Source organism: Tepidicaulis sp. (assembly GCF_965222285.1).
In the GTDB taxonomy this organism is placed as follows: Bacteria; Pseudomonadota; Alphaproteobacteria; order Parvibaculales; family Parvibaculaceae; genus Tepidicaulis.
The window spans coordinates 3,065,155-3,286,260 of the sequence record NZ_OZ244942.1; the positions used below are offsets into that span (position 1 = coordinate 3,065,155).

228 protein-coding genes, 1 tRNA gene and 2 pseudogenes (2 of these 231 cut by a window edge) are annotated in these 221,106 nt (G+C 61.4%); 110 read left to right on the top strand and 121 right to left on the bottom strand.

Annotated elements, in window-relative coordinates; translation table 11 throughout:
- The 5 genes from ACOQOT_RS14590 to ACOQOT_RS14610 all read left to right on the top strand — a co-directional run.
- Positions 1-605: the 3' portion of an electron transfer flavoprotein subunit beta/FixA family protein gene (locus ACOQOT_RS14590; protein WP_420559919.1), read on the top strand. 145 nt of this gene lie to the left of the window's left edge; the window shows 605 of its 750 coding nt (coding positions 146-750); its start codon lies off the left edge, out of view; its stop codon occupies positions 603-605.
- Positions 602-1,543, top strand: a complete 942-nt coding sequence (locus ACOQOT_RS14595; protein WP_420559920.1) for an electron transfer flavoprotein subunit alpha/FixB family protein — start codon at positions 602-604, stop codon at positions 1,541-1,543. The genes ACOQOT_RS14590 and ACOQOT_RS14595 overlap by 4 nt, the downstream gene beginning before the upstream one ends.
- Before the next feature lie 121 nt (positions 1,544-1,664).
- Positions 1,665-2,540: a 3-hydroxybutyryl-CoA dehydrogenase gene (locus tag ACOQOT_RS14600; protein WP_420559921.1), complete on the top strand. Its 876-nt coding sequence runs from the start codon at positions 1,665-1,667 to the stop codon at positions 2,538-2,540.
- 152 nt (positions 2,541-2,692) lie between these two features.
- On the top strand, positions 2,693-3,292 hold the full coding sequence (locus ACOQOT_RS14605) for a PAS domain-containing protein (RefSeq protein WP_420559922.1): 600 nt from the start codon (positions 2,693-2,695) through the stop codon (positions 3,290-3,292).
- A gap of 144 nt (positions 3,293-3,436) precedes the next feature.
- Entirely contained in the window at positions 3,437-3,916 is a 480-nt protein-coding gene (locus ACOQOT_RS14610; RefSeq protein ID WP_420559923.1) for a PAS domain-containing protein, read from the top strand.
- 4 nt (positions 3,917-3,920) lie between these two features.
- On the opposite strand, the gene ACOQOT_RS14615 is transcribed toward ACOQOT_RS14610, so the two are convergent.
- Entirely contained in the window at positions 3,921-4,376 is a 456-nt protein-coding gene (locus ACOQOT_RS14615) for a TlpA family protein disulfide reductase (RefSeq protein WP_420559924.1), read from the bottom strand.
- Positions 4,377-4,574: 198 nt separating this feature from the next.
- On the opposite strand from ACOQOT_RS14615, the gene argH reads away from it, so the two are divergent.
- The 4 genes from argH to ACOQOT_RS14635 all read left to right on the top strand — a co-directional run bounded on the left by argH (position 4,575) and on the right by ACOQOT_RS14635 (position 10,153).
- Entirely contained in the window at positions 4,575-5,975 is a 1,401-nt protein-coding gene (gene argH / locus ACOQOT_RS14620; RefSeq protein ID WP_420559925.1) for an argininosuccinate lyase, read from the top strand.
- 4 nt (positions 5,976-5,979) lie between these two features.
- Positions 5,980-6,105 carry an LPS translocon maturation chaperone LptM gene (lptM, locus tag ACOQOT_RS14625; protein ID WP_420559926.1) on the top strand — a complete coding sequence of 42 codons (126 nt, stop codon included), beginning with the start codon at positions 5,980-5,982 and terminating at the stop codon, positions 6,103-6,105.
- 39 nt (positions 6,106-6,144) lie between these two features.
- Complete coding sequence (lysA, locus tag ACOQOT_RS14630; protein ID WP_420559927.1) at positions 6,145-7,413, top strand: diaminopimelate decarboxylase; 1,269 nt, start codon at positions 6,145-6,147, stop codon at positions 7,411-7,413.
- A 61-nt stretch (positions 7,414-7,474) separates the two neighbouring features.
- The gene (locus ACOQOT_RS14635) at positions 7,475-10,153 is read left to right on the top strand and encodes a TIGR02302 family protein (protein ID WP_420559928.1); all 2,679 of its coding nucleotides are present in this window, start codon (positions 7,475-7,477) and stop codon (positions 10,151-10,153) included.
- Here ACOQOT_RS14635 and hpt read toward each other — a convergent pair whose 3' ends face one another.
- Together hpt and ACOQOT_RS14645 are read right to left on the bottom strand one after the other, a co-directional pair.
- Complete coding sequence (gene hpt / locus ACOQOT_RS14640) at positions 10,154-10,705, bottom strand: hypoxanthine phosphoribosyltransferase (RefSeq protein WP_420559929.1); 552 nt, start codon at positions 10,703-10,705, stop codon at positions 10,154-10,156.
- The gene (locus ACOQOT_RS14645; RefSeq protein ID WP_420559930.1) at positions 10,702-11,541 is read right to left on the bottom strand and encodes a zinc-ribbon domain-containing protein; all 840 of its coding nucleotides are present in this window, start codon (positions 11,539-11,541) and stop codon (positions 10,702-10,704) included. The genes hpt and ACOQOT_RS14645 overlap by 4 nt, the downstream gene beginning before the upstream one ends.
- A gap of 206 nt (positions 11,542-11,747) precedes the next feature.
- Between ACOQOT_RS14645 and ftsE the strand changes: the two genes are divergently transcribed.
- The 7 genes from ftsE (at position 11,748) to ACOQOT_RS14680 (ending at position 18,983) form a co-directional block, all read left to right on the top strand.
- Complete coding sequence (gene ftsE, locus ACOQOT_RS14650) at positions 11,748-12,407, top strand: cell division ATP-binding protein FtsE (protein ID WP_045443586.1); 660 nt, start codon at positions 11,748-11,750, stop codon at positions 12,405-12,407.
- Complete coding sequence (locus tag ACOQOT_RS14655) at positions 12,400-13,344, top strand: cell division protein FtsX (protein ID WP_420559931.1); 945 nt, start codon at positions 12,400-12,402, stop codon at positions 13,342-13,344. Before ftsE ends, ACOQOT_RS14655 begins: the two co-directional genes overlap by 8 nt.
- 116 nt (positions 13,345-13,460) lie before the next feature.
- Positions 13,461-14,096: a YdcF family protein gene (locus ACOQOT_RS14660; protein WP_420559932.1), complete on the top strand. Its 636-nt coding sequence runs from the start codon at positions 13,461-13,463 to the stop codon at positions 14,094-14,096.
- Between the two features lie 24 nt (positions 14,097-14,120).
- Positions 14,121-14,843 carry a lysophospholipid acyltransferase family protein gene (locus ACOQOT_RS14665; protein WP_420559933.1) on the top strand — a complete coding sequence of 241 codons (723 nt, stop codon included), beginning with the start codon at positions 14,121-14,123 and terminating at the stop codon, positions 14,841-14,843.
- 202 nt (positions 14,844-15,045) lie between these two features.
- Entirely contained in the window at positions 15,046-17,337 is a 2,292-nt protein-coding gene (locus ACOQOT_RS14670; RefSeq protein WP_420559934.1) for an adenosylcobalamin-dependent ribonucleoside-diphosphate reductase, read from the top strand.
- A 21-nt stretch (positions 17,338-17,358) separates the two neighbouring features.
- Positions 17,359-17,775, top strand: coding sequence for a VOC family protein (locus tag ACOQOT_RS14675; RefSeq protein WP_420559935.1), 417 nt, complete (start codon positions 17,359-17,361; stop codon positions 17,773-17,775).
- The gene (locus ACOQOT_RS14680) at positions 17,775-18,983 is read left to right on the top strand and encodes a winged helix-turn-helix domain-containing protein (RefSeq protein ID WP_420559936.1); all 1,209 of its coding nucleotides are present in this window, start codon (positions 17,775-17,777) and stop codon (positions 18,981-18,983) included. The genes ACOQOT_RS14675 and ACOQOT_RS14680 overlap by 1 nt, the downstream gene beginning before the upstream one ends.
- Here the strand turns inward: ACOQOT_RS14680 and ACOQOT_RS14685 are convergent.
- The gene (locus ACOQOT_RS14685; protein WP_420559937.1) at positions 18,928-19,458 is read right to left on the bottom strand and encodes a gamma-glutamylcyclotransferase; all 531 of its coding nucleotides are present in this window, start codon (positions 19,456-19,458) and stop codon (positions 18,928-18,930) included. The genes ACOQOT_RS14680 and ACOQOT_RS14685 overlap by 56 nt on opposite strands.
- Before the next feature lie 75 nt (positions 19,459-19,533).
- On the opposite strand from ACOQOT_RS14685, the gene ACOQOT_RS14690 reads away from it, so the two are divergent.
- Positions 19,534-20,631 carry a DUF2125 domain-containing protein gene (locus tag ACOQOT_RS14690; RefSeq protein ID WP_420559938.1) on the top strand — a complete coding sequence of 366 codons (1,098 nt, stop codon included), beginning with the start codon at positions 19,534-19,536 and terminating at the stop codon, positions 20,629-20,631.
- A 6-nt stretch (positions 20,632-20,637) separates the two neighbouring features.
- On the opposite strand, the gene ACOQOT_RS14695 is transcribed toward ACOQOT_RS14690, so the two are convergent.
- The 3 genes from ACOQOT_RS14695 to pheA are packed head-to-tail and all read right to left on the bottom strand — an operon-like array spanning position 20,638 to position 23,567.
- Positions 20,638-21,585, bottom strand: coding sequence for a prephenate/arogenate dehydrogenase family protein (locus ACOQOT_RS14695; RefSeq protein ID WP_420559939.1), 948 nt, complete (start codon positions 21,583-21,585; stop codon positions 20,638-20,640).
- Entirely contained in the window at positions 21,582-22,676 is a 1,095-nt protein-coding gene (gene hisC, locus ACOQOT_RS14700; RefSeq protein ID WP_420559940.1) for a histidinol-phosphate transaminase, read from the bottom strand. The genes ACOQOT_RS14695 and hisC overlap by 4 nt, the downstream gene beginning before the upstream one ends.
- Positions 22,677-22,679: 3 nt before the next feature.
- Complete coding sequence (gene pheA, locus ACOQOT_RS14705; protein WP_420559941.1) at positions 22,680-23,567, bottom strand: chorismate mutase; 888 nt, start codon at positions 23,565-23,567, stop codon at positions 22,680-22,682.
- A 279-nt stretch (positions 23,568-23,846) separates the two neighbouring features.
- Between pheA and metX the strand changes: the two genes are divergently transcribed.
- Positions 23,847-25,037: a homoserine O-acetyltransferase MetX gene (gene metX, locus ACOQOT_RS14710; protein WP_420559942.1), complete on the top strand. Its 1,191-nt coding sequence runs from the start codon at positions 23,847-23,849 to the stop codon at positions 25,035-25,037.
- A 19-nt stretch (positions 25,038-25,056) separates the two neighbouring features.
- A complete protein-coding gene (metW, locus tag ACOQOT_RS14715; RefSeq protein WP_420559943.1) occupies positions 25,057-25,677 on the top strand; it encodes a methionine biosynthesis protein MetW in 621 nt (206 codons plus the stop codon).
- Between the two features lie 8 nt (positions 25,678-25,685).
- Here the strand turns inward: metW and ACOQOT_RS14720 are convergent, their stop codons facing one another.
- Both ACOQOT_RS14720 and ACOQOT_RS14725 read right to left on the bottom strand, forming a co-directional pair.
- Positions 25,686-26,030 (bottom strand): P-II family nitrogen regulator, encoded by a 345-nt coding sequence (locus tag ACOQOT_RS14720; RefSeq protein ID WP_420559944.1) that lies wholly within the window; start codon positions 26,028-26,030, stop codon positions 25,686-25,688.
- A 27-nt stretch (positions 26,031-26,057) separates the two neighbouring features.
- Positions 26,058-26,810, bottom strand: a complete 753-nt coding sequence (locus tag ACOQOT_RS14725) for a methyltransferase domain-containing protein (RefSeq protein ID WP_420559945.1) — start codon at positions 26,808-26,810, stop codon at positions 26,058-26,060.
- Positions 26,811-26,955: 145 nt separating this feature from the next.
- Here ACOQOT_RS14725 and gloB point away from each other — a divergent pair, with 145 nt between their 5' ends.
- From gloB to ACOQOT_RS14755, 6 genes are all read left to right on the top strand, one after another.
- Entirely contained in the window at positions 26,956-27,726 is a 771-nt protein-coding gene (gene gloB, locus ACOQOT_RS14730) for a hydroxyacylglutathione hydrolase (protein WP_420559946.1), read from the top strand.
- 37 nt (positions 27,727-27,763) lie between these two features.
- Positions 27,764-28,192 (top strand): cupin domain-containing protein, encoded by a 429-nt coding sequence (locus ACOQOT_RS14735; protein WP_420559947.1) that lies wholly within the window; start codon positions 27,764-27,766, stop codon positions 28,190-28,192.
- Positions 28,189-29,028, top strand: a complete 840-nt coding sequence (locus tag ACOQOT_RS14740) for a polysaccharide deacetylase family protein (RefSeq protein ID WP_420559948.1) — start codon at positions 28,189-28,191, stop codon at positions 29,026-29,028. Before ACOQOT_RS14735 ends, ACOQOT_RS14740 begins: the two co-directional genes overlap by 4 nt.
- A 59-nt stretch (positions 29,029-29,087) precedes the next feature.
- A complete protein-coding gene (locus tag ACOQOT_RS14745) occupies positions 29,088-29,711 on the top strand; it encodes a DUF882 domain-containing protein (protein ID WP_420559949.1) in 624 nt (207 codons plus the stop codon).
- A 144-nt stretch (positions 29,712-29,855) separates the two neighbouring features.
- The gene (gene phaR, locus ACOQOT_RS14750; protein WP_420559950.1) at positions 29,856-30,515 is read left to right on the top strand and encodes a polyhydroxyalkanoate synthesis repressor PhaR; all 660 of its coding nucleotides are present in this window, start codon (positions 29,856-29,858) and stop codon (positions 30,513-30,515) included.
- A 230-nt stretch (positions 30,516-30,745) separates the two neighbouring features.
- Positions 30,746-30,979, top strand: a complete 234-nt coding sequence (locus ACOQOT_RS14755) for a hypothetical protein (RefSeq protein WP_420559951.1) — start codon at positions 30,746-30,748, stop codon at positions 30,977-30,979.
- Between the two features lie 16 nt (positions 30,980-30,995).
- Here ACOQOT_RS14755 and ggt read toward each other — a convergent pair whose 3' ends face one another.
- The 4 genes from ggt to ACOQOT_RS14775 are packed head-to-tail and all read right to left on the bottom strand — an operon-like array spanning position 30,996 to position 34,626.
- Positions 30,996-32,585, bottom strand: coding sequence for a gamma-glutamyltransferase (gene ggt, locus ACOQOT_RS14760; RefSeq protein WP_420559952.1), 1,590 nt, complete (start codon positions 32,583-32,585; stop codon positions 30,996-30,998).
- Positions 32,586-32,588: 3 nt separating this feature from the next.
- The gene (locus ACOQOT_RS14765; protein ID WP_420559953.1) at positions 32,589-32,948 is read right to left on the bottom strand and encodes a helix-turn-helix domain-containing protein; all 360 of its coding nucleotides are present in this window, start codon (positions 32,946-32,948) and stop codon (positions 32,589-32,591) included.
- Between the two features lie 24 nt (positions 32,949-32,972).
- Positions 32,973-33,791, bottom strand: coding sequence for an enoyl-CoA hydratase/isomerase family protein (locus ACOQOT_RS14770; protein WP_420559954.1), 819 nt, complete (start codon positions 33,789-33,791; stop codon positions 32,973-32,975).
- A gap of 34 nt (positions 33,792-33,825) precedes the next feature.
- Complete coding sequence (locus tag ACOQOT_RS14775; protein ID WP_420559955.1) at positions 33,826-34,626, bottom strand: SDR family oxidoreductase; 801 nt, start codon at positions 34,624-34,626, stop codon at positions 33,826-33,828.
- A 214-nt stretch (positions 34,627-34,840) separates the two neighbouring features.
- On the opposite strand from ACOQOT_RS14775, the gene ACOQOT_RS14780 reads away from it, so the two are divergent.
- The 4 genes from ACOQOT_RS14780 (at position 34,841) to ACOQOT_RS14795 (ending at position 39,003) form a co-directional block, all read left to right on the top strand.
- Positions 34,841-35,932, top strand: coding sequence for an alpha/beta fold hydrolase (locus ACOQOT_RS14780; RefSeq protein WP_420559956.1), 1,092 nt, complete (start codon positions 34,841-34,843; stop codon positions 35,930-35,932).
- Positions 35,933-36,041: 109 nt separating this feature from the next.
- Entirely contained in the window at positions 36,042-37,535 is a 1,494-nt protein-coding gene (gene pabB / locus ACOQOT_RS14785; RefSeq protein WP_420559957.1) for an aminodeoxychorismate synthase component I, read from the top strand.
- Positions 37,532-38,146 carry an anthranilate synthase component II gene (locus ACOQOT_RS14790; protein ID WP_420559958.1) on the top strand — a complete coding sequence of 205 codons (615 nt, stop codon included), beginning with the start codon at positions 37,532-37,534 and terminating at the stop codon, positions 38,144-38,146. Before pabB ends, ACOQOT_RS14790 begins: the two co-directional genes overlap by 4 nt.
- Positions 38,143-39,003, top strand: coding sequence for an aminotransferase class IV (locus ACOQOT_RS14795; protein WP_420559959.1), 861 nt, complete (start codon positions 38,143-38,145; stop codon positions 39,001-39,003). Before ACOQOT_RS14790 ends, ACOQOT_RS14795 begins: the two co-directional genes overlap by 4 nt.
- A 57-nt stretch (positions 39,004-39,060) precedes the next feature.
- Here the strand turns inward: ACOQOT_RS14795 and ACOQOT_RS14800 are convergent, their stop codons facing one another.
- The 3 genes from ACOQOT_RS14800 to ACOQOT_RS14810 form a co-directional block, all read right to left on the bottom strand.
- Positions 39,061-39,450, bottom strand: coding sequence for a hypothetical protein (locus ACOQOT_RS14800; protein ID WP_420559960.1), 390 nt, complete (start codon positions 39,448-39,450; stop codon positions 39,061-39,063).
- 186 nt (positions 39,451-39,636) lie between these two features.
- Positions 39,637-39,822 carry a 50S ribosomal protein L32 gene (rpmF, locus tag ACOQOT_RS14805; RefSeq protein WP_420559961.1) on the bottom strand — a complete coding sequence of 62 codons (186 nt, stop codon included), beginning with the start codon at positions 39,820-39,822 and terminating at the stop codon, positions 39,637-39,639.
- 207 nt (positions 39,823-40,029) lie between these two features.
- The gene (locus ACOQOT_RS14810) at positions 40,030-40,332 is read right to left on the bottom strand and encodes a hypothetical protein (RefSeq protein ID WP_420559962.1); all 303 of its coding nucleotides are present in this window, start codon (positions 40,330-40,332) and stop codon (positions 40,030-40,032) included.
- Between the two features lie 46 nt (positions 40,333-40,378).
- On the opposite strand from ACOQOT_RS14810, the gene ACOQOT_RS14815 reads away from it, so the two are divergent.
- The gene (locus tag ACOQOT_RS14815) at positions 40,379-41,539 is read left to right on the top strand and encodes a serine hydrolase domain-containing protein (protein WP_420559963.1); all 1,161 of its coding nucleotides are present in this window, start codon (positions 40,379-40,381) and stop codon (positions 41,537-41,539) included.
- Positions 41,540-41,552: 13 nt separating this feature from the next.
- On the opposite strand, the gene ACOQOT_RS14820 is transcribed toward ACOQOT_RS14815, so the two are convergent.
- Together ACOQOT_RS14820 and ald are read right to left on the bottom strand one after the other, a co-directional pair.
- The gene (locus tag ACOQOT_RS14820; RefSeq protein ID WP_420559964.1) at positions 41,553-41,798 is read right to left on the bottom strand and encodes a hypothetical protein; all 246 of its coding nucleotides are present in this window, start codon (positions 41,796-41,798) and stop codon (positions 41,553-41,555) included.
- Between the two features lie 154 nt (positions 41,799-41,952).
- A complete protein-coding gene (gene ald / locus ACOQOT_RS14825) occupies positions 41,953-43,071 on the bottom strand; it encodes an alanine dehydrogenase (protein WP_420559965.1) in 1,119 nt (372 codons plus the stop codon).
- Between the two features lie 202 nt (positions 43,072-43,273).
- Between ald and ACOQOT_RS14830 the strand changes: the two genes are divergently transcribed.
- Positions 43,274-43,900, top strand: a complete 627-nt coding sequence (locus ACOQOT_RS14830; protein WP_420559966.1) for an NUDIX hydrolase — start codon at positions 43,274-43,276, stop codon at positions 43,898-43,900.
- Positions 43,901-43,902: 2 nt separating this feature from the next.
- On the opposite strand, the gene ACOQOT_RS14835 is transcribed toward ACOQOT_RS14830, so the two are convergent.
- A complete protein-coding gene (locus tag ACOQOT_RS14835) occupies positions 43,903-44,175 on the bottom strand; it encodes a DUF2061 domain-containing protein (protein WP_420559967.1) in 273 nt (90 codons plus the stop codon).
- Between the two features lie 257 nt (positions 44,176-44,432).
- Here ACOQOT_RS14835 and ACOQOT_RS14840 point away from each other — a divergent pair, with 257 nt between their 5' ends.
- The gene (locus ACOQOT_RS14840) at positions 44,433-45,506 is read left to right on the top strand and encodes a DUF2336 domain-containing protein (protein ID WP_420559968.1); all 1,074 of its coding nucleotides are present in this window, start codon (positions 44,433-44,435) and stop codon (positions 45,504-45,506) included.
- 3 nt (positions 45,507-45,509) lie between these two features.
- Here ACOQOT_RS14840 and ACOQOT_RS14845 read toward each other — a convergent pair whose 3' ends face one another.
- Entirely contained in the window at positions 45,510-46,355 is an 846-nt protein-coding gene (locus ACOQOT_RS14845) for a 23S rRNA (adenine(2030)-N(6))-methyltransferase RlmJ (RefSeq protein WP_420559969.1), read from the bottom strand.
- A gap of 113 nt (positions 46,356-46,468) precedes the next feature.
- Positions 46,469-47,158, bottom strand: a complete 690-nt coding sequence (locus ACOQOT_RS14850) for a glutathione S-transferase family protein (RefSeq protein WP_420559970.1) — start codon at positions 47,156-47,158, stop codon at positions 46,469-46,471.
- Between the two features lie 362 nt (positions 47,159-47,520).
- Here ACOQOT_RS14850 and ACOQOT_RS14855 point away from each other — a divergent pair, with 362 nt between their 5' ends.
- From ACOQOT_RS14855 to ACOQOT_RS14880, 6 genes are all read left to right on the top strand, one after another.
- A complete protein-coding gene (locus ACOQOT_RS14855) occupies positions 47,521-48,624 on the top strand; it encodes an ABC transporter substrate-binding protein (protein WP_420559971.1) in 1,104 nt (367 codons plus the stop codon).
- A gap of 116 nt (positions 48,625-48,740) precedes the next feature.
- Positions 48,741-49,658, top strand: coding sequence for an ABC transporter permease (locus ACOQOT_RS14860; RefSeq protein ID WP_420559972.1), 918 nt, complete (start codon positions 48,741-48,743; stop codon positions 49,656-49,658).
- Positions 49,658-50,515, top strand: a complete 858-nt coding sequence (locus ACOQOT_RS14865; RefSeq protein WP_420559973.1) for an ABC transporter permease — start codon at positions 49,658-49,660, stop codon at positions 50,513-50,515. Before ACOQOT_RS14860 ends, ACOQOT_RS14865 begins: the two co-directional genes overlap by 1 nt.
- A gap of 5 nt (positions 50,516-50,520) precedes the next feature.
- A complete protein-coding gene (locus tag ACOQOT_RS14870; protein ID WP_420559974.1) occupies positions 50,521-51,609 on the top strand; it encodes an ABC transporter ATP-binding protein in 1,089 nt (362 codons plus the stop codon).
- Between the two features lie 137 nt (positions 51,610-51,746).
- The gene (locus tag ACOQOT_RS14875) at positions 51,747-52,349 is read left to right on the top strand and encodes a TetR/AcrR family transcriptional regulator (RefSeq protein WP_420559975.1); all 603 of its coding nucleotides are present in this window, start codon (positions 51,747-51,749) and stop codon (positions 52,347-52,349) included.
- 75 nt (positions 52,350-52,424) lie between these two features.
- Positions 52,425-53,096 carry a metal-dependent hydrolase gene (locus tag ACOQOT_RS14880; RefSeq protein ID WP_420559976.1) on the top strand — a complete coding sequence of 224 codons (672 nt, stop codon included), beginning with the start codon at positions 52,425-52,427 and terminating at the stop codon, positions 53,094-53,096.
- 21 nt (positions 53,097-53,117) lie between these two features.
- Here the strand turns inward: ACOQOT_RS14880 and ACOQOT_RS14885 are convergent, their stop codons facing one another.
- The 3 genes from ACOQOT_RS14885 to ACOQOT_RS14895 all read right to left on the bottom strand — a co-directional run bounded on the left by ACOQOT_RS14885 (position 53,118) and on the right by ACOQOT_RS14895 (position 56,646).
- Positions 53,118-53,843, bottom strand: coding sequence for a MerR family transcriptional regulator (locus ACOQOT_RS14885; RefSeq protein ID WP_420559977.1), 726 nt, complete (start codon positions 53,841-53,843; stop codon positions 53,118-53,120).
- A 127-nt stretch (positions 53,844-53,970) separates the two neighbouring features.
- Positions 53,971-55,722, bottom strand: a complete 1,752-nt coding sequence (locus ACOQOT_RS14890) for an AMP-binding protein (protein ID WP_420559978.1) — start codon at positions 55,720-55,722, stop codon at positions 53,971-53,973.
- A 171-nt stretch (positions 55,723-55,893) separates the two neighbouring features.
- Complete coding sequence (locus ACOQOT_RS14895) at positions 55,894-56,646, bottom strand: hypothetical protein (RefSeq protein ID WP_420559979.1); 753 nt, start codon at positions 56,644-56,646, stop codon at positions 55,894-55,896.
- A 223-nt stretch (positions 56,647-56,869) separates the two neighbouring features.
- Between ACOQOT_RS14895 and ACOQOT_RS14900 the strand changes: the two genes are divergently transcribed.
- The 10 genes from ACOQOT_RS14900 to ACOQOT_RS14945 all read left to right on the top strand — a co-directional run bounded on the left by ACOQOT_RS14900 (position 56,870) and on the right by ACOQOT_RS14945 (position 67,909).
- Positions 56,870-57,667: a cobalamin-binding protein gene (locus ACOQOT_RS14900; RefSeq protein ID WP_420559980.1), complete on the top strand. Its 798-nt coding sequence runs from the start codon at positions 56,870-56,872 to the stop codon at positions 57,665-57,667.
- 179 nt (positions 57,668-57,846) lie between these two features.
- Positions 57,847-58,140, top strand: coding sequence for a FeoA family protein (locus tag ACOQOT_RS14905; RefSeq protein ID WP_420559981.1), 294 nt, complete (start codon positions 57,847-57,849; stop codon positions 58,138-58,140).
- Between the two features lies 1 nt (position 58,141).
- Complete coding sequence (feoB, locus tag ACOQOT_RS14910; RefSeq protein WP_420559982.1) at positions 58,142-60,010, top strand: ferrous iron transport protein B; 1,869 nt, start codon at positions 58,142-58,144, stop codon at positions 60,008-60,010.
- A 153-nt stretch (positions 60,011-60,163) separates the two neighbouring features.
- On the top strand, positions 60,164-60,655 hold the full coding sequence (locus tag ACOQOT_RS14915) for a hypothetical protein (protein ID WP_420559983.1): 492 nt from the start codon (positions 60,164-60,166) through the stop codon (positions 60,653-60,655).
- Between the two features lie 224 nt (positions 60,656-60,879).
- Positions 60,880-62,559, top strand: coding sequence for an alpha/beta fold hydrolase (locus tag ACOQOT_RS14920; protein ID WP_420559984.1), 1,680 nt, complete (start codon positions 60,880-60,882; stop codon positions 62,557-62,559).
- Between the two features lie 14 nt (positions 62,560-62,573).
- The gene (locus ACOQOT_RS14925) at positions 62,574-63,431 is read left to right on the top strand and encodes an alpha/beta fold hydrolase (RefSeq protein WP_420559985.1); all 858 of its coding nucleotides are present in this window, start codon (positions 62,574-62,576) and stop codon (positions 63,429-63,431) included.
- Positions 63,432-63,462: 31 nt separating this feature from the next.
- A complete protein-coding gene (locus ACOQOT_RS14930) occupies positions 63,463-63,948 on the top strand; it encodes a phasin family protein (protein ID WP_420559986.1) in 486 nt (161 codons plus the stop codon).
- Positions 63,949-63,973: 25 nt separating this feature from the next.
- Entirely contained in the window at positions 63,974-64,618 is a 645-nt protein-coding gene (locus tag ACOQOT_RS14935; protein ID WP_420559987.1) for a TetR/AcrR family transcriptional regulator, read from the top strand.
- A gap of 233 nt (positions 64,619-64,851) precedes the next feature.
- Positions 64,852-66,216, top strand: a complete 1,365-nt coding sequence (locus tag ACOQOT_RS14940; RefSeq protein ID WP_420559988.1) for a DUF1329 domain-containing protein — start codon at positions 64,852-64,854, stop codon at positions 66,214-66,216.
- A 346-nt stretch (positions 66,217-66,562) separates the two neighbouring features.
- Entirely contained in the window at positions 66,563-67,909 is a 1,347-nt protein-coding gene (locus ACOQOT_RS14945) for a DUF1329 domain-containing protein (protein WP_420559989.1), read from the top strand.
- A 78-nt stretch (positions 67,910-67,987) separates the two neighbouring features.
- Here ACOQOT_RS14945 and ACOQOT_RS14950 read toward each other — a convergent pair whose 3' ends face one another.
- The gene (locus tag ACOQOT_RS14950) at positions 67,988-68,413 is read right to left on the bottom strand and encodes a group III truncated hemoglobin (protein WP_420559990.1); all 426 of its coding nucleotides are present in this window, start codon (positions 68,411-68,413) and stop codon (positions 67,988-67,990) included.
- A 240-nt stretch (positions 68,414-68,653) separates the two neighbouring features.
- Between ACOQOT_RS14950 and ACOQOT_RS14955 the strand changes: the two are divergent.
- The 4 genes and pseudogenes from ACOQOT_RS14955 to ACOQOT_RS14970 all read left to right on the top strand — a co-directional run.
- Positions 68,654-69,016: pseudogene (locus tag ACOQOT_RS14955) on the top strand (ATP-dependent zinc protease); the annotation flags it as partial.
- 117 nt (positions 69,017-69,133) lie between these two features.
- The gene (gene rimK, locus ACOQOT_RS14960) at positions 69,134-70,051 is read left to right on the top strand and encodes a 30S ribosomal protein S6--L-glutamate ligase (protein WP_420561959.1); all 918 of its coding nucleotides are present in this window, start codon (positions 69,134-69,136) and stop codon (positions 70,049-70,051) included.
- Between the two features lie 91 nt (positions 70,052-70,142).
- A complete protein-coding gene (locus ACOQOT_RS14965; protein ID WP_420559991.1) occupies positions 70,143-71,672 on the top strand; it encodes a flavin-containing monooxygenase in 1,530 nt (509 codons plus the stop codon).
- A 171-nt stretch (positions 71,673-71,843) separates the two neighbouring features.
- Complete coding sequence (locus ACOQOT_RS14970) at positions 71,844-73,616, top strand: methyl-accepting chemotaxis protein (protein ID WP_420559992.1); 1,773 nt, start codon at positions 71,844-71,846, stop codon at positions 73,614-73,616.
- Between the two features lie 6 nt (positions 73,617-73,622).
- On the opposite strand, the gene ACOQOT_RS14975 is transcribed toward ACOQOT_RS14970, so the two are convergent.
- From ACOQOT_RS14975 to ACOQOT_RS14990, 4 genes are all read right to left on the bottom strand, one after another.
- Positions 73,623-74,714 (bottom strand): DUF2855 family protein, encoded by a 1,092-nt coding sequence (locus ACOQOT_RS14975; protein WP_420559993.1) that lies wholly within the window; start codon positions 74,712-74,714, stop codon positions 73,623-73,625.
- A 137-nt stretch (positions 74,715-74,851) separates the two neighbouring features.
- Entirely contained in the window at positions 74,852-75,472 is a 621-nt protein-coding gene (locus ACOQOT_RS14980) for a superoxide dismutase (RefSeq protein WP_420559994.1), read from the bottom strand.
- Between the two features lie 182 nt (positions 75,473-75,654).
- Positions 75,655-75,921 (bottom strand): hypothetical protein, encoded by a 267-nt coding sequence (locus ACOQOT_RS14985; protein WP_420559995.1) that lies wholly within the window; start codon positions 75,919-75,921, stop codon positions 75,655-75,657.
- A 102-nt stretch (positions 75,922-76,023) separates the two neighbouring features.
- Positions 76,024-76,251 (bottom strand): hypothetical protein, encoded by a 228-nt coding sequence (locus ACOQOT_RS14990; protein ID WP_420559996.1) that lies wholly within the window; start codon positions 76,249-76,251, stop codon positions 76,024-76,026.
- Between the two features lie 352 nt (positions 76,252-76,603).
- Here ACOQOT_RS14990 and ACOQOT_RS14995 point away from each other — a divergent pair, with 352 nt between their 5' ends.
- The 3 genes from ACOQOT_RS14995 (at position 76,604) to ACOQOT_RS15005 (ending at position 78,921) form a co-directional block, all read left to right on the top strand.
- Entirely contained in the window at positions 76,604-77,146 is a 543-nt protein-coding gene (locus tag ACOQOT_RS14995) for a sigma-70 family RNA polymerase sigma factor (protein WP_420559997.1), read from the top strand.
- An 81-nt stretch (positions 77,147-77,227) separates the two neighbouring features.
- Positions 77,228-78,223 carry an amidoligase family protein gene (locus ACOQOT_RS15000; RefSeq protein ID WP_420559998.1) on the top strand — a complete coding sequence of 332 codons (996 nt, stop codon included), beginning with the start codon at positions 77,228-77,230 and terminating at the stop codon, positions 78,221-78,223.
- Positions 78,220-78,921 carry a gamma-glutamyl-gamma-aminobutyrate hydrolase family protein gene (locus ACOQOT_RS15005; protein WP_420559999.1) on the top strand — a complete coding sequence of 234 codons (702 nt, stop codon included), beginning with the start codon at positions 78,220-78,222 and terminating at the stop codon, positions 78,919-78,921. Before ACOQOT_RS15000 ends, ACOQOT_RS15005 begins: the two co-directional genes overlap by 4 nt.
- Here ACOQOT_RS15005 and ACOQOT_RS15010 read toward each other — a convergent pair.
- On the bottom strand, positions 78,918-80,213 hold the full coding sequence (locus ACOQOT_RS15010; protein ID WP_420560000.1) for an MFS transporter: 1,296 nt from the start codon (positions 80,211-80,213) through the stop codon (positions 78,918-78,920). The two genes, ACOQOT_RS15005 and ACOQOT_RS15010, sit on opposite strands and share 4 nt — an antisense overlap.
- A gap of 236 nt (positions 80,214-80,449) precedes the next feature.
- Here ACOQOT_RS15010 and ACOQOT_RS15015 point away from each other — a divergent pair, with 236 nt between their 5' ends.
- Entirely contained in the window at positions 80,450-81,304 is an 855-nt protein-coding gene (locus ACOQOT_RS15015) for a PRC-barrel domain-containing protein (RefSeq protein WP_420560001.1), read from the top strand.
- A 194-nt stretch (positions 81,305-81,498) separates the two neighbouring features.
- Here the strand turns inward: ACOQOT_RS15015 and ACOQOT_RS15020 are convergent, their stop codons facing one another.
- The 7 genes from ACOQOT_RS15020 to ACOQOT_RS15050 all read right to left on the bottom strand — a co-directional run bounded on the left by ACOQOT_RS15020 (position 81,499) and on the right by ACOQOT_RS15050 (position 87,893).
- The gene (locus ACOQOT_RS15020; RefSeq protein ID WP_420560002.1) at positions 81,499-81,945 is read right to left on the bottom strand and encodes a hypothetical protein; all 447 of its coding nucleotides are present in this window, start codon (positions 81,943-81,945) and stop codon (positions 81,499-81,501) included.
- An 86-nt stretch (positions 81,946-82,031) separates the two neighbouring features.
- Complete coding sequence (locus ACOQOT_RS15025; RefSeq protein ID WP_420560003.1) at positions 82,032-82,865, bottom strand: helix-turn-helix domain-containing protein; 834 nt, start codon at positions 82,863-82,865, stop codon at positions 82,032-82,034.
- 84 nt (positions 82,866-82,949) lie between these two features.
- The gene (locus ACOQOT_RS15030) at positions 82,950-83,444 is read right to left on the bottom strand and encodes a spore coat U domain-containing protein (protein WP_420560004.1); all 495 of its coding nucleotides are present in this window, start codon (positions 83,442-83,444) and stop codon (positions 82,950-82,952) included.
- Positions 83,441-85,792 carry a fimbria/pilus outer membrane usher protein gene (locus ACOQOT_RS15035; protein ID WP_420560005.1) on the bottom strand — a complete coding sequence of 784 codons (2,352 nt, stop codon included), beginning with the start codon at positions 85,790-85,792 and terminating at the stop codon, positions 83,441-83,443. Before ACOQOT_RS15035 ends, ACOQOT_RS15030 begins: the two co-directional genes overlap by 4 nt.
- A 7-nt stretch (positions 85,793-85,799) precedes the next feature.
- Positions 85,800-86,522: a molecular chaperone gene (locus ACOQOT_RS15040; protein ID WP_420560006.1), complete on the bottom strand. Its 723-nt coding sequence runs from the start codon at positions 86,520-86,522 to the stop codon at positions 85,800-85,802.
- Positions 86,523-86,532: 10 nt separating this feature from the next.
- Entirely contained in the window at positions 86,533-87,054 is a 522-nt protein-coding gene (locus ACOQOT_RS15045) for a spore coat U domain-containing protein (RefSeq protein WP_420560007.1), read from the bottom strand.
- A 257-nt stretch (positions 87,055-87,311) separates the two neighbouring features.
- A complete protein-coding gene (locus ACOQOT_RS15050) occupies positions 87,312-87,893 on the bottom strand; it encodes a PAS domain-containing protein (RefSeq protein WP_420560008.1) in 582 nt (193 codons plus the stop codon).
- Between the two features lie 247 nt (positions 87,894-88,140).
- Between ACOQOT_RS15050 and ACOQOT_RS15055 the strand changes: the two genes are divergently transcribed.
- The 6 genes from ACOQOT_RS15055 (at position 88,141) to ACOQOT_RS15080 (ending at position 92,841) form a co-directional block, all read left to right on the top strand.
- The gene (locus ACOQOT_RS15055; RefSeq protein WP_420560009.1) at positions 88,141-89,562 is read left to right on the top strand and encodes a cytochrome ubiquinol oxidase subunit I; all 1,422 of its coding nucleotides are present in this window, start codon (positions 88,141-88,143) and stop codon (positions 89,560-89,562) included.
- Positions 89,555-90,577 (top strand): cytochrome d ubiquinol oxidase subunit II, encoded by a 1,023-nt coding sequence (gene cydB / locus ACOQOT_RS15060; protein ID WP_420560010.1) that lies wholly within the window; start codon positions 89,555-89,557, stop codon positions 90,575-90,577. The genes ACOQOT_RS15055 and cydB overlap by 8 nt, the downstream gene beginning before the upstream one ends.
- Positions 90,561-90,710 carry a hypothetical protein gene (locus tag ACOQOT_RS15065; RefSeq protein WP_420560011.1) on the top strand — a complete coding sequence of 50 codons (150 nt, stop codon included), beginning with the start codon at positions 90,561-90,563 and terminating at the stop codon, positions 90,708-90,710. Before cydB ends, ACOQOT_RS15065 begins: the two co-directional genes overlap by 17 nt.
- A gap of 141 nt (positions 90,711-90,851) precedes the next feature.
- Positions 90,852-91,778, top strand: coding sequence for a cupin domain-containing protein (locus ACOQOT_RS15070; RefSeq protein ID WP_420560012.1), 927 nt, complete (start codon positions 90,852-90,854; stop codon positions 91,776-91,778).
- A gap of 239 nt (positions 91,779-92,017) precedes the next feature.
- Positions 92,018-92,407 (top strand): VOC family protein, encoded by a 390-nt coding sequence (locus ACOQOT_RS15075; RefSeq protein ID WP_420560013.1) that lies wholly within the window; start codon positions 92,018-92,020, stop codon positions 92,405-92,407.
- Between the two features lie 23 nt (positions 92,408-92,430).
- Positions 92,431-92,841, top strand: coding sequence for an MAPEG family protein (locus ACOQOT_RS15080; RefSeq protein WP_045443780.1), 411 nt, complete (start codon positions 92,431-92,433; stop codon positions 92,839-92,841).
- A gap of 121 nt (positions 92,842-92,962) precedes the next feature.
- Here ACOQOT_RS15080 and ACOQOT_RS15085 read toward each other — a convergent pair whose 3' ends face one another.
- The gene (locus ACOQOT_RS15085) at positions 92,963-93,403 is read right to left on the bottom strand and encodes a MarR family winged helix-turn-helix transcriptional regulator (RefSeq protein ID WP_420560014.1); all 441 of its coding nucleotides are present in this window, start codon (positions 93,401-93,403) and stop codon (positions 92,963-92,965) included.
- A 98-nt stretch (positions 93,404-93,501) separates the two neighbouring features.
- On the opposite strand from ACOQOT_RS15085, the gene ACOQOT_RS15090 reads away from it, so the two are divergent.
- Entirely contained in the window at positions 93,502-94,197 is a 696-nt protein-coding gene (locus ACOQOT_RS15090; protein WP_420560015.1) for a glutathione S-transferase family protein, read from the top strand.
- Here ACOQOT_RS15090 and ACOQOT_RS15095 read toward each other — a convergent pair.
- From ACOQOT_RS15095 to ACOQOT_RS15105, 3 genes are read right to left on the bottom strand one after another with little or no spacing between them, the layout of a single operon-like run.
- Complete coding sequence (locus ACOQOT_RS15095; protein ID WP_420560016.1) at positions 94,194-94,427, bottom strand: hypothetical protein; 234 nt, start codon at positions 94,425-94,427, stop codon at positions 94,194-94,196. The genes ACOQOT_RS15090 and ACOQOT_RS15095 overlap by 4 nt on opposite strands.
- 12 nt (positions 94,428-94,439) lie before the next feature.
- Complete coding sequence (locus ACOQOT_RS15100; protein WP_420560017.1) at positions 94,440-96,878, bottom strand: YbcC family protein; 2,439 nt, start codon at positions 96,876-96,878, stop codon at positions 94,440-94,442.
- A 4-nt stretch (positions 96,879-96,882) separates the two neighbouring features.
- Positions 96,883-98,520 carry a proton-conducting transporter membrane subunit gene (locus ACOQOT_RS15105; RefSeq protein ID WP_420560018.1) on the bottom strand — a complete coding sequence of 546 codons (1,638 nt, stop codon included), beginning with the start codon at positions 98,518-98,520 and terminating at the stop codon, positions 96,883-96,885.
- Between the two features lie 104 nt (positions 98,521-98,624).
- On the opposite strand from ACOQOT_RS15105, the gene ACOQOT_RS15110 reads away from it, so the two are divergent.
- A complete protein-coding gene (locus ACOQOT_RS15110) occupies positions 98,625-99,515 on the top strand; it encodes a LysR family transcriptional regulator (protein ID WP_420560019.1) in 891 nt (296 codons plus the stop codon).
- 14 nt (positions 99,516-99,529) lie between these two features.
- On the opposite strand, the gene ACOQOT_RS15115 is transcribed toward ACOQOT_RS15110, so the two are convergent.
- The 6 genes from ACOQOT_RS15115 to ACOQOT_RS15140 form a co-directional block, all read right to left on the bottom strand.
- Positions 99,530-99,970 (bottom strand): TetR/AcrR family transcriptional regulator, encoded by a 441-nt coding sequence (locus ACOQOT_RS15115; protein ID WP_420560020.1) that lies wholly within the window; start codon positions 99,968-99,970, stop codon positions 99,530-99,532.
- A 136-nt stretch (positions 99,971-100,106) separates the two neighbouring features.
- On the bottom strand, positions 100,107-100,310 hold the full coding sequence (locus ACOQOT_RS15120; protein WP_420560021.1) for a hypothetical protein: 204 nt from the start codon (positions 100,308-100,310) through the stop codon (positions 100,107-100,109).
- 64 nt (positions 100,311-100,374) lie between these two features.
- The gene (locus ACOQOT_RS15125) at positions 100,375-101,001 is read right to left on the bottom strand and encodes an acyl-homoserine-lactone synthase (RefSeq protein ID WP_420560022.1); all 627 of its coding nucleotides are present in this window, start codon (positions 100,999-101,001) and stop codon (positions 100,375-100,377) included.
- A 144-nt stretch (positions 101,002-101,145) separates the two neighbouring features.
- Entirely contained in the window at positions 101,146-101,901 is a 756-nt protein-coding gene (locus ACOQOT_RS15130) for an autoinducer binding domain-containing protein (protein ID WP_420560023.1), read from the bottom strand.
- 197 nt (positions 101,902-102,098) lie between these two features.
- Complete coding sequence (locus tag ACOQOT_RS15135; RefSeq protein ID WP_420560024.1) at positions 102,099-102,686, bottom strand: YdeI/OmpD-associated family protein; 588 nt, start codon at positions 102,684-102,686, stop codon at positions 102,099-102,101.
- Positions 102,687-102,783: 97 nt separating this feature from the next.
- The gene (locus tag ACOQOT_RS15140; RefSeq protein ID WP_420560025.1) at positions 102,784-103,215 is read right to left on the bottom strand and encodes a DUF4345 domain-containing protein; all 432 of its coding nucleotides are present in this window, start codon (positions 103,213-103,215) and stop codon (positions 102,784-102,786) included.
- Positions 103,216-103,457: 242 nt separating this feature from the next.
- Here ACOQOT_RS15140 and ACOQOT_RS15145 point away from each other — a divergent pair, with 242 nt between their 5' ends.
- On the top strand, positions 103,458-103,952 hold the full coding sequence (locus ACOQOT_RS15145; protein WP_420560026.1) for a TetR/AcrR family transcriptional regulator: 495 nt from the start codon (positions 103,458-103,460) through the stop codon (positions 103,950-103,952).
- Between the two features lie 94 nt (positions 103,953-104,046).
- Here ACOQOT_RS15145 and ACOQOT_RS15150 read toward each other — a convergent pair whose 3' ends face one another.
- From ACOQOT_RS15150 to ACOQOT_RS15160, 3 genes are all read right to left on the bottom strand, one after another.
- Positions 104,047-106,605: an alpha/beta hydrolase fold domain-containing protein gene (locus ACOQOT_RS15150; RefSeq protein ID WP_420560027.1), complete on the bottom strand. Its 2,559-nt coding sequence runs from the start codon at positions 106,603-106,605 to the stop codon at positions 104,047-104,049.
- A gap of 346 nt (positions 106,606-106,951) precedes the next feature.
- A tRNA-Ser gene (locus ACOQOT_RS15155) sits at positions 106,952-107,041 on the bottom strand.
- A 94-nt stretch (positions 107,042-107,135) separates the two neighbouring features.
- A complete protein-coding gene (locus tag ACOQOT_RS15160) occupies positions 107,136-107,765 on the bottom strand; it encodes a TetR family transcriptional regulator (protein WP_420560028.1) in 630 nt (209 codons plus the stop codon).
- Positions 107,766-107,916: 151 nt separating this feature from the next.
- On the opposite strand from ACOQOT_RS15160, the gene ACOQOT_RS15165 reads away from it, so the two are divergent.
- From ACOQOT_RS15165 to ACOQOT_RS15255, 19 genes are all read left to right on the top strand, one after another.
- Positions 107,917-108,942 (top strand): zinc-dependent alcohol dehydrogenase family protein, encoded by a 1,026-nt coding sequence (locus ACOQOT_RS15165; RefSeq protein WP_420560029.1) that lies wholly within the window; start codon positions 107,917-107,919, stop codon positions 108,940-108,942.
- Between the two features lie 78 nt (positions 108,943-109,020).
- Positions 109,021-109,764 carry a CDP-alcohol phosphatidyltransferase family protein gene (locus tag ACOQOT_RS15170; RefSeq protein WP_420560030.1) on the top strand — a complete coding sequence of 248 codons (744 nt, stop codon included), beginning with the start codon at positions 109,021-109,023 and terminating at the stop codon, positions 109,762-109,764.
- Between the two features lie 173 nt (positions 109,765-109,937).
- Positions 109,938-110,252: a 50S ribosomal protein L21 gene (gene rplU, locus ACOQOT_RS15175; protein WP_045443367.1), complete on the top strand. Its 315-nt coding sequence runs from the start codon at positions 109,938-109,940 to the stop codon at positions 110,250-110,252.
- Positions 110,253-110,274: 22 nt separating this feature from the next.
- Positions 110,275-110,553 (top strand): 50S ribosomal protein L27, encoded by a 279-nt coding sequence (gene rpmA / locus ACOQOT_RS15180; RefSeq protein ID WP_045443364.1) that lies wholly within the window; start codon positions 110,275-110,277, stop codon positions 110,551-110,553.
- Positions 110,554-110,756: 203 nt separating this feature from the next.
- Positions 110,757-111,299, top strand: coding sequence for a GNAT family N-acetyltransferase (locus ACOQOT_RS15185; protein ID WP_420560031.1), 543 nt, complete (start codon positions 110,757-110,759; stop codon positions 111,297-111,299).
- A 105-nt stretch (positions 111,300-111,404) separates the two neighbouring features.
- A complete protein-coding gene (gene obgE, locus ACOQOT_RS15190; RefSeq protein WP_420560032.1) occupies positions 111,405-112,457 on the top strand; it encodes a GTPase ObgE in 1,053 nt (350 codons plus the stop codon).
- 23 nt (positions 112,458-112,480) lie between these two features.
- On the top strand, positions 112,481-113,602 hold the full coding sequence (proB, locus tag ACOQOT_RS15195; RefSeq protein WP_420560033.1) for a glutamate 5-kinase: 1,122 nt from the start codon (positions 112,481-112,483) through the stop codon (positions 113,600-113,602).
- Positions 113,603-113,624: 22 nt separating this feature from the next.
- Positions 113,625-114,908, top strand: coding sequence for a glutamate-5-semialdehyde dehydrogenase (locus ACOQOT_RS15200; protein ID WP_420560034.1), 1,284 nt, complete (start codon positions 113,625-113,627; stop codon positions 114,906-114,908).
- Positions 114,909-114,935: 27 nt separating this feature from the next.
- Positions 114,936-115,565: a nicotinate-nucleotide adenylyltransferase gene (locus ACOQOT_RS15205; protein ID WP_420560035.1), complete on the top strand. Its 630-nt coding sequence runs from the start codon at positions 114,936-114,938 to the stop codon at positions 115,563-115,565.
- Positions 115,547-115,801: a SemiSWEET transporter gene (locus ACOQOT_RS15210; RefSeq protein ID WP_420560036.1), complete on the top strand. Its 255-nt coding sequence runs from the start codon at positions 115,547-115,549 to the stop codon at positions 115,799-115,801. Before ACOQOT_RS15205 ends, ACOQOT_RS15210 begins: the two co-directional genes overlap by 19 nt.
- A 210-nt stretch (positions 115,802-116,011) precedes the next feature.
- Positions 116,012-117,406, top strand: a complete 1,395-nt coding sequence (gene egtB, locus ACOQOT_RS15215) for an ergothioneine biosynthesis protein EgtB (RefSeq protein ID WP_420560037.1) — start codon at positions 116,012-116,014, stop codon at positions 117,404-117,406.
- A 36-nt stretch (positions 117,407-117,442) separates the two neighbouring features.
- Complete coding sequence (egtD, locus tag ACOQOT_RS15220) at positions 117,443-118,462, top strand: L-histidine N(alpha)-methyltransferase (protein WP_420560038.1); 1,020 nt, start codon at positions 117,443-117,445, stop codon at positions 118,460-118,462.
- Between the two features lie 133 nt (positions 118,463-118,595).
- On the top strand, positions 118,596-119,057 hold the full coding sequence (gene rsfS / locus ACOQOT_RS15225; protein WP_420560039.1) for a ribosome silencing factor: 462 nt from the start codon (positions 118,596-118,598) through the stop codon (positions 119,055-119,057).
- 16 nt (positions 119,058-119,073) lie between these two features.
- Complete coding sequence (gene rlmH / locus ACOQOT_RS15230; RefSeq protein ID WP_420560040.1) at positions 119,074-119,550, top strand: 23S rRNA (pseudouridine(1915)-N(3))-methyltransferase RlmH; 477 nt, start codon at positions 119,074-119,076, stop codon at positions 119,548-119,550.
- A gap of 97 nt (positions 119,551-119,647) precedes the next feature.
- A complete protein-coding gene (locus ACOQOT_RS15235) occupies positions 119,648-121,225 on the top strand; it encodes a hypothetical protein (RefSeq protein ID WP_420560041.1) in 1,578 nt (525 codons plus the stop codon).
- Positions 121,226-121,286: 61 nt separating this feature from the next.
- Positions 121,287-122,633 carry a murein hydrolase activator EnvC family protein gene (locus ACOQOT_RS15240; protein WP_420560042.1) on the top strand — a complete coding sequence of 449 codons (1,347 nt, stop codon included), beginning with the start codon at positions 121,287-121,289 and terminating at the stop codon, positions 122,631-122,633.
- Complete coding sequence (locus tag ACOQOT_RS15245) at positions 122,633-123,979, top strand: S41 family peptidase (protein ID WP_420560043.1); 1,347 nt, start codon at positions 122,633-122,635, stop codon at positions 123,977-123,979. Before ACOQOT_RS15240 ends, ACOQOT_RS15245 begins: the two co-directional genes overlap by 1 nt.
- Before the next feature lie 52 nt (positions 123,980-124,031).
- Positions 124,032-125,285, top strand: coding sequence for a divergent polysaccharide deacetylase family protein (locus ACOQOT_RS15250; RefSeq protein ID WP_420560044.1), 1,254 nt, complete (start codon positions 124,032-124,034; stop codon positions 125,283-125,285).
- Positions 125,282-125,785, top strand: coding sequence for an RNA pyrophosphohydrolase (locus ACOQOT_RS15255; protein ID WP_420560045.1), 504 nt, complete (start codon positions 125,282-125,284; stop codon positions 125,783-125,785). The genes ACOQOT_RS15250 and ACOQOT_RS15255 overlap by 4 nt, the downstream gene beginning before the upstream one ends.
- Here ACOQOT_RS15255 and ACOQOT_RS15260 read toward each other — a convergent pair.
- The 7 genes from ACOQOT_RS15260 to ACOQOT_RS15290 form a co-directional block, all read right to left on the bottom strand.
- Positions 125,782-126,603: a ferritin-like domain-containing protein gene (locus ACOQOT_RS15260; protein WP_420560046.1), complete on the bottom strand. Its 822-nt coding sequence runs from the start codon at positions 126,601-126,603 to the stop codon at positions 125,782-125,784. The genes ACOQOT_RS15255 and ACOQOT_RS15260 overlap by 4 nt on opposite strands.
- Before the next feature lie 131 nt (positions 126,604-126,734).
- Positions 126,735-127,130: a F0F1 ATP synthase subunit epsilon gene (locus ACOQOT_RS15265; RefSeq protein ID WP_420560047.1), complete on the bottom strand. Its 396-nt coding sequence runs from the start codon at positions 127,128-127,130 to the stop codon at positions 126,735-126,737.
- Between the two features lie 32 nt (positions 127,131-127,162).
- Positions 127,163-128,584 (bottom strand): F0F1 ATP synthase subunit beta, encoded by a 1,422-nt coding sequence (gene atpD, locus ACOQOT_RS15270; RefSeq protein WP_420560048.1) that lies wholly within the window; start codon positions 128,582-128,584, stop codon positions 127,163-127,165.
- A gap of 357 nt (positions 128,585-128,941) precedes the next feature.
- Complete coding sequence (locus tag ACOQOT_RS15275; protein ID WP_420560049.1) at positions 128,942-129,829, bottom strand: F0F1 ATP synthase subunit gamma; 888 nt, start codon at positions 129,827-129,829, stop codon at positions 128,942-128,944.
- A 27-nt stretch (positions 129,830-129,856) separates the two neighbouring features.
- Positions 129,857-131,386, bottom strand: coding sequence for a F0F1 ATP synthase subunit alpha (atpA, locus tag ACOQOT_RS15280; RefSeq protein ID WP_420560050.1), 1,530 nt, complete (start codon positions 131,384-131,386; stop codon positions 129,857-129,859).
- The gene (locus ACOQOT_RS15285) at positions 131,386-131,946 is read right to left on the bottom strand and encodes a F0F1 ATP synthase subunit delta (RefSeq protein WP_420560051.1); all 561 of its coding nucleotides are present in this window, start codon (positions 131,944-131,946) and stop codon (positions 131,386-131,388) included. The genes atpA and ACOQOT_RS15285 overlap by 1 nt, the downstream gene beginning before the upstream one ends.
- A 300-nt stretch (positions 131,947-132,246) precedes the next feature.
- Positions 132,247-134,487 carry a primosomal protein N' gene (locus ACOQOT_RS15290; RefSeq protein ID WP_420560052.1) on the bottom strand — a complete coding sequence of 747 codons (2,241 nt, stop codon included), beginning with the start codon at positions 134,485-134,487 and terminating at the stop codon, positions 132,247-132,249.
- A gap of 182 nt (positions 134,488-134,669) precedes the next feature.
- Here ACOQOT_RS15290 and fsa point away from each other — a divergent pair, with 182 nt between their 5' ends.
- Genes fsa through ACOQOT_RS15305 form a run of 3 tightly spaced genes read left to right on the top strand, consistent with a single transcriptional unit; the run spans position 134,670 to position 137,060 of the window.
- Positions 134,670-135,326, top strand: a complete 657-nt coding sequence (gene fsa, locus ACOQOT_RS15295) for a fructose-6-phosphate aldolase (RefSeq protein ID WP_420560053.1) — start codon at positions 134,670-134,672, stop codon at positions 135,324-135,326.
- A gap of 10 nt (positions 135,327-135,336) precedes the next feature.
- Complete coding sequence (locus tag ACOQOT_RS15300) at positions 135,337-136,086, top strand: DUF484 family protein (RefSeq protein ID WP_420560054.1); 750 nt, start codon at positions 135,337-135,339, stop codon at positions 136,084-136,086.
- Positions 136,047-137,060 carry a tyrosine recombinase XerC gene (locus ACOQOT_RS15305; RefSeq protein ID WP_420560055.1) on the top strand — a complete coding sequence of 338 codons (1,014 nt, stop codon included), beginning with the start codon at positions 136,047-136,049 and terminating at the stop codon, positions 137,058-137,060. The genes ACOQOT_RS15300 and ACOQOT_RS15305 overlap by 40 nt, the downstream gene beginning before the upstream one ends.
- A 6-nt stretch (positions 137,061-137,066) precedes the next feature.
- Here the strand turns inward: ACOQOT_RS15305 and lpdA are convergent, their stop codons facing one another.
- From lpdA to ACOQOT_RS15335, 6 genes are all read right to left on the bottom strand, one after another.
- Complete coding sequence (gene lpdA / locus ACOQOT_RS15310) at positions 137,067-138,470, bottom strand: dihydrolipoyl dehydrogenase (RefSeq protein ID WP_420560056.1); 1,404 nt, start codon at positions 138,468-138,470, stop codon at positions 137,067-137,069.
- Positions 138,471-138,524: 54 nt separating this feature from the next.
- Positions 138,525-139,820 (bottom strand): 2-oxoglutarate dehydrogenase complex dihydrolipoyllysine-residue succinyltransferase, encoded by a 1,296-nt coding sequence (odhB, locus tag ACOQOT_RS15315; protein WP_420560057.1) that lies wholly within the window; start codon positions 139,818-139,820, stop codon positions 138,525-138,527.
- Between the two features lie 40 nt (positions 139,821-139,860).
- Entirely contained in the window at positions 139,861-142,800 is a 2,940-nt protein-coding gene (locus ACOQOT_RS15320) for a 2-oxoglutarate dehydrogenase E1 component (RefSeq protein WP_420560058.1), read from the bottom strand.
- Between the two features lie 203 nt (positions 142,801-143,003).
- Positions 143,004-143,879 (bottom strand): succinate--CoA ligase subunit alpha, encoded by an 876-nt coding sequence (sucD, locus tag ACOQOT_RS15325; RefSeq protein WP_420560059.1) that lies wholly within the window; start codon positions 143,877-143,879, stop codon positions 143,004-143,006.
- Positions 143,879-145,048 (bottom strand): ADP-forming succinate--CoA ligase subunit beta, encoded by a 1,170-nt coding sequence (gene sucC / locus ACOQOT_RS15330; protein ID WP_420560060.1) that lies wholly within the window; start codon positions 145,046-145,048, stop codon positions 143,879-143,881. Before sucC ends, sucD begins: the two co-directional genes overlap by 1 nt.
- 280 nt (positions 145,049-145,328) lie before the next feature.
- Positions 145,329-146,411 carry an MBL fold metallo-hydrolase gene (locus ACOQOT_RS15335; protein ID WP_420560061.1) on the bottom strand — a complete coding sequence of 361 codons (1,083 nt, stop codon included), beginning with the start codon at positions 146,409-146,411 and terminating at the stop codon, positions 145,329-145,331.
- 90 nt (positions 146,412-146,501) lie between these two features.
- Between ACOQOT_RS15335 and ACOQOT_RS15340 the strand changes: the two genes are divergently transcribed.
- The gene (locus ACOQOT_RS15340) at positions 146,502-147,140 is read left to right on the top strand and encodes a TetR/AcrR family transcriptional regulator (protein ID WP_420560062.1); all 639 of its coding nucleotides are present in this window, start codon (positions 146,502-146,504) and stop codon (positions 147,138-147,140) included.
- A gap of 78 nt (positions 147,141-147,218) precedes the next feature.
- Here ACOQOT_RS15340 and mdh read toward each other — a convergent pair whose 3' ends face one another.
- Positions 147,219-148,217 (bottom strand): malate dehydrogenase, encoded by a 999-nt coding sequence (mdh, locus tag ACOQOT_RS15345; protein WP_420560063.1) that lies wholly within the window; start codon positions 148,215-148,217, stop codon positions 147,219-147,221.
- Positions 148,218-148,703: 486 nt separating this feature from the next.
- Here mdh and ACOQOT_RS15350 point away from each other — a divergent pair, with 486 nt between their 5' ends.
- A complete protein-coding gene (locus tag ACOQOT_RS15350) occupies positions 148,704-149,417 on the top strand; it encodes a hypothetical protein (RefSeq protein ID WP_420560064.1) in 714 nt (237 codons plus the stop codon).
- A 13-nt stretch (positions 149,418-149,430) separates the two neighbouring features.
- On the opposite strand, the gene zapE is transcribed toward ACOQOT_RS15350, so the two are convergent.
- The 7 genes from zapE to ACOQOT_RS15385 form a co-directional block, all read right to left on the bottom strand.
- On the bottom strand, positions 149,431-150,564 hold the full coding sequence (gene zapE, locus ACOQOT_RS15355; RefSeq protein ID WP_420560065.1) for a cell division protein ZapE: 1,134 nt from the start codon (positions 150,562-150,564) through the stop codon (positions 149,431-149,433).
- 486 nt (positions 150,565-151,050) lie between these two features.
- On the bottom strand, positions 151,051-151,908 hold the full coding sequence (locus ACOQOT_RS15360) for an arylamine N-acetyltransferase family protein (RefSeq protein WP_420560066.1): 858 nt from the start codon (positions 151,906-151,908) through the stop codon (positions 151,051-151,053).
- 72 nt (positions 151,909-151,980) lie between these two features.
- Positions 151,981-153,480, bottom strand: coding sequence for a CoA-acylating methylmalonate-semialdehyde dehydrogenase (locus ACOQOT_RS15365; RefSeq protein WP_420560067.1), 1,500 nt, complete (start codon positions 153,478-153,480; stop codon positions 151,981-151,983).
- Positions 153,481-153,648: 168 nt separating this feature from the next.
- Positions 153,649-154,716, bottom strand: a complete 1,068-nt coding sequence (arsB, locus tag ACOQOT_RS15370) for an ACR3 family arsenite efflux transporter (protein WP_420560068.1) — start codon at positions 154,714-154,716, stop codon at positions 153,649-153,651.
- Between the two features lie 19 nt (positions 154,717-154,735).
- Positions 154,736-155,251, bottom strand: a complete 516-nt coding sequence (locus tag ACOQOT_RS15375; RefSeq protein WP_420560069.1) for an arsenate reductase ArsC — start codon at positions 155,249-155,251, stop codon at positions 154,736-154,738.
- A 10-nt stretch (positions 155,252-155,261) separates the two neighbouring features.
- Positions 155,262-155,720 (bottom strand): VOC family protein, encoded by a 459-nt coding sequence (locus ACOQOT_RS15380; protein WP_420560070.1) that lies wholly within the window; start codon positions 155,718-155,720, stop codon positions 155,262-155,264.
- Entirely contained in the window at positions 155,720-156,064 is a 345-nt protein-coding gene (locus tag ACOQOT_RS15385) for an ArsR/SmtB family transcription factor (protein WP_045443282.1), read from the bottom strand. The genes ACOQOT_RS15380 and ACOQOT_RS15385 overlap by 1 nt, the downstream gene beginning before the upstream one ends.
- Before the next feature lie 135 nt (positions 156,065-156,199).
- On the opposite strand from ACOQOT_RS15385, the gene ACOQOT_RS15390 reads away from it, so the two are divergent.
- Positions 156,200-157,090: an alpha/beta fold hydrolase gene (locus ACOQOT_RS15390; protein ID WP_420560071.1), complete on the top strand. Its 891-nt coding sequence runs from the start codon at positions 156,200-156,202 to the stop codon at positions 157,088-157,090.
- Between the two features lie 75 nt (positions 157,091-157,165).
- On the opposite strand, the gene ACOQOT_RS15395 is transcribed toward ACOQOT_RS15390, so the two are convergent.
- Genes ACOQOT_RS15395 through sdhC form a run of 4 tightly spaced genes read right to left on the bottom strand, consistent with a single transcriptional unit; the run spans position 157,166 to position 160,604 of the window.
- A complete protein-coding gene (locus tag ACOQOT_RS15395) occupies positions 157,166-157,945 on the bottom strand; it encodes a succinate dehydrogenase iron-sulfur subunit (protein WP_420560072.1) in 780 nt (259 codons plus the stop codon).
- Positions 157,946-157,966: 21 nt separating this feature from the next.
- Positions 157,967-159,757 (bottom strand): succinate dehydrogenase flavoprotein subunit, encoded by a 1,791-nt coding sequence (gene sdhA / locus ACOQOT_RS15400; protein ID WP_420560073.1) that lies wholly within the window; start codon positions 159,755-159,757, stop codon positions 157,967-157,969.
- 59 nt (positions 159,758-159,816) lie between these two features.
- On the bottom strand, positions 159,817-160,200 hold the full coding sequence (gene sdhD, locus ACOQOT_RS15405; RefSeq protein ID WP_045443277.1) for a succinate dehydrogenase, hydrophobic membrane anchor protein: 384 nt from the start codon (positions 160,198-160,200) through the stop codon (positions 159,817-159,819).
- Positions 160,200-160,604, bottom strand: a complete 405-nt coding sequence (gene sdhC / locus ACOQOT_RS15410) for a succinate dehydrogenase, cytochrome b556 subunit (RefSeq protein ID WP_420560074.1) — start codon at positions 160,602-160,604, stop codon at positions 160,200-160,202. Before sdhC ends, sdhD begins: the two co-directional genes overlap by 1 nt.
- Before the next feature lie 255 nt (positions 160,605-160,859).
- Here sdhC and ACOQOT_RS15415 point away from each other — a divergent pair, with 255 nt between their 5' ends.
- Positions 160,860-162,440 (top strand): MHYT domain-containing protein, encoded by a 1,581-nt coding sequence (locus ACOQOT_RS15415; protein ID WP_420560075.1) that lies wholly within the window; start codon positions 160,860-160,862, stop codon positions 162,438-162,440.
- A gap of 12 nt (positions 162,441-162,452) precedes the next feature.
- On the opposite strand, the gene ACOQOT_RS15420 is transcribed toward ACOQOT_RS15415, so the two are convergent.
- The 6 genes from ACOQOT_RS15420 to ACOQOT_RS15445 form a co-directional block, all read right to left on the bottom strand.
- Positions 162,453-162,845, bottom strand: coding sequence for a hypothetical protein (locus ACOQOT_RS15420; protein WP_420560076.1), 393 nt, complete (start codon positions 162,843-162,845; stop codon positions 162,453-162,455).
- A 64-nt stretch (positions 162,846-162,909) separates the two neighbouring features.
- On the bottom strand, positions 162,910-163,290 hold the full coding sequence (locus tag ACOQOT_RS15425; RefSeq protein WP_420560077.1) for a hypothetical protein: 381 nt from the start codon (positions 163,288-163,290) through the stop codon (positions 162,910-162,912).
- Between the two features lie 225 nt (positions 163,291-163,515).
- The gene (locus ACOQOT_RS15430; protein ID WP_420560078.1) at positions 163,516-163,896 is read right to left on the bottom strand and encodes a hypothetical protein; all 381 of its coding nucleotides are present in this window, start codon (positions 163,894-163,896) and stop codon (positions 163,516-163,518) included.
- A 6-nt stretch (positions 163,897-163,902) separates the two neighbouring features.
- The gene (locus ACOQOT_RS15435; RefSeq protein ID WP_420560079.1) at positions 163,903-164,949 is read right to left on the bottom strand and encodes a MaoC family dehydratase; all 1,047 of its coding nucleotides are present in this window, start codon (positions 164,947-164,949) and stop codon (positions 163,903-163,905) included.
- A 48-nt stretch (positions 164,950-164,997) separates the two neighbouring features.
- On the bottom strand, positions 164,998-165,498 hold the full coding sequence (locus ACOQOT_RS15440) for a cupin domain-containing protein (protein WP_420560080.1): 501 nt from the start codon (positions 165,496-165,498) through the stop codon (positions 164,998-165,000).
- Positions 165,499-165,544: 46 nt separating this feature from the next.
- Entirely contained in the window at positions 165,545-166,435 is an 891-nt protein-coding gene (locus tag ACOQOT_RS15445; protein WP_420560081.1) for an HpcH/HpaI aldolase/citrate lyase family protein, read from the bottom strand.
- Positions 166,436-166,562: 127 nt separating this feature from the next.
- Here ACOQOT_RS15445 and pdxY point away from each other — a divergent pair, with 127 nt between their 5' ends.
- Both pdxY and ACOQOT_RS15455 read left to right on the top strand, forming a co-directional pair.
- Positions 166,563-167,408 carry a pyridoxal kinase gene (gene pdxY / locus ACOQOT_RS15450; RefSeq protein ID WP_420560082.1) on the top strand — a complete coding sequence of 282 codons (846 nt, stop codon included), beginning with the start codon at positions 166,563-166,565 and terminating at the stop codon, positions 167,406-167,408.
- Positions 167,405-168,130: a DUF429 domain-containing protein gene (locus ACOQOT_RS15455; protein ID WP_420560083.1), complete on the top strand. Its 726-nt coding sequence runs from the start codon at positions 167,405-167,407 to the stop codon at positions 168,128-168,130. The genes pdxY and ACOQOT_RS15455 overlap by 4 nt, the downstream gene beginning before the upstream one ends.
- Positions 168,131-168,143: 13 nt before the next feature.
- Here ACOQOT_RS15455 and amt read toward each other — a convergent pair whose 3' ends face one another.
- The 10 genes from amt to ffh form a co-directional block, all read right to left on the bottom strand.
- Positions 168,144-170,300, bottom strand: a complete 2,157-nt coding sequence (gene amt, locus ACOQOT_RS15460) for an ammonium transporter (RefSeq protein WP_420560084.1) — start codon at positions 170,298-170,300, stop codon at positions 168,144-168,146.
- 205 nt (positions 170,301-170,505) lie between these two features.
- Positions 170,506-171,525, bottom strand: coding sequence for an aspartate-semialdehyde dehydrogenase (locus ACOQOT_RS15465; RefSeq protein ID WP_420560085.1), 1,020 nt, complete (start codon positions 171,523-171,525; stop codon positions 170,506-170,508).
- A 97-nt stretch (positions 171,526-171,622) separates the two neighbouring features.
- Entirely contained in the window at positions 171,623-172,729 is a 1,107-nt protein-coding gene (leuB, locus tag ACOQOT_RS15470) for a 3-isopropylmalate dehydrogenase (RefSeq protein WP_420560086.1), read from the bottom strand.
- A 207-nt stretch (positions 172,730-172,936) separates the two neighbouring features.
- A complete protein-coding gene (gene leuD, locus ACOQOT_RS15475) occupies positions 172,937-173,542 on the bottom strand; it encodes a 3-isopropylmalate dehydratase small subunit (protein WP_420560087.1) in 606 nt (201 codons plus the stop codon).
- A gap of 11 nt (positions 173,543-173,553) precedes the next feature.
- Complete coding sequence (gene leuC, locus ACOQOT_RS15480) at positions 173,554-174,969, bottom strand: 3-isopropylmalate dehydratase large subunit (RefSeq protein WP_420560088.1); 1,416 nt, start codon at positions 174,967-174,969, stop codon at positions 173,554-173,556.
- Positions 174,970-175,146: 177 nt separating this feature from the next.
- Positions 175,147-175,536 (bottom strand): 50S ribosomal protein L19, encoded by a 390-nt coding sequence (rplS, locus tag ACOQOT_RS15485; protein WP_045443237.1) that lies wholly within the window; start codon positions 175,534-175,536, stop codon positions 175,147-175,149.
- 73 nt (positions 175,537-175,609) lie between these two features.
- Complete coding sequence (gene trmD / locus ACOQOT_RS15490; RefSeq protein WP_420560089.1) at positions 175,610-176,365, bottom strand: tRNA (guanosine(37)-N1)-methyltransferase TrmD; 756 nt, start codon at positions 176,363-176,365, stop codon at positions 175,610-175,612.
- Complete coding sequence (gene rimM, locus ACOQOT_RS15495) at positions 176,358-177,017, bottom strand: ribosome maturation factor RimM (RefSeq protein WP_420560090.1); 660 nt, start codon at positions 177,015-177,017, stop codon at positions 176,358-176,360. Before rimM ends, trmD begins: the two co-directional genes overlap by 8 nt.
- A 53-nt stretch (positions 177,018-177,070) precedes the next feature.
- Positions 177,071-177,487, bottom strand: a complete 417-nt coding sequence (gene rpsP / locus ACOQOT_RS15500) for a 30S ribosomal protein S16 (RefSeq protein WP_420560091.1) — start codon at positions 177,485-177,487, stop codon at positions 177,071-177,073.
- Between the two features lie 98 nt (positions 177,488-177,585).
- Positions 177,586-179,121 carry a signal recognition particle protein gene (gene ffh, locus ACOQOT_RS15505; protein WP_420560092.1) on the bottom strand — a complete coding sequence of 512 codons (1,536 nt, stop codon included), beginning with the start codon at positions 179,119-179,121 and terminating at the stop codon, positions 177,586-177,588.
- A 264-nt stretch (positions 179,122-179,385) separates the two neighbouring features.
- On the opposite strand from ffh, the gene ACOQOT_RS15510 reads away from it, so the two are divergent.
- Complete coding sequence (locus tag ACOQOT_RS15510) at positions 179,386-179,676, top strand: hypothetical protein (protein ID WP_420560093.1); 291 nt, start codon at positions 179,386-179,388, stop codon at positions 179,674-179,676.
- A 128-nt stretch (positions 179,677-179,804) separates the two neighbouring features.
- Here ACOQOT_RS15510 and ACOQOT_RS15515 read toward each other — a convergent pair whose 3' ends face one another.
- On the bottom strand, positions 179,805-180,290 hold the full coding sequence (locus ACOQOT_RS15515; RefSeq protein ID WP_420560094.1) for a CinA family protein: 486 nt from the start codon (positions 180,288-180,290) through the stop codon (positions 179,805-179,807).
- Between the two features lie 150 nt (positions 180,291-180,440).
- Between ACOQOT_RS15515 and dapF the strand changes: the two genes are divergently transcribed.
- The 3 genes and pseudogenes from dapF to ftsY all read left to right on the top strand — a co-directional run.
- Positions 180,441-181,310 carry a diaminopimelate epimerase gene (dapF, locus tag ACOQOT_RS15520; protein WP_420560095.1) on the top strand — a complete coding sequence of 290 codons (870 nt, stop codon included), beginning with the start codon at positions 180,441-180,443 and terminating at the stop codon, positions 181,308-181,310.
- Complete coding sequence (mtaB, locus tag ACOQOT_RS15525; RefSeq protein WP_420560096.1) at positions 181,307-182,617, top strand: tRNA (N(6)-L-threonylcarbamoyladenosine(37)-C(2))-methylthiotransferase MtaB; 1,311 nt, start codon at positions 181,307-181,309, stop codon at positions 182,615-182,617. The genes dapF and mtaB overlap by 4 nt, the downstream gene beginning before the upstream one ends.
- 20 nt (positions 182,618-182,637) lie before the next feature.
- Positions 182,638-183,570 (top strand): annotated as a pseudogene (gene ftsY, locus ACOQOT_RS15530) (signal recognition particle-docking protein FtsY); the annotation flags it as partial.
- A 76-nt stretch (positions 183,571-183,646) separates the two neighbouring features.
- On the opposite strand, the gene ACOQOT_RS15535 reads toward ftsY, so the two are convergent.
- Positions 183,647-184,123: a hypothetical protein gene (locus tag ACOQOT_RS15535; RefSeq protein WP_420560097.1), complete on the bottom strand. Its 477-nt coding sequence runs from the start codon at positions 184,121-184,123 to the stop codon at positions 183,647-183,649.
- Between the two features lie 677 nt (positions 184,124-184,800).
- Between ACOQOT_RS15535 and ACOQOT_RS15540 the strand changes: the two genes are divergently transcribed.
- Entirely contained in the window at positions 184,801-185,409 is a 609-nt protein-coding gene (locus tag ACOQOT_RS15540; protein ID WP_420560098.1) for a septation protein A, read from the top strand.
- Between the two features lie 4 nt (positions 185,410-185,413).
- Here ACOQOT_RS15540 and ACOQOT_RS15545 read toward each other — a convergent pair whose 3' ends face one another.
- Complete coding sequence (locus ACOQOT_RS15545; protein WP_420560099.1) at positions 185,414-185,989, bottom strand: NUDIX domain-containing protein; 576 nt, start codon at positions 185,987-185,989, stop codon at positions 185,414-185,416.
- A gap of 420 nt (positions 185,990-186,409) precedes the next feature.
- Between ACOQOT_RS15545 and ACOQOT_RS15550 the strand changes: the two genes are divergently transcribed.
- Entirely contained in the window at positions 186,410-186,967 is a 558-nt protein-coding gene (locus ACOQOT_RS15550; RefSeq protein ID WP_420560100.1) for a MarR family winged helix-turn-helix transcriptional regulator, read from the top strand.
- A gap of 86 nt (positions 186,968-187,053) precedes the next feature.
- On the opposite strand, the gene ACOQOT_RS15555 is transcribed toward ACOQOT_RS15550, so the two are convergent.
- From ACOQOT_RS15555 to ACOQOT_RS15590, 8 genes are all read right to left on the bottom strand, one after another.
- Positions 187,054-187,506, bottom strand: a complete 453-nt coding sequence (locus tag ACOQOT_RS15555) for a hypothetical protein (RefSeq protein ID WP_420560101.1) — start codon at positions 187,504-187,506, stop codon at positions 187,054-187,056.
- A gap of 65 nt (positions 187,507-187,571) precedes the next feature.
- Positions 187,572-188,105, bottom strand: a complete 534-nt coding sequence (locus ACOQOT_RS15560) for a DsbE family thiol:disulfide interchange protein (protein WP_420560102.1) — start codon at positions 188,103-188,105, stop codon at positions 187,572-187,574.
- Positions 188,105-188,332 (bottom strand): heme exporter protein CcmD, encoded by a 228-nt coding sequence (gene ccmD / locus ACOQOT_RS15565; RefSeq protein WP_420560103.1) that lies wholly within the window; start codon positions 188,330-188,332, stop codon positions 188,105-188,107. Before ccmD ends, ACOQOT_RS15560 begins: the two co-directional genes overlap by 1 nt.
- Before the next feature lie 2 nt (positions 188,333-188,334).
- The gene (locus ACOQOT_RS15570; protein ID WP_420560104.1) at positions 188,335-189,081 is read right to left on the bottom strand and encodes a heme ABC transporter permease; all 747 of its coding nucleotides are present in this window, start codon (positions 189,079-189,081) and stop codon (positions 188,335-188,337) included.
- A 99-nt stretch (positions 189,082-189,180) separates the two neighbouring features.
- Positions 189,181-189,855: a heme exporter protein CcmB gene (gene ccmB / locus ACOQOT_RS15575; protein WP_420560105.1), complete on the bottom strand. Its 675-nt coding sequence runs from the start codon at positions 189,853-189,855 to the stop codon at positions 189,181-189,183.
- A complete protein-coding gene (gene ccmA, locus ACOQOT_RS15580; RefSeq protein WP_420560106.1) occupies positions 189,852-190,526 on the bottom strand; it encodes a heme ABC exporter ATP-binding protein CcmA in 675 nt (224 codons plus the stop codon). Before ccmA ends, ccmB begins: the two co-directional genes overlap by 4 nt.
- Entirely contained in the window at positions 190,513-191,325 is an 813-nt protein-coding gene (locus tag ACOQOT_RS15585) for a crotonase/enoyl-CoA hydratase family protein (protein WP_420560107.1), read from the bottom strand. Before ACOQOT_RS15585 ends, ccmA begins: the two co-directional genes overlap by 14 nt.
- A 230-nt stretch (positions 191,326-191,555) precedes the next feature.
- Positions 191,556-192,317: a hypothetical protein gene (locus tag ACOQOT_RS15590; protein WP_420560108.1), complete on the bottom strand. Its 762-nt coding sequence runs from the start codon at positions 192,315-192,317 to the stop codon at positions 191,556-191,558.
- A gap of 31 nt (positions 192,318-192,348) precedes the next feature.
- On the opposite strand from ACOQOT_RS15590, the gene acnA reads away from it, so the two are divergent.
- Both acnA and ACOQOT_RS15600 read left to right on the top strand, forming a co-directional pair.
- On the top strand, positions 192,349-195,057 hold the full coding sequence (gene acnA, locus ACOQOT_RS15595; protein ID WP_420560109.1) for an aconitate hydratase AcnA: 2,709 nt from the start codon (positions 192,349-192,351) through the stop codon (positions 195,055-195,057).
- Positions 195,058-195,195: 138 nt separating this feature from the next.
- On the top strand, positions 195,196-195,972 hold the full coding sequence (locus ACOQOT_RS15600) for a DUF1223 domain-containing protein (protein ID WP_420560110.1): 777 nt from the start codon (positions 195,196-195,198) through the stop codon (positions 195,970-195,972).
- A gap of 76 nt (positions 195,973-196,048) precedes the next feature.
- On the opposite strand, the gene ACOQOT_RS15605 is transcribed toward ACOQOT_RS15600, so the two are convergent.
- The 5 genes from ACOQOT_RS15605 to ACOQOT_RS15625 all read right to left on the bottom strand — a co-directional run bounded on the left by ACOQOT_RS15605 (position 196,049) and on the right by ACOQOT_RS15625 (position 201,720).
- Positions 196,049-197,161, bottom strand: a complete 1,113-nt coding sequence (locus ACOQOT_RS15605) for a DUF4340 domain-containing protein (protein ID WP_420560111.1) — start codon at positions 197,159-197,161, stop codon at positions 196,049-196,051.
- A 22-nt stretch (positions 197,162-197,183) separates the two neighbouring features.
- Positions 197,184-199,109, bottom strand: coding sequence for a Gldg family protein (locus ACOQOT_RS15610; RefSeq protein ID WP_420560112.1), 1,926 nt, complete (start codon positions 199,107-199,109; stop codon positions 197,184-197,186).
- Positions 199,110-199,113: 4 nt separating this feature from the next.
- The gene (locus tag ACOQOT_RS15615) at positions 199,114-199,848 is read right to left on the bottom strand and encodes an ABC transporter permease subunit (protein ID WP_045443192.1); all 735 of its coding nucleotides are present in this window, start codon (positions 199,846-199,848) and stop codon (positions 199,114-199,116) included.
- A complete protein-coding gene (locus tag ACOQOT_RS15620) occupies positions 199,848-200,843 on the bottom strand; it encodes an ABC transporter ATP-binding protein (protein WP_420560113.1) in 996 nt (331 codons plus the stop codon). Before ACOQOT_RS15620 ends, ACOQOT_RS15615 begins: the two co-directional genes overlap by 1 nt.
- Positions 200,844-200,982: 139 nt before the next feature.
- Positions 200,983-201,720, bottom strand: a complete 738-nt coding sequence (locus ACOQOT_RS15625) for an SDR family NAD(P)-dependent oxidoreductase (RefSeq protein ID WP_420560114.1) — start codon at positions 201,718-201,720, stop codon at positions 200,983-200,985.
- A 524-nt stretch (positions 201,721-202,244) separates the two neighbouring features.
- Between ACOQOT_RS15625 and ACOQOT_RS15630 the strand changes: the two genes are divergently transcribed.
- Positions 202,245-202,622, top strand: a complete 378-nt coding sequence (locus ACOQOT_RS15630) for a DUF2794 domain-containing protein (protein WP_420560115.1) — start codon at positions 202,245-202,247, stop codon at positions 202,620-202,622.
- 63 nt (positions 202,623-202,685) lie between these two features.
- Here ACOQOT_RS15630 and ACOQOT_RS15635 read toward each other — a convergent pair whose 3' ends face one another.
- The 6 genes from ACOQOT_RS15635 to ACOQOT_RS15660 all read right to left on the bottom strand — a co-directional run bounded on the left by ACOQOT_RS15635 (position 202,686) and on the right by ACOQOT_RS15660 (position 209,403).
- Positions 202,686-203,318: a glutathione S-transferase family protein gene (locus tag ACOQOT_RS15635; protein ID WP_420560116.1), complete on the bottom strand. Its 633-nt coding sequence runs from the start codon at positions 203,316-203,318 to the stop codon at positions 202,686-202,688.
- A gap of 97 nt (positions 203,319-203,415) precedes the next feature.
- The gene (locus ACOQOT_RS15640) at positions 203,416-204,177 is read right to left on the bottom strand and encodes a Bax inhibitor-1/YccA family protein (RefSeq protein WP_420560117.1); all 762 of its coding nucleotides are present in this window, start codon (positions 204,175-204,177) and stop codon (positions 203,416-203,418) included.
- A gap of 161 nt (positions 204,178-204,338) precedes the next feature.
- Positions 204,339-204,839, bottom strand: coding sequence for a MarR family winged helix-turn-helix transcriptional regulator (locus ACOQOT_RS15645; protein ID WP_420560118.1), 501 nt, complete (start codon positions 204,837-204,839; stop codon positions 204,339-204,341).
- Positions 204,836-206,005, bottom strand: a complete 1,170-nt coding sequence (locus ACOQOT_RS15650; protein WP_420560119.1) for an Acg family FMN-binding oxidoreductase — start codon at positions 206,003-206,005, stop codon at positions 204,836-204,838. The genes ACOQOT_RS15645 and ACOQOT_RS15650 overlap by 4 nt, the downstream gene beginning before the upstream one ends.
- A gap of 118 nt (positions 206,006-206,123) precedes the next feature.
- Positions 206,124-208,679, bottom strand: coding sequence for an ABC transporter permease (locus ACOQOT_RS15655; protein ID WP_420560120.1), 2,556 nt, complete (start codon positions 208,677-208,679; stop codon positions 206,124-206,126).
- Positions 208,680-208,689: 10 nt separating this feature from the next.
- Complete coding sequence (locus ACOQOT_RS15660) at positions 208,690-209,403, bottom strand: ABC transporter ATP-binding protein (RefSeq protein ID WP_244444371.1); 714 nt, start codon at positions 209,401-209,403, stop codon at positions 208,690-208,692.
- Between the two features lie 105 nt (positions 209,404-209,508).
- On the opposite strand from ACOQOT_RS15660, the gene ACOQOT_RS15665 reads away from it, so the two are divergent.
- The 3 genes from ACOQOT_RS15665 to thpR all read left to right on the top strand — a co-directional run bounded on the left by ACOQOT_RS15665 (position 209,509) and on the right by thpR (position 212,081).
- Entirely contained in the window at positions 209,509-210,204 is a 696-nt protein-coding gene (locus ACOQOT_RS15665) for an arylesterase (protein WP_420560121.1), read from the top strand.
- A 59-nt stretch (positions 210,205-210,263) separates the two neighbouring features.
- Positions 210,264-211,310 carry an aldo/keto reductase gene (locus ACOQOT_RS15670; protein ID WP_420560122.1) on the top strand — a complete coding sequence of 349 codons (1,047 nt, stop codon included), beginning with the start codon at positions 210,264-210,266 and terminating at the stop codon, positions 211,308-211,310.
- Between the two features lie 162 nt (positions 211,311-211,472).
- On the top strand, positions 211,473-212,081 hold the full coding sequence (thpR, locus tag ACOQOT_RS15675; protein WP_420560123.1) for an RNA 2',3'-cyclic phosphodiesterase: 609 nt from the start codon (positions 211,473-211,475) through the stop codon (positions 212,079-212,081).
- Here thpR and ACOQOT_RS15680 read toward each other — a convergent pair.
- Positions 212,062-212,520 carry a low molecular weight protein-tyrosine-phosphatase gene (locus ACOQOT_RS15680; protein ID WP_420560124.1) on the bottom strand — a complete coding sequence of 153 codons (459 nt, stop codon included), beginning with the start codon at positions 212,518-212,520 and terminating at the stop codon, positions 212,062-212,064. The two genes, thpR and ACOQOT_RS15680, sit on opposite strands and share 20 nt — an antisense overlap.
- A gap of 158 nt (positions 212,521-212,678) precedes the next feature.
- Here ACOQOT_RS15680 and ACOQOT_RS15685 point away from each other — a divergent pair, with 158 nt between their 5' ends.
- Positions 212,679-212,975 (top strand): 4a-hydroxytetrahydrobiopterin dehydratase, encoded by a 297-nt coding sequence (locus ACOQOT_RS15685; RefSeq protein ID WP_420561960.1) that lies wholly within the window; start codon positions 212,679-212,681, stop codon positions 212,973-212,975.
- A 34-nt stretch (positions 212,976-213,009) separates the two neighbouring features.
- Positions 213,010-213,198, top strand: a complete 189-nt coding sequence (locus ACOQOT_RS15690) for a putative motility protein (RefSeq protein ID WP_420560125.1) — start codon at positions 213,010-213,012, stop codon at positions 213,196-213,198.
- 101 nt (positions 213,199-213,299) lie between these two features.
- On the opposite strand, the gene ACOQOT_RS15695 is transcribed toward ACOQOT_RS15690, so the two are convergent.
- The 3 genes from ACOQOT_RS15695 to ACOQOT_RS15705 all read right to left on the bottom strand — a co-directional run bounded on the left by ACOQOT_RS15695 (position 213,300) and on the right by ACOQOT_RS15705 (position 215,438).
- Entirely contained in the window at positions 213,300-214,082 is a 783-nt protein-coding gene (locus tag ACOQOT_RS15695) for an SDR family NAD(P)-dependent oxidoreductase (RefSeq protein WP_420560126.1), read from the bottom strand.
- Between the two features lie 229 nt (positions 214,083-214,311).
- The gene (locus tag ACOQOT_RS15700) at positions 214,312-214,953 is read right to left on the bottom strand and encodes a hypothetical protein (RefSeq protein WP_420560127.1); all 642 of its coding nucleotides are present in this window, start codon (positions 214,951-214,953) and stop codon (positions 214,312-214,314) included.
- Between the two features lie 53 nt (positions 214,954-215,006).
- Complete coding sequence (locus ACOQOT_RS15705; RefSeq protein WP_420560128.1) at positions 215,007-215,438, bottom strand: MarR family winged helix-turn-helix transcriptional regulator; 432 nt, start codon at positions 215,436-215,438, stop codon at positions 215,007-215,009.
- A 103-nt stretch (positions 215,439-215,541) separates the two neighbouring features.
- Here ACOQOT_RS15705 and ACOQOT_RS15710 point away from each other — a divergent pair, with 103 nt between their 5' ends.
- A complete protein-coding gene (locus tag ACOQOT_RS15710; protein WP_420560129.1) occupies positions 215,542-215,970 on the top strand; it encodes a YkvA family protein in 429 nt (142 codons plus the stop codon).
- 9 nt (positions 215,971-215,979) lie between these two features.
- On the opposite strand, the gene ACOQOT_RS15715 is transcribed toward ACOQOT_RS15710, so the two are convergent.
- Positions 215,980-216,918, bottom strand: a complete 939-nt coding sequence (locus ACOQOT_RS15715; protein ID WP_420560130.1) for a DMT family transporter — start codon at positions 216,916-216,918, stop codon at positions 215,980-215,982.
- Between the two features lie 96 nt (positions 216,919-217,014).
- On the opposite strand from ACOQOT_RS15715, the gene ACOQOT_RS15720 reads away from it, so the two are divergent.
- Positions 217,015-217,443, top strand: a complete 429-nt coding sequence (locus tag ACOQOT_RS15720; protein WP_420560131.1) for a PaaI family thioesterase — start codon at positions 217,015-217,017, stop codon at positions 217,441-217,443.
- A 13-nt stretch (positions 217,444-217,456) separates the two neighbouring features.
- On the opposite strand, the gene ACOQOT_RS15725 is transcribed toward ACOQOT_RS15720, so the two are convergent.
- From ACOQOT_RS15725 to ACOQOT_RS15735, 3 genes are read right to left on the bottom strand one after another with little or no spacing between them, the layout of a single operon-like run.
- On the bottom strand, positions 217,457-218,698 hold the full coding sequence (locus ACOQOT_RS15725) for a serine hydrolase domain-containing protein (RefSeq protein ID WP_420560132.1): 1,242 nt from the start codon (positions 218,696-218,698) through the stop codon (positions 217,457-217,459).
- Between the two features lie 35 nt (positions 218,699-218,733).
- On the bottom strand, positions 218,734-219,468 hold the full coding sequence (locus tag ACOQOT_RS15730; RefSeq protein ID WP_420560133.1) for a GDSL-type esterase/lipase family protein: 735 nt from the start codon (positions 219,466-219,468) through the stop codon (positions 218,734-218,736).
- Positions 219,469-219,505: 37 nt separating this feature from the next.
- Positions 219,506-220,507, bottom strand: a complete 1,002-nt coding sequence (locus ACOQOT_RS15735) for an NADPH:quinone oxidoreductase family protein (protein ID WP_420560134.1) — start codon at positions 220,505-220,507, stop codon at positions 219,506-219,508.
- Between the two features lie 211 nt (positions 220,508-220,718).
- On the opposite strand from ACOQOT_RS15735, the gene ACOQOT_RS15740 reads away from it, so the two are divergent.
- Positions 220,719-221,106, top strand: partial view of a hypothetical protein gene (locus tag ACOQOT_RS15740; RefSeq protein ID WP_420560135.1) — the 5' portion only. 281 nt of this gene lie beyond the right edge of the window; 388 of the gene's 669 nt are visible here — the first part of the coding sequence; it begins with the start codon at positions 220,719-220,721; the stop codon falls past the right edge of the window.

The following is a 221,106-nucleotide window of genomic DNA, read 5'->3' on the forward strand; positions in this document are numbered from 1 at the left end:
TGAAAGAAGCCGGCAAAGCCACGGAAGTCGTGGTCGTCTCCGTCGGCCCGCAACAGGCACAGGAAACCATCCGCACCGCGCTCGCCATGGGCGCCGACCGCGGCATCCTGATCAAGACCGATGACACGGTCGAGCCGCTGGGCGTGGCAAAACTGCTCAAAGCAGTGGCAGAAGAAGAAAAACCCGATCTCATCATCGTCGGCAAACAGGCCATCGATGACGATTGCAACCAGACCGGTCAGATGCTCTCCGCTCTTCTGGGCTGGTCGCAGGGCACCTTCGCCTCGAAAATCGACATCGAGGGCGACAAGGCAGCCGTGACCCGCGAGATCGACGGCGGTCTGCAGACCATCAAGATCAACATGCCGGCGGTCGTCACCTCCGACCTGCGCCTCAACGAGCCGCGCTACGCTTCGCTTCCCAACATCATGAAGGCGAAGAAGAAGCCGATCGACACGAAAGAGCCGGGCGATTTCGGTGTCGACATCGCGCCGCGCCTTGAAGTGCAGAAAGTCGCCGAGCCGCCCCAGCGTGAAGCCGGTATCAAGGTTGAAACGGTGGGCGAACTGGTTTCGAAGCTCAAGGAAGCGGGAGTGATCGGATGACAACCCTTCTTATTGCAGAACACGATAACGCCAAGCTGAACGACGCCACGGCGAAAGCCATGTCGGCGGCAAAAGCGCTCGGCGCGGATGTGCATGTGCTCGTGGCCGGTGAAGGCTGCGCCGCTGTTGCAGACGCCGCCGCAAAAATCGACGGCGCCGCCAAAGTGCTGCTCGTCGAAGATGCGCAGTACGGCCACCGCCTTGCCGAACCGCTGGCGGCTCTGATCGTCAGCCTGGCCGGTAATTACGACGCCATCGTCGCCGCCGCCACCACGGTGGGTAAGAACATCATGCCGCGCGTCGCAGCCCTGCTCGACGTGATGCAGATTTCCGACATCACGGGCGTCGTCTCCGCGGACACGTTCGAACGTCCGATCTATGCCGGTAACGCCATTCAGACGGTGAAGTCGAAAGACGCCAAGAAAGTCATCACCGTGCGCACCACCGCCTTCCCGGCGGCGGGTGAAGGCGGCTCGGCTTCCGTGGAAAACGCTTCGGCAGCCGACAATCCCGGCCTTTCCGAATTCGTGAACGAAGAACTGACGAAGTCGGACCGTCCGGAACTGACCTCGGCCAAGATCATCGTATCGGGCGGCCGCGGCATGCAGTCCGGCGACAATTTCCACATGCTCGACAAGATCGCCGACAAGCTCGGCGCCGCTGTCGGCGCTTCGCGCGCGGCTGTGGACGCAGGCTTCGTGCCGAACGATTATCAGGTCGGTCAGACCGGTAAGGTCGTTGCGCCCGAGCTTTACATCGCTGTCGGTATTTCCGGCGCCATTCAGCACCTTGCCGGCATGAAGGACTCCAAAGTCATCGTCGCCATCAACAAGGACGAAGAAGCGCCGATCTTCCAGGTTGCCGATTACGGCCTGGTTGCCGACCTCTTCAAGGCGGTGCCGGAGCTGGAAGAAGAACTGGGCAAAGCCGGTCTTTAAGACAGGGCCTATGTCCTAAGCCATGCCATGAAGCGGCGCCGCCGGAAAATATCCGGTGGCGCCGTTTTCGTGTAGGCTCGCAAAAACACACGACACGCAAACATGCGACGAGGTGCTGGGAATGAGTTTCAATGAGGTTGCGGTCATTGGCGCCGGACAGATGGGCAGCGGCATTGCGCATGTCTGCGCCCTGGCCGGCTACAAGGTGCAATTGATCGATATGACGATGGACCGGGCCGAAGCCGGCATCGCCACCATCACGGGCAATATGAACCGCCAGGTGACGAGCGGGCGCATATCGGAAAGCGAGCGCGAGGCCGCGCTAGACCGCATCCGCCCCGCCGATGGCTACGGCCAGATCGACCAGGCCGATCTCGTCGTCGAAGCGGCAACGGAAAGCGAAGAAGTCAAACGCTCGATCTTTACCGAGATCTGCCCGCTGATTTCAGACGATGCCATCATCTGCACGAACACCTCCTCCATCTCCATCACACGCCTTGCCTCGGCGACCGACCGGCCGGAAAAATTCATGGGGTTGCACTTCATGAACCCGGTGCCGGTGATGGAACTTGTGGAGCTGGTGCGCGGCATCGCCACTTCGGACGAAACCTTCGAGGCGGTGCGCACGCTTGCCGAGCGGCTCGGCAAGCAATGGACAAGCGCGGAAGATTTCCCCGCCTTCATCGTCAACCGCATTCTCCTGCCCATGATCAACGAAGCGGTCTACGCGCTTTATGAAGGGGTGGGCAGCGTGGAAGGCATCGACAAAGCGATGCGCCTCGGCGCCAATCATCCGATGGGCCCGTTGCAGCTTGCCGACTTTATCGGCCTCGATACCTGCCTTTCCATCATGCAGGTGCTTTATGACGGGCTTGCCGATTCCAAATACCGGCCTTGCCCGCTGCTTGTGAAATATGTGGAAGCCGGCTGGCTCGGGCGCAAAGCCGGGCGCGGCTTTTACGATTACCGGGGCGATCATCCGGTGCCCACGCGCTAGAACGCCGCTTTCAACAAGCAAGCTGACGCAAGGTCAAGGCCCCTAAAAGGGGCCTTTTCTTTATCTGCGTAAAACCTTTGCCTGTTTAGATTTTGGTTAGATTGCGTCTTCAGACTTCAATGAGGGCTGATCTTGCAGGGGAGGGCGAGAACATGCGCTGGTTCGGATGGCAGGAGGCGCCGCAAAGCGCCGCAAATGCCGGGACGGAAGGCACCATGCTCGAGCGGCTGGCCGAGCCGCAGCACCCCCAGCTCGCCCTGCTTCTGGATTACTGGGAGGAAAAGCGGGGGCCGGGCCGGGCCATGCCGGCACGCGGCGACATTTCCCCCACCGACATTCCCCGCCTCATGCCCCATCTCGTGCTTTTCGACATTCTGGACGACGGCAAGGACGGACAGATCCGCGTCTTCGGGTCCGAGCTCACCGAAATGGTCGGCGAGGACCGCACCGGCATGCGCCTCTCACAGATCAACTGCCAGAGACAGGAACAATCGGCTCAGAACATCCGCCTGCGCTGGCTCAACATCTTTCATCTGACCGTTGCGGAAAAAGCGCCCACTTTCGTCAAGGCGCCGATGAACAATAGCGGGCGCGATTTCATGATCTTTCACGGCGCCTGCCTGCCGCTTTGCGGAAAAGACAGCGAGGAGATGAAACAAATACTCGGCATTCTCGTCACGCTGCCCCGCTCTGCCGACGAATTGCTGCCGCCGCCCGTGCCTTACGGCGCCGAAGCACCGGGCTTCATCTGACCGCGCAAAATAGGGAGCTGCACCCTTGTCCTCTCACACAGATGCATGATCCTCTTGGAAAAACGAGTCGTAGAAGCTCTGCAGCGCGCAGGCCGCGCCGGATAGGATAGGGGAAACGGCATGACATGCGGGCCGATCAATAGAATGCCAGCCGGGTTGCAGTGGATGGACGTGCCGCTTCATCCGCTCACCATCCAGCTTTACGACTATTGGCGCGAAAAGGCTGCGGGCCGCGCGATGCCCGACCGCGCCGATATCGACCCGATAGAGATCCCCCGTATTCTGCCCAATATTCTGTTGGTCGATTCGCTCACCGCCGAAGGCGATTTCCGTGTCCGGCTTTTCGGCTCCGAGCTTGCCTATTTGACCGGAGAAGAACGCACCGGCACAGGCCGCACCGAAATCGGCCGCAACCGCCCGCCCGAGCTTGCACAAAAATCCCAGGAACGCTGGAAAGTCGTTATCACCCGGCTGGTGAACGAGCAGGCGCCGCTCTTCCTGCGCACCCGCATGGACTATCACGCCGACAATCACCGGGTGCTCCATATCGCCGCTCTGCCGCTCTCAGCCGGCAAACCCGGCGTCCTCGCCCAAGGCATCGGCATGATGGTGACGGAGGCCTGAACGCCTATTCCCGCTCCAGCACGGCCTTGATCAGCGCCTTGGCATCGGGCGAATCCCATTCCGCCGCCCCGACGAGGCGGCCGACCACGCGCCCTTCCTTATCGAGCAGCATGGTCAGCGGCAGGCCGAATGCGCCAAGCGTTACGCCCGCCCGCGCAGAAGGGTCCTGGTAGAGCGCAAGGTTCGTCACCCCCACTTCCTCATAAAAGGCCTTGGGGCCCTCCATGCCGCCTTTATCGAGGCTGAGCGCCACGACCTCGAAATCCGGCCCGCCGAGATCGGCCTGCAACCGGTCGAGCGCGGGCATTTCATGGCGGCAGGGCCCGCACCAGGTCGCCCAGAGATTGAGCAGCACGACCTTGCCCTTGAAGGCATCGAGCCCCAGCTCTTCGCCCGCCGCATTGCGGAAACTGACGGGATCGGGGGCTTCGAGCTTGGGAAAACTCACAAATCCCTTCATCTCGCCCACCGAATAGGCGGCAAGGGGTCCGGAAGCCTGCCCCCCTTCAAGATTGCGCCCGCCCGGCTCAATCAAGTATATGACCCCTAAAGCAATGATCCCCGCCAAAGCCAGGGCTCCGAGCGGCAGCAATATCTTGGACCGGGTCATCGATTTACCTCCCACGCCCCGGCGCGGGCAGTACGCCGGAGAAGACGAATGAGCAACAAAATGTGGGGCGGCCGGTTCGGCGAGAGCCCCGATGAAATCATGGAGGAAATCAATGCCTCCATCGGCTTCGACAAGCGTTTTGCCGCCCAGGATATAAGGGGCTCGAAAGCGCATGCCTATATGCTCGCCGAAAAGGGAATTATTGCAAAGGCGGACGTAGATCAAATTGTCGCGGGGCTGGACGCAATCGGCGCGGAAATCGAGGCAGGCACCTTCGAATTTTCCCGCGCGCTTGAAGACATTCACATGAATATCGAGGCGCGCCTGAAAGAAACCGTCGGCGAGGCCGCGGGCCGCCTTCACACCGCCCGCTCGCGCAACGACCAGGTGGCGACGGATTTCAAACTCTATATCCGCGACACGCTCGATCATCTGGACACCCAGCTGCGCGCCCTGCAGGAGGCGCTCGTGGCCAAAGCCAAGGCGCATGCGGCAACCGTGATGCCGGGCTTTACGCATTTGCAGACCGCCCAGCCCGTCACCTTCGGCCATCATTGCCTGGCTTATGTGGAAATGGCGGGCCGCGACCGGGGCCGCTTTGCCGATGCGCGCAAAAGGCTGAACGAATGCCCGCTCGGCGCCGCCGCCCTGGCCGGCACCTCCTTTCCCATCGACCGGGAAAAGACGGCGGCAGCACTCGGCTTCGACGGGCCGACGCGCAATTCGCTCGACAGCGTCTCGGACCGCGATTTTGTGCTCGAAACCTTGAGCGCGGCGGCAATCACCGCCGTGCATCTCTCACGTCTTGCCGAGGAACTGGTGATCTGGGTGACGCCCGGTTTCGATTTCGTGCGCCTGCCGGACAGCCTGACCACGGGCTCCTCCATCATGCCGCAGAAAAAGAACCCGGATGCCGCCGAGCTCGTGCGCGCCAAAACCGGCCGGGTGATCGGCGGTCTGACCTCGCTGCTCGTCGTCATGAAGGGCCTGCCGCTCGCCTATTCCAAGGACATGCAGGAAGACAAGGAAACGGCTTTCGACGCGCTCGATTCCCTCTCGCTTTGCATCGCCGCCATGACCGCCATGGTGACGCGCCTTAAGGTGAACGAAGAAGCGATGCGCGCCAGCGCCGCCAAAGGCTTTTCCACCGCAACGGACCTTGCCGACTGGCTTGTGCGCGCGCTGGACATGCCCTTCCGCAACGCGCACCATGTCACCGGTACGCTGGTAGCGAAGGCGGAGGCAAAAGGCTGCGATCTCGACGGGCTCTCTCTTGCCGAAATGCAGGAAACCGAACCGCGCATTACCGAGGAAGTCTATTCCGTGCTCGGCATCGACAATTCCGTCAAAAGCCGTACGAGCTTCGGCGGCACCGCGCCGGACAACGTCAAAGCCATGGCTGCGTTCTGGGAAAAGACGCTGGCCGGGGACAACAAAACCGATCGGTAGAACCATGAAACGCACACTGACCATCGCGCTGACCGCCGCTCTGACCCTGTCGCTCGGCCTTGCCGCTTGCGGCAAGAAGGGCAATCTCCAGGACCCGCCCGCCCCGCAGCAAGAAGAGCAGGCCTCTTAAAACCGGCACCCCAAAACCGGCGCCGCCGCAGAGAATCTTATGCATCATTTTGCCTACAAGAACGGCGTGCTTCATGCCGAAGATGTCGCGCTCAGCGATATTGCCGCCAAGATCGGCACGCCCTTCTATTGCTATTCGCGCGCCACGATCGAGCGCCACTATCAGGTTTTTGCCGATGCCTTCAAAGGCACCGACACGCTGATCTGTTATTCGGTCAAAGCCAATTCCAATCTCGCCGTCATCAAACTGCTGGCGGATCTGGGCTCAGGCGCCGATGTCGTCTCGCAGGGCGAGCTGCGCCGCGCGCTGGCCGCAGGCATTGCGCCTGAAAAAATCGTCTTCTCCGGCGTCGGCAAAACTGAAGAGGAAATGCGTTTCGCGCTCGAGACCGGCATCCTGCAGTTCAACGTGGAATCGGAACCGGAACTCGAGCAGCTTTCAAAAGTTGCCGCCGCCATGGGCAAAACGGCCTCCGTCGCGCTGCGCGTCAATCCGGATGTCGATGCCAAGACCCATGAGAAAATCGCCACCGGGAAAGCGGAAAACAAGTTCGGCATTTCCTGGCAGCGCGCGCCGGAAGTCTATGACCGCGCCGCCACCCTGCCCGGCATCGAAGTGGCGGGCATCGATGTGCATATCGGCAGCCAGCTGACCGACCTTGCCCCCTTCGAAGCCGCCTTTACCCGCGTGGCGGAAATGGCCGAACGGCTGCGCGCCGCGGGCCACGACATCAAACGGCTCGATCTTGGCGGCGGGCTCGGCATTCCCTACCGGGGCACGAATGACGTGCCGCCGCACCCGACCGAATATGCTGCGATGGTGGAGCGCACGGTCGGGCATCTGGGCTGCACGCTGATGTTCGAGCCGGGACGCATGATCGCGGGCAATGCGGGCGTCCTCGTTTCCTCCGTCATCTATGAGAAGCACGGCACCGACCGGGCCTTCCTCATTGTCGATGCGGCGATGAACGACCTCATCCGCCCGACGCTTTATGATGCCCATCACGATATTCTGCCGGTAAGCGAGGCGCCGGACGCCGCGCCCGTCACCTATGACGTCGTCGGGCCCGTCTGCGAGACCGGGGATTTCTTCGCCAAAGGGCGCCAGCTCCCCCCCTTAAAATCCGGCGATCTCATCGCGCTCATGTCGGCCGGGGCCTATGGGGCGGTGCTGTCCTCGACCTATAATACGCGGCCTCTGGTGCCCGAAATCATGGTCTCCGGCGAACACATGGCCGTGATCCGCCCGCGCCCAGATTATGACGCAATGCTCGGGCAGGATAAGATACCGGACTGGCTGGCCTCCTGAGGCACCGGACCTATCTGATCAGGGGGGCAGCGGAACGCACGCGGGAAGAGGAGCCCTCGGCTTGGCGGAGCAAGACGCCTCACAAAAGCCCGGCCTGGAAAAGCCCGGCCTGCCTGCGCCGATCGAGCGGCGCGTGGGCGCAAGCCGCCTTGCGCTTTTCTGGGAACGGCTCTGGCCCGCCCTCTGGCCGAGCCTGGCCATCCTCGGACTTTTCACGCTCGCAGGCCTCAGCGGCTTTCTAAGCAGCCTGCCGCTCGCCGCTCATTGGCTTTTGTGGTGCGCAAGTTTCGCCGCTGCGGGGTTTTTCCTCTGGCAGCGCCGCGCCGCGTTCTACCCGCCAAGCCGCGAGGAAGCGCTGCGCCGGATGGAGCATATCTCCGGCCTCCCCCACCGCCCGCTTTCCGCTTTTAACGATGAAGCCGCCGAGGGCACGGGTGAGGCGGCGCTTTGGGCGGCCCACCGCGCCTGGATCGCGGAGAAAGTCGTCAAGGCCCGTGTCGGCCTGCCCCGCGCAAGCCTTGCCGCCGCCGACCCTTACGCGCTGCGGGCCGCGCTCGTCACCGCCCTTCTCGTCTTTGCCGTCATCCTCGGGCCGGAAACGGGGGAGCGGCTGGCACGCACCTATTGGCCGGGCCTCGGCATGCCGGATATGACAACCAGCGTCGATGCCTGGGTGAACCCGCCCGCCTATACCGGCCGCCCGCCGCTCTTTCTGGCCGGCGCCAAAGGCGCGCCGAAAGGCAAAAGCGACTTCGATATCCCCGAAGGCTCGGTCCTGACCTTACGCGTCCACGGCCCCGGCCCGCGGCCGGCCTATGCGCTTGCAGGCGGCAGCGAGACCGCCTTCAAGACACTCGGCGAAAACGCCTATGAAGCGCAGGTAACGCTTAGCGAAGACACGGCGCTCACCCTCAGCCGGGCAAGCAACGATCTTTACAGCTGGGACTTCAAGATCATCCCGGACGATGCGCCTCAGATCGCCTTCGAAGGGCCGCTCGAAGACACGCTGCGCAAGGCGCTGCGCCTTGGCTATGAAGCCAGCGACGATTACGGCCTGAAATCAGTGCAAGCGCGCATGGCACTCGGGCCGTCCGTCGTTTTGCAGGAGCGTACGCTCTTTCAAACGGCAGGCAGCGATCCGCTTTTCGAACGGGCGGAAGTGGAAGAAGAAGCCGGGAGTAAAAACGGCAAGCCGGAAAGCCTGCTCATGCCCCCGCCCGTCGTCGAGCTGCCCTTGCCGCGCCTGCGCCCCAAAAAAGTCTCCCAGGAAGTTTTCCGCGATCTGACGGCCCATCCCTGGGCGGGCCTGCCGGTCGAGCTCTGGCTTGCCGCCGAAGACGATGCGGGCCAGACGGGCAAAAGCGAAACGCGTTCCCTCACTCTGCCTGCGCGCCACTTCAAGGAGCCGCTCGCCGCCGCCATTGCCGAGCAGCGCCGCCGCCTTGCCCTTTACCCGGACTCGCGCATGAACATTGCCGGGTTTCTCAGCGCCTTTTCGCAGGACCTGGAACGCCAAGACGGCGACATGACGGTCTTTCTCGGCCTGCGCGCGGCCTATTGGCGGCTGACCAAAGCGCAGCACCTCGCCGATCTGGACGGCGTACTCGATCTTCTCTGGGACCTTGCTCTTCATATTGAGGACGGCGATCTCTCGCTTGCCGAGCGCGACTTGCGCGATGCGCGCGAGAAGCTGGCCGAAGCACTGGCCGAAGGCGCCTCGGACGAGGAAATCGAAGCGGCGATGGAAGCGCTGAAATCGGCGCTCGCCCGCTATCTCGACGCGCTCTCGGAGAAGATGGGCGACATGGCCGAACAACTACCCGCCATGCCGCAGAACCCCGACACACAGGCGCTCGAGCGCTCCGATCTTGAAAAAATGCTGGAAGCGATCGGCGATCTCGCCCGCACCGGCGCGCGCGAGCAGGCCCAGGACATGCTTTCCCAGCTCGGCAATATTCTGGAAAACCTGCAAACCGGCGATGATCAGAATCAGAGCGCGCAGGCCCCTTCCGCTCTTTCCGAAGCGCTGAATGAAATGGGTGAATTGATCGGCGAGCAGCGCGAGCTCATGGACGACACGTTCGGCGAAGCCAAAAAGGAAGAAGCCCGCCCGCTCGATCAGCAAGGCCGCCAGGGCCTCAGCTCCAACCAGCAAGGCTCGGGGCAAAGCGGCGGCAACCAAAGCGGCAATCAGCAAAATGGCACGCAGCAGGGCGGTGCCCGCCAAGGCGCCCAGCAAGGCGAAGGCAACGGCGGCTATCCGGACCTGCGCGGGCGCCAGCAAGCCCTGCGCGACAAGCTGCGCGCTTTGATGGAAGAACTGCACAATAACGGCGAGGAAGTACCCTCCGCCCTTGAACACGCCCAGCGCGCGATGGATCAGGCCGATGACCGCCTGAAACAGGGCCGGGCGGAACGCGCAACCGGCGCACAGGGCCAGGCCATCGACCAGTTGCGCGCAGGCGCTCAGTCCATGGCCAATCAGATGCTGGAACGCATGGCAGGCGGCATGGCCCGCTCCGGCAATTCGGGCCAGGGCAACGGCAATGCTAATACCGATCCTCTGGGCCGGCCGACCCGCTCCGCCGGGCCCGATTTCGGCGATGATGTGCAAGTGCCCGATGTGATCGATGCGGAGCGCGCGCGGGAAATCCTCAACGAGCTGCGCCGGCGCGCCGCCGAGATGGGCCGCCCGCAGATCGAGCTCGATTATCTGGAAAGATTGCTGCGGCGTTTTTAATCACGCATCCGGCAGATAGCCGATATAGGGCAGCGCCCTATAGGCATGGGCAAGATCCATCCCGTAACCGATAACGAACCTGTCGGGGCATTCAAAGCCCACATAATCCGCATTGAAAGAAACCGCGCGCTTGCCCGGTTTGTCGAGCAGCACGCAGGCAGCGGTTTTCACTGCCCCGCGCGAGGTCAAAAGCCCGGTGGCAAATTCAAGTGTGCGGCCCGATTCCAGAATGTCATCGACGAGCAGCACTTTGTCGCCGCTGACATCGGCCTCCAGATCGCGCAGCACCTCGACCTTGCCGGAAGAAGAGGTGGCGGCGCCGTAACTTGCCAGCGACAGGAAATCAACACGCGGATTGGCGCCGGCAAAATGCAGCGCGCGCACAAGATCGGCGGCGAAAATAAAACTGCCTTTGAGGACCGGCACGATCAGAAAATCCGTGCCGAAGTCGGCGACGATTTCACGGGCGAGCGCGCCCAGCCGGTCGCCGATCTCAGCGGCGCTGAAAAGCACGTCGATGCGCGGATTTGCGTCTGAACCGCCCTTGCTCACCGGGCAGCCTCGTCCTTTTCACCGTCCGTTTTGTCACCGTTCTTTTCGGCCTCGCCTTCCGGCGTGTCCTCTTCTTCGGTAAAGCGGATGACGAGATCGCGCGCCTCAAGCGGCGGGCTGGAAAGACGGGTGACGAATTCGGCCCGCTCGGCAGGGTCGAGCGCGGTTTCGGGCAGACGGAAGGTCCAGTGATAAAGCCGCTCGCGGTTTTCCCCGCGCAGATCGATCTGAACCGGGCGCAGCGGAATGCGCGCCTCGCCTTCATTGATCACTTCCCCGCGGATGGAAAGCACCGGCAGCCCGTTTTCGAACTGGTATTCGTAAGAGACGTTTTGAAATGCCATGTCGTCGATATCGACGGGATCGTTGAAGGCGGCATAAAGCGTTTGCGTGGCCGGCCAGAGGCGAATGATCTCGCTGCGGAAAGCGGCCGCGCCAAGCGCGGAGCCCGCGACAAAGGCGATGAGCGCCACCCAGCCTGCCACCTGCAGCGTGCGGCTGCCGCGCGCCTTGACGGGCATTTGATGGCGCGGGCGGCTACGCGCGGGCGCATCTTCGTCATCGGCTTTTTTGGATTTCTTGGACGGTTTGCCGAAATCGGGGGCAAGCGGCGGCGGGGGCGGCGGTACGTCCTCGCTGCTCTCTGCTTCACTGCTCTCCGTTTCGGGGGCAGCAGCGCTCTCCAGCTCTTCGGTGTCTTCCTTGGCCTGCGCGCTTTCCGGTTCCTGATGCCAATGCTCCCCGCATTTCGCACAGCGGACCTTGCGGCCCGACGGCTCGAAACCGGCGGCATCCACGTTGTAACGCGTATCACAGGATGGGCACGTTATAATCATGCGATTCGACTAGCGAGTGGCCTATATGTTCTTCGCACACAGTGCGCGGTGAAACAAGCTGAGCCCTGCCATCCAGGATACGCGGATGGTGCGGAAAACCGGCGCCGGAACGGCCTGCCGGAGAAAGGCCCGAGCCCTTTATTTAACGACCATACACGGTTAAGAGGGGGTTAAGGTAGAAGCCAAAACACAGCCGGAGACCCTTTATGGTGCGATTCGAAAATGTGGGCATGCGCTATGGCATGGGACCGGAAGTGTTGCGCGATGTCTCGTTTCACCTGGAGCCGGGGTCTTTTCATTTTCTTACCGGCCCGTCCGGGGCGGGCAAGACCTCGCTTTTGAAGCTCATGTTTCTGGCTCACAAGCCCTCGCGCGGGCTGATTTCCATGTTCGGCCATGACATCGCCACGACCGACCGCAAGGACCTGCCGAGCCTGCGCCGGCGCATCGGCATCGTTTTTCAGGAATTCCGGCTGCTCGACCATCTCACGACGTATGAAAATATCGCCCTGCCGCTGAAAGTGGCCGGGCGCGAGGAAGCCAGCTACCGGGCCGATGTGCGCGAGCTTCTGGCCTGGGTGGGCCTCGGTGAGCGTATGGATGCCAAACCGCCGACGCTTTCGGGCGGGGAAAAGCAGCGCGCCGCCATTGCCCGCGCCGTCGTCGCCCAGCCCGAACTGCTGCTCGCCGACGAGCCGACCGGCAGTGTCGATCCGGAAATGGGCCAGCGCCTGATGCGGCTTTTCGTCGAGCTCAACCGGCTCGGCACCTCGATCCTTTTCGCCACCCACGATCATTCGCTGGTCGAGCAGGTGGGGGCGCCCGTCCTCCTCATTCAAAACGGGGAGCTTGTTTATCATGGCTGAAAGCGCCGGCGCCCCGCCCGAAGAGACGGGCCTGCCCTGGACCGAGAGGCTGCGCCGCATGGCCGCGCCGCAAAAAGGCGTCATGCCCGCTGCTGGCACAACGGGGCCGACGCTGGTGCTCGTCATCGCCGCCATGAGTTTTCTGGCCTGCCTGGCGCTCGGGGCCTCACTTATCGTCTCAAAAGCCGCCAGCGGCTGGGAAAGCGATCTCACCGGCACCTTGACCGTGCAGGTGAAGCCGTCCGATGAAGTAAGCCCCGACGATCAGATCGCCGCCGCCCGCTCTCTTCTCCTCGCCACGCCCGGCATCGTGAAAGCCGAAGCGCTCGGGCAGGAAGAAACCGCCGCCCTGATCGAGCCCTGGCTCGGCACGGGCACGGTGTCGGACAGTCTGCCGCTGCCGCGCCTCATCGACGTGGAACTCGACAAAGACGCAGAGATCGACATGGAAGCGCTCGCCGCGCGCCTTGCCGATGCCGCTCCCGGTCTCGTCCTCGACACGCACCGTCAATGGATCGAGGATCTTCTGGGGGCCACCTCCGCGGCGCGCTTTCTTGCCTTTGCGGTGCTGGTGATCATTTCGGCGACAACCATCGCGCTTGTCATCTTCGCTTCGCGGGCGGGGCTTTCGGCCAACCAGGAAGTGGTGGAGGTGCTCCATCTTTGCGGCGCGCGGGACGGCTTCATCGCCGCCGAAATCCAGCGCCATTTCTTCGACCTGGGCTGGCGGGGCGGCCTGATCGGCTTCGGCCTTGCGCTCTTCACATTCCTGCTGATGGAAATCCTGGCAGCGGACGGGGCGCTCTTTCTGGTGCCGCTTCCCTCGCTGTCCGCGCTGCATTATCTCTGGCTGATGGTGGTGCCCGCCGCACTTGCGCTTGTGGTGGCCGCCACGGCCCGCTTTACCGTGCTTAGGGTGCTCGGACGGATGATGTGACGCGGCCCGTTCAGCCCCTGTATACTCCCCGGCAATAGACTGAAAGTAATAGACTGTAAAAGTCAGGGTGCCCGAGAGGCGCCGCAAGCCCCGGAGGCGAAGTGGAGGAGCTGGAAATGGCTGAGGCCGGCCGGCAAGCGAGAAACGGGACTGCAGGCTGGATTGCCCGCCTGGCAGGCACGCTGCTGCTTGCCTTGCTTCTGGCCTATCTCATCGGCCTGATCGGTTTCATTCAGTCGCTGGAAAAGAAAGCGCCCGCAGCCCTTGCCCCGGCTGACGGCATTGTCGTGCTAACCGGCACGCCCGAGCGGCTTTCCGAAGCCATGGGCCTTCTCGACAGCGGCAAGGCGAAGCGGCTGCTCGTTTCCGGCGTCAATCCGGAAGTCACACGGGAGGAGTTGCGCGCCGCGCTGAAAGCCGATCAGGCGCTGTTCGATTGCTGCGTCGATCTCGACTGGCGGGCTGAGAACACCATCGGCAATGCCATCGAGACGGCAACCTGGGCGCAGGAAAACGCCATGCAGCGGCTCATTGTCGTCACCAGCGCCTATCACCTGCCCCGCGCACTGCGCGAGCTGCAAAGCGCCATGCCCGAGGCGGAGCTGACCGGCTATCCCGTCTTTCAGGATCAAGTCCGCCTCAATGACTGGTGGGCTTATCCGGGCACGGCAAAGCTTCTCGTTTCCGAATATACGAAATATCTTGTCTCCTTCGCCCGTACGTATCTCGCCCCGCCGGTGCCCGGCTCTTAAGGCGCATTCCATAGGACGGTTCCCGTGCTCTTTCTGCGTTCCGCGCTTTTCAATCTGGTTTTTTATGTGTCCTCGGCGGTGATCTGCATTGCGGTAACGCCGGCCTTCATCCTGCCGCGCGGCGTCATCGTTTTTTGCATGCGCGCCTGGTCGCGCTGGACCATGTGGCTGCTGCGCGTCATTGCAGGCACGCGCTATGAGTTGCGGGGACTGGAAAACCTGCCGGAGGAGCCCGCGCTCATCGCCTCCAAGCACCAGTCCATGTGGGATACGATCATCTACGCCGCGATCTTGAACGATCCGGCGATCGTGCTGAAAAAAGAGCTGCTCTATATCCCCTATTACGGCTGGTATTCGATAAAAGCACAGATGGTGCCGGTGGACCGCGCCTCGGGCGCCAGCGCGCTTCGCAATCTCATCCGCCATGCCAAGAACGCGCTGGCGCAGAACCGGCATCTGGTGATCTTTCCCGAGGGCACGCGCGCGGCGCCCGGATCGCGCAACCCTTACAAGCCCGGTGTCGCCGGGCTTTACAGCCAGCTCGGCATTGCCTGCGTGCCCGTGGCGCTCAATTCCGGCCTCTACTGGCCGCGCCGCAAGTTTCTGCGCAAACCGGGCACCATCGTGCTGGAATTCCTGCCGCCTATTCCCCCCGGCATGAACCGCAAGGCCTTCATGGCCGAGCTTGAGGGACGCATCGAGCCGGCGACCGATAAGCTTCTGGCCGAGGCCGGTTTTTCCGGCTGAAACGATGCCCCGGCACCAACGCCTAAAGTAACACCCCTGCAACTCTCCCGGCCTAAACTAAGCCCGCCTATCGCGCCCTAGGAAAGGGGCTGGTGCAGGCGGGCCACAAACCCGTGAACATTAACGGAACATTCATTGACGCCAGGGGTCCGGCTTCCTAGCTTATAGGGCCCTGCGGGAGCGCCCGCGCAAGGAGAGTGAAATGGGTGAACGCCCGGCCATTGCAGAGGAAATCTGGAACCTGAAATACCGGTTCCGCAGCCCGGATGAAAACCCCCAAGACGGCAGGGGCGATGCCTCTGTGCGCGATAGCTGGGCCCGGGTCGCCTCCGCCCTGGCGCTGGCCGAACCCCATGACCGGGTGGGCTGGGCGGCGCGCTTCTATCAGGCGATGGAGGATTACAAGTTCCTGCCCGCCGGGCGCATTCTGGCAGGCGCGGGCACCGGGCGCGACGTCACGCTTTTCAACTGCTTCGTCATGGGCACCATTCCGGACACGATGGCGGGCATCTTCGAAAATCTGAAGGAAGCCGCGCTGACCATGCAGCAGGGCGGCGGCATCGGCTATGACTTCTCGGTGCTGCGCCCGAAAGGCGCACCGGTCAAAGGCGTGGGCGCGGATGCCTCCGGTCCCTTGAGTTTCATGGATGTGTGGGACGCGATGTGCCGCACCATCATGTCGGCGGGCGCGCGGCGCGGCGCGATGATGGCGACGATGCGCTGCGACCATCCGGACATCGAAGATTTCATCGACGCGAAACGCGAAGCGGGGCGGCTGACGAATTTCAATCTCTCCGTCCTCGTCACCGATGCCTTCATGCAGGCGGTGGAAGAAGACGGCGATTGGCAGCTCATTTTCGAAGGCAAGGTCTTCAAGACCTTGCGCGCCCGCGCGCTCTGGAACCACATCACCGCATCGACCTACGCCTATGCCGAACCCGGCGTGATCTTCATCGACCGCATCAATGCCCGCAACAACCTGCATTATTGCGAAAGCATTCAGGCGACGAACCCCTGCGGCGAGCAGCCCCTGCCGCCTTACGGGGCCTGCCTTCTCGGTTCGCTCAACCTTGCCGCTCTCGTCAAACATCCCTTCGGCGCCGAAGCCCATATCGATGAAGACGAGCTTGCCGATCTCGTCCATGTCGCCGTGCGGATGATGGACAATGTGATCGACGTCTCGCGCTTTCCCCTGCCCGAGCAGGAACATGAGGCCAAAGCCAAGCGCCGCATCGGCCTTGGCGTGACGGGCCTTGCCGATGCGCTGTTGATGTGCGGCGCGCGCTACGGGGCGCCGGAAAGCCTGACGCTCATTCACCGCTGGATGAGCCGGCTGCAACACGCCGCTTATGCCGCCTCCGTGGAGCTTGCCAAGGAAAAGGGGCCCTTCCCGCTTTTCGAGAAGGAACCCTATCTCGCAGGGGAAACCATCAAGGCATTGCCCCAGCACCTTCAGGATGCGATTGCGCATCACGGCATCCGCAACGCGCTTTTGACCTCCATCGCCCCCACCGGCACAATCTCGCTTTTCGCGGGCAATGTCTCAAGCGGTATCGAACCGATTTTCGCGCCGAGCTACCGGCGCAAGGTGCGCCTTGCCGATGGCAGCACGCGCGAGGAAGAGGTGGTGGATTACGCCCTTGCCGAATACCGCGCCCTTCACGGCGCGGACGCGCCGCTGCCCGAGGCCTTCACCACCGCGCAGGACCTGACCCCGGACGCCCATATCGCCGTGCAGGCCGCCGTGCAGCCTTATATCGACAGCTCGATCTCCAAAACGATCAATTGCCCCGCCGATATAAGCTTCGAGGCGTTCAAGGATATTTACACCAGCGCTTATAAAGCGGGCCTGAAAGGCTGCACCACCTACCGCCCGAGCGAGGTGCGCGGCTCCGTGCTCTCGATCTCACCTGCCGAAAGCCCGGCGGAAGAAGAAAGCGGCGCGCCCGTTTTCGAAGTGAAAGACGGCGTCGTTTATATGTCCAAACCGCTCGAGCGCGATGCGGTGCTGCCCGGCTATACCTACAAGCTGCAATGGCCCGAAAGCGATCACGCCATTTACATCACGCTGAACGACATCATTCAGGACAAGCGCCGCCGCCCCTTCGAGATTTTCATCAACTCGAAGAACATGGAGCACTATGCCTGGACCGTGGCGCTGACGCGGATGATCTCCGCCGTCTTCCGGCGCGGCGGAGATGTCACTTTCGTGGTCGAGGAACTAAAAGCCGTGTTCGATCCGCGCGGCGGCTCCTGGATGAACGGGCGCTATGTGCCCTCGCTTCTGGCCGCCATCGGCGAGACGATCGAGCGGCACATGATCGATATCGGTTTTATCGCCAAGCAAGACGGCAAACCGCTCAGCGAGGGCAAATTGCTCGAAGGGGCGGTGGTAACGGGGATGAAAGGCTGCCCGCGCTGCGGTGAACGCGGGCTGGTGCGACAGGAAGGCTGCGATACCTGCACCTCCTGCGGCTATTCGAAATGCAGCTAAGGGCAAAGGATAAAAACAACCATGCGCGGCGCCATCCATCATCTCGACCTGACCGTTAAAGACCCCGCCATTTCCGCTCCCTTTTACGATGCCGTTCTGGGCTTCATGGGCTATGCCCGCGTCGATGAAGACGCCGACAGCGTCGATTGGGCGGCGCATCCCGCAGGCGCTTATCTCTCCATCGGTATTTTGCGCGCCGAAGCGAAAAGCGCGGGCCAGAAACACAATCGCTACGCCCCCGGCCTTCATCACGTCGCCTGGCATGCGCAAAGCCGGGAAGATGTGGACAGGCTCCATACGCTGCTGAAAGAAATCGGCGCGGAAATTCTGGATGCCCCCGCCGCCTATCCCGAATACGGCCCGGATTATTACGCCGTCTTTTTCGCCGATCCCGACGGGCTGAAACTCGAATTCGTCTACGAACCTTACGCTGCCTGATGCCCCTTCAAATCACCAACCGCCGGGCCCGCAATCTGCTTCTCGACTTGCAGGGCCTGACGCGCAAACCCGCCGCGCCGCTTCCCAAAAAAGAGCTGCGCGCCCTGATCGGCAAGCTCGGTTATCTGCAGCTTGATTCGGTCAATGCCGTCGAGCGCGCCCATCACATGATGCTTTTCTCGCGCGCGGAAAAATACAAACGCGAGGATTTGCACACGCTCCATGAAAGCGACAAGGCGCTTTTCGAGCATTGGACCCATGATGCCTGCCTTATCCCCATCGAGTTTTATCCCTATTGGCAGGAACGCTTCAAAGCGGCCCGGCAGAAACTGAAACAAGGGGCCTGGAAAACACGGCTCGGCCCGCATGGCCCTAAAATCATCAAAAACGTCAAACAGCGGATCGAGAAAGAAGGCCCGCTCATGGCCCGTGACTTTGAAGACAAAGGCGCGGGCGGCTGGTGGGGCTGGGGGCCGTCCAAAACCGCGCTGGAAATTCTCTGGCGCACCGGCGATCTTGCCATCTCCAAGCGCGAGGGCTTTCAGAAAGTCTATGACCTGGCGGAACGTGTTATCCCCGACGATCACCGCACCCATACCCCAAGCGCGGCGGAAATCCGCGACTGGAAATGCCGCGAGGCCCTGAAACGGCTGGGCACGGCCACGCAGGGGGAAATCGCCGCTTTCTGGGAAAGCCTGCCGCCGGCGGAAGTCAAAAAATGGCTGGCGGAAAACGCGCGCGAGCTATGCGAGGTGGAAATCACCGGCGCGGACGGAACGAAACGCGCCGCCATGGCCTTCAAGGATATCGAGGAGCGTCTGGAGCCCCCCGCCCCGCCCACGCGCCTGCGCTTTCTCAGCCCCTTCGACCCCGTGCTTCGGGACCGGAAAAGAGCCGAGCGCATTTTCGGCTTCGATTACCGCCTTGAGATCTTCGTCCCCGAAAAGAAGCGCCAATATGGCTATTACGTTCTGCCCATTTTGGAAGGGGCGCGTTTCACCGGCCGCGCGGACATGAAAGTTCACCGCAAGGAAGGCGTGCTGGAAGTAAAGGGTCTCTGGCTCGAGCCCGGCATCAAATGGACAAGCGCCCGCGAGGAAGCCTTCCGCAAGGCGCTGGCGCGGCTCGCCAAGTTTTCGGGCGCAGAGACGATCAAGACAGACGCTGCAATACGGCGTGCCATAAAGCTTCAAGATGGGCGTCCCTGATCCCGATCTCGCGCAGATGTGTGAGCGTGCCGAAAAGATAATCGGGATTGGCCCCGGACTGACCTTTCCCTTCCGCAATAAGGCGGACCTGATCGTCGAAAGCAAGCTTGCCGGCATATTGCAGATGCGCACGGTCGACGATGAAGCAAAGCGCGGCCACCTTCTCGCCCGTTTCCAGAAGCCGCACGGGGCGCATCACATCGAGATAGACGCTCGTGACCTGCTCACGCTCCTGCAAGTAAGCATAGACCTCGGCGGCTTTTTCACCGGCCACGCGGAAGGCCGCGCCCCGGCATGCGCCGCCCCTGTCGAGGCCGAAGACAAGACCCGGTTTTTCCGGCGTGCCGCGATGGACATGGGAGAAAACGCAGAACTCCCGGTGATAGCCGTAAAGGCGCGCATCGCGCCGTTCCACGAAATCGAAACCCGGCCGCCACATCAGCGAGCCATATCCAAATACCCAGAGATCCTGCATGATACCTCTTACTTGCTCCGCCAGACCCTAGCGGGCAGACTTGAGGGCAGCAATAAAAGCCGGACCGATTCATAAATGGCAAAAAGCGCCGACACAGCCCCCCGTTTCCCCTGGAAAATCGCCGCCCCCTTCGGCGCGCTCGCGCTGATCGCAGGGGCCTATAGCGTTTTCTGGTTCACGCTTGCGGGCAATCTGGAAGAAGAACTGCTCACCTATAAAGGCCGCGTGCAGGAGAGCGGCTTGAAAGCCGATTGGCGCACCCATGAGATGCACGGCTTTCCCTACCGCATGGGCGTGACACTGAAAGAGGCAACGCTGACCCGCGACCGCGGCAAGACCGCCTGGACGCTCGCCCTGCCGGAAATCAGCGCCCAGATGCTCTCCTATAGGCCCGGCCATTTCATCGTCGATGTCAAAGGCGAGCAGGATTTGACGCTGAACGGCCCCGAAGGCGAGCGGCGCTTCATCTCGAAAGCCGAAACGCTATGGGGCAGCTATGTCGCACGCAAGGAGGGCATCGGGCGGCTCGCCGTCGAGGTGAAAGACTGGACGGCCTCGGGCCTCAGCGAGGACAGCGGCACCTTCATCGGCTCGGCAAGCGCGGGCAGCTTGCAGCTTCACACCCGCCCGGCGCCAGACCCTGAGGCCACCGAAGAAGATGCGCCGCCGCTGCCCCGCACCTACGACCTGGCGCTCAAAGCCACGGACATCGCCTGGGATTTCGGCCCCGTCACGGGCTGGCTCGAGCCGGAAATCGCGCTCATCGAAGCCCAGATGCGCGGCTATGAAGTGCCGGAGCGTCTGCCCGCCGATCTCGATACCGGCGCGCGCGCCTGGGCGGCTTCGGGCGGACACATCGCCATTTCCGATCTCCAGCTTCTCTGGGGACCTATCGACATGAAGGGCCAGGGCGAGCTGACGCTCGATGCCAAAGGTCGCCCGAGCGGGCGCATCGAGGCCAGCTTCGGCAAGGTGGAAGATCTGATTGCCCGGCTCGTTGAAACCGGCATCGTGAAGAAAGAAAGCGCGCCTGTCATCTTTGCCGGCGCCGGTATCATCTCCGCCCTGCAAGGCAAACCGCAGGACGGGCGCATGCATCTGCCGCTTGCCTTCCATGAAGGCGTGGTGTTTCTGGGGCCCGTCTCGATAGGGCGCCTGGAGCCGCTTTATTAAGCCGCCTTATTTCTTGGAAACGGATTTCGCGTGGGTGGGGTTGCGCCCGAAATTCGGCGCATCCGTGTCCTGGCCCGCATCGATGATGGAGCGGCGCACCGCGCGCGTGCGGGTGAAAAGATCGAACAGCATGTCCCCGTCGCCCCAGCGGATCGCCCGCTGCAGCGCGGCGAGGTCCTCGGAAAAGCGGCCCAGCATTTCCAGCACCGCTTCCTTGTTATTGAGGAAAACATCGCGCCACATGGTGGGGTCCGAGGCGGCAAGGCGTGTGAAATCGCGAAAGCCGCTTGCGGCATATTTGATCACTTCGGACTGCGTGACCTTTTCCAGATCCGTCGCCGTGCCCACGATGTTATAGGCGATGAGATGCGGCAAATGGCTGACGATGGCAAAGACGAGATCGTGATGCTTGGACTCCATCACATCGACATTCGAGCCGCACCCTTCCCAGAACGCGGTCAGCGCTTTGATGGCCTCCGCCTCCGTGCCCGGCACCGGCGTGAGAATGCACCAGCGATTGTCGAAAAGCTCGGCAAAGCCCGCATCGGGCCCAGATTCTTCCGTCCCGGCAATCGGGTGACCGGGAATGAAATGCACGCCCTCCGGCACATAGGGGCCGACATCGCGCACCACGGCGGTTTTCACCGAACCCACATCGGTCAGGATCGCGCCTTTCTTCAAGGCAGGTTCGATTTCCTTCGCGGAAGGCCCGAGCGCGCCCACCGGCACGCAGAGAATGACGAGATCGGCATCTTTCGCCGCTTCCGAAGCGCTCTCATGAGCACTGTCGATGAACCCGATTTCAAGCGCCCGCGCGCGTGTCTCTTTCGAGCGGGCAAAACCGGCAATATGCCCGGCAAGCCCCGCGCGTTTGACCGCATGGCCGATGGAGCCGCCGATAAGCCCGAGCCCGATCAGCGCGATGCGTCCGAAAAGAGGTTCGCTCTTGCTCATGCCTTCCCCAAAAACTCTTTCAATGCGGCCACGACCTTCAGATTGGCTTCTTCCGTGCTCACTGTCAGGCGCAGATAATCCGGCAGCCCGTAGGAAGCAATCTGCCGGAGGATCAGCCCTTTCGAGCAGAGAAATTCATCCGCCTCCGCCGCGCTCTTGCCCGTTTCCGTCGGAAAGCGGAAAGAAATGAAATTCGTCACGCTGGGCACGACCTCTAGCCCGAGCGCGGAAATTTCCTCGCTCAACCAGGCACGCCATTTCTCATTATGAGCGACAGCTTTTGCCGTGTGCTCTTTATCCTCGATCGCGGCAATACCTGCTTTCATCGCCGGGACATTGACGTTGAAAGGCCCGCGAATGCGGTTCAGCACATCCGCAACGCTTGCCGGGCAATAGGCCCAGCCGAGCCGGATCGCGGCCAGGCCATAGACCTTCGAGAAAGTGCGCGTCATCACCACATTGTCATGGGTCGCAACCAGCTCGATCCCGGATTCATAATCGTTACTGCGCACATATTCGGCATAGGCAGCATCGAGCACGAGAAGCACATCCTCCCGCAATCCCTCGCGCAGGCGCTTGATCTCGGAGAAAGAAAGATAGGTGCCCGTCGGGTTGTTGGGATTGGCGAGAAAAACGATCCGCGTCTTTTCGTTTTGCGCCGCCAGAATGGCATCCACGTCCGCGGTGAGGTTCTTTTCCGGCACCTGCACGATCTCTCCGCCCGCCGCTTTCGTGACGATGGGGTAGATCAGAAAGCCGTGCCGGGTCGCAATCGCTTCATCGCCGGGTCCGATATAGGCCTGGGCCAGGAGGTGCAGCAATTCGTCCGAACCCGCCCCGCAGACGATGCGCTCCGGATCGAGGCCGTAAACGCCGGCAATGGCCTTGCGTAGCTCCAGCGCGCCGCCATCGGGATAGCGCTCCATGGCGCTGAGCGCTTCCATCGCCGCCTCGCGCGCCTTGGGGCTCGGCCCAAGCGGGGTTTCATTTGCCGACAGTTTGTACTGCTTGAGCGTGCCTTCCACTTTCTCGCGCCCGCCCACATAAGGGGCGATATCGAGAATGCCGGACCGGGGCCGAACGGGGCTCATTCCTTACTCTCCTTTTTCAAGACAGCCGGCAAGGCGCACGGGATCGGCATGTCCGCCGATCAGCTGCACCCCGTCGATGCCGTCCCGGTTATAGAGAGTTTCAAGGCGCCCGTCCCCGGCACTGATGAAACCGGTGAGACCAATCAACGCAAAATATTGCCCGTTTTGTTCTGTGCGCAGATAGACGCTGCCCGTCAGGCCCGCTTCTTCGAGCAAGGTTTCCACCGCGCCCGCACTCACCGCTTCGGAAAAGCTCAACACGGCGAGGCTCGTATCGGCGCCCGTTTCCTCGAAATCGGCCTGCGCCACCGCATAGGCTTCCGGCATCATGCCGGGCTCGGTGAGGAACGGCAGGCAGGCAACGACGCGCACCGGCGCCGTGTCGCCCCGCCCCAGCATCGCCCACCAAGCATCGCTGCCCGGCTCGGGCGCGGGCAGAATGCCGATCACCGAACGCTCTTTGGAGACCCGGCGCAAAACGTCCATCGCCTCCTCGCGCAGGTTCATCGGCGTGAAAGAACCGTAATAGCCGCGCGCCAGATCCCAGAGGCGCAGCGGATCGCTGCCGCCGAAAACTTCCACCCGGAGCGGACCCTGCAGGCGGATTTTCGCCGACATGATTTCCCGCCAAAGCCGGAAGACGACGGCCAGCGGCAACGGGCCTTCATGGCGCGCGGCAAGGGCGCGCAGCACTTCCGCTTCCCGGCCCGGCCGGAAGGCGATGAAACTGCCCTCGCCCGCATCACTCGCGGCTTGCGCCTTGGCTTCGGCCACCTGCCGCACGAGCTCGGTGCGCTCCATCAGCAAGTCGTGCATCTGCGCGTCGATCGCATCGATCTCGCGGCGCACATCGCTGAGCGGTTTGACCTCGCCTCTATCCTGATCCGCCATGCCTGCTTCCCGCCTTGCGGGCCTTCCTCAGGGCGCTTGCGCGGGGTTTTTCGCCCCCTGCGGCCCTTGTCCCAGCCTCTGCAAAATGAGCGGTATTCATAAGGACGAACACGGCTAAAATCAAAGAAAACATTGACATTTCAGCCACCCCTGCCCCATCTAACGAGCTTATTCAAGCTGCCCTTTGCCTGCCGGTCAAAAGTCGCAGGCCGGGCAAGACGGCCCGGAAATCCGGGGCCGGACCTGAATTCAGGCAAAAAGCAGAGCTGAGAACCGCCCATGTCCGCAGCCGCGGGAGCACATACCGGCGCCACGCCGCAAGAACCGCCCCTTGAAGCGCCCGAAGCGCGCCTCGAGACGGTGACGTTCGGCCCGGACAAACCGCTCCGGCTGGATTCGGGTGAGAATCTGAGCCCGGTAACGCTGGCCTATAACACCTATGGCGAGCTCAATGCCGACAAGTCCAACGCCATTCTGATCTGCCACGCGCTGACCGGCGACCAGCATGTCGCCAATCCTCATCCGCAAACCGGCAAACCGGGCTGGTGGCTGCGCATGGTCGGGCCAGGCCGGCCCATCGACACGGACCGCTATTTCGTCATCTGCCCGAACGTGATCGGCGGCTGCCTCGGCTCCTCCGGCCCGGCCAGTATCGACCCGGCAACCGGTAAGCCCTACGGGCTTTCCTTCCCGGTCATCACCATTGCCGACATGGTGCGCGCGCAGGCCATGCTGCTCGACCATCTGGGCATCGAGACGCTATTCTGCGCCATTGGAGGCTCCATGGGCGGCATGCAGGTGCTCGAATGGGCAAGCGCCTATCCCGAACGCGTCTTCAGCGCCATTCCACTGGCAACGGCGGCGCGCCATTCGGCCCAGAACATCGCCTTTCACGAGGTGGGACGGCAGGCCATCATGGCCGACCCCGATTGGCATGGCGGCAATTACCACGATCATGACACGCGCCCGCGCAAGGGGCTTTCCGTTGCGCGCATGGCCGCGCATATCACCTACCTTTCCGAGGGCGCGCTCTTCCGCAAATTCGACCGCAATCTGCAGGACCGCGACACGCTGACCTATGATTTCGGCGCGCCGGATTTTCAGATCGAAAGCTATCTGCGCCATCAGGGCCTGACTTTCGTCGACCGTTTCGATGCGAACTCCTATCTCTACATCACCCGGGCGATGGATTATTTCGATCTCGCCGCGCCCCATGGCGGCGTGCTCGCCAACGCCTTCAAGGGAACGAAGACACGTTTCTGCGTCGTTTCCTTTACGAGCGACTGGCACTATCCGACCGTCTATAACAAACAGATCGTGCATGCGCTCATCGCCGCGGGCGCCAATGTCAGCTTCGTTGAAATCGAAAGCGACAAGGGCCATGACGCCTTCCTTCTGGACGAGCCGGTGATGAACGAAACATTGTCCGGCTTCATCGCTTCTGCGGCGCGTCAGCGCGGCCTGGCCTGAAGGTAAAGGGAAGCAGGCCATGGCGTTGGACACGAGCAATCAACCCCGTATCGACCTTATCGCCGTCGCCGACCTGGTGCGCGAGGGCGCGCGCGTGCTCGATGTAGGCTGCGGGGAAGGCGAGCTTCTGGAGCTTTTGCGCGAGCGCAAGAACGTGGATGGGCGCGGCGTGGAACTGAGCCAGGCGGGCGTTAATGCCTGCGTCGCGCGCGGCCTTTCTGTCGTGCAAGGGGACGCGGACCGCGATCTTGGGGATTACCCCGACGACAGTTTCGATTACGTCATTCTCAGCCAGACCATTCAGGCAACGCGCAACCCGCGTGAAGTGCTGGGACAGATGAAACGGATCGGGCGGCGGGTCGTCGTCTCCTTCCCGAATTTCGGCCATTGGAAAATCCGCTTGCAGCTTCTTCTCTCAGGCCGCATGCCGGTCACCCGCACGCTGGCGGATGAATGGTACGACACGCCCAATATTCACCTTTGCACGGTGCGCGACTTTCTCGATCTCTGCGAGGCGGAGAACCTTGCCATCGAAAAGGCGCTGATGCTGGCAGGCGACACGAGCTGGACCGAGCATAATCCCGGCACCCGCGCCAATTTGCGCGCCGAGCAAGCGGTCTTCCTGCTTTACCGGAAATAAGAAGCGCCTTACGTCACCACGGCTTCGGCATCACGCTCGCCCGTGCGGATACGCACGGCCTGCTCCAGATCGAGCACGAAAATCTTGCCGTCGCCGATCTTGCCGGTTTTCGCCGCCTTGCCGATCGTTTCCACCACCTTGTCGGCGATGTCATCGCCCACAGCGATGTCGAAGCGGACTTTCGGCACCAGCGTGACCTGATATTCCGCGCCGCGGTAAATCTCGGTCTGACCTTTCTGCCGCCCATGACCTTTGACTTCCGTCACCGTCATGCCCGACACGCCGATGGCGCTCAGTGCATCCATCACGGCATTCGTCATGGCAGGTTTCACGATGGCCACTACAAGTTTCATGTCGGTCTCCTGCGTCTTTTTCAAACGTCAATCATTGGACGAAGCGGATGCGCGCGGCACCGCCACGGGCCGCAAGCCCGGCAATACGGCCCGCGCGGATGCGCGGCGTACCGGCACCGGTGTGCCTGCATAAAACTGTTTGGCCGCTTCCACAAGCATGACCCCGGCAAGGCGCTGGCCGAAGACCCGCCCGCCCCGCTCGAAAGCCGAGGACCAACGCAAAAGCGGGCGCCAATCGAAAGGCAAAAAGAACAGCGCCGTCGACCAGTCGGTCGGGCTGAACATCGCATCGCGCAGGAGCCGGATAAGCTGGCCTCGGGTAAACGGGCGCCCATGGCCGAACGGCGTCGTCTCCCGCCGCGCCCAGATGCCCCGCCGGTTCGGCACGACGATAAGCAGCCGCCCGCCGGGTTTGAGCACCCGCCAGGCCTGGCGCAGCATGGTGCCGAGCGGCTCGGAACTTTCCACCGTGTGAACAAGCAGCAGCCGGTCGATACTGTCATCGGGCAGCGGCCAATCGGTCTCTTCGACCAGCGCGGTGCGGCTGGGCCCTTCCTTCGGCCAATAGATTACCCCTTGCTGGGCGGGCATCAGCCCGAGCACGCGCTCGGCTTCATCCAGAAAGAGCCGCAGATAAGGCGTGGCATAGCCGAAGCCCGCCACATCCATGCCATGCAAATCCGGCCAGATTTCACGGATGCGCCGCCCCAAATGACGGCGGGTCATCCGCCCGAGGGGGCGGGCATAAAAATCCCTGAGATCGGCCACATCCATATGCATGGGCGAAAGCCTAGCAGAAACGGCGAAAAGGCGGAGGGGCTTTCTGCGTCCCGTCTTCCTTATTTCACGGCGGACGCGCCGGTTCAAATCCCGCCCCCAACGCGCTAGGCTGCCCGGAGCAAACATTCAGCCAGTGGTGGTCCTCATGTCCAAGCTTATCGTTCACCAGTTCCCGTGCCTCTCCGATAATTACGGCTACCTGCTGCACGACCCGGAGACGGGCGCGACCGCCGCCATCGACACGCCGGAAGTCGCTCCGATCCTGAAAGCACTGGAAGAGAAGGGCTGGACGCTCACCCATATCCTCAACACCCATCACCATTTCGATCATGCGGGCGGCAATCTGGAACTGAAAGAAAAGACCGGCTGCACGATCATCGGCCCGAAGGGCGAAGCGCAGCGCATTCCCGGCATCGACACCGCGCTGGGCGACGGGGACACCTGCCCCTTCGGCAGCCGCGAGGCTAAGGTGCTGGAAGTGGGCGGGCACACGCTCGGCCATATCGCTTATTATTTTCCGCAAGACGGCATTGCCTTTGTGGGCGACGCGCTCTTCGCGCTGGGCTGCGGGCGCATCTTCGAGGGCACGGCGGAGCAGATGTGGACGTCGCTGCAAAAGCTGATGGGTCTGCCGGATGAGACGGTGGTGTACTGCGCCCATGAATATACGCAGGCCAATGCCCGCTTTGCCGCAACCATCGAGCCTGCGAACAAAGCCCTGCAGGAGCGTATCCGCGAGATCGACGCGAAACGCGCGGAAGGCAAACCCACCGTGCCGACCACCATCGGCCTTGAAAAAGCGACCAACCCGTTTTTGCGGCCGATGAGCGAGGATGTGCAGAAAACACTGAACCTTGTCGGCGCGCCGCTAGTCGATGTCTTCGCCGAAACCCGCGCCCGCAAGGACAGTTTCTAAGCGAGCAGGAGAAATAAGCGGCTGAGAAGGGGAACTCATGCTGTCATCGGAAGAAATCATCCTGCTGCTCGGCCTCGAGCCGCATCCGGAAGGCGGGCACTTCAAGGAAGTCTTCCGCGATGAGGGAGATGCCGGCGCGCGGGCCCATTCCACCGCGATTTATTATCTCCTGCGCAAAGGCGAGCGCTCCCATTGGCATAAGGTGGACGCTACCGAAATCTGGCACTGGTATGCAGGCGCCCCGCTCCGACTTTGCGTTGCCAAGGAGGAGGCGAAACCTGCCTCTGAATTCCTGCTCGGCAACGACCTTGTCCATGGCGAACGCCCGCAGCATGTGGTGCCCGCTCACGCCTGGCAGGCGGCGGAAAGCTGCGGCGAGTGGACGCTGGTCGGCTGCACCGTCGCGCCCGGTTTCGACTTTGCCGGCTTCGAGCTTGCCGCCAAAGACTGGGCGCCGGGCCAATGAACCGCGCCATCACCGCGCTTCTGGCCGCCTTTGGCGCCGCGCTTTTGGCGAGCCTGCCCGCTTATGCGCAAACACCCTGTCCCGGCGCGGGCGCGCAGAATGTGCTCGGCCCCGCCCGTATTATCGAAGTGGACACGCAAGGCGGCGGCGCTTACGGCACGCTGCAATATGCCCGCAGCCTCGATCTCGGTGAGAAGGAAATTCTCTTCACCTTCGATGACGGGCCGGACCCGGAGGTCACGCCGCAAATTCTCGACACGCTGGACCGGCACTGCCTCAAGGCAACGTTCTTCTTCACCGGCCTGCGCGCCGAGCGCTATCCGGAACTCGTGCGCGAGGCCTGGCGGCGCGGCCACACGATCGCAACCCACACCTATTCCCACCCCAACAATCTGCGCCGCTTCGCCCCATCTTATGCGCGCGCTCAGATCACCCGCGGCCAGGAGGCGATTGCCGCCGCCCTGCAAGGAGCCGAAGACACGAAAGAGGCAGAGCTCGCCCCCTTCTTCCGCTTTCCGGGCCTGAATGACAGCGCGCGGTTAAAGTCCTGGCTTGCGGCGCAAGACATCGCGGTCTTTTCCTGCGATTTCGGCAGTGACGATTGGCGGCGGATTTCCGCCTGGAGCGTTTATAAGCGCACCATGCGCAACGCCTCATACGTTGGCCGGGGCATCGTCATCATGCATGACACCAAAGCGCGCACGGCCACGGCCCTGCCGATGATCCTGGACGAGCTTGTAAAACGCGGTTTCACCGCCGCTCATATGCGCCCGAAAAAGAGCTCCGAAACTTTGGCCGGACTGCCGGAGGGGACGCTGCGCCCCGAGCAGCCCTAATTCTTGCGGCGGAAACAGCGATTGACTAACGTTTGCCCATGAAAAAAGAACGCCGCAGCATGAGTGACGTGAGCCGCCGCAAGGCACTGCAATGGGGTACCGCCGCTGCCGCGAGCGCGCTTGTCATGCCCGCCCTTGTGCACGCCGATGCGCCTTACAAGCGCACCCTGAAAATGCAGAGCCTCAATTCCGGCGAAAAGCTCACCATCACCTATTGGGCGGACGGCGCTTACCTCAAAGATGCCCTGCCCCGCATCAACTGGTTCATGCGCGATCTGCGCGCCCATGAAAGTTTTGAGATGGACGTGCGCCTGCTCGATCTTCTGTGGGAGATCGACCGGCACACGCGCTCGCGCAACCCGCTTTACACGATGTCGGGCTACCGCTCGCCGGAAACCAACGCCATGCTGGCGGCCACGAGCGAAGGCGTCGATGAAGCAAGTTTCCATATGCGCGGCATGGCGATGGACCTGACGCAGGATTTCCGCGATCCCGAAGCGCTTTTTCTCGTAGCGAAAAAATTGGGGCGCGGCGGCGCGGGCTTTTATCCCACCAAACGCCCCTTCGTGCATGTGGATGTCGGCCCGAAAGACCTTTGGCGCTGGCCGGAAAAACCGCGGGAGGGGCGCGCCGCGGACTTTGACCGCAGCGATGCGGAAACGGCAGCCAAGGCAAAAGGCTAATTTCCTCACGGACTTATCATCTTGCAACGCACAAAAAGCTTGCGCATTGCAACAGGCCCTTGCGACAATTCGCCAAACCTAGAGAAACATGAAGACTAAAACGGAGCTGCAATGCAGCTACCGGCAAGGTGAACTGGGGGTCAGGTGGCACAGCAGGACGATACGGACAAAGACGTCATCAAAATCAAGAAATACGCGAACCGCCGTCTCTACAACACGGCGACGAGTTCCTATGTGACGCTCGAGGATCTGGCACAGATGGTGCGCGACGGTGAGGAATTCATCGTGCATGACGCCAAGACCGGCGACGACATTACCCGCTCCGTCCTTACACAGATCATTTTCGAGCTGGAGGCGAAAGGCCAGAACCTTCTGCCCATCAAGTTCCTCCGGCATCTGATTACGCTTTACGGCGACAGCCTGCAGAGCTTCGTTCCCTCTTATCTCGATATGTCGATGGATACGTTCTCGCGCGAGCAGGACCGTATGCGCGAGCGCTTCACCGATGCCTTTGGCGGGCCGGAGCGCATGAACCAGTGGGAAGAACAGATCCGCCGCAACATGTCGCTTTTCGAAGACACATTCATGCGCATGTTCGCCCCCTTTGCCGGGGCCGGGCGCAGCAGCGGCGGCGATTATAGGAGCGAGTACCGGCCCGCGCCGCGACAAGCCGCGGAGACGGCCCCGCCGCCAGAGACGGCAAAACCGGAAAAAACCGGCGAGGAAAAAGCCGAACTCGATGAGCTCAAGAAGCAGATGGCGGAAATGCAGTCCATGCTGAAGAAGCTCGCCGAGAAGGACTGACCCGCCCAAAGCGTTTCATTTCGGCACAGAACGATCCACAGCATTAAGATTTAGACCCGCCAACCCTCAAAATTCAGCGATTTTGTATTAAAGCTGAACGGAAAATCTGGCCGCACTCTTGCGGCTGGATTACCATGACGAGGGTAACGCACATAACGCAGAGCGCCTTTCCCGCCTTACCGGCGCGGAGACGTGAGGCGCGCGCAACAGGACGTGCTGAGGATAAGCCGGTGGAGATTCTTGCACCACGCCGCCCGGCCAGCCGAGGAAGAAACGCCCCGCTCGCACAGCGCCGGGCGAACCGTCCTTCCGCGCCCTTTCTTGCCCAATATGTCGATCAGCACTCGCCCCGCCCGCTCAGCCAGGAAGAGGCGGCCCGCAAACAGGCAAATGCCGGCAGTGCTTATCGCAGCGCCGAAGAGCTCTCGCCCTATCCCGTCAGCATTCGCCTGAAAGACCTTTAATTTCCCGGGAACCGGCTTAATAGCCGACCGCCGCGCCGTCCTTGCGCGGGTCGGAGCCGCCCATCATCGTGCCGCGCGCATGATCGATGAAAATCGCCTGCCCGCCGCCATGGGGCAGGAAAGCCTCGGACAGCTTGTGGCCGCGCGCCTCGAGCCCTTTACGGGTTTCCGCCGAAAGCCCCTTTTCGATATCGAGCGCCTCTGCACCGGGGAAAGCGCGCGGGCTGTCCAGCGCTTCCTGCACGTCCATGCCGTAATCGAGCATGTTCGTGACGACATGGGCATGACCCACGGCCTGATAGGCCCCGCCCATCACGCCGAACGGCATCACCGTCTTACCCTTCTCGCTCATCATCGCCGGAATGATCGTGTGCAAGGGCCGCTTGCCGCCGGCAACGCAGTTCAAATGCCCCTCTTCCATGACAAAGCCCGATCCCCGGTTCTGGAACATGACGCCGGAACCCGGCGCGAGAATGCCCGAGCCGAAACCGAAGAACAGCGAATTGATAAAGGAGACCGCATTAAGGTCCTTATCGACCACGGTCAGATAGATCGTCTCGCGGTTCAGTGGATCGCGCAGCGTGCTGAGATCGGAAATGCGGCTCTTCGCATCAATCCGCGCGGCAAGCTCACCCGCAAGCCCATCCGACAGGAGCCGGTCCACCGGCACTTCGCCGAAATCGGGATCGGCGACATATTTATCGCGCATATCATAGGCAAGGCGCGCCGCTTCCATTTCATAATGGAAGCGCTCGGCCCCATGCGGATCGAGCCTGCCCATATCGAGCCGTGAGAAAATATTCAGCATCAACAGCGCGGTGATGCCCTGCCCGTTCGGCGGGATCTCATGGATCTCGCGGCCCCGGTACGACGTTTTGATGGGCGTGACATATTCGGGCGCGTTTTCCGCGAAATCTTCCAACTCGTGAAATCCGCCGAGCGCCTGCAGCTTGGCGACCATGTCTTCGGCAACCGGCCCCTTGTAAAACCCGTCCCGGCCTTCTCTCGCGATCCGGCGCAGCGTTTCGGCGAGCACCGGCAGACGGAACTTATCGCCTGCCTGCGGGCCCTTGCCGTCTATCAGCAGCTGGCGCGGCGCATCTGCATCATGAGCCAAATGCCCTTCCAGGAACTGCCATTCCATGGCAATGCGCGGGGCAACAGCAAAACCTTCTTCGGCATAGGCAATGGCCGGCTCCAAAAGGCGGCCAAGCTCCATCGTGCCATGATCTTCCACAAGCCGCGCCCAGGCATCCACTGCCCCTGGAATGGTGACGGAGTGAACGCTGTTAAGCGAAAGCTGCTCGACACCCTTGGCGCGCAGCTTTTCAAAAGAAAGGGATTTCGGCGCGCGGCCCGAGCCGTTCAGCCCGATAATCTCCCCGCCGCCTTTTTTGGAAAGAAGCGCGAAACAGTCCCCGCCGATCCCGGTATTGTAAGGCTCGATCACGCAGAGCACGGCGGAGGCGGCAATCGCCGCATCGACCGCATTGCCCCCTTGGCGCAAGATCGCAATCGCCGCTTCCGCCGCCAAAGGCTGCGAGGTGGCGCAGAGACCGTTCACGGCATAGACCGGCGAGCGGCCCGGGAAATGCAGATCGCGCATGACTTACTCCTTGCGGGACAGATCGAGAATAAGGGCTTTCAAATCGACGATGGCGCGTTCGATACGCGTCATGCGCCCGCCAAGCTCCTCGAGCTTTTCCATTACCGCGCCCATATCGCCTTCTTCGGGCGCTTCTTGCGGAAGCGGCGTCGACACGCCCGCCCTGTCGGCGATCTCGGCGGCAGGCACGGCAAAGAACTTGGCAAGCTGAGCCACTTCCTGCGGCATCAGCTCGCGCTGATCTTTCCAGATTTCGGCTACCTGAGAAGGGGTCAGGTCAAGCGCGGCGGCCACGTCCATCTGGTTTTTGCCAAGCGCGCGCAAGCGCGTGTTGAACCAGTCCTGATCGAAGAAAAGCGCCACCCTTGCACCCTGTCTTATGCCGCCTTAGCGGCCTTTGAATTGCGGCGCACGTTTTTCCAGAAAACTTGCCACACCTTCCCGGTGATCCTCGCTCTGGAAGAGCGTGCCGAGCGTTTGCGACACCCAGCCGCCGATCTCACGCAGCTCGCCATACGCCGTGCGCCGAAGTCCTTCCTTCATATAGCGCAAGGCAAGCGGCGCGTTAACCGCCATACGCGCAGCCAGCGCCCGCGCCTCGCTCAAAAGCGCGTCATGGGGCACGGTGCGCAGCACGAGGCCGATCCGCTCCGCCTCGCCCGCATCGATGACATCGCCGGTGAAAAGCAGTTCCGCCGCCTTTTGCGGGCCGACCAGCGCGGGCAGACGCCACAGCCCGCCCACATCGGAGATAAGCCCGCGCTTGATGAAAATTTCCCCGAAGGCGGCCTTTTCAGAGGCGATACGCATATCGGCAAAAAGCGCGAGCTCCATGCCCCAGCCGACGGCCGGGCCGTTGACGGCGGCGATGACGGGCTTTTCGCATTCAAGCGCGGCGACGGCGGCAGGCGTCGGCTCGGGCCGCACCGCGGTCAGCCGGGCGACGCTTTTTTCTTTCTGCTCGCCCGTCATCATTTCCTTCACATCCTCGCCGGAACAAAAGGCGGGATCGGCGCCCGTCACGATGAGGCAGCGCGCCGCCTCATCCTGACTTGCAAAGCGGAAGCCGGCTTCCACCTCATCATAGGCGCGCCGGTTGAGCGCATTGCGCCGCTCCGGCCGGTCGATGGTGAGCGTTGCGATATGATCTGCCACCTCATAGCGCACGCACTCAAAGTCCTTCGGGTGAATTTTGTAAGACGCCATCTCTCCTCCCCTGATCTTCGCGCCCGCGCCGAGCTTAGTTGCCTGCCAGCGCATCCGCGCTTGCATCGCCGAGCTTCGAGCCGCCATCGCAATCGATGATCGTGCCGGTGATGTAAGCGCCATTGTCCGAGGAAAGGAAAAGCGCCGTCTCCGCGATATCCGTCTTCGTGCCGTAATCGCGCAGCGCGAGACGCGATTTCACCGCCTCTTCCATTTCAGGCGTCGGTGCAAGACGCGCCATGCCTTCGGTATCGGCAATGGGGCCGGGCGAGATCGCATTGACGCGCACGCCGGCCGGGCCCCATTCCATGGCAAGGCATTTGGTGAGCATGTTGATGCCCGCTTTCGCCGCGCAGACATGCGACTGGAACATCATCGCGTTCACCGCCTGAGGCGCGGTGATGGAAATGAGCGAGGCGCCTGGCCGGTTCAAATGCTCGAAGGAGGCGCGCAATACATTGAACGTGCCGATGAGATCGATATCGACGACGGTTTTGAAACCGTTGGAGGACATGCCGAGCGCGGGCGCCACGAAATTACCCGCCGCCCCGGACACAACGATATCGATCTTGCCGAACTGTTTGACCGTTTCCTCATAGGCTTTGGCAACGCTGTCGAAATCGCGCACATCCGCTGCCATGCCGATCGCCTCATGCCCCTTGTCGGTCATGGTCTTGGCGGCGGCGACAATTTTCTCGTGACTGCGCGAGATAACGGCGACTTTCGCCCCATGCTCGGCGAAATGCTGCGCAATGCCGAGATTGATGCCGCTTGAGGCGCCCGCGATGAAGGCGACTTTGCCTTCAAGCGCCTTTTCCTTGATGATGCTGGCCATGTGTCTCTCCCCGTTTTGAGCTGCTGTTTTTTGAAATCTATAGGCACTAAACCGGGCAAGAAGCGCTCTTGCAAGCCGCCATGATGTTCCCGGCCCGCTTGACGCAAGGGGGCGCAGGGGAATGCCCGGTTCGTAGCCAGGTTCCCAGTTGGGTTCATCGCGGCTTTCGGCCATACTCTCCCCGCCAACAGTTCCACATCCAAGGCCGGCTTCCATGAAGAGTCTCAAATCAGCCATCGTGCTTCTCGCGCTTCTTATTCTTCTGGCCGGCATCGCCTATTGGTGGGCGGGCAAAGATTTAAAAGAGCTGAGCGGGGCCGAACGCGCACAGCTGAAGGCGGACGGGCTTGCCCATGATTTTGCGCCCTTGAGCGAGGGCACCGTGCATTACCGCCTGGAAGGGCCGGAAGGCGCGCCTACCATCCTCCTCGTGCATGGCTTTTCCGTGCCCTCTTTCGTCTGGGATGCGCATTTTGCACCGCTGACCGAGGCGGGTTACCGGGTCCTTGCCTTCGACAATTACGGGCGCGGCTTTTCCGACCGCCCGGACGGGCCCTATGACGCCGCGCGCACGGACCGCCTCATCACCGATCTTCTCGCGCATCTGAACATCGCAGGCAAAATCCATCTCGCCGGCTATTCCATGGGCGGAGCGGCCGCCGGGCTTTTCACCGCCCGTCACCCGGAGCGTGTGCGCAGCCTCACCCTCATCGCGCCTGCAGGGGTGGAAGCCGTCGAACCTTCCGGCGCAGTGAACCTTCTGCGCGCGCCGCTCGTCGGCGATTGGATCGGCCGCGTTTTCGGCAAGGAAATTTTCTATAATAGGCTCGCGGAAGAAGAGAAAATCCGCGAAGGCGGCGAGGCCTTCACCGCCCGCTTTGCCAAACAGATGGAATATCGCGGCTACACGAATGCGCTGATTTCCACCATGCGCCATTACCCGATGCTGGACGGCGCGCCGGGCGCTTTCCGCAGTGTGGGTGAAAGCGGCGTGCCGGTGCTCGCCATCTGGGGCGAAAAGGACGAGGTAGTGCCCTTCGCGCATTCTGCCGCGCTCACCCGCCTTGCCCCGCAGACAAAGCTGATTTCGTTCCCGCAGCTGGATCACTCCCTGACCTATAGCGCACCGGAAAAAGTAACCCCGCTCATTCTGGAGCATATCCGCGCCCATCACGTCGCGCTCAGCCCCGGCGGCATCGGCGCCAAACCGCGCGGCCCCGCCGCACGGATGGAAGCGCGCGAATGCGACTGTCATGTGCCCGCCGCCGGTCCGCAAAGCCCGGCGCTGCCTGCCAAGGACGGATAAAACCGGACCGCTTGCCGCGCGCCGCGAAGACGCCTAGAACCGGGAAACTGGAAGAAAGAGGCCTGTGCGCCCATCTATGCGGGGCATAGAGGTTTCAAGGCAAAGCACCGTGATCAAGGACATCAGCGACAAAGGCGTGATTTTTGAGGAGCTGGGCTGGGTGGACCCGCTGGCGCTTTTCGCGCCGCTTGGCCATGAGCCTTTCGCGCTTTTCCTCGACAGCGCCACCGCCGGGCCGGGCCGTGACGCCGCACTACATGGCCGCTGGAGCTTCATTGCCGCCGATCCCGTCTGCACGCTGAAAGCGGAGCCGGAAGGCAGAGCCTTGCTGGACGGGTCGCCCAGCAATGAACCCGTCTTCGATCTCATCGCCCGTCTCCTTTCCCGCCACCGGCTTGAAAAAGAAGACCTGCCGGAAGCCGCCCGCGCCATTCCCTTTACCGGCGGGCTCGCCGGGACGATCGGCTATGAAATGGCACGCGCGCTTGAAACCTTACCTGCGCTTTCAAAAGACCCGCTGCCTGCCCTCGCCCTCGGCCTTTATGACGTGGTGCTTGCCTTCGATCATCAGACCCGAAAGCTCTTTCTCATTTCGACCGGGCTTGGCGAGGAAAAGCCGCCCGCCCGCGCCGCGCGGGCCGAAGCGCGCGCCGCCAAATGGCGCGCCCGCATCGCGCTCAATCCCGCACTTACTCCCTTGCACTGGCCGCTCAGCCCGCAGCCTGCCCATTCCGTCAGAGCGCTCAAAACACCGGATACCTATAAAGCCGATATCGCCAAGGTCATCGCCTATATCCATGCCGGTGATATTTTTCAGGCCAATCTCAGCCAGCGCTTCGAAAGCGATCTGACGCCCGACGAAACGCCCTTCCTCCTTTACCGGCGCCTGCGCGCCCATTCGCCCGCCCCCTTTGCCGGATTCTTCAATCTGGAAGAAGGCGCGCTGCTTTCTTCTTCCCCTGAACGTTTTCTTTCCTCGGACGGCAAAACCGCGCAGACGAAACCCATCAAAGGCACACGTCCGCGCGGGGTAACTGCGAAAGAAGACGCCGCCCTTGCCGCCGAACTTCAGGCAAGCGGCAAGGACCGGGCGGAAAACGTCATGATCGTCGATCTGATGCGCAATGATTTTTCTCGCGTCTGCAAAGACGGCAGTGTGCGCGTGCCCGCGCTCTGCACGCTGGAAAGCTACGCGAATGTCCACCATCTCGTCTCGACCGTGGAAGGCGAGCTTTGCGAGGGAAAAACCGCGCTCGATCTTCTGATGGCGGCTTTTCCCGGCGGCTCGATCACTGGCGCCCCCAAAATCCGCGCCATGGAAGTAATCGCGGAACTCGAGCAAAACCCCCGCGGCATCTATTGCGGCAGCTTCGGCTATCTCGGCCTTGACGGTCGCATGGACATGAATATTTCCATCCGCACCATGAGCATTGCGGGTGGCAAGGCACGTTTCAATGCAGGCGGCGGTATCGTGGCCGATTCCGATCCGCAGGAGGAATATGAAGAAAGCCTTGCCAAGGCGAGCGCCATGCGCGCCGCCCTGCTCGGTATCCGCCCGGAAGAACGCACAAAAGAGCGCGGAGGAGCAAAGCGGCGCTCATGATCCTGCTCATCGACAATTACGACAGCTTCGTTCACAACCTTGCCCGCTATGTAGGCGAGCTTGGCTATGAGCGCCGCGTGCTGCGCAATGATGCGGTGACAATTGCCGAGATCGAAGCGATGCGCCCGGACGCCCTTATCCTATCGCCCGGCCCCTGCACGCCGGATGAAGCGGGCATTTGCCTCGAGGCGGTCAGGCGCCTTGCCCCGCAGCTTCCCATTCTCGGCATCTGCCTTGGCCATCAATGCATCGCGCAGGCATTCGGCGGCATTGTGCGCCGCGCCGCGCCGCGCCATGGACGCGCCTCACCCATCCGTCACAATGGCGCGTTAGTCTTTGCCGGCCTGCCCAATCCTTTTGAAGCGGCGCGCTACCATTCCCTCGCCGTCGATCTGCCGGAAGGGGGAGTGTTGCAAGAAACCGCCCGCGCCGAAGACGATGGAGAAATCATGGCCCTTGCCCATGAAAGCCTGCCCGTAACGGGCCTGCAGTTTCACCCCGAATCGGTGCTCACCCCGCTCGGCCACAAGCTGCTCGCCAATTTCTTTGCTGCTTCAGGCCTCAACCCATCGAAAGCACCGAGCCTGCGTCACGAGGAGCTTGCCCCATGACGGTCTGGCTCAACGGCGCGCTCACCGGCTCCGGCATGCCGGTCATCGAACCCTCGGACCGGGGTTTTCTGCTGGCCGACGGGCTCTTTGAAACCTTGCTGGCGCGCGAAGGCCGCCCGCTTTTCTTTGATGCGCATATGGACCGGCTGGAGCAGAGCGCCGAAGAGCTCGCCCTGTCCATCCCGGCGAGCCGCAAGAAAATCCGCAAAGGCATGAGCGCGCTTCTTGCCGCCAACAAATTGGATGAAGGCGAGGCGAGCCTGCGCCTCACTCTGACGCGGGGGCCGGGCGCGCGCGGCATCGCCTTGCCGGAAGACCCGCATCCCACCTTGCTCATTACCGCCGCCCCGCTCGGCAAGGCGCCCGATACCGTAACGGCCATCACCGCCGCCATCCGGCGCAACGAAACCTCCCCCGCCACGCGCATGAAGACCCTCGCCTATCTCGACAATATTCTGGCGCGGCGCGAGGCGAATGCAAAAGGCGCGGGCGAAGCGCTGATGCTGAATACGAAAGGCCGGCTTGCCTGCGGCACGATCGGTAATCTCTTTCTCTGGAAGGGTGCGGCGCTTTTCACGCCCGCTCTGGATGAAGGCGTTCTTCCGGGCATTACCCGCGCGCAAATCATCGCCCTTGCCGAAGAAGAAGGGCTCACCTGCCGCGAGGCCCCGCTCGAGGCTGATACCTTGCGCAGCTGCGACGGCGCATTTCTGACGAACTCACTCGCCGGCCTGCAGCGCATCAGAAAAGTCGACGGCGAGCCTGTGCCCGATCATGCCCTCACGAGCCAGCTCGAGGCGGCCTACAGGGCGCTTCTTGAAAAAGAAGCCGCACAGGAACTTCCCGGCGGCGAATGAAAACGGCGCCCCGCTGCCGGGACGCCGTCTGCAAACTTTTGAACGCAAAGGCTGTGCTTATTCGCCGACGGAAAAGTCGCGGCGCGCCGTCGTGATCGTGACGGTGAAGCCCGCCACCACATCCAGCAGCACCAGAAGCGTGATCAGGAAGAACGTCGAATTGCCGAAGGCCGGCAGTGCGATGAATTCGATCAGACAGACAAGCAGCACGATCAGCGAAAGCGCGTGATTGATGATCGAGGTCGTCCCGGTGCGCGTCGCGCTGACAAGTTCCAGAAACAAGAGAACCAGCCCGGCGGAAAGCAGCGCATCGCTGACAGCAACCCCCCAATTTGCGCCCGATATGAGCGCAACGGTGAACAGCTCGGCATCGAGGCTGGGTCCGGTCAGAAAAGCGATGATGTTATAGGCAATAACGATAATGGCCATAAGCGGCATCGAGCCCATATTTGTTCCCCCTTACAAATGGTCGGCCTCCAGGGCCAAAGTGTAGCAAGCAGTGCCCGTCAAGGCCATGTAAACTCAGGTCGTTGACAGATTTACGGCAGGAAGAGCCGGAAAATAAGGCCCGGAATAAAGAAAAAGCGCCGGAAAACCGGCGCTTTTCAATAAATCACCTGGGAGGCGAAGGACTTAGATATCGTCCTTGGCTTCCAGAACCTGGCGGCCACGATACATGCCCGTCTTCAGGTCGATATGGTGCGGACGGTGCAATTCGCCCGTTTCCTTGTCTTCCATATAGGCCGGCGCGGAAAGCGCATCGGCGGAACGGCGCATGCCGCGCTTGGAAGGGGTGGTTTTCCGCTTGGGAACAGCCATCTCATCGCTCCCGTTTCAACACCGGCATCAGGCCCGGCTCGAAACTGTCAAATCTTTCAAGGACTTAAATAATTCAGGGCGCGGCAAATCCGAGCCAGCGCCCCATTGGGTGCGCGTTATAGCGGCAAATGGGGCCCGCGTCTATGGGCTCGTGGCAAAAAACCGCGCCGCGCTCCCCTTTTCGCCGCTCCTCAGTCCGCCTGCTCTTCAATCCGAAAGACAGCCCTCCGCGCCCCGGTAGCGCGCCTCGGCCCGGACCAGCCAGAAGACGGAGGCGGAAATGCGCTTTTCGTCTTCATCGACCGAGGCCCGCACCAGCTCGAAGCCGGGCGGATCGTCCTTCCGGCACTCTTCCAAGGGGCGCTCCGCAATAAAGACGCAGGAACAGGCGGTTTTGGCGACGGCCCGCGCGCCCACTTCCGCGTCCGCCGCCATGCGGCGGGTGGGGCCCAGCACCAGCGCGATCAGAACGGCGAGCACCACCGCGGAAACGAGATATTTGATATTCACGGGCACATCCTTAGGCTGCTTTGGCCAAGATTAGGAGTACCCGCCCGTGTCAGCTCTGTCCATTGCCGCTTCCGCCAAGCTCCCACACGGGGCCCTGAAAAGCCTGCTTGCAGCATGCTGCCTGGCGCTTTTGACCCTTCCGGCACAGGCCGAACTCGCCCCCCTCCCCGCTCAGCCGGAAGAGACGCGCTGGCCGGATGGCGGCTGGCCGGAGGCAGCCGGACCCGAAGCGCTTCAAACCCGCATCCGCGAGACGCTCACCAATGAAGACGACCCGCATCTGAAAGGCGTGCGCGCGCTTCTTGTCGTGCGCGGCGGCAAACTCATCGGCGAGGGGTACCGCGCGGGCTTTGACCGGAAGACACATTTTCAGTCCTGGTCCATGGCCAAAAGCATCACCCATGCGCTGACCGGTATCTTGAGCCTGAAAGGCAAGCTCGACATCACCGCGCCCGCCCCCGTGCCCGAATGGCACCGCCGGGACGGCGATGCGCGCGCCGGGATCCGTCTCGAGGATCTGCTGCGTATGCAATCCGGTCTTACGTTCCTGGAAAATTACGAAGCGCCCTCGAAATCCCACGCCCTGCAAATGCTTTTCGGCTCCGGGCGAAAAGATATGGGCCATTATGCCGCCAGCCTGCCGCTCGCCCATGCGCCGGGCACGCACTGGTCCTATTCGAGCGGCACCAGCAATATTATCGCCCGCATCCTGAAAGAAGCAGCCGGCACGCAAGACGCCGCCGCCTTCAACACCTTTATGCAGGAAGAACTTTTCAAGCCCATCGGCATTGAAAGCGCCGTGCCTGAATTCGATGCGAGCGGCACACTTATCGGCTCTTCCTTCGTGCATATGACCGCGCGGGACTGGGCGCGTTTCGGTTATCTTTATCTGCGCGATGGAAAGTGGAACGGCAACAGGCTCTTGCCGGAAGGCTGGGCCGATCATGCCCGCCGTCCCGCGCGCCATTCAGGCGGGCTTTATGGCGCTCATTTCTGGCTGAATGCGCCCGATCCTCAAACAGGCAAGCCGGCCCTTTCGGACCGGCTGCCTGCGGATGTGTTCATGGCGAGAGGTTTCGGCGGCCAGCTTGTGGCGATCTTTCCCACCCAGGACATGGTGCTGGTGATGCTGGGTGTCGTCTATGAAGACGATGCGGAGCCGCTGGTCAATCTGATTGCCGACCTGGCCGAGAGCGCTGCGCCCTGAGCCCGACGGAAACTTAGCGCTTCTCGTCTTCTTTTTTGTCGTTCTTTTTGTCGGACTTCACGGTGCCGGTCACCAGAAGATCGTCTTCGCTGATCCCGGCCGCGCCGCCTTCGGACATTTGTTCGAAGAGGCGCTGCATGCTCTCGCGGTCATAGGATTTCAGCGTGTCTTCGGCGGCAAGCGCTGCGCCCGCGCCAAGAAGGCCGGCCAGCGCCGCGCCCGTCACGATCTGCATGAATTTCGTCGTCTGGTTCCGCATGGGTCCCCCCGGAGTCGCGGTTTCGTCTCAATCTCTACCGCCACTCTAACGGCCAATCGGTACCAATTTATTAAAATGCAAAACGCGCTGTTGCAAATCGCACAGCGCGTTTTCTTCTCTTTAAGTAAATATTAACCCTGAAAGCAGCCGGGTCTTACGCCGCTACCGCCTTTGCCGGCTCCATGAAACGGTGTCCCGTCGCCTCTGCCACGGCCCGGTATGTCAGCTCGCCCTGATGGACATTGAGCCCGGCAAGAAGATGCGGATCGTCCTGCAGCGCCTTGCGGTAGCCTTTATTGGCCAGCGCCAGCGTGAAAGGCAGCGTCGCATTGTTGAGCGCGAAGGTGGAGGTACGCGCCACCGCGCCCGGCATATTCGCCACGCAGTAATGCACCACGTCATGCTTGATGAAAGTGGGATCGGCATGGGTGGTGGCCTTGGAGGTTTCGAAACAGCCGCCCTGGTCGATGGAAATATCGACGAGCACCGAGCCGCGCTTCATCTTGCGCACCATCTCCTCGGTCACGAGCTTGGGCGCGGCCGCCCCCGGCACCAGCACCGCGCCGATGACGAGATCAGCGCCCAAAACATGTTCCTCGATCGATTGCACCGTGCCGAAAATCGTGTTGAGCATCGGCCCGAATTGCAGATCGAGCTCGTAAAGCCGGTGCAGATTGATGTCGATGACCGTGACATGGGCTTCAAGCCCCATGGCCATGCGCGCGGCATTCGTGCCGGCCACGCCGCCGCCGAGCACCACGACTTTCGCCGCCGGCACGCCCGGCACCCCGCCGAGAAGCTGGCCGCGCCCGCCCTGCTCCATTTCAAGGCAGTGGGCGCCCGCCTGGATCGACATGCGCCCGGCCACCTCGCTCATCGGCGCAAGCAGCGGCAAGCCGCCGCGCCGGTCCGTCACCGTTTCATAGGCAATCGCGACGCAGCCGGAATCGATCAGCGCCTGGGTCTGATCGGGGTCGGCGGCAAGGTGGAGATAGGTGAAAAGGATCTGCCCATCGCGCAGCATTTTCGTTTCGGAAGGCTGGGGCTCTTTCACCTTTACGATCATGTCGGCTTCGGCAAACACTTCCTCGGCGCTTGCGGCAATCTTTGCGCCCGCCTGCTCATAAGCCTCATCGAAGAGCCCGATCGCGGTGCCCGCATCTTTCTGCACCACGACTTCGTGGCCGTTCACCACCGCTTCACGCACGCTTGCCGGGGTCATGCCGACCCGGTATTCGTGAACCTTGATTTCCTTGGGGACACCGATGCGCATGGCCTCATTCTCCTAAAGCTTGAGCTCTTGAAAGCTTGAGGGGCCGCGCCGGGAGCCGGAAGGCGCGCGCGCCCTTTACATGAAGGAAGTCTAGGCGCGAAAAACCCCGCTCTCCAAGAGCGGTCCGGCGGGCGGATTGTTCCCGCGTTTAAAATGATAAGCGAAATAAAGGCGCGCGAAAAATACGCAGCGGACGAAGAAGATGACGGAATTCAACGACGCTCTCAAAAACAGACTGGCAACGGGCCTCGGCGCCTTTCAGCACCAGCTTGCAGATGCCCCACATCTTAAACATGCCGCGGTCTGTCTGACGGTTCTCTCCCACCCAGCAGAGACGGGCCGGGCCTGCCTTCTTCTCACCCGGCGCGCGCCGCGCCTCAGTTCTCATGCCGGGCAATGGGCGCTGCCGGGCGGGCGCATCGACAAAGGCGAAAGCCCGCTCGAGGCGGCGCGGCGGGAAATGCGCGAGGAGGTCAATCTGCATCTGGAAGAGGCGCACTGCCTCGGCCGGCTCGATGATTATGAAACCCGCTCCGGCTATCTCATCTCGCCTTTTGTCTTCTGGGCGCAGGAGACGGGTGCGATGCGCCCCAATCCGGGGGAAGTCGCCTCCCTTCATCCGATTGCGCTTGAAGCATTCGATAGGCCGGACTCTCCCGAGTTCATTACCATCCCAGAAAGCGAGCGGCCCGTGATCCGGCTTTATTTCGAAGACAGCAACATTCACGCGCCCACCGCCGCCGTGCTGCATCAGTTTCTGGAACTGGCGCTGCACGGGCGCGTCACCCGCGTCGCCCATTACGAGCAGCCGGTCTGGGCTTGGAAATAAGCTCAGCGCGGGCTGAAGGCGATATGGCTGAAGCCATGACTATGGGCGCGGGCACTTTCAGGCGCTGCCGCTTGCACGGCCTTTTCCGCCGCGCTTGCCGGCCAGAAAACGTTCCAGCCTTTTTCATGGAAATAAAAGACCAGCGTGTTCACCGTCGGCTCGATCAGCGCGACGCCCGTGGCAATCGCCACCGAACCCGTCAGCGCGAAAGTCACGCCGAAGCCCACCCCGAAATGCAGGACGGCGAAAGTGGCGGTTTTGATCAGGTCTCTCATCGCAAACTCCATGATGCGAATTAGAATGATTTCAAAATATAGTTTTTGAGAACCATTGTCAACAAGAAACCTTGCCCTGCGAGGGGATGGGCCGGCGCGGGGCCGCGCAACCTGCCGCAACGGCGGGATGCCCCTCCGGCCCGTTAAAGCGGCGCTTACCTTAACCGCGCTTTACCTAAAATTTTAAACATCCGTGAACGGCTGAGCCTGCAGTCTCCATCTTGAGGGTGGGGTCATAAAAGAATGCAGGTGTCACTGTGTTTCAGCGTCTGATTGCCCTCGCCCAGGAACCTTCCAGCGACAAGCGCCGCGAACTGATGGGGCAAGTCGCGGATATCTTCACCGAAAATGCCGAAACCTATTCGAGCCGGGAGCTGGCGCTTTTCGGCGAGATCATGGCGAACCTGCTCAACCAGATCGAGCGTGAAAGCCGCCGCGAGACATCGCAAAAGCTTGCCCCGCTCTGCCAGACCCCGCGCAGCCTTGCCCTGCAGCTTGCCCATGACGAGGCGGAAATCGCCGCGCCCATGCTGCAGCATTCCCCGGTGCTGACGACGGACGATCTCATCGAACTTGCCAAGGCAAAAGGTCAGCCGCATTTGCAGGCGATTGCGCAGCGCGCCCATCTGGAAAGCGGGCTGACGGACGTGTTGCTTGAAAGGGGCGAGGCACCCGTACAGCAAACTCTTGCAGCGAACACCAATGCGGAATTTTCCGAATGGGGCGGCAAGCACCTCACCGAACTGGCAGAGAACGACACCCTTGTGCGGAATGCGCTTTGGATGCGCGCAGAACAGGGCGGCAAAGCCTTCAGCAATATCATCTCGGTCCTGCCGGAAGGCCACCGGGCGATTTTCGAAAAACTGACAAATGCAAGCGAGGAGGCGGCCAAGAATCTTCTGGCCATTGCCGCCCAGATCGCCAAACGCAACACGCCCGAATATCGCCGCCGCCGGCTGCACGCGAAAATTGCCGCCAAGGAAATCAAGGCAGGCCGGCGCTCTCTCGACACGATCGTGCGCCAATATAGTGAAAAAAACTGGATGCTGGCGCTTGCGCACCTGCTGGCGAGCGTTGCCGGGATCGAGGAAAAATTTGTCATCAACATATTGGCGAAAGGCTCGAACGAAGCGCCCGCGCTTTTGTGCCGCGCCCTCGGCATGCAGGACGAAACCTACCGCGCGCTCTGCCTGGCGCGCTGCGAAAGGTTGAAACTGCCAGACAGCATTACCGAACAATGGCTGGAGGAATTCCGCGCGCTGGACGGTGAAACGGCCCGGCGGGGTCTGCGCTTCATCACCGTGCGCACACGGCTGAGGCAAGCAAGCTGACGCCTAGTCCCCGCCCGCTTCCAAAAGAAAGCGCGCCCGCGCAATGCCGAGCCGCGCCGCAAGGTAAGGCAGGATTTCTTTTTCAAGCTGCGCTTTGAGCGTGTAAGGCGGGTTGAGAATAAGAAGCCCGCAGCCATTGAGCCGGTCCGCGCGCGCCTCTCCATAAATCATCAATTCGGCGCGCAGCCAGCTGCCGGGCGCAAGGGCCGCCGCCTCGCGGGCGAACCGGTCCACAGGCCCGCGCTCCTTTACCGGATACCAGATCATGTAGGTGCCCGTGGCAAAGCGGGAAAGCGCTTCTTTCAGATTCGCGGTGAGCGCTAAAAACTCATCGCGCTTTTCGAACGGCGGATCGATCAGCACGAGCCCGCGGCGCGCTTTCGGCGGCAAAAAGGATTTCAGCGCCAGATAGCCGTCGAGCCCGTAAACCCGCGCCTGCTTGTCCCCCTCAAAGCGGGAGAGCAAAACCTCCTTGTCCTTTTCATGCAGCTCGCAGAACTTCGCCTCGTCCCCTGCCCGCAAAAAGCCGCGGGTGATGAACGGCGAGCCGGGATAAATCCGCACGCCCTCGCCCGTCCCTTCCGGCTGCAGCGCGCGCACTCTCTCAAGATAGGGCCGGAAAATCTCCGGGCAGGCCGGATCGGCAAACAGCCTTGCAATGCCGCCCTGAAACTCGCCCGTCTTCTGCGCTTCCTCGCTCGAGAGATCGTAAAGCCCTATGCCCGCATGGGTGTCGAGCACGAAGAACGGCTTGTCCTTCTGCGTGAGATAGGAAAGCACCAGCGTCAGCACGTTGTGCTTGAGGACATCGGCAAAATTGCCGGCATGATAGATATGGCGGTAGTTCAAGAACAGCTTCCCAACGAAAAAGGGCACCCGGTAAAGGCGCCCTCTTTTAACCCGTTAAAGCAGGGAAGATAAACGGGCAATGCAGCGCGGATCCTGCCGCTTGCCCAAGCTCTCTAGCGCTGAACCATCGTCTGAGCGCGCTTGGCAAACTCTTCCGCTTCTTTGCCGTTGCCCTGGCGGATCGCGTCGATATCGACCGGCACCTTGACACCTTTTTGCGCGGCGGGCCGCTCGGCGATCTTGTCAATCCAGCGCTGCAGGTGGTCGAGCCCTTCGACGGACGCGCCCGACCAGGCATGGGTGCGCACCCAGCACCAATTGGCGATATCGGCGATCGTGTAATCATCGCCCGCCAGCCATTCGCTTTCGCCGAGACGGCGCTCCAGCACCTCAAAGAGGCGGCGGGACTCGTTTTGATAGCGATCGATAACCGGCTGGATCTTTTCGGGCCAGTAACGGTTGAAAACATTGGCCTGCCCCATCATCGGGCCGATACCGCCCATCTGGAACATCAGCCACTGAATCACCTGCGAGCGGCCTTTAGCGTCCGCGGGCAGGAGCTTGCCGGTCTTTTCGGCGAGATAGAGCATGATCGCGCCGCTTTCGAAGACCGCAAAATCGCCTTCATCACGGTCGATGATCGCCGGAATGCGCCCGTTCGGGTTGATTTTCAGGAACCAGTCCTGCTTCTGCTCGCCCGACTGCATGTCGATGGCTTTCACCTCGTAAGGCAGGCCGAGCTCTTCAAGCGTCACGGAAGCTTTCCAGCCATTGGGCGTGGAGGCGGTATAAAGATCGATCATGGGTTTTTCCTTGAGTTCCCCGAAAACAGGTTTTCTTTGAAGCCGGGCCGCAGACAGCACGCCTGCCATGCCCGCCGATTATGCAAGTGCCGTCGATATTGGCGCCGCCTGGCTAAAGCGCAACCATTTGCCCGGCACCGGACACCGGAAACCCGCTCACTTGGCCGTGAAGCGCGCCCCACGCAATCGATGTGCCTGCAGGGACACGGGTCCCGCCACTTGTTCATTTTTATCAACATTTTCATGAACCAGGCTCAATCATCCCCCTTGCACCCAATCAAAAAGAGAGAAAGACTTGTTGAATTCCCGCCTTTTTCTATGGCGGGCGGGGGTCAGCCAGGCAAATTCGGAGGATTGGGATTATGACGCGCAATAATGGCAACAGAGGCATGTCGGGTCTGCTGAAGGCGCTTTCGCGCCGTCAGTTCGTGACCGGCGCAGCGGCTGTGGGGGTGACCATCACGGCCATGCCGAAATTCGCCGCAGCGGAAGAGAAGAAGCTGAATTTCTACAACTGGGATACGTATATTGGGGAAACCACCCTTGATGACTTCAAGGAAGCCACCGGCATCGAAGTCACGATGGACCTTTTCGCCGACAATACGGAACTTTTCGCCAAGCTGCGCGAAGGCAACCCGGGCTACGACGTGATCGTGCCCTCGAACGACTATGTCGCGCGCATGTCCGAAGCCGGCATGCTGGAAGAAATCGATCATTCGAAGATTCCGAACATCAAGCATCTCTTCCCGCGCTTCCTGGGCGAGGACGTGTCCTTCGACCCGGGCCGGAAATATTCGCTCCCTTACATGTGGGGCACGATCGGCATCGGCTACCGCAAGTCGCGCATGGACGGCGTGCCGGATAGCTGGAAGTGGCTGATGGATTCGGACAAGTATGCCGGCAAGATCGCGCTTATGGGCGAATGCGGCACGCTGATGCAGATGGCCATGCAGTATCTCGGCCACGACATCAACACCACCGACCCGGCGCATTTCAAAGCCGCCGAGGAACTGCTGATCAAGCAGAAGCCGCATATCAAGTCCTTCGCCGAAGACAACGGTCAGGACCTGCTCGCCTCCGGCGAATGCGACATCGTGATGGAATGGAACGGCGATATTTCGCAGGTCATGGCCGAAGACGACGATATCGGCTATGTGCTGCCCACAGAAGGCGGGCTCCTGTGGGAAGATGCGCTGGCCATTCCGAAGGACGCGCCGCATCCTGAAAACGCGCATGCCTTCATCAACTACATCTATGAGCCAGAAGTGAACCGGCTCATTGCCGACTTCATCCAGTACGCTTCGCCGAACCAGACCGCGGTGGAAGGTATGGACCCGGCTTACAAAGACAATCCCGCCATCTTCCCGCCGGAAGAAGCGCTTGCAAAAGCGCAGACGGCGAAATATCTCGGCGAGGATGTCGTCGGGCAGCTTGAAGAAGCCTGCACGCGTATCTTTGCAGCCTAAGACGGCAGCAAAACGGGGCGGATGGAAATCATCCGCCCCGCTTTCGTTCTAAACCTTTTTAGCGGCGCTCTGTGGGCGCCCTATTTCAGTCAAGCACGCCGGGGCAAAGGGCGAGAATGGAACATTGGCGTAAATCCGCAGGCGCTTTCTGGGCGGGCTTTCTTCCGCCCACTCTTTGGCTACTGGCCTTTTTCTTCGTTCCCCTGTCCCTGATCTGGGCGTTCAGCTTCGGCGAAAAATCCGGCATCATCGACATCGATCTCGTCTGGACGTTCGAGAACTATGCCCGGGCGCTCGAACCGCTTTATCTCGGCATTTTCGCAAAATCGCTCTGGATGGCGACGATCACGACCTTCATCTGCCTGCTTGTGGGCTTTCCGGTCGCCATCGGCATCGTCTTCGCGCCGCCCAAAATGCGCATGTGGCTCTTGCTGCTCGTCATCCTGCCTTTTTGGACGAACCTTCTGATCCGCACATACGCGCTGATCGCGGTTCTGCGCACGCGCGGCCATGTCAATTTCGCGCTGGAATGGATGTGGGATCACGCCAATTCCTTTCTGACGCTGATCGGGCTCGGCAGCTTCAGCCTTCTGGGCGAGCGCTTCGAACCGCTCGAAATGCTCTATAACAACACCGCCGTGGTCATCGGCCTTGTCTATGTGGGCCTGCCCTTCATGGTGCTGCCGCTTTATGCCGCGCTCGACCGGCTGGACCGCTCCTATATCGAGGCGAGCCTCGATCTCGGCGCCGGGCACATCCGCACTTTCTGGTCCGTGGTCGTGCCGCTTGCCCTGCCTGGGATTGCCAGCGGCATCGTCATCACGTTCATTCCGACACTCGGCTCCTTCCTGACGCCGGACCTCCTCGGCGGGCCGGACAGCCAGATGATCGCCAATGTGATCGAGCGCCAGTTCAAGTCGGCCAACCATTGGCCCTTCGGCTCGGCGCTCTCCTTCATCCTCATGTATGCAACCTTCTTCGGCCTTGCCGTACGCGCGCTCATGTCGCGCAATGAAGAAAGGGGGGCCCGCTAATGGCTTTGCTCTCCCGCCTGCGCGCCCGGCGCGAACCCGTCGGCCCGCTCGATTATTACCGCAAGCTCTGGCTGCGGCTGATCATGGCCGGCACGCTGATCTTTCTTTATGGGCCGATTTCGACGCTGATCGCCTTTTCCTTCAATGACAGCCGGCGCAACATCGTCTGGCGCGGCTTCACGCTGAAATATTACGAAAAGGCGCTGGAAAACGACGAGCTGATCGAAGCGTTCACGAACTCGCTCACCATCGCCTTCTTCACCACCATCGTCTCCGTGATCCTGGCCGCGCTTGCCGCCTATGTGCTCTGGCGCTTCCGCTTTCCTTTCAAAGCGGCTTACGAGGGCGCCGTGGCGCTGCCCATCGTGATCCCGGAAATCTGCATGGGCGTCGCGATGATGGCCTTCTTCGCGCGCATCGGCTGGCCATCCGATCTGCCCTGGCCTCTCTCGCTCTCGCAGATCACCATCGCCCATATCGCCTTTTCCTTCCCCTTCGCCGCGATCGTCATCCGCGCGCGGCTGGAAACGTTCAACAGAGAGCTTGCCGAAAGCGCCCGTGATCTCGGGGCCTCCGAAGCGCGCGTCTTCTGGGACATCGTGGTGCCCCATATGAAGCCGGGGCTGATCGCCGGCGCGCTCTTGTCCTTCACGCTCTCGCTCGACGATTTCGTGATTACTTTCTTCACCGCCGGCCCCAATACGGTCACCTTCCCGGTGAAGGTCTATTCCATGGTCCGGTTCTCCGTGACGCCGGAAGTGAACGCCGCCTCGACCATCCTCATCGGTCTGACGCTGGTGCTCACCGCCATCGCGCTCCGGCTCCAGAACCGCAACAATATGAACATGCAAGCGTGACGATTATGGCAGACATGCAAGACCCGATTATTCGCATCGAAAATATCTGCAAGACCTATCCCGGCGGCGTGCAGGCCGTGGACAATGTCTCGCTCAATGTAGACCGGGGCGAGTTCTTCGCGCTGCTCGGCCCCTCCGGCTGCGGCAAGACCACCTTGCTGCGCATGATGGCGGGCTTTGAAATTCCGACCAGCGGCCAGCTCCTGATCGACGGACAGAACATGGCCGACGTGCAGCCCAACAAGCGCCCCGTCAACATGGTCTTCCAGTCCTATGCGGTTTTCCCACATATGAGCGTCGCGCAGAATGTCGGCTACGGGCTGAAAATCGAAGGCCGCCCGAAAAAGGAAATCGCCGAGCGCGTGCAGGAAGCGCTCGATCTCGTCAAGCTCGGCCATTTGGGCGGGCGCATGCCGGATGAGCTTTCCGGCGGCCAGCGCCAGCGTGTCGCCCTTGCCCGCGCGCTGATCAAACGCCCGAGCGTGCTGCTGCTCGACGAACCGCTTTCCGCACTCGATGCGAAACTGCGCGAGGCCATGCAGATCGAGCTCGTGCGCCTGCAAAAAACCGTGGGCATTACCTTCGTCATCGTGACCCACGATCAGGACGAAGCGCTTTCCATGGCCAACCGCATCGCGGTGATGGAACACGGCGTCGTCAGGCAGATCGCCGGCCCCGCCGAGCTTTACGAAAGCCCGAATTGCCGCTTCGTCGCCGACTTCATCGGCAAGATCAATCTCTTCGACGGCCAGGCGAAAGCAAACGGCAACGGCAAGACGCTGGTGGACACGCCGGTTCTGGGGAAAGCCGAATTCGGCGGCGACGCCAATGGCGCCGTCTCGCTCGGCGTGCGCCCTGAAAAAGTCCGCGTCAGCCGGGAAAAGCCGAGCGGCAATCTGCTTGCCGCCCAAGGCCCCGTCACCGACATCGCCTATTATGGCGGCTACTCGAAAGTCTTTGTCGATATCGGTGCGAAGGAACCCGTCCTGGCCGACATCACCAATGCCGAACGCAGCACAGGACTCGGCTTCCAAAACGGCGAAAATCTCTGGGTGAGCTGGCGAGCCGAAGACACGCTGGTTCTGACCTCGTAAACCGAAGCACACAAATACCTGCAGCTTGAAACCGGAAAGTTCCGCTTTCCGGTTTTTTCTCGCCCGGCGCGCCTGCTGGTTTTTCTTGACAGGCGAGTTAGCATTTGCTAACTCTCGCTTATCCCAAGGAGAAACCCGTGCCGAACGCGCCAAGCTTTTTAATCGAAATTCAGGACCCGCCCGCCAAAAAGGCGATCATGCTGGCGGCTCTCGATCTGTTCGTGGAACGCGGCATCGAAGGTACCAGCATCCGCGATGTGGCGGAAAAGGCGGGCTATTCGAACCCCGCCCTTTACAAGCATTTCGCCAGCAAGGAAGAGCTCGCCTTCGCGCTTTTCGAGCGCTGCTACGGGGAAATGAGCGCCTGGCTCGACCGCACCCTAGCCGATACGGATGGACCTTTCGCCGAACGCTTTGAAAAACTCATCGCAGCCTATACCGGGCTCCTCGATAAATGCCCGGAAGCCTCGATTTATGTGAACGAGAACCTCGCCGCCTTCTGGCCGCAAATGCCCGCGGCCCAAAAAAAGCGCACGCTCATTACCCGTTACCGGGAAATCCTGGCGGCAGGACGCAAGGAAGGCGCGGTCACGACCGAACACGAGGAAGAACTGCTCATCGTCCTTGTCGCCGGCACACTCGCGCAGTTCTCCCGCATGATTTATCTGGGTGGGCTGGCCCGGCCCGCCGGTAAATGGACAAAGCCTTTATCGAAACTCTTGCTTCGCTCCTTGAGCTGAGCCTCGTATCCCTCGCGTCTCTTTTTATTTGGTCCATGAGTTAGCATTTGCTCACCAACACCGCAGGAGGAACCCATGAATGCAATCGGACACGGCATCACCGCCATCGTGCTGAAAAAGGCTTTTCCAGAAGCCAATCTCGGCTGGCTTCTCGTTTCCACCGAAGCTGTGGAGATCGCCTTTGTCGGCTTCAACATTGCCGGCATCGAACGCACGGAAATCGCTGTGCCTTTCAACAGCGTGATGGACATGCATCTCGTGCACATGCCCTGGTCGCATTCGGTGCTGGCGGGGTTCTTCTTTGCCGGGCTCTTTTATGCCGCCGCGCTTTATTTCACGAAGAACCCGCGCATCGGCCTGGCGCTGGCGCTCGGCGTCTTCTCCCACACGCTGCTCGACCTTGCCACCCATGCGCCCGACATGGCGCTCGCCCCGCTCATTGACGGGCCGATGCTCGGCACCGGCCTTTACGGTTCTCACCCGCAATGGGCCTTTGCCGTCGAAATCGCTTATGCGCTTTTTTGCTGGTGGATCGCACAAGGCAATTGGAAGCTCTTTGCGCTCATCGTGATCGGCAATCTCATCTCGATCACCTCTTACTTTCCGAGCCTTGAGGGATCGGAAAACCTGCTCGCGGAGAACCCGGCCATCTTTCCCTATTTCGTGCTGGGGCAGATCGTCATCTTTCTCAGCCTGATCTGGCTTTTCGGGCGCAGCCCGCGCGGGAAGAAAGCCGTTCCGGTCTGACGCGCATCCGGGCGGGCAGGTTTACTCCTGCTCGTCCGGCTCCAGGCTCCCGCGTTCGGAAATCGCGCGCACCTCGCGCAAAATCGCATCGGTACGCATTAGCGGCAGGATTTCGTTGATGAGGCGGATGCCAGCGGCGGCAAGGCGGGCGGCGTCTTTCTGGTCGTAACGGTCACCGAGATTGTGGTAGAAGGTCGCCACTTCATCATCGACCAGAAACTTGATGAACTCGGCATAGCGCTGCCAGCTGCGCGCGCCGTAACTGATATCGTCCGTATAACCGGCCGCGCGCACTTCGTCCCAAAGCTGCAGAAGCCGCGCATTGCGGTGATCGATCCAGCGCACCCCCTCGCGCATCTCGACATGAATGAGCCCCATATCGATATATTCCTCGATATCGGCATCCGGCACGTTAAGGCTCGCGGAGACTTCCGAAAGCGGGCGTTCCTTCAAGCCTTCCGGATCGGAGAGGAGCGGGTAAAGCGCTTCTTCCAGCCCGATCAAGGGCTCCACCTGCCCGCCCCGGCGCTGTTCCTGGGCATGGATGACATGCTTGATGACGGAGAGCGGCAGAAAGCGTTCCTGCTGGAGCTGTTTGATGAGCTTCAGCCGTTCCACATGTTCGGTGCCGTAGCGCGCGACATTGCGCTTCGGGCGCTCCGGTTCCGGCAAAAGCCCCTCGCGGATATAGAAGCGGATCGTCTCCCGGCCCACACCCGCTGCCTGCTCCAGCTCCTTCATCTTCATCGTTACGCATACCTTTTCAGAAGAACCGGCCCAGTTTAGGCGATTTTGGCGCAAAGGCCGATAGGCCGGTCAAAAAAGAGCCCCGCCCGGCGGGCCGGACGGGGCTGCTCGTCTTTTGCAAAATACCTTAAGCGACGCCGAGGCTTTGCAGGAACTCGTCCTTAAGCTGACGCTTGAGGATCTTGCCATTGGCATTGCGCGGCAGGGGCTCGGTGCGCAGCTCGATCTTCACCGGCACCTTGAAGGCGGCAATATGCTCGCCCACAAAGGCGCGCAGCTTTTCTTCCGTCACCTTGGCGCCCGGCTTGATCTGCACGATCGCGCCGACCTCTTCGCCCAGCACCTTGTGGGGAATGCCCACCACAGCAGCGTCCATCACGTCTTCATGCGCATAAAGGGCGTCTTCCACTTCCACGCAATAAACGTTCTCGCCGCCGCGGATCAGCATGTCCTTGGCGCGGTCGAGAATGAAGATGAAACCTTCCTCATCCACCCGCACCAGATCGCCCGTATGCAGCCAGCCATCGGTAATGGATTCAGCCGTCGCCTCGGGCTTGTTCCAATAGCCGCTGACGACATTCGGACCCTTGATCCAAAGCTCGCCCACTTCATTGGGGCCAAGCTCCTTGCCTTCCGCATCCACGACCTTGATGTCGCACACGGGAATGGCAGGCCCGGCGCTGTTCGGCCGGTTGACGTAATCTTCCGCCGAGTTCTGGCTCGTCACGGAAGAGGTTTCGGTGAGCCCGTAGCCATTACCGGGCTGCACCTGGGGAAACTCTTCCTTGATGCGGGTGACAAGCTCGGGCGCAGAAGGCGCGCCGCCATAGGAGATGCTTTCCACGGACGAAAGATCGTAGTCCTTGAAATGCGGATGCTCGAGCACCTGCCAGACCATGGCCGGCACGCCGCCGAACGCTTTGATCTTTTCTTCCTGGATCAGCTGCATGGCTTTCAGCGGATCCCATTTATACATCATCACCAGCTTGCCGCCGCCGAAGGTCGTGCCGCACAAAATGGCGTGGCAGCCCGTGGCATGAAAAAGCGGCACGGAGATCAGCGTCGAGGGCTTCGGGCCATCCGGGTCCGGCGGCTGCGGGATCTCGCCCCGGCGCATCATCGAGCGCGCGGTGCCGATCGCAAGCGAAAGCAGGTTGCCGCAAATATTGCGGTGCGTGCCGAGCGCGCCCTTCGGTTTGCCGGTGGTGCCGGATGTATAGAAGATCGTCGCATTGTCTTCCGGCTCAAGCTCGACATCGGGCATTTTCGTGTCGGGCAGATCGGCGTAAGCCCCGTAAGGCGCAACCACTTCTTCCCAATCATCGCCGCCGGCCAGATCGCCGACGCCGCGCACCACCAGAAGCCCGCCGAGATCGAGGTTCTTCAGATGCGGCTTGATGCTTTCCAGCCGCTCACCGTCGACCACCGCCAGCTTGGCGCCGGAATCGGACAGACCGTATTCCAGCTCTTCGCCGGTCCACCAGGAATTGAGCGGGACGACGATGGCGCCGACAGCAGCGGCCGCCCAGAACGCGATCACCCACTCAGGATAATTGCGCATGGCGATGGCGACGCGGTCGCCTTTTTCGATGCCGTATTTGTTCTGCAGCGCCTGGGCGAGCTTGGCCACCGCCCGGTAATGCGCTTCGAAGGTGACGCGCTCGCCTTCATAGACGAGAAAATCCAGATTGCCGTGCCCGCGGCTCACTTCGAGCACTTCACGCAGGCTTTTGGGCGCATTTTTCCAGACCCGCATCTTCACGCCGCGGATCTCTTTTTCTTCCATCTCAAGCGGCGAGCCCTCGCCGGTCAGCAGCGCGTGGGCATCGGCAATCGACATGGCAGGCCACGGCGCGGAATTGGCGGCCGTTTCACTCATGGGGAAACTCCCTGCAACAGTTTGATTATTGGTATAGGCCGGTTTATCCGGCTCGGTTTGGCCGGATTACACATCGAAAGCCCGCCGAGGCCAAGCCCAAACGGGTCAAAATCGGTGAAAAACCATGCGTTTTTTGGCCGCGCCTTGCCTCCCAGCCCGCCCCGGGGGGCTTTAGGTGGGAAATGGCGGCATCTCGCCCCATTCGGAAGGCCCGTACATTTCCTCAGCCTCTTTCGCAGCCTTTTTGTAGGCCTTGCGTGAGCGGTAAGGGCCGAATTTCGGGTATTTTTTGGGATCGGCGGGCACTATCTTGCCGCCGGATTTAGGCAGCACCTGCAGATATTCCCCCTCCAGCCCGATCAGCGGAATGGGCGCGTTCCGGCGTGAAAAGACCCGGCGCATAGTGGCCGACTGTTCATGAAAGGCGAGATACTCGCCCTCGTCCACATCGGTGAGCGTGTCGTAAGCCTCGATAAACTCCTTCACATAGGTCTTGTCCACCGCCTCGATATTGGAGATGACCCAGCAGCGGTCCTCGAAGGTCCAGTAATAGGCAAGCCCTGCAAACTCCCCGTCCTTGGTGAAATAGGGATAGAAGGGAAAAGCCCGGCAGGCGAGCAGGCGATTGTCGCGCTCGCAATATTTCGCGCCGTTGCACACGATGGCGACGCAAGTCTCTTCTATCTCCGCCACTTCCTTTTTCGCATGCGCGTCTTTGGGCTTGTAGCGCTTCCACATATCGGTGCGCTTCTTCATCACCTTCCATTCGGGCGGCGAGGCGGCGGGAATGGCGTGCTCGTGATCGCAGCACACGGGCTGGCCGCCATTCAGCGGCGCGCAATATTTGCCGCAATCATGCGCTTTGGAAATCGGCGCGCCAAAATTCTCATAGATCGTCTGATAATGCTTCTTCTTGGCGCCCATAATGTGGCGAGCCTCCCATAGAGCCGCTGATAACGTGCTGCAAATCAAGCCAGTGCCGCGCCTGACAGGATGGGCGTAACAGCGCATCAGGTAAAGAGCAAGTGCGGCTGCGGCGAAGAAAGATTGCCGGTCGGAACCGGCCGCGCATTGGCCTTCGCGCACGTCCTGCGTATGCTGGCCCGCCCGCATAAAAGCCCGCATATAAATAAAGGACACTCCGCTCATGTATCCGCCCCGGCGTATCGTCTGCCTGACCGAGGAAACCGTCGAAGCGCTTTATCTGATGGGCGAGGACGCGCGCATTGTCGGCGTCTCGGGCTATGCCGTGCGCCCGCCGCAAGTGCGCCGGGAAAAGCCGCGCGTCGCCGCTTTCACCTCCGCCAAGATCGACAAGATACTGGAACTTGAACCCGATCTCGTACTCACCTTCTCCGATTTGCAGGCGGAGATCGTCGCCGATCTCGTGAAAGCGGGCATTGCCGTCCATGCATTCAATCAGCGCGACATTGCCGGCATCTTCGACATGCTGCGTATGCTGGGCGGCCTGATCGGCGAGCCGGAAAAAGCCGAAGCGCTCTGCACGCGCCTTGAGACGCGGCTTGCCGAGGTTCGCGCCGCTTCCGCAAAACTTCCCCGCCGCCCGAAAGTCTATTTCGAGGAATGGGACGAGCCCATGATCACCGGCATCGGCTGGGTGTCGGAGCTGATCGGCATTGCAGGGGGCGAGGAATGTTTCCCCCAACTCGTTAAAGAGCCTTCCGCTTCAAACCGCATCATCACCCATGCCGATCTCCTTGCCGCCGACCCGGATATTTTTATCGGCTCCTGGTGCGGCAAGAAGTTTCAGCCCGAGGCGGTGCGCGCCAGACCCGGCTATGAAGCCTTGACAGCAGTGCGGACGGGCGCCCTCCATGAAGTCAAATCCACCATCATCCTGCAGCCCGGCCCCGCCGCACTCACCGATGGCCTTGAAGCGCTTGCGGGCATTATCCATGACTGGGCCGCCGCCCAAGCAGCCTGAGGAGCGGCCTGAGAGAACAATTTGAGGGCCTTCTGACGGCAGCCGGGCGCTTTCGCCGCACCGGCTCATTGTTCGCTCACGCGGACTTTCCTTGCATAGTGAGAGTGAGTAGCAATATTAATGGTGCAAACAACAACGCGGCAGCTCGAAGGGCTGCGGCGCCAAGGGATGTGTGAACCATGTCGGACACCTCGACCACCCCGGAAGGTCATGTCACGCTCGCCGAGATGCGCTACGGCGAAAAGGGCCGCATTGCCAGCATTGCCAGCCATGCAGCGGGGGGCGCTGAAAATGATGAGAGCCTGGCCGCCCGCCTGCTCGAGCTTGGCATTATGGAAGGGGCGGAAATCGAGGCCCTGCACCGCTCGCCTTTTGGCGGCGATCCCATGTCGGTGAAAGTCGACCGCACCATCATCGCCCTGCGCCGCGCCGATGCCGGCACCATCATCATCGAACGCCTGAACGGAAACTAATATGAACTCGGCTCTGCGTCTCGCGCTGGTCGGCAATCCGAATGCCGGCAAATCCGCTCTTTTCAATGCTCTGACCGGCAGCCGCCAGAAGACCGGCAACTATCCGGGCACAACCGTGGAGCGCCGCGCCGGGCGCTTTCAAACGCAGCACGGGCTGGAAGTGAATGTCGTCGATCTGCCGGGCACCTATTCACTCTCCGCGACCAGCCCCGATCAGGTCGTCACCCGCGAAGTGGTGCTGGGTCAGCGCGACAGCGAGCCTCTGCCGGATGTCATTTTATGCGTGGTCGATGCCACGAACCTGAAACTCCATCTGCGTCTCGTTCTTGAGTTGAAACAGCTCGGCCGGCCCATGCTGATTGCCCTCAACATGATCGACCTGGCCACCCGCGATAAGATCGATATCGATGTAGAGGCACTGGAAAGCGCGCTCGGCATTCCCGTCATTCCGACCGTCGCCGTGCGCCGCTCGGGCGTGAAGGAACTCAGCGTCGAGCTGTCGAACCACCTCAATGACCTCGTCGAGGAAGCCGCCAAGACGGGCCCCGCTCCCGCCTGGCAGCCGCAGGACCTGAAATCTCTGCAAAAAGAAGCCGGCCGCATCGCCAAAGTGGCCACGCGCTCCGAAGGCATCGAGCATTTGATGACGCGCCGTCTCGATGCGGTGTTCCTGCATAAGATCGCCGGCCCCATCATTCTCTTTGCCATGCTTTTCGTCATGTTCCAGGCCGTCTTCGCCTGGGCCGAAACGCCGATGGAATGGATCGATATGGGCATCGGCGCATTGTCCGACTGGCTCACCGCCAGCCTGCCGGACAATGCCTTGCGCAGCCTGCTTGTCGACGGGGTGATCGCGGGCGTTGGCTCGGTCGTCGTCTTCCTGCCGCAGATCCTTATTCTCTTTGCTTTCATTCTGGCGCTGGAAGCCTCGGGCTATATGGCCCGCGGCGCCTTCCTGATGGACCGGATCATGGCAAGTGTCGGGCTCAATGGCCGCGCCTTCATTCCGCTGCTTTCCAGCTTTGCCTGCGCCATTCCCGGCATCATGGCAACACGCACCATCGACAATCCGCGCGACCGCCTGACCACCATCATGATCGCCCCGCTCATGACCTGTTCGGCGCGCATACCGGTCTATACGCTGCTCATCGCCGCTTTCATCCCCAACCAGGCCGTGGGCGGCATCTTCAATCTGCAAGGGGTCGTGCTTTTCGCGCTTTATCTGGCGGGCATCGTCAGCGCGCTCATCGTTGCCGGTGTCCTGAAGCGCACCGTCACGAAAGGCGCCTCCCAGTCGCTGCTCATGGAACTGCCGAAATATCAGCTCCCCAATCTGCGCGACCTGGTACTCGGCCTTTACGAGCGCGTGAAAATCTTCATGGCGCGGGCGGGTAAATTCATCCTGACCACCATGATCGTGCTCTGGGTGCTGGCTTCCTACCCCGCCGCGCCTGCCGATGCCGCCTTGCCGGATATCTATTATTCCTATGCCGGGCAGATCGGCCGGGTGCTGGAAATTCTCTTCGCGCCCATCGGCTTTACCTGGGAGATCGCAATCTCGCTCGTACCCGGCATGGCCGCGCGGGAAGTCTTTGTCGGCGCGCTCGGCACGGTCTACGCGCTCTCGGGCAGTGAAGACCAGATCGCCACGAGCCTCGTCTCCCGCCTGCAAAACGCCTGGTCGCTGCCCACCGCCCTTGCCGTCATGGCCTGGTACGTCTATGCGCCGCAATGCCTCGCCACCCTCGCCGTCGCCAAGCGCGAGACGAACTCCTGGGGCTGGATGTTCTTCATGGCCGGCTATCTGACCGCCATTGCCTATCTGGCGGCAGGCATCACCTATTGGACCGCCACCGCGATCATCGGATAAGCCATAAAAATCAAGCGCTTACGGGATTAGTATGCGCTTTCTAGACTTCCTGTCCTAAACCTGCGGCCAACGGAAAGGGCGCCCCCCCAACCTGGTGCGCCAGGCGGGGCCCGAGGGCCCCGGCCCTTTCCCCCAATGGACAGGAGAGTGACCATGGCGAAGAAAACCGAAACCCGCGAACTTTTCGCAACCCTTCCCGCCGCCCGCACGCTGTGGCTGGCAAGCCTCGGCTTCTACGGCCGCCTTTATGACGAAGCGCTGAAGCGCGCCGAACAGCCCCGCGAACGTGCCCAGACCCTCATCAGCGGTTTCGTGGCCAAAGGCGAGGAAGTGGAAAAAGAAACCCGCTCCACGCTGACCCGCGCCCAGAAGGAAGCAGCGGACAACCTGAAAGCCGCCCGCACCCAGGTGCAGTCCACAGTGGAAGAACGCATCGCCAAGCTGCGCGACGCGCTGCCGGTTCCCCAGCTTCCTGCCAATGTCTTCCCGGCCAATGCCCGGATCAAGGAACTGGAAGCGGAAGTCGATGCCCTGACCCGCAAAGTCAACGCGCTGAACGCCAAGAAGGCCGCCGCCAAAACGGCTGCGAAGCCGGCCGCTCCCAAAGCTGCCGCCAAGCCGCGCACCGCTAAAAAGGCTGCGTGAGTCCTCCCTGACGCAAGCTGAAACTGGCCCCGGCCTTACAAAGTCCGGGGCCTTTTTTTAAGCCGTTTATTGTGCACTGCACCTTAAGTTACCAGGGCCCTTACAGGTCCTCGCGTGTTTTTCACTTCTATTTACTGGCGATTATGCGTTCTACTTAATCCCGGAGGAGCGCCGCCCCGGCGGCCAGCGACCGGAATACCGGCGCAAGTGAGGAGGGATAATCTATGGCGAACACGGATCATAACCTTGGCAAGAAGGCCGACGAGAACACCATTGCCATGAGCCCGCTGGTGGGCCTGCCGCGCGAAGAGCTGCTGGCGGCCATCGGCACCGTGCTGAAGGAAACGGCCCGCCACCCGATAAATTTCGCCCGCCATGCCGGCACGTTCGGCAAAGATGTCGTCGATATCGTGCGCGGGAAATCCGAGCTCGGCCCGGAGCCGAAGGACAAGCGCTTCAAGGACCCGACCTGGGCCTTCAACCCGGTCTACCGCGCCGGCATGCAAAGCTGGATGGCGCTGCAAAAAGGCCTCAACAATTGGGTGGACGATCTGGAGCTTGCCGAGCTTGAGCGCGCCCGCGCCCAGATCGTGCTCAATATGATCACCGATGCCCTCTCCCCCACCAACTCGCTGATCGGCAATCCGGCCGCCCTCAAACGCGCCTACGAAACGGGCGGGCTTTCCCTCGTCAAAGGCCTGAAAAACGCCTATGGCGACATCGTCCATAATGGCGGCATGCCCTCTCAGGTCGACAAACGCCCCTTCAAAGTGGGCGAGAACCTTGCCTTGAGCGAAGGCGCCGTCGTCTACCGCACGGAAATGGCCGAGCTCATTCAATATAAGCCACAGACGCCGGAAGTTTATGAAATCCCGGTCTTCATGGTGCCGCCCCAGATCAACAAATTCTATGTCTCCGATCTGTGCCCGGAACTCTCGCTGGTGAATTACCTCACCCAGCTCGGCCATCAGGTCTTCATCATTTCCTGGCGCAATCCGACGAAGGAACACGCTCATTGGGGCTTGGCCGATTACATCCGCACCGTGACGGAGCTTTCCGACGTCGCGATGAAAATCACCGGCCAGAAGAAACTCAACGTCACCGGCGCCTGCTCCGGCGGCATCACGGTTTCGACATTGCTCTCAAACCTTGCCGCGGAAAATGACGAGCGCGTGAACACCGTGACCCTGCAGGTCTGCGTCCTCGATCCGCGCCGCACGGACAGCGAAATGGGCTCGCTCGTCAACAAACGCGGGCTGGAACTGGCGCGCAAACGCTCGGCCAAAAAAGGCGTTCTGGAGGGCAGCGATCTGGCGCGCATGTTCGCCTGGCTGCGCCCCAACGACCTCGTCTGGAACTACGTGGTCAACAATTATCTGCTCGGCGAAGACCCGCCCGCGTTCAATATTTTGTTCTGGAACAACGATTCTACCAATCTTACCGCTGCGCTGCATTCGGACTATCTGGCACTATATGAAAGACAGCCTTTTGCGAATCAGGGAACGGTTGATTTCATGGGGAACAAGATCGATCTGCGCAAAGTCAAAGCCGACACCTTCATCGTTGCCGGCATGACCGATCACATCACCCCCTGGAAAGCCTGTTACCGCACGACCCATCTGATGGGCGGCAATGTGAAGTTCGTTCTGTCCGCAGGCGGACATATTCAGGCGCTTCTCAACCCGCCGCTGAATCCGAAGGCGAAGTTTTATTGGAACGAACAGAATCCGGACAATCCGGAAGAATGGCTAGCAGGCGCAAGCGAGAAGAAAGGCTCCTGGTGGGACGAATGGGCGGTTTGGCTTTCCGAACGCTCCGGCGCCCCCAAGCCCGCGCCCAAGAAACTGGGGAACCGTAAATATCCCCCGATCGAGGCAGCGCCCGGCAGCTATGTGTTCGAATAGAAAAGGATGAGTATATGCCGGTAGGCAAAACCCCGTCTCATACGCCGCATCTGCCGAAGATGCGCTATCCGACCATCGGCGGACAAAAACTGCGCGTGGCGATCTGGGAAGGATCGGGGCGGGCCCGGCCAATTCTCTTCTTCAACGGCATCGGCGCCAATCTGGAACTGGCAGCGCCTTTGGGCGAGGCCTTTACCGACCGCGACGTCATCACCTTCGACATGCCCGGCATCGGCAAATCGCCGGCCCCGCGCTGGCCTTACCGGGCCTGGCAGGCCGCGCGGCTCGCCCGCAAGGTGCTCGATGAATATGGCTATGACGAAGTGGACGTGCTCGGCGTTTCCTGGGGCGGGGCAATGGCGCAGCAATTTGCCATGCAGTACCGCGCCCGTGTCGGCAAGCTGATGCTGGCGGCAACATCCGCGGGCATGGTGATGGTGCCGGGCAAACCCAAAGCGCTTTCCAAGCTTGCCCATCCGCGCCGCTATCTCGATCCTGCCTATTTGATGCGCAATTTCGAGCAGCTTTACGGCGATGATCCCAACATGGCCGAAACGCACGCGATCAGCATTTTGCCGCCCACCGCGCGCGGCTACATGTTCCAGCTTCTTGCCATGGCGGGCTGGACCTCCGTGCCGTTCCTGCCCTTCCTGCCGCATCCGACACTGATCATGATGGGCGACAGGGACAATATCGTGCCGCTCGCCAACGGGCATATTCTCAAGACGCTTATTCCTCAGTCCCGCCTGCACGTCGTTAAAGGCGGCGGGCACCTTTTCCTCGTCAGCCGGGCCGATGAAATCATCCCCGTGATGCAGGATTTCCTGGACACGCCCGAGGAATTCGAAGGGGCTGGGGCGCCTGCGCTCTAACCCTGCGCATTCATCTTCAAAGGAGGCCTTCATGCCGCGACAGAAAACCCCCGTGGACCGCGCCAGCGAACTTGCCCGCCGCATCTGGCTTGCCGGTGTCGGCGCTTACGGCCAGGCATATGATGAAGCCCAGGAACAGATGTCACGGGTGAACGAGGAAACCAGCAAAGTTTTCGACGAACTGGTCAATCGCGGCGAAACGCTGGAAAAGAAACTGGCCCCTGCGCGCGAGCGCATGAGCCAGCAATCGGACAAGGCGATCGCCTCCCTCGAAGAACGCCTTGAAAAGATGCGCGCCATGTTCGGCATGAGCGGCAACGACCCCGACCTTGCCCGCAAGGTGGATACGCTGACCGCAAAGGTCGATGCGCTTTCCGCCAAGCTCGATGCGCTGGCCGCAGCGGGCGCAAAAAAGCCGGCAGCGAAAAAAGCAGCAGCAAAAAAACCTGCCGCGAAGAAAAAAGCGCCCGCCAAGAAAGCCACGGCGAAGAAGAAAACCGCCGCGAAGAAACGCTGATGCGAAGCGGGGAAGCTGAAGCGGCATGAAAACCCGCGACCGGATTCTCAAATCGGCGCTCGTCCTTTTCAATGAAGAGGGCGAGCCTTCCGTTTCCACCGTCGATATCGCCAATGAAGTCGGCATCAGCCCCGGCAATCTATATTATCATTTCCGCGGCAAGGAAGTGTTGATCGAAGCGCTTTTCGATTCGTTCGAAGAAGAGATGCACATCGTCCTGGAAGCGCCCGTCGCCAAGCCCCTATCGGTCGAGGACAACTGGCTCTATCTCTATGTGGTCTTCGAAGAGATCTACGATTTCCGCTTCTTCTACCGCAACCTCTCCGATCTCTTGCAGCGTTATCCCCAGCTTGCCCGCAGGTTCCGCGATCTTCTCTCCTTGAAGGAACGCGCGCTCGGTGCCTTGCTGCGCGAGCTGGCGGGCCGCGATTTCATTCATTTGGGCGAGGCCGAGCACGTCCACCTTGCCGAACGGCTGACGCTCTTCATGACTTACTGGATGAACGACCGGGCCGTGCGCCATCCGGAAGAAGACGGACCGGACCTCATCCATCGCGGCGTCTTTCAGATGCTGCTCACCATCGGCGCTTATGTGCCGGAAGGACGCGAAGTGTTCCTCACACTGGTGGAAGGCTTTTATGCCGATATTGCCGCCAAAAAACGCCGCTGAGCCGCAGGCTGCCCTTCCTTTTCAACATTACGAAGTTTTAATCCCCTCTTCATGCAGCCGCGCGGCCTGCCTGGTTAGTATGAGGAGCGGGCACAATTTCGTGAGTGAACGGCCCGCAGCGCGCCGCCATTTGCGCCGCGCTGGCAGTCGGCAAAGACTCAACCACCCGGTTTGAGGGGGATCAGACTGCGAAAGAGAAAGGAGAAACCGGGACCAAATTGGAGGAATAAGCCATGAAAAAGAGCATTGCTCTGGCTTCGGTGCTTGTCGCCGGCTCGCTTGCCGGAACGGCGGCAGCCAAAGTGCCCGAAGCGCAAACGAACCGGCTTGGCAACGATTTGACGCCGATTGGGGCGGAGAAGGCCGGTAATGGCGGGGACATTCCCGCCTGGACGGGCGGGCTGACCAGCGTGCCCGACAGTGTCAAAGGCGAATATCAAGCCGGCAAACTGATGCCCAATCCCTTCGCCAGCGACAAACCCAAAGTCGAAATCACCCCGGCCAATATGGGCCAGTATTCGGATAAGCTGACGGAAGGCTATAAAGCGCTTCTGACGACCTATCCCGATTACAAGATGAAGGTCTATCAGACCCGCCGCTCCTGCGCGTATCCCGAATTCGTCTATGAGGCGACGAAGCGCAACTCGCAGGTCGCGGACCTGACGCCAGGCGGTAACGGCGTCTCGAAAGGGATCATGGGTTTCCCGTTCCCCATTCCCAATAACGCGCTGGAAGTGATCTGGAACCACACGCTGCGCTATCGCGGCTTCAAGCTGACCCGTGAATTCACGGCAGCGCCGGTGACGCGTTCGGGCGAGTACGAGCTCATCACCGTGCAGGACGAAGCCATCTTGCAATGGTCCGACCCGAAGAAGAACGCGGCTGAAGAGCTGGACAATATCTCGCTCTACTACATCGCCAATACCGTGGCGCCTGCCCGTTCCGCCGGCAGCGTGATCCTCGTGCATGAAACGCTGAACCGCGCCATCGAGGACCGCAAAGCCTGGCAATATTCACCCGGCACCCGCCGCGTGCGCCGCGCACCCAACATCGCCTATGACAATCCGGGCACCAATTCCGATGGGCTTTCCACCTCGGACAGCTTCGACGGCTATAACGGCGCTCCGGATCGATACAACTGGAAGGTGATCGGCAAGTCGGAAAAATTCGTTGCCGCGAATTCCTATGATGCGACGCTTGCGAGCTACGATCAGCTGATCAAGCCGCTGCATCTCAATCAGGATTACGTGCGCTACGAGAACCACCGTGTCTGGACCATCGAGGCGACGCTGAAAGAAGGTACCCGCCACGTCTATTCGCGCCGGGTGAAACATCTGGACGAAGACAGCTGGACCATGACAGGCGCCGAGCTTTACGACGGCCGCGGCGAGCTGTGGCGCGTGCAGGAACTGCATGGCCGCCAATCCTATGCCGTGCCGCTCTGCAACAAGGGCGCGGAGATCGTCTACGACCTGCAGGCCGGCCGTTACCTCGCTCTGGCGCTGCAGAACGAAGGCCAGCCGATCAATTATGCGGCCGACGAACTGGATGTCGACCGCTACACCCCGGCTGCGATTCGCCGCCTCGGTGTGCGCTAATAACAACAAGCTTCTCACAATGGCTTGAAGCCGGCTCCCTGCGGGGAGCCGGCTTTTTTGCTAAGGCTTTCAATTCACTGAGAGTCCCGATCATCTTAGAGCAAATTATCTTAAGACAGATGATCGGCGAAAACCGGCGGCGCGGACCTTACAAACATTTAATGAAAGGTAACTCTGAAAGAAGGGTAACGTCCTTGTGGAAATGGGTCTCGGATATTCAAGGGGGAGGCCCGCGCCAGAAGACAGATAAAACGGGCAGAAGAACAGCGTGTGCTGACACTCCTCTTCCCTTCGGTCTGCGGCGATAATCACGGAGGGAACAATGAAAATGAGAAAGAGCGTAGCCTTGGTATCCGCCTTGGTCGCCGGCACGGTCGCCGGATCGGCTCTGGCCAAGGTGCCCGAGGCTCAGGTCAACCGCCTCGGCGCCGACCTGACGCCCATGGGCTCGGAAAAAGCAGGTAATGGCGGGGCGATCCCGGCATGGACCGGCGGCCTGTCCAGCGTCCCGGCAAGCGTCCAGGGCGAATACTCGGCCGACAAACTGCTGCCGAACCCGTTCAAGGGCGATGCGGTTCAGTTCGAAGTCACCGCTGGCAACATGGCGCAGTATGACGGGCAGCTGACGGAAGGCTATAAAGCCATGCTGTCGACCTACCCGACCTACAAGATGAAGGTCTATCAGACCCGCCGTTCTTGTGCCTTCCCGGAATTCGTTTACGAAGCCAACAAGCGCAATGCGCAGGTTTCCGAACTGACCCCGGGCGGTAACGGTGTGTCCGAAGGGATCATGGGGTCTCCTTTCCCGATCCCCAACAACGCGCTGGAAATCATCTGGAACCACACGCTGCGTTACCGCGCCTTCAAACTCACGCGTGAGTTCACGGCAGCGCCGGTGACCCGTTCGGGTGAATACGAACTCCAGACGGTGCAGGACGAGGCGATCATTCAGTGGTCGGACCCGGCCAAGAAGCGCGCCGAAGAGCTGGACAATATCTCGCTCTATTACATCGCCAACACCGTGGCTCCGGCCCGTTCGGCGGGTAGCGTGATCCTGGTGCACGAAACGCTGAACCGTGCCCTTGAAGACCGCAAAGCCTGGCAGTATTCGCCCGGTACGCGCCGTGTGCGCCGTGCCCCGAACATTGCTTACGACAACCCGGGCACCAACTCCGACGGTCTGTCCACCTCGGACAGCTTTGACGGCTACAATGGCGCTCCGGACCGTTATGACTGGACGGTTCTCGGCAAGTCCGAGAAATTCGTTGCGGCCAATGCCTACGACGCTTCGCTGGTCAACTACTCCGACTACCTGAAGCCCCTGCACCTCAACCAGGACCATGTCCGCTATGAGCTGCACCGGGTCTGGAGCATCGAGGCCAATCTTCGCCCCGGCACGCGCCACGTTTACTCGCGCCGCGTGACCCATCTGGACGAAGACAGCTGGACGATCACCAACGCAGAACTCTATGACGGCCGCGGCGAGCTGTGGCGCGTTCAGGAACTGCATGGCCGTCAGGACTACGGCGTGCCGCTCTGCAACAAAGGCGCGGAAATCGTCTATGACCTGCAGGCCGGCCGTTACCTCGCTCTGGCTCTGCAGAACGAAGGTCAGCCGATCAACTACGGCGCCGAAGAACTGGATGTGAACCGGTACACGCCGGCCGCTATCCGCCAGCTCGGCGTGCGTTAATCGACCAGCCTCTCCGGAGGCAAAAGGAAGGCCGGTGCATTCCGCACCGGCCTTTTCTTTTGGGTAAATCCCAAATGCTCAGCTTCTTGCGGCCTTTGCGCCATCCGCCTCTTCCGGCCGGAAGAAAAGCCCAAGTTGCAGGCTATGAGCGATGCGCTTGGCCTTTTCGGTAAAGACAGCTCCCGCCTCGGGCCCCGCAACGTCGTGAGCGGCCTCCTCGAAAAGCGCAAGCCAATGAGCGAAATGCTCGGGCCTGATGCTTTTTACCTTCATATGCGCCACCATCGGCTTGCCGTGATAGCGCCCGCTCATCAGCATGACCGATGACCAGAAGTCGCACATTTTCGCCAGATGCGGCCCCCAGTTCTCATCCGGCCCGATGGCGCGCGTAAAGATCGGCCCCAGCACCTCATCCGCCCGGATCCGCCGGTAAAATTCATGCACGAGATCATGTATCATGGCCTCGGTAACGGCCCCGGCCTGGGGAGAAGGGGAAACACGCATCGGCGCACCTTTAAGAAGTATTTTGGATACTCATTATCTGATAACGATAGCCCCGGCTTCAATGGGTAAAAACACCGGCGAATGCGGCGAAACGTCTCCCTTTCTGCCGCGTTTATGACGGTGAAGCGAAATCCTCGCCCCCTCCCTGCTTTCCCCTTTGTACCGGCGGCGAACTAAGCTAGATGGGGCACGGGCAACGCCAAAAAACCTTGCCACAGGACCTTGAAGGATCGGCCGGATATGACGGAAAAACTGACACTGGGCTGGGAAGAATGGGCAAGCCTGCCTCGCCTCGGCCTGCCAGCCATCAAAGCCAAGATCGACACGGGCGCGCGCACCTCCTCGCTCCACGCCTTTGCCGTCGAACCCTTCGGCTCCCCCGACCGGCCCCGGGTGCGTTTCGGCCTGCATCCCATTCCCAACCGGCCGGAAGTGGAAATTTATTGCTCGGCGCGCGTCATCGACCGGCGGGAAATCACCAGTTCCAACGGCGAAGCGGAAATGCGCTATATCATCGAAACGCCGGTCAATATCGGCGGGCGCGAATGGCCCATCGAAATCTCGCTCACCAACCGCGAATCCATGCAATACCGCATGCTGATCGGCCGCCACGCTTTGATGAAGGAAGATGCGGTGGAGCCGCGCCGTTCCTTCATTCAGGGCGAGCTTTCCTACGATGTTTACAAACCGCAAGCCTCAAAGCCGGAAGTCCAGCGCTCGCTGCGCATCGCCATTCTGACGCGCGAGCCGGAAAACTATTCCACCCAGCGCCTGATCGAAGCGGCCACGGCGCGCGACCATGTGGTCGAGCTGATCGACACGCGCCGCTGCTACATGAATATCAACGCGTTCTCGCCGGAGGTTTATTACGACGGTAAGCCGCTGCCCCGCTTCGACGCGGTAATCCCGCGCATCGGCGCCTCGCTTACCTCATACGGCATGGCGGTCGTGCGCCAGTTCGAAGCGCTCGGCACCTATTGCGTCAACACCTCCACTTCGATCGGCAATTCGCGCGATAAATTGCTGGCGCATCAATTGCTCGCCAAGCACGGCATCGGTATGCCCACGACCGCCTTTGCCTCCTCGCCGAAGGATTCGGACAATCTCATCGAGCTGGTCGGCCAGACACCCATCATCATCAAGCTCTTGGAAAGCACGCAAGGACGCGGTGTCGTTCTGGCCGAAACGAAAAAGGCTGCTCAATCCGTGATCGGCGCTTTCCGCAATCTCAACGCCAACTTCCTGGTGCAGGAATTCGTCAAAGAAGCCGAGGGCGTCGACATCCGCTGCCTGGTGGTGGACGGCAAGGTCGTCGCCTCCATGCGCCGGGAAGCTCAGACCGGTGATTTCCGCTCCAACTTGCACCGGGGCGGCTCGGCCCGCTCCGTGCGGATCACCAAGCAGGAGCGCGATGCGGCCATCCGCGCCGCCAAGATCCTCGGCCTTGAGGTCGCGGGCGTTGATCTCCTGCGCTCCAACTCGGGCCCGAAAGTGCTCGAGGTCAATTCCTCCCCCGGCCTGCAGGGGATCGAATCCGTCTCCAACAAGGACATCGCCGATCTCATCGTCCAGCATATCGAGCGGCGGGCCCATCCCATCGTGCGCCGGCGCACCGGCCGGCGGGCCGCAGCAGACTGATCGATATTTAGGGTGAAAACCCAAATCGCTTGACAGACGCGACGTCAATCCGCCATAACTGACAAAATGTCATAACTGGAGGATGAGACCCGTGAACGCACCGGCCTATTTCGACGCGCCTGCAACCCCCGTCAGCCCCGATGTGGAAACCCTGATCATCGGCACCGGCTTTGCGGGCCTGTGCATGGCCATTCAGCTGCAAAAGGCGGGACGGCACTCCTTCATGCTGCTTGAAAAGGCGGAAGATGTCGGCGGCACCTGGCGGGAGAATACCTATCCCGGCTGCGCCTGCGACGTGCCCTCGCATCTTTACTCCTTCTCCTTCGAGCCCAACCCGGATTGGAGCCGGATGTATTCGCCGCAGCCGGAAATCCAGCGCTATATCCGCCATTGCACGGAAAAATACGGCCTGCGCCCGCATATCCGATTCAACACGGAAATGAAGCGCTGCGAATTCGACGGCGCAAGCGCGCTTTGGCATGTGCATACCGGCTCGGGCGAGGTCATTACCGCGCGCTATCTCGTCTCCGGCATGGGGCCCTTGCACAAACCCGTTTACCCGAAAATCGCCGGGCTCGAGACCTTCGAACGCAAGAGCTTTCACTCAGCCCATTGGGATCACGATTATGAGCTGACCGGCAAACGCGTCGCAGTAATCGGTACCGGGGCGAGCGCCATTCAGTTCGTGCCGCAAATCGCAGGTAAGGTGGAAGAACTTCATCTTTTCCAGCGCACGCCGCCCTGGGTTCTGCCCAAGGCCGACCGCGACATGAAACCCTGGGAGCAGAAGCTCTTCAAAGCCCTGCCCTTCCTGCAGCGCCTTTTCCGCTCGCAGATTTATCTGCGCATGGAAAGCCGCGCGCTGGGCTTCACCGTCAATCCGAAGCTGATGAACAAGATCGCCGAGATGGGGCGTAAATATATCGCCTCGCAGATCGACGATCCGGCTTTGCGCGAAAAACTGACGCCGGACTATATGCCAGGCTGCAAACGGCTTCTGATTTCCAACGATTACTACGGCGCCCTTAACCGCGCCAATGTGACGGTGGAAACGGACGGCATCGCTGAAATACGCGCCCATTCCATTCTGACCAAGGACGGGCGCGAGATTGAAGTGGATGCAATCATCTTCGGGACGGGCTTTGAAGCCGCCGATCCCATCAATCCCGGCCAGTTCATCGGCCCGGCGGGCGATGACCTGCACGCCCATTGGGAAAAGGACGGGGCAGAGGCCTATTACGGCATTTCCGTCTCAGGCTATCCCAATCTCTTTTTCCTTTCCGGCCCCAATACCGGCCTTGGGCATAATTCGATCATCTTCATGATCGAGGCACAGGTGAATTACATTCTCCAATGCCTGGATGAAACGCAAAAGCGCGGTGCGGATATGCTCGACGTGCGCCAGAACGTGCAGGACACCTTCAACGAAAAACTGCAAAAGGAAATCAAGACGACCGTCTGGTCTTCCGGCTGCACGAGCTGGTATCAGCGCGAAGACGGCAAGAACACAACGCTCTGGCCGAGCTTCACCATGCGCTATTGGCACGAGACGCGCCGCCTCCATGCCAATGATTATGCCTTCGCCAAGGTGCCTGAAAAAGTGATGCTCGCCGCCGACTGATCGGCCAATCGATCACGAAGAAAGCCGTTCCTTGTGAACGGCTTTTTTGTGCCCGCTCTTATCCCGTGAATTATTTATGACAGTCATAAGCTGTTAGGGATCACCGCCTAAACCGGCGCTGTCGGCCAGGACGGATTTACGTCCGCTATAACAGTTCCGGGGTGCATGACGATGCGTATCGACGTCAAGCTGCTGACCGTGATGAGCAGCGTTCTCTTTCTTCTTCTGGCGCTGCTGGCGGGAACCACGCTTCTCTTTCTCGACCGCATAACGACGATGGAAGCGGCGCGCGCCGATGCTCTCGAAGGGTTGAATGCGCGTCTGCGTGCCGAGCTTTTCGATTTACAGGCTGCTTACCGCGCGGTGCCGCAAAAGCTGGAAGCCGATCCACTGAAACTCATGAGCGCCTGGATAAAGGAAACCCATGCATTCCAGGAAGAACAGCATGAGGGCCGCAGCGCGCTTTCCGCCCGCTATAGGGATATCGCCCAGCGGCGGGACTTGCGTTTGGGCCGCCTTGTCATCGAGGAGCTGGAAGGCAGCGTGCGTGTTTCCATGGGGATCTTCGAAGAAGGCCGATACCAGTCTTCGGCGCGCGAATATGCGTTGCAGGGCGCGCTCTTTGCGCAGGTAAAAGCGAAAGCCGAGGAAGTCTCGAATGCCATGGCGGACCCGGCCGCTCTCCAACAAAAAATTGGCATGCTCAATCTTGAAATTGCCGAAGACAGCCTTTCCGCCGAACAGGCCCGGGCGCAAATGTCCACCGCCCTTGCCGACATCGCAGAGGAAGCCAAAAAGGTGAACGGCACCGCCGTGCTGATCCGCTGGCTTTTGATTGCCTCCACACTCATCGTCACTTTTGCCGCAACCGCCGCGGTTTATTTCGCGGCCCGCCATATCGTCACAAAGCCGCTGGTCCAGCTTTCGGCCTGCGCGCAAAAGCTGAGCGCGCGCGAAGAGGCGGATGTGCCGCACACAACCCGGCGCGATGAGATCGGCGCGCTGGCAGCGGCCCTCGATCATTTGAAAAGCGGCAATGAGAAGCGGCGGCTTCTCGAAGCCGAGCAGGAACGGCGCGAGCGCGCGCTGGAAGAAAAAGCAGGCCGCATCGGCGCCATGATCGCCGCTTTCAATGCGGCAGCGGCTGAACGTTTCGATGCCTTGAATGAGGCGGCAGGCACGCTGCACGGAACGGCCGAACGGATGAGCGGCCAGGCGCGCCAATCGGCGGCGCGCACGCGGGAAGCGGAAGCAGCCACGCAAACCTCCCGCAGCGCCGTTGAAAAAGTGGCCGGTGAAACCCGCACGCTCATGGAAGGGGCAGGCCAAATGGAAGGTCAGATCAATACATGCCGGACCCGCTCGGACGAAGCCGTTACCCGCATGGAAGCGGCGGGTGTGAAGGTCGGCACGCTCGGCCGGCTTTCCGAAGAAATCGGAGAGATCGTCACGACTATTGCCGCCATTGCCCATCAGACGAACCTTCTCGCGCTCAACGCGACGATCGAGGCGGAGCGCGCCGGTGAGCGCGGTAAAGGTTTCGCCGTCGTCGCGCGGGAGGTAAAAGACCTTGCGCTTCAAACCCGCCAGGCCACTCAGTCTATTGAAGCTCAAGTCGTCGCAGTGCAAGAAGCGGTGAGCGGCGCCGTGAACGGCATGAGCGGTGTCGGCACCGCGATCACGCAAATCGATGCCGCCCTCGATGCCACACATATTCTCATCGAAGGTCAAAACCGGGCGGCAAGCGGGATCAGCGAATTGATGGCGCAATTGACCGAAACCGCTCACTCCTTGGAGCGCACGGCCATCGAAGCCAAGAACGATGCCGACGCGGCGGGCAGTGAGGCCGCGCGCCTGGAAGATGCCGCCGGAACGCTGACCAGCCAATCGCGCCTTTTGCAGGACGAGACCGAAACCTTCCTTTCGCGCGTCGAGGTGGCGTAAGGCGGATCAGCCGAAAGAAAGAATGTGCCCCTCATCAGGCCGGATCGTGCCGTCAAGCGCGGCCTGATAGGTCGCGACGATTGCCGCTTCGCCTTTGCCTTCGCGCACCTTCATCCAGCCTTGCGCAAAACCGGCAAAGGCGATCGAGGCTTCCGCTACCCGGTTCTGGAAACCGGCCGGACCCCAATCCTTCATGCGCTTGGCAACCTGGGTGGGAGCGAAGAAGAATTCCGGCTGCGGCCCCGGCAGAGCATCCGCGCCGCCCGCGCCTTTGTCCCAATGCGCGCCGCCCACAAGCATGCTGTAGGTCAGATCAGTGTCCAGGCGTTCATGCACCGCCCGGCGCACATCGCCATTGCCGGCAATATCGACAAAGACGGATTTTTCTTTGTTCATATCGCCGATGCCGTCATAAAGCACCACGTCGTCATAACAACCGAGCGCGCGTACGAAATCCGCATTTCCCGGCGAGGTGAGCCCCACCGTGCGAACGCCGCCATTCTTCTTCAAAAGAAAAGCAAGGCCGATGGAGGTCTTCGCCGAGGCGCTGGAAATCACCACCGCCTTTGCGCCGTAAAAATAATTATCGCGCAGCTGATCCTCGATCAGGAACGAGGTGGTGAAAAGCGGCTTGAAGAGCATCTGGAAAGCTTCCTGCGCGCGGTCGTAGGAGGGGTCCGCCGCGCAGCGCAGATACTGGTTATAAACATCAGCAAGCCCCTGCCGGTGCGCCGCCCCGTCGAAGAAAGAACCGTTCTTCACGTTCACGGGGCTGGCCTTCAAATGCGTGGACATGGGGAAATAGCCGTAAAGGCGCTCGCCTTCGGTAATTTCCGGATGACGGCTCGCCGCGACCGTCGCGAACCCCCAGACCGGGATGCGCCCCTTAGTTTCATCGCCCGCCGGAAAGAACGACCAGTAAGACATCGCCTCGCCGAAAGCGGCATAGGTCACATTATTCGCCGTGAAAGCGAAATGCTCGACCTTGAGCAAGACCTCTCCTTCTTTCAGCGCATCTGCTGCCCCGGCATCCGACGGGGTGAAGGCATGATCATGCAGATCGTTTTTGGAGACGATAAAATCTGTCGCGGCGCTCATCCGGTCCTCCCTTGGCTTTGCCCAAGCATGGCAAAGGGGCCCGCGATGTCCAGACACAAAGCCGTTCAAATATGCAAAACGCCCGGGCAAGGTTGCGGCCTTGCCCGGGCGGTGCTGTCAAAAACGTGGAATGGCGCTTAAGCGGCGAGCTTCTTACCCGCTTCCGTCGCCTCCAGCTGCGCCTCAACGAAGCTCCAGTTCACGAGCTTGTCGAGGAAAGTTTCCAGAAAAGCGTCGCGCTGGTTCTGATAATCGAGATAGTAGGCGTGTTCCCACACATCGCAGACGAGAAGCGGCGTCTGGCCTTTCAGATGCGGCGTTTCGGCATTGGGCGTCGAGACGATTTTCAGCGTGTCGCCATCCGCCACGAGCCAGACCCAGCCGCTGCCGAAGCGCCCGGCGCCGGCTTTGACGAATTCTTCGCGGAACTTATCGGCGCTCGAGAAAACTTTTTCGATGGCCGCACCGATCTTGCCGGTGGGCGCACCGCCGCCTTTCGGGCCCATGCAGTTCCAGAAAAATTCGTGGTTCCAGGACTGCGCGGCATTGTTGAAGACACCCGTGTCGCCTTTCTTGTCGGCGGCCAGCAGAATATCGACGAGATCTTTGCCCGCATAATCGGTGCCGTCGATCGCGGCATTCAGTTTCTTCACATAGCCGGCATGGTGCTTGCCGTGGTGAAATTCCAGCGTCTTGGCCGACATGGCCGGCTCGAGCGCATCTTTGGCGTAGGGGAGATCGGGGAGCGTAAAAGTCATATGGTCCTCCTTGTGATACGCATTGGGGAATGGACGTCGTTCCCGGCACATATAGGGCACGGACACGCAAAACGAAACCGTTGCAGCTGAAACCCGCCAGGACGCTTGCTTATGCGGCCGCAAAGGGGCGCGGCAGAGGGGGCGTGGCCGCCTTGAATGCAGTGAAGCGGAAATGGCGCCGGTCAACCGGTCTTTTCATCGCCTGAAGCACCGGCATGGCGCGCACGGCGCACCACATTGAGCAACCTTTGCGGAACCGCCTCGCGCTCGACAGAAGCAGGCGTCTGACTGAGCACGCGGTGCTGCGCCCGCATCAGGGAAAACTGCGCCGCCAGCACCTCGTTGCGCATCAGCGCGGTTTCTACCGCGCGGCGCGCCTCCGGTGTATCCAGCAAACCGTCCAGATAGTCCCAAAGGTCCTGGTAGCTGATGGTGTGTGTCTCCGTCATGTGCCACTCAATACGTTTGGGCTACACGTCAGAAAACGTCAGGCAGCGCGGCCGGTTCCGTCTTTCGTCTCGGAAACGGCCTCATCTGGCCTCTTTTGCGCCTTAAACGGAATTGCCCTCGCCCACGACGGAATAGTCGGTGCTGCGCGCGCGCTGTTCGGGATCGTCCAGATTTTGCGCGTTGAGGCCGCGGGCAATCAGCTCGCGAATGGCCGCAGCGCGGGTGGGAATACGTTTATCAAAACGCCATTCATCAATCAGATTGAGCTCACGCTCGTCCAGCATGACCTGCAATCTTTCGGTTCTGTGAAGTTTACGGTTTTCAGCCATCTTTCCTGTCCTGCCCGGAGCGGAAGGAATGCCCCGAACGACCCTTCCGCGGGAGCCTGTCCCGGTTATTCGTCAAGATGAGCCCGCCCGCACCGACCCTGCGGTCACCGGCCTTTAGCCTATCGCAAAGGCCGGACCGGCACAACTTACTCAAAATACGTCAGTTACGCTTCCTGATCATTATCATCAATAAACACAAGATGCTAAAAATACACAACATGTATAAGTTGATGATACTACTTAACATGACAAAGTAATTCATGCGTTTTTACTTGAAGGAGATTTGAGGGGCGTTAGCCTGAAAAGCGTCGGAACGAGATAACGCGACAAACGAGAGAAGGACTTACCCCCCATGAAGAACTTCGAACTCGACGCTCTGGAAACCGAAATCCCTCACCTGCGCCGCTATGCGCGCTCGCTCACGCGGGAGGTCACAAGAGCTGACGATCTCGTTCAGGACTGCCTGGAGCGGGCGATCGCCAAGCAGCAGCAATTCACCGCCGGCACGAACCTGCGCTCCTGGCTTTTTACGATCCTGCACAATGTGCATATCGACAATTGCCGCAAGCAGAAGCGCCGCGGCGAAACGGTTCCCGTGGAAGACTGGCAATCGGGCCTTTCCGTGGAAGCGCATCAGCACTGGGCCATCGAGCTGCGCGATTTTCAGCGCTGCTTCAATCAGCTCAAATCGGACGAACGCAATATTCTGAAGCTGATCGCTATCGACGGGCTGCAATATGAAGAAGTAGCCGACCAACTCGGCATCGCTACGGGCACGGTGAAAAGCCGGCTCTTCCGCGCGCGGCGCAAACTGCGCGAGCTGGAAAGCGCTGCCGCGCAGCGCTCCCGGTTTGCCGTGCATACAGATCACGCACCCCGGGCCTATGCTTCCTAAGAGAGCCGCCGCGCCCGCTTCTTCTTAAAGAAGCGGGCGTAGCAGGCTGCCTTACCGCCAAATACGCGGTATACTTATTCCATGAACTTTCCCGATCAGCCTCTTTTGCCCCGCACCGCGGGCGGCGACTTGCGCCGTGTCGGTGTGGAAATTGAATTCGGCGCCCTGCCCCTTAAAGATGCAGCTCAAATCGTGCAGCGTCTTTTCGGCGGGCAGATACGCGAGGCCGAACGCTTTTACTGGCAAGTGGAAGAGACGAAATACGGCACCTTCTCCCTGGAGCTCGACAGCCAATATGCGCATGGCGAGGGCAAGCTGCCGGAAGGCGCGGCCGAAGAAGGGCTCGACCCGCTGGTCGCCAAGCTGCAGCAAAACACCCGCGAGGTAATCGGCGAAATCAGCAAAGTTGTCGTGCCGAACGAGATCACCTGCCCGCCCGTGCCCTACACGGCGCTTGGCGAGATCGACGAGCTGACGGGTGCGCTGGCCGCCGCCGGCGCCGAAGACACGAAAGGCTCGCCCTTCTATGCCTTCGGCCTGCAGCTGAACCCGGAAGTTGCCGAAGAAGGCGCGGATTACATTCTCAATCATCTGCGCGCTTTTTGCCTTCTGCGTGACTGGCTGCGGGCTGAAATCGATGTGGACAGGCTGCGCCAGTTCCTGCCCTTCGCCGATCCTTTCCAGCCGGATTATGTGAAACGCATTCTGGACCCGGCTTATGCACCGGACCTGCCGGAGCTTATCGAGGATTATCTTGCCGCCAACCCGACGCGGAACCGCGAGCTCGATATGCTGCCGCTTTTTGCCTATCTCGATGAGCCGCGCGTTTCCCGGCGCATCGGCGATGCGCTCGTAAAAGCCCGCCCGACCTTTCATTACCGCCTGCCCGATTCCCGCCTCGGCCAGCATCCCGCCCCCGTCACCCGCGAATGGCGGCGCTGGCTGGCCGTGGAGCATCTGGCAGGCGATGAAAAAAATCTCCGCGCTCTTGCGAGGCGTTATTTGCGCGAGACACCGCCGCCGGAAAGCTGGGCAAAAATCTGCGCCGCCTTTATCGAAAAGGGAGAGGCGGCATGACACGCCCCCTTATCGGCATAACCGGCGCCCACCGGCGCGGCTGGCTCATGTGGCAGCTGAACCGCTTCGCCATCTGGCGGGCCGGCGGCAAGCCGCTGCGCGTTACCCCGCAAACGCCGCAACGTGAAATCGCGGCCTGCAGGGGACTTGTCATCGGCGGCGGCGATGACATCAGCGCAGAGCTTTATAAAGGCGAAGCCACCCTTGCCGTTAAAACCGACCCGGAGCGCGACGCGCTCGAAAAAGCCGTTCTCGCGGAAGCCGAGGAACGCAAACTGCCGGTGCTCGGCATCTGCCGGGGCGCGCAAATGATCAATGTGCTGCGCGGCGGCAATTTGCATCAGGACATTTATGCGATCTATGCAGGCCTGAAAAAGCAAAAGACGATCCTGCCCCGCAAGACCGTCACGCTCGTGCCCGGCACACGCCTGCAGCAGCTTTTAAGAGGTGAGCAGCGCCGCCGTGTCAATGCGCTGCACCACCAAGCGATCGACCGGCTCGGGGAAAGGCTGCAGGTCGCCGCGCGCGATGAACACGGCATGGTGCAGGCGGTCGAGGCAACGACGCGCCGCTTCCTCATCGGCGTGCAATGGCATCCGGAATTCCTGATCTTCGACAATTATCAGAACGGCCTTTTCCGCGCTCTGGTGAGAGCCGCCCGCCGTTTTGCCGAGCGCGAAAAAGAAATCCGCGCTTAATCGCGCTGCACTTCTTCCAGCCGCAGCGCGCTGAGCGCCCCGACCAGCCCCATCAGCGCGAAGATCCCGACAACCACGCCCGGCCCCGTATAGGTGGCAAGAAGGCCGAACGCGCCGCCCGCAGCCAAAAGCAGGCCGATGATCGTGTTGGAAAGAGCGGTATAGGCCGCGCGCTTTTCCTCCCCTACCATATCGACAATATGAGTGGACCGGCCAAGCCGCACACCCTGATGAGCGATCATCAGCACGAACAGCCAGAGCGGCAAAAGCCAGCCACTGCCCACCTCCCAATGCCGCGTCAAAAGCGCCAGCAGAAGCGAGAGGGAGGTAAGACACCCGGCAAGAAAAAGCACCTTCCGGCTGGAGCGGTCCGAAAGACGGCCCCAGACATAACTGCTCACGAACCCTGCCAGGGCAGAAGCGCTGACAAAAGCGCCGAGCGCACCAAAGGCGCCGCCCTCGCCTGCCGCCAACATGAGAAGGAAAGGCGGGGATAGCGCGCTCGCCATCAAGAAAGCACGGGCCAGAATAAACCGGCGCAGCGACGCGTCGCTTTTTAAAAGACCGATCTGCGACAGCGCCACATCGAACGCGTTGCGCCCGCCTTCGCTGGCGCCGGGCACTTCTTTCAGCCGCAAGAACGCCACAGCAGCCGTAAGCCATAAAAACCCTGCAAGAAAAAGCGCGCCGAGAACGACCTTAAGGCTGCGCTCCAGGAAACCGCTCGCAAGCGCCAGCCCGAACAGCAGCACAAAGCCCGCCGCCAAGCTGTTCGCCGTGCCCGTCACCGTGCCGCGCGCCGATTTCGTGACCGTCTTGCCCAGCACATCCTTATAGGCGACGGAGCAAGCGGAGCGCGCGAGGGAGAAAACAGCAAGGAGAAGCAAGATCAGCCCTCCCACCCAGACACCCTCAAGGAACAGCCCCGCGGCGCCCATACCGAGCACCGCAAGGCCCTGAACGGCGGAGCCCGCCGCCCAGACGAATTTGCGCCGGCCGAGCGAGCGGATATAGGCGGCAATGAAAAGCTGCGGCAGAAGCGCGCCTGCCTCCCTGATCGGCACGAGAAACCCGGCCATGAAGGCAGGCGCGCCGAGCGCCTGCAGCAGCCAGGTCAGAATGATTTTGGGATCGGAGAGCCCGTCCCCCATTTTCGTCAGGGAAAGAGAGAAAAGATGCGCGGAAAAATTTCCCGGTTGTTCGTCGCACGCAGCCTCGGGAATGTCCCGGCACACACGCCCTTCATCGTCTCCGGTAAGAACGCTGTAAAGATCTTCTTGCAGCCCCGCCATCTCATCTCCCTTTTCATTTTGCAACGAATATAGCGCAACGGAACGGTGAGAAAAGCTGACCCAAACCCGTCTTCTTTTCGCCTTCATATTCTTACTTTCGCCTACTTCATCCGCTGGCGGAAATATTTATACCGCGCGGAAACTCTGCGCTCGCCAATGCCGTTGATGGAGCAAGGTTGCTTCGGAATACCGGGGCGCCGATACGAGACGAAAGAGATGAACGAAAGGAACAGACGATGAAACGTTTTCTGATCACGAGTGTCTCGGCGTTCGCCCTTATGGTTCCGGCCATGGCTGTGGCGGACATGGACTCTGGCAAAGGGGCCAAAGCCCCGCAGGCTGAGCCGAGCGAGAACTACACGCTTGACGAACTGGGTAGTGACATTGGCGAGGGCGTGGAAGCCACCGGTAATGCCATCGAAGAAGGTGCGGAAGAAACCGCCGAAGCCGTGGATGACGCGCTGACCGGTGAAACCGAACTGCGCACCGTTGCCGATCTTCAGGCTGAAGGCGGCCTGAGCAGCAGCAATGCCATCGGCAAGACCGTGCTTGGCAGCGCGGGCGAAGAAATCGCCACGGTGCATGACATTGTGGTGCCGGCCGAAGGCGAAGCGCAGGCCATCCTGAGCGATGGTGGCATTCTGGGCGTCGCCCCGCGCCTCACCGCGGTGTCTTATTCCTCGCTGACGCCGTCCTTCGAAGACCAGAGCCTGGATCATTTCACGCTGGCGGCCACCGAAGAGGACCTTCAGCAGCAGCAGGCTTTCGTCTATGCGCAGGATAACGCAGAGGCGGCGAATGCCGAGCTGATGGCCGCCTCCAGCACCAGCCTTCTGGAGCTGACCGGCCAGGAAGTGTCCAATGCCGCAGGTGAGGAAATTGCCGAAGTCAAAGATATCTATATCGATGACACCGGCGCCCCGCGCCATGTGCTGCTCGGCACCGGCGGCTTCCTCGACATGGGCGAGAAATTCGTCGCCGTCGATTATAACGATATGACCGTGGAACAGGGCGCCGGCGGCCCGACCGTCAATCTGACCCGCGCTCAGCTTGAAGCGGCGGCGAGCCTGGAGCTCGACGCTCAGCGCTAAAACCTGCGGAAATGCCAAAAAGAAAAGGCCGCCCTCGGGCGGCCTTTTTTATGTCCGGCTGCTTCAGGCTTTCGGCGGGGTCCGAGGGGATAGGGGCGCCTGAAGCAGCCGGCGCGATAGACGGCTGGCGGGCAAGCCCGCCGGAAACCGGCTGTCTCAGGAAAAACGCATAACGCAAAAAGTGGTTCCGAAATTTATGCGCTTACCGGCGCCGCGCCTTCCAATTGTCTCAACCCCCGGATCTGGCCGAGCGCCCAGCCGAGCACGACAAGCGCCACCGCGATAATCGCCGCTTCGCCCAGAAGGTTGATCCGGCTGGCGAGAAAAGGCAGCAGAACCGCCGAGCCCACGACCCAGGAAATGTCGAGCGCAACGACCGCCCAGCCATGAGAGGGCTGAAGAGGCACCCGTGTGGCCACCCATTCAACGCCGAGCGCAAAGACGAGAAGCCCCCCGCCAAGTACTTGCAGCAAGGGACCGGCCTCCGGCGCGCCGATAAGCCCCGCCGTCCAATGCCCCGCACCGAGCAGCAGCGCGGCAAAGAGAAAAGAGGACCCGGCATTGCAAAGAAGAACGCGGCGCAGCAACCGGCTGCGCGCATCGAAAGGGGCCGTCCCGGCCCAGGCATCGATCAGTTTCATCAGTCCGCTCCTGTGTTCACTAAGGACGGGACTGAGTTTGGCGGGATGTGGAAGAAAACCAATTCTCCAGGAGGTAAGAAAGATGGTCAGTCTTCCATCAGCGCCGAAATCACCTCACGCGTTTCTTCATCCGCCGGCATGAAGGCTTCGATCCGCAACTCCTGCAGCGTGATGTCCTGCGGTGTGCCGAGCATGGTGATGACGGAAAAAAGCCGCGCATTGAGATCGCCGATCTTCAAATGCACAGGGATCAGCAATTCGGCCGGCGCGCTGACATCGAAAAGATGCCAGCGGCGGGGCACGTCTTCCCTCTTCAGTAGGTCTTCGAGAAGCTGCAAAGTCGGATCGCCGACCTGGGCATGCATCGCCTCGCGGTGCATGCGCTGGATCATGTAATAGGCAACCTCGTCCCAATTGGCGATATAAGGCCGCATACCCTCATCGGAGAAAATTTGGCGCAGCATATTGGGCCGCTCGCCCGGCGCGCCGGCAAGACCGGGGAAAAACGTTTCGGCAAGCTTGTCATACGCCCGGTTGCTTTTCAGCACGTTCCAATGCGCATCGAGCGCGACGGCGCCGTATGGATTGTAACTTTCCAGCATGAAATCGATAACGGTTCGGATATGCGCCATTTCCGGCGCATCGATATCCGTTTCCGAATAAAGCGGGGCATAGCCTGCTGCAAGCAGCAGCGCGTTCCTGTCCCGCAGTGGAATTTCCAGCGCCTCGGAAAGCGTGATCACCATGTCCCGGCTGGGCTCCGCGCGCCCGGTTTCGATGAAACTGAGATGACGGGCGGAAATTTCGGCTTCACAGGCAAGATCGAGCTGGCTCATCCGCCGCGTGGTGCGCCAGTTTTTAAGATATTTCCCGATAGGGGAGACATTCTTTTCCGCTGTTTTCGCTGCCGCTTTGCCCATCTCTCATCCTCCTTGACGAAGTTTACTCAGGCTAAAGGGGCGAAAACAGGAAACAATTACCTCATCGGTAAGGGAGCCACTTCCTCAGAAAATAACCGTTGCGAAGAGCGTGTCGCTATAGGCACCCGCCGGGGTGTTCTGCCCGGCGGGAAGGCGGCCATAGACGGGAAAATCCGTCACACGGAAAAACAGCACATCGAGGAGATAGGCATTGGCGGCCTGGCCCGTGCCGCCCGTCCCATCGCCCCAGACCTGACTGCGCGCGGCATCGAGATAAAGATTATAGGACAGCGCATCGCCGCCCGACTGCATGGCCCGCGCACCATAGACCCCGCTCATGCCGGGGCTGAGCGCCACGTCATAAGAAACCACCGCGCCCAGCACCAGCGCGCTGCAGCGCACGGAGATATTGCCCACCGCATCGAGCGGGCCGGGTGCCAAAGGATTGTAAGCGCCGAATGTCAGCGCACTCCCCGTCACCTCGCAGGTGCAGCCAAGCCCGACACAGCTCGCCCGGCTTTCGGCAGGATATAAGAAAAACAGCGCGGCAAAAATCAGGGCGCTCAAAAACTGTTTCATAGGCCCGCCTGCCTTTCCGCCATGCAGCGGTGACGGGAAGCGCGCGCTTCGGATGGCGGCAGTGCCGTGACCCGGCATCGCCCCTCCGGCGTTTGAAACGAGATCTCTAACCCGATACCGGCCTCCAGAAAAACACGCCCGCCGCGCCCGACAGGCACCGGCTTTCCGTCCCCATCGAGACGCGTAATGTGCCAGCCTTCCGGGAAAGGCGTCCCGTCGGCGCGAGTAAGATAAATCACTGCGCCCTTTTCCCCGGTCTTCTTGAACGTAACGAGATGGCCCGTGCGCGCGCCCGGCACGACGATGTTCTCCAGCACATCGAAACTCGTGCGCAGCGGCAGATCATGCGGGTCGATGGAAAGACGGTTTTCCTCATAAGCGCGCAGCGAAGTGAGCACCGCCCGTCCTGACCCGTCCGTGCGCGCAACAAGCCGCCGGTCCTGATAGATGCGCACATCTTTTTCATTGCCCACATCGACAATCGCAAAACTGCCGGTAATGGGCGGGGCGAGCGCGGCCTTGCCGCCTGCCAAAACCGCCGCGCCGCGGGCGGAAAGGCGCAGTGCCTGCGTGCCGCCGAAACGCGTTGCGAGCAGCGCGGCATCGCCGATGGATGAACGGTATTCCAGCCCGGCTTCTTCACGCTGCGTGCCGCCACGCGAAAGGCGTGCGGAATACCCCACCTCGCCGATCGCCGCCGCATCCTTTCTGTAACGCAGATCGGAGGTCCAGCCCTCCCCGTCATAATCCGCACCGAGCGCGCCGCTGCCCTCACCCAGCGGAAAAGAGAGAAAGGCGCCGAAAAAGAAATCCTTCTCAGGTTTTAGAAGACGCAAGGCGGAAAGCCGGTAAGTGGCGCCTCCGATGGGCCCCGAAAGCGTGAGCCCCGCGCTTCTGAAATCGGAGCGGAATGACCCGGCGGCACTCCCCCGCTCGTCCCTGTCGAGAAGCGAGAGCGAGAGACTGTGCCCGCCCTCGCCTTGCACGGCAAACTGTCCCCGCGCCGTGGCGCGCGGCGGCGCATCGTCCTGCCCAAGCCGCCTGAAGCCGGGCGTTGCCGCCTCATAGGAAAACGCCGCACTGAAGGGCGCGGCGCGCCATTCGTAAAACCCGGCGCCCTTGATCCCGCCTTCGCCGTTCGAGCGGCTGAGCGTGGCGGACAGATCGAGCGCACCGAGACCGGAAAATGCGGCGGAGAGCCCGCTGCCTAAAGACTGGAAAGAAGAGGCTCCTTGCGCCCTTCCTTCCAGCGTCAAATTATTCGTCAGCCCGCGCCGGTAAAGCGCGGCGGCAAAGGGCGTATCATAGGCATTCGAGCGCAAGCCAAACCCCTCGCGCAAGAAACCTGCTTCAAGCGAATAGGCGGCAAGGCCGGGGCGCAAAAGCTGCGGGCTTGCATAATAAGCTTCCGTCACTTGCCTTTCCCGGCCAAGCGCATCGCGCAGCACGACCGTAACCTCCCCGCTTCCTTGCACCGCCGGAATATCGCCAAGCGAGAACGGCCCTTCCGGCACCTCGCCCTGAAACCGGCGCACCCCGTTGATAAAAAGATCGACCGCGCCCGGCAATTGCGCCTCGCCGGTAAAATCGAGCGTCGGAAAGGTGATGAAACCGGGCTGCAGCGAAAACTCCGTGCCCCATTTTATCCCGCCGAAGCGCAGCGGAGCCTCGCCGAATTGCGGCTGGGTGAGCGTGTCGCCCAAAGTCAGCCGGGCAAGGCCCGCCGGATCGTCATGGGTGATATGGCTTTCAAGCCGCGTGCAGCGGCGCGCAGCGCCATAAGCGCAGGTGAAAACCGCCCGCGCATTGGAAAGGCCGGAAAAGACCACCCCTTCCCCAAGAAGGCCGCCGCTGCTTTCCCCCTCGCGCCAATCTGCGGAAATATCGTAATTGAAGAAAGCGCCCGCCCCTTCCGTGCGCGCCGCCAGCGCCTTTGACGGCTGGACAGAAAGCATCGTGCGCTTTTCGCAGCCTGCCAAGCAGACAAGATCAAGCGTGCCTTTATCGATATTGAAAGAAGCGCGCATGCCCGAAAGCCTGTCTGCGGCAATGAACCCCTTACCGCCGCGCTGCACGGCCTCGCCCTCGAAGGCAATACCTTCCCGGTTCAAAAGATCGAGCGGAAGAAAAAGCATGCCCCCTTCAACCAGAACACTGACCACGTCTGCGCGGGCCTTGCCGTCGATGATGGGAAGAAGAAAATGATACTGCGCATCTTCTTTCTGACTTCTTTCAGAAGCACTGCCCGTCACGGCCTCGTCAAACTGCGCATCGAGCGCGCCTCTGAGCGGCACAGGCCGCAGTGCCCCGGCAAGACTGTCGCCTCCCAAAAGAAATGCGGCAAGCATGAGCACACTACTTGCGGACAAGACGGCGCGCATCATCGCCGGGCACCAAATCATAAAAGCGGGGAGAAGCATCACCGGCTGAGATGAGCGCCGCCTGAAAAGGCGCGCCCGCCCCGGCACCTTGCCATGGCACACATTCGCGCGCCGCCGCGCCCGGCAAATAGTACTTCTGCGTCATGAGGCGCGCGCCGGAGGGTGACTTAAGCCAGAGCAGTTTTTCATGGGCGCTGCCTTCATTGCGCGCATCAAGACAAAGCGTCCCGTCGCCGCGCGGCTTGAGTTTCAGCGACAACGTGCCCTCACTTGCCGCCGCTTCCAGAAAAACCGGAAGCAGCATCTGTAGCCGCACACGCAGACCCAAAGATGTATCGGGCGGGGAAATATCCCGCGCCAGCACGCGGAAGGCAGCTTCCTCTTTTCCCCATTCACCCGCCTCCATGACGCCGGCCCGCACGAGCCGCCGCTCGCCGGGCGCCAGGGTAAAAATCGGCGGCGTGATGATCAGGCCCGGCGCTTCCTCATAAACGTCCTCTCCCCTTTCCTGGCGCCATCGATACCCCAGCATTTCGATGCTGACGGTTTTCTCCGCCGTATTGGCGACATGAAAAACACCGACCGGATTCTCCCTCGGCAGGAGAAGCGAGACGGGACCGATCTCGAAAGCAAAGGCATGGCCTGATATCGCAAACAAGAACGCCGCGCAAAACCAGGAACAGAGGAACCGCATCATCTTCCCTCCCTCAATAGGTGATGGTCGCTGTGACGGTGTCGGTATAAAGGCCGGAGGGCACGGACTGCCCGCCGGGGATCTGGCCGTAAACGGTGAGCGCCTGCAGCGCGCCGCTGCCCGTTCCGCTTACGGTGTTGACGCCAGATGTCTCTCCCCAGACGCTGGTGCGGGCCGCATCGCTGTAAAGCGAATAGGCAAGCTGATTGCCTCCATTCGTCATGAAGCGCGTCGCGACACTTGCCCCTGCCCCGAGCCCGGCGCTCAAGCCCACTTCATAAGCGGCGCCATTCGTGCAGGTGATTTCAAGCGTCGTTGCCGCATTGAGCGGTGTACCCGAGACGGGATTATAATTGCCGAAATTGAGATCGTTCGCAGTGATCGAGCAAGCGGCGAGCACGCTCGCCGTCACCTGAAACGTGTCCGTATCGGTTGCCGCCTGAAGCGGTTGCGGCAAGGAGAGAAGAAAGGAGGAAAGAAAGACAGCGCTGAACCGGCGCAGCGATGGCCAGATGCCGAAGCGTATGGGGCTCATGACACACGTCCTGTCGCCGCCTCATGGCCTGCGCGCCCGAACGCCGCTTTTCCGCAACCTGAATGGGACGAACTCTCACATTCTTGCTGCGGCACTGCGCCTTACCTGAAGGCACAGCGAAACGTCATCTCCACCCATCCGTCAGAATACGGAATGTCACCTAAGAAAGCGTAAACCGGAAAGTTTATATTGAACGATACAACCTTTGAGGGCATATCGGGGAAAACAGCACCGAATACCGGCGCAGGCGCTCAGCCTCAGCGGTTGAAGGCCTCGGGAAAAGGCGTTTCGTCCCGCGCGCGGATATCGGCAGGCGGCAAACCGAACCCAAGATCGACAAACTCAAAACCGGCAAAAGGCTGCGTCAGGAAAGGCCCTTCCACCTGCAGCAATTCTTCCAGCGCCAATGTCGTGCCGGCATGCGCGAGAATGAACGGCGCGCCGCTTTTGCCGTCGATCAGCGGCAGGCAGTTCATAATGACTTCTTCCTGCCGTTCGCGCTCATAGCGCTCGCGCACGAGCACACGCGCCCCGCAGGCATATTGGATCATCGAGCCGGCCCGTTTGACGCCGCGGGCAATACGCTCCGCGCCGATATAATCGCCGTAGCGCCGGCCTGTGATGTCATGAGGGACACGCGCGCTATGGCCTGTGCCGACCAGACGGAAGACCACATCGTCTTCCGTGACTTCCATGAGAATAAGGTGAGGGAGAAGATTGGCGATCTGCCGGTTGGGGCCGACATCGCGGCGGTCGGGCAGCCCGCCATCCGCGGGCAGGAGAGAGCGCCAGTACTCCCCAAGCTGTTGCATGGGATCAATGGTTTGTACGGCGGACAACGCAAATCTCCCGCAGAATGAAACGGATAGGCCCCCCAGACTTTCGGCCGAAGACGGTCAGCCCGTCTCTGGCCCCGACTCTAAAATCGAGCCCCCAAAAAAACATTAACGCGAAGCCCGTCCAGCGCCTGCGGCAAAGCCGCCCGCATGGCGGTTTTTCGCGTCCCGGCGCTAGAGTCCCAGCCCGTTTTGCCTATAGTTAATAGAACGCGACGGACAGTTTCAGGTTCCAGCCCGGAGGGCCGGCATGATCGATCTCGATCCCATTCTTCTTGCCCGTATCCAGTTTGCCTTCACCATTTCCTTTCACATCGTCTTTCCCGCTTTCACGATCGGGCTGGCGAGCTTTCTGGCCGTGGTGGAATGGCGCTGGCTTGCAACCGGGGATGAGCGCTTCCGCAAACTTTATAAGTTCTGGGTGAAAATCTTCGCCGTCGCCTTCGGCATGGGCGTCGTTTCCGGCGTCGTCATGTCCTACCAATTCGGCACAAACTGGTCGGTCTTCTCGGACAAAGTGGGCAATGTCATCGGCCCGCTGCTCGGCTATGAAGTGCTGACCGCATTTTTCCTCGAGGCTTCGTTTCTCGGCATCATGCTTTTCGGCTGGGGCCGGGTCAGCCCGCGCATGCATTTCGCCTCGACCTGCATCGTCGCCATCGGCACGTTGATTTCCGCCTTCTGGATTCTTTCCGCCAATAGCTGGATGCAAACCCCGCAAGGCTTCGAGATCGGCCCGGACGGGCGGCTTTTCCCGACCGACTGGCTGGAGATCATTTTCAATCCCTCCTTCCCTTACCGCTTCGCCCATATGGTCACGGCCGCCTATCTCACCACCGCCTTCGTGGTGGGCGGGGTCGGCGCCTTTTATCTCTGGAGCAAAAGACATGAGAGCGAGGCGCGCGTCATGCTCGGCATGGCGGTGATCATGGCCGCGCTCGTTGCGCCCTTGCAGGTTTTCCTCGGCGACCAGCACGGCCTCAACACGCTCGAGCACCAGCCCGCAAAGGTTGCGGCGATGGAGGGCCATTACGAGACCGGACGCGGCGTGCCGCTGCTGCTCTTCGGCTGGCCCGATGAAGAAGCCGAAGAGATGCGCTACACGGTCGAAATTCCCGGCCTTGCCAGCCTCATCCTCACCCATGACTGGGACGGCGAGGTGAAAGGCCTGAAAGACTGGCCGCGCGACGAGCGCCCGCCCGTTGCCTGGGTCTTCTGGTCCTTCCGCGTCATGGTGGGGATCGGCTTTTTGATGGTCGGCATCGGCCTTGTCAGCGCCCTCTATTATTATCGCGGCAAGCTCTTCGAAACACGCTGGCTGCAGCTCTGGTGGATGGCGATGATGCCGAGCGGCTTCATCGCGCTGCTCGCCGGATGGTTCGTCACCGAAATCGGCCGCCAGCCTTATGTCGCCTACGGCATCATCAAAACCGCCGACGGCGTGTCTCCTGCCATTCTGGGGCCGCAAGTTGCCTGGTCGCTGATGGCTTTCATCATCATGTACACGCTCGTCTTCGGCGCGGGCAGTTTCTACATCCTCAAACTGATCGGCAAAGGCATTCCGCCGGGCGAGGACAGTGAGAACGACGAGGCAAGCGATTATTACGGCCATGGGCTGGAAGCCGCGCCGCTGCGCGCGGCGGGCAGAAAACCGGAGGCGCCGCATGTTTGATTTTTCTTCCGCGCTCGACCTTCCCCTGATCTGGGGCCTTCTTATCGCGGCAGCGGTTTTTCTTTACGTGCTGCTCGACGGGTTCGATCTCGGCCTCGGCATTCTTTTTCCCTTCGCCCCGTCCGACAAATCCCGCGACCGGATGATGAATTCCATCGCGCCCTTCTGGGACGGCAACGAAACCTGGCTTGTGCTGGGCGGCGGCGGGCTCTTTGCCGCCTTCCCGCTTGCCTATGCGGTGCTCATGCCCGCCTTTTACATTCCCATCATCCTGATGCTGCTCGGACTCATCATGCGCGGCGTCGCTTTTGAGTTCCGCTTCAAAGCGGAGGGCAACTCCCGCCGCCTTTGGGATTACACGTTTCACTTCGGCTCGCTCATCGCCGCGCTTTGCCAGGGCATGGTGCTCGGCGCCTTCGTGCAAGGGGTGGAAGTTTCGGGCCGCAATTTCGCGGGCGGGCCGTTCGATTGGGCAAGCGCTTTCAGCGTCATGACCGGGCTTGCGGTCGTGGCGGGCTATGTGCTCCTCGGCGCCGCCTGGCTCATCATGAAGACGGAGGGGGAAACGCAGGACTGGGCCCGAAAGGTCGCGTCTTACGCGCTCGGCCTTGTCGGGATTTTCATGGGGCTCGTCAGCCTTTCCGTGCCCTTTCTCAATCCCGCCATTGCCGATTTCTGGTTTTCGGCGCCCAATATCTTCTTCCTCACGCCCGTACCGCTTTTAACCGCCGCACTTTTCGTGCTTCTCTGGCGCGATCTGCACCGCGCCGATGCCGAATACCGGCCCTTCCTGACCGCCATGGGCATTTTCGCGCTGGGCTATCTCGGCCTTGCCCTCAGCCTTTATCCCTGGATCGTGCCCTTCGAGATCGATATCTGGGGCGCGGCGGCGGCCGGCACCTCCCTCTCCTTGCTGCTTGTCGGCGTGCTGCCGCTTTTGCCCATCATTCTGGGCTATACCGCCTATAGCTATTACGTCTTCCGCGGGAAGGCGGGCCATGAGCCGATATATTGAGCGCGCCCGCCGCTGGCTCGGCACCCATCCCAAAGCCCGGCAATGGCTCTGGTTTGCCGCGCTTTGGGCAGGCGGGCTTGCCGCCGTCACCGCCCTTTCCTACCCCATCAAGTTTCTCATGACCGGGCTTTAACCATGCGCGCGGGTAAGCGCGCTCCCATGCGCCGGTGACCTGAACGTGAATTCCCGTGATCGCCGCTTCCTGCCATCTTTTGATCAAACGTCCCAAGTTACGGGACGAAACAGATGAAACGGCAGAAAACAGGGGCCGGGTATGGATGTACTCAACGACATTCTCGACACGCTGGATCTGAAGGGCGCGCTTTATTTCCGCACTGACTTTTGCGCTCCCTGGGGCGTCACGGTGCCGGAACTGCAGCAAGCTGCCCGCTTCCATCTCGTGGTGCAGGGCAATTGCCACGTGACCTTCCCCTCCGGTGCGGAGATCGATCTGGGGCCCGGCGATCTGGTGCTCATTCCCAAGGGCCGCTCGCATATTCTGTCCGATAAAAGCGGTGCGCACGCTCCGCCGCTTGAAACGGTGCTGGAGCGCGCCGGTTTTGCCGGGCAAGGCGTCCTTGTCTGGGGCGAAGGCAGCGCCCATGCGGCCACTCAAATGGTCTGCGGGCACCTCTCCTTCCGCGGCGGCGCGGACCATCCGCTGCTGCGCGCCCTGCCCGAATATATGCTGGCAAGCGCGGCCACCCGGGCGCGCACGCCGCTGCTCGATGAAATGCTGCGCCTTGTTGCACGCACCGTCTTTTCCGGGGAGATCGGCTCGGACGCTGCCGTCACCCGCCTTTCGGAAATCGTTTTCATCGAGCTGTTGCGCGCCGGCATTGCCGAAGACCCGCAGCTCGGCACGATGCTTGAGGCCTTGCGCGACAAGCAGATCGGCCGCGCCCTCGAACTTATTCACGCCAACCCTGCCCGTCCCTGGACGGTGGAACACCTGGCGGCGGAAATCGGCATGTCGCGCAGCCGTTTTGCCGACCGCTTTTCCTCGCTGATGGGCGTCGGCCCCATGGCTTATCTGGCCGATTGGCGGCTGCAAAAAGCGCTGGCATTGCTCGACGATTCGCGCTGCTCCGTACAGCAGGTCGCGACCCAAACGGGCTATCAGTCACCGGCCGCTTTTACCCGGGCTTTTGCCGGAAAATTCGGCCTTCCGCCGACGGAATATCGCCGCGCCCTCGCTTGAGTTTGCGTTCCGTCCCAAAGACATTGCAGTAAATCCCTATCTCTTGCGGGCTAATTGATCAATCGTCCGGCCCGCCACAAATTGCCCCTGTCGGCCAGTAACGGCCCGAAGGAGCGGCAACGCCCGCGCCCCGAAGGCCATCCGTCCGTATCTGCCGCAAGGGGCACCCTTTAAAGAACGCTCCTTCCGGCATCATTGATGACCGGCCATGCACGGCCAGTTCGAACAAGGGTAAGACCATGAATATCATCGATCACCTCTCCGTCGGCGTCCCCAGCATTGACGAGGCGCGTAAATATTACGACGGCCTGATGGAAACGCTTGGCTGCACCTGCATGGCCGCCACCGACGGCTTTGCCGCTTACGGCAATGGCTCGGTCCAGTTTCTCGTGATGCTGCCCAATGACGGCGCCGCATACACCGCCGGCAACGGCACACATATCTGCTTCGCCGCGGCAACGCGTGAAGCGGTCGACGCTTTCCACAAGTTCGGCTCCGCCAATGGCGGCCAGTGCGAAGGTGAACCGGGCCCGCGCGCGGCCTATCCGAAGCCGGACATCTACACCACCTTCGTGCGTGACCCCTTCGGCAACAAGCTCGAAGCGATTCACAACGGATTTTCTGCGTAACCTTTGACTATATGGGGCTGATTATGGAAACGGCTTATCACTACCTCGCCCTCAGCGGCGTTCTTACCGTCCTTCTCTGGACACCTTACATCCTGGCACGGGTCTTCGTTTGGGGCCTGCCGACCTTCCTCAACAACTATCCGGAAGGCTATCCGGCCAAACAGCCCGAGCCGCCGCTTTGGGCACAGCGGGCGCAGCGCGCGCATTTGAACATGGTCGAAACCATGCCGGCTTTCATCGCCGTCGTGGTGGCCGCCGGTTTCCTCGCGGGTGAAGCGGCTGTTGCCGTCGTCGCCACCTGGGCTGCCGTGTTCTTCTATGCCCGCATCGCCCATGCCGTGGTCTATATCCTGGCCGTGCCCTTCCTGCGCACACCGGTCTATCTGGTGTCCTGGGCGGCCATCTTGATCATCGGCGCCCAGTCCCTCCTTTGACCGGGCTCTCCTCTAATAGGCCGCTTCTCTGACCGGCATAAGGGTCGATGCCTCTCATCGGCTGGCCGCAAGGCCGCGGGAGGGCGCTTCCAGACGGGAGCGCCCTCTTTGCTTTTAGGACCTATTCCAGCAACACGCCGAGCAGGCGGGCGAGCTCACCGGCCTCTTTCCCGCTTTTCAATTTTACGCCCACATGCGTCTCGATCGCCTTGCGGTAAACGGGCCACATATCCTTAAGGAGCGCGCGCCCTGCATCGCTGATCACGATGATCTGGCCGCGCCCGTCTTCCGGGTGGCGCCGTCGTTCGATCAGCCCTGCTTCTTCAAGACGCGCGAGCAGGCGGGAAATATTGTGCTGGGCAATCAGAAGCTCCGCCTCAAGCGCGCCCGGCCGCAAGCCCCCTTTGGCGCGGCGCAGCTCCAACAGCACGTCGTACCAGGCAAGCGGGGGAAAGCCCGCCTGTTTCAGGTCCCGCTCCACCGCGCTCAGCACATGCCGGCCTGCGCGCATCAGCCGCGCCCAGGCAAGAACGGTCTCCTTGGAAGGTGTTTCCCCTGACATGGGCCGATCATCCCCCATCCATGCAGCTGCATCAAGATTGACAAAATGGCGCGTCGCCCCATATAGATGCAAATGCATCTATATGGAAGGAGACCGGCATGACCCAATCCGCCCAGAAGCTTCAAGAACCTCTCACGCTTGTCAGTCACACGCTCTGTCCTTACGTGCAACGTGCGGTCATCGCGCTGACGGAAAAGGGTGTGCCTTTCGAGCGCAAGGATGTGGACCTTTCCAACAAGCCGGACTGGTTCAAAAAAATCTCCCCGCTCGGCAAGACGCCGGTGCTGGTGGTGGGCGAACAACCCATTTTCGAATCCGCCGTCATCGCCGAATATCTGGAGGAGACGGCGCCGAACCCGCTGCATCCACAAGACGCGCTTTCCCGCGCCGATCACCGCGCCTGGATCGAATTCGGCTCGGCGATTCTCAATGACATTTCCGGTTTCTATAACGCCAAAGACGCCGAGAGCTTCGAGGCGAAACGCGCACAGATCGCAGAACGCTTCGCCCGCCTCGAGACCCGCGTCAAAGCGGCGCCCTGGTTCGACGGGGAAAGTTTTTCCCTTGTCGATGCGGTCTTCGGCCCGGTCTTCCGCTATTTCGACACGTTCGAACGCTTCGGCACCTTCGGTTTCTTCGACGAGACCCCGAAAGTGCGCCGCTGGCGCGAAACCTTGAGCGCGCGCCCTTCCGTGCAGAAGGCAGTAAGCCCTGCTTATCCCGAACTCCTGACCGAGTTCCTGAAAAACCGCGGCTCCTATCTGTCCGGTCTGATCGAAGCCAAAGCCGCTTAACGCGCCACGCCGTCCTCGCCGCTGCAGGAAGATGAAACAGCAGGCGATGCGCCAGCAAGACGGCGAAGCAGAAGAAGGCGCAGCATTTCGACCTCATTCAGCACATCCAGAGGATCGCGCTGCGCCGTTTCTTCTAGCGCCTGCCGTAGCCAGGGGCTGGTGCGCGGGTTGGAGCGCACGAAGGCTTCCGCCTGCTCAAAGCGTAAAGACCGCATATCTTCACCTTTCATCGCACCTTCTCCTTACTCGGCAGCATTCAGAAAGACAGGGCTTCCCGCGCCCTTCCCCGGCAAAGGTTCTTCCTCCCAGGTAAGATCCCCGGCATAGCGCGCGGCAAGCCGGCCTTCTTCATCCATGGCGAAAAGATGCAGCCATTTATTGTCGAAGAGGGCGCGCACCTGACTGTTCCGCGCGAGGATTTCCGTCATCGCTTCCTTCGGCGCTTCGATGCAGATGGAGAGCCGGAGCGGCCGGTGCATCAGTTTCTCCCCGTCATGAACGGACTGCCAGGGAAGGCCGGCGCGGAGGGGACCCGTGCTTCCTTCTAGCACCCCCATGCCCCCCGTTACATTGTGGAGGAGCTTGTTACCCGCGCCGAAGACCGACGGGGCAACCGCCGAGCCGTAATATTGCAGGCTGATCCAGCTTGCGACGACCACAGGCGCGGTCATGATGAGCTCGAGGACGGAAAACTCCTTATCCGCGTGCCAGTCATATTCATGCAGGAAAGCCTCGCCGGAAAGGTCGAGCCCGTGAGTGCGCATCCGTGGCGCGGCGATAAAGGCCTTGCAGCCGGCAAGCCCCCATTCCGGGCGCACTTCGGCCCAGTTGTAGCTTCTTGCCGCAACATCGCCCGGCGTCTTCGCGCCCGGCAGCCGCCGCGCCCGTTCGGCCCGGGCAAGAAGCCCCGCCTTTTCAAGCGCGCCCCTGAGCAAGGCGATTTCTTTTGCATGGCCCGCTGCCGGCACATCCTGATCGAAGAGCGTGACCTCGTCTTTCGTCGTGTCATGCAGCGCGGCAAGGAAGAGCGTTTGCGAAGGGATCACGATGCCGCTCTGCGCAAGTTCAGCCCGCACCAGAGGGTCGTTGAGAAGCGATGCCAGCAAACGCGCGTTCACATCCCCCGCATAGCCCCCGCAGGCCCCGCAGTGAAGCGCGCTCGCATGAGGATTGTTGCGCGCGCTTGCCCCGTGCCCTGCAAGAAGCACGAGCCGGGCAAAATCCTTCGTCATAGACATGGCCCTGAGCACGCTCTCGCCAAGCGCCGCGCGCTCGGCAAGATCGAGCTCGGGGGCGAATTTCGGCGCCGGGTCGGGCGCCTTATGCGCCACGCCGCCGCCCAGCCCGTCGCGGAAGAGCTTGCCCACATAAAGCGGGCCCGTTGCTTCCACAAAGGCAAACGAGGAAACGGCGGCCATTTTAAAGCGCCCCCAGGCCCGGCTCGCCCGCGCCAAAAGCCGCGCGCGCAGATCCGTCTCTTTTTCTTCTTCTCCTACCGCGCAGCTATGGAGCGCAGGAGACAGCAGAACCGGCAGCCGCTTTTCCTCTATATCCGAGGCAAGCGCGTGATGCACCGCCGGCAGGCCGAAGAACCCGGCAAAGCCCGATGTGCGCGCGCCAGGATAGGCCGTCTCCAGCGCGCGGCGGAAAACTTCCGAGCGCACATCGATGCAGAAGGCGGCATGGAGCGGGGTTTGCGTCTCCTCTTGTTCCGCAAAATGCCCGCCCGAGAGAAGCTGCGTGGCAAGGCGCCGCTGCCCGGCCCGCTCCGCAGCTTCTTGCAGAATTTCATCGGCAATAAGGCCGGGCGTCACCTGAGGCGCCTTCTCATATTCAGCAAGCGCCTCCTGCCAGGCAGGCGCGATTTGCTTTTGATGGAGAAGATAAAGCGCTTCTTCCCAGACAAGCCGGATGATCAGAAGATCGCACAGCGTTTCGTCTGCGCCTCCTTCAAGCTCCGCCTGCCAGAGCCGGTAGCGCGCCGCCTGCGCCCAGCCGCCGAGCTCCATCAAGAGCCGCTGGAAGTAAAGCGGGCACGCAGCCTCGCTTACCTGAAGCGTTGCCAGCGCGCGCGCCGCCGCTTCAAGAGGACGCTGCGGCGCATCGGCGACATGGGCGGCAAACCCGCGAAGGCCGAGAATTTCCGGCACGAGGTCGTAGCTCGCCGCTGCCCGCCAGGAAGCATAGGCCCGCTCCTTGCGCGGCAAGGCCCAAAGCGCTTGACCTTCATCGAAATAAGCCCCGGCCCAAGCCCCGATCCGCTCGGCGGCAAGGCCCGGCCAATCGGTGCCGGAAGCATCGGCGGCAAGCCCGGCAATTGTCGGCAAAGCATCCGGAACCTGAATGTCGGTTTGCGCCGCGCGCTTTAGGGCCGCGATATCGGCAGGCCGGTCTGCATGGGGCGAGGCGGCAAGGGCCGCTTCCAGATCTTCATCCAGGATCGCACCTTTGGCGATTTCCGCCTCATACCAGCTGCGCGCCATCGTCACTTTGATGCCGGCGGTTTTGCCGAGAAGGGCGCCCGTTCCCGCCAGGCCCCTATCCACTTGGCCGAGAAACGGATTGACGGCAACCGAGGAAGAAAGCGGCCAAAGCGGCGGCACGGTGCGCGCAGCTTCCTTCATTGCCGCATCAAGACCCTCTAGCGCCGTTTTGTTTGGAAGAGCAGACGTCACCGTCATCGCCTTATCCTTTCTTTGCAGCCGGATGCCCGGCGGAAACCTGTTCTCTCACCTGCCAGCTTCCCAGGAGGCGGTCGAAAAGCGCGTTGGCGTAAAGCCCATTGGCCAGATGCGCCCGCGAGCCAGCCGCCGCCGGATGCGCCGACCAGAGCGGGAAGGTCGCCTGGGCAAAAGCCGTCAAAGCGAAGCTGAGCACTGCAAGCGTGATGAGCGCCCATTCGAGCGGTCCCGGTGCGGGCGTGGCGGGCAAGGTACCCGCCGTCAGCCATTCGGCCCCCGCTTGCAGCGTGAAATAGCCTGCGGTCGCGGCGAGCGAATAAAGCGCGGTGCGCTGCGTCAGCAATCTCGGCGCAGCATCCGCAAGGCCCTGGGCAAGGAGATACGCAACGCCGAAGATGAGGATGGCACCGAGCGCGACCGCTTGCGGGGATTTCGTCTCGAAGCCGAAAAACGCGCCCGTGCCTGCGAAAATCGCAAGAGCGATGAGGAAGGACCGCCCCACGGCCTTGCCGTTTGGGACTGCGATGGGGCCGGGCCGCTTGATCGCGGCAACATTTTCCACGGCGCTGCCGGAGGAAAGAAAGGCATGGGCTTTGTAGAAGGAATGTGCGGCGATGTGCAAAAGCGCGAGCGGGAAGAGCGCGAGCCCGCATTGAAAGATCATGAAGCCCATCTGCGCGATGGTGGACCAGGCGAGCGAGGTTTTGACCGCCGGCTGCGTCAGCATCACCAGCGAGCCGAAAAGCGCGGTGAACCCGCCGATAAGAACCAGCGCGGCCAGCACGCCCGGCGCCAGCAGCATGACATCGGCGAAACGGATCAGAAGAAAGCCGCCCGCATTGACGACACCGGCATGAAGAAGCGCGGAAACCGGCGTCGGCGTATCCATCACTTCCGTCAGCCAGCCATGGGCCGGGAACTGCGCCGACTTGAAAAGCGCGGCTAGAGCGAGGAGACCTGCGGCGAGAATGAGGGCAGCGCCGCCGCCGTCCGCAAAATCGGCCCGGGCAGCCGCGCTGAGCGCGCCGATCTCCTGTGTGCCGTAAGCCATATAGAGGAGAAGCGCCGCCCCGATCAGCGCGCCGTCACTGAGCCGCGCCATCAGCGCGTGTTTGCGCGCCGCCCGCCGCGCCGGAAGGCGTTCGGGATAAAAGAGCAGAAGTTTTTGCAGGAAAAGGCTCGCAGCGATCCAGGACAGAACGAGCCCGGACAATGTGCCCGCCTGTACAAAGAAAAGAACCGAGGCAAGCGTCAGGCAGAGCCAGCCGGTAAAGGAACCTTGCCGCGCCTCCCCGTCAAGATAACTTGCCGAAAACCGCAAAACCGCCCAGCCGATGCTGGCGACGACGAGCAGCATGGTAAGGGAAACCGCATCCGCCATGAAAAGCCCTTTGAGCGGGGCAAGCGCCGGAGGCAGAAGCCCCTCACCCGCTCCGAACGCGGCAAGCCCGGCAGCGCCCAGCACGGCAAAAAGGGAAAGAAGCGCCGCGCCTTCCGCCGCGCGCACCTGGGCGCGCGAGCGCAGACCCGGCCCCGCAAAGGCGGCAAATCCGGCAAACAGAAGAAGCAGCGGCGCAAGGACCGGCAGGAGCGCCAAAAGTGCGGCGGCGGCAGGGCCATCGAGGTCGGGCGGGATAGGCATGGGATCTTCTCCACTTGGTGCAGCCGGTTGCGCAGAAGGTAGGCACGACGCGGAGATAAGAAAAATTCATTGTTTATGTATTTTTGTTCTATTAAATAGAACTTATGAGCGAGCTCAATTTCCATCACCTGCGCTATTTCTGGGCAGTCGCCCATGACGGCAACTTGACCCGCACGGCCGAACGGCTCAACGTGTCCCAATCGGCGCTCTCCATTCAGATAAAGCAGCTTGAAGAACGGCTCGGCCATGCGCTTTTCGAGCGCCGGGGCCGTCAGCTCGCCCTGACGGAAGCAGGACGGCTCGCGCTCGACCATGCCGATGCAATCTTTTCCGCGGGGGAAGAACTGCTCGCCAATCTCCGCGCCAGCGGGCGCAGCCGCCAGGCACTGCGCGTGGGCGCGCTTGCCACGCTGTCGCGTAACTTCCAGATCGCGTTTCTAAAGCCCGTTCTCGGGCGCAGCGACGTGGAAGTGATTTTGCGCTCCGGCACAGCCGCCGAGCTTTTGCGCGGGCTGGAGGCGCTCAATCTCGATGTGGTGCTTCTCACCCAGCCCCCGGCGCGCGATGCCATTACCCCCTTCGTTTCCCACCGCCTTGCTCAGCAGCGCATTTCGCTCGTCGGGCGGGCGGAACTTGTTGGCCGGCGCAGCAAGGGAAAATTGCGCGAGCTTCTGGCAAGCGAGCCGGTGCTGCTGCCCACCGCCGACAGCAGCGTGCGCACGGATTTCAACGCCTTGATGGAACGCTGGAACATTCAGCCACAAATTGCCGCCGAGGTGGACGATATGGCCATGCTGCGGCTTTTGACGCGGGAAGGGGTTGGTCTCGGCGTCATTCCGCCCATCGTGGTGAAGGACGAGCTTGCCTCCGGCTTTCTGAAAGAAGCCGGGAGCCTGCCCGGCATCGCGGAAAACTTTTACGCCGTCACCATGGAGCGCAAATTCCCGAACGCGCTGGTGCGCGATCTCGTCTCCGCGAAACTCCCGAAGCTATAGAAAGAGGGCGGGGGTTATATATCGAGCCGCTTGGCCGACGCTATGAGCCAGCCATCGAAAGCGGCAAGCGCCGGGCCTTCATAGTCCTGCTTCACCAGATCGCCCATCAGGACGCGGGCATCGGCAAGAACCATGGAGCTGAGGAAAGCATAGGCCTGCTCGTTACGGTCCTGCTTGGCATTAAAAGGCACACAAGGCTCCGGCTCGAAAAACTCTTCCACCACAGCGGCAACCAGCATTTCCTTGCTGGTGAAGTGCTTGTAAATCGTCGCCGTTGAAACGGGCGCGGCCTTGGCAATGTCGATCACCGAAACGCTTTGAAAGCCGCGCGCCGAAAACTCCTGATGGGCCGCCACGAGAATAGCCCGGTGACTTTCTCTCCGGCGTGCATTGCGCCAAGCGCTCAGCTTGCCCGGCACATTCCGTTTGTTATCCGGTGCTTTCATCTCCGGCATGCAAAGCCTCTGCTTGTTGACGATGGGAGCGCCGCCTACCCCGTTGCAGGAATCTTATCTGTACCGGTACATTCCCGCAATGGCAGGCAGGAGAGGCAATATTGCCTCTCCCGCTTTTTCATCGCCCACATGCCGGTCAGTTCAACCTATGAGAAACGGCACTCTCCTCGCCGGAAGATGCGGCCTCCCGTTTCTCCGCTTCCCAGCGCAGCACATGTTTCTGAAAAGCCGAAACCACCTCATCCGCCAAGACAGGATCGTCAATGACTTTCAAGAGGTCGACCAGCACGAGAAACCCGGACCGGATATGCGGGTCGTTGATCGTGGCAAAGCGCGACATGAGCAATGCCCGGTTTAAAGAAGATTTACTTGAGCCCGCTGACATGGGACCGCCTCCACTCACATTACGCTGCTGAAACAACAAGATCCTCGAGACCGTGGATGTCCGCCTTGCGGCCGAAGCGCGAGGCGGCGATATCGAGTGCCTCTTTCGTGCAGAGGATCCAGCCGGCAACGGCGGGCCCCGTCGCAAAATGCTTTTCCCCGCCCAGCATTTCGAAGGGAACGCCGGACTGGAACCAGGCCTCGGCAAGGCGCGGCGGCATGACGAAAAGGATTTTGGAAATCTCGCAGCGCCGGGCGAATTCATAGAGCCCAACACCAAGCTCCTGAATGACCTTGCGCCGCGCTTCGGGCGCAAGCGAGGGGTCGGCATGAAGACGCGAGCCTTCCCAAATGTCATCCGCCTCGGGCGGCGCCATATTGTCCAGCATGTCAGGCCAAAGATCTTTGATCATATAGGCCTGGGTGGAGCGCAAGAGGCGCACGCCGCCCAGCACTCGCCCCGTCACCTCGTGGCGGCACAGCAGATAACCGGCCTGCGGGGTGTCGAACTCGTCGTATTCCCGGCCGTTCTCATGGGGAACGTCCCAGCCTTCCTGCTCGATATAGAGCTTGTAGCGCAGCTTGTGAAACTCATCGAGCGGCGTTCCGGCAATAAGCCGCGTCCCGCGGCCAACGTAGTCAAGCATGGTGCCCTCCTGATGTCCTGTGAAGGACTTCAGGAGACCAAAGAGCCGGAGGAGACGGGATACGGTGACTTTGCCGTATTGTGCTCGCCGATATTGCCGGGCCCGTATTGCGCAGGCCCCTCTCACGTCAAAAGACGCGGTATCTCAGGGCTGAATAAGGCCGAGCTGCACCGCCCGCACGGCGGCGGCCACGCGGCTGCTCGCCTCCAGCTTGCGCGAGGCATTAGCTAGATAATGATCGACGGTCTTGGGCCGCAGGCCGAGAATTTCGGCAATCACCCAGGAGCTTTTTCCCCGGCAGACCCATTCGAGACATTGCTGCTCGCGCACGCTCAAAACGGGGCGGCGCTCCGTCACTTCGGAAAAGGCGGCGCCGGGCCCGGCACTCTCCGTCCCCGCCTGCTGAAGCTGGTCGTGGACGAGATGAAAGATCGTCGCGGCGGACCGCGCAGTGAGCGCATCCGCCGGGCTGACGGCGCGCGCTTCATCGGTCACATAAGTCACCGCAATGAGTTCGCCCTGCCCCCCGCCAATGGTAAAGGAGAGCCCTTCGCGCAAGCCGAACTCCCAGGCTTCCTCCATGAACCGGCGCTGCGGGCGGCGCAGCGGTGCAAGGTCCTTAAACTTGGACCAGACCAAAGGCGCGCGGCTGGCCCGGCAGGCAAGCAGCACCGGATCGAGCCTGTGATAGGACTGGCGGGCATAACGCAGGCCCCACTCAACCGGCAATCCGAAAGTCGGACGCAGGCGCTCGGCATAAAGCTCGGGCTGAGCAAGCAGGCTAAGATCGGCATAGGAACAGGCATTGAAGCCGAGCTCGTGGCTCGCCGAGATGAAGGCGCCGAACGCCGCCTCCGGCGTTGCGCAACCGGCAAGGGTTCCCATGAAACGGTCCAGCATCCCTGCCCCCTCGAGCTTGCTTCCTCCAGCCGCCCGGCATTGCCCTTACCCTACAAGACGGTAGCCGGAATACCCAAACAAGCCTAAAGCGCCCGCCGGGTTTTTCCAATTCAAGCTTGGGTTAACTGAGAAGGTAAGTGCGCAGCCCCTTCTGCGCCCTTGAATTCCGAGGGAAGGCGCCCTTGAGCCCTGCCTGCTTAACGGTCCTGCAGACCTTTGCCGGCGAGAATTTTCGGCACGGCCTTTTCGATTCGTGCCTCCCGGGTCTTGGCCTGCTTAGCCTGAGAAAAATGCAGGACATAGCCGCGCCGCCGCCCCGGCGTCAGCGCCTCAAACGCTTTCTTCAGTTTGGAATCGCTTTTGAGCGCGGCGGTCAACTCGGCCGGAAACGGCAGATCGTCTTTGGCGAACTCGATTTTCAAACCAGCTTTTTCCGCCTCGACCGCCTCGCCGATATATTTCTTGAGGAGAGGCTTTGCCTTCTCGATCTCCGCTGCGCCGGTGAATTTAACAAGCCGCATGGAACGGGAGTGCGCGCCCGGCGCGCTCAAAATCTCTTTGCTGTCTTTCAGAAGCGCGCCTTTGAAGAAAGCCAGCGCACAATAATCCTTCAGCCCCCAAATGGCGGCGATATTACCGCCTTCAAACGTGTAACAAGGCGAGCGCCACTTATAGGTTTCTTCAAGCGGGCACTCGCGCATGATGGCGCGCAGCGCGCCCATCTCCTTTTTCCACTTCTTCGCCTCTTTGAAAAAGGCATCGGCCTTGGCATTCACTGCAGTCATTACCCGGCTCCCCAAACTTCACCGACATGAACATCTGAATGGCGGAAACCGAATGTGACCAAGAAGGTACGCGCTGTCCATCGCGAGCGGAAAAAGCTCAGCCGCGCCGCATCACCCTTAGAACCCAAAGCCCGAGAAGCGGAAAAGCAATAAGCTCGGTGAGGAGCGAGGGCAGCACCGCGCCGGAGAGCACAATATCGCTGTCAAACACGCTGAGCCGCGCCAGCCCGCCAACAAAAACCATAACGGCAATCGCAATGAGCACAGGTCCGAGCTGCCGAAGCCAAAAAGCGCCTGCCAGCACGAAGAGCCCCGCTCCCAGCCAGAACCCGCCCAGAAAACGGATATGATTATCCTGTGCGGTAAAAGCATCCGCGTTCATTACCTGAAAGAAATCACCGCCGCCTTGCAGCCCGAGCGTGCGGATACCACCGAACCCGACATTGACACCGAGTGCAATCATGACAAGGCCGGCAAGCAGAAGCACGGCCCGCAGAACGGGTTTGTCTTTCCAGAAAGAGACGGACATTTGCGCTGGCTCCCATTAATTTATACGCGTATAATTATCTAGAGATGCCTCGCTGTCAACGAATGAAAGAAATGGAAAAGCAGAAAAAACCAAGGGAAAAGACACGTCCCCCAAAACCGGCCCCAAAACCGGCCCAAAAGGGCCGTCCCGCGCTGACCGGGGATCAGGTCAGCGATATGCGGGCGCGGATCGCGCAGACAGCGATAAGGCTTTTCCGCACGCAAGGATATAGCGCGGTCTCCATGCGGCGATTGGCGCAGGAGCTCGGCTGCGCGCCCATGACGCTCTACACGTACTACGATGCCAAGATTGATATTCTGCGGCACATTTGGGAGCTGGTTTTCGATGAGCTTTTTACCGGGCTTGCGAAGACCGCCGCCGCCCACCGCACCCCCGCAAAGCGCCTCACCGCACTTTCAATTGCTTATGTGGAATATTGGCTGACCCATCCCGATCATTACCGCATGGTCTTCATGAGCGAAGGCGTCAGCCAGCCGGATGTCAGCGTGTTTATCGGTTCTACGGACATCGTTGCCCGCTACGGCATTCTCTTTAACGCGCTGGCAGAGACGCTGGGCCTGCACGAACAAGATCCCGCACTCAAAGAAAAAGCAGACCTCTTGGTCTGCCTTCTGAACGGTATCGCTCATAACAAGATCACGATGAATGGCTATGATTGGACGCAAACGAAGACACTCGTTAAAACCGCCGTTGAGGGAATGAAGCTCTCTGCCTGAGCCGCCCAAAGAAACCCAGCAGAGATTAGGCCGATAGACAGGGAAAGGAACGAGTCGGCACCGGTGCCATAAGACCGGTGCCGCCCCTCATCCGTCAGGCGCTGAGTGCCTGTTTCTGCTGCTCGGCCTCATAAGTGCGGAAGCCCGCATAGCCCGTTGCTGCAACCTGGTCGCAGATCGCGCGGTACGTGTCGACGCCGCCGACATAGGCCATGAAGGTGCGCGGCTTGCCGGGCACATTGGCGCCGATATACCAGCTATTGGCCTGCGGGAAGAGCGTTAGCTCGGCGGTTGCCTCGTTATGCTCGGCCCATTCGTCTTCCGCCTCCTCTGTCGGCTCGATGGCGGCAAGCTCGCGCTCGCGCATCCATTTGATGCAATCGCTCACCCAGTCCACATGCTGCTCGATGGAGACGAGCATGTTGGACAGCACCGAAGGGCTCGAGGGTCCGGTGATCGTGAAGAGATTGGGGAAACCGGCAATGCCGATCCCCAAATAGGTATGCGGCCCGTCCGCCCATTTGTCGCGCAGCGCCTGGCCGCCAATGCCGCGGATATCGACGTTCAAGATCGCGCCCGTCATGGCATCGAAGCCGGTGGCGAAAACGATGGAATCCACCTGACGCTCGCCGTCCTTCGTCTTCACGCCATTCGCCGTGATCCGCTCGATCGGCGTCTCGCGCACATCGACCAGCGAAACATTGTCCCGGTTGAAGGTCTCGAAATAATCCGTATCGAGGCAAGGACGCTTGGTGCCGAAGGGGAAAGAGCGCGGGGTCAGCGCCTCGGCCACTTTCGGGTCCTTCACCCGCTCGTGGATTTTCTCGCGGATAAAATCCGACACCCAGTCATTGGCCTGCTGGTCGGTCATCGTGTCGCGATAGGCGCTGGACAGCGCGGTCAGGATGCCCGTCTCCCAGGCCTCTTCATATTTCGCCCGGCGCTCCGCCTCGCTCACGTCATGTGCCGAAAGGAGCGCGCGCGGCGGATTGGGAATGCCCGCCGGATGGTGCTTTTGCGCTTCCCGGTACTCGCGGTAATGCTTCTTCATCTCGGAAATTTCCGAGTTGGTAAGCGGGCGGTTGCCGGCGGGCAGCGAATAGGCGGGCGTGCGCTGATAGACGGTGAGCTCTTCGGCCTGCTCCGCGATAAGCGGGATCGACTGAATGGCAGAAGAGCCCGTGCCGATCACCGCAACACGCTGGCCGGTGAAATCGACGCCCTCATGGGGCCAGCGGCCCGTGACATAGGTCGGGCCCTTGAAATCGTCCGCTCCCGGAATATCCGGCTGTTTCGGCACGGAAAGGCAGCCCGTCGCCATGATCACATATTGCGCGGAAATCGCCTCGCCCTTGTCCGTGTAAACGGTCCAGCGCTTTTCTTCCTCGTCATAGATCGCGCGGGTGACGCGCGTCTCGAAGGTGATGTCGCGGCGCAGATCGAACCGGTCGGCCACATGCTCGGCATAGCGCAGGATTTCCGGCTGGGTGGCGTATTTTTCAGACCAGACCCAATCCTGCTCCAGCTCCGGCGAAAAGCCGAAAGAATAGGCCATGCTTTCAATGTCGCAGCGCGCGCCGGGATAGCGGTTCCAGTACCAGGTACCGCCCACGCCGTCGCCCGCCTCGATGACGCGCGTTTTGAGCCCCATCTGCCGCAGCCGGTGAAGCTGATACATGCCGGCAAAGCCCGCGCCGACGACAACGGCATCGGCCTCGGAGAATTTCGCCAGATGGCGGTCCACCTGCTCGCCGACATATTCCACCGCCTTGGCCTGCGCGGGCAGAAGGCCCGGCATCGCAAAGAAATTATGCATCTGCCGGTCGAACTGTTTTTGCGTGACGGGCACGCCCGCTTCTTGCAGCCGGGCGGCATAGGCCTCGCTTTCCTCGCGCAGAATGTCGAACTCGGCGGTCACGACAACGGCGGGCGGCAGGCCGGAAAGATCCTTGGCGCGCAAGGGCGAGGCTTCGGGCGACAGCCGCACTTCTTTATCGGGCGCATAATGATCCCAGAACCAGGCCATGAGCGGCGTGTTGAGCAGAAGCTGATTGTCGGGGTTTGCATAGCCCGGCGTTTCCATCGCCCCGTCCGTCACAGGATAGACGAGAATCTGCAGCGCAATGGCGGGCCCGCCTTCGGTTTTCGCCTTCTGGCAGACGTGAGCGGCAAGCGTGCCGCCCGCGCTGTCACCGGCGACGATGAGCGGCACCTTGCGACCCGCCAGCGCGCTCATGTTTTTCTCCGCCCAGAGAAGCGCGTCCCAGGCATCGTGATGGGCCGTGGGGAAACGGTGTTCAGGGGCTTTGCGGTAATCGACGAGCAGTACGGTGCAGCCGGTACGCTCGGCAAGCTGGCGGCCCAGCGTGTCATATTGATCGATGTCGCCGAGCACCCAGCCGCCGCCATGATAATAGACGAGAACGCCGCGCGGGTTTTCGGAAGGCTTCAAGGCGCGGGCGCGAACCTTTGCACCGTCTTGCGCGGGAATTTCGATTTCCTCGGCGCTGAACATGTCCGGGCCCACGGGATAGGCGCTGGCCATCTGGCCGCCGACGAAGCGCGCTTCCTCCGGGCTCAGCTCATGCATGGGCGGCGCGCCTGCCGCCGCCATTTGCGAGAGCAATGCCGTTGTCGCAATGTCCAGTTTCATCTCTTGTCCTCCCAGAGCCGTCATCTTCTTTTTGATATGTTTTATAGGCATATGCTCCCCGCCGCGGCGCCCGAAGTCAAAAGCATATTGAGGCGCGCGCGGAATTCGCTGCACGCTCCCAAATGCAGGCTGAAACGCCCTTCAGTTTCCCTTGGGGAAAGAGCAAGGCTGTATCGGATGGGGCTTCTATTTCCGGAAATCAACTGGCCGGAAAATCAGCGGCCAAGTATCTGGCGGAAAGCTCGGGACGAAATCAAACTCGAAACCAAGCCGGCGACTGCCCGCCGGCCGGTCAGGCCGCCCCGCGGAGGTGTTGAGCAAAGCGAAACTGCCGTGAGCGACATAATGGCGGAGAGGGGGGGATTCGAACCCCCGATAGAGTTGCCCCTATGCCGCATTTCGAGTGCGGTGCTTTCAACCACTCAGCCACCTCTCCGGAGCGTTTCGAGCCCGCTTTGGCGCGGGCCGCGCTGGTCAGGCGCTGGAAACGGCGCGGAATGTAACGTGGCGCGCACCCGCACACAAGCCCGCTATGCCGCCTCTTCCAGAAGAAGTTTGCGCACCGCCGCATCAAGCAGCGCAGGCACGCCGGCGGCCCGGTCGATCTGCTCGGCGACAAGCTCGGCCTGCATGTGCAGCCCGTCGAAAACCGCAAGAAGAAGACGGGCAAGCGTTGCGGGCGGCAGGCGGCGTGTGGCTTTGCCTGCCGCCTGCGCCTCGCCGATGAGATCCGCCAGGGCGCCGTGAAAGGCGACATAAAGCGCCATCAGCGCGGCGCGGCCCTCGCCCCCTTCCCCGCTTGCAAGCTCCATCAGCTTGACCGCGCTCATGCCCGCCCCGCCAAGGGCGCGCGCCATCTCCTCCATAAGACAGAGAAGCGCCGCCGCCGGATCGCGCCCGCCCGCGCCAGGCTCAACACGGGCAAGCACGGCGCCCGCCTCTGCCGCCACGCCTGTAAGAAGCGCGGTGCGCAGCGCTTCTTTACTCTCGAAATGAAAATAGACCCCGCCTTTGGTCAGCCCCGCCCGTTCGGCAATGTCCTGCACGGAGGCTTTTTCAAAGCCGAGCTCGCCGAAAGCCGCGCCTGCCGCCGCCAGGATCGCGGCGCGGCGCACCTCTTCAGGCATCTTCTTCCAGCCGGAGCGCTGCGCGCGGGCCATGATGTCTTCCTTCCAGGATCGAGTCTTAAGGCAGGAACCATAACAGGCTGATTTGGCGGGAAAAGTTTTTCCGACCGGAGAGTCTTTTTCCTCTTTAAAGATCGTCAAAGTCCATTAAATACCGACTGGTCGGAATTTAATGGAGAAAGACATGAAAGCCCTGGAACTTCACACCAGCCAGTCCCTGGAAAATCTGCGCCTGAGCGAGCGCCCCCGCCCCAAGCCCGGCCCGAACGACGTGATCGTGGAAATGAAAGCGGCGACGCTGAATTACCGCGACCTCATCTACCTGACGGGCATGATGGGCTACGGCGCAGATTTCCCGCTGCCTTTGACCCCGCTTTCGGACGGGGCGGGCATCGTGGTGGAAACGGGCGCGGCGGTTACCCGCGTCAAAAAAGGCGACCGCGTCGCGCCGCTCTTTTATCAGGACTGGCACTCGGGCCCGATCACCCGCGAGGCTTCGGCGAGCACCCTTGTCGGCCCGCACTATCAAGGCATCGCCCAGGAATATGTGAAGCTCAGCGAAGAAGGCGTCGCGCTGATCCCGCCGCATCTCAGCTATATGGAAGCCGCCGCTCTTCCCTGCGCGGGGCTCACCGCCTGGAACGCCGTCGTCACGCGCGGCAAGGTAAAGCCCGGCGACTGGGTGCTCGTGCAAGGCACGGGCGGCGTCTCTCTTTTTGCCCTGCAATTTGCCAAGGCCGCCGGCGCCCGCGTGATCCTGACCTCATCTTCGGACGAAAAACTGGAAAAGGGCCGCGCGCTCGGCGCCGATCACACCATCAATTATAAAGCCGAGCCCAATTGGGCAGGCGCCGTGCTCGAGGCGACGGAGGGACGCGGCGCCGACATCGTGGTGGAGATCGGCGGCGGCGAGACCTTTCAGCAGTCTCTCTTTGCCATCCGCCCCGGCGGCTTTATCGGCTTTGTCGGCTTCGTCTCCGGCGCCTCGGCGGAAGTCCTGCTCGCCCTCATCAATGCCCAAAGCGCGCGTATCGAAGGCATCAGCATCGGCAACCGCGAGGAATTCGAAGCCATGGCGCGGGCCATCGCGGCCACGGGCCTGCGCCCCGTCATCGACAGCACCTATGCGTTTGAAGACTACCGCGCCGCCTTTGGCGCGCTTCAGGCCCAGAACCATATGGGCAAGATCGGCATCGAAATCGCCGCCTGAGGCGCACGCGCCCCTTTCCGTTTCCCATAAGCCTGTGATCTATTCACGGGCACTTGGGAGCGGAGAGGGGCAAGCGCCGTGCAGGACCGGAAAATTCAGGAAACCACAAAACAAAACCGCTTCGCCGCGCGCTTTGCCCATTGGTTCACCGCCTCGGGCGTCATCCCCGCGCTTTTATCCATCGATGCGGTGATGCGGGATGATTTCCGCATGGGGCTGATCTGGCTCGGTGTGGCCATGATCATCGACGGACTGGACGGCCCGCTTGCCCGCAAGGTCGATGTCTTCACCCATACCCCGCGTTTCGACGGCGCGGTGCTGGATTTCGTCATCGACTATCTGACCTACACGGTTATTCCGGCGCTGATGGTGGCGCGCTTCGCGCTCGTGCCCGAGCCTTTCGAGCTGCCCGCCGCCGCCTTCATCATGGCGACTTCGCTTTACTGCTTCGGCAATAAGGACATGAAGACGGCGGATAATTACTTTCAGGGCTTTCCCGCCCTCTGGAACCTCGTCGTTCTTTATATTTATGTGCTGGGCACCGGCGCGCTCTTCAATCTGGCGCTCATTCTCGCCCTCGGGGCGCTCACCTTCGTGCCGCTGAAATTCATCCATCCTTTCCGGGTGCGCGAATGGCGCGCGCTCACCCTGCCGCTCACCGCCCTTTGGGCGGCAGGCGCGGTTTTCCTCGTCTGGTTCGGCAACGGGCCCGCCCCCACCCCGCTTCTGCCCGAATCGGCGGTTTTAGGGCTCTGGCTTCTCGTCAGCCTCTATTTTGCCGGGCTCAGCCTCTGGCGCTCCGCCCTCGATTGGCGCCGCTAAGGGCCGCGTCAGCACGCCGTCCCGGTTAAAGCCGGAAATCTGCGCCATAGAGGCAGATTCTCCCCTGCCCCTGCTTGACACATAGAAGCGGGCGGCTATAGTGCCCGCCAATTCACGGGCGGGCCAAAAGTGGCCTTTTGCCCGCTTTTTCTCTTTGGAATGGATGACATCCCATGTTCGCAGTCATCAAGACCGGCGGCAAGCAGTACAAAGTCGCGAAAGACGACGTGATCACGGTGGAAAAACTGGCCGCTGAAGCCGGTTCGACCGTTGAACTCGATGAGGTACTGATGCTCGGCGGCGAAGGCGCCCAGACCAAGATCGGCGCGCCTCTCGTGGACGGTGCCAAGGTCACGGCGGAAGTCGTGGACCAGACCCGTGCCCGCAAAATCATCGTTTTCAAGAAGAAACGCCGTCAGAACTACCGCCGCAAGGCCGGTCATCGCCAGCACCAGACCGTGCTGAAGATCACCAACATTGCCGGTTAATCAGGCGTTTTAGGAGAGACCCATGGCTCACAAAAAAGCAGGTGGTTCGTCCCGTAACGGGCGCGACTCGGCAGGCCGGCGCCTCGGCGTCAAGAAGTTCGGCGGCGAGCGCGTGATCCCCGGCAACATCATCGTGCGTCAGCGCGGGACCAAATGGCATCCCGGCGAAGGCGTGGGCATCGGCAAAGACCACACGATCTTTGCAGTGACCGAAGGCACGGTGTCGTTCCGCATGCGCAAGAACGGCCGCACCTTCGTGAACGTGCTCCCGGCAGGCACGCCGGCTCAGGCCGCAGACTAATTTAGCAGATGGATGCCGCCATCTGCGGATGGCGAGAACATCGGATCAAGAGGGAGATGGGACCGCCATCTCCCTCTTTTTTATTCCCTCTTGCCCAAATGGCGCCCGAAAGGCGCTGAAATGAAACCCAGGTGCCCGCAAACCAAACCGCGGCGCACATGCCTTGCCAGGCCGAAGAGGAACCAGCAGGGGGAGGAGGGACCATGATACCCGTTCTGAAATCGGGCGAGCTGACCATAAGACCGTTTTCCATGGCCGATGCGCCGCGCCTTGCCGGCCTCATCAATAATTGGAACATCGTCTCCATGCTCACCCGCGTGCCCTACCCTTATGAGATCGATCATGCGCGCGGCTGGATCGCCTCTCATCCTGATATCGAGCAGGAAGGGGATATTCCCCGCGCCATCGTCTGGCGGGACGAACTTGTGGGCGCCACCGGCTACCATCACCTGAAGGAAGCGGGCTGGGAGATCGGCTACTGGATCGGCCAGCCCTATTGGGGCCGGGGCATCGCGACGAAGACGGCGCGCCTTCTCGTCAAACATGCCTTTGCCGATTGGAAGCTCGGCCGCCTCATCTCCGGCCATTTCGCCGACAACCCCGCCTCCGGCCGGGTGCTGGAAAAGGCGGGCTTCCGCTATGTGGGCGAGGAAATGCGCTACTCTTCCGCGCGTGAGGAAGAGGTGCGCTGCCTTTTGCTTGAACAGACCTTGAGCGACTACCTCTTGACCGAGGACGCCGCTTAAGGCTTCTTGACACGACTTCCGGGCCTTTGCCCCGCGCAAGGGCCCGGAAGCAACGCCCGCCGCATGGCGAAAGAGCCTGCAACGGGCAGAACCGACGGAAAGAACATGAAGTTTCTCGATCAGGCCAAGGTCTATATCCGCTCCGGCGACGGCGGGGCGGGCTCCGTGTCTTTCCGGCGCGAAAAATATGTCGAATTCGGCGGCCCCGATGGCGGTGACGGCGGACGCGGCGGCGATGTCATTGTCGAATGCGTGGACGGGCTGAACACCCTCATCGATTACCGCTACCAGCAGCATTTCAAAGCCAAGACCGGCGGGCACGGTATGGGCCGTAACCGCCACGGCGCAAATGGCGCCGACATCGTTTTGAAAGTGCCCGTCGGCACGCAGGTTTTCGAGGAAGACGGCGAAACGCTTCTGTGCGACATGACGGAGGTCGGCCAGAAACTCGTCCTTGCCAAGGGCGGCAATGGCGGCTTCGGCAATGCTTATTTCAAAAGCTCGGTCAATCAGGCCCCGCGCCGCGCCAATCCCGGCCAGGAAGGCACGGAAAAATGGATATGGCTGCGCCTGAAACTCATCGCCGATGCAGGCCTTGTTGGCCTGCCCAATGCGGGCAAGAGTACTTTCCTTGCCGCGGTCAGCCGCGCCCGCCCGAAGATCGCCGATTATCCTTTCACCACGCTCAATCCCGGCCTCGGCGTCGTGCAGGCGGGCGGCGACAGTTTCGTGCTGGCCGATATTCCCGGCCTCATCGAAGGGGCGCATGAAGGCCACGGGCTCGGCGACCGCTTTCTCGGGCATGTGGAGCGCTGCGCCATTCTTCTGCATCTCGTCGATGGCACGAGCGAGGATGTGGCGGGCGATTACCGCACCATTCGCGGCGAGCTTGAAGCCTATGGCAACGGGCTCGATGAAAAGCCCGTCATCCTGGCGCTCAACAAATGCGATGCCTTGACCGAGGATGTGATAGAAGAGCGCGCCAAGGCGCTGGCCGGGGCAAGCGGGCAGGAGCCCGTGCGCCTTTCCGGCGTTGCAGGCCAGGGCGTCGAAGACGTGCTGTACAAGCTTCTGAGCGAAGTGCGCCGCGCGCGCGCCAAAGCGCTGAAAGAAGATACCGCCGCCAGCGAAGAACACCAGCAAGGCTGGCGCCCTTAAGCGCAAAGGCCAGAGCAGAAGCCATGAACGAAGAGCGCCTCACCAAAGCCAAACGCGTCGTCGTCAAAATCGGCTCCGCCCTTTTGACGGACAAGGCCACGGGCAAGCTCAATCAAAGCTGGTTCGCCAGCATGATCGAGGATGTGGCGCGGCTGCGCGCGCGCGGCCAGGAAGTGGTGATCGTTTCTTCCGGCGCGATTGCGCTCGGGCGCGGCGCGCTCGGCCTGCCCAAAGGCACGCTGAAACTGGAAGAAAGCCAGGCGGCGGCCGCCGCCGGGCAAATTCACCTTGCCCATGCCTTTCAGGAAGCGTTGAAGACACATGGCGCAACCTGCGCGCAGGTGCTTCTGACCCTCGATGATACCGAGCAGCGGCGGCGCTATCTCAATGCCCGCTCGACGCTCACGACACTGATCAAACTGGGCGCGGTGCCCGTCATCAACGAAAACGACACGATCGCCACCACCGAAATCCGCTACGGCGACAATGACCGCCTCGCCGCCCGCGTCGCCACCATGATCAGCGCCGATTGCCTGGTGCTTCTTTCCGACATTGACGGGCTTTACACCGCCCCGCCGCAAACGCCCGGCGCCAAACACCTGCCCGTCGTCAAAGCCGTAACGCCTGAGATCGAAGCCATGGCGGGCGATGCCGGCTCCGAATTTTCCAAAGGCGGCATGAAAACGAAAATCGAAGCGGCGAAGATCGCGGTAAGCGCGGGCTGCCAGATGGTCATTGCCAGCGGCCATGTTCTTGCACCGCTCAAAGCTATAGAAGACGGCGCCCGCGCCACTTGGTTCCTGGCCGATCAAAGCCCCGCCTCCGCCCGCAAGCGCTGGATCCAGGGCTCGCTGCAGCCGCGCGGCAAACTGATCATCGATCAGGGCGCGGCCAAAGCGCTGGAAGGCGGGCGCAGCCTCCTGCCCGCCGGGGTGAGCGGCGTGGAAGGTCATTTCGAGCGCGGCGATGCCGTTATGGTTAAAACCGCCGAGGGCCGGGAAATCGCCCGCGGCCTTGTTGCTTATTCGAGCGAAGATGCCCAACTGATCATCGGGCATAACAGCAGTGAAATCGAAGCCCGGCTGGGCTATCGTGGCCGCACCGCCATGATCCACCGGGACGATCTGGTTTTAACGAAGAGATAGACGCGAAAGACGGGTTGAGCAGATGAGCATGGCCGAAGACCAAAGCGCCGATGTCGCCGGACTGATGGAAGAAGTGGGCCGCAAGGCCCGCGCCAGCGCCGAGCTTTTGGCGCTTGCCCCATCGAAGGCGAAAGACGCCGCCCTGCTTGCCGCCGCCATGACGCTGCGCGCCAATGTCGATGACATTCTCGATGCCAATGCGCGCGATATGGCGTTTGGCCGCGAGAAGGGCCTGACCGCTGCCATGCTCGACCGTCTGGCGCTCGATGAAGAGCGTATCGAGGGCATTGCCAAGGGGCTTGAAGCCGTCGCCGCGCTGAAAGATCCCGTCGGCGACATCATGGCCGATTGGGAACGGCCCAATGGGCTGCGCATTCAGCGCGTGCGCGTGCCGCTCGGGGTGATCGGCGTCATCTATGAAAGCCGGCCCAATGTCACCGCCGATGCGGGCGCGCTTTGCCTGAAAGCGGGCAATGCGGCGATCCTGCGCGGCGGCTCGGAAAGCTTTCATTCCAGCCATGCCATTCACGACTGCCTTGTCGAAGGGCTTTCCGCCGCAGGTCTTCCCGAAGCGGCAATCCAGCTTGTTCCCACCCGCGACCGCGCCGCTGTCGGCGAGATGCTGCGCGGGCTCGGCGGCAGGCTCGACGTGATCGTGCCGCGCGGCGGACGCGGGCTCATCAAGCGCGTGCAAACGGAAGCCCGCGTGCCCGTCTTCGCTCATCTCGACGGTGTCTGCCATGTCTATGTGGACGGCGCCGCCGATCTCGATATGGCGCGCGACATTGTGGTCAACGCCAAGATGCGCCGCACCGGCATTTGCGGGTCGGCGGAAACGGTGCTGGTGGACCGCGCCTGCGCGGGCACGCATCTACGCCCCATCATCGAGGCGCTGCTTGCCAAAGGCTGCGAGGTGCGCGGCGATGACACGGTGCGCGCGGAAGTCAGCGCCGCCGAAGAAGCCTCGGAAGATGATTGGTACACCGAATATCTCGACGCCATTATCGCCATCAAGGTCGTCAACGGCGTCAGCGAGGCGATCGAGCATATCGGCAAATACGGCTCCCACCATACCGATGCCATCGTCACTTCGGACGAAAAGACCGCCGAGAAATTTTTGAACGAAGTCGATAGCGCCATCGTCCTTCACAATGCCTCCACCCAGTTTGCCGATGGCGGCGAATTCGGCATGGGCGCGGAGATCGGCATTGCGACGGGCCGTTTCCATGCCCGCGGGCCGGTGGGCGTCGAACAGCTCACGAGCTTTAAATATATGGTGCGCGGCAAAGGCCAGACGCGCCCTTGAGCCGCCCCTAAAGGACACGAGCTGCCCATGCGCACCGCCACGCCAGCGCTGATGCCCGGCATGAAGGTCGGCCTTCTGGGCGGCTCGTTCAATCCTGCCCATGAAGGCCACCGCCATCTCAGCCTCATGGCGATGGAAAAGCTGCAGCTCCACCGCATCTGGTGGCTGGTCTCGCCGCAAAACCCGCTGAAAGACAAAGCCGGTATGGCGAGCCTCGAAGCGCGCCTTGCCTCGGCGCGCGCAGCGGCGGATCATCCACGCATCTGCGTGACAGACATCGAGCGCCGCCTTGGCACCGCTTACACGGCAGACACACTAAAGGCGCTGAGAGCGCGTTACCCTCATATCCATTTCGTCTGGCTGATGGGCGCGGACAATATGGTGCAGTTCCCGAAATGGCGGGACTGGAAGACCATCGCCCGCACCGTGCCGATTGCCGTTTACCCCCGCCCCGGCTTCACCATGAAGGCACGCCTTTCCAAGGCCGCGCAGTATCTTGCGCCCTACCGGCTCGAGTCGGCGGACGCGGCGCTTTTGCCGCTTGTCAAAGCGCCCGCGCTGACCTTTATTGAGGGGCCGGAGCACCCGGCCTCCGCCACAGAAATCCGCGCCGCGCGCGCCCGTTCCGGACAACCCGCATGGACCACATCACGCTGATCGGCATGAGCGCTGGCACGCTGACCACGCTCGCCTTCCTTCCTCAGGTCGTTCGCGCCTGGCGCACCCGGTCCACCGCCGATGTCTCGCTTTTGATGTTTCTGGCCATGTGCCTCGGCATCGTGCTCTGGCTGATCTACGGGCTTCTCGCCGGCGACATGCCGCTCATCGTCGCCAATTCCATTACGCTCGTTCTGGCCGGTGCCATTCTGGTGGCGAAATTCAGGTTCGGCTGACCGCCCCTCCTGCCATTCCCTGACATTGGAGCTTGCATCGCGCAATCCCTTACGGAGGGCCGCGCGCAGACAGACCTTCCCTTTGGCTCCCCGGAACCCATTCTATCCGCAACCGTTTTTCACGAAACGGTGATGGACACCTGACATCTACTCGTGATGGACTAAATAGAGAACGGTTCCGCCGGACAGGCCGGCTGGAGGGAGGGGCACATGCCAGGGCCAGCACAGCCACATATCGAACCGAATAAAGACCGCAGCGCGCGGACCCAGAAAAGCACCGGCGGCGTTGCCGCGCTGAAAGCTCAGCGCACGCCCCCTGCCGATATGAACGAGCGCGAGGCGATGCGCGCTTATTATCTGACCGTGCGCCGGGACAGCGAAGCGCTGGCCGCCCCGCTCGCGCCCGAAGACATGGTCGTGCAGACCATGCCCGATGTCAGCCCGACGAAATGGCATCTGGCGCATACGAGCTGGTTCTTTGAAACCTTCCTGCTGAAACCCCACGCAAGAAACTACCGCCCGCTCAACGAAAAGTATGACCTGCTTTTCAATTCCTATTACCAGCAGGTCGGCCCGCAATGGTTCCGTCCTCACCGGGGATTTCTCTCCCGCCCGACAGTCGCCGAAGTGATGGACTACCGCGCCTATGTGGACGGCGCGATGCTGGAGCTGATGGAAGAAGCAGGTGCCGCCCTCTGGCAGAAGCTTGCCGTGCTCATCACGCTCGGCCTCAATCACGAGCAGCAGCATCAGGAACTCATCTGCACCGACATCAAACATGTACTGGCGCAGAACCCGCTTTCGCCCGCGCTTTATACGCCGCCTGCGGAAAGCACCTCCGCGCCTGCCTTGAGCTGGAGCGAATTCGGCGGCGGCATTTACGAGATCGGCCGCGACATGGACCCGGCCGGTTTCAGCTTCGACAATGAAGGCCCGCGCCACGAAATTCTGCTGCGCCCCTTCCGCCTGGCAAGCCGGCCCGTTACCAATGGCGAGTTCCGCGCCTTCATCGAAGACGGCGGCTATGAGCGCGCGCCGCTCTGGCTATCGGATGGCTGGAACGCGGTAAGCGAAGGCGGCTGGCAGGCCCCGGCCTATTGGCGCCGCGCCGATGACGGGTCCTGGCACGAGTTCACGCTGCATGGCGAGGTGCCGCTCGATGAGAACGCGCCCGTCACCCATATCAGCCTTTATGAAGCCGCCGCTTACGCCGAATGGGCGGGCGCGCGCCTGCCGCTTGAAGCCGAGCTCGAAATCGCCGCCCGCGGCCTGCCCCTTGAGGGCAATTTCCTGATGCCTCAGCGCGACGGCGGCGCCGCGCCCATCATCCACCCGCAAGCGGCAAGCGCAGCAGGCGATGGCCCGCAGCAGCTTTTCGGCGATGTCTGGGAATGGACGGCAAGCTCTTATAGCGCCTATCCCGGCTACCGCGCGCCGAGCGGAGCCATCGGCGAATATAATGGCAAGTTCATGTGCAATCAGATGGTCCTGCGGGGGGGAAGCTGCGCGACCCCGCACGGGCATATGCGCGCCACCTACCGCAATTTCTTTCCCGCCGCCGCCCGCTGGCAATTTTCCGGCCTGCGCCTGGCAAGCGACGTTTGAGCTTTCCCCTTAAAGGCCCCAAGGAACCGATCCGTTATGAATGCTTCTCTCGATCTGCGCGAAAAACCAGCACGCGAAAACCGGGCGCCGGCGGATCTTGCTTTTTTCGAAGATCTTGAGCCGCCGCTCGGCGACTTTCTGGCCGATGCGAGCGCAGGCCTTGCAAGCGCCCCTAAAACACTCTCGCCAAAATATTTTTACGATCAGCGCGGCTCGGAGCTTTTCGAAGGCATTTGCGAAACGCGCGAATATTACGTCACCCGCACCGAGATCGCGCTGCTGGAAAAGCTGGGTCCCGCTTTTGCCGAGAAGGCAGGTAAGGGCGCGCGCATCATCGAATATGGCTCGGGCGCAGGCGTCAAAATCCGCACGCTTCTCGATGCGCTGGATGAACCGGCCGCCTATATCGCCATCGACATCAGCCGCGAGCATTTGCTCAGCGCCACGCGTACGCTTGCCGCCGATTATCCGCGCATCGCCATGGGCGCCATTTGCGCGGACTTCACAGCTCCGCTCACGCTGCCGCGGGAAGCGGCGATCGGCGACGGTCTTGCCCTCGGCTTTTTGCCGGGTTCGACCATCGGCAATTTCTCGCCTGAAATGGCAGAGCTTTTTCTCTCCCGCATCGCTGCGATGCTCGGCAAAGGCGGGGCGCTGCTCATCGGCGTCGATCTGAAAAAAGACAAAGCCGTGCTCGATGCCGCCTATAACGATGCAGCCGGCCTCACCGCCGCCTTCAATCTCAATGTCCTCAGGCGCATGCAAAACGAGCTCGGCGCCGTCCTTGAGCCGGACAATTTCATGCACAAGGCGTTTTTCAACGAAGAAAAAGGCCGCATCGAAATGCATCTGGAGAGCCTGTGCGATCAGGCCGTGGAGCTGGGCGGCACGCGCTATCCCTTCGCCAAGGGCGAGACGCTGCATACGGAAAATTCCCACAAATATACCGTGGAAGAGTTTACCCGCCTCGCCGAAAAGGCCGGATTTGCCGCCGATACCGTCTGGACGGATGAAAACGACTATTTCAGCCTTCACTGGCTAAACGTCGCAGCCTGATCAGGCCGGTTGAATCTCGCCCGCCAACAGTCATATTCTTGGCATAGAGCGCCTCTAGCGTTAGAGATGCTCCCGCCAGGCGGCAGGTGCTGCCGGCGATATGTACCCAAGAGAAAGGAACATACTCCTGAGCATGGACAGGACGGGCTTTGATGCCCCGAGTACACCGGCAGGCAGCTTCGATGCCGCCGTGTCCAACACCGGTAAAAACGCGGCGAAAAATCAGGCCGCGGAACCGCGCCAGACGCCCGAACGGGCCCTCATTGACGTGGTTCTCGAAAGTCTCGGCGATGACAAGGCCGAGGATATCGTCTCGATCAATCTGGAAGGCAAAACGGCAATCGCCGATCACATGGTGGTGGCAAGCGGACGCTCGCACCGGCATGTCAGCGCGGTCGCCGATCATTTGCTGCGCCGGATGAAAGAGGCCGGGTATGGCACGGCGCGTGTGGAAGGGCTCTCGCAAGGCGACTGGGTGCTGATGGATGGCGGCGACGTCATCGTGCACATCTTCCGGCCGGAAGTACGCGAATTCTATAAGCTGGAAAAAATGTGGTCGGCGGATGTGGAAGCCGAACATGTCGCCGTCAATTAACTGACGGCTAAAGCGGATGCGCATTTTTCTTGGCTGTGTCGGGCGGCTGAAAGCCGGGCCCGAACAGGAGCTTTGCTCCGATTATCTGGCGCGCGCGGGCGCCCTCGGCCCGGGGCTCGGCCTGACGGGCTTTCACCTTACCGAAGTCGAAGAGAAGAACAAAAGCGCCGGGCTGAAAGAGCGCGAGGCGGCCAAACTGCTCGCCGCCATTCCCGAGACCGCGCTGATCGTGGCGATGGATGAACGCGGTAGCGCCATGGGCAGCGAAAAATTTGCAAATTGGATAGGCCAGGAGCGCGACAGCGGCACCGCCGATATGGCCTTTCTGATCGGCGGGGCGGACGGGCTCTCGCCGCAAATCCGCGAGCGGGCCGCGAAAACGCTCGCCTTCGGGCCGCAAACCTGGCCCCATATGCTGGCCCGCGTGATGTTAACCGAACAGCTATACCGCGCCGTCACAATCCTCGCCGGTCATCCCTATCACCGTCCGTAAAGCGCGCAAGAGCCAGGGTAAAGCGGGACATATAGACAGTCCTCCGGCGCTTGGTTAAGTTGCCCGGCACTTCCAAATCTGTGAGTCGTTTCCGAATATGGCCCATCCGGCGCACCCGCTTGTTCTTGCTGTAATCGACGGCTGGGGGCTCAATCCAGACCGCAGCAACAACGTGCTGGCAGAAGCCAAGACCCCCATCTATGACCGCCTGTCGGCCCGCAATGCGCGCACCGCACTGACGGCGAGCGGCGAGGCTGTGGGCATGAAGCCGGGGGAAGCGGGCAATGGGGAAACCGGTCACCGGGTGCTCGGCCTCGGCCGGCCCGTAATCCGGCCCGCGCAAACCATCCACGAGACGTTTGTCAGCGAGGGGGCAAGCGGCATTTCTTCCCATCCCGTCCTGCAGGACATGCTGGCCCGGCTGCGCCGGCTCGGCGGCTCGGTGCATCTTTTCGGCATTGCCTCACCTGCGGCCAATTACGCCCACCAGTATCACCTGGCCGTGCTGGCTGCACTGCTCAGCCATGAAGGCTTCGACGTCTGGGTCCATGCCTTTGCCGACGGGGTGGACAGCCATAGGGTGAAAGCCGTCGATTATATGGCCGAGCTGATGGAAGACCTGGCAGGCGCGGAGAACGCGCGCCTTGCGACCGTCATGGGCCGCAATTACGTGATGGACGGCGTCGGCCTCGCAGAGCGCCTGCCCGCCGCCTATGACGCCATCGTGCATGGGCTGGGTGAGCAGATCGAACACGGGCCCTCCCATGTCGCCGAATATGAGGCAAAAGGCACCCCGCCCCATCTCGTGCCCCCCGGCGTTCACATGCATTACCGGGGCATCCGTCAGGACGACGCGGTGCTGCTGATGAACCTGCGCGCCGACGGTTTCCTGACCCTGATGGACGCGCTCACCGGCGAGGAATTTTCGCTCTTCGAGCGCAAGGGCAAGGCGGATCTCGCCGGCGCCTATTCGCTTTATGAGCTCATGCCGCCGCTCGACGGCGCGGTGCAGCCGCTTTTTGCAATGGAAGACCTGCAAGGCTCGTTCAGCGAGGCCATTGCAGGTGCAGGGCTCACACAATTGCATCTCACCGACCCGGCACTGGCCAACAAGGCCCGCCTTTATCAGACGGGCGGGCGCAAGACGCTCTTGCCCGGCGAGAGCTTCGAGATCATGGAGCCGCCGGCGCGCACGAAATTCGAAAAGAAGCCGGAGCTTGCCGCCCTCGACATGGCGGGCGAGGCGGTCAAAGCCATCAAGAAGAAGTCGCACGACGTCATCGTGCTCAACTTCGCCAATGTCAGCCTTGCCGCGCGCACCGGCGATGTTACGCTGACCCGCAAGGCGGCGGAGGTGATCGACAAATGCCTCGGCAAGATTGCCGCCCAGCTTGAAAAACGCGGGGGGACCTTGCTCATCACCTCGACTTACGGCAATGCGGAAATGATGACGGACCCGGAAACCGGCGACGTCTATCCCGGCAACACGACGAACCGCGTACCGCTCGTGGTGGTGCGCGGCGGCCAGGAAGCGCCTGTGCAATTGCGCCCCGGTACGCTTGCCGATGTCGCCCCGACCATGCTTGCCCTTTTGGGTATCGAGCCGCCCGCCGCCATGACCGGTGCCTCGCTCGTTGTGACAGATGAAGAGATGTCGCCCCGTGCCGCGCTTTAAGCGCAGAGAAAAAGCTCCCCGCAGCCCTTCGCTTCCGACGGCTGGCCCGCTGCCTGTGTCTATGCCTGTAGCTGTGCTTGCAGCTGCTTTAGTGCTGCCTGCAGGCATGCCGGTTGCCGCCCAGGAAACGGCGCCCGATCCGCAGGCCCTGCAATCCATCGAAAAGGAACTTGGCACTGCCAAGGAGCGCCAGGTGATGCTGGAGGCGGAAGCCGAAGAGCTGCGCGCGGAAGTCGCCAAACTGCGCGCCGAGCTCATCAAGGCCGCCGCCCGCGTGCAGGCGCGCGAGGAAGACGTCACCCTTTCCGAGGACCGGTTACAGGGCCTCGTCGGCGCTGAAGCCGTGCTGCGCGCCCAGCTCAGCGCCCGGCGCAAGGATCTTGCCGAAACGCTGGCCGCGCTCCAGCGCCTCGATAGGAACCCGCCGCCCGCCCTTGCCGTGAAACCGGACGATGCCCTCGGCGCCATGCGCTCGGCCATGATCCTCGGCGCGCTTGTCCCCCAGCTTGAGGCGGAGGCAAAGGAGATCCGCACCCGCCTCGATGAGCTGCGCCGGGTGCGCCAGGACATTCTGGAAGAGCGCGAAACGCTTTCCACGGCGAGCGGCGCTCTTGCCAGCGAGCAAGAGGAACTCGAACGCCTGCTCTCCGCCAAGCTTGCCGCCCAGGCCGAACTCGACAAGCGCCTTGAAACGGAACGCGAGGAGGTTGCCCGGCTGTCCCAGGAGGCGCGCACCTTGAGCGAGCTGATCGAAAAACTGGAAGCCCGCGCCGCCAGCCGCCTGCCCGAGGCACGGCCCGAGCGCCGCCCGCAGCCCCCGGCTTCAAAACCGCTCTCCCCCGCCGAAGCCGGCCCCGACCCGCGGCCGCAGCCCCAGACCCAGCCCCCGGCACCGCCTGAGGCGCGCCCTGACGAGGGCCAGCAATTGGCCTCCCTGCCCTCCGGCACACCGCTCATTTCAGGCCCGAACCGGCTTTTCTCCAAGGCGCGGGGTCAGATCCGCCTGCCCGCCAGCGGGGAAATCACCAAGATTTTCGGGGAAAATGACGGCGCCGGCGGGCGCAATCGCGGATTATCTTTGAGAACCCGCGAAGATGCGCAAATTACTGCCCCATTTGACGGTAAAATAGTGTTTGCTGGACCCTTCCGGCGATATGGGCAACTCTTGATCCTGTCGGTGGGCGAAGGATACCATTTGCTTTTCGCGGGCCTGGAGCGAATCGACGCTCAGGTCGGCCAGCAGGTTCTGGCGGGCGAGCCGCTGGGCCAGATGGCAGGCGCCGAAGCAAAAAATGCGGCGGTAAAGGGAAACGTTAAGCCCACCCTCTATATTGAATTCCGTAAGGACGGCGAACCGATAGACCCCAAACCCTGGTTCGCCCTGAGTGAGAGAAAGGCGCGAGGATAATGAAGAGGCAGATACTTGCCAGCTTTGCCATTGGCACTCTTTCGGCCACCCTGGCCATTTTTGCTCTTCAGCCCATCTCCCAGGAGACCCCGGCCAACGCAGCAAATTCGGAAACCTACCGCCAGCTCAATCTGTTCGGCGACGTTTTCGAGCGCGTGCGCGCCGATTATGTGGAAGAAACGGACGATGCCTCGCTGATCGACAATGCGATCAACGGCATGCTTTCCTCACTCGATCCGCATTCCAGCTATCTGAACCCGAAGAACTACCGCGACATGCAGGTGCAGACCCGCGGTGAATTCGGCGGTCTGGGCATCGAAGTGACGATGGAAAACGGCCTCGTCAAAGTCGTCACGCCGATCGACGAAACCCCGGCGTCGGAAGCCGGCGTACGCCCGAACGATCTGATCACGCATCTCGACGACGAGCCCATCATGGGCATGTCGCTCTCCGAAGCGGTTGAGAAAATGCGCGGGCCGGTCGGCACCGCCATCAAGCTTTCCATCATCCGTGAAGGCCGCGACGAGCCTTTCGATATTTCCATCACCCGCGACAAGATCACGATTAAATCCGTGCGCTACCGGCGCGAGGGCGATATCGGCTATATCCGCGTCACGACTTTCAACGAGCAGACCTCGAGCGGCCTCGACGAGGCGGTGACGGCGCTGCAGAAGGAAATCGGCGCCAATCTGAAGGGCTATATCATCGACCTGCGCAACAATCCGGGGGGCCTGCTCGATCAGGCGATCTCGGTGTCCGACGCTTTCCTCGAACAGGGCGAAATCGTCTCGACGCGCGGGCGCCATTCGGAAGACACGCAGCGCTATAATTCGCGCGGCGGCGACATGACGGGCGGGCGCCCGGTCGTCGTGCTCGTCAATGGCGGCTCCGCCTCGGCCTCGGAAATCGTAGCCGGCGCGCTGCAGGATCATCGCCGCGCAACGATCATCGGTACGCGCTCCTTTGGCAAGGGCTCGGTGCAGACCATCATTCCGCTGGGCTCGGACGGCGCGATCCGCCTGACCACGGCGCGCTATTACACGCCCTCGGGCCGCTCCATCCAGGCCAAGGGCATCGATCCCGATCTCGTGGTGCGCCAGGAAACCGAAGAAGAAAAGAACCGCCGGGTAACGGGCGAAGCCTCGCTGCGCGGCCACCTGACCTCGGAAGAAGGCGAGGAAAAAGAAGCCTCCGGCTCCTCTTCCTACGTGCCCGCCAATAAGGAAGACGACACGCAGCTGCTTTATGCGATCGACCTTCTGAACGGCAAGAAGCCGAGCGCTCAGGCCGCCGCCAACAAACAGGCAAAATCCAATGCCGGCGTGGAGCAAGGCGCCGCCAATTGACAACATGGGGCTGCGCCTTGAGCGGTAACGCAAGACGCGCAATGAGGCCGTAATGTCCACGGAAGACGAGAACACGGCGGAGGAAACCGCCGGACAGACCCCGTGGCTCAAGGAAAGGCTCCAAAAGCGGCGCGATCTGGCGAAACGCCAGGGCCGCTTCAGCCCGCTGATGATCGCCGCGCTCGCCGTGGCGCTCATCTATGGCGCCATTGCCGGCTGGCTGGCGCTGAGCGAGCCTGAAAATACCAAAACCCCCGAAGTCATTATCGCGCTCGGCCCCGAGCCCGACCCGCCCGCAAACGGCAAGAGCACGAGCGAGGGGGAGGACTTGAGCAAATTGCTGCGCCGGGCCGGGCCCGATCTGCCCCCGCCCATGCCCCTGACGGAAAAAGAGACGGAAGCTCCCGAGGTCCCAAAAGCGCCCGCGGAGGCGCTCATCCCCGAAGAGCCTGAGCCCGAAGAAGTAGCCGAGGAAGCGCAAGAAGAAACCGTTCAGGCGCTCACCAAGGCCCCCATCGAGGCACTGACCAAGGAAAGCAAGTACGGGCCGCTGCCCGTCATCGGCGCGGACGGCACCCGCCCCTGGCAGGCCTATGCGCGCCCGCAAGAGCCGGTGAGCGGTCCTGTTGCCGCCCTTGTCATTGGCGGGCTCGGCATTTCGGAAAGCGCGACAGCGAACGCCATCGAGAAGCTGCCCGCAGAGGTCTCCCTCGCCTTTGCCCCTTACGGGCGCAATCTGCAGCGCTGGATCGACGAGGCGCGGGCGGACGGCCATGAAGTGCTGCTCGAACTGCCCATGGAGCCTTTCGATTATCCCAATAACGATCCCGGCCCCTACACACTGCTGACAGGGGCGAGCGCCGCAGACAATCTTGACCGGCTCGATTGGCTGCTCAGCCGCTTTACCGGCTATGTGGGCGTGCTGCCTTATCAGGGCGCGCGCTTTACGGCGGAAAAAGACGCCATGATGCCGATCATCGAGGCGCTCTCAGCGCGCGGCCTGCTCTATATCGATGCCGGTGTCGGGCGCCGCTCGGTCGCAGGCGAACTTGCCGCGGAAAACGCTATGCCCTGGGCAAGCGGCGACCGGCTGATCGACCCGGCCTTGCGCGAAAATATCATCGAAACGTCGCTGGACAATTTGCGCGGGGACGCGGAAAAAAACGGCACCGCGATCGGCACCGGCTCGGGCTTTCCCATCACGGTCGAAAAAGTTATGGAATGGACCGAAGCGCTGGAAGGATCGGGCATCACACTTGTGCCCGTCAGCGCCGCGGTGGAACGGAAAATGGAAAAGACCCAATGAGCCCAGCCCTTGCTGACACGCTCCCTTACCGGCCCTGCGTCGGTGTCATGCTCCTGAACAATGAAGGCAAAGTGTGGATCGGCAACCGGCTGGCCGGGGAAGGCCTGCCTGCCGGCAATCATTGGCAAATGCCGCAAGGCGGGATCGACAAGGGCGAACTTCCCGAACACGCCGCTTTCCGCGAGCTGCATGAAGAAACGGGCACGCGCAACGCCAAGATCATCGCCGAGGCGCGCGAATGGTTCCGCTACGACCTGCCGCCGGAACTGATCGGCAAGGGCCTGAAAGGCAAGTTCCGCGGCCAGGAGCAGAAATGGTTCGCCATGCGCTTTACCGGCCAGGATGGCGACATCGACATTATGGCCCATGAAGAACAGGAATTCAGCGAATGGCGCTGGGCCGATATCGACGAGCTTGTCGATCTCATCGTGCCCTTCAAGCGGCCGGTCTATGAACAGGTCGTGGCCGAGTTCCGCGCGCTGACGCTGGCCGGCGCTTAAGCCGCCGCTGCCATCGCCCGGCGGCGCTTGAACTGCATCACCTTCCAGACAACCGGGGAAAGCGTGCGCACGACGCGCCCATGCGGATGCATGCCGATGGCTTTTGCAATCATGGAGACGAGCCGGTCCGTGTGATGGCGCTTATAAAGAGTGAGCGCGCGCAGCTCATAGGCCGCCGCGAAACGCTTGCGGCTATAAGGCGTGCTGCCATCGGTCGGCGTATTGGCGGCGTAATAGGCCGAGGCAAGCTCGTCATCATCGGCCTCGCTCAAGCGGCCGAGCGCCACTTTCGCCCGCCCCCAGAGCGAAGGCGCCTCGCCTTCGAATTTGCGCAGCACATCGTAGAAAAGTTTGTAATGGCGGAACTCATCGGCGGCGATGCGCGCGGCGATCTCCTTCAGCACCGGCTCGTCCGTCGCATCTTTAATGGCCGTGTAAAAAGAAGACGTGCCGGTTTCCACCACACAGCGCGCGATCATTTCACCCGCCCGGCTGCCGCGCACACTTTCAGTGGCATCGACAGGAATGGAATAGATGTTCTGGAACCGGGCGAAAGCGTCATCGAAAGTAAAACCGGGATCGGCCAGCTCCGCCCAGGCCGAAAGCGCCTTGCCGTGCTGGGACTCTTCGGCGCCCCACACCCGGATCGTTTCCTGAATCTCCGGATAATCCGCAAAGACATTGCACAGATAGGTCACATAGTCGGCGGCGTTATATTCCACCATCGCCGCTGCCTTGACCGCGGCCAGGATATCCGGATCGACGGCGTCCGCTTCAAAAGCGTCCCAATTGATGTCGTCTAACGTCCAGTGACCCATGGTCGGCAACCCGTTTTGCTGTTCAATCCCGAATTATACTCAAGGACGAGGCTGATTTAAGACTGAATCGCAAAGAAAAAGGGCGGCAATCTGCCGCCCTCTAATTCCCTATAGCTCAAAAGGTCTTCGGCTTAAACTGCCGCCCGGACCTCTTTCAGCTTCGCCAGCCGCTCGGCTGCTTCCTCGCGGGCCGCTTCCGTCTTGGCATCGGCGGCATCTTCCTCGGCGTTTTTGATCTCCTGATCGAGATCCGCCGCATCGACGGCGCCCAGATCCAGCGCCTGTTCGGCGAGGATCGTCAGACCGTCCGCATTCACTTCGGCAAAACCGCCGCGCACGAAGAACCGCTTTTCCGTGCCGTTCTCCACCACATCCAGCACACCCGGACGCAGCGTCGACATGACCGGCACGTGGCCGGGGCCCACACCGAAGACGCCCTCGGCGCCCGGCACGGTGACCTGATCGACTTCCGCCGTCATCAAAAGCCGCTCGGGCGAGACCAGATCGAATTTGAGTTTCTCAGCCATCTGAGCCGAAACTCCCTTTCAAGCGATTGGACTTAAGCAGCTTCCGCAGCAAGGCGCTCGGCCTTCTTCACCGCGTCTTCGATGGTGCCGACCATGTAGAACGCCGCTTCGGGCAGATGGTCGTAGTCGCCATTGCAAAGACCCTTGAAGCCTTTGACCGTGTCCTTGATGTCCACGAGCAGGCCGGGCGAACCGGTGAAGACTTCAGCCACATGGAAGGGCTGCGAGAGGAAGCGCTCGATCTTACGGGCGCGGGCGACCGTGATCTTGTCTTCTTCGGAAAGCTCGTCCATGCCCAGGATCGCGATGATGTCCTGCAGGCCTTTATAGCGCTGAAGGATTTCCTGCACCTGGCGGGCGGTTTCGTAATGTTCCTGACCGACAACGCGCGGCTCGAGAATACGGCTGGTGGAGTCAAGCGGGTCCACAGCCGGATAGATGCCCTTTTCCGCGATCGAACGGTTCAGCACCGTCGTGGCGTCCAAGTGCGCGAAGGACGTGGCCGGCGCCGGGTCAGTCAAGTCGTCGGCAGGCACGTAAATGGCCTGCACCGAGGTGATCGAGCCCTTGGTCGTCGTGGTAATGCGTTCCTGCAGCGCGCCCATGTCGGTTGCCAGCGTCGGCTGATAGCCCACGGCGGAAGGAATACGGCCGAGCAGAGCGGACACTTCCGAGCCGGCCTGCGTGAAGCGGAAGATGTTGTCCACGAAGAACAGCACGTCTTGGCCCTGGTCGCGGAAATGTTCGGCAACGGTCAGACCGGTCAGCGCCACACGCGCACGCGCGCCGGGCGGTTCGTTCATCTGACCGTAAACGAGCGAACATTTGGAGCCTTCGCCGCCGCCTTCTTTGTTCACGCCCGATTCGATCATTTCCCAGTAAAGGTCGTTACCTTCACGGGTACGCTCGCCCACCCCGGCGAACACGGAATAACCGCCATGCGCTTTCGCGATGTTGTTGATCAGTTCCTGAATGAGCACCGTCTTGCCCACACCGGCGCCGCCGAAGAGACCGATCTTACCGCCCTTGGCGTAAGGCGCGAGAAGGTCCACAACCTTGATGCCCGTGACGAGCATTTCAGCTTCCGTCGACTGCTCGACGAATTCCGGCGCGTCCTGGTGAATGCCGCGCGTGCCCTCGGCGGAGATGGGGCCGGCTTCGTCCACCGGTTCGCCGATCACGTTCATGATGCGGCCAAGGGTGCCATCGCCGACCGGCACCTGAATGGGCGAGCCAAGGTCTTTGACGTCCTGACCGCGCACCAGACCTTCGGTCGAGTCCATGGCGATCGTGCGGACCTGGTTTTCGCCCAGGTGCTGAGCAACTTCGAGCACCAGACGGTTGCCGCCATTATCGGTCTCGAGTGCGTTCAAAATCGCCGGCAGATTGCCGTCGAACTGAACGTCCACCACGGCGCCAATAACCTGGGTAATTTTTCCGACAGCTGTGCTCATGTCGTCTTTCCCTGTTTCACGTCGAAAAGAAAGCCCTTGCCTTCTTCCGTTCATCGCCGAGCCGGCGCCCGTCGCGGGTGCCGCAGCTCTTTCCTCAATTCCGGCCGGGCGAAGCTCCAGAAGAGCCTTGTCCGTCCACTCATTTCTTTCGGGCCGTTCCGGCACCGGCAGCGCGCGAACCGCGCCCGGCCTCGATGCCCTGATCCCTTGCAGGACCCTTTTCAGCCCGGCCTTCAGCCGCTCAAAAAGCTGCCCGCGGCCTTGTCCGTCCGCTCTCGCCATCTTCCCCTCCGGTTCTTCTCCCAGCCCGTCGGGGTATTGCGCGTTCTAACCGTGCCTCTTTCGTGACAAAGGCTCTTAAAGAGCCTCGGCGCCCGAAATAATCTCGATCAGTTCTTTCGTAATCTGCGCCTGACGCGAACGGTTATACTGCAGCGTCAGCTTGTCGATCATGTCGCCGGCATTGCGCGTTGCATTGTCCATCGCGGTCATACGCGCGCCCTGCTCGGAAGCGGCATTTTCAAGCAGACCTTTGAAGATCTGCACCGAAATGTTGCGCGGCAAGAGCGTTGCCAGAATTTCCGATTCTTCCGGCTCGTATTCGTAAGCGCCGGCACCGGCATCCACTTCCTCGGCTTCGCCCGCTTCGGGCACATGCGCCGGGATAAGCTGCTGCGCGGTCGGCACCTGGCTGATCACCGAACCGAACTCCGAATAGAACAGCGTCGCCACATCGAACTCGCCCGCATCGAACATTTCGAGCACGCGTTCGGCGATCTCGTTGGCATTGTTGAAGCCGATCTTCTTCGTGCCGGACATGTCGATCGTGCCGACCATCGACTGCGGAAAGAGCCGCTTGAGCTGATCGGCGCCTTTCTTACCGACGCAGAGGATCTTCACGGTCTTGCCTTCACCGGTCAGGCGGCGCGCATGTTCGCGCGCCAGCTTGACGATGGCCGTATTGAAGGCGCCGCAAAGACCGCGGTCGGCGGTTGCAACGACGAGCAGATGCACATCGTCTTTTCCGGTGCCGACCATCAGCTTCGGCGCTTCGTCCTGCCCCGTCATCCCGGCGGAAAGATTGGCGAGAACCGCTTCCATGCGCTCGGCATAAGGCCGGGCAGCCTCGGCTGCTTCCTGCGCACGGCGCAGCTTAGCCGCCGCCACCATCTGCATGGCTTTGGTGATCTTCCGCGTGGCCTGCACGCTTGAGATACGGTTTCGTAGGTCCTTAAGGCTTGGCATAAGCCCTCAACCTCCAGCTAGCCAGCCTTAGGCAAACGCCTTGGCAAATGAATCGACAGCTTCCTTAAGCTGGGCTTCCGTCTCGTCCGAGAGCTTCTGCTCGGTGCGGATCGTATCGAGGATGCCGGCATGCTTTTCGCGGATCGTGCGCAGCAGCTCTTCTTCGAAACGGCCCACATCGCCGACAGCGATCTGGTCGAGATAACCGCGCACACCTGCGAAGATCACGACGACCTGTTCTTCCACTTTCAGCGGCGAGAACTGGCCCTGCTTGAGCAGCTCGGTCAGACGGGCGCCGCGATTGAGCAGACGCTGCGTGGTCGCATCGAGGTCGGAACCGAACTGCGCGAAAGCCGCCATTTCGCGGTACTGCGCAAGCTCGCCCTTAATCGGGCCGGCCACCTGCTTCATCGCCTTGATCTGCGCGGACGAACCCACACGGCTCACCGAGAGACCGACGTTCACAGCCGGACGCACGCCCTGATAGAAGAGGTCCGTTTCCAGGAAGATCTGGCCGTCCGTGATCGAGATCACGTTGGTGGGAATGTAAGCGGACACGTCGTTGGCCTGGGTTTCGATGATCGGCAGCGCCGTCATGGAACCTGCGCCATTGTCGTCGTTCATCTTCGCCGCGCGCTCGAGCAGGCGGGAGTGAAGATAGAACACGTCGCCCGGATAAGCTTCACGGCCCGGCGGGCGGCGCAGCAGAAGCGACATCTGACGGTAGGCAACGGCCTGCTTGGAAAGGTCATCATAGACCACCAGCGCATGCATGCCGTTGTCGCGGAAATATTCACCGAAGGTGCAGCCGGCGAAGGGCGCGAGGAACTGCAGCGGCGCGGGATCGGAGGCCGTGGCAGCCACGACGATCGAATATTCCAGCGCGCCGTTTTCTTCCAGCGTCTTCACGATCTGCGCAACCGTCGAACGCTTCTGACCGATGGCGACATAGATGCAGTAAAGCTTCTTGTGCTCGTCGTCGGACTGGTTGAGCGGCTTCTGGTTGAGAATGGCGTCGATCGCCACAGCGGTCTTACCGGTCTGACGGTCACCGATGATCAGCTCGCGCTGGCCACGGCCGATCGGGATCAGCGCGTCGATGGCTTTCAGACCCGTCTGCATCGGCTCATGCACCGATTTACGCGGGATGATGCCCGGCGCTTTCACGTCCACGCGGCGGCGCTCAACACCTTCGATCGGGCCCTTGCCGTCGATCGGGTTGCCGAGCGGGTCGACGACGCGGCCGAGAAGACCTTTACCGACCGGCACGTCCACGATGGCGCCGGTCCGCTTGACGGTGTCGCCTTCCTTGATGTCACGGTCGGAGCCGAAGATCACGACACCGACATTGTCTTCTTCAAGGTTCAGCGCCATGCCTTTGATGCCGCCCGGGAACTCGACCATCTCGCCGGCCTGCACATTGTCGAGGCCGTAGATACGAGCGATACCGTCACCAACGGACAGCACCTGACCGATTTCCGATACTTCAGCCTCTTGGCCGAAGCCCTTGATCTGTTCTTTGAGAATTGCAGAAATTTCCGCGGCCTGAATGTCCATCAGCCAGCCTCTTTCATCGCGAACTTGAGCTTGTTGAGCTTGGTACGGAGCGAGGCATCGATCATCCGGCTGCCCATCTTAACGATGAGACCGCCGAGAAGCCCCGCATCCACTGAAGTCGTGATCGCCACGTCCTTACCCATGGAAGCTTTCAACGCTTCCTTGAGCTCGGTGACCTGGGAATCAGAAAGCGGATGGGCAGAAACCACATCCGCTGAAATTTCGCCGCGCCGGCGCGCCAGCAGCGCGCCAAATGCCTTCACCATGGAGGGAAGCGCGAAAAGGCGGCGGTTCTTGATAACAACGCCGACAAAATTCTGTGTGAGATCGCCAAGACCGGCCCGCGTCATAACAGCGTTCATGGCCCGCAACTGCTCATCCGATTTAAAAAGCGGAGAACGGATAAAGCGGTCCAGATCGCCGGAGGAACCGATCAATGAGACGAGCGTGGAAAGATCCCCTTCCACCTGCTCGAGAGAGCCGCCAGCTTCCGCCAATTCAAACAGCGCGACCGCGTAACGGCCCGCCATACCAGCGACGATGGAGTCTTCAGATGACACGTTTGGCTCGCCTGCGCTTGAACTTCTCTGGAAGAAAGATCCGCCGACCGGCGAACTTCTCTAACCTATTGAATTTTTTGACTTTTTTGGCACAAAAAGACGCCCGCCAAAGCCGGTGTCCCCTAAGCCGCGCTGTAGGTAACACAAGGTGTAAGGGCTGGCAACACGAGTCCTTACGAAAAGTGAGCGGGTGCGGCAAAAGGTACATCATGCAGGCATAAAAAGCGCTTGTGCCGGTCTTTTCAATTACTTGGCAAAGAAGTGGGGGGCAAAGAAGCGCCCGCCCCGGCAGGGTCGCCCTCAGGAGAAATTATAAGGGTCGATATCCACCGCCACCCGCACGGCGGCCGGAACCTGCACCTGGGCAAGCCACTGGGCGATATAGCCTTGAATATGCGCCTCCCGGCGCGCTTTTACGAGGAATCGCATCCTATGGCGCCCCCGCAACAGGGCGAGCGGGGCGGGCGCCGGGCCCAGCACGTCGATCTTCTCCGAAAGGGGCGCAAGGCGCGCCATATCCCGGGCGAGCGCCTGAAGCTGGTCTAGCCGGGGCGAGGAGAGCACAATGCCGGCAAGGCGCCCATAAGGGGGATAGCCGAGCCGCTCGCGCCCTGCCGCCTCCCGCTCCAGAAAGGCGTCGCGGTCCCCGGAAAGGAGCGCCCGCATCACCCCATGCTCGGGCATATAGGTCTGCATCAGCACCCGCCCCGGCTTTTCCGCCCGCCCCGCCCGGCCCGAGACCTGATGGAGAAGCTGGAAGGTGCGCTCGGCAGCCCGCAAATCCCCGTTCTCAAGGCCAAGATCGGCATCGACAACGCCCACCAGCGTCAAAAGCGGGAAATTGTGACCCTTGGCCACGACCTGCGTGCCGATGATGATATCGACCTCATGCTCCTCGATCTGGCGTACCGCCTCGCGGTAGGCGGCAGGCCCGCGCAGCACATCGCTCGAAAGGAGCGCCACCCTGGCTTCGGGGAAAAGCTCGGTGACTTCTTCGGCGATCCGCTCCACCCCCGGCCCGCAGGCCACCAGCGCATCTTCCGCCCCGCAGGCCGGGCACGCTTTGGGGGAAGGGGCGGTATAGCCGCAATGATGGCAGGCAAGTTCCTTGCGGAAGCGGTGCTCGACCAGCCAGCTGTCGCATTGCGGGCATTCCAGCCGGTGCCCGCAGCTCCGGCAAAGGGTGAGCGGCGCATAGCCGCGCCGGTTCAAAAAGAGCAGCGACTGTTCTTCTTTTGCCAGCACCTGCGCCATGGATTTGACGAGGCCGGGGGAGAGCCAGCGCCCGCGCTCGGGCGGATCGGCGCGCATATCGACGGCAAAGACATCCGGCATTTGCGCGGGCCCGTGCCGCTCTGACAGCACCAGATGCCGGTAGCGCCCCGCCCAGACATTCGCCATGGTTTCGAGCGCCGGCGTGGCGGAGGCAAGCACCACCGGAAAGGCGCCGAGCGAACCGCGCACCACCGCCATGTCGCGGGCATTGTAATGGACACCTTCATCCTGCTTGAAAGCGATCTCATGTTCTTCATCGACAACGATGAGCCCGAGCTCTGCAAAGGGTAAAAAGAGTGCCGAGCGCGCGCCGACAACGATGCGCGCGCGCCCTTCCGCCACCCCGCGCCAGACCCGGCGGCGCTCACGCGCCGGCAGGTCCGAATGCCACTCGGCAGGGCGGCAGCCGAAGCGCGCCTCGAAGCGGTCGAGAAACTGCGAGGTAAGCGCGATTTCCGGCAGGAGAATGAGAACCTGCCGCCCGGCGGCGAGCGCCCTTGCCGCCGCATCGAAATAAACTTCCGTCTTGCCCGAGCCCGTTACCCCATCGAGAAGAAAGGTTTCAAAGCCGCCTTCTTCGACCTGCGCGCCGATTGCGCTCGCCGCATCGTTTTGCGCCGATGAGAGCGCCGGGCGCGGGGCTTCGAGATCCGGCGCGTCGAAACCGCGCTCGGTGGTGAAAGCGACTTTTTCCAGGACGCCGGCATCGGCAAGCCCCTTAACGACACCGGCCGAAACACCGGCTTCTTCGGCAAGCTCACCGGAGCGCCGGGCAAAGCCGTCCCGCGCCACCTCCAGAACACGGGTTCTGGCTGGCGTCATTTTAGGCAGCGCGGCCTCGCCTCCTTCCCTCAGGCGGTAAGCGGTGCGCAGGCGCGGCGGCTCCAGCGCCCCCGGCGCGCGCATGGCAAGGCGCAGCACCATGCCGGGCGGGGAGAGCGTGTAATCGGCCACCCATTCGATGAATTTGCGCAGGCCCTCCGGCATGGGCGGCACATCCAGACGGTCGGTCACTTTCTTAAGTTTTTTATCCGCCACCTCGCCGCTGCCCGGCCCCCAAACGACACCGACCATTAACCTTGGGCCGAGCGGCACGGTCACGTAATCGCCAGGGGCGAGTCTTAACCCCTCGGGAACGAGATAGTCGTATGCTCCGGAAAGAGCGAGCGGCAGGAGGACGCCAACACGTTCCCCGCCCGCCGCCGCGCCTTTCACGGCATGCGGCGCGCTCTCAGGCGAAGCGCTGTGGGAAAGTTTGGTGGTCATGACACGCAAGATTAACCCTAGCCGGACCAAAGGCACATATAAACCTCTCAAGCCTTGCGCGCATCGGCGGCTGCCGTCAAAGTGCTGCCTGGGATCGGGGGATTTTTCAAACGGAAAAAGCTGATGGACGCGTCATGCGCCCGCGCTGCGTTTGATGAAGCCAAAAACGGACGGGAAGCGGTATGAAATTCTTTGTCGATACGGCAGACATTGACGAGATTCGCGAGCTGAGCGAAACGGGCATGCTGGACGGGGTGACGACGAACCCCTCGCTCATGGCCAAGACGGGCCGGCCCATGCTCGACGTGCTCAAAGACATTTGCGCCGCCGTCGACGGACCGGTGAGCGCGGAAGTTACGGCCACCGATTCGGAGGGCATGCTGCGCGAAGGCCGCCATCTGCGCGAGCTTGCCGACAATATCGCCATCAAAGTGCCGCTCACCTGGGACGGGCTGAAAGCCTGCCGCCAGCTCACGAGCGAAGGCACGATGGTCAATGTCACGCTGTGCTTTTCCGCCAATCAGGCTTTGCTTGCCGCCAAAGCGGGGGCGACCTTCGTTTCGCCTTTCGTCGGCCGGCTCGACGATCTCAACCTGAACGGCATGGACCTCATCGAGGACATCCGCACGATCTACGACAATTATCCCGCCTTCACGACCGAGATTCTCGTCGCTTCGATTCGCAATCCGAACCATGTGAGCGAAGCGGCTTTGATCGGCGCCGATGTTGCCACGGTGCCGCCGCAGGTGCTGCGCCAGCTTGCGCAACACAATCTCACCGACAAGGGGCTTGCCGCTTTCCTTGCCGATTGGGAAAAGACCGGCCAAAAGATTGTATGAGTAACGCGCCATGAGCCAGCATAACGATTCGAGCAATCCCCTAAGCCGCGCCGACGAGCCCAAATCGCTGAGCCCGGCGGATGTCAGAAATTATCTTCTGGCCCATCCCGGTTTTCTCGACACCAATCCCGATCTCGTCGAAACACTGATCGCGCCTTCCGCCGAGCATGGCGGCAATGTGCTCGATCTGCAGCAGATCATGGTCAAGCGCCTGCAGCGCCGTGTCGCGCAGCTGAAAGACATTCAGGCCGATCTGATCGAGGCGACCTCCTTCAACGCGCTGGCGCGCGAGCGGGTCCATGCCGCGGTGCTGCGCCTGCTCGATGCCAAGAGCTTCGAGGAACTGATCGATTTCATCATCTCACCCGGCGGCTTGGCCGCTGCCCTTGAAGTGGAAGCGGTGGTGCTCTGCGTCGAATCGGCGACGGAAGTCAGCGGCATCGGGGTGCGCGGCGTGCGCATTCTGGAAAGCGGCGGCGTCGGGCGCATTCTCGGCGTAACCCCTTATGTGCTGGCCGATCATATCGTCGCCTCGCGCGGCCTTTATGGCGGCCTTGCCGATGAGATCGGCTCGGAAGCGCTGATTCGCCTCGACTTTTCTTCTTCCGCCCCGCCCGGCCTGCTTGCCATTGGGGCGCGCGATCCGCAACAATTCCATCCGGACCAAGCGGGCGATCTGATCGAGTTCATTGCCCGCATCATCGAGCGGTGCATGCGCCTATGGCTGGACCTTCCCGTGAAGGACAAAACGCAAGGCTGAAGGAAAAGGCGGGAACGGACGAACCCGACCTGCCGGCCCTCGCCGATGCGCTGCCCGCCGCCCGCGATCTGCGCGATATCTTTCTCACCTGGCTCGAGCATTTAAGCGGCGAGAAACGGGCAAGCCCCAAAACCATCGAACATTATGCCCGCGACCTCACGCGCTTTTGCGAATTCATGGGCGCGCATCTGGGCGGCGCGCCGTCGCTGAAAGATCTGAGCAAGCTGACTACTGCAGATTTCCGCGCCTTCCTTGCCCAGCGCCGGAACGACGGCATCGCCTCGCGCTCGCTCGCCCGCAATCTTTCGGCGCTGCGTATGTTCTACCGCTTTCTGGAACGCGAAGGCCTCAGCGACAATCAGGCACTGCTGCGCATCCGCTCGCCGAAACTGCCGAGCGCCCTGCCGAAACCGCTGCCGGTGGACGCCGCCCGCGCGCTTATCGAAGAAGCGGGAAAGGCACCGCAAGAAGCCTGGATCAGGGCGCGGGACGGCGCCCTCCTCACGCTCCTTTATGGCTGCGGCCTGCGCGTATCAGAAGCGCTCTCGCTGACCGGCGCCGATCTGCCGCTTGGAAAGACGCTGCGCATTCTGGGCAAAGGCCGCAAGGAACGGGTCTTGCCGGTGCTGCCCGCCGCGCGCGAGGCGGTATCTGCCTATACCGCGCTCTGCCCCTATCCGATAGGCGAAGAAGACGCGCTTTTCAAAGGCGTGCGGGGAAAAGCGCTGGGGGCCCGGCAGGTGCAAAAACTGACCGAGCACCTGCGCCTCATTTTAGGGCTGCCCGATAGCGTTACGCCGCATGCGCTGCGCCACTCTTTCGCGACACATTTGCTGGCGGCGGGCGGCGACTTGCGGGCAGTGCAGGAACTGCTCGGTCATGCCAGCCTTTCCACCACGCAAGTCTATACTGCCGTCGAGGACGCGCAGCTTCTGGCCATTTACGACAAAGCCCACCCGCGCGCGCGCCGGTAAGCCAGCCTACATGTGAATGGGCCGCCCATGGACGGCGAGGGCCGCTTCCTTGGTCGCTTCGGAAAGCGTCGGATGCGCATGGCAGGTGCGGGCAATATCTTCCGCCGAGCCGCCATATTCCATCACCGTCACCGCTTCATGTATCATCTCCCCGGCCTGCGTGCCGATAATATGCACGCCGAGCACAGCATCGGTTTCCGCATGAGCGAGAATCTTCACGAACCCGTCCGTCGCCTTGTTCGCCTTGGCGCGGCCGTTTGCGGTGAAGGGGAATTTACCGGCTTTATAAGGAATGCCGTCTTCCTTCAGCTGCTCTTCCGTCTTGCCCACGGCGGCAACTTCCGGGCCCGTATAAACGACACCCGGAATGACATCGTAATTCACATGAGGTTTTTGACCGGCAAGCATTTCGGCAAGCGCCGTGCCCTCTTCCATCGCTTTATGCGCAAGCATCGGGCCTTTCACGGCATCGCCGATAGCATAAATGCCGGGCGCGCTGGTTTTGAAATGCCCGTCTATTTCCACGCGCCCGCGCTGATCCGTATCGACACCTGCATCTTCAAGCCCGAGGCCCGAGGTATAAGGCACACGGCCTATGGCCACGAGAACGATATCGGCTTCCAGCACCTCTTCCTTGCCGCCCTTGGCCGGCTCGACGGAAACCTTCAACGTCTTCCCGGAGGTATCGACCTTCGTCACTTTCGAGCCGAGCTTGAACTTGAAGCCCTGTTTTTTAAGCGTGCGCTGGAAGTTCTTCTGCACTTCCCCATCCATGCCGGGCAGGATGAAATCGAGAAACTCGACCACCGTCACCTCCGCGCCGAGGCGGCTCCAGACCGAGCCCATTTCAAGGCCGATCACCCCGCCGCCGACCACAACGAGACGGCCGGGCACTTCTTTGAGGTCGAGCGCGCCGGTCGAGGAGACCACCCGCTTTTCATCGATCTCGATACCCGGCAACTTGGCGACATCCGAGCCCGTGGCGATGACGATATTCTTTGCCTCGAGCGTGCGGCTGCCGCCCTCATTCAGCTTCACATCGACCTTGCCGTTCCCGGCAAGCTTGCCTGCGCCTTTCACCCATTCGATCTTGTTCTTCTTGAAGAGAAACTCGATCCCCTTCGTATTGCCTTCGATCGCCTCGTCTTTGACCGCCAGCATTTGCGGCAGATCGAGGCTGAGCTTTTCGACCTTGATGCCGAAATCGGCAAAGTGTTTGGCTTCCTCGTAAAGCTCGGACGTATGCAGCAGCGCCTTGGAGGGAATGCAGCCGACATTGAGACAGGTGCCGCCCAGCGCCTCGCGCTTTTCAACACAGGCGACCTTCATGCCGAGCTGGGCAGCGCGGATGGCACATTCATAACCGCCCGGCCCCGCGCCAATGACAACGAGATCGAAAGAATCGGACATCGAAACCCCCTTTAAGGTGGGTGAAGCAACGGGACGGGCGCCCCGGTGATGGACTTAAAGATCGAGCAGCAGGCGCTGCGGATCTTCCAGGCTTTCCTTGACCCGGACGAGGAAGGTCACCGCTTCCTTGCCGTCCACGATGCGGTGATCGTAGGAGAGCGCCAGATACATCATGGGACGGATTTCAATTTTCCCGTCCACGGCCATCGGCCGCTCCTGGATCTTGTGCATGCCCAGAACGCCCGACTGAGGCATGTTGAGAATGGGCGTGGACATGAGCGAGCCGTAAACCCCGCCATTGGAAATGGTGAAAGTGCCGCCCTGCAGATCTTCGAGCTTCAGGTTGCCGTCGCGCGCCTTGGCGCCGAAATCGTTGATCGCCTTTTCGATCTCCGCCAGCGACATGTCCTGCGCGTCCTTGACGACGGGCACGACGAGGCCTTTGTCGGTGCCGACGGCGATGCCGAAATTGTAGTAGTTCTTGTAAACGACCTCATCGCCGTCGATCTCGGCATTGATGGCCGGAATGTCGCGCAGGCCCGCGATACAGGCTTTCACGAAAAAGCTCATGAAGCCGAGGCGCACGCCGTGCTTCTTCTCGAAAAGGTCTTTGTATTCTTTCCGCGCCGCCATGACATTCGTCATATCCACCTCGTTGAAGGTGGTCAGCATCGCCGCCGTATCCTGCGCCTGTTTCAGGCGGCTCGCGATGGTCTTGCGCAGACGCGTCATCTTCACGCGCTCCTCGCGCGCGCCCTGATCTTCGCGCTTGGGCGCTTCCGGCGTTTTTGCCTCCTGAGCCGGTTTGCTTTCCGGCGCGCTTGGCACATCCCCGCGCTTTTCGATGGCTTTGAGCACGTCGCCTTTGACAAGGCGCCCGCCCTTGCCAGTGCCTTCGATTTTGGCCGGGTCGAGATCATGCTCGTCGATCAGCTTGCGCACCGCCGGCGACAGCGCCTCGGAATCATCGTCTTCGCCGCTGTCATCGCTTTTCGATGCGGCAGGCGCTTCGGCCTTCTGCGGCTTGGCTTCTTCTTTGGCCGCTTCCTGCTTCGGTTCTTCTTTCTTGGGCTCTTCCTTCTTCGGCTGCTCTTTCTTGGCGGGAGCGCCTTTGCCCTCGCCGATTTCACCCAAAAGCGCGCCCACTTCCACCGTATCGCCGTCCGAGACCAGAATTTCGGAAAGAACGCCCGCCGCCGGTGCCGGCACTTCCACGGTTACCTTGTCGGTTTCCAGCTCGACCAGCGGCTCATCCGCCTCGACGCTGTCGCCCGGCTTCTTGAACCATTGCGCAACGGTCGCCTCGGTGATGGATTCGCCAAGCGTTGGAACACGAATTTCGGTAGCCATGCGTTCTTTCCTTTTGGCTCAAGGCGGCTGAAAGGGAGGGTCAGTCGATCCTGAGCGCTTCTTTGAGAAGCTGGTTGAGTTCCTGCAAATGTTTGCTCATGAGACCCGTTGCGGGCGAGGCCGCCGCGGGTCGGCCCGCATAACGGGCCCGGTGATAGCGTGAATCGATATGGGTCAGCACCCATTCGACATTGGGCTCGATGAAGTTCCACGCGCCCATATTCTTCGGCTCTTCCTGGCACCAGACGATTTCCGCCTGGGGGAAGCGCGACAGTTCCTTGATCAAGGAACGGGCGGGAAAGGGATAAAGTTGCTCGACGCGCAGAAGATAGACATCGTTGATGCCGCGTTTCTCGCGCTCCTCGTAAAGATCGTAATAGACCTTGCCCGAGCACAGCACCACCCGCTTGATCTTGGAATCTTCGACGAGCTTGATTTCCTGATCCGGCAGCATTTCCGCGTCATCCCAAAGGAGACGGTGGAAAGACGAACCGGTCGCAAGCTCTTTCAGCGAAGATACCGCCCGTTTGTGACGGAGCAGCGACTTCGGCGTCATCAGCACCAGGGGCTTGCGGAAATTACGGTGCAGCTGACGGCGCAGAATGTGAAAATAGTTCGCCGGCGTCGTGCAATTCGCAACCTGCATATTGTCTTCCGCGCAGGCCTGCAAATAGCGCTCGAGGCGGGCGGAAGAGTGCTCCGGCCCCTGCCCTTCGAAACCATGCGGCAAGAGCATGACGAGACCGGACATGCGCAGCCATTTGCGCTCGCCCGAGGAGATGAACTGGTCGATAACGACCTGCGCGCCATTGGCGAAATCGCCGAACTGCGCTTCCCACATAACAAGGCAATTGGGCTCGGCCAGCGTATAGCCGTATTCGAAACCGAGAACGGCGTTTTCCGAGAGCATCGAGTTGATGACCTCATAGGTGCCGTCGGCGCCGATATTGTTGAGCGGCGTATATTCGCCCCCCGTTTCCTGGTCGTGCAGCACGGAATGGCGCTGAGAGAACGTGCCACGCTCACTGTCCTGGCCGGAAAGGCGCACACCGTAGCCTTCCTGCAGGAGCGTACCGAAGGCGAGATGCTCGGCCATCGCCCAGTCGAGCCCTTCACCGGTCTCGATCATCTTGCGCCGGTTTTCCATTAGCCGCTGGATCGTGCGGTGCGGGGCGAAGTCTTGCGGAATTTCCGTCAGCTTCAACCCGAGCTTGCGCAGATCCTCGATCTCGACATCCGTGTCCCCGCGCCGCGCTTCCCCCTCGGCCTTGGACAGGCCCGACCAGCGCCCGTCCAGCCAGTCGGCCTTGTTGGGGCGGAAAGCGTTCGCCGCTTCGAAGTCGCCCTCCAGCCGGTCGTTGAACGCCTGCATGCGCTGATCGGCCTCGTCCTGGGTGAGCGTGCCCTCTTCCACCAGACGGTCGGAATAGATCTTCACCGTGGTCGGATGTTCCTTGATCTTCCGGTACATCAAGGGCTGGGTGAACATGGGCTCATCGCCCTCGTTATGCCCGTTGCGCCGGTAGCAGAACATGTCGATGACGACAGGCTTGCGGAACTTCTGGCGGAACTCCGTCGCCACTTTCGCCGCATAGACCACCGCTTCCGGATCGTCCCCGTTCACATGGAAGATCGGCGCCGCCACCATCTTGGCAAGATCGGACGGATAGGGCGAGGAGCGCGAATTGATCGGGCTCGTCGTGAAACCGATCTGGTTGTTGACGATGAAGTGGATCGAGCCGCCGGACTTATGACCCGTGAGCCCGGAAAGGCCGAGACATTCGGCCACCACACCCTGGCCCGCAAATGCCGCATCGCCGTGAAGGAGCAGCGGAATGACGGTGCCGCGGTCGCGCCCGCGCTGGTCCTGCTTGGCGCGCGCCTTGCCCAGCACCACCGGATCGACGATCTCAAGGTGAGAGGGGTTGGCGGTCAGCGACAAGTGCACCTTGTTGCCGTCGAACTCACGGTCGGAAGACGCGCCGAGGTGATATTTCACATCGCCCGAGCCTTCCACATCTTCCGGATTGGACGAGCCGCCTTTGAATTCATGGAAGATCGCCTGATAAGGCTTGCTCATCACAGCGGCGAGCACATTGAGGCGGCCGCGGTGCGGCATGCCGATGACGATCTCTTCCACACCCAGCGCGCCGCCGCGCTTGATGATCTGCTCGAGCGCCGGGATCGCCGCTTCCGCCCCATCAAGGCCGAAACGCTTCGTGCCGGTATATTTGCGCGCCAGAAACTTCTCGAAACCTTCCGCCTCGATCAGCTTTTCAAGGATCGCGAGCTTACCCTGCTTGGTGAAGGAAATTTCCTTGTCCCGGCCTTCGATGCGCTCCTGCAGCCAGGCTTTTTCCACCGGGTCGGCAATATGCATGAACTCGATGGCGAAGGTCGAACAATAGGTGCGGCGCAGAATGTCGAGCATCTCGCGCACCGTGGCCGTTTCGAGGCCGAGCACATTATCGATGAAGATCGGCCGGTCCATATCTTCCGGACCGAAGCCATAGCTTGCCGGATCGAGCTCCGGGTGGTCCGATTTCGGACGCAGCTTCAAAGGATCGATATCCGCATCGAGATGGCCGCGGATACGGTAGGCGCGGATCATCATCAGGGCACGGATGGAATCGAGCGTCGCCGAGCGGATATCCGCCTGACTGGCGGAGGCGGGCGCCCTGTTTTCGATTTTCGCCTGGATTTTTGCCTGGTCGGCGGCAGGCCAGTTGCTGTCGAGGGCGCTGACCAGCTCCCCGTTCGCATGGACCGGCCAGTCGGCGCGCGCCCAGGAAGGGCCCTTGGCCTCTTTCAGCACATCGTTCTTGTCATCGCCCAGGGAGGAGAAATAGTTCCGCCAATCGGCATCGACCGAGTTCGGGTCTTCTTGGTATTTGGCGTAAAGGCCTTCGACGAAAGTAGCGTTGGCCCCGAAGAGAAAGGAGGTCCGCTCAAATTCGTCGTTCGCGCTGTTTTTGCTCATCAAACGGCCGGTGCGGGAGGCCCGCACCCCCCTTTATGTGAAGATGCCCGGCGTGCCGGTCTTATGGTTAAGAGTGTGGCACGCCGGGGGTTAACTAGCCATTTAAATTCTTGCGACGGCGCTTCAAGAGGCAGGTGCTAACTCATTGAAGCAGCGCAGAAGAATTCGTCCCCGATTCATTTCTTGAGCCGGGGACGCAGGGCTTATTTCTTCAGAAGATCGACCAGCGTGGTGCCGAGCGCGGCAGGCGAATCCGCCACCGCAATTCCGGCCGAGCGCATGGCTTCGATCTTGTCGTCGGCGCCGCCTTTGCCGCCGGCGATGATGGCGCCGGCGTGGCCCATGCGCCGTCCGGGAGGCGCGGTGACACCGGCAATGAAGCCGACCATCGGCTTCTTGACCTTGGAAGCTTTGATGAATTCGGCCGCTTCTTCTTCCGCCGAGCCGCCGATCTCCCCGATCATGATGATCGACTGGGTTTCATCATCGGCGAGGAACATTTCCAGCGCGTCGATGAACTCCGTGCCCTTCACCGGGTCGCCGCCGATCCCGATACAGGTCGACTGGCCGAGATTGGCTGCCGTGGTCTGCGCCACCGCTTCGTAAGTCAGCGTGCCGGAGCGCGAGACGATGCCCACAGAGCCGCGCTTATGGATGTGGCCCGGCATGATGCCGATCTTGCATTCGTCCGGCGTGATGACGCCCGGGCAGTTCGGCCCGATGAGACGGGTGTTCGAGCCGTCGAGGGCGCGCTTCACCTTCACCATGTCGAGCACCGGAATGCCCTCGGTAATGCAGACGGCCAGCTCGATGCCCGCATCGATGGCTTCCAGGATCGCATCGGCCGCGAAGGGCGGGGGCACATAGATCGCCGACGCATTCGCGCCGGTCTTTTCCACCGCTTCGCCCACCGTGTCGAAGACCGGCAGATCGAGATGCGTGCTGCCGCCTTTGCCGGGGCTCACGCCGCCGACCATCTTCGTGCCGTAGGCAATCGCCTGTTCGGAGTGGAACGTGCCCTGATTGCCGGTGAAGCCCTGGCAAATGACTTTGGTATTCTTATCGACCAGAACAGCCATTACGCGGCCTCCTTCACGGCTTTGGTAATTTTGTCTGCGGCATCGGCAAGATTATCCGCCGAGATGATCGGCAGACCGCTTTCCGCCATGATCTTCTTACCGAGATCCACATTCGTGCCTTCAAGGCGCACGACCAGCGGCACATTGAGCGAGACTTCCTTCGCCGCGGCGACAACGCCCTCGGCAATGATGTCGCAGCGCATGATGCCGCCGAAGATGTTGACCAGAATGCCGTTCACATTCGGGTCCGACAGAATGATCTTGAACGCCGCCGTCACTTTTTCTTTCGTCGCGCCGCCGCCCACATCGAGAAAGTTCGCCGGCTCTTCGCCGTAGAGCTTGATGATGTCCATCGTCGCCATGGCAAGGCCTGCGCCGTTCACCATGCAGCCGATCGTGCCGTCGAGCTTGACGTAGTTCAGATCGTATTTCGAGGCTTCGATCTCGCTCGGATCTTCTTCGTCGAGATCGCGCAGCTCAGCGAGATCCTTGTGACGGTAAAGCGCGTTATCGTCGAAATTCACTTTTGCATCGAGGCAGAGCAGATCGCCATCCTTGTTGACGATCAGCGGATTGATTTCGAGCATGCTCATATCCGCATCGACAAAGGCTTTATAAAGGTTCTGGATCAGCGCCGTGCACTGCTTCACCTGATCGCCCTTGAGGCCAAGCGCGAAAGCGACACGCCGGCCATGGAAACCGGAAACGCCGGAGGCCGGATCGACAGAGAAGGTGAGAATTTTTTCGGGGCTTTCCGCCGCCACTTCCTCGATATCCATGCCGCCTTCGGTGGAGGCGATGAACGCGACGCGGCCCGTGGCGCGGTCGACGAGGCAGGAGAGATAAAGCTCGCGCTCGATGGCCGAGCCGTCTTCGATGTAAAGGCGCTTGACCTCTTTGCCTTCCGGTCCGGTCTGGTGCGTGACCAGCGTCAGGCCGAGCATCCGCTTGGCTTCGGCTTCGACCTCTTCGATCGACTTGACGACTTTCACACCGCCCGCCTTGCCGCGGCCGCCCGCGTGGATTTGCGCTTTGACGACCCAGATGGGACCGCCGAGTTCTTTCGCCGCCTTCACAGCTTCCTCTGCCGTGAATGCCGGAATGCCCTTGGCAACGGGCACACCGTATTTCGCAAGGACAGCTTTCGCCTGGTATTCGTGAATATTCATATGGACTCGACCGGCTGAGGCATGCGCGGGACCCACACATGCGAGGGTTATAAAAATTGCCTAATCGGTGCCGAGTTATAGCACTCGTCACTCCGATAGCAACCGCGAACTGCGGTCCTTTGCCGCAGCCAAGCGTGACGCGGCGCAAAGAGAAAAAATGAACGTATTTTCAGTTCGCAGCCGCGCTGCCGCCTACCCTGCAACACAAACTGCCAATGCAAAAGGGGCAACCGAAGCTGCCCCTTATAAAGGTATCCATCGCCGCTTTGTCAGCGCCTCATCACCACTGGCTCTCCTGAATGTCAGAAGAGTTCACCGGCAATTTCAGATAGAGCCCGTCCCGGCCAATTTCGACATTCGCCGGACGCACCTCGGAGACACCGCGCAGAAAGATCGAGCGGGCAAGCGCGTTGGGCAGCGGCGGCACCACATGGGAATAAACGAGAAGCCCCGCTCCCGCCTCATTGGCCGCTTCCGCCGCTTCCACCGGGCTCGTGTGATAGGTCAGCGTATCGCGCAGGATCTGCGCGGTATCGGGCAGGCGCGGTTCGATGCCGCGCGCCAGCGTTTCGACCATATGCGGGGCAAGCGCCTCATGCACCATCACGTCCGCGCCCTTGCCGTGGCGCACGACATTGGGATGCTTCACCGTATCGCCTGAAAAAACAACGGAACGGTCCTTGTAATCGATCCGGTAGCCATAGGCCGGGTCCACCGGCGCATGGCCGACGCGGAAAGCGGTGATCTTCAGCCCGTCTTCCTCAAGCACCACCGCTTCTGAAAAATCATTGAGCAGCGGTACGGGCTCGGGCGCATAGCGCGCGCCGGAGGGCGGCATGATTTCCGCGCCGTGATGCGCGGTTCTGTAAACGCTGTCGAGCGCATAGGCCGCTGAAAACCCGTCCGTCACTTGTTTCACACCAGCAGGACCATAGACCTTGAGCGGTTCATGCCGCCCCTGCGCCCAGCTCTGCAGCACGATATTGGGCAGGCCCGCAATATGGTCCGAATGGAAATGGGTGAGCAGCACGCCCGATAGCGCGCCGATGGGCATTTGCAGCGCGGCGATCTTTTCCGCCGCCCCGCCGCCCGCATCGATCAGGAAAAAGCGCCCGCCTGCAAAGACCCCGATACAGGCCTGGCCCCGCTCCGCATCGGGCAGCGGCGAGCCCGTGCCGCAAAAAACAATATGGAGCGCATCATCGTCCAGAAGCGCAGTGCGCACATGGCCCGCCCGCGCCTCCACCGCCCGGGTGAAAAGCGCATCCTGCACGGCCGGCACTTGCAGCGCCCCGTAAAGCGCGCCCGCCAGAAGCACGGCCACGCCCAAAATGCCCACGCCCAGTTTTCCCCGCTTTGTCATGCTCGCTCCTATAAACATGAACTTGAATTCAAATTCATATTCCGTCAGAATAGACCCTGCGTCAAGCGCCATCCTTTGCCTGGAGAAAAGATGCCCGAGCCCCTTCCCTCGCCTGCCCCCGCCATGCGCCGCGCCAGCCAGGCCCGCGCCCGCGACAAGCAGGAAAAGCTGCTCGGCGCCGCCCTCACCCTTGTCGCCGAACGCGGCTTCGAGGACGTAAAGATGAGCGACATCACCGCGCGGGCGGACTGCGCGGTCGGCACCGCCTATTACCTCTTCGGCAACAAGGAAGGGCTCTTCCGGGCGCTGAAGGAGCGCTTCACCGAAGAGATGAATACCAAGATCGACGCGCTGGGCGAGCGCCCGGAATTGGCAACCGCCCCTCTTGCCGACGTGATGGGGGAAATCGTGTACGCCATTCTGGCCGATCTGCGCGCCAATGAAGGCGTGTTGCGCGCCGCCCTTGCCCGCTCGGCCAATGCACCGGATGAATGGCTGAGCTTCCGCGATCTCGTGCAGCGCTTGCAGCACCGCCTGGCCGGGGAGCTTGGCCCGCGCCTCAAAGAGATCGCTCATCCCGACCCGCGCCTGGCGCTCGGCTTTGCGCTGCAGCTCATTTTCAGCACAGCAGCCAATACGCTGCTCAACGATCCGGGCCCTTTACATCTGCATGACAGCGCGCTCGAGCGCGAGCTGACCCGCATGGCCTGCGCCTATCTCGGCCTTTAAGACGCCCCGGCAAACAGGAGGCAAAAGAAAAGGGGCCGCCGCAGCAGCCCCTTTGAATTTTCCGGCAATGCGGAAAACTTATTTCTTCTTGGCCTTGCCTTTGGGCGCGGCGCCCTTGGCAACGGCCGGATTGATTTTCTTGCAGGCATCGACCAGGCCTTTGACCGAGCCGACGGACTTGTCGAAGTTTTTCTTTTCCGACGCGTTGAGGTTGATCTCGACGATCCGCTCCACGCCTTTATCGCCGATCACGGTGGGAACGCCCACATACATGTCTTTCACGCCATACTGGCCGTTCAGATAGGCCGCACACGGAAGAACGCGCTTCTGGTCTTTCAGATAAGACTCGGCCATGGCGATGGCGGAAGCGGCCGGCGCATAGAAAGCCGAACCGGTTTTCAGAAGGCCGACGATCTCCGCGCCGCCGTCACGCGTACGCTGCACGATTTCATCGAGGCGCTCTTTCGTGGTCCAGCCCATCTTCACCAGGTCAGGGAGCGGGATACCGGCAACGGTCGAATAGCGCGTCAGCGGCACCATCGTGTCGCCGTGGCCGCCCAGCACGAAAGCGCTGACGTCTTTCACCGACACGTTGAATTCCTGCGAAAGGAAATACTGGAAACGGGCGCTGTCGAGCACACCCGCCATGCCCACGACTTTGTGGTGCGGCAGGCCGGAGAACTGGCGCAGAGCCCAAACCATCGCGTCGAGCGGGTTGGTAATGCAGATGACGAAAGCGTTCGGCGCATGCGCGGCAATGCCCTCACCCACCTGCTGCATGACCTTGAGGTTGATTTCCAGAAGATCGTCGCGGCTCATGCCCGGCTTGCGCGGCACACCGGCGGTCACGATCACCACATCGGCGCCTTTGATGTCTTTGTACTTGGTCGTGCCGGAATAAGCGGCGTCGAAACCGTCAACGGGGGAGGACTCGGCAATATCGAGCCCCTTGCCCTGCGGGATGCCGTCGGCAATGTCGAAAATGACCACGTCGCCGAGTTCTTTAAGGCCGGCAAGATGAGCGAGCGTGCCGCCGATCTGCCCGCCGCCGATAAGTGCAATCTTTTTGCGCGCCATGAAAATGCCTCCGGAATGATGCCTATAAGCTGCCAAGCTGAATGCCTTGGCAGCGGGCGTTGAGTGTGCGCGGCGTTCAGGCCGGTTCTAAGGCCTAGCTTCGGTCTTGGGGGCCGCACATCGTTAATCCGCGTGCCTAGTAGCGTGAAATCGCTGCGCCCGCAATGGTTTCGCCCCTCAAAAGACCGTATTTCGGCCTGCCCCGGCCCTTGGCGGGCCGCCTGGAATGCCTGCCCGGCGCCCGTTCGCCATTAACCATGACGCCCGTGCCAGATTGACTCACAGGGCAAGGAAGCGCACGATAAAAAAGCCTGAAAAGTATGGCTGCCGATCGCACTATTCGCCGTCCTGTCAAGGAATGGGCGCAAACTGGCGAAGGGCGGCTCAGGCACCAGCGCGGGCCCCATAAGGACGGGGGCAAGATCCGGAGCCGGCGCTAGGCGTTAACGCGTAACATGGGGGCGGGCAGCAATGCCGAAGGGGTTCGTGAGTTTCGTTAAATCTTCCATTTCCGGCCAGCCGGGCAAGGGGCGCAAGCTGCGCAATGCAGCGCTGACCGCCGTACTCGGCCTATCCTTGAGCGGCTGCGGCGCGCCGTTGATCGGCGCCGTGACGGTGGGCGAGGTGCTCACCATTGCCGGGATTTCCGCCAGCTTCATTACCGGCCGCGATCTGACCGAACATGCGCTTTCCGCCGCCACGGGCAAGGACTGCCGGATGCTGGAAAGCGTTCTGCGCTCCGACCGCGGCTTTTGCGAAGAGCACGGCTCCACCGCCACGAAAGAAGATTTCGGCGGGCTGATGGCCCTCCTGGAGCCCGACACAGCGGGCACCGCAACGGCGCTGGCAAGCGCCCATCAGCCGCGCCTTGCCGCTGCTGAAATTCACGGCTTCCGCCCCATCGACCGGCAGAAGCTGGAGCGTAATTTCACCCTCGACCGGGCCGCCGTGCCCGCCAAGACGAAAGCCCGCGGCGAGCGGCTTTCCTTCGGCTTCCTGCAGGCTTCCTACGGGCAGACCTGGAGCTATGAGCTGACGGCGGAAAAGAAGCTGCAAGTAGCCGAAGCCAAAGCGGCAGGCGAAGCAGCAAAGCGGGATAACACGCCGGTGAAAACGGCCGCCGTGAACACCCGGCCCGAGCCGAAGCCGCTGCCGGCCCAGCGCTCGGACGGCAAGGTGATTTTCCCGATCACCCGCTAAAAGATACGGTCTCTCAATCGGCGGCATGAAGGGCGGCATCCTCGCCCAGATACTCCGCCGATTGCATTTCCATCAGCCGCGACACCGTGCGCTCGAACTCGAACGCCCCGTCCCCTGAAGGATAAAGCGCCTGGGGCGGCGCTTCGGCGGAGGCGACGAGCTTTACGCGGGCCTCGTAAAGCGCATCGATCAGCGTGACGAAGCGCTTGGCCTCATTGCGCCGCGCGGGCCCGAGCTGGGGAATATCGTCGATCAGCACCGTGTCGAATGTTTCGGCGATTTTCAGATAATCGGCCGCGCCGAGCGGCTTTTCACAAAGATCGGCAAAGGAAAAGCGCGCCACGCCGTGGGCCGCGCAGGGCACTTCCACCGCCCGCCCCTTCACTTCAAGGCGCCGCGCATGACCCTGCGCCCCGTCGGTCAGCGCGGCGAAAGCCTCGTCCATTGCGGCGCGGGCGGCGGGCCCAAGCGGTGTATAATAGACCTGCATACCCATCATCCGGTCGAGCCGGTAATCGCGCTCGCTTTCAAGGCTGAGCACTTCCATCTCTTCCTTGATGAGAGCGATGAAAGGGAGAAACCGGTGCCGGTTGAGCCCGCCCTCGTAAAGCCCGTCGGGCGCCCGGTTCGACGTGGCGACCACCACCACGCCCCGCTCGAAAAGCGCCGTGAACAGGCGCCCGAGGATCGAGGCATCGGCAATGTCATGCACCTGAAATTCATCGAAGCAGAGAAGCTGGGCTTCTGCGGCGATCAGGTCCGCGACGGGAGGAATGGGATCATCGCCCTTGGCCTTGCCCGCCTTTTCTTTTTGCCGCCAGGTAAAGATGCGCTCATGGGTCTGCGACATGAAGGCGTGAAAATGCACCCGGCGCTTTCGGGTAAGAGGCGCGCCCTCGAAGAAAAGATCCATCAGCATGGATTTGCCGCGCCCGACATCGCCCCAAAGATAAATGCCTTCCGGCGGGCTCACCGGTTTGCCGATACCGAAGCGGCGTAGCGGCCCCGCCTTCTTGCCTGGCCGCCAAGATAAAAGCTCGTCATGCAGGCGCGCCAAATGCCCCGCCGCCCGTTCCTGCGCCGGGTCATGCGCGATCTCGCCGGCCGCGACACGCGCGCGGTATGCCTGTAAGGGCCCCTCGCTCATGAGGCGCTTTTAGCGCATATGCCGCAGAAAGCAATCGCTTCGCGGGGAAGAACAATTGACGAACGAGGTGTGCCTGATGATAGGAGTGCGTTTGAGGGTTACTGCAGGCGCTGTCGTATTACAGGAAGCTGCATGGCCCCCGGCTCGGGGGCCGGGGTGACACGGAGTGTATTGGGAAAGCTCAGTGCCCGCTCCACACGCATGCCGTCACCCCGGGCTTGACCCGAGGTCCATGAAGCGGCGCGGCAAACACGCACCTCAAAGCAAGGCGAAGCTGCCCGCCGCCGTCAAACGCAAATGGCGCTTCGATGTGAACGAGGCGGAGTAGCGATCCGCTGAGAGGCTACATGGACCCCGGCTCGGGGGCCCAACTCGTGGACCGGGGTGACACGGAGTGCATTGGGAACGCTCAGCACCCGTTCCAAACTCATGCCGTCACCCCGGGCTTGACCCGGGGTCCAAGAAGCGGCGCGGCAACCACCTGCCTCAAAGCGAGGCGGTCAGCCCCACGAACTTCTCCAGCACCGGCACCTTGTCCTGCGCAACGGGCAGATCGAAATGCTCATCAAGCGCGGCGGCGATTTCTTCGGCGGAAGAAAGCAGATGCGTTTCCGGTTCCTCGCCCACCGCGCGAACCGTCAGCATGTCATTGAAGAGCATTTTGCGCAGGCCCGGCGCCGGGCGCTCGGCGATGAGGTAATTGACGAAAAGCGAGGAGGGATGCGTGGAGGTGAACCAATTGCCGAGCTCGTAATCGGCAGCCGCCGCCGTCTCCAGCCCGAAAGCGCAAATGTCGCCCCAGCGGTTGCCAAGATCGGCCTGCAGAAGAAGGCTGCTGCCCTCCTCCACCAGGCGGAAATCTTCGTGAGAGGTTTTCTGCACAAGGCCCGGCACGAGTTTGAGCGGCACCGTCTGGCGGATACCGCCAAAGCCCGCATCCACCAGATAAGGCCCTTCGGGCAGATGCACGCGGATCAGCATATGAGTGAGGCCCGTGGGCGGCGCGCCCTCCGGCATCATCCAGCGCACACGCCCGATCAGCCCGTCTGCCTTGAAACCGAGTTGCCGCAGCACGCGCAACAAGAGCCCGTTCTGCTCGAAGCAGTAGCCGCCGCGCCGCTCGCGCACGATCTTGCGCTGCAGACTTTCCGGATCGAGCGCAATGCCGCGCCCGAAAAGAATATTGAGATTTTCAAAGGGCACGGAGGTGGCCTGCGCAAACTGAAGGCCGCTCAGCGTTTCGAAGTCCGGTTGGCGCGGGCCCTGATAGCCGATCCGCACAAAATAAGCATCGAGATCGACCGGGCTTTCTTCGGGCAGAGCAGCTTGAGCTTGAGCGGACATGGGATGACTCCAAGAAAAAGGCGCTGCCATTAGATGGCAACGCCTTCATGTTCCGCAAGAACCAATCAGGGTCTATTTCATGGTCGGGATGACGAAGCTCGAACCTTCCTTGACGCCGGTCGGCCAGCGCGAGGTGACGGTTTTCACCTTCGTATAAAAGCGTACGCCTTCCGGCCCGTGCTGGTTCGTGTCGCCGAAGGCCGAACGCTTCCAGCCGCCGAAGGAATGATAGGCAAGCGGCACCGGGATCGGCACATTGATGCCGACCATGCCGACCTGCACCTGGCTGGCAAAGCTGCGCGCCGCATCCCCGTCACGGGTGAAGATCGCAACGCCGTTGCCGTATTGATGTTTCGTCGGCAGCGCCGCAGCTTCCTCGAAATCCTTCGCCCGCACGATCTGGAGGACCGGACCGAAAATCTCTTCCTTATACATGGACATGTCCGGCGTCACTTTGTCGAAGAGCGAGCCACCGAGGAAGAAACCGTTCTCATAGCCCTGCATGGAAAACTCGCGGCCATCGACAAGCAGCTCCGCGCCTTCCTTGACGCCGAGATCGATGCAGGCCTTCACCTTCTCGCGGTGCTGGGCGGTGACGAGCGGGCCGTAATCGGCATCGGGGTCGGTGGAAAGGCCGACTTTGAGCGACTGCACGCGCGGCACGAGTTTTTCAACGAGCCGGTCCGCCGTCTCCTCGCCCACCGGCACCGCAACGGAGATCGCCATGCAGCGCTCGCCCGCCGAGCCGTAGCCCGCGCCGATCAGATCATCGACCACGCGGTCCATATCCGCATCCGGCATGATGATGGCGTGGTTCTTCGCCCCGCCCATCGCCTGCACGCGCTTGCCGTGCGCGGCAGCCGTGCCGTAAATATATTCGGCAATCGCCGAGGAGCCGACGAAGCTCACCGCTTCGATGGCGGGATCGGTCAAAAGCGTGTCCACCGCTTCCTTGTCGCCATTTATGACGTTGAGCACACCTGCGGGCGCGCCCGCTTCCATCATCAGCTCGGCCAGACGCAGCGGCACGGAGGGATCTTTTTCCGAAGGCTTGCAGACGAACGTATTGCCGCAGGCAATGGCGACACCGAACATCCACATCGGGATCATGGCCGGGAAGTTGAAGGGCGTGATGCCGGCGGCAACGCCGAGCGGCTGGCGCATCGAATACATGTCGATGCCGGGGCCTGCGCCTTCGGTGTACTCGCCTTTGAGAAGATGGGGAATGCCGCAGGCAAATTCGATGACTTCCAGCCCGCGCTGCACATCGCCCTTGGAATCGGCGATCACCTTGCCATGCTCGTTGGAGAGCATTTCGGCAAGCTCGTTCATATTGGCTTCCACCAGGCGCTTGAACTCGAACATCACCCGCGCGCGGCGCTGCGGGTTGACGGCGGCCCAGTCCGGAAACGCCTTTTCGGCGGAGGCGATCGCGGCGCGCACTTCATCGGCGCTTGCCAGCGGCGTGCGCGCGGAAACCTCGCCGGTATTCGGATTGTAAACATCGAGGAAACGGCCGCTCTGGCCCTTCACGGCCTTACCGCCGATAAAATGCGTGAGTTCTTTGGTCATTTTTTTCTCCCGGCTGGGGCCCGAGATCCGGGCAGACGCCTTCCTGCCTGTCTGCTTAACGCCGCAGCCCGGCGCCCGCAAGCCCCGCTCACGGTCTCTTGCGCTCCTTGTCGAGTATATTGGCCAAAAGTCCGAAGCCGCGCCGAAAAGGCAGAGCCCGCCCCTGCGTCAGGCAGGAAGGCGGGCTTCCGTGCCGGTAAACCAGCGCTTTTTCAGCCAGAGCGCCACGGAGACAAGCGAGATCAGCACCGGCACTTCCACGAGCGGGCCGATGACCGTAGCAAAGGCGACGGGCGAAGCGATGCCGAACGTGGCGATGGCAACGGTAATGGCAAGCTCGAAATTATTGGACGCCGCCGTGAAGGAGAGCGAGGTGGTGCGTGCATAATCCGCCCCCAAGAGCTTGCCCATCACGAAACTCACCGCGAACATGACGAAGAAATAGATCGCGAGCGGCAGCGCGATGCGCAGCGCATTGAGCGGCAGGGTAAGCACCGCCTCTCCCTTCATGGCGAACATGACGAAAATCGTGAAGAGCAAGGCGGCAAGCGTCAGCGGGCCGATGCGCGGCAGGAAAGTATTCGCGTACCAATCCTCGCCTTTGCGCGCGCGCAGGACTTTGCGGGTGAGATAGCCGCCCGCGAACGGCACACCGAGATAAAGGAAAACGGCGCCCGCCACGGTCCAGAACCCGATATCGAGAATCTGGCCTTCAAGCCCGATAAGCGGCGGCAAGACGCCGAGAAAGAACCAGACATAGGCGGGAAAGAAGAGAAGCTGGAAGAGCGAATTGAAGGCGACAAGGCCGGCCACATATTCGTTGCTGCCGCGGGCAAGCTGGTTCCAGACAATGACCATGGCAATGCAGCGGGCAAGACCGATGATGATGAGACCCGTCATGTAAGCCGGTTCATCGCGCAGAAAAATCACCGCAAGCGCAAACATCAAGACAGGACCGATCAGCCAGTTCTGAATAAGCGAAAGGAGCAGCACCTTTCTGTCTTCAAAGACGCGCGGCAGCTCTTCGTATTTCACCCGCGCAAGCGGCGGATACATCATGAGAACGAGCCCGGCGGCGATCAGGAGATTGGTCGAACCTATCGAGAACGAGCCGAAAAGATGAGCGGCGCCCGGAAAGAACGTGCCCAGCACCGTGCCCGCCGCCATGGCAGCGAAAATCCAGAAGGTGAGATAGCGGTCGAGAAACGAAAGGCCGCAGGGCTGGCTATCGGCCATGACACAATCCTGAAGAAAACTAGAGGGAAGGAGCAGGCGCGGTCTTGCCGATTTCATCGAGCCGCTCTTTCACGCCAGCCCGGCCCAGACTGGCAAGCGGCAGGCTGGTGAAAATATCGATCCTTGTACGGATCTGCCGGAAGACATCGAGAAAATGCGCTTTCGTCTCGGTTTCCGAGCCGTCAAACGCATCGGGATCGGGAAAGGGCCAATGGGCGCTGACCGGATGGCCGGGCCAGATGGGGCAGACCTCATTCGCCGCGTTATCACACGTGGTGATGACGAAATCGATCTCCGGCGCGCCCGGCCCCTCGAACGCCTCCCAGCTTTTGCTGGAAAGACCTTCCACCGCGATGCCGGCAAGACGCAGCGTTTCAAGGGCGCGCGGATGGACACGCCCTTTCGGACTGCTGCCCGCGCTATAGGCCTTGAACCGGTCCCCTGCCGCATGATTGAGATAGGCTTCCGCCAGAATGCTGCGGCAGGAATTCCCGGTGCACAGGAAAAGCACGTTGAAGAGATGCTTCTCGCTCATCACGCCTCCCTCAGCAGCAGCCGGAGAGGCCGCAGCCGGTAATGTTTGCCGCCTGTGCGGGCGGGACGTCATAAGCGTCCGCTTCCAAGTTGGAATGCCCGCGCTCCTCGGTCTGATGGAAAGTGTAGAAGGCTTCCCACGCCACGCCGTCCGGGTCCGTCGTCCAGCTTTTCTCGGACTTGTGATAGCAGCATGTCGTCACGCCTTCGGGCAGATAGGGCGCTTCGGCCTCTTTCAGACGGTCAAAGACCTCATGCAGCTCTTCTTCGCTTTCGGTTTGAATGCCGGCATGGGTGAAGCCCGGCGTGCCGCCGCCCCCTTCGATGACGAAATTGACGCGCGGATCGTCCAGCATCCATTTGGCGTAATCGTCTTTACGCAGGCTCGGCGCGGCGCCGAAAAGCTCGGTGTAGAACGCGATGGATTTTTCCAGATCGCTTGCATTGAAGCTCACATGAAGGCGTTTCATCACACACACTCCTTTTCCAGAGAAAGGGTTTGAACGGAGCCGCAGGCCCCGCCGCAGCAATCTTCGAGCAGGTATTGCGTCAAAGCCTGCATGGCACCGAGCTCGGCCCGGTAAATGATCGAGCGCCCTTCCCTGCGCGCCTGGATGAGCCCGGCCCGCGCCAGCTCTTTCAGGTGAAAGGAAAGGGTGGGCTGAGCAACGCCCAGCGCCTCGGCCAGCGCGCCGGCGGCCAGCCCGCCCGCCGCCGGGTCCGGCGAATGGGCCCGCACCAGGGCCCTGAAAACCTGCAGCCGGGTTTCCTGAGCAAGGGCGCCAAGGGCGAGAATGACATCTTCCTGTTTCATAATTCGATACTTATGGAAATATCGAATCATTTCAAGAGGTCTCGAAATATTTTTATGAAGCCCGCCCCGCTTTATCCCCGCCCGGCGAATTGAGTGGTACATGTGTGGCGACTTAAATCAGGGAAGGGGGATTTCATGCGCGTGGTTGTTATGGCGGGCCTGGCGCTCGTGTTTTTCGCAGGGATCTGGGCCTATTGGAGCTACCGGGAAACATTGCCCCGGCAGGCCGCGGGCACGCTCAAACTGGCCGAGCGGGAAGGCGCGGCGCTGAGCTACTACGTTTCGGGCAACGGCCCGCTGGTCATCATGATCCCGAGCCTCGGGCGGGCGGCGAGCGATTTCAACGAGCTGGCCGGCGCGCTGAACGGGGCAGGCTTTCGCACCGCCGCCATCGACCCGCGCGGCATGGGCAAAAGCTCAGGCGCGGAGGCGGAAGGCCTGACCCTGCATGATCTTGCCAAGGACATCGACACGATTGCGCATGAAGAAGCGCCCGGCGAAAAAATCTTCGTCCTCGGCCATGCCTTCGGCAACCGCGTGGCGCGCACCTATGCGAGCGACTTTCCGGAAAATGTAAAAGGCACGCTGCTTCTGGCCGCCGGCGGCAAAGTGCCCATCGCCCCGCGCATCCGCAAAGCGCTGGGACGCAGCTTTTATGTCTTCGCGCCGGATTTCTGGCGCAGGCCCGAAGTAAAGCTCGCCTTCTTCGCCGACGGCAACACAGTGCCGGATTACTGGATGAGCGGCTGGAACTGGAAAACCGCCAAACTGCAAGTTGCCGCGACACAGTCCACACCCGCCAAGGAATGGTGGCAGGGCGGCAGCGCGCCCCTTCTCATCATCCAGGCGATGCAGGACACGATTGCCCCGCCCGAACACACATCCGTGCTGCTGAAAGAAGAATTCGGTTCCCGCATCACCGTCGCGGAAATCGAAAATGCCGGTCACGCGCTCCTGCCGGAACAGCCCGAAAAGATTGCCGAAGCCGCCATCCGTTTCCTGCGCGAGAAAGACAGCGCGCCTTAGACCGGTAACAAGCAAAAGGCCGCCCCGAGGGACGGCCTTTGCAACTTTCCGGGCAACTTCCGGATGCCGGAGAGGTTAGACGCGGCGTTCCACCATCATCTTCTTGATCTCGGCAATCGCCTTGGCCGGGTTGAGGCCCTTCGGGCAGGCCTTGGCGCAGTTCATGATCGTGTGGCAGCGGTAAAGCCGGAAGGGGTCTTCCAGATTGTCGAGCCGCTCGCCGGTTGCCTCGTCGCGGCTGTCGATCAGCCAGCGGTAGGCCTGGAGAAGCACGGCCGGGCCGAGATAGCGGTCGCCGTTCCACCAATAAGAAGGACACGAGGTCGAGCAGCAGGCGCACAGAATGCACTCGTAAAGCCCGTCGAGTTTCTCGCGGTCTTCCGGCGACTGTTTCCATTCTTTTTCCGGCTCCACCGTCTTGGTCTGCAGCCAAGGTTCGATGGAGGCGTGCTGCGCATAGAAATTGGTGAGATCGGGCACCAGGTCCTTCACCACCGGCATGTGGGGCAGCGGGTAAATCTTCACATCACCCTTCACCTCATCGATGCCCTTCGTGCAGGCCAGCGTATTCGTGCCGTCGATATTCATCGCACAGGAACCGCAAATGCCTTCGCGGCAGGACCGGCGGAAGGTCAGCGTCGCGTCGATCTCGTTTTTGATCTTGATCAGCGCGTCGAGCACCATGGGCCCGCAGGAGTCGAGATCGACGTCATACGTATCTATGCTCGGATTTTCGCCGTCATCCGGGTTCCAGCGATAGACGTGGAACTTCCGTACATTCTTCGCATCCTTCGGGCCCGGATGGGTCTTTCCCTTTTTGACGCGGGAATTTTTCGGCAGTGCAAGTTCAACCATTTGCGTACCCCTTCACCGGCCTTAATAGACGCGCTCTTTCGGCGCGATATAGTCGATTTCATCTGTCAGCGTGTAGCTGTGCACATCGCGGTAGCCGAGCGTGACGTTCCGCTTGTCATCCACCCAAGCCAGCGTGTGCTTCATCCAGTTGTCGTCGTCGCGGCTGGAGAAGTCCTCGCGGGCATGGCCGCCGCGGCTTTCCTTGCGCGCATCCGCCCCGTTCATCGTCGCGCGGGCCTGAACGATCAGGTTGTCGAATTCCAGCGTTTCGATGAGATCGGAGTTCCAGATGAGCGAGCGGTCCGAGACACCGATGTCGTCGATACCCGCATGCACTTCTTCCATAAGCTTGACGCCCTCTTCCAGAACATCGCCCGTGCGGTAAACCGCGCAGTTGTTCTGCATGACGCGCTGCATGCGAAGGCGCAGATCCGCCGTCGGCGTGCCGCCCTTGGCATTGCGGAAATGATCGAGGCGTTCGATGGCATAATCGCCCGCGCCCTTCGGCAGGTCCGGTGCCTTGGTGGACGGGTCCACCACATCCGAGGCGCGCAGGCCCGCCGCGCGGCCGAACACCACAAGGTCGATCAGCGAGTTGGAGCCGAGACGGTTCGCCCCGTGAACGGAGACGCAGGCTGCCTCGCCAATAGCCATTAGGCCCGGCACCGTCGCCTCGCCGTCTTTGCCGGAGATGACTTCGCCGTGATAGTTCGTCGGGATACCGCCCATATTGTAGTGCACGGTGGGGAGCACCGGGATCGGCTCCTTCGTCACATCGACGCCCGCGAAAATCCGCGCGGATTCGGAAATGCCGGGCAGGCGCGAAGCCAGCACATCCGGGTCGAGGTGATCGAGATGCAGGAAGATGTGGTCTTTGCCTGCGCCCACGCCGCGCCCTTCGCGGATTTCCATGGTCATGGAACGGGAGACCACGTCGCGCGAGGCAAGGTCTTTGGCCGACGGCGCATAACGCTCCATGAAGCGCTCGCCTTCGGAATTGACGAGATAGCCGCCTTCACCGCGCGCGCCTTCCGTGATCAGGCAGCCGGCACCGTAAATCCCCGTCGGGTGGAACTGCACGAATTCCATGTCCTGCAGCGGCAGACCGGCGCGCAGCACCATGGCATTGCCGTCGCCCGTGCAGGTATGCGCGGAGGTGGCCGAGAAGTATGCGCGGCCATAGCCGCCCGTCGCCAGGATCGTCTGCTTGGATGAGAAGCGGTGCAACGTGCCGTCATCCATTTTCAGCGCCACGACGCCCACACAGGCGCCCTGATCGTTCATGATCAGATCGATGGCGAAGAACTCGATGAAGAATTCCGCATCATAGCGCAGGCTCTGGCCGTAAAGCGTATGCAGGATCGCGTGCCCCGTGCGGTCGGCAGCCGCACAGGTGCGCTGCGCGATGCCCTTGCCGTATTCGGTCGTCATGCCGCCGAAGGGGCGCTGATAGATCTTGCCTTCTTCCGTGCGCGAGAAAGGCACGCCGAAATGCTCGAGCTCGTAAACGGCTTTGGGCGCTTCGCGGCAAAGATATTCGATGGCGTCCTGATCGCCCAGCCAGTCCGACCCTTTGACGGTGTCGTACATGTGCCATTTCCAATCGTCCGGCCCCATATTGCCGAGCGAAGCGGAAATACCGCCCTGCGCCGCAACCGTGTGCGAGCGGGTGGGAAACACTTTGGTGATGCAGGCGGTCTTCAAGCCGGCCTGAGCGCAGCCAAGCGTCGCGCGCAGCCCGGCGCCGCCGGCGCCGACCACCACTACGTCGAAGGAATGATCCTGGAATTCATATGCTTTTGAGGCACTCATGCCGGACACTGCCTTTTATGAATTGAATGTCACATGGCCCGGAAACCGGGACCCGAGTTTTAAGAACCGAAACCGAGCTTCAGCGCCGCATAGACGCAGGCAAGCCCGACCGCGAGCGCGAAGAAATTGTTCCCGATGATCGAGAGCAGTTTCAGATTCTCGCCGTGCACATAATCCTCGATCACCACCTGCATGCCGAGGCGCATATGCCAGATGCCCGAGACGATCAGCGCCAGCACGATGACGGTGACGAGCGGCATGGAAAGATAGGCCCGCACGGTCTCATAGTCCGCGCCGGCCAGCGCCACGAGCGAGGCAAGAAGGAAAATCACCAGCGGAATATTGGCGATCGCCGTCAGCCGCTGCAGCCAGAAATGTTCCGTCCCGGCTTTTGCCGAGCCAAGGCCGCGCACGCGGCTCAAAGGTGTGCGCATATCGCTCATCAAAGCGCTCCCATCATCTGATAGGCGATCACCCAGACCACCAGGGTTAGAATGACCGAGCCTGCAACCGTGGCGCGGGCCATCCACTCGACAAGGCGCAGGTTGAAGCCCTTGCCCATATCCCACACGAGATGGCGCAGACCGCCCAGCATGTGGTGGATCAGTGCCCAGGTGTAGCCGAAGAGCACGATCCGCCCGTACCAGGACCCGGCATGGGCCGAGAAGACCTCATAAGCCTCCGCCCCGCTTGCCGCGGCGATCAGCCACCAGGCAAGCAGCAAAGTACCGAAATAGAGCGCGGCGCCGGTAATGCGATGCACGATCGACATCATCATGGTGAGCATTTTGCGGTAAATGCCCAGATGCGGCGAAAGCGGCCGGGAAGCGGAAGGTGAGTCAGCCATTGAGGACCTGCCCCTGATATTGATTACTCAAAGGGTTGCTTTTGGAGAAAGTGTTTAGCCGAGCCGGGGCGTCAAGGCAAATGCAGAAGAAAAATCAGGCACTTAAGGCTTATTTTTGCGAATGAATCGCAAGAGAACGCTTTCCCTTGCGCAAAGCCGCATCTGGAAATTAACCGGCCATACACCCTGTTCCGCTTATCAAGAAAGACCGGGCCGCGCAGCAGGCAGCCCGGAGAGAGCAGGCGGTCGGCATTTATGATTACGGTACTGGAGTGCATCACGGACGAGCACAATCTCTGGCTCGTTGGCCTTGCCGCCACGGTCTGCCTGATCGCGTGTTTCACCTCCATCGATCTTTTCTTCAGGGCCTGGATAGCGGAAGGACGGACCAAAGCCTATTGGCTGCTGGGCACGGGCCTCGTGGCAGGCGCCGGCATCTGGGCGACGCATTTCATCGCCATGCTGGCCTATCAATCCACGCTGCCGGTCGCTTACGACATTCCGCTAACAGCGCTTTCCGTCGTTATCTCCGTCGTGCTTTGCACGCTGGGGGCAGGCATCGCCCTTTACATGAACCGGTTGACACTGGCCGGACTGACCGTGGGCGCGGCCATCGGTTTCATGCATTTCACCGGCATGTCGGCGCTGCGCCTTTCCGGACATATCGAATGGGACGGCACCTATGTCATCGCCTCCTGGGCCATCGGTCTCAGCGCCATGGTGGTGGCCTTCAACTTGATACGGGTGTTGAAAGGCATAAAACGGCACATTGCCGGGGCGGCGCTTTTCACCTTGGCGATTTGCGGACTGCATTTCACGGGCATGACGGCGGTTACGCTTGTGCCCGATCCCACCGAACCCTTCTCCTATGCCACGGTCGACCCGCAATGGCTCGCGATCTTCACGGCCATGCTCTCCGCAATGATTCTGGGCACGGCCTTTCTCGTCGGTATCTTCGACCGGCACCTTGCCGACCGGAACGCGGAAGAAGCGACACGCCTGCGCCTTTATGCAGAAGAGCTCGAAGCCACCCGCGACGAGTTGGAAGCGGCACGCGACAATCTGCTTGGCGCACTCGAAGCGGCTGCCGCGGGCAGCCAGGCAAAATCGCAGTTTCTAGCCGCCATCAGCCACGAACTCAGAACCCCGCTCAACGCCATTATCGGCTTTTCCGAGATGATGGTGCACGAACAATTCGGCCCGTTGCAAAACGAACAGTACAAGGAATATACCGGCTTCATCCACGAAAGCGGTAAACACCTTCTAGCGCTCATCAACGACATCCTGGATTTCTCGAAACTCGACGCCGGCCGCCTGGAACTGGAAGAAGCGCCGCTCGACACGGGCACCGCCGTCCACGCTGCCTGCCGCATGGTCTCTCATCTGGCAGAAGCGGGCGACGTGGCGGTTCATGTTGGCGACATGGAAGCGCTGCCGCTTTTGAACGGGGATGAACGGCGCGTACGCCAGATATTCCTGAACATTCTTTCAAATGCCGTCAAATTCACGCCCAAAGGCGGGCGCGTCGATGTCAGCGCCCGGCTGACCGAGGCCGACGAGCTGCGCGTCGATATCCGCGACACCGGCATCGGCATCGCGGAAAAAGACATTGCGCTTGCGATGGAAAATTTCGGTCAGATCGACAATTCACTCCACCGCCAATATGAAGGCACGGGTCTCGGCCTACCGCTCTCATTCCGTCTGATGGAGCTGCATGGAGGCAGGCTCGAACTTGAAAGCGAAGTCGGCGTAGGCACCTGTGTCAGCCTGATCTTTCCCGCCGGCCGCGTACTCTCATCTCCCGCCCCGAAAACGCGCCAAGTGACACACGTCTAGAAGCGCCCCAGCTCACTCTTCCTTCAGACGCGCGCGCAGCCAGGCAATGGCCGCCTCCCGGTCGGTAAAAAGCCGGTTGGGATAGGGACTGCGCTCATAACGCATAAAGAGATTTCCCAGCATCTGCGCAAGCTTGCTTTGGCCGAGAATGGCAACGGCAGCCGTCGTCCGCCCGAGTTTTTCCGCTTCGACCACTTTGGCCACCCGGCCGAGATCGACCGCGGATGCCGCTTGCACCAGAATGGCCACCTTATAATCCGGCCATTCCTTATGCACTTTCTCCACCACCGCTTCGAGAAGCTCGGCGGTGATGATCTGCGTTCCATAATCGATTTCTATGATCCGCGGCTCAAGCTCGCGGATTTCAACTTCATAGAAACGAAGCTGCTTGAGTGCCGTACCCATAAAGGCTTATCCACCGCCCAGTACCCTTCTCAAAAGAGTGACACAGCGATACACACTCAGCAAGTCAGGCAGCCAACTTCTCTCTCAGCCAGCAAAGCGCTTCGTCCTTATCGACGAAGATTTTCTGCGGATATTCCCCCGCCGTCGGGATTTTGACGAAAGCCTGGGCAATATCCGCCTGCAGACGGTTCCGCACCAGAATGGCGCCCGCGCAGATGAACTCCGAAGCCTTCAGATCTTCGAGCACATGCGCGACCTTGTCGAGATTGGAAATCGCTTCTGCCGTGGACAACAAAGCGACTTTCTGTTCCGGCCAGTCTTTTTTGATCTTGATGAGAAGCGAGCGGACGATATCCGCCGTGACGAGATAATTACCGTAATCGAGAGCGATGATACGCGGCTCGATTTCTTCGATATCGACTTCGTAAAATTTGAATTGCTTCATTGCCTCATGCCGCAATGACTGAAACGCCATCCCCACGCCTCGCACGGCGGTCCCCTTTGCCCCATCGATGTAAAACTCTGTCGTAAAGTTTTTTGCCGAGCAATCGCGGACGGCAGGAAAATCACGCCAAAGAGGCAGTAAAAACCGCCAATTGACACAACCTCACACAAGTGTGTTTAAAACGGATAGTAGAAGCGAAATTGCATCATAGGGGCATTCTGCCCGTCAGTGTTTCGCCAGCTCTTCGCGCAGCCAGGCGAGGGCTTCTTCCTTCTCTTCGAAAATACGCCGCGGGTGAGCCGTCTGTTTTTGTCCATGGACGACGCGGACGAGCTCTCTTTGCAGCGGGTTCGAGGCGAGAACGGCGGAGGCGACGATAAAGCCCGATACGTTCTTCTCTTCGATCACGGCAGTAAAATTACCCATCTCCGTGGCGCTGGGCGCGATGGTCAACATGGCGATTTTCGTCTCGCCCCATTCACGCAAGAGCCTGTCGAGAAGATCGGCAAGCAGGACAGGCGTAACCAATTGGCTGCCGTAATCGGTAATGACGATACCGGGCTCGATTTCCTCGACCTTCACTTCATAGAAAGTGAATTTCTTCATGTCGCCCTAGCGGGGCATCAGAACCCAATAATCAAGGTCCAGAATGACACCCTCGCCATCCCCATCGTTCTCCATCCCGGGGAAATCGTGACACATGCGGTCTTTGGCGGCAATGGTACGAATACGCAGGAGCCCGAGATCGTCCCGGCCGGGGCACGGCGCTTTTTCAAGCACATGCGACCAGGCAAAAACCGTATCGCCGCCGAAGCAGGGCGCGACATGCCGCCCGCCATTGATCGCGGCAACCAGAAGGGCATTACCGAGCCCGTTGAAGGAAAGCGCCCGGGCAAGCGAAATGACATGGCCGCCATAAATGAGCCGGCGCCCGAAACGGCCCTTGCCTTCCGTAAACTGATTGAAATGCACTTTGGCGGTGTTCTGATAAAGCCGGGTCGCCATCATGTGCTCGGCTTCCTCGATCGTCACGCCGTCCACATGGTCGATCTTTTCACCGGCTTCATAATCGCCCCATTTGAAGGGCGAGCCCGATGCGGCAAGGTCGACATTCGAAAAATCCGTGCCCTCGGGCAGCGCGATAGCCGAGGGGTCCACCGCGCCCGGCAGATCCGGCACTTGAGGGTCGGGCGCAGGAGACGCCTCATCACGTTTGCGCACCATCACCCAGCGCACATAATCGAGCACCGCCTCGCCCGCCTGATTGTGCCCGGTGGAACGGACATAAACGAGGCCGGTCTTGCCGTTCGAATTTTCTTTCAGGCCGATCACTTCCGAACGTGCCGAGAGCGTGTCGCCGGGAAAGACGGGTTTCAGGAAACGGCAATCGGCATAGCCGAGATTGGCAACCGCATTCAGGGAGATATCCGGCACGGTTTTGCCGAAAACGACATGAAAGGCGAGCATGTCGTCGATAGGCGCGCGCGCATAGCCGACACCCCGGGCAAACTCATCGGAAGATTGCAATGCAAAGCGCACCGGAAAGAGCGCGGTGTAAAGCGCGACATCGCCTTCCGTCACCGTGCGCGGCGTCGCATGGGCAATCACCTGCCCGATTTTGAAATCCTCGAAGAAATTACCCGGATTGGTTTTCGTCATCGTATTCTTTCTGCTTTAGGCTTTTCGTCATTGCCGCATGGCGGCGCTTCAGTCCTTCGCAACGAAATCATCCGGCACGAAACGCTGGCCCGCATCTTCATCCACATAGGTCATAATGCCGTCCGCCCAAAAGCCAACCTTGCCGATATCGGGAAACCGGGAGACATCCGCTTTCAGGTGCTCACCGCCCATCAGATAGACAAGATCGCTCGTGCCGGGGTTGGAGAGATGATGCACGGCGCCGTCCGCCGGAAAACCGACATAATCGCCGCTGCGCACCATCGCCGTCTCCCCGTCGATCCGCAGCAGCCCCTCGCCCTCCAGAATGAAGATAAACTCTTCTTCGGTCGTATGCGCATGGGCAAGGAAGCTTTCCTTGCCTGCCGGCACGCGCGCGAGGGTGAGATGTACCCGCTCCATGCCTGCCTGCCGGGAAAGCTGGCGCATCTCGATGCGCGAATTGGGATTGAGCGGATGGGCAAACCGGAACCCGCCTTCCGTCTCGAAAGCGCCGGTGCGGACCACATAGTCTTCGATAGATTTGCTCATCTTGCCCTCCCTTGAGGCAATTTTGGGGCACCAGGCATGAAAAGGCTTATGCGCTCTTTTCAAGCTCTGCGATCGCCTCGGCAATGGCAACGGTGCGCCGGGCGATTTCCTCGTGCAAGAGCTCGACCATGCGCCCTTCCACTTTCAACACGCCCTTGCCTTTGTTCTCCGGCCGGGCGAAGGCTTCGATAATGGCGCGCGAGAAAGCGACATCTTCCGGATCGGGCGCAAAAATCTCATTGCAAGGGCCGACCTGCGAGGGATGGATCAGGGTCTTGCCGTCAAAGCCGAGCTCGCGGCCCTGCACACACATCTCCTTGAAGCCCTCCTCATCCTTGATGTCGTTATAAACGCCGTCGAGCATCACAATGCCATAGGCGCGCGCCGCCAGCATGGAAAGCCCGAGGGATGTGATCATCGGCAGCCGCTGGGCCGTGTGGGCGCAGCGCAGCTCCTTGGCGATATCGTTCGTGCCCATCACCCAGACGCTCATCCGCGTCGTCCGGCTCATCGCGGCAATGGCTTCGGCGCGCAGCATGGCAAGCGGCGTTTCCATCATCGCCCAAAGCTGCAGCTCGGGCCCCGCGCCTGCTTTTTCCAGCGCCTCATGCGCGCGCGTCACATCTTCAGGCGAGCTGATCTTCGGCACCAGGATAGCGTCCGGTCCGGCGGCCACCGCTGCCTCGATATCACCCGCACCCCAAGGCGTGTCGAGCCCGTTCACGCGGATCACGATTTCCCGCTTGCCATAGCCGCCGCCCGCAACGGCGGAGGTCACCTGCGCACGCGCTTCTTCCTTGGCGTCCGGCGCCACCGCATCTTCCAGATCCAGGATCAGCGCGTCGGCGGCAATGCTCTTTGCTTTTTCCAGCGCCCGGGCGTTCGATCCGGGCATATAAAGCACGCTGCGGCGCGGGCGGGCGGACTGATCGGCCATAAACTCTCTCCAATGGTCTTCTGCAAGGCTTGAATTGGCGGCAGACTATAAAGCCCGTGCCCCGCTGCCAAGCAGCGATTCGCCATGAGGCCGCGCAGCCAAAGTTTACGCTCTAAGGAAATGCCGGATGGCCAATATTCTTTGTCTTTCCAGCCAGGTCGCAAGAGGCCATGTGGGCAATTCCGCCGCCGTTTTTACCGCGCAGCGCCTCGGCCATGAAGTGATGGCGCTGCCGACCACGCTGCTTTCCCACCATCCGGGCCATGGGAAACCTGCCGTTCAAGTGACCGATCCCGGTTTTCTGGAAGCCGCGCTTTCTTCTTTGGAAGAAAAGGGCTGGCTTGCGGACTGCGATGCGGTGCTCACCGGCTATTTCGCCCATCCCGAACAATTGGATATCGCCGCAAGTTTCATCGCACGGCGGCGCAAAGAGGCTGCGACAAACAAGCGGCCTTTCCTTTATCTCTGCGATCCCATTCTCGGCGATGAAGACACGGGGCTGTACGTCCCTGAAAATATCGCCTCGGGCATGCGCGCGCTCAGTGCCCTTGCCGATATTCTGACGCCGAACCCGTTCGAGCTCTCGCACCTTGCCGGATTGCCCTGCGAGGACATGGCGCAGACGCGCGCCGCGGCCTACGCGCTAGAAACACCTTACGTGCTGGCCACCTCCGCGCCGCCGCCGGAACCCGGGCTTGCGGCAAGCGTGTTGGTGGCCCCTTCCCATGCCTGGCGCTGCAGCACGCCTTTCATCGAAGATGTGCCGAAAGGTACGGGCGATTTGATGAGCGCGCTCTTTCTGAGCCATTTCCTGGAAACAAATAAGCCGGCCCATTCCCTCGCCCTCGCCTCGGATGCCGCTGCCGCCATTATCGCGGCCAGTAGGGGCGCTGAAGAATTACGGCTCATTGCCCATCAAGAGGTACTCCGCCCCAAAACCCCGCGCTTTGAACTGGAGGAACTTCAGCCATGATCGTGGCAGGCGCCGATGGTTGCCCGGCAGGCTGGGTGCTGGTGCTCTGGCAGGGACCGGAAGGCCCGCCGCCGCAGGCCCGATTGGTGAAAAAACTTGCCGAGGTTCTGACCTGGGACGAGCGCCCCGCCTTTCTTGCCGTCGATATGCCCATCGGCCTCCCGGAAAAAGCCGAGCGCGGCGGGCGGCCCTGCGAACGCGAAGCCCGCGCCCGGCTCGGTCAGCGCCAATCCTCCGTTTTTTCCACTCCGGCGCGCGCTGCCCTTGCGGCTGAGGCGTTTCAAGAAGCCTGCCGTCTCAACCGCGCGCATTCGCACCCACCGCGCGGCGTTTCCAAACAATGCTTCAATATCTTTCCGAAAATCCGCGAGCTGGCCGCACTCGCAACGCCTGAGACACAAAGCTGGCTGCGCGAATGCCACCCGGAGCTGGCTTTCTGGGCGATGAACGGCGAGACACCATTGCACTTGCCGAAGAAAGTCAAAAGCGCGCCCACCGAACCCGGCCTTGCGCTCCGCCGCACCTTGCTGGAAAAAGCAGGCTTTCCGCTCACGCAATTGCGCGCGCCCGCATTCAAACGCAAAGATGTCGGCAAGGATGATGTTATCGATGCATGCGCCTGCGCCTGGAGCGCCTGGCGCATGAGTCAGGGGGCAGAAATCCGCCTGCCCGCCGATCCCCTTTTCAATAAAGAGGGGCTGCGCATGGAAATTTCCGCGTGATGCCGATGGCAGCTTAAACGAATTCGATCTTGTTTTTCGCTGGCCGTTCCTGAAGACGGGAGGCGGGAAGGCGCACCGTCACTTCCGTGCCGCGCCCGGGCTCGGAGCGGATCACCACCGTGCCGCCATGCAGCCGCGCGAGCGCTGCGGTGATCGGCAGGCCGAGCCCGGTACCGTCGGCCATATAGACCGTGTCGCCCGTCGAGATTTGCTGGAACGGCGTCAGCGCTTTCGGGATATCCGATTTCTCGATGCCGATGCCGGTATCGGCGACCGAAATCGCGATACGCCCATCCACCTCCCGCTCTACCGAGAGAACCACACGCCCCCCTTCCGGCGTAAACTTCACCGCGTTGGAGACGAGATTGAGGATCATCTGGCGAAGCGCCCGCCGGTCGGCGATCAGCCGGGGCAGGTCTTCAGCAATGAGCACATCGAAAACGAGTTTCGCTTCCTGCGCCCGCCAACGGATCAGCCGCTCGCAGCCACGCACTTCCTCGCCGAGATCGAGATCCTCATCCGCGAGCTCCATCTTGTTCGCCTCGATCTTGGAGAGATCGAGAATGTCGTTGATGAGGCTGAGCAGATGGTTGGAGGAGCGGTAAATGTCGCGGATATATTCTTTATATTGCGGGTTCTCGATCTCGCCGAACATGCCGCCCGTCATGATCTCGGAAAAACCGATAATCGCATTTAGCGGCGTTCGAAGTTCGTGGCTCATATTGGCCAGAAACTCGGACTTCGCCGCATTGGCGATCTCGGCAGCATCGCGCGCCTCGCGCAAAGCCGACGCCGCTTTTTCACGAGCGCTGACTTCGCTGTTGAAACGGTCGAGCACGAGATTGTAACGGAAGGCAAGCTCGCCTGCCTCCGTGAAAGGTTCGACCGGCACCTTGTGGGAAAAGTCCCCGCGCCGGCTTTGATCTTCCATCCGCCCCAGAAGCTCGGAGAGCGCGCTGCTTGCCCCGTGTTCGGAAATATTGAGCCCTTCGCGCTCGGCCCGTGCGCGCACGCGCATCGCAAGGAAAGGATCGATGAGTTTCATCAGCGCAAAGGAAAGCGTGAAGGCATAAGCCCCCGCCGCGGCAACGCCGGTAAGCTGCACGGTGAACTGCTCGAACCGGCTCACCCCGTTCGGGAAGTAGGACATCTCACCGAAAAGCGCGACGGCGAGCGTGCCCCAAATACCGGCGGCCAGATGCACAGGCACCGCGCCCACCGCATCGTCGATCTCCAGCCGCTCCAGCAGCTTGGCAGCCAGCACCGACACGAAGCCGCCAATAGCGCCGATGAGAATGGCCCCGCCCGTGCTCACGATATGCGCGCTTGCGGTGATCGCAACGAGCCCGGCCAAGACGCCGTTGATCGTCGCGCCGACATCCGGGCGCTCGTCCGTTGCCCAGGTCAGCCCCATCACCGTAATGCCCCCGGCAGAGGCCGCAAGCAGCGTATGAACGAGCACCACCGGCACTACATGATTGACGGCGAGCGTGCTGCCGCCATTGAAACCGAACCAGCCGATCCAGATGAGGAACATGCCGAGGGCGGCAAAAGGCAGATTATGCGGCTCGATGACCCGCCCGCCCTGCCCGAAACGGCCAAGACGCGGACCGATCACCAGGATCGCGGCAAGTGCCGCCCAGCCGCCGACACTGTGGACGACCGTGGAACCGGCAAAATCGATAAAGCCGAGTTTTTCCAGCCAGCCCGTTGCGGAGCCCGAAGCAAGACCGCCCCAGGCCCAATGGCCGATGATCGGATAGATGAGAAGCGAGAGAATAAAGGTCGCGGCGAGATAGCCCTTGAAGCTCATCCGCTCGGCCACGGCGCCTGAGACGATCGTGATCGAGGTGCCGCAAAAGGCAAGCTGGAAGAAGAAGAACACCATCTCGCTGGAGCGCTCGGGCGTTACCTCCGCCTGGCCCGCCAGCATGAAGCCGTCATGCCCCACAAGACCAAAAGCGCTCGGCCCGAACATCAGCCCGTAGCCCACCGCCCAGAAGACGAGACTGGCGAGCGAGAAATCCGCGACGTTCTTTACCGCGACATTGATGGAGTTTTTCGCGCGGATAAGCCCGGTTTCAAGACAGGTGAAGCCTGCCTGCATGAGCAGCACCAAAACGGTGCAAATCAGAACCCAGGCGATATCGAGCCCGCTCATTGGCGCCATTGCCATTGCCCCCGCAACGATCATCCCGGCCCAAAGCCGGGTTCCCCGGAACCTCGTTGCTCCGGGTTTTCAAAAGGACGCCACCACGCGCGGGGTATAGTTATCACTCACTAGTCTTAATAAGTGGAAAACGGTCAGTCTATCCTATGAAAAAACGCCCTCCCGGCAGGCCGGAAGGGCGTTTTCATCTAGGAGATCGCTGCGATCAGGCTTTTTTCAGGTAATCCGAGCAAAGCACTTCCGCGATCTGGATGGCGTTGAGCGCGGCGCCTTTGCGCAAATTGTCCGACACGCACCAAAGGTTCAGGCCGTTTTCCACCGTCGGATCGACGCGGATACGGCTGATGAAGGTGGCGTAATCGCCCACGCATTCGACCGGCGTGACATAGCCTTCGTCCTCGCGCTTATCGACGACGAGAATGCCCGGCGCTTCGCGCAGGATTTCGCGCGCCTCATCATCGGAAATCGGGTTCTCGAACTCGATATTCACCGCTTCGGAATGGCCGACGAAAACCGGCACCCGCACGCAGGTCGCCGTGAGCTTGATCTTCGGGTCAAGCATCTTCTTCGTCTCGGCCATCATCTTCCACTCTTCCTTCGTATCGCCATCTTCCATGAAGACATCGATATGCGGAATGACGTTGAAGGCGATCTGCTTCGTCAGCTGTTCCTTGACGATGGGATCGTTCACATAGATGGCGCGCGTCTGCGTGAAAAGCTCGTCCATTGCCGCCTTGCCGGCGCCGGACACGGACTGGTAGGTGGAGACGACCACGCGCTTGATCGTGGCTTTCTCATGCAGCGGCTTCAGCGCCACGACCATCTGCGCCGTGGAACAGTTGGGATTGGCGATAATGTTCTTCTTCGTGTAACCGGCAATCGCCTCCGCATTCACTTCCGGCACGACGAGCGGCACGTCCGGGTCCATGCGGAACTTGGAGGAATTGTCGATCACGACGCAGCCCTGCGCGGCGATTTTCGGTGCCCATTCCTCGGCCACCGAGCCACCGGCCGACATCAGCGCAATGTCGGTATCGGAGAAATCGTAATTCTCCAGCGCCTTGACCTTCAGGGTCTTGTCGCCGAACGAAACTTCCGTGCCTTGAGAACGGCGGGAGGCGAGCGCCACCACCTCGTCGGCGGGGAACTTGCGTTCCGCCAGAATGTTCAGCATCTCGTGACCCACATTGCCCGTGGCGCCAACGACAGCGACTTTATAACCCATGTGTTTCTCCTGAAGCCTTGAGCGGCTCCTTCTTGCGGATCGCCTTTTCACGGGACCGTCTGACTTGCGATCCCGGATAAAGTCAGACGGTCATATTTTAAGCGGACAGTTTGGTGAGCGCGGCAAGCACCGCGTCGCCCATTTGTTTCGTCCCGACCTTTTTCATGCCGGGCTGCATGATGTCGCCCGTGCGGTAACCTTCGGCGAGCACCATTTCTGCGGCTTTCTCCAGAAGATCCGCATCGGCGCCGAGATCGAACGTGTAACGCAGCGCCATGGCGAAAGAGAGGATCGTTGCAAGCGGATTGGCAAGCCCCTGGCCCGCAATATCGGGCGCCGAGCCGTGCACGGGCTCGTAAAGCGCCTTGGCCTTGCCGTTTGCATCCTTACCGCCGAGCGAGGCGGAAGGCAGCATGCCGAGCGAGCCCGTCAGCATGGCCGCGACATCGGAAAGCATATCCCCGAAGAGATTGTCGGTGACAATAACGTCGAACTGCTTGGGTTGTTTCACAAGCTGCATGCCGCAATTGTCGGCGAGCATGTGATCGAGCGTCACATCGGAGAACTCTTCCTTGTGCAGCTTGACCATTTCTTCATGCCAGAAGACGCCGGAATGCATCACGTTACGCTTTTCAACGGAGGTGACGCGGTTGCCGCGCTTGCGCGCCAGATCGAAGGCCACGCGCCCGATGCGCTGGACTTCATGCGTCGAATAAACCTGCGTGTCGAAACCGCGGCGCTCGCCGTTCGGCAGATCCTCGATGCCGCGCGGCTCGCCGAAATAAACCCCGCCCGTCAGCTCGCGCACGATCATGATGTCGAGCCCTTCGACAAGCTCGCGCTTCAACGAGGACGCATCGGCAAGCGCGGGAAAGCAAAGCGCCGGGCGCAGATTGGCGAACAGTTCGAGATCTTTACGCAGACGCAGAAGGCCCGCTTCCGGGCGCACATCGAAAGGCACGCCGTCCCATTTCGGCCCGCCCACGGCGCCGAGCAGCACGGCATCGGCTTCCTCAGCCTTTGCCATGGTCGCATCCGACACTGCCTGGCCATGCGCGTCATAGGCGCAGCCGCCCACAAGGTCGCGCTCGGTTTCGGCACCCAAGCCGCGTTCCTTGTTGAACCAGTCGATAATGCGCTCGACCTCGCCCATCACTTCAGGGCCGATGCCGTCGCCCGGCAGGATCAGAATTTTCTTCGTCATACGTCTCTCGTTTCTTTTTCTTCGCCGTTTTGCCGCCTCAGTGCCGGGCGGCGGAGCACCCGCTCTCCTTAAACCCCAAACTGTCACCCCGGCTTTATGCCGGGGTCCACAGGACCTCTCAACCCGCAACCATCTCATTATGGACGCCGGGACAAGCCCGGGGTGACAACCGAGTTCATGGCAAGGGCCGTGGCCTTTGACTGTCCCTCAGAGCCAGGGCTGTTCTTCGGCGCGCTTCGCCTCAAACGTGTCGATGGCCGATTTCTTCTGCAGCGTCAGGCCCACATCGTCGAGCCCTTCCATCAGGCAGTGCTTGCGGAAGGGGTCGATGTCGAATTTGATGACGCCGCCATCCGGCCCGCGGATTTCCTGTGCTTCCAGATCGACGGTGAGGCGGGCATTGGCGCCGCGCTCGGCATCGTCCATCAGCTTGTCCACATCTTCCTGCGGCAGCTTGATCGGCAGAATGCCGTTCTTGAAGCAGTTGTTATAAAAGATGTCGGCAAAGCTCGTGGAGATGATGCAGCGGATGCCGAAATCGAGCAGCGCCCAGGGCGCATGTTCGCGGCTCGAGCCGCAGCCGAAATTGTCACCCGCCACCAGAATTTCCGCATTCCGGTAGGCCGGCTTGTTGAGCACAAAATCTTCGACTTCCGAGCCGTCATCCTTGTAGCGCATCTCGTCGAATAGGTTCTTGCCGAGCCCTGTGCGCTTGATCGTTTTCAGGAACTGCTTCGGGATGATCATATCCGTGTCGATATTGATCAGCGGCATGGGAGCGGCAACGCCCTCGAGTTTCTTGAATTTATCCATTGTCGCTCTCCTTAGCTGAACTTACGCACGTCCACGAAGTGACCGGCGATGGCCGCTGCCGCCGCCATTTCCGGCGAGACGAGATGCGTGCGCCCGCCGCGGCCCTGACGGCCTTCGAAATTGCGGTTCGAGGTCGAAGCGCAGCGCTCGCCCGGCGCCAGTTTATCGGCGTTCATGGCGAGGCACATGGAACAGCCGGGCTCGCGCCAGTCGAAACCGGCTTCGATGAGGATCTTGTCGAGCCCTTCCAGTTCGGCCTGTTCTTTCACCAGGCCGGAACCCGGCACCACCATCGCATTCACATGCGCAGCGACCTTGCGGCCCTTGGCGAGCTTGGCGACCTCACGGATATCCTCGATGCGCCCGTTCGTACACGAACCGATAAAGACGCGGTCGAGTTTGATATCGGTCATCTTCGTATTGGGCTCAAGACCCATATATTTCAGCGCCCGCTCGATGGCCGTGCGCTTGGCTTCATCGGCGATCTTGGCCGGGTCCGGCACCGCCCCTTCGATGGAGACGACGTTTTCCGGGCTCGTGCCCCAGGTCACGATGGGCGGCAGGTTGGCCGCATCGAGCACCACTTCCTTGTCGAACTGCGCGCCTTCATCGGACGGCAGGCTGCGCCAGTAATCGACCGCTTTGTCCCACATCTCGCCCTGCGGCGCGCGCGGGCGGCCTTTCAGGTACTCATAGGTCTTTTCATCGGGCGCGATGAGACCGGCGCGGGCGCCGCCTTCGATGGTCATGTTACAAACCGTCATGCGTCCTTCCATGGAAAGCGAGCGGATCGCTTCGCCGGCAAACTCGATCACATAGCCGGTGCCGCCGGCCGTGCCGATCTCGCCGATGATCGCAAGGATGATGTCTTTTGCGGTGACATGGGGCGGCAGCTGCCCGTTCACCGTCACGCGCATGTTCTTCGCCTTGGACTGAATGAGCGTCTGCGTGGCGAGCACATGCTCGACCTCGGACGTGCCGATGCCATGCGCCAGCGCGCCGAAAGCGCCATGCGTCGAGGTATGGCTGTCGCCGCACACGATCGTCGTGCCCGGCAGCGTGAAGCCCTGCTCGGGGCCGACAATGTGCACGATGCCCTGGCGGATATCGAGCATCGGCAGATATTCCACACCGAACTCGGCCGCGTTCTTTTCCAGCGTCTCGACCTGCAGCTTCGATTCCGGATCGTCGATGCCGTTCGCGCGGCCCGCCGTCGGCACGTTATGGTCGGCCACGGCCAGCGTGTTGCCCGGCGCATGCACCTTGCGGCCCGTCATGCGCAAGCCCTCGAAGGCCTGCGGGCTCGTCACTTCATGGACGAGATGGCGGTCGATATAAAGGAGGCAGGTGCCGTCTTCTTGCTCATCAACCAGATGCGCATCCCAGATTTTGTCATACATGGTTCTGGGCGTGGTGCGGGCAGACATTTCTCTACGCTCCTATCTTGCTTCTTCTTGGGGGCTCCCATCCTGGGCCTTGCGGCCGGTCCTTCCGGATCGGGCCCCGTCTTCATTTCTCGAACGGGTATAGCGGCAAACAAAAAGCGGGCCTGGACGTGTCGCCCTGCCCGCTTTTCGGATGCTCGGATAAATGGGCGAGCAGGGTTACTCCGCAGCCTTCTCCTTGGTGCGGGTCTTATCCTGGCGCTCAGCAATACGGGCGGACTTACCGCGGCGGCCGCGCAGGTAATAGAGCTTCGCGCGGCGCACTTTACCGCGGCGCAGAACCTCGATGGAATCGACCAGCGGCGAGTAAATCGGGAACACGCGTTCCACGCCTTCACCGTAGGAAATCTTGCGTACCGTGAAGCTTTCCTGCAGGCCGCCGCCGGAGCGGGCAATGCACACGCCTTCATAGGCCTGGATGCGCTCACGGGTGCCTTCGGTCACTTTCACGTTGACCTTCACCGTATCGCCAGGGCCGAATTCCGGCACGGTTTTCTTCTCGGAAAGAGCGGAAATCTGCTCTTTTTCGAGTTCCTGAATGATGTTCATCGGCCTGTCCTCATTTCTATATAAGCGCCGCCCCGATAATCCCATCGCTGCGGGCGCGCTTCCCTAACATAATTCAATCGCGATGGCGAGAGGCTTTGAGATATTTCTCCCAAAGATCCGGACGCCTTTCGCGCGTTAACTTTTCCGCCTCCTGCCGCCGCCATTCGGCAATCCGGCCATGATGACCGGAAGTGAGGATTTCCGGGATTTCCCGGCCCTCGAAGACGGGCGGCCGCGTGTAATGCGGATATTCCAGAAGCCCGGTCTCGAAGCTTTCCTCCTCGCCCGAGGCCTCTTTTCCCATGACCCCCGGCAAAAGCCGGATCACGGCATCGAGAAGCGCCAGCGCCGCCGGCTCTCCTCCGGAAAGAACAAAGTCGCCAAGGCTCACTTCTTCGAGCCCCCGCGCCTCGATCACCCGCTGGTCGATCCCCTCGAAGCGCCCGCATAAGAGCACCGCGCCGGAACCTTCCGCCAGAGAACGCACTCTCGCCTGATCGAGGGGCTTTCCCCTCGGGCTGAGATAGATAAGCGGCCTCTCGTCGCTGGGCCCGTGAACGGCGTCGATCGCGGCGGCAAGCACATCCGCCCGCATGACCATGCCCGCACCCCCGCCTGCGGGGGTGTCGTCCACGGAGCGGTGTTTATCGCGCGCAAACCCGCGAATGTCCACCGTTTCAAGCGCCCAGCGCTCTTCTTCTAGTGCCCTGCCCGCCAGCGAAAACCCAAGCGGCCCCGGAAACATTTCCGGAAAGAGCGTCAGTACGCTCGCCCGCCAAGCAGAACCTGAAAAGACAGATCCTGTAGCGGCAGTACGGTCCTCAGTCATCGCCCAGGGCCTTACCGGCTTCCGCGCCCGCTTCCGCCTTTTGCGCTTCTGCTTTCGCCTTGGCGCGCGGGCTGCGGCGGCGCTTTTTCGCCCGGGGCTTGTCCGGTTCGAACAGGCCTTCGGGCGGATCGGCGATGAGCCGGCCTTCGGCCAGCTTCACCTCGGGCACATTGTCCTTGGTGAAGGGCAGAAGCTCGGCCTTGCCGTTCGGCTGCTCGATCTCCAGAAGATCGCCGGCACCGAAATCATGCACCGCGATCACCCGGCCGAGCAGCTTGCCGTCCAAGGCCGCAACCTCAAGCCCGACAAGATCGGCATGGAAGAATGCTTCTTCCTCGCCCTCGCCTGCCTCCGGCGCGCCCAGCTTCTCGCGCGGCACATAAAGCTCGAGCCCGCGCAGCGCTTCGGCCTGCTCGCGCCGGGTTATGCCTTCCAGCTCGGCGACGACAACGCCCTCGCCTTTGCCGGTGCCCGTCACTTTCAGCGCGAAGCTGCCCTTTGCCGTTTCCACCGGACCGTAATCGCCAATGGCTTCAGGCTCGGCGGTAAAGGTCTTGATGCGCATGCGCCCATGCACGCCGTGCGGCGAGGCAATCACGCCAAGGCAGACTTTCGTCTCCCCGGCTCCCTCTCCCGCATCATCTGGGCTCATGCCTCAATCCTCTCGCACCGGGCTCTTGCCGCCTTGACCCAATCAGGCCCCAATCAGGCTTCGGCGGATTCCTCAGCCGGCGCTTCCTCGGCGGGGGCTTCTTCAGCCGGTGCCTCGGCAGCAGCTTTGGCTTCTTCCGCTTTCAGGCGCTCAGCTTCCAGACGCTCCTGCGCTTTCTGGCCCGGCTTGCCTTTATTGGGGTTGTTGCGGGCTTCGCGCTTGATGAGGCCGGCTGCATCGAGGAAACGGGCGACGCGGTCGGTCGGCTTGGCGCCCTGGCCGAGCCAATGCTGCGCACGCTCGGTGTCGAGTTTCACACGCTCTGCATGATCCTTCGGCAGGAGCGGGTTGAACGTGCCGATCTTTTCGATGAAGCGGCCATCGCGGGGCGAGCGCACATCGGCGATCACGATCCGGTAGAACGGACGCTTTTTGGTGCCGCCACGGGCCAGACGAATTTTCGTTGCCATATTTGAACTTCCTTTTCTTCGCTCAACTCAAGGGCTTGCGCCCGTTAATCCTCAAAACCGTTCCCTGAACTCAAAAATCTGAATTCAAAATCTCAAGATCACTTCTTTTTGCCGCGCCCTGAAGGCAGGCCGGGAAGACCGCCCGGGCCACCCAGCCCCGGCAAGCCACCACCGGCAATCGAGTTCGACCCGAGGCCGGGCGGCAAACCGCCGCTTCCGCCCATTTGCTGCAAAAGCCGTTCGGCCTCTTTCGGATCGCTCGGCATCTCCGGCATGCCGCCCCCCATCAGGCCGCCCATACCGCCTCCCATGCCGCCGAAAAGACCTTTCATGCCCTTCTTGCCCATCTGCTTCATCATGTCCGCCATCTGGCGATGCATCTTGAGCAGGCGGTTGATCTCCGGCACCGAGGTTCCAGAGCCCGCGGCCACACGCTTCTTGCGGCTGGCATTCAGCACTTTGGGGTTGCGCCGTTCCTGTTTCGTCATGGACGAGATGATCGCCGCCTGACGCTTGAAAATACTGTCATCGAGCTGGGCCTGGCCGAGCTGCTTCTTGATCTTGCCCATGCCCGGCAACATGCCGAGCACGCCCGCCATGCCGCCCATTTTGCCCATCTGCTGCAATTGCTCGGCAAGATCGTCGAGGTCGAATTGACCCTTCTTCATCTTGCGCGCCATGCGCTCGGCTTTTTCCGCGTCGATGGTCTGAGCGGCTTTTTCCACCAGGCTGACGACATCGCCCTGGCCGAGAATGCGCCCGGCGATGCGGCGGGGATCGAAATCCTCCAGCTCGTCGATCTTCTCGCCCGTGCCCAGAAGCTTGATCGGCACGCCCGTGACATGGCGCATGGAAAGGGCAGCGCCCCCGCGCCCGTCGCCATCCGTCCGCGTCAGCACGATGCCGGTCAGCCCGATGCGGGACTGGAACTGCTCGGCGACATTCACCGCGTCCTGCCCCGTAAGGCTGTCGGCCACGAGCAATGTTTCATGGGGACCTGCCAGATCGCGCACCTGCGTGATCTCGGCCATCAGCGCTTCATCGACATGCAGCCGGCCGGCGCTGTCGAGCATTACCACGTCGTAGCCGCCGAGACGCCCTGCTTCCATGGCGCGCTTTGCAATTGCCACCGGCTCCTGGCCTTCGACAATGGCAAGGGTGGGAATATCGTTCTGCTCACCCAGCACTTTGAGCTGTTCCTGTGCGGCGGGGCGGCGCGTGTCGAGCGAGGCCATCAGGACCTTGCGCTTTTCGCGGCTCATCAGCCGCTTGGCGATCTTCGCGGTCGAGGTCGTCTTACCCGAGCCTTGCAGGCCCACCATCATGATGGCGACGGGGGCCGGGGCGTTGAGCGAGATTTCCGCCGCCTCCGCGCCCAGCGTATCGACCAGCGCGTCATGGACGATCTTGACGACCTGCTGGCCGGGCGTGACGGATTTCAGAACTTCATGACCCACGGCGCGCGTGCGCACTTTCTCCACGAAAGCGCGGGCGACAGGCAGCGCCACATCGGCTTCGAGCAGCGCCCGGCGCACTTCGCGCAGCGCCTCATCGACATCCTTTTCCGACAGCGCGCCGCGCCCGGTCAGTTTGTCGAAGACGCCGGAAAGCCGGTCCTGAAGATTCTCGAACATGCCTTGCGCTAAACCCTTATACGCAAAAGAAATTTGCACCTGTGAGCGAACCCTCGCCGACAGGTGGTGATCCTGGCCAATTGGCCTCATCCGGACCATTCGGGACAGATTGTTCCGAAAGGTGGCCGGAAATTAGGCTGAAGGCAGGCTGAGAGTCAAGATAATCGCTATATCGCGCCATTTTGAGGGCCGGAGCGAGGGGCCATTAAAATGCTGCCGTTTTCCTTTAGACCCCGGTAAAAGGCCCCCGCTAGCCTTGGCCCCATGATCGGTGCGCTTTCCCATGCCCTGACGGGACTTAAATCCGCAGCCTCCGCTTTTACAAAAGCGGCGGAGACGATTGCCCGCGCCCCCGTCTCCCGGTCCGAAAACACCCCCGAGACGCCTCAGGCAGGCCCGCTGACGGGCACACAGCCCCTCTCCCGGCCGCCAGAAGATACGCTCCTCACCGGCACGCTCGACCTTCTCCAGGCCGAACACGCCTATAAGGCCAATGCCAAGGTCTTCGCCGCCGTCTCCGAGACGGAGCGGGACGTCATCGACATTCTCTCTTGAGGCCGGGCCTTTCCACTATCACCGCCCGTCACCCCGGCCTGCGAGCCGGGGTCCAAACAGCTTCTCCACGGATCGAAGCCTCTCTATGGACCCTCGCGTCGAGCGCGAGGGTGACGAGGGTTGAGGGCTTACGCCCCCTCCAGCCCCTCGATCAGCAGCTCCAGCGCGGCCTTGGCGAAAAGGCGCATATTCTCGGCGCGTGTGGCTACCCCGGTTGAAACGATGCGGGCAGCGGGGCTGGGGCCCGCAAGGGCGATGGCGGCGGTGCCGGCAGGCGGCCCATAAGGCGAAGGATCGGGCCCGGCCGCCCCCATTTCCCCGAGCGCCCAGTCCGCCCCCATCTGGCCGCGGAAGCCTTCGGCAATGGCGGCGATATAATCCTCGGTGAGCGGGCTTTTGCCTTTCAGCGGCGCCCCCTCCAGCCGGTAAAGGGCGCGGCCCGCCTCGCGCGTATAGATGACCGCGCCGCCGAGATAAAAGCCGGAAGCGCCGGGCTGCGCGACCAAAGCGGCGGAAAGCAGCCCGCCGCAGGTGGATTCGGTGACCGCGAGGCGCTCTCCGCGCGCTTTCAGCAAAGTTCCCGCCCGGCCCGCCAGGTCTCTTAACTCATCCATCGCGTGTCCTTTCCCCTTCCGCGCGGCCCTGCGACCCCGGCCCTGCGACAAGGTTGCGGCAAGGCTTTATTGGCAATTTACCCCTCTTTCGCCATATAACGCGCATAGAAACCCTGAGGAACAGGGCTTTACGAGATCAAAGGCGCAGCCATGGCAACCCGCGTGCCCTATTTGAAGATGAACGGCCTCGGCAACGACTTTGTCGTGCTGGATGCCCGCGCGCGCCCGTTGGAGCTGACGCCGGAAATCGTCGCCGCCATATCGAGCCGCGAAAGCGGCATCGGCTGCGACCAGTTCATCGTCATCGAACCGGCGCGGGACGGCGGCGACGTGTTCATGGATATCTGGAACAATGACGGCGAGCGGGTGGAAGCCTGCGGCAACGCCACGCGCTGCATTGGCGATCTTCTGATGCAGGAAAGCGGCAAGGACGAAGTGGCGGTCGAAACCGTGGCGGGCACCTTGCGCGCCATGCCGGGTAAGGATGGCCTTATCACCGTCGATATGGGCGAGCCCCGCCTTGAATGGCACCAGATCCCGCTTTCAGAAGAAATCCGCGACACGCGCGGCATCGAATTGCAGATCGGCCCCATCGACGCGCCGATCCTGCACACGCCCGCCGCCGTGAATATGGGCAACCCCCACGCGATCTTTTTCGTGAAAGATGTGAACGCCTATAACCTCGCGCAGATCGGCCCGATGCTCGAACATCACCCGATCTTTCCCGAGCGCGCCAATATCTCGCTCGCGCAGGTCGACAGCCGTACCCACCTCACCTTGCGCGTCTGGGAACGGGGCGCGGGCCTGACACGGGCCTGCGGCACCGCTGCCTGCGCGGCCGGCGTCGCCGCGATCCGCAAGCGCCTGACCGAGCGCATCGTGCAAGTCGCGCTGCCGGGCGGCGAACTCACCATCGAATGGCGCGAGGCAGACAATCATGTCTATATGACCGGGCCCGCCGAGCTCGATTATAAAGGCGAGCTCGACTGGGAAGCCTATGCCGGAAGGAGCGCCTCATGAGCGCGCATCTTCATCAAGGCGGCGAGGAGGAACGGGAGGATAAGCCTGCCGAAATCCTCACCTTCGGCTGCCGCCTCAATACGTATGAATCCGAAGTGATGCGCGGTCATGCCGAAAAGGCCGGGCTCGAAAACGCCATCATCGTCAACACCTGCGCGGTGACGAACGAGGCCGTGCGCCAGGCCCGCCAGGCAATCCGCAAGGCGCGCCGCGAAAACCCGCTCGCCCGCATTGTGGTGACGGGCTGCGCCGCGCAGATCGACCCGGACGAATTTGCCGCCATGCCGGAGGTGGATGCGGTGATCGGCAATGAGGAAAAGCTGAAGGGCGAAAGCTTCACCCGCCTTTCCCTCGGCCAGAACGAGAAAGTGCGCGTCAACGACATCATGTCGGTCAGCGAGACGGCGAGCCATTTCGTGGAAGGCATCGAGGGGCGCGCCCGCGCCTTCGTTCAGGTGCAAAATGGCTGCGACCACCGCTGCACCTTCTGCATCATTCCTTACGGGCGGGGCAATTCGCGCTCGGTGCCGGCGGGCGAAGTCGTCTCCCAGATCCGCAAACTAGTGGCCAATGGCTACCGCGAAGCCGTCATCACCGGCGTCGATATCACCTCTTATGGCGCGGACCTGCCGGGCAAACCTTCGCTCGGCAATCTCTGCGCCCGCATCTTGAAGCTCGTGCCCGAGCTTGAGCGCCTGCGCCTTTCTTCCATCGATTCCATCGAGGTGGACGAACCGCTGATGCGGCTCATCGCCGAAGAAGAGCGTTTCATGCCGCATCTTCACCTCTCGCTTCAGGCCGGGGACAATCTGACCTTGAAGCGGATGAAGCGGCGCCACTCGCGCGAGGATGCCATTGCCTTTTGCAAGGAGGCCAAGCGCCTGCGCCCGGAAATGACCTTCGGCGCCGACATCATTGCGGGCTTTCCGACCGAGAGCGAGGCGATGTTCGAGAACTCCCTCCGCCTTGTGGACGAGTGCGAGCTGACCTTTCTGCATGTCTTCCCGTACTCTGCCCGCCCCGGCACCCCGGCGGCGCGCATGCCGCAGGTGGACGGTGCGATCGTCAAGGAACGGGCCCGGCGCCTGCGCGAAAAAGGCGAGGCGCGCCTGACAAGCGCCCTGCAAAGCGCGCTCGGCACCACGCAGAACGTGCTGATGGAAAAACCCGGCCTCGGGCGCACGCCGCATTTCTTCCAGGTCATGCCCGATGCCGCTGCGACGGCTTTGGCAAGGGAAGGCGAAATCCTGCCGCTTACGATCAAAGGGCTTGAGGATGGCAAGCTCATCGGTATGTTGCCCGCATGAGCGAGCACGAGACCAATCCTGAAAAACCGGAAAAGAAATCCCTCTTCAAACGCATGAAGGAGGGGCTTCAGCGCTCCACCCAGGCCTTGAGCGAAGGGGTGAGCGGCATCTTCACCAAGCGCAAGCTGGACGGGGAGACGCTGCAGGAACTCGAAGATCTGCTGATCATGGCCGATATGGGCCTCGATCAGGCCGCAGCAATTGCCGAGGCCGTGGGCAAGAGCCGCTACAACAAGGAAGTAAGCCCGGAAGAGATCCGCGAGATTCTGGCCGAAGAAATCGCCGCCGTGCTCGCGCCCGTCGAAAAGCCCTTCGAGATCGACACGGCCAAAAAGCCCTTCATCGTGCTCGTGACCGGCGTCAACGGCTCGGGCAAGACCACCACGATTGGCAAGATCGGCGCGAAGCTGAAGGCGGAAGGCAAGTCCGTCATGTTCGCGGCGGGCGATACGTTCCGCGCCGCCGCCATCGACCAGCTTAAAATCTGGGGGGAGCGCATCGGCGCGCCGGTGGTTGAAACGAAAGTCGGCGGCGATGCGGCCGGCCTTGCCTTCGAGGCGATAGACCGGGCAAAGGCGGAAGGCACCGACGTCCTTCTCATCGACACGGCCGGGCGCCTCCAAAACAAAGCGGGCCTCATGGCCGAGCTTGAAAAGGTCGTGCGCGTCATCAAGAAGCGCGACCCGGAAGCCCCGCACCTCTCGCTCCTCGTGCTCGATGCCACGACGGGCCAGAACGCCATCAACCAGGTGGAAGTCTTCAAAGAGACCGCCGGGCTGACCGGCCTTGTCATGACCAAGCTCGACGGCACGGCGCGCGGCGGCATTCTCGTCGCGCTCGCCGGACGCTTCGGCCTGCCCGTGCATCTCATCGGTGTGGGCGAGGGCATCGACGATCTTCAAAGCTTCGATGCCAAAAACTTTGCTCGCGCGATCACAGGTGCTGAAAAATAAGCATCGATCAGCTCCCTGATCAGCACTTCTTGATTGACAGCTTCGCAGAAGTAACCGCCAATTTATTCCGCAGCTCTCAAAATTTTTTGAGAGGTGAGTCACTGTGACTTGCGGGGGCAGGATGGCCATGCGTGGCGCGACACCCCCCTCTATAGGAGGCCACGACGATGGCAACGAAACCGGCCAAGAAGACGGTTAAAAAAGCGGCGACGAAAAAGGCGGCTGCCAAAAAAGCAGCACCGAAAAAGAAGACGGCAGCAAAGAAGACCGCTGCCAAGAAAGCGGTGAAAAAGGCCCCGGCCAAAAAGACCGCCCGGAAGAAGGTAGCTAAGAAGAAGGTAGCCAAGAAGGCCGCGACCAAGAAAGCGGCAACCAAAAAGGCTTCCACGAAAAAGGCCGCGGCAAAGAAGAAGACCGTAGCCAAGAAGAAGGCAGCGCCGAAGAAAAAGGCTGCCGCCAAAAAGAAAGCCGCCCCGAAAAAACCCGCTGCCAAGAAAAAAGCAGCGAAGAAAAAGGGCCCCGTGCGCAAAAAGACCCCGGTGAAAATGGACACCCCGGCAGCGCCCGCCGCACCCGCCGTCTAAGACATTCCGTCTTTCCGAAAAAGGGCCCGCTCGCCGGGCCCTTTTTATTTTGCCTGCCGGACGGGTTGCCGCCGGATGCGAAAAAAGCTCCGCTTACGCATTTTCCGATTGACGGAATCATCAACTTAAAGGCGAAATCATCTGGCGGCATTTTCCGGGCGGCACGTCGTCACCGCTTCGGAACACCGCATCACTGAGCGGGCCTTCGGCCGGCATGGTGCCGGGGACGCGGGGCCCCTTTACTGGAGAGCCAGACATGGCGAAGACTCAGAAGGCAGGCGGCAAGGCCGCCGCTGCCAAAACCGCAAAAGCCCCCGCTAAAGAAGCCGGCGCTGCCGCTTCCAAAGCGAAAAAGGCCAAGAAGTAAGTAACGCTTCTGCGCCGCCGAAGAGGCCTTTCGCAGCCGGGCTGCGCGGGGAAACCGAATTGGCGGCGCAGCTCTGATGCACCCCGCCCCGCCAGCGCCGCCCAGAGCCGCGCCCAGAGCGGACCTTAAAGCCCTTCATTGCCGCCCCCGCTTCCCCACCCTATATTGCCTGCCATGAACAAGCATGACACGCGCCCCCACGAGATGGCGGAACCGGCTCCCGCTGACCAAAACACCGGCGGAGAGCCGAAAAGAGCCGCGCCACCCAACAAAACCGGCATGAGCGGCAGCCAATGGCTGCGCATGGGCCTGGAAGTAGGCCCGCTCGTGGTGTTTTTCCTGGTCAATGCCAAGGCGGCGGCCTGGTTCGATGTGGCAGATAAGGCCAGCATCTTCTATGCGACGGGCGCCTTCATGATCGCGACCGTCATTTCGCTCAGCGCGTCCTACATCCTGCACCGCCAGATCCCGATGATGCCGCTCGTGACCGGCGGTTTCGTGCTGGTCTTCGGCGGGCTGACGCTCTTTCTGCAGGACGATCAGTTCATCAAGCTGAAGCCGACCCTGACGAATGTGCTTTTCGCCGCCGGTCTTCTGGGCGGCCTCGCCTTCGGCAAAGCCTCGATGAAGTATCTTTTCGACGGCGCTTTCCGGCTCACCGAAGAAGGCTGGCGCACGCTTACGCTGCGCTGGGGGCTTTTCTTCCTCTTCCTCGCGCTCTTGAACGAAGTGATCTGGCGGAACTTCTCCACCGACTTCTGGGTAAGCTTCAAGGTCTTCGGCATCATGCCGATCACTATGGTCTTCGCTCTGGCGCAGCTGCCCGTGGTCAGCCGCCATCAGCTTGAAGAAGATAGAGAAGAGCCCGCACGCGGGCCTGCCGAATAAATTCTCACTCCGCTTTTGGCGGCATCCGGTTCCCAAGCTCGCCCGGCGGGTTGCCGAAAGGCACGATCCGTTCCTGATCCTTGACCGCGCGGTAATGGGTGAGCGCCCAATGGACGGAGGGAAAAGCAAGCTCGTCCCAGGGAATATCATCCCACTCATAAAGCGCGACTTCCAGGCTCTCCGGTCCCGCGCCGATTTCCGGCACCGACAGGCTCGCCCGGTACATGAGCTGCACCTGCGAGATGCGCGGAATGTTATAGACCGCAAGAAGATCGTGAATGCGGATATGCGCAAGCGCTTCTTCATGGGCCTCGCGCTTTGCGCCTTCCTCCGTCGTCTCGCCCTTTTCCATATAACCTGCCGGCAGAGTCCAGTAGCCCTTGCGCGGTTCGATGGCGCGGCGGCAAAGCAGGATCTTGCCTTCATGTTCGACGACGGAACCGACGACGATTTTCGGATTGACGTAGTGAATGAACCCGCATGTGTCACAAACATCGCGCGCCACATCATCGCCTTCCGGCACGCGCTCGGTGAAGGAAACATCCATTTTCGGTTCGGGTATTTCTGATCGCCACGCCATCCCGCTTCTCCCGTGTTCTTCTACATCTTTTTATATAGATGTCTTTTTTGAAAGATCATCCGCATGCGGGCCGCGCTTTATCCATGACCGTCATTACTCAGTTCTCACGAATTGGACAGCATGCGATTCTCAAACAGCCTGCACGCCGATTGGGCGAACGCATAAAAACGGTGCAGCCCTTTTCAATACCTCTTTTCCGGGTACGGACATTAAACGCCGCATCTCATGCTTCACCCGCGCCGCGTTGTAATATGGCACCACTTCACGCGCAGAATATCATGAAAGTGACTGCAATCACCGTCGCAGTTTCGCGAAACACTTGGCGCGGACGCCATAAATGTGCATATGTTTGCCCGTCAAAATTCTCTGCGCGCCGTCTCACGGCCCATCCCAAAAAAACACGTTGGAGGTCTCCACCGCATGGCACCGCGTAAATCCACCGGCTTTGAGCTCGACAGCTCGCTGAGCCATCTTCTCCGGCGGGCACAGCAATTCGCCTATGATCAATATACCAAAGCGCTCGCCGATACCGGCCTGACGTCCCGCCAGTTCATCGTTCTGTTAGCTGTGAGCGAAGAGGAAGGTCTGAGCCAGACCGATCTCGTCAACCGCACCGGCATCGACCGTTCGACGCTTGCCGACATGATCAGCCGCATGATCAAGCGCGGCCATCTGGCCCGCAAGCGCACCGCCGAAGACGCGCGCGCCAATTCCGTGCGCCTCACGGCAGCGGGCCGCAAGGCGTTGCAATCCGCAATGCCGCGCGCCACGAAAGCCGAAGAAGCTTTGAACGGCCTCATCTCCAAAACCGTGCAGCGCGATCTCGTCAAAGCGCTCGGCCAGCTCGTCAACTCGGCTGAGAAAGTGACGGCGGAAGAAGACGCAGCGCCCGCGCCGAAAAAAGTAGCGGCAAAGAAAAAGACGGCTGCCAAGAAAAAGACTGCCGCCAAAAAGAAGACCGCCCGCAAAAAAGCCTGACGGGCGCAGCGGTAACGCAATCAGCCGGCCTCTGGAAACGGAGGCCGGTTTTTTGTTGCCTGTCTTTCATGAAAGGAAGCGGAAAATCAGACGGTGATGTCGATCAGCGATCCGGGCCGTGAACGGGGGACAGGCGCATCATCACGAAGATGTGCGAAAGGCGCCTCGCGCCGCCCGGCTTCCCGGCTCGCCTCGAAGCGGGCCTCCTCGGCACGCTCCGTCCGCTGCGCTTTGCGGGTCTCGGCCGCCTCGCGGGCTTCTGCTGCCTGGCGCGGCTGCTCAGCCGGCAAGCGCACCTGCTGGCCCTGGCGCTTGGCCGCTTCAAGGGCGGCAGCGCTGATTTCCACCTGAACGCCGGAGGTGCTGTGGCGCAATCCCTGGCTCTGAGCCTGGGCTTGGGCCGCCCCTTGCGCCTGCTCCGTGCGCTGCGTTTGCCCCGGCACCTGGCCGCGCGCAGCAGGCGCGCCCGGACGCTCTGTCCGGCCCGCATAGGCTTGAGCTGCAATATGTACAGGATTGACGAAAGGTTTTACCGGCACGCGCACGCATCCATGGTTTCACCAAGGCGATACCCGGTTAATAAAGGAATAGGACTAATAGAGCTTTAACGGGCGTGGCCCTCGATGAGCGGCAACAGCGTCTCTTCGATGTCCTTCGGCGCGAGCGGGCCGACATGCTTGTGGATGATGTTACCCTCGCCGTCGACGACGAAAGTTTCCGGCACCCCGTAAACGCCCCAATCGATGCCGACTTGCCCCGAGCGGTCCGCCCCCACCCGTTCAAAGGGGTTGCCGAGCGTGCCGAGGAAGCGGCGGGCGGCTTCCGGCTGATCCTTGTAATTAAGCCCCACGAGACGCGCGCCGCGCTGGCGCAGCGTTTCAAGCAGCGGGTGTTCCTGACGGCAAGGCACGCACCAGGAGGCCCAGACATTGACCACCGTCATCTCGCCGGTTTTCAGGTCTTTCGCGGCAAGACCGGGTGTCTCCAGCCCTTCGACGGGAGGCAGATCAAACTCGGGCACCGGCTTGCCGATCAGCGCCGATGGCAACTCGGAGGGATCGCCCGCAAAGATCGCAAAATAGAAAAGCGCGGCGAGAGCGGCGAAAAGCACGGCGGGAATGAACGCGGTCCAGCGCATCAGCGCCCTCCCGCTTCGCCGGAACTTGCAGCACTAGCACCCGAAGCCCTCGCGCCGGACGCCCGGCGGCGCCCGCCCAGTTTCTCTTCAAGCTCCTGCACCTTGGCCATTTGCCGGCGCCTGTCGGCCAGGCCCCAAAGCGCAAGCCCCGTCATGACCAGCGCCCAGAGCGCAAAGCTCGGCCAGATGAAAGGCGCATAGCCGCCCATATGAAAAAATTCGGCCATGCTCAAAAGGCTCCCGCTTCCGCGCTCGCGCGGGCAAGCTGCAGCTGGCGCACGCGGCGGCGGTAAATCTCCGCCTGCATCCGCGTCAGCATGACGGCGAGGAAGAAGAAGGTCGAGCCCAGCGCCATGACGAGCAGCGGCCAGAGCATGGAAGGATGGATCGCCGGCCCGTCGAGCCGGAGCACGCTTGCGCCCTGATGCAGCGTGTTCCACCATTCAACCGAGTAATGAATGATCGGCACATTGACGAAGCCGACCAGCGCCAGCACCGCTGCCGCGCGGGCCGCGCGCACCGGCTCCTCGATCGTCGCCCAAAGCGCCATATAACCGAGATAAAGGAAGAACAGGATCAGCACGGAGGTAAGCCGTGCATCCCAGACCCACCAGGTGCCCCACATGGGCTTGCCCCAGAGCGCACCCGTAACAAGCGCCAGAAACGTGAAAGCCGCACCGACGGGAGCCGCCGATTTCGCCGCTACATCGGCCAGCGGATGGCGGAAGATCAGCGCCGTCGCGCTCGCCCCGGCCATCAGCGTATAGCCGAAGAGCGACAGCCAGGCGGCGGGCACATGAATAAACATGATCCGCACCGTCTCGCCCTGCTGATAATCGGGCGGCGCGGTGAAAAAGCTCATATAGAGCCCGGCGCCGAGCAGCCCCAAAGCCAAAAGCCAGATCACCGGCAGCAAAAGCCCGGAAAGCCGCAAAAAGCGGGTCGGATTGGCAAGGGCGTGAAGATTTCTGACCATGGGGATTGGTTTAGCGCCGCAGCGCCCCTCCGGCAAGACAAGCAAGGGTGAGAGGGCATTTTGCCGCGATCATGGCTGCATTCATGATGTCTCCCCTGTTCACCGCAAATTCGCCCGCAGCGCCGCCGCCCCGCCCAGCGGGCCCACCACAAGAGCAACCAGCGACACCGCGCCGAGGAGCAAAAGGCTCGCCTGCCCGTTCGAGCCCGGGGAGGAAATCAGCACATTGGAAACCGCGCTCACCCCGAAAATCAGGGTCGGCACATAAAGCGGTAGCACCAGAAGCGAGATCAAGAGCCCGCCCCGGCGGATGGCAACGGTGAGCGCCGCGCCCACCGCGCCTAAAAGCGAGAGCGCGGGCGAGCCCACCAGCATCGCTATAACAAGCGGCAGGATGGAGTTTTCCGGCAGATTGAGCATCAGCCCGAGAAAGGGTGCGGCCAGAATGAGCGGCAGGCCCGTTGTCAGCCAATGGGCAAGGGCTTTGATGAAGACCGTCACTTCCAGCGAAAGCGGCGCCAGCATCAAAAGATCGAGCGAGCCATCCTCCTGATCGGCCTGGAAAAGCCGGTCGAGCGTCAAGAGCGCCGAGAGCAAAAGCGCCACCCAGAGAAAGCCCGGCGCGATGCGCCCCAGCAAATTAAGATCGGGCCCGAGCCCCAGAGGCACGATGGAGACGGCAATCAGGAAAAAGGCGACCGCCATGCCCCCGCCGCCGCCCGCGCGGGCGGCAAGTTTCAGCTCACGGCGCAAGAGGATCAGAACCGCGCTCATGCCGCCGCCCCGCTGCTCATGCCCCGCAGATCGAGCCGCCGGGCACCGCCAAGGCCAAGATCGGCATGGGTCGCGGCAAGCACGATACCGCCGCGCGCGCTATGCGCCTCGATAAGGCGGGCAAGACGGCTCACATTTTCCGCATCGAGAGAGACGGAAGGCTCATCGAGAAGCCAGATAGGCCGCTCGATAAGAGCAAGCCGGGCAAGCCCGAGCCGCCTCTTCTGGCCCGCGGACAGCACATCGGCGGGCAGATCGGCAAGATGATCGAGCGCAAAGGCGGCCAAGGCCGCGTCCAGCGCCGCGCCTGATGCCGCCCCCGATGCCACATCGCCATAAAGCGCACCCCAAAAGGCCAGGTTCTCGGCAACCGAAAGCCCGCCCTTCACCGCATCGAGATGGCCGGCATAAAGAAGGTAATCGCTCACCTCGCCCTGCCTCTCCATGCCTTGCAGCGACATCTCGCCTGCGCTTTTTTCCAAAAGCCCGGCAAGAAGGCGCAAAAGCGTGCTCTTACCCGAACCGTTCGGCCCCGTTACGAGGAGGATGTCGCCTGAGCGCGCCTCGAACGATAGCCCATCGAAAACCAGCCGTCCGCCGCGCTCGCAGGCCAGCCCGTCACCTTTCAGCGTGAGCGGCGGATAAGGGCGCTCTGCCTTAAATGTCGTCAAAACGTCCGCCCCGTCCCTTGCCGCCCGCAAAGCGCTTGGCTCCTTCCAGCGTCTCGCCGGAGGAAAGCACTTCAAGCCCGTGCCGCGTTTCATTGGCCATGGCCTGGGCATAAGGCATGTCCCATTGCTCATAGGCCGAGAGCCGGTCATGGCGCAGGCAAAGCTGCGGGAATTTCGCGATCTCCCGCGCCAGTTCCTCCGCCGCTTCCCGGCTCTTGCCGGATGGGACGACGCGGTTGGCAAGGCCCATTTCCAGCGCCTCACGCGCGCCAACGGGCCGGCCCGTCAGAATAAGATCCATGGCCCGCGACTGGCCGATAAGGCGCGGCAGGCGCACCGTACCCCCGTCGATCAGCGGCACACCCCAGCGGCGGCAGAAGATGCCGAAAGTCGCATCCTCTTCCATGACGCGCATGTCGCACCAAAGGGCAAGCTCCATGCCCCCCGCCACCGCATAGCCCGATACCGCACCGATCACGGGTTTTGACAGCAGCATGCGCGAGGGGCCCATCGGCCCTTCCGGCGACAGACGGTCGAATTCCATGCCCGCTGCAACCGGGGTGACTCGGTTGCCGCCCCCTTGCGAGACGGCTTTCAGGTCCGCGCCGGCGCAAAATGTTCCCTCACTGCCGCAAAAAACGCCGACCAGCGCCTCTTCATCCGCCTCGAAAGCAGCAAAGGCCTCCGCCAGCGCCTTGGCGGTGGGCCGGTCGACGGCATTTTTCACCTCCGGCCGGTTCAAAAGGATGGTGGTGACGGGACCGTTCTTCTCGACACGAACCGCTTGTGATGTCGTCATGCATTTCCCTCGCAACTGGCCGGGCGCGGCTTCTTTAAAAACGGCCTGCATGTCACCGTTCTGCCATGCCTTGCCGGTCTATTTTCATCCTCTCAGACGTAGCATCCGCTGGAGAAACTTATTATAGTCGCGCCCGCGCAAAGACTTTGTTTTATGAGTTTTAGCACGAGTTTTCCGTCTTTTCGCGCCGCGTATATCGACAAGCGCGTGAGCTTGGGCTTTATAGCAGCTCAAAAGCTCCGCAAAAGATTTCCGCGCCCCACTGGCCGGCCACCCAAAACCGGTTTCCGGCCATCAAAGCGGCACTGAGGGACGCATACGAGACCAATGTCTGCGCCGCTCCCGCAGACGGCATCAAGCATGAGGATGAGGACCATGGCCAAAGCCCAAGCCAAGAAAAACACGGCAAAGAAAACCGCCAAGAAAAAGGTGGCAAAGAAAGCCGCCACCAAGTCGGCGGCGAAGAAAACCACTGCCAAGAAAAAGGTGGCCAAGAAAGCTGCCGTGAAGAAGACGGCGAAAAAGGCCCCGGCCAAGAAGACGGCCGCGAAGAAAAAAACCGCAGCCAAAAAGAAAACCGCTGCGAAGAAAACCGCTTCCCGGAAAGCGGCACCGAAAAAGAAAACCGTCGCCAAGAAAAAGACCGCTGCCAAAAAGAAAGTAGCGGCCAAGAAGAAGACCGCCGCGAAAAAGGCTGCGCCGAAACGTAAGGCAAGCGCCAAGAAAAAAGCGGTGAAGAAGACCGCCGGCAAAGCGACGACGAAGCGCAAGGTCGCCGCCAAGAAGCAGGCAGCGAAGAAAAAGGTCGCTGCCAAGAAGAAGAGCCCGGCCAAAAAGAAAACGGCTGCCAAGAAGACGGCCGCAAAAAAGACCACGGCGAAAAAAGCCGCGGTGAAAAAGCCTGCCGCCCGCAAGACGGCGGCAAAATCGGCGCCTAAAGCCAAGACGAAAGCCGCTCCCAAGGCTGCCGCCAAGGCCGCGCCCAAAACCAAGAAACCCTCAGTTAAAAGGACAACGAGTAAAGTGAGTCTGTCGCCCCTCGGTAAGAACTCCTTCGGCGCGTATAAATCGCTGAAAGTGGGCTCGAAAGAATACACGTTCTACAGCCTGAAAGAGGCCGAGAAGAACGGTCTGGACGGAATCTCCCGCCTGCCCTTCTCGCTCAAGGTTCTGGCGGAAAATCTGCTGCGCTTCGAAGACGGCCGTTCGGTCACCGCCGACGACATCAAGGCCCTGAAGGGCTGGCTGGAAACGCGCAAGAGCACGCGCGAAATCGCCTATCGTCCGGCCCGCGTTTTGATGCAGGACTTCACCGGCGTGCCCGCCGTTGTGGACCTTGCTGCGATGCGCGATGCGGTTTCCGCTCTCGGCGGCAGCGCCGACAAGATCAACCCGCAAGTGCCGGTGCATCTCGTCATCGACCACTCGGTGATGGTGGACAGCTTCGGCACCCAGACCGCTTTCAAGGAAAACGTGGATCTGGAATATCAGCGCAACAAGGAGCGCTATGAGTTCCTGCGCTGGGGCAGCCAGGCCTTCGACAATTTCAACGTTGTGCCGCCCGGCACCGGCATCTGCCACCAGGTGAACCTGGAGCATGTGGCGCAGACCGTCTGGACCCGCCAGGAAAAAGACGGCGCCGGCAATATCGTCGAAATGGCCTATCCCGATACCTGCGTCGGCACCGACAGCCACACGACCATGGTCAACGGCCTCTCGGTCCTTGGCTGGGGCGTCGGCGGCATTGAGGCGGAAGCGGCCATGCTCGGCCAGCCCGTCTCCATGATGATCCCGGAAGTGATCGGCTTCAAACTGACCGGCAAGCTGAAAGAAGGCGTGACGGCGACGGACATGGTGCTCACCATCACCGAAATGCTGCGCAAAAAGGGCGTGGTCGGCAAGTTCGTCGAATATTTCGGCACGGGCCTCGATCATCTGACCCTGGAAGACCAGGCGACGATCTCGAACATGGCGCCGGAATATGGCGCAACTTGCGGCTTCTTCCCCGTGGACGAGCAGACGCTTGCGTACCTGCGCGCCACCGGCCGCGACGAAGACCGCGTCAAGCTCGTGGAAGCCTATGCCAAGGAACAGGGCATGTTCCGCACCAAGGACACGCCCGATCCGGTCTTCACGGACACGCTGGAGCTCGACCTTTCCGACGTCGAGCCGAGCCTTGCCGGCCCGAAACGCCCGCAGGACCGCGTGGCGCTTTCCAATGTGGCGCAGAGCTTCTCCAAGACGCTTGCCGATGAATTCGGCAAGGGCGATGAAGCCCACCGCCGCGTCGATGTGGAAGGGGAAAACTTCACCCTCGGCCACGGCGATGTGGTGATCGCCGCCATCACCTCCTGCACCAACACCTCGAACCCCTCGGTTCTGGTGGCAGCCGGTCTCGTCGCCCGCAAGGCGCGCGCGCTCGGCCTGGAGGTGAAGCCCTGGGTAAAAACCTCGCTGGCCCCCGGCTCCCAGGTCGTCACCGACTATCTGGAAAAAGCCGGCCTGCAGGACGATCTCGACGCCATGGGCTTCGATCTCGTCGGTTATGGCTGCACGACCTGTATCGGCAACTCGGGCCCGCTGCCCACGCCGATCTCGAAAGCCATCAACGAGAACGACATGGTCGTTTCCTCCGTGCTTTCCGGTAACCGCAACTTCGAAGGCCGCGTGAGCCCGGATGTGAAGACGAACTATCTCGCTTCGCCCCCGCTCGTCGTCGCCTACGCCCTTGCCGGTTCGACCACGATCGACATTTCCAAAGATCCGATCGGCACGGACAAGAACGGCAAGGACATCTACCTGAAAGACATCTGGCCGAGCAATCAGGAGGTCGCCGAAACGGTGCGCTCCTGCGTGACGCCGGAAATGTTCCGCAAGCGCTATGCCGACGTCTACAAGGGCGACAAGCATTGGCAGGCGATCAAAGTGACGGGCGGCCAGACCTATGCCTGGAACGGCGAGTCGACCTACGTGCAGAACCCGCCCTATTTCGAAGGCCTGCGCCCCGAAGCACCCGGCTTCGAGGACGTCAAGGATGCCCGCATTCTGGGCCTCTTCGGCGACTCGATCACCACCGACCACATCTCGCCGGCAGGCTCCATCAAGCTGCAAAGCCCGGCAGGCGCGTATCTGACGCGTCACCAGGTCGGTGTGCAGGACTTCAACTCCTACGGCTCGCGCCGCGGTAACCACGAAGTGATGATGCGCGGCACCTTCGCCAACATCCGCATCAAGAACCAGATGGTGCCGGGCGTGGAAGGCGGCGTGACCAAGCTCCAGCCGGAAGGCGAGGAGATGCCGATCTACGATGCCGCCATGAAGTACAAAGAACGCGGCACTCAGCTCGTCATCTTCGCGGGCAAGGAATACGGCACCGGCTCCAGCCGCGACTGGGCGGCCAAGGGCACGAACCTGCTCGGCGTTTCCGCCGTGATCGCCCAGTCCTTCGAGCGTATCCACCGCTCGAACCTGGTCGGCATGGGCGTTGCCCCGCTGCAGTTCGAGGAAGGCCAGAGCTGGCAGTCCCTGGGCATCGACGGCTCCGAGACCGTGACGATCGAGGACCTGTCTTCGGTCAAGCCGCGCCAGAAGGTGAAGGCGACGATCACTTACAAGGATGGCAGCGTTAAGGATATTACGCTGCTCGCCCGCATCGATACGCAGGATGAAGTCGATTACTTCAACAATGGCGGTATCCTGCCTTACGTGCTGCGGGGTCTGGCGGCGGATTGATCTGCCGGCCGATCACAAAGTATAAAGCCGGGAAGCGGGGCGCTTAAAAAAGCGCCCCGTTTTCTTTGAGATCGCTTGCTTTTCGCCATCAAGCCAAGTTGACTCGCCCGTGTGGGGAGCCTGACCTATGTTAAAACCATGACGATATCCCGGCGTACCATATTGCGCGGACTGGGTGGCGGTGCAGCCTTGACGCTTTTGCCGCGCCCGCTGGCCGCAGCCGTTTCCGGCACCGCTGCAAGCGGCGCAGGGAGCACGGCCATGCCTGTCGTTGTGGAACTCTTTACAAGCCAAGGTTGTTCTTCCTGCCCGCCCGCCGATGCGCTCTTGCATGAGCTTGCCGAACGTCAGGACGTGCTGGCGCTGTCCCTCTCCGTCGATTATTGGGACTATCTCGGCTGGAAGGACACACTCGCCTCGCCCTCCAATACCCGCCGGCAAAAGGCTTATGCCGCCAATATGGGCGCGCGCACGGTCTATACGCCGCAAATGGTGATCAACGGCGTCGATGATGTTGTCGGCTCCCGCCGCAAGGAAGTAACCGGCGCGATCGAGGCGCAGCAAAACCGCGCGCCAAGCGAGATGGTGCCAGTCAGCCTGACACGCGAGAAAAATGCCGTGCAGATTGCGGTCGGCGCCAATCCGCTTCTCGGCAATGTCGAGGCGACGCTTTGGATGGTCTATTTCGAAGATCAGGCGACGGTCGAAATCAAACGCGGGGAAAACCGCGGCCGCGAGCTTTCCTACACCAATGTCGTACGCGACATGGTGCCCATCGGCATGTGGAAGGGCGAGCCCTTGCATATGGAAGTGGCGATGGAAAGCCTGGCCTCTCCGGGCTATGACGGCTGTGCCGTAATCCTGCAGACCGACGGCCAGGGCCCCATTCTGGGCGCCGCCAAGCTCGACATGTAACGCTTCGCCGAGTAGTGCTTCCTCTGGCAGCAAACTACCTGCCTGCAGATAGAGAACGCCTTTCTTACTGTCCGTCTTACTTACCAGTCTTTAGCCCATCCGCATCGGACGGGCGCGTGATTGCCTGCATGGACTGGGCAAGTTTAACGGCGGTCGGCTGATCGAGCCGGAAAGCCCAGCCTCTCGTGCGCGCATTGATCGCGTCGGCCCGCGCGCGCACCGCATCAAGATCGCCGCTTTCGGGCACGAGCGCCGGATCGGCCTCGGCATAAATCTTCGCCCAAAGCACATCGGCGCTGCCCGTCATGCGCACATTAAGGCGCAGACCGCTGAAAGTTTCGGTAAAGGCGAGCGGGCCTTCATCGAAGGAAAGATTGGTATCGGGGATCACATCTTCCGGCACGAGCCCGACCAGCGCCGTCGCGCTGCCATTGACGATGGCCGCCCCGCGCCCCGTGCGCCCCTCCGGCGCATTGCTCAGCGTGAAATTCGTTTCCTCCGCGCTTTCCCGCGCAATGATGACCGGCTCCTCGCTCTCCGCCCAAAGCACGGTGCGTTTAACCTCCTCGCGCGGCAGTTCGAAGACTTTGAGATCCAGCCACTCGGAAACGTTTTTGAGAAGCGGCAGCCGCCCCCGCGCAAGCCAGGCCTGATCGTCGCCGTCTTTGCGCGCATAAAGAAGGCCGCGGCCCTGCGCATCCTGGGTATCTTCCACCACCTCGCCGGCGAGCAGCGCGGCAAGACGCGCGCCCTCCCCGTCCAGCACCTCGATACGGACGGCCCGGCCGAGATCTTCGGGCGCCGTCAGCCCGAGCGGGCGGTGCCATTCGGGATTGGCGGTGCGCGGCTCGAAAGCTTCAAGCTCGACAAGCCCTACGATGAGCTTGCGCACAAGCTCGGGCTTTGCCGGAAAATCGAACCGCTGATCGAGCACCCAGCCTTCGCCCTCCTTGCGCTTCAGCGTGATCTTGGATTCCCCGCTCAAGCCTTTGCCGATCGTATAGACGATCCGCTCGGCTTTATTAATGCCGGTTTCCAGATCTTCGAAAAAGGGCTTGGGCTCGAAGCGCACCTCGGTCGCGCTTTGCTGCGTGAGAACCGCCGTCACCGCGCCGATAACGCTCAGCCCCGTCACGACGGCAAGACCGGCAAGCCAGCGAAGCGCGCTCTTTTGCGGTTGATCGGCCATGAGTTCTCCTGCTCGAGAGGCCTTAGCGGCCCGAATATTTCAGCCGGCGCCGGCGCCGGTACCAGGCAACGCCCAGCGCGGCGAAAGCCACAAGCACCGGCATCAGTGCCACATTGATGAAACGCACCTGCCCGCCCAGCGCCTCGATATCGCGGCGCAGATTGCGCTGCACCTGCCGCAGCTCGCTGCGGCTGTCGGCTAGCTGATGGCGGATGCGGCGCATCTCTTCTGCCTCACGCTGGGAAAGCACGTCGCGCCCGCCAAGCTCGCTGCCCGCGCGGGTTTGAAGCTGGGTGAGGCGCTCTTCCGCCGCGCTGATTTCGGCCTGTAGCGCTTCTTCTTCCTGCAGGAAGCGCTCCTCGGCTTTGCGCCGCAGGTCCTGCACCACAAGGAAAGGCCGCTCGGAGCGCTCGCGCGTGCGCAGCGAGATGAGCTCATCGGCGCCCAAAAGATTCTCCGCCGCATTCAAAACGAATTTCGCATTGTCCGCGATGGGCTGCGCCACCCGCTCGCCGAGATAGCTCTGCGTCTGCACCCAGAACCGGTCATCGAAAATATCCGAATCCGCGACGATGATAAGATTGGCTTCTTCGGTGCCTTCAGCGACATGCGCCTCAGCGGTCTGCTCGCGTTCGGCTTCCTCATTGCCAGCCGGATCGGGCGGACCATCCGCAAACGCCGAGGACATAACCCCGTCCACACGCGCGGCCAGAATGTAAGCGTCATCCGTCGGATTGAAATCGCGCACCAGCTCGTCCGGACGCGGTCCGCTTTTGACATACTCCAGATCGAGCAGTTTGGAATCCTTGGACGAGGTAACGAGCGGCGTCAGGCGTGTTTCAGCCCCCTCGCGTTTGACGAGATGACCGACCGTGCCGAGATTGAGCCGGTCGATATCCGCGGTCACAAGATCGTTCTCATCCATCTGCTCCGAACCGATGGCGAGCCAGAGCGGATAATCCACTTCCTGGCGGCGCACATCGAAACCGGCCTGCACGCGCTGGGCAAGCGCGCGGTCCGAGACGATTTCATCGGCCGGCATCTCAACACCCCAGGCGTCCATGAGGCGCGGCAAGTTGGAGGCTTCGGTGTACCCGCGCACCGGCTCCCCGTTCGGCCCCGCCGTCAGGCTGACCTCGGAATGGGGATCGATGAAGATCAGAGCCTTGCCGCCTTTGACGATGAACTGATCGACCGCATATTCCGTCGTCTCATTCAAATCGCGCGGATGGGCGATGAGCAGCGTGTCCACCCGGTCCGGCACACGGGTAAAATCCTGTTCCAGAAATTCGATGTCGAAGCGGCTGCGCAGTTCCTCATAGATCATGAAAGAAACCGACTGGCCTTTCATGGCGGCGAGAAGCCCGCCCGCCCCGGTGTCGAGCGGCAGGTTCGTCACCACACCCAGCACCGGCTTTTCCGCCTCGCTCAGGTTCTGGATCATGCGGATGAGATCGTATTCGAGATATTCTTCGCGCTCGTCCGAGAAGAAAGGAATGGCCTCGCGCCCATCGACGAGGTTGGTGCCCGCCAGACCGAAATAAATGACCTCACCTTCCGTCGTCGGGGCGCCTTTCAGGCCGAGTGACATGGCCCGGTCTTCTTCTTCCGTAAAGGGTTCAGGATCGATCACTTCCAGAATGAGCTCATCGCCCGCCACCGCTTGCATCTCTTCCAGCATGTCGCGCACCCGGCCCGCATAAGTGCGGATACGCGGATAATCGGTCGCAAGGCTTTCGGAATAGAAGAAACGCAACGTCACCGGCTCTTCGATGTTCTCAAGCAGCGTGCGCGTGCCTTCCGAGAGCGTGAAAAGCCGGTTCTCAGTCAAATCGAGCCGGGCCGAATGGAACGTCAGATTGGCGAAGAGATTGAACGAAACGAAGAACACCGCAAGCAGTGCCAGCGTAAGCAGCGAAACGTTCCGGCGCGTCAGAGAAAAGTTCATATCCCTACCCCGCCTTCTTCATATCGACGATGACCGCCGTCGCCACCAGCCACACGCCCATCAGCGAGGCGAAATAGAGCATGTCGCGCAGATCGATCACGCCGCGTGTAATCGCATCGAAATGGGTGAGGAAGCTGAAAGAGGCAATGGTGGTGATGACCGCTTGCGGCGCCCAGACGGCAAAGAAGTCGATGACGATGGGAAGCCCGCTCACCGTAAAAAGGAAACAGACGACGACAGAGACGACAAAGGCGATGACCTGATTGCGGGTGATCGCCGAGAGGCACGAGCCGATGGCCAAGTACCCGCCCGCCATCAGGAAGGAACCGATATAGCTTGCAAGGATCACCCCGTGATCGGGATCACCGAGATAAGAAACGGTGAGCCACATCGGGAAGGTGAGCGTCAGCGCAATACCGATGAAAACCCAGGCTGCCAGAAACTTGCCCAGCACCGCCGCCCAAAGCGGCACCGGCAGTGACAGCAACAGCTCGATCGTGCCGACCCGGCGCTCTTCCGCCCAAAGCCGCATGGCAACGGCGGGAATGAGAAAGAGATAAAGCCAGGGATGGAAATCGAAAAAGGTTTTCAGATCCGCCTGCTCGCGCTCGAAATAGCCGCCGAGATAAAAGGCGAAAGCGCCCGTGCAGAACAAAAAGATGATGATGAAGACATAAGCCAGCGGCGTGGCGAAATAGCCCTGCAGCTCGCGCTTGAAGATCGCCCACATTTCCCGCATCAGGCCGCCTCCCCGCTCGCATCCGTTTCCGTATCGGGCCTTGTGAGCCTGCGGAACACTTCATCGAGACGGCCGGGCTCGCGGTAAAGCGTGCGCAGTGTCCACCCCTTCTCTTTGGCAAGATTGGCGATCTCATCGATGAGGCGTGTATCACCTTCGGCCCCTTGCGGCTGGAAGACGGTGAAAGCGGCATCCTCGCCGCGCGGCTGCGCTTCGACGGCGGCAACACCCGGCAGCGCGCCCAGAACTTCCGCGACACCGCCCGACTGCGCGGCGGGCATGATCAGCGAAACGGCATTGTGGTAGCGCGAGCGCGCCATAAGCTGGGCCGGCGTGCCATCGGCCACGATCTGCCCGCGGTCGATGATCAGCGCACGGGTGCAGATCGCATCCACTTCTTCCAGAATATGCGTTGAAATGATGATGGCTTTTTCCGGCGCCATTTCCGCGATGAGCTTGCGCACCGCATATTTCTGATTGGGATCGAGCCCGTCCGTCGGCTCGTCCATGATGAGGACGGCGGGATCGTGCAGGATGGCCTGGGCGAGGCCCACACGGCGGCGGAAGCCTTTCGAGAGCGTGTCGATGGCCTGTTCCAAAACACCGCCGATTTCCGTGCGCGCCACGGCCTTGTCGATCGCCGCTTTCGCGTCCGCCCCTTTCAGGCCGCGCACATTCGCGATGAAGCGCAAAAATTCGAGCGGGGTCATGTCGGTATAGGCTGGCGCGCCCTCGGGCAGATAACCGATCAGGCGCTGGGCAGCGAGGGTTTCCTCATCCATCTTGTGGCCGCAGACCGAGATTGAGCCTTCGGTGGGGGCAAGATAGCCCGTCACCATTTTCATGGTGGTGGACTTGCCTGCGCCGTTCGGCCCCAGAAAGCCCAGAACCTCTCCCTTCGCCACGGAAAAGCTGACCCCGTCCACCGCCGTGAACGGCCCGAATTTCTTTACCAGATTACCGATAGCGATCATGGAGTTGGACGCTGCCGTCAAAAGAACCCGCTCCCCGGCGGTCGGACCCGCCTTGTTTCTGGCCCCGGACCATACGCAAACCGGGACAGTTTATTGAAAATCTTGATAAAGGAGCCCCCTGCCCCCTTCAAGTGAACAATCGGTCATGATGCGGAAGAGTTCAAACCCTGAGCATCAGCCCGCCATCGACATTGAGCCCGTGCCCGGTGACGAAGCCGCCCTCGTCCGAGGCGAGGAAAAGCGCGCCGCGGGCAATATCGATGGGCTGACCGAGCCGTTTCAGCGGGGATTTCTTAGCCCAGATTTCCGCGATCTTCGGATCGTCGAAATTCACCGTCATGCCGGTCTGAATGGCGCCGGGCAGAATGTAATTGGCGGTAATGCCGTAGCGCCCGAGCTCCAGCGCCAGATTGCGCGTGAGGCCCGCCACCCCGGCCTTGGAGGCGGAATAGGCGGCAAGCCCATAATCGGTGCCGTCCGCCATGACCGAGGCCACATTGATGATGCGCCCGGCAGGCGAGGTTTTGAGATGCGGGATCGCGGCCTTGGCGAGCTTGAAATGCGCGGTGACATTCACCGCCAGGGTCTTGTCCCAATAATCGTCCGGAAACTCTTCCACCGGCGCGCCGAGCGCCACCCCGGCATTGTTCATCAGGATGTCGATCCGGCCGAAAGCCTTGAGCGCCGCGCCGATAATCTTTTCGCCAGCGTCCGGTGCGGAAACGTCCTGACCAAGCGCGGTGATTCGCTCATTGCCCTCGTGAGCCTTAGCGGCCTTGTCCGCGTCGAGATCGACGGCAAGCACCTTCGCCCCTTCGGACGCGAAAAGCTCGGCCGCCGCCTTGCCGATCCCCGATGCCGCGCCCGTGACGATGGCGCCTCTGTCTTGCAGCCGCATGGCCACCTCCCCTGTTTTTCATTTTCGTTGGCGGCAGCATAACGCAGGACGCGCCCGCGAAAAGGCCCCAGAGAAGAAAAGCGGAACGGGAAGAAAGGCGGAAAGGAAAGCGGGCATGAAAAAAGGCGCTCCGCTGGAACGCCTTTCATCTTGCTGCCTGACTGGTTGCTGTCTGGCTTGTTTCTGCCCGGCTGGGCGTGAGGCACATGCCCGGCCTTGCAACTCAGCCTCTCAAGGGGAAGAGGGTTGACCCGGTTCGTTTGCAGCTCGGTGGGGCTGGGGGGCTGACTATTCCGAACCACTCTCGAACCGGGCCAGTGAGGCAACGATTGCAAGATGGCGGTCTTATGTGGCGGGCCAAGGGCTGAAAAAAGGCAATATTGTGATTGCGCACATGGGGCGCGATTTTCGCGCTAAATCCTTTTGCCGATTGCAAAAAACAGCATTGCCCGCGCTGTTCCAAAGCGGCACGCAAACACCTCTTCCGGCTTGTCAGCAGGCGGCAGGCGGGCGATCATTCGGCCATGGCAAAAAGCATTGTGATCGTCGGCAACGGCTACCGGGCGGCAAGCGGGGACACGGCAACCCCGGACCGCGAAATTTCCTGGACCCGCAAGGAACTCGATTTGCTGTTGCGCGTTTATGGCCGCCAGGTCGCCGCAGGGGAATGGCGCGATTATGCCATCGACATGCTGCGCGACCGCGCCGCCTTTTCCATTTTCCGCCGCTCCGCCGAAATGCCGCTTTACCGCGTCGAAAAGCGCCCGGCGCTCGCCGCCAAGCAAGGCGCCTATTGCGTGATCTCCATGAGCGGGGCGATTTTGAAGCGCGGGCATGATCTCGCCCAAGTGCTCAAAGTGCTGGAAAAGAAAAAAGACACGTTCCGCCTGATCGGCGCCTGAGAGGCAATCTCTAAAGAAAACGGCCCGGAAGTTCCGGGCCGTCTTTATTGAAGCAGGAAAAACTCAGGCCTGCATGACGAAACTGTAAGGCCCGCCGGTTTCGAGCGCGCGCTGATAAGGCGCGCGGGCCTGCAGCCGTTTCACATACTCGGTGAGCGCCGGATACTCCTTCAGCCAGCCGCGCGAGCCCGCCGCTTCCAGAACGAAGGAAAGATTGATATCCGCCCCGGTCAGCTCCGCGCCCATGAGGTAAGGCTGCTTGGAGAGCGTCAGGTCGATATAGTCGAGCTGCTTTTTACATTCGGCATCGAGGATCGGCTGCAGCGGCGCGCCCGCTTCACCCAGAAAGCCATTGAAGAGCGTCATCAGGAACGGCGTCATGGCCGAGCCTTCGGCATAATGCAGCCACTGCGCGTAAGTGAAATAGTCATCCGTATCGGGCGCCGGCATGAGCTTGCCCTTGCCGTATTTGCGCAGGATGTATTCGATGATCGCGCCGGTCTCGGCAACCGTCTTTTCCCCGTCAGTGATCACCGGCGATTTACCGAGCGGATGCACTTTTTTCAGACTGTCGGGCGCGCGGCGCGTATTGGCGTCGCGCTCATATTTCACCACTTCGTAAGGCAGCTCCAGTTCTTCCAGAAGCCAGAGGATGCGCTGCGAGCGCGATTCGTTGAGATGGTGCACCTTGATCATGAGGTCTCCCCGTTTCGATGAATGGCAGATGGCCGGATGATAAAGAAAAACCCCGGCCATATGCCGGGGTTCTCCTCACATTCGTGTGTCCTTGCCGCTATTCCCGATTGCCGAAAAGCTGCAGCAGGAAGAGGAACATGTTGAGGAAGTCGAGATAGAGACGCAGCGCGCCCATGATCGACTTTTTCGCCGCCACTTCGTGGCCGTCGCCCTCGTAATACATTTCCTTGATCGACTGGGTGTCATAGGCGGTCAGGCCCGCGAAGATCAGCACGCCGATCACGGAGATCGCGAATTGCAGCGCCGAGCTTTCAAGGAAGATATTGACCACCATCGCGATGATGATGCCGATGAGGCCCATGAAGAGGAACGAGCCCATACCCGACAGGTCCCGCTTCGTCGTATAGCCGTAAAGGCTGAGCGAGCCGAAGGAGAGCGCGGTGATGAAGAACACCCGCGCAATGGAGTTGCCCGTATAGATCATGAAGATCGTGGCCAGCGACACGCCCACCAGACCCGCATAGACCCAGAACGTGGTCTGCGCCGCGCCCACGCTCATCTTATGGATGCGAAACGACAGGAAGAACACCATGGCAAGCGGCGCCAGCATCACCACCCATTTCAGCGGCGTTGCATAAAGCGTCTGCCCCAGCTGCGTCAGGGCAAGGCCACCATCGGCCCCCGGCGCCACGCTCATCTGGAAGAAAGCGTAAGCAACCACGCCCGTCAGCGCGAGCGCGCCGGCCATATAGTTGTAGACCCGCAGCATATAGGAGCGCAGGCCCGCATCGATTTCAGCGCCCTGCGCGCGCGTGCCTGCAGCGCCCGAATAGACTCTGCGTTCGTCAAAACCAGCCATGCGTGTTTCACCTCTCTGCATGGAGTGAAAGAAATCCCAAGTAATATTGTCTGGAATTGTGGCCGTTTCAAGCGCAACCGGATGAAACTTCGGCAAGGGAGAAGGAAAAAGCCCTTTATTTTTAAAGGTTTCTGAAGAAACCGGTCGCAGCGGCACCCCGCTCACCGGGCCTGATCGAGCAGAACCCGCAGCCGGGTAAGCACCGGGTGAATAAGCGCCCAATCTTCTTCCCCAATCTGGCCGAGAAGCTCGCCTGCCAGGGGACGCATCCGGGCAACCGCTTCCCTGCGCATGGCCTCGCCCGCCTTCGTCACCGCCACGCGTTTGACGCGCCGGTCACCCGCGTCCGGCACAAGGCGCACCAGTTTCTTGTCTTCCAGCTTGCGCACGGTGGAAGACATGGTGGGCTGGGAGACTTGATGGGCGCTCGCCAACTCGCCGATCGTTTCTTCTTTTTTCAGACGCAAAAGATGATTGAGCACCCCGAACTGGGCGACCGTCATCCCGTCCGGCAAAACCCGGGCGAACAGATTGTCGGCCAGATGCGCGATGATGCTGATTTCCGTCATCACCGCAAAGGCGCGCGGATCCCCCGGCAGCCCGGCGGGGGCCGCCTCCTTTTGGGAGGGCTTTTGAACGGAAGGGGCATCTTTGCCGGTCATAAGGCGATCAATCTCGATTGCAGCGGCCAGCGGGGCGCAGGCTCGGGAAAGGCAGCATAACCGAAGCGGAAGAGCCCTTGCACGCGTGCGGGCGCAGAAATGCCGAGCATGGCATGACAGCGCTCATAAAGCACCGCCATTTCCGGAAATTCCTGCAGCACCTGGCTCAAGGGATGAAACCCGAGGCCGAGCCTGGTGGCGGCAAGATTAAGCCGCACCCACTCCGCCCCCGCTTGGAGCTGATCGGCCCGCGTGTTCGCCGGGCTTACCAGCCAGCCGAAGGCGGCGGCGCTGTCGATGAGGCCGTTGTAAAAATCAAGCGTGCCTTGATGGGCAAGGCTGCCTTTCTCATCCATCTTTTCCCGGCTGAGAAGGCCTGCAAGCTGCATCGCTTCCATCATGGGACCGGCAAGAGAAATGCCGTCCGGGTTGGCGTTGACCTCGCTCGCCCCGATCCGCGTCAGCTTCGTGCTTTCTGCATGAGGGGCAGGCGCTGAAAGCTCGGCAACCCAGCCCTCCCGGCAGAGTGTTTTCAGCGCCTCGACTTTCTCTTCTTCCACGCTCCAGGCAAAGCTGCCCGGCGCCGTGCCCGCCCAATTGGGGGCACCGTCAAAAGCAAGCGCCCGGAGCTTTGCCAGTATCTCGGGCGAAACCGGCTTCGATGAAAAATTATCCCGCAAGGTGCGCCGCGCAAGCGCCTGCCCGAAAAGAGGATCGCGCGTCACTTCAGCGCGCGTGAAGACGACCTCGGCGATGGGCCGCTCATCGAGCAGCGGATAAGGCTCGCCTTCCGGGAAAGGCGCGATGCGTGCTTCATATCCTTTTTCCGCTGCCGCCTGACGCAGAAGCTCCAAAAACGCGCCAAGCCCGATCGTGATCTGCCGGTTCGGCGGATCGGTTTCGGGCAGAAGACGGTCGAGGTCGCAGGTCAGCACCAGCCGGTCCTCGCCTTTCAGCTCGATTGCCCAAGGCTGCCTGTTATGCGGATTGGGCGCGAGAATGGCATAGGCCGCCGCATCGAGACGGATATCCCCGAAGCCCCGGCTCGCCGCGTCCCAGGGCGCGCGGGCAGGCTCGATATCCTTGGAAAGAACATAGGCACCGGCGCCGCCCAGAACGGCAAGGCTGGCACCGCCAGTAAGAAGAAGGGCACGGCGGGTGATCATGACAGGCTCCTGTGAGGTTTCATAGGTATATATAAAATAGATATCTATGTGTTTCAAGAAGAAAGAAGCCGGGCGCGACGCCCGGCTTAAAGCTCTTTCTTTTCAGATAGTTATACCGCTACTCCGCCCGCAGCACCGGCGCGGCCTTTGCCGAAAGTGCGCTATAGGTGCCCAGAAGCCCGAGCCCGAGCGTTGCCGCCGCCCCGCCCAGCACCGTCGCCGCCAATGTCCAGGGCAGGAAGGTCCAGGGCGCCTCCATCACCTGGGTAATGACGAGCCAGGCGGCAAGCGCACCGGCGCCCGAGGCAATGACTGCCGTGCCGAGCCCGAGCACCAGATATTCCATCGCATAAGCGCCGAGCACCCGGCCTCTTGTGGCGCCCAGCACCTTCAGGATCACCGCGTCATAGACCCGCCGCCGGTGCCCCGCCGCCATGGCGCCCGCCAGCACGAGAACGCCCGCGCTCAACGTGACGATGCTGGTGGCGCGCACCGCCACGGCAAAATTTTCGATCATGGCGTTGATCGTCTCCAGCGCTTCCTTGACGCGCACGCTCGTCACATTCGGAAAGGCGCGCGAGACATCGCGCTGCAATTGCAGCTCGTTTTCCGCTTCCATCGTCACGGTCGCCAGATGCGTGTGCGGCGCCCCGGCAAGCGCGCCCGGCGAGAAGACGAGGACAAAATTGATGCCGACCGATTGCCAGTCGATCTCGCGTGTATTGGCAAGCCGCGCACTTAAAGGACGGCCCAGCACATTGACGGTCAGCGTATCGCCCACTTCCATACCGAACCCGGCAGCAAGCTCCTCGGAGAGCGAGACGAGCGGCGGGCCGTCATAGCCCGGCCCCCACCATTCCCCGCGCACCAGGGTGGAATTGTCGGGCAGCTCTTCGGCATAGGTAATGCCGCGGTCACCCTGCAGCGCCCAGGCGACGTTCGGCGGCACGTCCATGTCTTCCGAGTGCGTGCCCGCGATTTCGGTAATCCGCCCGCGCAGCATGGGCACCCGGTTCATCGCCTCGACGCCCGGTGTCTCATTCACGATGCGCTCGAACTCTTCCACCTGCTCCGGGCCGATATCGACAAAGAAGAAAGAAGGCGCGCGGTCCGGCAGCTCGCCTTTGACCTGCGCTTCGATATTTCCGTCGATGAGCGAGACCGTGACAAGCAGCGTGAGACCGAGACCGAGAGAGAGCACGACGCTCGGCGTTGCCGCGCCGGGACGGTGCAGATTGGCGATGGCAAGGCGCAGTTGCGGCTGGCGTACGCGGGGAGCTTTACGGGCAAGCCACATCAGCCCCTGGCCGGTAAAGCGCAGGACGATGAAGCTCAGCCCCGCGCCCATGACGAACCAGGCGGCAAAGAGCCGCTCATCGGTCAGCCCAATGGCAAGCGCGGCAAGCAGAAGCAGCGCCCCGCCCGTCGCAATCACATAAGGCGGACGCGGCCAGCGGCGCACGGGCGCAACGATGTCGCGGAAAAGCCCCGTCGCCGGTATTTCCCTTGCCCGCGCAAGCGGCCAGATGGCAAAGGCAAGCGCCGTCAAAAACCCGTATGCCGCCGCCAGCATCAAAGGCTCGGAATAAATCGCAAAGCGCGCGGGCACGGGAATGAGATCGCCCGCCGCGCTTTGCACGATGAAAGGCACCGCCGCGCCGAGCCCAAGCCCCAGCACAATGCCGATAAGCGAAAGCGCAACCACCTGCAGAAGATAAAGCCGGAAGACAAGACGGCCCGGCGCACCGAGGCATTTAAACGTCGCAATCACTTCACGCTTGGAATCGAGATAGCTCGTCACCGCATTGCCGACACCGACACCGCCGACAATGAGCGCAGTGAGCCCCACCAGCGTAAGAAAGAGCGCAACGCGCTTGACGAAGCGGCGCACGGATGGGGCGGAATCCGAGCGGTCCTGAATGCGCCAGCCCGCCTGCGGGAAACGGCTTTCCGTTTCATCGACAAAAGCGGCAACCGCCGCATTGGAGCGCTGGGCCTCTGGCAATTTCACACGGTAATGGAACTGGGCAAGTGAGCCCGGGCGGATAAGCCCGCTCGCGCGCACCGCCTCCCCGCTTACGAAAAGCCTCGGGCCGAAAGCCATGCCGCCCGAAAGCTTGTCGGGCTCGCGCTCGATAATGGCGCGGATTTGCGTTTCAAGATCGCCGACCTTGACGGTGTCCCCGAGACCGATACCGAGCCTGTCGAGCAGGGTCTGCTCGGCCACAGAGCCCCAAACCCCTTCTTTTTTGGTGAGCGCCTCCTGAAGCCGTGCGCCGTTTGAAAGAGAAAGCGCCCCGTAAAGCGGGTAAAGATCATCGACGCTTTTCAGCTCCACCAGCGAGCGCTCATCGGTTTCCGGCGCATGGGACATGGCGCGCATCTCGATGACCTGCGAGACCGCGCCGCTTGCGCGCAAATAGGCAAGCTCATCTTTGCGCGCCTCCCGGTGAATGAGGCGCAGGCTCACATCGCCGCCCAAAATCGTCTGGCCCTCCTGAGAGAGCCCTTCGACAAGCGCAGAGGAAACCGAGCCCACACCGGCAATCGCCGCAACGCCGAGCATCAGACAGGCCAGAAAGATGCGGAAGCCTTTCAGCCCCGCGCGCAGCTCGCGCCGGGCAAAACGGGCCGCGATCTTGAATTCATCGAAAGAGGAAAGAGAAGCTGCCATGGACGCGCGCCTATTGCGCGGCGGCGCGGCGGGCGCCCGGATGCACGCTCTCGACCTTGCCGTCTTTCAGCCGCACCACCTTATCGCACATGCCCGCAAGCTCATTGTCATGGGTGATGAGCACCATGGTCGTGCCGCGCCTTCGGTGCAGATCGAACATCAGCTCGACGATCTGCTCGCCCGTCGCCGCATCGAGATTGCCGGTCGGTTCATCCGCCATCAGAATTTCAGGATCTCCTGCCACGGCGCGGGCAAGCGCCACGCGCTGCTGCTCGCCGCCTGAAAGCTGGCCGGGATAATGATCGAGCCGGTGCGAAAGGCCCACGAGTTTCAGCTCTTCCTCGGCCCGCTCGAAGGCGTCGGCTCTGCCCGCAAGTTCGAGCGGCACCGCGACATTTTCCAGCGCCGTCATGGTGGGCACCAGGTGGAAAGACTGAAAGACAATGCCTACATGATCCCGGCGGAAGCGGGCGAGCCCGTCTTCATCGAGCTTGGTAAGCTCCGCGCCCGCCACCTTGACGGAGCCGCCGGACGGGCTTTCGAGCCCCGCCAGCACCATAAGAAGCGTACTTTTGCCGGAGCCCGAAGGCCCGACCATGCCAACCGCCTCGCCCGGCGCTATATCAAGGGAGATGCCGCGCAAAATATTGACCTCGCCTGCAAGGCTGGGCAGGGTCAAAGTGACACCGGTCAGTTCAATAATGGAATTCGCCACGTGACCCATTCTCCTCCGCATCTCCCGGGATACCGCGCTAAAGCCGCGCTGCATCCTAGCGCATATGGCGCCTTAAAAGCGGCATACAAGTATTCAGGCAAGTGCTTAAAGTCATTGGCTTTTACGCTGGCCGCCCTGATCTGGATTATACCGGGCGGTCCAGTTTGGGCGGAAGCGGGAGAAACCCCTAAAGAACCCTTGGAAATCGTGGCTTTGGGCGACAGCCTGACGGCAGGCTACCAATTGCCGCCGGGCAAGGGCTTTGCCGAACAGCTCGGCAAAGAGCTTGCCGAAAAGGGCTATAACACAAGCGTGATGAATGCCGGCGTCTCCGGCGATACCTCCTCGGGCGGGCTTGCAAGACTTGATTGGGCCGTCGGGCCTGAAACCGATGCCGTCATTCTGGAGCTTGGCTCGAACGATGCCCTGCGCGGCATCGATCCTGAGCTTACGCGCCAAAACCTTGCCGCGATCATCGAGGAATTGCAGAGCCGCGGCATTGCCGTGCTGCTTGCCGGCATGCTCGCCCCGCCCAATATGGGCGCCGATTATGAGCGGGCCTTCAATCCCATCTATCCGGATCTTGCCGAGGAATATGGCGTGCTTCTTTATCCCTTCTTTCTCGACGGAGTAGCGGCGGAACCGGCGCTCAATCTCGGCGACGGGATGCACCCCAATGAAGAAGGCATCGAGGTGATGGTGGACCGTATTTTCCCCGCCGTCGAAAAATTGATCGCGCGGGTGCGGGAAAAAGCCGCCCCTGCCGGTGAAACGGCAAAAGAAATCACGCATAAAGACGGGGAAGGCTGAGCGCTGCATTCGCCGCAACAATAATCAGCGACAAATATAAGACCTACAGGGGGACATTCATGGAATATCGCGAGCTTGGCCGCACCGGCCAAAAGGTATCTGCTATTTGCCTCGGCACCATGACATGGGGCGAGCAGAACACGGAGGCCGAAGGCCACGAGCAGATGGATTACGCCGTCGAGCAGGGCGTGAATTTTTTCGACACGGCGGAAATGTATGCCGTGCCGCCGCGCAAAGAGACGCAAGGGTCGACGGAGCGCATCATCGGCACCTGGTTCAAAAAGAAAAAGAACCGCGACAAAATCATTCTGGCAACGAAAGTCTCAGGCCGCGCACCCTTCGACTGGCTGCGCAAGGACGGCTCGCCCACCGAGCAGACCCGCGCACAGATCATGGAAGCGGTGAACAGCTCCCTTGAACGTCTGCAGACGGATTATATCGACCTTTACCAGCTGCATTGGCCGGACCGGCCCATGGCCATGTTCGGCGCGGGCGGCACGAGCTACCAGCATCTGGGCGAGGAAGTGAACCCGATCGGAGAAATTCTGGACGCGCTGGATGAGGTCGTAAAATCCGGCAAGGTGCGCTGGATCGGCCTTTCGAACGAAACGCCCTGGGGCACGATGAAATTCCTGCATCATGCGGAAGCAAAGAACCAGCCGCGCGTGCAGTCCATCCAGAATGCCTACAATCTTCTCAACCGCACCTTCGAGATCGGCCTTTCCGAAGTCGCCTTGCGCGAGAAAGTCGGGCTTCTTGCCTATTCACCGCTCGCACAAGGGTATCTCAGCGGCAAATATCAGAACGGCGCCCTGCCCAAAGGCTCACGCAAACAGCTTTTCAACCGCCTGCAGCGTTATGAAACGCCGTTTGCCGAGGCAACCATCGACAAGTATCTGGCAATCGCCAAAAAGCACGGGCTCGATGCCTCCCAGCTTGCCAATCAGTTCGCAACGACCCGGCCTTTCGTCACCTCGAACATTATCGGCGCAACGAGCATGGAGCAGCTGAAGCTTGCCATCGGCTCGGCCGATATACCGTGGACGGAGGAACTTGAAAAAGAAATCAATGCCGTCCATCAGGAACAGCCCAACCCCTGCCCGTGAGGGAGACACTCTCCGCATCATCTTGAGGGGAAAGCAGCCGCGCGGGGTTTTGTCTTGAAAACGACATGGCCAAAGCGCACTCTGAAAGGGACCGAGAGGTCCCTTTTTGATTCGCGGGCTGCAAAGGCCCGCATCCCTTGAGCATTTCTTGAGGAGGGCCCCATGATCCGTCTTTTTACTGCCCTCGAAATTCCCTTAGCCATTGCCGGTCAATTGACGGCCCTGCAATCCGGGCTGAAAGGCGCGCGCTGGATCGATCCGGAGGCGATGCATATCACGCTGCGCTTTATCGGCGAGGTGCCCGAAGACACGGCCCATGACATCGACCGGGCCTTGAGCGGCATCTATGCAGCGCCTTTCGACATCACGCTCGACGGCATCGGCGAGTTCGGCGGGCGCAAGCCCCATGCGGTTTGGGCCCGCGTTGCCGACAATCCCGGCCTCATGCAATTGCAGGCCCGCCAGGAAACGGCGCTGCAGCGCGCCGGCCTTGCCCCCGACCGGCGCAAATATACGCCTCATGCCACGCTTGCCCGTTTGCGGCGCGGCACGGACCCAGCGGACGTCATGCGCTATATCGAACGCAACAATCTCTTCCGCGCCGGGCCTTTTCCGGTTTCCCGCTTCGTGCTCATGTCCTCCCGCCTCAGCCAGGGCGGCGGGCCTTACATCACCGAGCGCGCATACGACTTCACCAATCCGGGCGGCCTCGACGAAGAAGAGCTTGAGGAGGAAGAGGCGTTTCTCGAAGCTATGTTCGCAGGTGCCTGATCAGCCCGTCCGCCGCTTCTTCGATGAGATCGAGAACCGGCGCAAAGCCGTCTTCGCCGCCAAAATAAGGGTCCGGCACTTCGCGCAAAGGCGCATCCGGCGCATAATCGAGAAAGAGCCGCAGCGTGCCGTTGAAGCTTGTGGGCGTCAGGCGCTGCAAATGCGCAAGGTTCTTGCGGTCCATCGCCAGAAGATAATCGAAGCGCGAAAAGTCCGCCCGTGTGACCTGACGGCCCCGCAGCTCGGAAATATCATAGCCGCGCGTAGCGGCTGCCTCTTGCGCCCGCAGATCCGGCGCCTCACCCACATGCCAGTCACCAGTACCGGCAGAGGCGACATCGAGTGCAAGACCCGCGCCTTGCGCCTTCACGCGCAGCACCCCTTCGGCCATAGGCGAGCGGCAGATATTGCCAAGACAGACAAAGAGAACCCGGACCATGCTTTATACGTTCCCTTGAAAGGATGAAAAGAAGGATGGAAAAAACACGTCCATCCTAATGCGAAAACGCCACCTTAATGTGAAAACCCCATCCTAGTGTGAAACAAAAGGAGGCAGTTATGAGCGTCCCGAACAAAGCCAATCAGCCGCCGGAAAAGATGAAGGGCCCCGCCCTCAAGACCGCGCTTGACGGCCTGAAAGGCTGGAGCAAGGTGCGCGGACGCGAGGCGATCACGAAGAAATATGTCTTCAAGGATTTCAACGAAGCCTTCGGCTGGATGAGCCGCATCGCGCTGATCGCCGAAAAGGCGGATCATCACCCCGAATGGTTCAACGTCTTCAAGAATGTGGAAGTCACGCTTTCCACCCATGATGCAGGCGGCGTGACGGACAAGGACATCCACCTTGCCCGCGCCATGGACAAGCTGGCAGGCAAAGCCGGGAAGGCAGCTTAAGACGGTCTTAAGAGGTCCGGTCCATGCTCTCCCCATGAGCTCACTTGCCGCCACCGCCGTCGCCGTCAATCAGGCCCAGACCAAGGCTCAGCTTGCGACGATCATTCAAAAGCAGCAGCATCAGGCGGAAGCCTCGCTGGTCGCGCTTTTGCAGCAAAGCACCGAAGCGCTGCAGGCGGCAACGCCGCCCGGTGTCGGCGGCAAGGTCGATGTGACCACTTAAAGCCCCTTAAGAAAGCACATCTTGAAATGCAAAAGACCCGCGCCGGACGCGGGCCTTTGTCTTTTCTTGGAGTCGCGGGAAGCGCTGCTTCCCTCCGCCGCTTAGCGCGGGGCCATGCGGATGGCGCCGTCGAGGCGGACATCTTCACCGTTGAAATAACCATTGGTGATCATGGTCTTGGCGAGCGCCGCATATTCGGCCGGCTCACCCAGACGCGGCGGGAACGGCACCTGCGCGCCCAGCGCCTGTTTCACTTTTTCCGGCGCGCCGGCAAGAAGCGGCGTGTTGAAGATGCCGGGCAGGATCGTGTTCACACGAATGCCTTCGCGCGACAGGTCGCGGGCGATCGGCAGCGTCATGCCGACAACACCGCCTTTAGAGGCGGAATAAGCGGCCTGGCCGATCTGACCGTCTTCAGCGGCAACGGAGGCTGTGTTGACCATGGCGCCGCGCTCGCCGCCTTCCAGCGGATCGAGCGACATCATGCCCGCAGCCGATTTGGCGATGCAGCGGAACGTGCCCACGAGGTTGATCTGGATGATCAGGTTGAACTTATCGAGCGGGAAATGGTCGATCGCGCCCGTTTCCTTGTTGCGGCTTGCCGTCTTGATGGCGTTACCCGTGCCTGCGCAGTTCACCAGAATACGCTCCTGGCCGATGGCCGCGCGCGCCTTGGCGAAACCGGCATCGACGCTGGCTTCGTCCGTCACGTTCACATTGCAGAACACGCCGCCCAGTTCCTTGGCAACGGCTTCGCCTTTTTCTTCGTTGAGGTCGAAAATGGCGACTTTCACGCCGTCTTCGGCGAGCGCGCGGGCGGTTGCTTCACCAAGGCCCGAGGCACCGCCGGTGATCACGGCGCTGATATTGGAATCAAGTTTCATCTGCTTCTCCCTGTTCTGCCGCGCTTGGGCCCGGAGCTTCCGGAAACCGGCGGCGGCTATCGTTCATGTCGGCTCTTGCTGGCATGCGATTTAGCAGATTTTCAAAGGGCTTGGCGAGTTTTTCAGCCCGAAAAGAAGGGATTTGAGCGCTTGACGCAACGTTTCCCTAAAGAAAGGCCCGGCCCTCGCAAAGCGCGGAGCCGGGCCTTTTTTGAACCTATAGAGGGGATCAGCGCCCGCGCAGTTTCAGGATCGCAATGATGTGCAGGATCATGAAGACCGGCACCAGGAAGGAGGGGATCATAGTGAGCGGAAATTCCGCCAGAAGCCCCGTATGCAGATCGCCTGTCTGATAGACCGGCCCGTTCTCCCGCAGGATCACGCCCATAGCAAAGGCGCTGATGAAGTCGAGGAAGCCGATAAAGATGAGGCCATAGGCGGCGGTGCGCCAGCCCGCGCTTTTCTGCCAGATCATCAGCGCCACAAAGGGAGCGGCGAGCCCCACCAGAATGTCGCCATAGCCCGCCGGAATGGCGAAGGTGCCGGGCAGAAGTCCGTAGCCCCAGGTAAAGACGAAGGCAGCGCCCACGACGCGCCAGCCCTGAACGGCCGTCACAAGGCCAAGATCGATCGCACCGACCCAGGCCTTCACCCCGCCAAGCAAGCGGTAGGCGAGAAGGAAGAGCGAGGGCGGCAGAAGCGCGGCCACCACGATGGCGAAGGGCGGCTGATCGCCCACCGCATCGAACACGCCGTTCTTTGCCGCGGTCATGACGGTCAAGCCCCAAATGGCGAGCAGAATGAGGACCAGCGGTTTCAAAAGCGGCTGGCCGGAAGCCGGTGCGGCGGCCTTCATATTGGTGTCGGTCATGAGCGGTTCCTTTAAGTGTATATACACATTTAGGGGTAAATAAAAAGCGGGGCTCAGCCCGCCGCTTGAGAAAGAAGCGAAAGCAGCTGCTGAGCAGGCTCCGCGCCGAGCCCGGCCACTTTCTTTTCCTGAAAGGCGCGCCAGAGCGGCAGCGCGGCGCGATAGGCCTTCTCGCCTTCAGCGCTTAACGCTGCAATGCGGCGGCGTTTGTCATTGCCCTGCCGGTAGGCGATGAGCCCGTCCCGCTCCAAAAGCGCCAGATTGCGCGTCAGCGTCGTGCGGTCCGTGCCAAGCGCTTCGGCAAGCTGGGCGATGGGAAGAGGTCCTGCCTCTTCCAGTACCGCCAGAACGGCAAACTGGGCCGAGCCAAGACCGGAAGGCTTCAACGCCCCGTCGAGATCGCGCGCAATCAGCCGCGCCGCGCGGCGCAGATTGAAGCAGAGACAGGCGGCGGGCGAGGCCAGATCGGCGGTTTTCAAGCTCATAAGAGTGTATATACACGTATATGGCGGAATGTCAAGAGCATCGCTCTGCTCCTGTAAGCGAGTCAGCCTTGTCTTTGCCATTTTGCGGGCCCACATTTCGCTCATGAGCAAACGGCCCGACAGCGCTGCCCTGCCGGATTTCGAAGATCCGGCCTACCAACTGCCCGCCACCGTGGCGCAGAACCGCACGCGCGTGAAAAAAGGCTTCTGGCGCAAATTGCTGCGCGTTGCCGGGCGCGTGCCCTTCGCGGAAGAGGCGGCGGCCGCCTATTACTGCGCGCTCGATCCCAAAACGCCGGCGCGGGTGCGCGCAACATTGCTGGCCGCGCTTGCCTATTTCGTCACCCCGGCCGATTTCATTCCCGATGTCATTGCCGCCTTCGGCTTCACCGATGATGCGACCGTGCTGATGATGGCGCTCTCCGTCGTCTCCGGCCATCTGACGGAGAAACACCGGGCGGCGGCGCGTATGGCGCTCGGCAAAACGCCGCCGCAAGCACCGCAAGAAAATCCGGAAAACCAGCCCCGCTAGAAGCGCCGCTTAGTCGGGTAGACGGTCTGCGGCCTTTTCCGCCGCGCGCATCTCTTTCGCCGCTTGCGATTCCCGCCGCACGATGTAAAGCGCCGCGCCGATAATCACGGCGGCTCCTGCCAGCGTCCAGAGCGTCGGGATATCGCCGAAGATCACGATCCCGGCAAGCGCAAGGAAGATGAGACGGGAATATTCGAACGGCGCAATCACCGTCGCCTCCCCCACCCTGTAGCCGCGAATGAAACAATTATGCGAGGCAGCCCCCGCACTGCCCATAATGGCAAGCAGCGCCAATTGCTCCCAGCTCGGCATGATCCAGACGAGATAGGCCGGAATGGACGTGACGATGAGCCCGCCCACCCCGGTATAGAACATCAGCGTGATGGGCTGGTCGTAACGCGAGGCGATTTTGACGAGCACCGTGGCGAGCGCCACAAGCGCTGCGCCCAAAAGCGCGACGAGCGCCGCCGGATCGAGCGCGCCGGTCGGGCGCAGCATGATGAGGACGCCGCCAAAGCCGACAAGGGCGGCGATGACCCGCCGCTTGCCGATAGGTTCGGAAAGCAGCAGCGCCGCCAAAGGCACAAGAAAAAGCGTGCGCGAGAAGTTCAGCGCCTGAGCGTCCGCCAAGGGCAAATGCGCAAAAGCATAGAACCCGCAGATCATCGCCGAGGAGCCGACAAAGCCGCGCAGCATTTGCAGCGGCAGCACCTTGGTGCGGATGCCGCCTTCCGCGCCGCCCGCCCGGATAAGGAAAGGCAGAATAACGATGATCTGAAAAAGCTGCCGGAAGAAGGAGACCTGAAACGGATCGAATGTCTGGCCGAGATGTTTAACGAGCACCGCCATCACCACAAAAAGCATGGCGGAGAGAAGCAGCCAGAGCGCGCCTTGCACATTGGCGGGCAGGGCCGTAAGGCGGGCGGTCATTTCTTCGCGTCGGCTCATTTATTTCCGCCTTTCCTTACCTCTCAGGTCATTGCCGCCAAACACGGGCACGGCTCATAACCCCTGCATCTACTCACCAGAGCCAGGACGCATCCCATGGACGAGACCTTCAAAGACATGATCGCCGGCACCATTGCCGGCGCGCCTTACGGCAAGACCCTGGGCTTGGAACTGACGGGTCTTGAAGAAGACCGCGCCGTTCTTTTCCTGCCTTACCGAGAGGCGCTGACCACGATCGGCACCATGGTGCATGGCGGTGCGATCGCCTCGCTTGTTGATGTCGCCGCCACCGCCGCTTGCTGGGCAACATCCCATTTGCCGGAAAATCCGCGCGGCTCGACCATCGGCTTTTCCATCAATTATCTCGATGCCGCGTTGAGCGCGGACCTCATCGCCGATGCCCGCGTCATCCGCCGCGGCGGCTCGGTGCATGTGGCGACGGTCATCGTCAGCGACAAGGCGGGAAAACAAATCGCCCATGCGACGGTCACCTATAAGCTTTCCGGTAAACCCTCCGGCAAATAGGCGGCCGATATCCTTACCGCGTCCAGGCGCCGCCTTCATTCGTGCGGTAGCCGATGGCGCGGTAGGCGGCATCGACCACGGCCTGGCCGCGCTCGTTGAGCAAAATGCCCATACCCATCTGGTTCATCGAATAGCCAAAGCTCATACCGGCCTCAGGATCGGCAAAGCCGATGGAGCCGCCCATGCCCACATGACCGAAAGCGGCTTCGGAAAGAATGACCGACGACTGATTGCCGGGCGTCTCGCCCCGGTTGTCCATCGACTTCATGAAGCCGAGCCCGAAACGGGTCGGGATGAGCAGCGTTGCATCCTCGCGCGTTGCCATGGAAACGCGGCTCATGCGCGTCACGGCTTCCGGCGAAACGAGTTTGACGCCGCCCAACGCGCCGCCATTGGCAAGCGGCGCATACATGCCGGCAAGGCCCCGCCCGTTCGTGATGCCGTTGGCCGAGCCGATTTCGGCTTCATGGGCGGCGCGCGAATTGAAATCCGCCTTGCCGTTATTCATCAGGAAGAGCGAAGAGGGCGAGGCGGGATCGGAAAGAATGGCCTGCGTGAACTTACCGACCGGCGCTTCAGGATCGAGCGGCGCATTGATCATGCCCGCCACACGCGGCTCTTTATCTTCCGGCAGCCCGATCCAGAAATCGAGGCCGAGCGGGCCCGCCACTTCTTCCTGGAAAAACTGCCCCAAAGGCTTGCCCGCCACGCGGCGCACGATTTCGCCCACCGTCCAGGCAAAGGTGACGCCGTGATAGCCGTTGCGCGTGCCCGGCTTCCAGAAGGCTTCCTCACGCGCGACAAGGTCCGTCATATAATCCCAGTCGTAATAGGCTCCATCTTTCAATTGCGCGCGGATATGCGGCACGCCGACGGAATGATCGAGCATCATGCCGACTGTCGCTTCTTCCTTGCCGTTCACCGCAAATTCCGGCCAGATTTCTTTCACCGGCTGGTTGAAATCGAGCTGGCCCCGGTCGGCAAGCATATGCGCGCAAAGTGCCGCCGCGCCCTTGGTGCAGGAAAAGACGATGGAGACCGTATCTTCTTCCCAGGCCGCGCCGTCTTTTGCCTTATGCCCGCCCCATAGATCGGCAACAACTTTGCCCTCATGAGTGATGCAGACACTCGCGCCCACTTCGCCGCGCGAGATAAAGTTTTCCGCAAAGGCCGCCGCCACGCCTTCAAAGCCGCGGGCGCAGCTGCCCCGGATAATGGCCTTGCCGGCCTCCTGCTCGATCTTTTGCATGGTCATGACGTTTCCCCGTTTCTGCGGCGCTTTCATGCGCCTTATTGCGATTGTGTTTGTCCACCGGATTTCCGGCTTTGCAGAATTTCCCTGATCTTCGGTTTGAGCTGCCGCGTCAGATAGGCATAGCCCTGTTTCGACAGCGACATGCCGTCCCAGCGGAAAAGCTGATCTTTAAGCTCATCTTCTTCGGTGAAGAAACCGGGCGTCAGATCGATGAAATGAACCGGCGCGCGCTCATGGGCAAGCTGTTGAAGCAGCGCATTGGTGCGCTTTGCGCCCGGCCAGCGCGACATGCGCATCGGGGCGGGCGGCACGGAAACGATCAGCACCGGCGCATCCACCCCATGGGCACGAATGGCCGCCAGAAAGATTTGCGTTTGCGCGAGCACGTCTTCCGGGCGGCGCCCGCGCACATCCGCAAGGTCCTCATCGCCCGCCATCATGACAATGAGGCTCGGCTCATAGGGTTTGACGATGCGGGCCGCATAATGGGTGAGATGGGCGATGCGCGCCCCGCCAAAGCCGCGGTTCAGCGCGTCGAAAGGCATCATATCGGCGCTAAGCGTTTCCCACAGCCGGACATCGCGCCCGCCGATGAAAAGCACCGCGCCTTTCTCCGGCGGGTTGGAGATATCGCGGCGCTCGAAGGCCGCGATATCCCCTTCCCAGTAGGAAGGCTCGCCGGAGGCGAAGAGCACATAGACGAGAAAGCCGAACAGAAGCACGAGCGTGCCGCCGATAAGCGCGGCCCAACTGATTGCGATGCGCCCCATATGCCCGCCGCTCCCTCTCGTGCCTTGGCTTTGCCGCTTAGCGGACCTGAAGGACGACCTTGCCCTTCACTTTACGGCCCGCCATGTCGTTCAGCGCGGAGGCCACGTCTTCGAGCTTGTAGCTTTTTGAGACATGCGGCTTGATCTTGCCCGCTTTGAACATCTCCATCAGCTCGCGCAGGTTTTCTTCATGGCGCGCGCGCTCACGGCCCGTGAAGGCACCCCAGAAGACGCCGACGATCTGACAGCCTTTGAGCAGCGCGAGGTTGAGCGGAATTTTGGGAATGTCGCCCGCGGCAAAACCGACAACGAGATAGCGCCCGTTCCAGTTCATGGCGCGCAGTGCCGGTTCCGCGTAATCGCCGCCCACCGGATCGTAAAGCACGTCGGCGCCCTGGCCGCCCGTCAGTTCTTTGATCTTTTCAGAAAGCGCCTTTTGCTGATCCCGGTCGAGCGGGCCGGAAGGATAGACGAAACCGTCATCGGCGCCGTGTTCCTTGGCGACCGCTACTTTGTCTTCCGACGAAGCTCCCGCAATCACCTTCGCGCCCATCGCCTTGCCGAGCTCGACGGCGGCCAGGCCGACACCGCCGGCCGCGCCCAGAACGACCAGCGTTTCGCCGGGCTTGATTTCGGCGCGGTCTTTGAGCGCATGATGCGAGGTGCCGTAGGTCATAAGGAAGGCGGAAGCCGTCTCATAATCCATCTCATCGGGGATCGGCAGCGCGCGGGCTTCTTCCAGCGCGATTTCCTCGGCAAAGCCGCCCCAGCCGCACGAGCCGATGACCCGGTCGCCCTCTTTGATCTTTTTCACCCCGGCGCCGACCTTCGTCACCTTGCCGGAAACCTCACCGCCCGGCGAGAAGGGCAGCGGCGGCTTGAACTGATAAAGGTTCTGGATGATGAGCACGTCGGGAAAATTCACCGCGGCGCTATGCACCTCGATCACCACCTCCCCGTCTTTCGGCTCGGGGCTCGGCACATCTTCGATGACCAGTTTTTCCGGCGGACCGTATTCCTTGCAGAGGACGGCTTTCATGTCTTTCTCCCTGTTTTGACTGTTGTTTCCAGGATTGCGTTTGGAAATTCCCGTTAACCTTCCCATAGCACAGCCTGCCCGATGGCCGCTAGCAGGCGCGCGCCCGGCACGGGTCAATTTGTCCCTTTGGCACGAAAATCGCTCTCTCGCCCCCGAGCCCGGACAATCCGCAAGGGCGTGGCTCAGAACGGTACAACCCAAGGGGAATAATATGAATTCGATTGTTAAAGGCACGGCGATTGCCGGTCTTCTGACTGTTGCGCTGACGAACGGCGCGGGGGCTTACGATCTAAACAACGCCATCACGAACGGCCAGGTCACGCTGCAGGATGTCACCGCCGACACGAACTTGTGGGTGAAAGCGGTCGACACGAAAGTCGACGTTTCGACCGCCGCCATTGCCAACTCGCTCTCCGCCGAGCTGAAAGGCAATACCTATCTGGAAAACAACCAGGTGCTGGGGGCAGCAGCCGATGTGAAAGCGGCAACCGTCGTGGAAGCCGAATGGATCGGCGGCAAAGCCACCATCAACACCCAGGCGATCGGCAATAACGTGACGGCCTCCGTTGCCGATGCGCAGTTCGTCAACATTCACAACA

Bases quoted from the DNA above. Each gene is read 5' to 3' on its own strand.
- ACOQOT_RS15055 (WP_420560009.1), top strand. From the start codon at position 88,141: ATGATCGATCTCGATCCCATTCTTCTTGCCCGTATCCAGTTTGCCTTC.
- ACOQOT_RS15545 (WP_420560099.1), bottom strand. From the start codon at position 185,989: ATGGCGTGGCGATCAGAAATACCCGAACCGAAAATGGATGTTTCCTTC.
- ftsE (WP_045443586.1), top strand. From the start codon at position 11,748: ATGGTGCGATTCGAAAATGTGGGCATGCGCTATGGCATGGGACCGGAA.
- ACOQOT_RS14675 (WP_420559935.1), top strand. From the start codon at position 17,359: ATGCGCGGCGCCATCCATCATCTCGACCTGACCGTTAAAGACCCCGCC.
- ACOQOT_RS14950 (WP_420559990.1), bottom strand. From the start codon at position 68,413: ATGCGTGTTTCCCCTTCTCCCCAGGCCGGGGCCGTTACCGAGGCCATG.
- ACOQOT_RS15380 (WP_420560070.1), bottom strand. From the start codon at position 155,720: ATGAAACGCCTTCATGTGAGCTTCAATGCAAGCGATCTGGAAAAATCC.
- ACOQOT_RS15395 (WP_420560072.1), bottom strand. From the start codon at position 157,945: ATGGTTGAACTTGCACTGCCGAAAAATTCCCGCGTCAAAAAGGGAAAG.
- mtaB (WP_420560096.1), top strand. From the start codon at position 181,307: ATGAGCGCGCATCTTCATCAAGGCGGCGAGGAGGAACGGGAGGATAAG.
- ACOQOT_RS15600 (WP_420560110.1), top strand. From the start codon at position 195,196: ATGACGATATCCCGGCGTACCATATTGCGCGGACTGGGTGGCGGTGCA.
- ACOQOT_RS14990 (WP_420559996.1), bottom strand. From the start codon at position 76,251: ATGGCTGAAAACCGTAAACTTCACAGAACCGAAAGATTGCAGGTCATG.
- ACOQOT_RS14685 (WP_420559937.1), bottom strand. From the start codon at position 19,458: ATGCAGGATCTCTGGGTATTTGGATATGGCTCGCTGATGTGGCGGCCG.
- ggt (WP_420559952.1), bottom strand. From the start codon at position 32,585: ATGCGCGATCTGCATTTCCCGGGCCGCTCGCCGGTCTATGCCGTGAAC.
- ACOQOT_RS15095 (WP_420560016.1), bottom strand. From the start codon at position 94,427: ATGAAAGGTGAAGATATGCGGTCTTTACGCTTTGAGCAGGCGGAAGCC.
- lpdA (WP_420560056.1), bottom strand. From the start codon at position 138,470: ATGTCCGATTCTTTCGATCTCGTTGTCATTGGCGCGGGGCCGGGCGGT.
- cydB (WP_420560010.1), top strand. From the start codon at position 89,555: ATGTTTGATTTTTCTTCCGCGCTCGACCTTCCCCTGATCTGGGGCCTT.
- ACOQOT_RS15425 (WP_420560077.1), bottom strand. From the start codon at position 163,290: ATGAAGCAATTCAAATTTTACGAAGTCGATATCGAAGAAATCGAGCCG.
- ACOQOT_RS15150 (WP_420560027.1), bottom strand. From the start codon at position 106,605: ATGAAACTGGACATTGCGACAACGGCATTGCTCTCGCAAATGGCGGCG.
- arsB (WP_420560068.1), bottom strand. From the start codon at position 154,716: ATGGCCGATAGCCAGCCCTGCGGCCTTTCGTTTCTCGACCGCTATCTC.
- ACOQOT_RS15165 (WP_420560029.1), top strand. From the start codon at position 107,917: ATGAAAGCCCTGGAACTTCACACCAGCCAGTCCCTGGAAAATCTGCGC.
- ACOQOT_RS15630 (WP_420560115.1), top strand. From the start codon at position 202,245: ATGGCAAAAAGCATTGTGATCGTCGGCAACGGCTACCGGGCGGCAAGC.
- ACOQOT_RS15700 (WP_420560127.1), bottom strand. From the start codon at position 214,953: ATGACCGACACCAATATGAAGGCCGCCGCACCGGCTTCCGGCCAGCCG.
- sdhA (WP_420560073.1), bottom strand. From the start codon at position 159,757: ATGAGTGCCTCAAAAGCATATGAATTCCAGGATCATTCCTTCGACGTA.
- ACOQOT_RS14660 (WP_420559932.1), top strand. From the start codon at position 13,461: ATGGCTGAGGCCGGCCGGCAAGCGAGAAACGGGACTGCAGGCTGGATT.
- ACOQOT_RS15005 (WP_420559999.1), top strand. From the start codon at position 78,220: ATGACACGCCCCCTTATCGGCATAACCGGCGCCCACCGGCGCGGCTGG.
- feoB (WP_420559982.1), top strand. From the start codon at position 58,142: ATGAACTCGGCTCTGCGTCTCGCGCTGGTCGGCAATCCGAATGCCGGC.
- ACOQOT_RS14775 (WP_420559955.1), bottom strand. From the start codon at position 34,626: ATGGCCAGCATCATCAAGGAAAAGGCGCTTGAAGGCAAAGTCGCCTTC.
- ACOQOT_RS15430 (WP_420560078.1), bottom strand. From the start codon at position 163,896: ATGAAGAAATTCACTTTCTATGAAGTGAAGGTCGAGGAAATCGAGCCC.
- mdh (WP_420560063.1), bottom strand. From the start codon at position 148,217: ATGGCGCGCAAAAAGATTGCACTTATCGGCGGCGGGCAGATCGGCGGC.
- ACOQOT_RS14735 (WP_420559947.1), top strand. From the start codon at position 27,764: ATGCTGTCATCGGAAGAAATCATCCTGCTGCTCGGCCTCGAGCCGCAT.
- ACOQOT_RS15660 (WP_244444371.1), bottom strand. From the start codon at position 209,403: ATGGGTCACGTGGCGAATTCCATTATTGAACTGACCGGTGTCACTTTG.
- ACOQOT_RS15140 (WP_420560025.1), bottom strand. From the start codon at position 103,215: ATGTCCGTCTCTTTCTGGAAAGACAAACCCGTTCTGCGGGCCGTGCTT.
- egtB (WP_420560037.1), top strand. From the start codon at position 116,012: ATGCCAGGGCCAGCACAGCCACATATCGAACCGAATAAAGACCGCAGC.
- ACOQOT_RS15105 (WP_420560018.1), bottom strand. From the start codon at position 98,520: ATGCCTATCCCGCCCGACCTCGATGGCCCTGCCGCCGCCGCACTTTTG.
- zapE (WP_420560065.1), bottom strand. From the start codon at position 150,564: ATGAGCGAGGGGCCCTTACAGGCATACCGCGCGCGTGTCGCGGCCGGC.
- ACOQOT_RS15720 (WP_420560131.1), top strand. From the start codon at position 217,015: ATGGACGAGACCTTCAAAGACATGATCGCCGGCACCATTGCCGGCGCG.
- ACOQOT_RS15385 (WP_045443282.1), bottom strand. From the start codon at position 156,064: ATGAAACAGGAAGATGTCATTCTCGCCCTTGGCGCCCTTGCTCAGGAA.
- ACOQOT_RS14905 (WP_420559981.1), top strand. From the start codon at position 57,847: ATGTCGGACACCTCGACCACCCCGGAAGGTCATGTCACGCTCGCCGAG.
- amt (WP_420560084.1), bottom strand. From the start codon at position 170,300: ATGGCGCCAATGAGCGGGCTCGATATCGCCTGGGTTCTGATTTGCACC.
- ACOQOT_RS15540 (WP_420560098.1), top strand. From the start codon at position 184,801: ATGAGCGGCAGCCAATGGCTGCGCATGGGCCTGGAAGTAGGCCCGCTC.
- ACOQOT_RS15560 (WP_420560102.1), bottom strand. From the start codon at position 188,105: ATGCGCTGGACCGCGTTCATTCCCGCCGTGCTTTTCGCCGCTCTCGCC.
- ACOQOT_RS15070 (WP_420560012.1), top strand. From the start codon at position 90,852: ATGGATGTACTCAACGACATTCTCGACACGCTGGATCTGAAGGGCGCG.
- ACOQOT_RS14980 (WP_420559994.1), bottom strand. From the start codon at position 75,472: ATGACTTTTACGCTCCCCGATCTCCCCTACGCCAAAGATGCGCTCGAG.
- ACOQOT_RS14900 (WP_420559980.1), top strand. From the start codon at position 56,870: ATGTATCCGCCCCGGCGTATCGTCTGCCTGACCGAGGAAACCGTCGAA.
- ACOQOT_RS14995 (WP_420559997.1), top strand. From the start codon at position 76,604: ATGAAGAACTTCGAACTCGACGCTCTGGAAACCGAAATCCCTCACCTG.
- ACOQOT_RS15245 (WP_420560043.1), top strand. From the start codon at position 122,633: ATGAAGAGGCAGATACTTGCCAGCTTTGCCATTGGCACTCTTTCGGCC.
- ACOQOT_RS14615 (WP_420559924.1), bottom strand. From the start codon at position 4,376: ATGAAGGGATTTGTGAGTTTTCCCAAGCTCGAAGCCCCCGATCCCGTC.
- proB (WP_420560033.1), top strand. From the start codon at position 112,481: ATGAACGAAGAGCGCCTCACCAAAGCCAAACGCGTCGTCGTCAAAATC.
- ACOQOT_RS15260 (WP_420560046.1), bottom strand. From the start codon at position 126,603: ATGGGTCACTGGACGTTAGACGACATCAATTGGGACGCTTTTGAAGCG.
- dapF (WP_420560095.1), top strand. From the start codon at position 180,441: ATGGCAACCCGCGTGCCCTATTTGAAGATGAACGGCCTCGGCAACGAC.
- ACOQOT_RS15240 (WP_420560042.1), top strand. From the start codon at position 121,287: ATGCCTGTAGCTGTGCTTGCAGCTGCTTTAGTGCTGCCTGCAGGCATG.
- ACOQOT_RS15730 (WP_420560133.1), bottom strand. From the start codon at position 219,468: ATGGGGCGCATCGCAATCAGTTGGGCCGCGCTTATCGGCGGCACGCTC.
- ACOQOT_RS14835 (WP_420559967.1), bottom strand. From the start codon at position 44,175: ATGAGAGACCTGATCAAAACCGCCACTTTCGCCGTCCTGCATTTCGGG.
- ACOQOT_RS14935 (WP_420559987.1), top strand. From the start codon at position 63,974: ATGAAAACCCGCGACCGGATTCTCAAATCGGCGCTCGTCCTTTTCAAT.
- ACOQOT_RS15415 (WP_420560075.1), top strand. From the start codon at position 160,860: ATGATTACGGTACTGGAGTGCATCACGGACGAGCACAATCTCTGGCTC.
- ACOQOT_RS15570 (WP_420560104.1), bottom strand. From the start codon at position 189,081: ATGGTCAGAAATCTTCACGCCCTTGCCAATCCGACCCGCTTTTTGCGG.
- ACOQOT_RS15445 (WP_420560081.1), bottom strand. From the start codon at position 166,435: ATGGCCGATCAGTCCGCCCGCCCGCGCCGCAGCGTGCTTTATATGCCC.
- ACOQOT_RS14790 (WP_420559958.1), top strand. From the start codon at position 37,532: ATGATCCTGCTCATCGACAATTACGACAGCTTCGTTCACAACCTTGCC.
- ACOQOT_RS15125 (WP_420560022.1), bottom strand. From the start codon at position 101,001: ATGCTTGACTACGTTGGCCGCGGGACGCGGCTTATTGCCGGAACGCCG.
- trmD (WP_420560089.1), bottom strand. From the start codon at position 176,365: ATGACTGAGGACCGTACTGCCGCTACAGGATCTGTCTTTTCAGGTTCT.
- ACOQOT_RS15515 (WP_420560094.1), bottom strand. From the start codon at position 180,290: ATGGATGAGTTAAGAGACCTGGCGGGCCGGGCGGGAACTTTGCTGAAA.
- ACOQOT_RS15390 (WP_420560071.1), top strand. From the start codon at position 156,200: ATGCGCGTGGTTGTTATGGCGGGCCTGGCGCTCGTGTTTTTCGCAGGG.
- ccmB (WP_420560105.1), bottom strand. From the start codon at position 189,855: ATGAGCGCGGTTCTGATCCTCTTGCGCCGTGAGCTGAAACTTGCCGCC.
- ACOQOT_RS14670 (WP_420559934.1), top strand. From the start codon at position 15,046: ATGGGTGAACGCCCGGCCATTGCAGAGGAAATCTGGAACCTGAAATAC.
- ACOQOT_RS15010 (WP_420560000.1), bottom strand. From the start codon at position 80,213: ATGGCGGGGCTGCAAGAAGATCTTTACAGCGTTCTTACCGGAGACGAT.
- pheA (WP_420559941.1), bottom strand. From the start codon at position 23,567: ATGGCGGATCAGGATAGAGGCGAGGTCAAACCGCTCAGCGATGTGCGC.
- ACOQOT_RS15265 (WP_420560047.1), bottom strand. From the start codon at position 127,130: ATGGCTGAGAAACTCAAATTCGATCTGGTCTCGCCCGAGCGGCTTTTG.
- metX (WP_420559942.1), top strand. From the start codon at position 23,847: ATGTCCGCAGCCGCGGGAGCACATACCGGCGCCACGCCGCAAGAACCG.
- ACOQOT_RS15640 (WP_420560117.1), bottom strand. From the start codon at position 204,177: ATGGCTGGTTTTGACGAACGCAGAGTCTATTCGGGCGCTGCAGGCACG.
- ACOQOT_RS14695 (WP_420559939.1), bottom strand. From the start codon at position 21,585: ATGAGCAAGAGCGAACCTCTTTTCGGACGCATCGCGCTGATCGGGCTC.
- ACOQOT_RS15420 (WP_420560076.1), bottom strand. From the start codon at position 162,845: ATGGGTACGGCACTCAAGCAGCTTCGTTTCTATGAAGTTGAAATCCGC.
- ACOQOT_RS15705 (WP_420560128.1), bottom strand. From the start codon at position 215,438: ATGAGCTTGAAAACCGCCGATCTGGCCTCGCCCGCCGCCTGTCTCTGC.
- ACOQOT_RS15045 (WP_420560007.1), bottom strand. From the start codon at position 87,054: ATGAGCCCCATACGCTTCGGCATCTGGCCATCGCTGCGCCGGTTCAGC.
- ACOQOT_RS15685 (WP_420561960.1), top strand. From the start codon at position 212,679: ATGAAGGGCCCCGCCCTCAAGACCGCGCTTGACGGCCTGAAAGGCTGG.
- ACOQOT_RS15735 (WP_420560134.1), bottom strand. From the start codon at position 220,507: ATGAAAGCCGTCCTCTGCAAGGAATACGGTCCGCCGGAAAAACTGGTC.
- ACOQOT_RS15145 (WP_420560026.1), top strand. From the start codon at position 103,458: ATGCGGCGATTGGCGCAGGAGCTCGGCTGCGCGCCCATGACGCTCTAC.
- ACOQOT_RS15465 (WP_420560085.1), bottom strand. From the start codon at position 171,525: ATGGGTTATAAAGTCGCTGTCGTTGGCGCCACGGGCAATGTGGGTCAC.
- ACOQOT_RS15075 (WP_420560013.1), top strand. From the start codon at position 92,018: ATGAATATCATCGATCACCTCTCCGTCGGCGTCCCCAGCATTGACGAG.
- ACOQOT_RS14690 (WP_420559938.1), top strand. From the start codon at position 19,534: ATGGCAAAAAGCGCCGACACAGCCCCCCGTTTCCCCTGGAAAATCGCC.
- ACOQOT_RS14745 (WP_420559949.1), top strand. From the start codon at position 29,088: ATGAGTGACGTGAGCCGCCGCAAGGCACTGCAATGGGGTACCGCCGCT.
- ACOQOT_RS15340 (WP_420560062.1), top strand. From the start codon at position 146,502: ATGCCCGAGCCCCTTCCCTCGCCTGCCCCCGCCATGCGCCGCGCCAGC.
- ACOQOT_RS15290 (WP_420560052.1), bottom strand. From the start codon at position 134,487: ATGACCACCAAACTTTCCCACAGCGCTTCGCCTGAGAGCGCGCCGCAT.
- ACOQOT_RS15710 (WP_420560129.1), top strand. From the start codon at position 215,542: ATGAGCAAACGGCCCGACAGCGCTGCCCTGCCGGATTTCGAAGATCCG.
- ACOQOT_RS15080 (WP_045443780.1), top strand. From the start codon at position 92,431: ATGGAAACGGCTTATCACTACCTCGCCCTCAGCGGCGTTCTTACCGTC.
- ACOQOT_RS15440 (WP_420560080.1), bottom strand. From the start codon at position 165,498: ATGAGCAAATCTATCGAAGACTATGTGGTCCGCACCGGCGCTTTCGAG.
- ACOQOT_RS14595 (WP_420559920.1), top strand. From the start codon at position 602: ATGACAACCCTTCTTATTGCAGAACACGATAACGCCAAGCTGAACGAC.
- ACOQOT_RS15160 (WP_420560028.1), bottom strand. From the start codon at position 107,765: ATGGCCCGCGCGCAGCGCTCCGGCTGGAAGAAGATGCCTGAAGAGGTG.
- hisC (WP_420559940.1), bottom strand. From the start codon at position 22,676: ATGAGCCCCGTTCGGCCCCGGTCCGGCATTCTCGATATCGCCCCTTAT.
- ACOQOT_RS15690 (WP_420560125.1), top strand. From the start codon at position 213,010: ATGAGCTCACTTGCCGCCACCGCCGTCGCCGTCAATCAGGCCCAGACC.
- ACOQOT_RS15725 (WP_420560132.1), bottom strand. From the start codon at position 218,698: ATGACCATGCAAAAGATCGAGCAGGAGGCCGGCAAGGCCATTATCCGG.
- ACOQOT_RS15610 (WP_420560112.1), bottom strand. From the start codon at position 199,109: ATGAACTTTTCTCTGACGCGCCGGAACGTTTCGCTGCTTACGCTGGCA.
- ACOQOT_RS14970 (WP_420559992.1), top strand. From the start codon at position 71,844: ATGCGTATCGACGTCAAGCTGCTGACCGTGATGAGCAGCGTTCTCTTT.
- atpA (WP_420560050.1), bottom strand. From the start codon at position 131,386: ATGGACATTCAGGCCGCGGAAATTTCTGCAATTCTCAAAGAACAGATC.
- ACOQOT_RS15090 (WP_420560015.1), top strand. From the start codon at position 93,502: ATGACCCAATCCGCCCAGAAGCTTCAAGAACCTCTCACGCTTGTCAGT.
- ACOQOT_RS15115 (WP_420560020.1), bottom strand. From the start codon at position 99,970: ATGCCGGAGATGAAAGCACCGGATAACAAACGGAATGTGCCGGGCAAG.
- ACOQOT_RS14800 (WP_420559960.1), bottom strand. From the start codon at position 39,450: ATGGGCTCGATGCCGCTTATGGCCATTATCGTTATTGCCTATAACATC.
- sucC (WP_420560060.1), bottom strand. From the start codon at position 145,048: ATGAATATTCACGAATACCAGGCGAAAGCTGTCCTTGCGAAATACGGT.
- rpsP (WP_420560091.1), bottom strand. From the start codon at position 177,487: ATGGCAACGAAAATTCGTCTGGCCCGTGGCGGCACCAAAAAGCGTCCG.
- ACOQOT_RS15625 (WP_420560114.1), bottom strand. From the start codon at position 201,720: ATGCGGCTGCAAGACAGAGGCGCCATCGTCACGGGCGCGGCATCGGGG.
- sucD (WP_420560059.1), bottom strand. From the start codon at position 143,879: ATGGCTGTTCTGGTCGATAAGAATACCAAAGTCATTTGCCAGGGCTTC.
- ACOQOT_RS15305 (WP_420560055.1), top strand. From the start codon at position 136,047: ATGGCTGGACCTTCCCGTGAAGGACAAAACGCAAGGCTGAAGGAAAAG.
- ACOQOT_RS15365 (WP_420560067.1), bottom strand. From the start codon at position 153,480: ATGACCAAAGAACTCACGCATTTTATCGGCGGTAAGGCCGTGAAGGGC.
- ACOQOT_RS14930 (WP_420559986.1), top strand. From the start codon at position 63,463: ATGCCGCGACAGAAAACCCCCGTGGACCGCGCCAGCGAACTTGCCCGC.
- ACOQOT_RS15320 (WP_420560058.1), bottom strand. From the start codon at position 142,800: ATGAGCAAAAACAGCGCGAACGACGAATTTGAGCGGACCTCCTTTCTC.
- ACOQOT_RS14985 (WP_420559995.1), bottom strand. From the start codon at position 75,921: ATGACGGAGACACACACCATCAGCTACCAGGACCTTTGGGACTATCTG.
- ACOQOT_RS15085 (WP_420560014.1), bottom strand. From the start codon at position 93,403: ATGTCAGGGGAAACACCTTCCAAGGAGACCGTTCTTGCCTGGGCGCGG.
- ACOQOT_RS15000 (WP_420559998.1), top strand. From the start codon at position 77,228: ATGAACTTTCCCGATCAGCCTCTTTTGCCCCGCACCGCGGGCGGCGAC.
- ACOQOT_RS14865 (WP_420559973.1), top strand. From the start codon at position 49,658: ATGGCTTTGCTCTCCCGCCTGCGCGCCCGGCGCGAACCCGTCGGCCCG.
- ACOQOT_RS14605 (WP_420559922.1), top strand. From the start codon at position 2,693: ATGCGCTGGTTCGGATGGCAGGAGGCGCCGCAAAGCGCCGCAAATGCC.
- ACOQOT_RS14890 (WP_420559978.1), bottom strand. From the start codon at position 55,722: ATGAGTGAAACGGCCGCCAATTCCGCGCCGTGGCCTGCCATGTCGATT.
- ACOQOT_RS15335 (WP_420560061.1), bottom strand. From the start codon at position 146,411: ATGACAAAGCGGGGAAAACTGGGCGTGGGCATTTTGGGCGTGGCCGTG.
- ACOQOT_RS15375 (WP_420560069.1), bottom strand. From the start codon at position 155,251: ATGAGCGAGAAGCATCTCTTCAACGTGCTTTTCCTGTGCACCGGGAAT.
- lptM (WP_420559926.1), top strand. From the start codon at position 5,980: ATGAAACGCACACTGACCATCGCGCTGACCGCCGCTCTGACCCTGTCG.
- ACOQOT_RS15275 (WP_420560049.1), bottom strand. From the start codon at position 129,829: ATGCCAAGCCTTAAGGACCTACGAAACCGTATCTCAAGCGTGCAGGCC.
- ACOQOT_RS14820 (WP_420559964.1), bottom strand. From the start codon at position 41,798: ATGCGGAACCAGACGACGAAATTCATGCAGATCGTGACGGGCGCGGCG.
- ACOQOT_RS15255 (WP_420560045.1), top strand. From the start codon at position 125,282: ATGAGCCCAGCCCTTGCTGACACGCTCCCTTACCGGCCCTGCGTCGGT.
- ACOQOT_RS14680 (WP_420559936.1), top strand. From the start codon at position 17,775: ATGCCCCTTCAAATCACCAACCGCCGGGCCCGCAATCTGCTTCTCGAC.
- ACOQOT_RS14795 (WP_420559959.1), top strand. From the start codon at position 38,143: ATGACGGTCTGGCTCAACGGCGCGCTCACCGGCTCCGGCATGCCGGTC.
- ACOQOT_RS14740 (WP_420559948.1), top strand. From the start codon at position 28,189: ATGAACCGCGCCATCACCGCGCTTCTGGCCGCCTTTGGCGCCGCGCTT.
- ald (WP_420559965.1), bottom strand. From the start codon at position 43,071: ATGCGCATCGGTGTCCCCAAGGAAATCAAGGTTCACGAATACCGGGTC.
- ACOQOT_RS15655 (WP_420560120.1), bottom strand. From the start codon at position 208,679: ATGGCAGCTTCTCTTTCCTCTTTCGATGAATTCAAGATCGCGGCCCGT.
- leuB (WP_420560086.1), bottom strand. From the start codon at position 172,729: ATGACGAAGAAAATTCTGATCCTGCCGGGCGACGGCATCGGCCCTGAA.
- ACOQOT_RS15020 (WP_420560002.1), bottom strand. From the start codon at position 81,945: ATGAAACTGATCGATGCCTGGGCCGGGACGGCCCCTTTCGATGCGCGC.
- ACOQOT_RS15615 (WP_045443192.1), bottom strand. From the start codon at position 199,848: ATGCGGGAAATGTGGGCGATCTTCAAGCGCGAGCTGCAGGGCTATTTC.
- ACOQOT_RS15670 (WP_420560122.1), top strand. From the start codon at position 210,264: ATGGAATATCGCGAGCTTGGCCGCACCGGCCAAAAGGTATCTGCTATT.
- ACOQOT_RS14645 (WP_420559930.1), bottom strand. From the start codon at position 11,541: ATGATTATAACGTGCCCATCCTGTGATACGCGTTACAACGTGGATGCC.
- ACOQOT_RS15360 (WP_420560066.1), bottom strand. From the start codon at position 151,908: ATGTCCGCTCAAGCTCAAGCTGCTCTGCCCGAAGAAAGCCCGGTCGAT.
- atpD (WP_420560048.1), bottom strand. From the start codon at position 128,584: ATGAGCACAGCTGTCGGAAAAATTACCCAGGTTATTGGCGCCGTGGTG.
- ACOQOT_RS15715 (WP_420560130.1), bottom strand. From the start codon at position 216,918: ATGAGCCGACGCGAAGAAATGACCGCCCGCCTTACGGCCCTGCCCGCC.
- ACOQOT_RS14870 (WP_420559974.1), top strand. From the start codon at position 50,521: ATGGCAGACATGCAAGACCCGATTATTCGCATCGAAAATATCTGCAAG.
- ACOQOT_RS14860 (WP_420559972.1), top strand. From the start codon at position 48,741: ATGGAACATTGGCGTAAATCCGCAGGCGCTTTCTGGGCGGGCTTTCTT.
- ACOQOT_RS15585 (WP_420560107.1), bottom strand. From the start codon at position 191,325: ATGACGACATCACAAGCGGTTCGTGTCGAGAAGAACGGTCCCGTCACC.
- metW (WP_420559943.1), top strand. From the start codon at position 25,057: ATGGCGTTGGACACGAGCAATCAACCCCGTATCGACCTTATCGCCGTC.
- ACOQOT_RS14940 (WP_420559988.1), top strand. From the start codon at position 64,852: ATGAAAAAGAGCATTGCTCTGGCTTCGGTGCTTGTCGCCGGCTCGCTT.
- ACOQOT_RS15550 (WP_420560100.1), top strand. From the start codon at position 186,410: ATGGCACCGCGTAAATCCACCGGCTTTGAGCTCGACAGCTCGCTGAGC.
- rlmH (WP_420560040.1), top strand. From the start codon at position 119,074: ATGCGCATTTTTCTTGGCTGTGTCGGGCGGCTGAAAGCCGGGCCCGAA.
- ACOQOT_RS14850 (WP_420559970.1), bottom strand. From the start codon at position 47,158: ATGATCGATCTTTATACCGCCTCCACGCCCAATGGCTGGAAAGCTTCC.
- ACOQOT_RS15605 (WP_420560111.1), bottom strand. From the start codon at position 197,161: ATGGCCGATCAACCGCAAAAGAGCGCGCTTCGCTGGCTTGCCGGTCTT.
- ACOQOT_RS15130 (WP_420560023.1), bottom strand. From the start codon at position 101,901: ATGCTGGACCGTTTCATGGGAACCCTTGCCGGTTGCGCAACGCCGGAG.
- pdxY (WP_420560082.1), top strand. From the start codon at position 166,563: ATGGCCAATATTCTTTGTCTTTCCAGCCAGGTCGCAAGAGGCCATGTG.
- argH (WP_420559925.1), top strand. From the start codon at position 4,575: ATGAGCAACAAAATGTGGGGCGGCCGGTTCGGCGAGAGCCCCGATGAA.
- ACOQOT_RS14780 (WP_420559956.1), top strand. From the start codon at position 34,841: ATGAAGAGTCTCAAATCAGCCATCGTGCTTCTCGCGCTTCTTATTCTT.
- ACOQOT_RS14655 (WP_420559931.1), top strand. From the start codon at position 12,400: ATGGCTGAAAGCGCCGGCGCCCCGCCCGAAGAGACGGGCCTGCCCTGG.
- lysA (WP_420559927.1), top strand. From the start codon at position 6,145: ATGCATCATTTTGCCTACAAGAACGGCGTGCTTCATGCCGAAGATGTC.
- rimM (WP_420560090.1), bottom strand. From the start codon at position 177,017: ATGAGCCCAGATGATGCGGGAGAGGGAGCCGGGGAGACGAAAGTCTGC.
- ACOQOT_RS15435 (WP_420560079.1), bottom strand. From the start codon at position 164,949: ATGACGAAAACCAATCCGGGTAATTTCTTCGAGGATTTCAAAATCGGG.
- ACOQOT_RS15025 (WP_420560003.1), bottom strand. From the start codon at position 82,865: ATGGGCAAAGCGGCAGCGAAAACAGCGGAAAAGAATGTCTCCCCTATC.
- ACOQOT_RS15205 (WP_420560035.1), top strand. From the start codon at position 114,936: ATGCGCACCGCCACGCCAGCGCTGATGCCCGGCATGAAGGTCGGCCTT.
- rpmA (WP_045443364.1), top strand. From the start codon at position 110,275: ATGGCTCACAAAAAAGCAGGTGGTTCGTCCCGTAACGGGCGCGACTCG.
- leuC (WP_420560088.1), bottom strand. From the start codon at position 174,969: ATGTCTGCCCGCACCACGCCCAGAACCATGTATGACAAAATCTGGGAT.
- ACOQOT_RS14895 (WP_420559979.1), bottom strand. From the start codon at position 56,646: ATGGGCGCCAAGAAGAAGCATTATCAGACGATCTATGAGAATTTTGGC.
- ACOQOT_RS14770 (WP_420559954.1), bottom strand. From the start codon at position 33,791: ATGGCGTCTTACAAAATTCACCCGAAGGACTTTGAGTGCGTGCGCTAT.
- gloB (WP_420559946.1), top strand. From the start codon at position 26,956: ATGTCCAAGCTTATCGTTCACCAGTTCCCGTGCCTCTCCGATAATTAC.
- ACOQOT_RS15110 (WP_420560019.1), top strand. From the start codon at position 98,625: ATGAGCGAGCTCAATTTCCATCACCTGCGCTATTTCTGGGCAGTCGCC.
- ACOQOT_RS15185 (WP_420560031.1), top strand. From the start codon at position 110,757: ATGATACCCGTTCTGAAATCGGGCGAGCTGACCATAAGACCGTTTTCC.
- ACOQOT_RS15250 (WP_420560044.1), top strand. From the start codon at position 124,032: ATGTCCACGGAAGACGAGAACACGGCGGAGGAAACCGCCGGACAGACC.
- ACOQOT_RS15650 (WP_420560119.1), bottom strand. From the start codon at position 206,005: ATGATCACCCGCCGTGCCCTTCTTCTTACTGGCGGTGCCAGCCTTGCC.
- ACOQOT_RS15200 (WP_420560034.1), top strand. From the start codon at position 113,625: ATGAGCATGGCCGAAGACCAAAGCGCCGATGTCGCCGGACTGATGGAA.
- ACOQOT_RS14920 (WP_420559984.1), top strand. From the start codon at position 60,880: ATGGCGAACACGGATCATAACCTTGGCAAGAAGGCCGACGAGAACACC.
- sdhD (WP_045443277.1), bottom strand. From the start codon at position 160,200: ATGAGCGATATGCGCACACCTTTGAGCCGCGTGCGCGGCCTTGGCTCG.
- ACOQOT_RS14830 (WP_420559966.1), top strand. From the start codon at position 43,274: ATGACGGAATTCAACGACGCTCTCAAAAACAGACTGGCAACGGGCCTC.
- ACOQOT_RS15120 (WP_420560021.1), bottom strand. From the start codon at position 100,310: ATGTCGCGCTTTGCCACGATCAACGACCCGCATATCCGGTCCGGGTTT.
- ACOQOT_RS15030 (WP_420560004.1), bottom strand. From the start codon at position 83,444: ATGAAACAGTTTTTGAGCGCCCTGATTTTTGCCGCGCTGTTTTTCTTA.
- rsfS (WP_420560039.1), top strand. From the start codon at position 118,596: ATGGACAGGACGGGCTTTGATGCCCCGAGTACACCGGCAGGCAGCTTC.
- ACOQOT_RS14600 (WP_420559921.1), top strand. From the start codon at position 1,665: ATGAGTTTCAATGAGGTTGCGGTCATTGGCGCCGGACAGATGGGCAGC.
- ACOQOT_RS15510 (WP_420560093.1), top strand. From the start codon at position 179,386: ATGATCGGTGCGCTTTCCCATGCCCTGACGGGACTTAAATCCGCAGCC.
- ACOQOT_RS14975 (WP_420559993.1), bottom strand. From the start codon at position 74,714: ATGAGCGCCGCGACAGATTTTATCGTCTCCAAAAACGATCTGCATGAT.
- ACOQOT_RS15210 (WP_420560036.1), top strand. From the start codon at position 115,547: ATGGACCACATCACGCTGATCGGCATGAGCGCTGGCACGCTGACCACG.
- ACOQOT_RS15065 (WP_420560011.1), top strand. From the start codon at position 90,561: ATGAGCCGATATATTGAGCGCGCCCGCCGCTGGCTCGGCACCCATCCC.
- ACOQOT_RS14885 (WP_420559977.1), bottom strand. From the start codon at position 53,843: ATGAAGATGAAGGAGCTGGAGCAGGCAGCGGGTGTGGGCCGGGAGACG.
- egtD (WP_420560038.1), top strand. From the start codon at position 117,443: ATGAATGCTTCTCTCGATCTGCGCGAAAAACCAGCACGCGAAAACCGG.
- ffh (WP_420560092.1), bottom strand. From the start codon at position 179,121: ATGTTCGAGAATCTTCAGGACCGGCTTTCCGGCGTCTTCGACAAACTG.
- ACOQOT_RS15035 (WP_420560005.1), bottom strand. From the start codon at position 85,792: ATGCTTGCCGCATTTCTTTTGGGAGGCGACAGTCTTGCCGGGGCACTG.
- ACOQOT_RS14880 (WP_420559976.1), top strand. From the start codon at position 52,425: ATGAATGCAATCGGACACGGCATCACCGCCATCGTGCTGAAAAAGGCT.
- ACOQOT_RS15300 (WP_420560054.1), top strand. From the start codon at position 135,337: ATGAGCCAGCATAACGATTCGAGCAATCCCCTAAGCCGCGCCGACGAG.
- ACOQOT_RS14855 (WP_420559971.1), top strand. From the start codon at position 47,521: ATGACGCGCAATAATGGCAACAGAGGCATGTCGGGTCTGCTGAAGGCG.
- ACOQOT_RS15645 (WP_420560118.1), bottom strand. From the start codon at position 204,839: ATGACCGGCAAAGATGCCCCTTCCGTTCAAAAGCCCTCCCAAAAGGAG.
- ACOQOT_RS15695 (WP_420560126.1), bottom strand. From the start codon at position 214,082: ATGAAACTTGATTCCAATATCAGCGCCGTGATCACCGGCGGTGCCTCG.
- ACOQOT_RS15100 (WP_420560017.1), bottom strand. From the start codon at position 96,878: ATGACGGTGACGTCTGCTCTTCCAAACAAAACGGCGCTAGAGGGTCTT.
- ACOQOT_RS15680 (WP_420560124.1), bottom strand. From the start codon at position 212,520: ATGGTCCGGGTTCTCTTTGTCTGTCTTGGCAATATCTGCCGCTCGCCT.
- odhB (WP_420560057.1), bottom strand. From the start codon at position 139,820: ATGGCTACCGAAATTCGTGTTCCAACGCTTGGCGAATCCATCACCGAG.
- rplU (WP_045443367.1), top strand. From the start codon at position 109,938: ATGTTCGCAGTCATCAAGACCGGCGGCAAGCAGTACAAAGTCGCGAAA.
- ccmD (WP_420560103.1), bottom strand. From the start codon at position 188,332: ATGGCCGAATTTTTTCATATGGGCGGCTATGCGCCTTTCATCTGGCCG.
- ACOQOT_RS14610 (WP_420559923.1), top strand. From the start codon at position 3,437: ATGCCAGCCGGGTTGCAGTGGATGGACGTGCCGCTTCATCCGCTCACC.
- obgE (WP_420560032.1), top strand. From the start codon at position 111,405: ATGAAGTTTCTCGATCAGGCCAAGGTCTATATCCGCTCCGGCGACGGC.
- ACOQOT_RS15040 (WP_420560006.1), bottom strand. From the start codon at position 86,522: ATGATGCGGTTCCTCTGTTCCTGGTTTTGCGCGGCGTTCTTGTTTGCG.
- ACOQOT_RS14725 (WP_420559945.1), bottom strand. From the start codon at position 26,810: ATGCATATGGATGTGGCCGATCTCAGGGATTTTTATGCCCGCCCCCTC.
- fsa (WP_420560053.1), top strand. From the start codon at position 134,670: ATGAAATTCTTTGTCGATACGGCAGACATTGACGAGATTCGCGAGCTG.
- rplS (WP_045443237.1), bottom strand. From the start codon at position 175,536: ATGAACATCATTCAGGAACTCGAAAAAGAGCAGATTTCCGCTCTTTCC.
- leuD (WP_420560087.1), bottom strand. From the start codon at position 173,542: ATGGATAAATTCAAGAAACTCGAGGGCGTTGCCGCTCCCATGCCGCTG.
- ACOQOT_RS15235 (WP_420560041.1), top strand. From the start codon at position 119,648: ATGGCCCATCCGGCGCACCCGCTTGTTCTTGCTGTAATCGACGGCTGG.
- ACOQOT_RS15135 (WP_420560024.1), bottom strand. From the start codon at position 102,686: ATGACTGCAGTGAATGCCAAGGCCGATGCCTTTTTCAAAGAGGCGAAG.
- sdhC (WP_420560074.1), bottom strand. From the start codon at position 160,604: ATGGCTGACTCACCTTCCGCTTCCCGGCCGCTTTCGCCGCATCTGGGC.
- ACOQOT_RS14915 (WP_420559983.1), top strand. From the start codon at position 60,164: ATGGCGAAGAAAACCGAAACCCGCGAACTTTTCGCAACCCTTCCCGCC.
- rpmF (WP_420559961.1), bottom strand. From the start codon at position 39,822: ATGGCTGTTCCCAAGCGGAAAACCACCCCTTCCAAGCGCGGCATGCGC.
- ACOQOT_RS15015 (WP_420560001.1), top strand. From the start codon at position 80,450: ATGAAACGTTTTCTGATCACGAGTGTCTCGGCGTTCGCCCTTATGGTT.
- ACOQOT_RS14720 (WP_420559944.1), bottom strand. From the start codon at position 26,030: ATGAAACTTGTAGTGGCCATCGTGAAACCTGCCATGACGAATGCCGTG.
- ACOQOT_RS15455 (WP_420560083.1), top strand. From the start codon at position 167,405: ATGATCGTGGCAGGCGCCGATGGTTGCCCGGCAGGCTGGGTGCTGGTG.
- ACOQOT_RS15635 (WP_420560116.1), bottom strand. From the start codon at position 203,318: ATGATCAAGGTGCACCATCTCAACGAATCGCGCTCGCAGCGCATCCTC.
- thpR (WP_420560123.1), top strand. From the start codon at position 211,473: ATGATCCGTCTTTTTACTGCCCTCGAAATTCCCTTAGCCATTGCCGGT.
- ACOQOT_RS14925 (WP_420559985.1), top strand. From the start codon at position 62,574: ATGCCGGTAGGCAAAACCCCGTCTCATACGCCGCATCTGCCGAAGATG.